At 71.9% G+C, this 223,303-nt stretch carries 202 protein-coding genes, 5 pseudogenes and 3 riboswitches; of the genes and pseudogenes, 113 read left to right on the top strand and 94 right to left on the bottom strand.

Going from position 1 to position 223,303, the window contains the following annotated elements; genetic code table 11:
* The 4 genes from V1633_RS12085 to V1633_RS12100 form a co-directional block, all read right to left on the bottom strand.
* The coding region (locus V1633_RS12085) for a GntR family transcriptional regulator (RefSeq protein WP_331214357.1) at nucleotides 1–628 on the bottom strand (628 nt) is incomplete at its 3' end.
* A gap of 69 nt (nucleotides 629–697) precedes the next feature.
* The gene (locus V1633_RS12090) at nucleotides 698–1,651 is read right to left on the bottom strand and encodes a hypothetical protein (protein WP_331214358.1); all 954 of its coding nucleotides are present in this window, start codon (nucleotides 1,649–1,651) and stop codon (nucleotides 698–700) included.
* Between the two features lie 270 nt (nucleotides 1,652–1,921).
* Entirely contained in the window at nucleotides 1,922–2,200 is a 279-nt protein-coding gene (locus tag V1633_RS12095) for a DUF6295 family protein (RefSeq protein ID WP_331214359.1), read from the bottom strand.
* A gap of 10 nt (nucleotides 2,201–2,210) precedes the next feature.
* Complete coding sequence (locus tag V1633_RS12100; RefSeq protein ID WP_331214360.1) at nucleotides 2,211–3,026, bottom strand: dienelactone hydrolase family protein; 816 nt, start codon at nucleotides 3,024–3,026, stop codon at nucleotides 2,211–2,213.
* 265 nt (nucleotides 3,027–3,291) lie between these two features.
* Here V1633_RS12100 and V1633_RS12105 point away from each other — a divergent pair, with 265 nt between their 5' ends.
* Complete coding sequence (locus tag V1633_RS12105) at nucleotides 3,292–4,653, top strand: sensor histidine kinase (RefSeq protein WP_331214361.1); 1,362 nt, start codon at nucleotides 3,292–3,294, stop codon at nucleotides 4,651–4,653.
* Between the two features lie 46 nt (nucleotides 4,654–4,699).
* Here V1633_RS12105 and V1633_RS12110 read toward each other — a convergent pair whose 3' ends face one another.
* Complete coding sequence (locus tag V1633_RS12110; protein ID WP_331214362.1) at nucleotides 4,700–5,413, bottom strand: response regulator; 714 nt, start codon at nucleotides 5,411–5,413, stop codon at nucleotides 4,700–4,702.
* Between the two features lie 364 nt (nucleotides 5,414–5,777).
* On the opposite strand from V1633_RS12110, the gene V1633_RS12115 reads away from it, so the two are divergent.
* The 4 genes from V1633_RS12115 to paaN all read left to right on the top strand — a co-directional run bounded on the left by V1633_RS12115 (nucleotide 5,778) and on the right by paaN (nucleotide 11,517).
* Nucleotides 5,778–6,647, top strand: coding sequence for a S24/S26 family peptidase (locus tag V1633_RS12115; RefSeq protein ID WP_331214363.1), 870 nt, complete (start codon nucleotides 5,778–5,780; stop codon nucleotides 6,645–6,647).
* Between the two features lie 217 nt (nucleotides 6,648–6,864).
* Nucleotides 6,865–6,999, top strand: a riboswitch (SAM riboswitch).
* 12 nt (nucleotides 7,000–7,011) lie between these two features.
* Nucleotides 7,012–8,307 (top strand): threonine synthase, encoded by a 1,296-nt coding sequence (gene thrC / locus V1633_RS12120; RefSeq protein WP_331214364.1) that lies wholly within the window; start codon nucleotides 7,012–7,014, stop codon nucleotides 8,305–8,307.
* A gap of 436 nt (nucleotides 8,308–8,743) precedes the next feature.
* Complete coding sequence (locus V1633_RS12125) at nucleotides 8,744–9,760, top strand: GNAT family N-acetyltransferase (RefSeq protein WP_331214365.1); 1,017 nt, start codon at nucleotides 8,744–8,746, stop codon at nucleotides 9,758–9,760.
* A 92-nt stretch (nucleotides 9,761–9,852) separates the two neighbouring features.
* Nucleotides 9,853–11,517 carry a phenylacetic acid degradation protein PaaN gene (paaN, locus tag V1633_RS12130; protein ID WP_331214366.1) on the top strand — a complete coding sequence of 555 codons (1,665 nt, stop codon included), beginning with the start codon at nucleotides 9,853–9,855 and terminating at the stop codon, nucleotides 11,515–11,517.
* A 76-nt stretch (nucleotides 11,518–11,593) separates the two neighbouring features.
* On the opposite strand, the gene V1633_RS12135 is transcribed toward paaN, so the two are convergent.
* Nucleotides 11,594–12,196, bottom strand: a complete 603-nt coding sequence (locus V1633_RS12135; RefSeq protein WP_331214367.1) for a GNAT family N-acetyltransferase — start codon at nucleotides 12,194–12,196, stop codon at nucleotides 11,594–11,596.
* Nucleotides 12,197–12,495: 299 nt separating this feature from the next.
* Between V1633_RS12135 and V1633_RS12140 the strand changes: the two genes are divergently transcribed.
* Together V1633_RS12140 and groL are read left to right on the top strand one after the other, a co-directional pair.
* Complete coding sequence (locus V1633_RS12140; RefSeq protein ID WP_033342363.1) at nucleotides 12,496–12,699, top strand: cold-shock protein; 204 nt, start codon at nucleotides 12,496–12,498, stop codon at nucleotides 12,697–12,699.
* Nucleotides 12,700–13,777: 1,078 nt separating this feature from the next.
* Nucleotides 13,778–15,400, top strand: coding sequence for a chaperonin GroEL (gene groL / locus V1633_RS12145; RefSeq protein WP_331214368.1), 1,623 nt, complete (start codon nucleotides 13,778–13,780; stop codon nucleotides 15,398–15,400).
* 119 nt (nucleotides 15,401–15,519) lie between these two features.
* On the opposite strand, the gene V1633_RS12150 is transcribed toward groL, so the two are convergent.
* From V1633_RS12150 to V1633_RS12170, 5 genes are all read right to left on the bottom strand, one after another.
* On the bottom strand, nucleotides 15,520–15,831 hold the full coding sequence (locus V1633_RS12150; protein ID WP_331214369.1) for a hypothetical protein: 312 nt from the start codon (nucleotides 15,829–15,831) through the stop codon (nucleotides 15,520–15,522).
* A 346-nt stretch (nucleotides 15,832–16,177) separates the two neighbouring features.
* Entirely contained in the window at nucleotides 16,178–17,137 is a 960-nt protein-coding gene (locus tag V1633_RS12155) for a GNAT family N-acetyltransferase (RefSeq protein ID WP_331214370.1), read from the bottom strand.
* A 161-nt stretch (nucleotides 17,138–17,298) separates the two neighbouring features.
* Nucleotides 17,299–19,884: a S8 family serine peptidase gene (locus tag V1633_RS12160; protein WP_331214371.1), complete on the bottom strand. Its 2,586-nt coding sequence runs from the start codon at nucleotides 19,882–19,884 to the stop codon at nucleotides 17,299–17,301.
* 139 nt (nucleotides 19,885–20,023) lie between these two features.
* Nucleotides 20,024–20,458 carry a winged helix-turn-helix domain-containing protein gene (locus V1633_RS12165; protein WP_331214372.1) on the bottom strand — a complete coding sequence of 145 codons (435 nt, stop codon included), beginning with the start codon at nucleotides 20,456–20,458 and terminating at the stop codon, nucleotides 20,024–20,026.
* Nucleotides 20,451–21,230 carry a hypothetical protein gene (locus tag V1633_RS12170; protein WP_331214373.1) on the bottom strand — a complete coding sequence of 260 codons (780 nt, stop codon included), beginning with the start codon at nucleotides 21,228–21,230 and terminating at the stop codon, nucleotides 20,451–20,453. The genes V1633_RS12165 and V1633_RS12170 overlap by 8 nt, the downstream gene beginning before the upstream one ends.
* A gap of 192 nt (nucleotides 21,231–21,422) precedes the next feature.
* On the opposite strand from V1633_RS12170, the gene V1633_RS12175 reads away from it, so the two are divergent.
* Both V1633_RS12175 and V1633_RS12180 read left to right on the top strand, forming a co-directional pair.
* A complete protein-coding gene (locus V1633_RS12175; RefSeq protein WP_331214374.1) occupies nucleotides 21,423–23,258 on the top strand; it encodes a glycerol-3-phosphate dehydrogenase/oxidase in 1,836 nt (611 codons plus the stop codon).
* 140 nt (nucleotides 23,259–23,398) lie between these two features.
* Complete coding sequence (locus V1633_RS12180; RefSeq protein WP_331214375.1) at nucleotides 23,399–23,965, top strand: DUF6886 family protein; 567 nt, start codon at nucleotides 23,399–23,401, stop codon at nucleotides 23,963–23,965.
* On the opposite strand, the gene V1633_RS12185 is transcribed toward V1633_RS12180, so the two are convergent.
* On the bottom strand, nucleotides 23,962–25,356 hold the full coding sequence (locus tag V1633_RS12185; RefSeq protein ID WP_331214376.1) for an FAD-binding oxidoreductase: 1,395 nt from the start codon (nucleotides 25,354–25,356) through the stop codon (nucleotides 23,962–23,964). The two genes, V1633_RS12180 and V1633_RS12185, sit on opposite strands and share 4 nt — an antisense overlap.
* 166 nt (nucleotides 25,357–25,522) lie before the next feature.
* On the opposite strand from V1633_RS12185, the gene V1633_RS12190 reads away from it, so the two are divergent.
* Nucleotides 25,523–26,737, top strand: a complete 1,215-nt coding sequence (locus V1633_RS12190) for an FUSC family protein (protein ID WP_331214377.1) — start codon at nucleotides 25,523–25,525, stop codon at nucleotides 26,735–26,737.
* Nucleotides 26,738–26,877: 140 nt separating this feature from the next.
* Here the strand turns inward: V1633_RS12190 and V1633_RS12195 are convergent, their stop codons facing one another.
* Nucleotides 26,878–28,281, bottom strand: a complete 1,404-nt coding sequence (locus tag V1633_RS12195; RefSeq protein ID WP_331214378.1) for an aminotransferase class V-fold PLP-dependent enzyme — start codon at nucleotides 28,279–28,281, stop codon at nucleotides 26,878–26,880.
* 46 nt (nucleotides 28,282–28,327) lie between these two features.
* A riboswitch (SAM riboswitch) is annotated at nucleotides 28,328–28,449 on the bottom strand.
* 68 nt (nucleotides 28,450–28,517) lie between these two features.
* On the opposite strand from V1633_RS12195, the gene V1633_RS12200 reads away from it, so the two are divergent.
* Nucleotides 28,518–30,023 (top strand): PrsW family intramembrane metalloprotease, encoded by a 1,506-nt coding sequence (locus V1633_RS12200; protein WP_331214379.1) that lies wholly within the window; start codon nucleotides 28,518–28,520, stop codon nucleotides 30,021–30,023.
* Here the strand turns inward: V1633_RS12200 and V1633_RS12205 are convergent.
* The gene (locus tag V1633_RS12205; RefSeq protein ID WP_331214380.1) at nucleotides 30,020–30,358 is read right to left on the bottom strand and encodes a GroES family chaperonin; all 339 of its coding nucleotides are present in this window, start codon (nucleotides 30,356–30,358) and stop codon (nucleotides 30,020–30,022) included. The two genes, V1633_RS12200 and V1633_RS12205, sit on opposite strands and share 4 nt — an antisense overlap.
* Nucleotides 30,359–30,590: 232 nt before the next feature.
* Here V1633_RS12205 and V1633_RS12210 point away from each other — a divergent pair, with 232 nt between their 5' ends.
* Entirely contained in the window at nucleotides 30,591–31,889 is a 1,299-nt protein-coding gene (locus V1633_RS12210; RefSeq protein ID WP_331214381.1) for an AI-2E family transporter, read from the top strand.
* A gap of 36 nt (nucleotides 31,890–31,925) precedes the next feature.
* Here V1633_RS12210 and V1633_RS12215 read toward each other — a convergent pair whose 3' ends face one another.
* Entirely contained in the window at nucleotides 31,926–34,010 is a 2,085-nt protein-coding gene (locus tag V1633_RS12215; protein ID WP_407952002.1) for an ATP-dependent DNA helicase, read from the bottom strand.
* A gap of 361 nt (nucleotides 34,011–34,371) precedes the next feature.
* Between V1633_RS12215 and V1633_RS12220 the strand changes: the two genes are divergently transcribed.
* On the top strand, nucleotides 34,372–34,875 hold the full coding sequence (locus V1633_RS12220; protein WP_331214383.1) for a DUF402 domain-containing protein: 504 nt from the start codon (nucleotides 34,372–34,374) through the stop codon (nucleotides 34,873–34,875).
* A gap of 164 nt (nucleotides 34,876–35,039) precedes the next feature.
* On the opposite strand, the gene sigJ is transcribed toward V1633_RS12220, so the two are convergent.
* Nucleotides 35,040–36,092 (bottom strand): RNA polymerase sigma factor SigJ, encoded by a 1,053-nt coding sequence (gene sigJ / locus V1633_RS12225; protein ID WP_331214384.1) that lies wholly within the window; start codon nucleotides 36,090–36,092, stop codon nucleotides 35,040–35,042.
* 322 nt (nucleotides 36,093–36,414) lie between these two features.
* On the opposite strand from sigJ, the gene V1633_RS12230 reads away from it, so the two are divergent.
* Both V1633_RS12230 and V1633_RS12235 read left to right on the top strand, forming a co-directional pair.
* Nucleotides 36,415–37,041 (top strand): DUF47 domain-containing protein, encoded by a 627-nt coding sequence (locus V1633_RS12230; protein ID WP_331214385.1) that lies wholly within the window; start codon nucleotides 36,415–36,417, stop codon nucleotides 37,039–37,041.
* A gap of 3 nt (nucleotides 37,042–37,044) precedes the next feature.
* Nucleotides 37,045–38,046 carry an inorganic phosphate transporter gene (locus V1633_RS12235; protein WP_331214386.1) on the top strand — a complete coding sequence of 334 codons (1,002 nt, stop codon included), beginning with the start codon at nucleotides 37,045–37,047 and terminating at the stop codon, nucleotides 38,044–38,046.
* A 62-nt stretch (nucleotides 38,047–38,108) separates the two neighbouring features.
* Here the strand turns inward: V1633_RS12235 and V1633_RS12240 are convergent, their stop codons facing one another.
* A complete protein-coding gene (locus tag V1633_RS12240) occupies nucleotides 38,109–39,077 on the bottom strand; it encodes a Gfo/Idh/MocA family protein (protein WP_331214387.1) in 969 nt (322 codons plus the stop codon).
* 86 nt (nucleotides 39,078–39,163) lie between these two features.
* On the opposite strand from V1633_RS12240, the gene V1633_RS12245 reads away from it, so the two are divergent.
* From V1633_RS12245 to V1633_RS12255, 3 genes are all read left to right on the top strand, one after another.
* On the top strand, nucleotides 39,164–40,015 hold the full coding sequence (locus tag V1633_RS12245; RefSeq protein ID WP_331214388.1) for an NUDIX hydrolase: 852 nt from the start codon (nucleotides 39,164–39,166) through the stop codon (nucleotides 40,013–40,015).
* A gap of 218 nt (nucleotides 40,016–40,233) precedes the next feature.
* Nucleotides 40,234–40,347, top strand: a riboswitch (SAM riboswitch).
* Between the two features lie 82 nt (nucleotides 40,348–40,429).
* Nucleotides 40,430–40,993 (top strand): GNAT family N-acetyltransferase, encoded by a 564-nt coding sequence (locus V1633_RS12250; RefSeq protein WP_331214389.1) that lies wholly within the window; start codon nucleotides 40,430–40,432, stop codon nucleotides 40,991–40,993.
* Between the two features lie 83 nt (nucleotides 40,994–41,076).
* A complete protein-coding gene (locus V1633_RS12255; protein ID WP_331214390.1) occupies nucleotides 41,077–41,538 on the top strand; it encodes a cytidine deaminase family protein in 462 nt (153 codons plus the stop codon).
* 77 nt (nucleotides 41,539–41,615) lie between these two features.
* On the opposite strand, the gene pstB is transcribed toward V1633_RS12255, so the two are convergent.
* The 7 genes from pstB to V1633_RS12290 form a co-directional block, all read right to left on the bottom strand.
* A complete protein-coding gene (pstB, locus tag V1633_RS12260) occupies nucleotides 41,616–42,392 on the bottom strand; it encodes a phosphate ABC transporter ATP-binding protein PstB (protein ID WP_331214391.1) in 777 nt (258 codons plus the stop codon).
* Nucleotides 42,393–42,413: 21 nt separating this feature from the next.
* Nucleotides 42,414–43,496, bottom strand: a complete 1,083-nt coding sequence (gene pstA, locus V1633_RS12265) for a phosphate ABC transporter permease PstA (protein ID WP_331214392.1) — start codon at nucleotides 43,494–43,496, stop codon at nucleotides 42,414–42,416.
* On the bottom strand, nucleotides 43,493–44,623 hold the full coding sequence (gene pstC / locus V1633_RS12270) for a phosphate ABC transporter permease subunit PstC (protein WP_331214393.1): 1,131 nt from the start codon (nucleotides 44,621–44,623) through the stop codon (nucleotides 43,493–43,495). Before pstC ends, pstA begins: the two co-directional genes overlap by 4 nt.
* Before the next feature lie 78 nt (nucleotides 44,624–44,701).
* Nucleotides 44,702–45,805 carry a phosphate ABC transporter substrate-binding protein PstS gene (gene pstS, locus V1633_RS12275; protein WP_331214546.1) on the bottom strand — a complete coding sequence of 368 codons (1,104 nt, stop codon included), beginning with the start codon at nucleotides 45,803–45,805 and terminating at the stop codon, nucleotides 44,702–44,704.
* Between the two features lie 295 nt (nucleotides 45,806–46,100).
* Nucleotides 46,101–47,069, bottom strand: coding sequence for a mycothiol synthase (mshD, locus tag V1633_RS12280; protein WP_331214394.1), 969 nt, complete (start codon nucleotides 47,067–47,069; stop codon nucleotides 46,101–46,103).
* A gap of 56 nt (nucleotides 47,070–47,125) precedes the next feature.
* Nucleotides 47,126–48,160: a polysaccharide deacetylase family protein gene (locus V1633_RS12285; RefSeq protein WP_331214395.1), complete on the bottom strand. Its 1,035-nt coding sequence runs from the start codon at nucleotides 48,158–48,160 to the stop codon at nucleotides 47,126–47,128.
* Nucleotides 48,161–48,363: 203 nt separating this feature from the next.
* The gene (locus V1633_RS12290) at nucleotides 48,364–49,077 is read right to left on the bottom strand and encodes a winged helix-turn-helix transcriptional regulator (protein ID WP_331214396.1); all 714 of its coding nucleotides are present in this window, start codon (nucleotides 49,075–49,077) and stop codon (nucleotides 48,364–48,366) included.
* A gap of 262 nt (nucleotides 49,078–49,339) precedes the next feature.
* Between V1633_RS12290 and V1633_RS12295 the strand changes: the two genes are divergently transcribed.
* The 13 genes and pseudogenes from V1633_RS12295 (at nucleotide 49,340) to V1633_RS12355 (ending at nucleotide 63,453) form a co-directional block, all read left to right on the top strand.
* Nucleotides 49,340–50,497: a hypothetical protein gene (locus V1633_RS12295; protein WP_331214397.1), complete on the top strand. Its 1,158-nt coding sequence runs from the start codon at nucleotides 49,340–49,342 to the stop codon at nucleotides 50,495–50,497.
* Nucleotides 50,498–50,681: 184 nt separating this feature from the next.
* Nucleotides 50,682–51,494 carry an LmeA family phospholipid-binding protein gene (locus V1633_RS12300; protein ID WP_331214398.1) on the top strand — a complete coding sequence of 271 codons (813 nt, stop codon included), beginning with the start codon at nucleotides 50,682–50,684 and terminating at the stop codon, nucleotides 51,492–51,494.
* Between the two features lie 186 nt (nucleotides 51,495–51,680).
* On the top strand, nucleotides 51,681–51,758 hold the full coding sequence (locus tag V1633_RS12305; RefSeq protein ID WP_331214547.1) for an Ms5788A family Cys-rich leader peptide: 78 nt from the start codon (nucleotides 51,681–51,683) through the stop codon (nucleotides 51,756–51,758).
* A gap of 176 nt (nucleotides 51,759–51,934) precedes the next feature.
* On the top strand, nucleotides 51,935–52,783 hold the full coding sequence (locus V1633_RS12310; RefSeq protein WP_331214399.1) for a sulfurtransferase: 849 nt from the start codon (nucleotides 51,935–51,937) through the stop codon (nucleotides 52,781–52,783).
* A 4-nt stretch (nucleotides 52,784–52,787) separates the two neighbouring features.
* The gene (locus V1633_RS12315; protein ID WP_331214400.1) at nucleotides 52,788–53,108 is read left to right on the top strand and encodes a DUF1416 domain-containing protein; all 321 of its coding nucleotides are present in this window, start codon (nucleotides 52,788–52,790) and stop codon (nucleotides 53,106–53,108) included.
* A gap of 251 nt (nucleotides 53,109–53,359) precedes the next feature.
* The gene (locus tag V1633_RS12320; RefSeq protein ID WP_331214401.1) at nucleotides 53,360–53,968 is read left to right on the top strand and encodes an RNA polymerase sigma factor; all 609 of its coding nucleotides are present in this window, start codon (nucleotides 53,360–53,362) and stop codon (nucleotides 53,966–53,968) included.
* Nucleotides 53,968–55,194: a CU044_5270 family protein gene (locus V1633_RS12325; protein ID WP_331214402.1), complete on the top strand. Its 1,227-nt coding sequence runs from the start codon at nucleotides 53,968–53,970 to the stop codon at nucleotides 55,192–55,194. The genes V1633_RS12320 and V1633_RS12325 overlap by 1 nt, the downstream gene beginning before the upstream one ends.
* Complete coding sequence (locus V1633_RS12330; protein ID WP_331214403.1) at nucleotides 55,191–58,991, top strand: S8 family serine peptidase; 3,801 nt, start codon at nucleotides 55,191–55,193, stop codon at nucleotides 58,989–58,991. Before V1633_RS12325 ends, V1633_RS12330 begins: the two co-directional genes overlap by 4 nt.
* Before the next feature lie 178 nt (nucleotides 58,992–59,169).
* Entirely contained in the window at nucleotides 59,170–60,066 is an 897-nt protein-coding gene (locus V1633_RS12335) for an SRPBCC family protein (protein ID WP_331214404.1), read from the top strand.
* Nucleotides 60,063–61,538, top strand: coding sequence for a methyltransferase (locus V1633_RS12340; RefSeq protein WP_331214405.1), 1,476 nt, complete (start codon nucleotides 60,063–60,065; stop codon nucleotides 61,536–61,538). The genes V1633_RS12335 and V1633_RS12340 overlap by 4 nt, the downstream gene beginning before the upstream one ends.
* A pseudogene (locus V1633_RS12345) lies at nucleotides 61,433–62,059 on the top strand (TetR/AcrR family transcriptional regulator); the annotation flags it as partial. The gene V1633_RS12340 and the pseudogene V1633_RS12345, both read left to right, overlap by 106 nt.
* 151 nt (nucleotides 62,060–62,210) lie before the next feature.
* Nucleotides 62,211–62,786: a hypothetical protein gene (locus V1633_RS12350; protein WP_331214407.1), complete on the top strand. Its 576-nt coding sequence runs from the start codon at nucleotides 62,211–62,213 to the stop codon at nucleotides 62,784–62,786.
* Nucleotides 62,787–62,970: 184 nt separating this feature from the next.
* Nucleotides 62,971–63,453 (top strand): SRPBCC family protein, encoded by a 483-nt coding sequence (locus V1633_RS12355; RefSeq protein WP_331214408.1) that lies wholly within the window; start codon nucleotides 62,971–62,973, stop codon nucleotides 63,451–63,453.
* A 395-nt stretch (nucleotides 63,454–63,848) separates the two neighbouring features.
* Here V1633_RS12355 and V1633_RS12360 read toward each other — a convergent pair whose 3' ends face one another.
* Nucleotides 63,849–64,913, bottom strand: a complete 1,065-nt coding sequence (locus tag V1633_RS12360; RefSeq protein WP_331214409.1) for a cytochrome d ubiquinol oxidase subunit II — start codon at nucleotides 64,911–64,913, stop codon at nucleotides 63,849–63,851.
* 5 nt (nucleotides 64,914–64,918) lie between these two features.
* Entirely contained in the window at nucleotides 64,919–66,193 is a 1,275-nt protein-coding gene (locus V1633_RS12365) for a cytochrome ubiquinol oxidase subunit I (protein ID WP_331214410.1), read from the bottom strand.
* Between the two features lie 291 nt (nucleotides 66,194–66,484).
* Here V1633_RS12365 and V1633_RS12370 point away from each other — a divergent pair, with 291 nt between their 5' ends.
* The 3 genes from V1633_RS12370 to V1633_RS12380 all read left to right on the top strand — a co-directional run bounded on the left by V1633_RS12370 (nucleotide 66,485) and on the right by V1633_RS12380 (nucleotide 69,959).
* Nucleotides 66,485–68,215, top strand: coding sequence for an alpha-keto acid decarboxylase family protein (locus tag V1633_RS12370; RefSeq protein ID WP_331214411.1), 1,731 nt, complete (start codon nucleotides 66,485–66,487; stop codon nucleotides 68,213–68,215).
* Nucleotides 68,216–68,512: 297 nt separating this feature from the next.
* Nucleotides 68,513–69,241: an AraC family transcriptional regulator gene (locus V1633_RS12375; protein WP_331214412.1), complete on the top strand. Its 729-nt coding sequence runs from the start codon at nucleotides 68,513–68,515 to the stop codon at nucleotides 69,239–69,241.
* A 58-nt stretch (nucleotides 69,242–69,299) separates the two neighbouring features.
* Complete coding sequence (locus V1633_RS12380) at nucleotides 69,300–69,959, top strand: dihydrofolate reductase family protein (RefSeq protein WP_331214413.1); 660 nt, start codon at nucleotides 69,300–69,302, stop codon at nucleotides 69,957–69,959.
* A gap of 92 nt (nucleotides 69,960–70,051) precedes the next feature.
* Here the strand turns inward: V1633_RS12380 and V1633_RS12385 are convergent, their stop codons facing one another.
* The 3 genes from V1633_RS12385 to V1633_RS12395 are packed head-to-tail and all read right to left on the bottom strand — an operon-like array spanning nucleotide 70,052 to nucleotide 72,640.
* Nucleotides 70,052–72,028 carry a hypothetical protein gene (locus V1633_RS12385; RefSeq protein ID WP_331214414.1) on the bottom strand — a complete coding sequence of 659 codons (1,977 nt, stop codon included), beginning with the start codon at nucleotides 72,026–72,028 and terminating at the stop codon, nucleotides 70,052–70,054.
* Entirely contained in the window at nucleotides 72,012–72,323 is a 312-nt protein-coding gene (locus tag V1633_RS12390; RefSeq protein ID WP_331214415.1) for a hypothetical protein, read from the bottom strand. Before V1633_RS12390 ends, V1633_RS12385 begins: the two co-directional genes overlap by 17 nt.
* Nucleotides 72,320–72,640, bottom strand: coding sequence for a DivIVA domain-containing protein (locus tag V1633_RS12395; protein WP_331214416.1), 321 nt, complete (start codon nucleotides 72,638–72,640; stop codon nucleotides 72,320–72,322). The genes V1633_RS12390 and V1633_RS12395 overlap by 4 nt, the downstream gene beginning before the upstream one ends.
* A 331-nt stretch (nucleotides 72,641–72,971) precedes the next feature.
* Here V1633_RS12395 and V1633_RS12400 point away from each other — a divergent pair, with 331 nt between their 5' ends.
* Nucleotides 72,972–73,202: a winged helix-turn-helix domain-containing protein gene (locus tag V1633_RS12400; RefSeq protein WP_331214417.1), complete on the top strand. Its 231-nt coding sequence runs from the start codon at nucleotides 72,972–72,974 to the stop codon at nucleotides 73,200–73,202.
* Nucleotides 73,203–73,230: 28 nt separating this feature from the next.
* Here the strand turns inward: V1633_RS12400 and V1633_RS12405 are convergent, their stop codons facing one another.
* From V1633_RS12405 to V1633_RS12415, 3 genes are all read right to left on the bottom strand, one after another.
* The gene (locus tag V1633_RS12405; protein WP_331214418.1) at nucleotides 73,231–74,223 is read right to left on the bottom strand and encodes a WD40 repeat domain-containing protein; all 993 of its coding nucleotides are present in this window, start codon (nucleotides 74,221–74,223) and stop codon (nucleotides 73,231–73,233) included.
* The gene (locus V1633_RS12410; RefSeq protein ID WP_331214419.1) at nucleotides 74,208–74,921 is read right to left on the bottom strand and encodes a hypothetical protein; all 714 of its coding nucleotides are present in this window, start codon (nucleotides 74,919–74,921) and stop codon (nucleotides 74,208–74,210) included. Before V1633_RS12410 ends, V1633_RS12405 begins: the two co-directional genes overlap by 16 nt.
* A 360-nt stretch (nucleotides 74,922–75,281) precedes the next feature.
* Nucleotides 75,282–75,929: a hypothetical protein gene (locus V1633_RS12415; RefSeq protein WP_331214420.1), complete on the bottom strand. Its 648-nt coding sequence runs from the start codon at nucleotides 75,927–75,929 to the stop codon at nucleotides 75,282–75,284.
* A gap of 194 nt (nucleotides 75,930–76,123) precedes the next feature.
* On the opposite strand from V1633_RS12415, the gene V1633_RS12420 reads away from it, so the two are divergent.
* Nucleotides 76,124–76,621, top strand: coding sequence for a VOC family protein (locus V1633_RS12420; RefSeq protein ID WP_331214421.1), 498 nt, complete (start codon nucleotides 76,124–76,126; stop codon nucleotides 76,619–76,621).
* A gap of 97 nt (nucleotides 76,622–76,718) precedes the next feature.
* Here V1633_RS12420 and V1633_RS12425 read toward each other — a convergent pair whose 3' ends face one another.
* On the bottom strand, nucleotides 76,719–77,942 hold the full coding sequence (locus tag V1633_RS12425) for an RCC1 domain-containing protein (RefSeq protein ID WP_331214422.1): 1,224 nt from the start codon (nucleotides 77,940–77,942) through the stop codon (nucleotides 76,719–76,721).
* 287 nt (nucleotides 77,943–78,229) lie between these two features.
* On the opposite strand from V1633_RS12425, the gene V1633_RS12430 reads away from it, so the two are divergent.
* The 3 genes from V1633_RS12430 (at nucleotide 78,230) to V1633_RS12440 (ending at nucleotide 80,264) form a co-directional block, all read left to right on the top strand.
* On the top strand, nucleotides 78,230–79,063 hold the full coding sequence (locus tag V1633_RS12430; protein ID WP_331214423.1) for a DUF4184 family protein: 834 nt from the start codon (nucleotides 78,230–78,232) through the stop codon (nucleotides 79,061–79,063).
* The gene (locus tag V1633_RS12435; protein WP_331214424.1) at nucleotides 79,060–79,224 is read left to right on the top strand and encodes a hypothetical protein; all 165 of its coding nucleotides are present in this window, start codon (nucleotides 79,060–79,062) and stop codon (nucleotides 79,222–79,224) included. The genes V1633_RS12430 and V1633_RS12435 overlap by 4 nt, the downstream gene beginning before the upstream one ends.
* 194 nt (nucleotides 79,225–79,418) lie before the next feature.
* Nucleotides 79,419–80,264, top strand: coding sequence for an alpha/beta fold hydrolase (locus V1633_RS12440; RefSeq protein WP_331214425.1), 846 nt, complete (start codon nucleotides 79,419–79,421; stop codon nucleotides 80,262–80,264).
* A 34-nt stretch (nucleotides 80,265–80,298) separates the two neighbouring features.
* Here the strand turns inward: V1633_RS12440 and V1633_RS12450 are convergent, their stop codons facing one another.
* Entirely contained in the window at nucleotides 80,299–82,545 is a 2,247-nt protein-coding gene (locus V1633_RS12450) for a serine/threonine protein kinase (protein WP_407952003.1), read from the bottom strand.
* A 570-nt stretch (nucleotides 82,546–83,115) separates the two neighbouring features.
* Between V1633_RS12450 and V1633_RS12455 the strand changes: the two genes are divergently transcribed.
* Nucleotides 83,116–85,938, top strand: coding sequence for a DEAD/DEAH box helicase family protein (locus V1633_RS12455; RefSeq protein WP_331214426.1), 2,823 nt, complete (start codon nucleotides 83,116–83,118; stop codon nucleotides 85,936–85,938).
* Between the two features lie 117 nt (nucleotides 85,939–86,055).
* On the opposite strand, the gene V1633_RS12460 is transcribed toward V1633_RS12455, so the two are convergent.
* Entirely contained in the window at nucleotides 86,056–86,523 is a 468-nt protein-coding gene (locus tag V1633_RS12460; protein ID WP_331214427.1) for a nuclear transport factor 2 family protein, read from the bottom strand.
* A 233-nt stretch (nucleotides 86,524–86,756) separates the two neighbouring features.
* Entirely contained in the window at nucleotides 86,757–91,151 is a 4,395-nt protein-coding gene (locus tag V1633_RS12465) for a S8 family serine peptidase (RefSeq protein WP_331214428.1), read from the bottom strand.
* Nucleotides 91,152–91,456: 305 nt separating this feature from the next.
* On the opposite strand from V1633_RS12465, the gene V1633_RS12470 reads away from it, so the two are divergent.
* Together V1633_RS12470 and V1633_RS12475 are read left to right on the top strand one after the other, a co-directional pair.
* The gene (locus tag V1633_RS12470) at nucleotides 91,457–91,951 is read left to right on the top strand and encodes a winged helix-turn-helix domain-containing protein (RefSeq protein ID WP_331214429.1); all 495 of its coding nucleotides are present in this window, start codon (nucleotides 91,457–91,459) and stop codon (nucleotides 91,949–91,951) included.
* Nucleotides 91,952–92,182: 231 nt separating this feature from the next.
* Nucleotides 92,183–93,055 carry a hypothetical protein gene (locus V1633_RS12475; protein WP_331214430.1) on the top strand — a complete coding sequence of 291 codons (873 nt, stop codon included), beginning with the start codon at nucleotides 92,183–92,185 and terminating at the stop codon, nucleotides 93,053–93,055.
* 26 nt (nucleotides 93,056–93,081) lie between these two features.
* On the opposite strand, the gene V1633_RS12480 is transcribed toward V1633_RS12475, so the two are convergent.
* The gene (locus V1633_RS12480) at nucleotides 93,082–93,936 is read right to left on the bottom strand and encodes a hypothetical protein (protein WP_331214431.1); all 855 of its coding nucleotides are present in this window, start codon (nucleotides 93,934–93,936) and stop codon (nucleotides 93,082–93,084) included.
* An 87-nt stretch (nucleotides 93,937–94,023) separates the two neighbouring features.
* On the opposite strand from V1633_RS12480, the gene V1633_RS12485 reads away from it, so the two are divergent.
* Together V1633_RS12485 and V1633_RS12490 are read left to right on the top strand one after the other, a co-directional pair.
* Nucleotides 94,024–95,154, top strand: coding sequence for a sensor histidine kinase (locus V1633_RS12485; protein WP_331214432.1), 1,131 nt, complete (start codon nucleotides 94,024–94,026; stop codon nucleotides 95,152–95,154).
* Nucleotides 95,151–95,756 (top strand): response regulator transcription factor, encoded by a 606-nt coding sequence (locus tag V1633_RS12490; RefSeq protein WP_331214433.1) that lies wholly within the window; start codon nucleotides 95,151–95,153, stop codon nucleotides 95,754–95,756. The genes V1633_RS12485 and V1633_RS12490 overlap by 4 nt, the downstream gene beginning before the upstream one ends.
* An 85-nt stretch (nucleotides 95,757–95,841) precedes the next feature.
* Here V1633_RS12490 and V1633_RS12495 read toward each other — a convergent pair whose 3' ends face one another.
* Nucleotides 95,842–96,204 (bottom strand): DsrE family protein, encoded by a 363-nt coding sequence (locus V1633_RS12495; RefSeq protein ID WP_331214434.1) that lies wholly within the window; start codon nucleotides 96,202–96,204, stop codon nucleotides 95,842–95,844.
* 25 nt (nucleotides 96,205–96,229) lie between these two features.
* Here V1633_RS12495 and mtfM point away from each other — a divergent pair, with 25 nt between their 5' ends.
* Together mtfM and V1633_RS12505 are read left to right on the top strand one after the other, a co-directional pair.
* A complete protein-coding gene (mtfM, locus tag V1633_RS12500) occupies nucleotides 96,230–96,334 on the top strand; it encodes a small membrane protein MtfM (RefSeq protein WP_278065698.1) in 105 nt (34 codons plus the stop codon).
* Entirely contained in the window at nucleotides 96,328–96,924 is a 597-nt protein-coding gene (locus V1633_RS12505) for an FABP family protein (protein WP_331214435.1), read from the top strand. Before mtfM ends, V1633_RS12505 begins: the two co-directional genes overlap by 7 nt.
* Nucleotides 96,925–96,992: 68 nt before the next feature.
* Here the strand turns inward: V1633_RS12505 and V1633_RS12510 are convergent, their stop codons facing one another.
* Complete coding sequence (locus V1633_RS12510) at nucleotides 96,993–97,844, bottom strand: aminotransferase class IV (protein ID WP_331214436.1); 852 nt, start codon at nucleotides 97,842–97,844, stop codon at nucleotides 96,993–96,995.
* A 91-nt stretch (nucleotides 97,845–97,935) separates the two neighbouring features.
* Between V1633_RS12510 and V1633_RS12515 the strand changes: the two genes are divergently transcribed.
* From V1633_RS12515 to V1633_RS12560, 10 genes are all read left to right on the top strand, one after another.
* Nucleotides 97,936–98,367, top strand: coding sequence for a Fur family transcriptional regulator (locus V1633_RS12515; RefSeq protein ID WP_331214437.1), 432 nt, complete (start codon nucleotides 97,936–97,938; stop codon nucleotides 98,365–98,367).
* Nucleotides 98,364–99,476 (top strand): CAF17-like 4Fe-4S cluster assembly/insertion protein YgfZ, encoded by a 1,113-nt coding sequence (gene ygfZ / locus V1633_RS12520; protein WP_331214438.1) that lies wholly within the window; start codon nucleotides 98,364–98,366, stop codon nucleotides 99,474–99,476. Before V1633_RS12515 ends, ygfZ begins: the two co-directional genes overlap by 4 nt.
* Before the next feature lie 88 nt (nucleotides 99,477–99,564).
* Nucleotides 99,565–100,398: a BKACE family enzyme gene (locus V1633_RS12525; protein ID WP_331214439.1), complete on the top strand. Its 834-nt coding sequence runs from the start codon at nucleotides 99,565–99,567 to the stop codon at nucleotides 100,396–100,398.
* A 74-nt stretch (nucleotides 100,399–100,472) separates the two neighbouring features.
* The gene (locus V1633_RS12530) at nucleotides 100,473–101,432 is read left to right on the top strand and encodes an asparaginase (protein WP_331214440.1); all 960 of its coding nucleotides are present in this window, start codon (nucleotides 100,473–100,475) and stop codon (nucleotides 101,430–101,432) included.
* 82 nt (nucleotides 101,433–101,514) lie between these two features.
* Nucleotides 101,515–102,150 (top strand): helix-turn-helix domain-containing protein, encoded by a 636-nt coding sequence (locus V1633_RS12535; RefSeq protein ID WP_331214441.1) that lies wholly within the window; start codon nucleotides 101,515–101,517, stop codon nucleotides 102,148–102,150.
* A 2-nt stretch (nucleotides 102,151–102,152) separates the two neighbouring features.
* Nucleotides 102,153–102,800, top strand: a complete 648-nt coding sequence (locus V1633_RS12540; RefSeq protein ID WP_331214442.1) for a hypothetical protein — start codon at nucleotides 102,153–102,155, stop codon at nucleotides 102,798–102,800.
* Between the two features lie 70 nt (nucleotides 102,801–102,870).
* A complete protein-coding gene (locus V1633_RS12545; protein WP_331214443.1) occupies nucleotides 102,871–103,185 on the top strand; it encodes a DUF2516 family protein in 315 nt (104 codons plus the stop codon).
* Nucleotides 103,182–104,069 (top strand): alpha/beta fold hydrolase, encoded by an 888-nt coding sequence (locus tag V1633_RS12550; RefSeq protein ID WP_331214444.1) that lies wholly within the window; start codon nucleotides 103,182–103,184, stop codon nucleotides 104,067–104,069. Before V1633_RS12545 ends, V1633_RS12550 begins: the two co-directional genes overlap by 4 nt.
* Nucleotides 104,070–104,114: 45 nt before the next feature.
* Entirely contained in the window at nucleotides 104,115–104,852 is a 738-nt protein-coding gene (locus V1633_RS12555; RefSeq protein WP_331214445.1) for an alanyl-tRNA editing protein, read from the top strand.
* An 80-nt stretch (nucleotides 104,853–104,932) separates the two neighbouring features.
* Nucleotides 104,933–105,856 (top strand): SDR family oxidoreductase, encoded by a 924-nt coding sequence (locus V1633_RS12560; RefSeq protein ID WP_331214446.1) that lies wholly within the window; start codon nucleotides 104,933–104,935, stop codon nucleotides 105,854–105,856.
* Between the two features lie 52 nt (nucleotides 105,857–105,908).
* Here the strand turns inward: V1633_RS12560 and V1633_RS12565 are convergent, their stop codons facing one another.
* On the bottom strand, nucleotides 105,909–106,880 hold the full coding sequence (locus tag V1633_RS12565) for a helix-turn-helix transcriptional regulator (RefSeq protein ID WP_331214447.1): 972 nt from the start codon (nucleotides 106,878–106,880) through the stop codon (nucleotides 105,909–105,911).
* Nucleotides 106,881–106,985: 105 nt separating this feature from the next.
* Here V1633_RS12565 and V1633_RS12570 point away from each other — a divergent pair, with 105 nt between their 5' ends.
* Nucleotides 106,986–107,825: an EI24 domain-containing protein gene (locus V1633_RS12570; protein WP_407952000.1), complete on the top strand. Its 840-nt coding sequence runs from the start codon at nucleotides 106,986–106,988 to the stop codon at nucleotides 107,823–107,825.
* Nucleotides 107,825–108,346 carry an O-acetyl-ADP-ribose deacetylase gene (locus V1633_RS12575; RefSeq protein WP_331214550.1) on the top strand — a complete coding sequence of 174 codons (522 nt, stop codon included), beginning with the start codon at nucleotides 107,825–107,827 and terminating at the stop codon, nucleotides 108,344–108,346. The genes V1633_RS12570 and V1633_RS12575 overlap by 1 nt, the downstream gene beginning before the upstream one ends.
* 16 nt (nucleotides 108,347–108,362) lie before the next feature.
* On the opposite strand, the gene V1633_RS12580 is transcribed toward V1633_RS12575, so the two are convergent.
* On the bottom strand, nucleotides 108,363–109,127 hold the full coding sequence (locus tag V1633_RS12580) for a maleylpyruvate isomerase family mycothiol-dependent enzyme (RefSeq protein WP_331214448.1): 765 nt from the start codon (nucleotides 109,125–109,127) through the stop codon (nucleotides 108,363–108,365).
* Nucleotides 109,128–109,191: 64 nt separating this feature from the next.
* On the opposite strand from V1633_RS12580, the gene V1633_RS12585 reads away from it, so the two are divergent.
* Nucleotides 109,192–110,280: a UDP-N-acetylmuramate dehydrogenase gene (locus V1633_RS12585; protein ID WP_331214449.1), complete on the top strand. Its 1,089-nt coding sequence runs from the start codon at nucleotides 109,192–109,194 to the stop codon at nucleotides 110,278–110,280.
* 197 nt (nucleotides 110,281–110,477) lie between these two features.
* On the opposite strand, the gene V1633_RS12590 is transcribed toward V1633_RS12585, so the two are convergent.
* Nucleotides 110,478–111,272 carry a class I SAM-dependent methyltransferase gene (locus V1633_RS12590; RefSeq protein ID WP_331214551.1) on the bottom strand — a complete coding sequence of 265 codons (795 nt, stop codon included), beginning with the start codon at nucleotides 111,270–111,272 and terminating at the stop codon, nucleotides 110,478–110,480.
* Between the two features lie 78 nt (nucleotides 111,273–111,350).
* Nucleotides 111,351–112,130 (bottom strand): SDR family oxidoreductase, encoded by a 780-nt coding sequence (locus tag V1633_RS12595; protein ID WP_331214450.1) that lies wholly within the window; start codon nucleotides 112,128–112,130, stop codon nucleotides 111,351–111,353.
* Nucleotides 112,131–112,382: 252 nt separating this feature from the next.
* Here V1633_RS12595 and mshA point away from each other — a divergent pair, with 252 nt between their 5' ends.
* The 3 genes from mshA to V1633_RS12610 all read left to right on the top strand — a co-directional run bounded on the left by mshA (nucleotide 112,383) and on the right by V1633_RS12610 (nucleotide 115,575).
* Entirely contained in the window at nucleotides 112,383–113,756 is a 1,374-nt protein-coding gene (gene mshA, locus V1633_RS12600; protein ID WP_331214451.1) for a D-inositol-3-phosphate glycosyltransferase, read from the top strand.
* Nucleotides 113,757–113,808: 52 nt separating this feature from the next.
* The gene (locus tag V1633_RS12605; protein ID WP_331214452.1) at nucleotides 113,809–114,333 is read left to right on the top strand and encodes a type III secretion system chaperone family protein; all 525 of its coding nucleotides are present in this window, start codon (nucleotides 113,809–113,811) and stop codon (nucleotides 114,331–114,333) included.
* Between the two features lie 111 nt (nucleotides 114,334–114,444).
* Nucleotides 114,445–115,575, top strand: coding sequence for a hypothetical protein (locus V1633_RS12610; protein ID WP_331214453.1), 1,131 nt, complete (start codon nucleotides 114,445–114,447; stop codon nucleotides 115,573–115,575).
* Nucleotides 115,576–115,934: 359 nt separating this feature from the next.
* On the opposite strand, the gene V1633_RS12615 is transcribed toward V1633_RS12610, so the two are convergent.
* The 3 genes from V1633_RS12615 to V1633_RS12625 form a co-directional block, all read right to left on the bottom strand.
* Nucleotides 115,935–116,762: a M23 family metallopeptidase gene (locus V1633_RS12615; protein WP_331214454.1), complete on the bottom strand. Its 828-nt coding sequence runs from the start codon at nucleotides 116,760–116,762 to the stop codon at nucleotides 115,935–115,937.
* A 21-nt stretch (nucleotides 116,763–116,783) separates the two neighbouring features.
* A complete protein-coding gene (locus V1633_RS12620) occupies nucleotides 116,784–117,335 on the bottom strand; it encodes an ArsR/SmtB family transcription factor (protein ID WP_331214455.1) in 552 nt (183 codons plus the stop codon).
* Between the two features lie 68 nt (nucleotides 117,336–117,403).
* A complete protein-coding gene (locus tag V1633_RS12625) occupies nucleotides 117,404–118,720 on the bottom strand; it encodes an MDR family MFS transporter (RefSeq protein ID WP_331214456.1) in 1,317 nt (438 codons plus the stop codon).
* A 153-nt stretch (nucleotides 118,721–118,873) separates the two neighbouring features.
* Between V1633_RS12625 and V1633_RS12630 the strand changes: the two genes are divergently transcribed.
* Nucleotides 118,874–119,677, top strand: coding sequence for a phosphoglyceromutase (locus tag V1633_RS12630; RefSeq protein ID WP_331214457.1), 804 nt, complete (start codon nucleotides 118,874–118,876; stop codon nucleotides 119,675–119,677).
* Nucleotides 119,678–119,739: 62 nt separating this feature from the next.
* On the opposite strand, the gene phoU is transcribed toward V1633_RS12630, so the two are convergent.
* Nucleotides 119,740–120,381, bottom strand: a complete 642-nt coding sequence (phoU, locus tag V1633_RS12635) for a phosphate signaling complex protein PhoU (RefSeq protein WP_331214458.1) — start codon at nucleotides 120,379–120,381, stop codon at nucleotides 119,740–119,742.
* A gap of 243 nt (nucleotides 120,382–120,624) precedes the next feature.
* Here phoU and V1633_RS12640 point away from each other — a divergent pair, with 243 nt between their 5' ends.
* Both V1633_RS12640 and V1633_RS12645 read left to right on the top strand, forming a co-directional pair.
* Nucleotides 120,625–121,941 carry a sensor histidine kinase gene (locus V1633_RS12640; RefSeq protein WP_331214459.1) on the top strand — a complete coding sequence of 439 codons (1,317 nt, stop codon included), beginning with the start codon at nucleotides 120,625–120,627 and terminating at the stop codon, nucleotides 121,939–121,941.
* 34 nt (nucleotides 121,942–121,975) lie between these two features.
* A complete protein-coding gene (locus V1633_RS12645) occupies nucleotides 121,976–122,659 on the top strand; it encodes a response regulator transcription factor (protein WP_331214460.1) in 684 nt (227 codons plus the stop codon).
* A gap of 174 nt (nucleotides 122,660–122,833) precedes the next feature.
* Here the strand turns inward: V1633_RS12645 and V1633_RS12650 are convergent, their stop codons facing one another.
* Nucleotides 122,834–123,727, bottom strand: a complete 894-nt coding sequence (locus V1633_RS12650; RefSeq protein ID WP_407952004.1) for a hypothetical protein — start codon at nucleotides 123,725–123,727, stop codon at nucleotides 122,834–122,836.
* A 77-nt stretch (nucleotides 123,728–123,804) separates the two neighbouring features.
* On the opposite strand from V1633_RS12650, the gene V1633_RS12655 reads away from it, so the two are divergent.
* The 3 genes from V1633_RS12655 (at nucleotide 123,805) to V1633_RS12665 (ending at nucleotide 126,161) form a co-directional block, all read left to right on the top strand.
* A complete protein-coding gene (locus V1633_RS12655; protein WP_331214462.1) occupies nucleotides 123,805–124,752 on the top strand; it encodes a Ppx/GppA phosphatase family protein in 948 nt (315 codons plus the stop codon).
* A gap of 112 nt (nucleotides 124,753–124,864) precedes the next feature.
* A complete protein-coding gene (locus V1633_RS12660; protein WP_331214463.1) occupies nucleotides 124,865–125,683 on the top strand; it encodes a sugar phosphate isomerase/epimerase family protein in 819 nt (272 codons plus the stop codon).
* 19 nt (nucleotides 125,684–125,702) lie between these two features.
* On the top strand, nucleotides 125,703–126,161 hold the full coding sequence (locus tag V1633_RS12665; protein WP_331214464.1) for a hypothetical protein: 459 nt from the start codon (nucleotides 125,703–125,705) through the stop codon (nucleotides 126,159–126,161).
* An 18-nt stretch (nucleotides 126,162–126,179) separates the two neighbouring features.
* On the opposite strand, the gene V1633_RS12670 is transcribed toward V1633_RS12665, so the two are convergent.
* Entirely contained in the window at nucleotides 126,180–127,148 is a 969-nt protein-coding gene (locus V1633_RS12670) for a fibronectin type III domain-containing protein (protein ID WP_331214465.1), read from the bottom strand.
* Nucleotides 127,149–127,327: 179 nt separating this feature from the next.
* On the opposite strand from V1633_RS12670, the gene V1633_RS12675 reads away from it, so the two are divergent.
* Entirely contained in the window at nucleotides 127,328–127,789 is a 462-nt protein-coding gene (locus V1633_RS12675) for an SCP2 sterol-binding domain-containing protein (protein WP_331214466.1), read from the top strand.
* Nucleotides 127,786–129,834 (top strand): amylo-alpha-1,6-glucosidase, encoded by a 2,049-nt coding sequence (locus tag V1633_RS12680; protein WP_331214467.1) that lies wholly within the window; start codon nucleotides 127,786–127,788, stop codon nucleotides 129,832–129,834. Before V1633_RS12675 ends, V1633_RS12680 begins: the two co-directional genes overlap by 4 nt.
* A gap of 130 nt (nucleotides 129,835–129,964) precedes the next feature.
* Here the strand turns inward: V1633_RS12680 and V1633_RS12685 are convergent, their stop codons facing one another.
* A complete protein-coding gene (locus V1633_RS12685; RefSeq protein ID WP_331214468.1) occupies nucleotides 129,965–130,750 on the bottom strand; it encodes a permease-like cell division protein FtsX in 786 nt (261 codons plus the stop codon).
* A gap of 116 nt (nucleotides 130,751–130,866) precedes the next feature.
* Between V1633_RS12685 and V1633_RS12690 the strand changes: the two genes are divergently transcribed.
* From V1633_RS12690 to V1633_RS12705, 4 genes are read left to right on the top strand one after another with little or no spacing between them, the layout of a single operon-like run.
* On the top strand, nucleotides 130,867–131,808 hold the full coding sequence (locus V1633_RS12690; RefSeq protein WP_331214469.1) for a hypothetical protein: 942 nt from the start codon (nucleotides 130,867–130,869) through the stop codon (nucleotides 131,806–131,808).
* Nucleotides 131,805–132,965, top strand: coding sequence for a hypothetical protein (locus V1633_RS12695; protein ID WP_331214470.1), 1,161 nt, complete (start codon nucleotides 131,805–131,807; stop codon nucleotides 132,963–132,965). The genes V1633_RS12690 and V1633_RS12695 overlap by 4 nt, the downstream gene beginning before the upstream one ends.
* 34 nt (nucleotides 132,966–132,999) lie before the next feature.
* Nucleotides 133,000–134,520, top strand: a complete 1,521-nt coding sequence (locus V1633_RS12700; protein ID WP_331214471.1) for a hypothetical protein — start codon at nucleotides 133,000–133,002, stop codon at nucleotides 134,518–134,520.
* Nucleotides 134,517–135,932, top strand: a complete 1,416-nt coding sequence (locus V1633_RS12705; RefSeq protein ID WP_331214472.1) for an AAA domain-containing protein — start codon at nucleotides 134,517–134,519, stop codon at nucleotides 135,930–135,932. The genes V1633_RS12700 and V1633_RS12705 overlap by 4 nt, the downstream gene beginning before the upstream one ends.
* A 104-nt stretch (nucleotides 135,933–136,036) precedes the next feature.
* Here the strand turns inward: V1633_RS12705 and V1633_RS12710 are convergent, their stop codons facing one another.
* The 4 genes and pseudogenes from V1633_RS12710 to V1633_RS12725 all read right to left on the bottom strand — a co-directional run bounded on the left by V1633_RS12710 (nucleotide 136,037) and on the right by V1633_RS12725 (nucleotide 141,056).
* Complete coding sequence (locus V1633_RS12710; RefSeq protein WP_331214473.1) at nucleotides 136,037–136,681, bottom strand: hypothetical protein; 645 nt, start codon at nucleotides 136,679–136,681, stop codon at nucleotides 136,037–136,039.
* Between the two features lie 40 nt (nucleotides 136,682–136,721).
* Entirely contained in the window at nucleotides 136,722–137,519 is a 798-nt protein-coding gene (locus tag V1633_RS12715) for an ABC transporter permease (RefSeq protein ID WP_331214474.1), read from the bottom strand.
* A gap of 343 nt (nucleotides 137,520–137,862) precedes the next feature.
* Nucleotides 137,863–139,191 (bottom strand): annotated as a pseudogene (locus V1633_RS36960) (FHA domain-containing protein); the annotation flags it as partial.
* Nucleotides 139,188–141,056 carry a serine/threonine-protein kinase gene (locus V1633_RS12725; protein WP_331214476.1) on the bottom strand — a complete coding sequence of 623 codons (1,869 nt, stop codon included), beginning with the start codon at nucleotides 141,054–141,056 and terminating at the stop codon, nucleotides 139,188–139,190. The gene V1633_RS12725 and the pseudogene V1633_RS36960, both read right to left, overlap by 4 nt.
* Nucleotides 141,057–141,181: 125 nt before the next feature.
* Here V1633_RS12725 and V1633_RS12730 point away from each other — a divergent pair, with 125 nt between their 5' ends.
* Nucleotides 141,182–144,202 (top strand): AfsR/SARP family transcriptional regulator, encoded by a 3,021-nt coding sequence (locus tag V1633_RS12730; protein ID WP_331214477.1) that lies wholly within the window; start codon nucleotides 141,182–141,184, stop codon nucleotides 144,200–144,202.
* A gap of 883 nt (nucleotides 144,203–145,085) precedes the next feature.
* Here V1633_RS12730 and V1633_RS12735 read toward each other — a convergent pair.
* A complete protein-coding gene (locus V1633_RS12735; RefSeq protein WP_331214478.1) occupies nucleotides 145,086–145,331 on the bottom strand; it encodes a winged helix-turn-helix domain-containing protein in 246 nt (81 codons plus the stop codon).
* Nucleotides 145,332–145,651: 320 nt separating this feature from the next.
* Here V1633_RS12735 and V1633_RS12740 point away from each other — a divergent pair, with 320 nt between their 5' ends.
* Genes V1633_RS12740 through V1633_RS12750 form a run of 3 tightly spaced genes read left to right on the top strand, consistent with a single transcriptional unit; the run spans nucleotide 145,652 to nucleotide 146,507 of the window.
* Complete coding sequence (locus tag V1633_RS12740; protein ID WP_331214479.1) at nucleotides 145,652–145,912, top strand: hypothetical protein; 261 nt, start codon at nucleotides 145,652–145,654, stop codon at nucleotides 145,910–145,912.
* Complete coding sequence (locus V1633_RS12745; RefSeq protein WP_331214480.1) at nucleotides 145,909–146,232, top strand: DivIVA domain-containing protein; 324 nt, start codon at nucleotides 145,909–145,911, stop codon at nucleotides 146,230–146,232. The genes V1633_RS12740 and V1633_RS12745 overlap by 4 nt, the downstream gene beginning before the upstream one ends.
* A complete protein-coding gene (locus V1633_RS12750) occupies nucleotides 146,229–146,507 on the top strand; it encodes a hypothetical protein (protein ID WP_331214481.1) in 279 nt (92 codons plus the stop codon). The genes V1633_RS12745 and V1633_RS12750 overlap by 4 nt, the downstream gene beginning before the upstream one ends.
* A gap of 104 nt (nucleotides 146,508–146,611) precedes the next feature.
* On the opposite strand, the gene V1633_RS12755 is transcribed toward V1633_RS12750, so the two are convergent.
* The 4 genes from V1633_RS12755 to V1633_RS12770 all read right to left on the bottom strand — a co-directional run bounded on the left by V1633_RS12755 (nucleotide 146,612) and on the right by V1633_RS12770 (nucleotide 148,621).
* Complete coding sequence (locus tag V1633_RS12755; protein WP_331214482.1) at nucleotides 146,612–147,085, bottom strand: hypothetical protein; 474 nt, start codon at nucleotides 147,083–147,085, stop codon at nucleotides 146,612–146,614.
* Nucleotides 147,086–147,411: 326 nt separating this feature from the next.
* Complete coding sequence (locus V1633_RS12760; RefSeq protein WP_331214483.1) at nucleotides 147,412–147,804, bottom strand: PIN domain-containing protein; 393 nt, start codon at nucleotides 147,802–147,804, stop codon at nucleotides 147,412–147,414.
* The gene (locus V1633_RS12765) at nucleotides 147,801–147,989 is read right to left on the bottom strand and encodes a hypothetical protein (protein WP_331214484.1); all 189 of its coding nucleotides are present in this window, start codon (nucleotides 147,987–147,989) and stop codon (nucleotides 147,801–147,803) included. The genes V1633_RS12760 and V1633_RS12765 overlap by 4 nt, the downstream gene beginning before the upstream one ends.
* Nucleotides 147,990–148,099: 110 nt before the next feature.
* Nucleotides 148,100–148,621, bottom strand: coding sequence for a MarR family winged helix-turn-helix transcriptional regulator (locus tag V1633_RS12770; RefSeq protein ID WP_331214485.1), 522 nt, complete (start codon nucleotides 148,619–148,621; stop codon nucleotides 148,100–148,102).
* A 110-nt stretch (nucleotides 148,622–148,731) separates the two neighbouring features.
* Here V1633_RS12770 and V1633_RS12775 point away from each other — a divergent pair, with 110 nt between their 5' ends.
* The 3 genes from V1633_RS12775 to V1633_RS12785 all read left to right on the top strand — a co-directional run bounded on the left by V1633_RS12775 (nucleotide 148,732) and on the right by V1633_RS12785 (nucleotide 151,585).
* Nucleotides 148,732–149,781, top strand: coding sequence for an LLM class flavin-dependent oxidoreductase (locus V1633_RS12775; RefSeq protein WP_331214486.1), 1,050 nt, complete (start codon nucleotides 148,732–148,734; stop codon nucleotides 149,779–149,781).
* Nucleotides 149,774–150,805 carry an LLM class flavin-dependent oxidoreductase gene (locus V1633_RS12780; RefSeq protein ID WP_331214487.1) on the top strand — a complete coding sequence of 344 codons (1,032 nt, stop codon included), beginning with the start codon at nucleotides 149,774–149,776 and terminating at the stop codon, nucleotides 150,803–150,805. The genes V1633_RS12775 and V1633_RS12780 overlap by 8 nt, the downstream gene beginning before the upstream one ends.
* A 63-nt stretch (nucleotides 150,806–150,868) precedes the next feature.
* Entirely contained in the window at nucleotides 150,869–151,585 is a 717-nt protein-coding gene (locus V1633_RS12785; protein ID WP_331214488.1) for an NADPH-dependent F420 reductase, read from the top strand.
* A gap of 136 nt (nucleotides 151,586–151,721) precedes the next feature.
* Here V1633_RS12785 and V1633_RS12790 read toward each other — a convergent pair whose 3' ends face one another.
* Entirely contained in the window at nucleotides 151,722–152,288 is a 567-nt protein-coding gene (locus V1633_RS12790) for a TetR/AcrR family transcriptional regulator (RefSeq protein WP_331214489.1), read from the bottom strand.
* A 176-nt stretch (nucleotides 152,289–152,464) separates the two neighbouring features.
* Here V1633_RS12790 and V1633_RS12795 point away from each other — a divergent pair, with 176 nt between their 5' ends.
* On the top strand, nucleotides 152,465–154,600 hold the full coding sequence (locus tag V1633_RS12795; protein WP_331214490.1) for an MMPL family transporter: 2,136 nt from the start codon (nucleotides 152,465–152,467) through the stop codon (nucleotides 154,598–154,600).
* Nucleotides 154,601–154,764: 164 nt separating this feature from the next.
* Here V1633_RS12795 and V1633_RS12800 read toward each other — a convergent pair whose 3' ends face one another.
* Nucleotides 154,765–155,760 carry an alpha/beta hydrolase family protein gene (locus V1633_RS12800; RefSeq protein WP_331214491.1) on the bottom strand — a complete coding sequence of 332 codons (996 nt, stop codon included), beginning with the start codon at nucleotides 155,758–155,760 and terminating at the stop codon, nucleotides 154,765–154,767.
* Nucleotides 155,761–155,813: 53 nt separating this feature from the next.
* Here V1633_RS12800 and V1633_RS12805 point away from each other — a divergent pair, with 53 nt between their 5' ends.
* Nucleotides 155,814–156,398 carry a helix-turn-helix domain-containing protein gene (locus V1633_RS12805; RefSeq protein WP_331214492.1) on the top strand — a complete coding sequence of 195 codons (585 nt, stop codon included), beginning with the start codon at nucleotides 155,814–155,816 and terminating at the stop codon, nucleotides 156,396–156,398.
* Between the two features lie 146 nt (nucleotides 156,399–156,544).
* Here the strand turns inward: V1633_RS12805 and V1633_RS12810 are convergent, their stop codons facing one another.
* The 4 genes from V1633_RS12810 to V1633_RS12825 all read right to left on the bottom strand — a co-directional run bounded on the left by V1633_RS12810 (nucleotide 156,545) and on the right by V1633_RS12825 (nucleotide 161,505).
* Entirely contained in the window at nucleotides 156,545–158,431 is a 1,887-nt protein-coding gene (locus V1633_RS12810; protein WP_331214493.1) for a Xaa-Pro dipeptidyl-peptidase, read from the bottom strand.
* Nucleotides 158,432–158,630: 199 nt separating this feature from the next.
* Complete coding sequence (locus V1633_RS12815) at nucleotides 158,631–159,326, bottom strand: alpha/beta hydrolase (RefSeq protein WP_331214494.1); 696 nt, start codon at nucleotides 159,324–159,326, stop codon at nucleotides 158,631–158,633.
* A gap of 173 nt (nucleotides 159,327–159,499) precedes the next feature.
* Nucleotides 159,500–160,342: an alpha/beta fold hydrolase gene (locus tag V1633_RS12820; protein ID WP_331214495.1), complete on the bottom strand. Its 843-nt coding sequence runs from the start codon at nucleotides 160,340–160,342 to the stop codon at nucleotides 159,500–159,502.
* 83 nt (nucleotides 160,343–160,425) lie between these two features.
* Entirely contained in the window at nucleotides 160,426–161,505 is a 1,080-nt protein-coding gene (locus V1633_RS12825; protein ID WP_407952005.1) for a sigma-70 family RNA polymerase sigma factor, read from the bottom strand.
* A gap of 38 nt (nucleotides 161,506–161,543) precedes the next feature.
* Here V1633_RS12825 and V1633_RS12830 point away from each other — a divergent pair, with 38 nt between their 5' ends.
* The 3 genes from V1633_RS12830 (at nucleotide 161,544) to V1633_RS12840 (ending at nucleotide 163,778) form a co-directional block, all read left to right on the top strand.
* Entirely contained in the window at nucleotides 161,544–161,864 is a 321-nt protein-coding gene (locus V1633_RS12830; RefSeq protein ID WP_331214553.1) for a PadR family transcriptional regulator, read from the top strand.
* Nucleotides 161,864–163,015, top strand: coding sequence for a hypothetical protein (locus V1633_RS12835; protein ID WP_331214496.1), 1,152 nt, complete (start codon nucleotides 161,864–161,866; stop codon nucleotides 163,013–163,015). Before V1633_RS12830 ends, V1633_RS12835 begins: the two co-directional genes overlap by 1 nt.
* 133 nt (nucleotides 163,016–163,148) lie before the next feature.
* Nucleotides 163,149–163,778 (top strand): hypothetical protein, encoded by a 630-nt coding sequence (locus V1633_RS12840; protein ID WP_331214497.1) that lies wholly within the window; start codon nucleotides 163,149–163,151, stop codon nucleotides 163,776–163,778.
* Between the two features lie 16 nt (nucleotides 163,779–163,794).
* Here the strand turns inward: V1633_RS12840 and V1633_RS12845 are convergent, their stop codons facing one another.
* The gene (locus V1633_RS12845) at nucleotides 163,795–164,721 is read right to left on the bottom strand and encodes a LysR substrate-binding domain-containing protein (protein ID WP_331214498.1); all 927 of its coding nucleotides are present in this window, start codon (nucleotides 164,719–164,721) and stop codon (nucleotides 163,795–163,797) included.
* A gap of 93 nt (nucleotides 164,722–164,814) precedes the next feature.
* Between V1633_RS12845 and V1633_RS12850 the strand changes: the two genes are divergently transcribed.
* Complete coding sequence (locus V1633_RS12850; protein WP_331214499.1) at nucleotides 164,815–165,861, top strand: YeiH family protein; 1,047 nt, start codon at nucleotides 164,815–164,817, stop codon at nucleotides 165,859–165,861.
* Between the two features lie 194 nt (nucleotides 165,862–166,055).
* On the opposite strand, the gene V1633_RS12855 is transcribed toward V1633_RS12850, so the two are convergent.
* Complete coding sequence (locus V1633_RS12855) at nucleotides 166,056–166,352, bottom strand: MerR family transcriptional regulator (protein WP_331214500.1); 297 nt, start codon at nucleotides 166,350–166,352, stop codon at nucleotides 166,056–166,058.
* Between the two features lie 878 nt (nucleotides 166,353–167,230).
* On the opposite strand from V1633_RS12855, the gene V1633_RS12860 reads away from it, so the two are divergent.
* Nucleotides 167,231–167,524, top strand: a complete 294-nt coding sequence (locus tag V1633_RS12860) for a hypothetical protein (protein ID WP_331214501.1) — start codon at nucleotides 167,231–167,233, stop codon at nucleotides 167,522–167,524.
* 120 nt (nucleotides 167,525–167,644) lie between these two features.
* On the opposite strand, the gene V1633_RS12865 is transcribed toward V1633_RS12860, so the two are convergent.
* The gene (locus tag V1633_RS12865) at nucleotides 167,645–167,947 is read right to left on the bottom strand and encodes a hypothetical protein (protein ID WP_331214502.1); all 303 of its coding nucleotides are present in this window, start codon (nucleotides 167,945–167,947) and stop codon (nucleotides 167,645–167,647) included.
* Between the two features lie 54 nt (nucleotides 167,948–168,001).
* The gene (locus V1633_RS12870; RefSeq protein ID WP_331214503.1) at nucleotides 168,002–168,922 is read right to left on the bottom strand and encodes an RNA polymerase subunit sigma-70; all 921 of its coding nucleotides are present in this window, start codon (nucleotides 168,920–168,922) and stop codon (nucleotides 168,002–168,004) included.
* A 137-nt stretch (nucleotides 168,923–169,059) separates the two neighbouring features.
* Between V1633_RS12870 and V1633_RS12875 the strand changes: the two genes are divergently transcribed.
* From V1633_RS12875 to V1633_RS12885, 3 genes are all read left to right on the top strand, one after another.
* Nucleotides 169,060–169,767: a DUF899 family protein gene (locus V1633_RS12875; RefSeq protein WP_331214504.1), complete on the top strand. Its 708-nt coding sequence runs from the start codon at nucleotides 169,060–169,062 to the stop codon at nucleotides 169,765–169,767.
* 7 nt (nucleotides 169,768–169,774) lie between these two features.
* A complete protein-coding gene (locus V1633_RS12880) occupies nucleotides 169,775–170,104 on the top strand; it encodes a hypothetical protein (protein WP_331214505.1) in 330 nt (109 codons plus the stop codon).
* A gap of 95 nt (nucleotides 170,105–170,199) precedes the next feature.
* Nucleotides 170,200–170,751 carry an RNA polymerase sigma factor gene (locus tag V1633_RS12885; protein ID WP_331214506.1) on the top strand — a complete coding sequence of 184 codons (552 nt, stop codon included), beginning with the start codon at nucleotides 170,200–170,202 and terminating at the stop codon, nucleotides 170,749–170,751.
* A 261-nt stretch (nucleotides 170,752–171,012) separates the two neighbouring features.
* On the opposite strand, the gene V1633_RS12890 is transcribed toward V1633_RS12885, so the two are convergent.
* From V1633_RS12890 to V1633_RS12945, 12 genes are all read right to left on the bottom strand, one after another.
* Complete coding sequence (locus V1633_RS12890) at nucleotides 171,013–171,666, bottom strand: class I SAM-dependent methyltransferase (RefSeq protein WP_331214507.1); 654 nt, start codon at nucleotides 171,664–171,666, stop codon at nucleotides 171,013–171,015.
* 37 nt (nucleotides 171,667–171,703) lie between these two features.
* On the bottom strand, nucleotides 171,704–172,618 hold the full coding sequence (locus V1633_RS12895) for a hypothetical protein (protein ID WP_331214508.1): 915 nt from the start codon (nucleotides 172,616–172,618) through the stop codon (nucleotides 171,704–171,706).
* The gene (locus V1633_RS12900; RefSeq protein WP_331214509.1) at nucleotides 172,615–173,130 is read right to left on the bottom strand and encodes a SigE family RNA polymerase sigma factor; all 516 of its coding nucleotides are present in this window, start codon (nucleotides 173,128–173,130) and stop codon (nucleotides 172,615–172,617) included. The genes V1633_RS12895 and V1633_RS12900 overlap by 4 nt, the downstream gene beginning before the upstream one ends.
* A 91-nt stretch (nucleotides 173,131–173,221) precedes the next feature.
* Nucleotides 173,222–174,475: a DUF1501 domain-containing protein gene (locus tag V1633_RS12905; protein ID WP_331214510.1), complete on the bottom strand. Its 1,254-nt coding sequence runs from the start codon at nucleotides 174,473–174,475 to the stop codon at nucleotides 173,222–173,224.
* Nucleotides 174,476–174,488: 13 nt separating this feature from the next.
* On the bottom strand, nucleotides 174,489–175,784 hold the full coding sequence (locus tag V1633_RS12910; protein ID WP_331214511.1) for a DUF1800 domain-containing protein: 1,296 nt from the start codon (nucleotides 175,782–175,784) through the stop codon (nucleotides 174,489–174,491).
* A 71-nt stretch (nucleotides 175,785–175,855) separates the two neighbouring features.
* Nucleotides 175,856–176,686 carry a M55 family metallopeptidase gene (locus V1633_RS12915; RefSeq protein WP_331214512.1) on the bottom strand — a complete coding sequence of 277 codons (831 nt, stop codon included), beginning with the start codon at nucleotides 176,684–176,686 and terminating at the stop codon, nucleotides 175,856–175,858.
* 121 nt (nucleotides 176,687–176,807) lie between these two features.
* Nucleotides 176,808–177,677: an alpha/beta fold hydrolase gene (locus tag V1633_RS12920; RefSeq protein ID WP_331214513.1), complete on the bottom strand. Its 870-nt coding sequence runs from the start codon at nucleotides 177,675–177,677 to the stop codon at nucleotides 176,808–176,810.
* A gap of 170 nt (nucleotides 177,678–177,847) precedes the next feature.
* Complete coding sequence (locus V1633_RS12925) at nucleotides 177,848–178,543, bottom strand: DUF4190 domain-containing protein (RefSeq protein WP_331214514.1); 696 nt, start codon at nucleotides 178,541–178,543, stop codon at nucleotides 177,848–177,850.
* On the bottom strand, nucleotides 178,540–179,307 hold the full coding sequence (locus V1633_RS12930; RefSeq protein WP_331214515.1) for a hypothetical protein: 768 nt from the start codon (nucleotides 179,305–179,307) through the stop codon (nucleotides 178,540–178,542). Before V1633_RS12930 ends, V1633_RS12925 begins: the two co-directional genes overlap by 4 nt.
* 154 nt (nucleotides 179,308–179,461) lie before the next feature.
* Entirely contained in the window at nucleotides 179,462–180,088 is a 627-nt protein-coding gene (locus tag V1633_RS12935; protein ID WP_331214516.1) for a DUF4232 domain-containing protein, read from the bottom strand.
* A gap of 35 nt (nucleotides 180,089–180,123) precedes the next feature.
* The gene (locus V1633_RS12940; protein ID WP_331214517.1) at nucleotides 180,124–181,128 is read right to left on the bottom strand and encodes an MBL fold metallo-hydrolase; all 1,005 of its coding nucleotides are present in this window, start codon (nucleotides 181,126–181,128) and stop codon (nucleotides 180,124–180,126) included.
* A gap of 197 nt (nucleotides 181,129–181,325) precedes the next feature.
* Nucleotides 181,326–182,207 carry a serine hydrolase gene (locus V1633_RS12945; RefSeq protein ID WP_331214518.1) on the bottom strand — a complete coding sequence of 294 codons (882 nt, stop codon included), beginning with the start codon at nucleotides 182,205–182,207 and terminating at the stop codon, nucleotides 181,326–181,328.
* A gap of 60 nt (nucleotides 182,208–182,267) precedes the next feature.
* On the opposite strand from V1633_RS12945, the gene V1633_RS12950 reads away from it, so the two are divergent.
* A complete protein-coding gene (locus tag V1633_RS12950; RefSeq protein WP_331214519.1) occupies nucleotides 182,268–183,236 on the top strand; it encodes a LysR family transcriptional regulator in 969 nt (322 codons plus the stop codon).
* 260 nt (nucleotides 183,237–183,496) lie between these two features.
* Here V1633_RS12950 and V1633_RS12955 read toward each other — a convergent pair whose 3' ends face one another.
* Genes V1633_RS12955 through V1633_RS12965 form a run of 3 tightly spaced genes read right to left on the bottom strand, consistent with a single transcriptional unit; the run spans nucleotide 183,497 to nucleotide 185,548 of the window.
* Nucleotides 183,497–184,078, bottom strand: a complete 582-nt coding sequence (locus V1633_RS12955) for a CGNR zinc finger domain-containing protein (protein WP_331214520.1) — start codon at nucleotides 184,076–184,078, stop codon at nucleotides 183,497–183,499.
* Nucleotides 184,079–184,096: 18 nt separating this feature from the next.
* Entirely contained in the window at nucleotides 184,097–185,281 is a 1,185-nt protein-coding gene (locus V1633_RS12960; protein ID WP_331214521.1) for a glutathionylspermidine synthase family protein, read from the bottom strand.
* A gap of 3 nt (nucleotides 185,282–185,284) precedes the next feature.
* On the bottom strand, nucleotides 185,285–185,548 hold the full coding sequence (locus V1633_RS12965; RefSeq protein WP_331214522.1) for a hypothetical protein: 264 nt from the start codon (nucleotides 185,546–185,548) through the stop codon (nucleotides 185,285–185,287).
* Between the two features lie 206 nt (nucleotides 185,549–185,754).
* On the opposite strand from V1633_RS12965, the gene V1633_RS12970 reads away from it, so the two are divergent.
* Together V1633_RS12970 and V1633_RS12975 are read left to right on the top strand one after the other, a co-directional pair.
* Entirely contained in the window at nucleotides 185,755–186,675 is a 921-nt protein-coding gene (locus tag V1633_RS12970; RefSeq protein ID WP_331214523.1) for a proline dehydrogenase family protein, read from the top strand.
* 34 nt (nucleotides 186,676–186,709) lie between these two features.
* A complete protein-coding gene (locus tag V1633_RS12975) occupies nucleotides 186,710–187,246 on the top strand; it encodes a DUF1697 domain-containing protein (RefSeq protein WP_331214524.1) in 537 nt (178 codons plus the stop codon).
* A 253-nt stretch (nucleotides 187,247–187,499) separates the two neighbouring features.
* On the opposite strand, the gene V1633_RS12980 is transcribed toward V1633_RS12975, so the two are convergent.
* On the bottom strand, nucleotides 187,500–190,088 hold the full coding sequence (locus V1633_RS12980; protein ID WP_331214525.1) for a hypothetical protein: 2,589 nt from the start codon (nucleotides 190,086–190,088) through the stop codon (nucleotides 187,500–187,502).
* A gap of 395 nt (nucleotides 190,089–190,483) precedes the next feature.
* Here V1633_RS12980 and V1633_RS12985 point away from each other — a divergent pair, with 395 nt between their 5' ends.
* From V1633_RS12985 to V1633_RS13025, 9 genes and pseudogenes are all read left to right on the top strand, one after another.
* The gene (locus tag V1633_RS12985; RefSeq protein WP_331214526.1) at nucleotides 190,484–191,218 is read left to right on the top strand and encodes a permease prefix domain 1-containing protein; all 735 of its coding nucleotides are present in this window, start codon (nucleotides 190,484–190,486) and stop codon (nucleotides 191,216–191,218) included.
* A 73-nt stretch (nucleotides 191,219–191,291) separates the two neighbouring features.
* Nucleotides 191,292–192,884 (top strand): hypothetical protein, encoded by a 1,593-nt coding sequence (locus tag V1633_RS12990; protein ID WP_331214527.1) that lies wholly within the window; start codon nucleotides 191,292–191,294, stop codon nucleotides 192,882–192,884.
* A gap of 121 nt (nucleotides 192,885–193,005) precedes the next feature.
* The gene (locus V1633_RS12995; protein ID WP_407952001.1) at nucleotides 193,006–194,433 is read left to right on the top strand and encodes an efflux RND transporter periplasmic adaptor subunit; all 1,428 of its coding nucleotides are present in this window, start codon (nucleotides 193,006–193,008) and stop codon (nucleotides 194,431–194,433) included.
* Nucleotides 194,430–195,317: pseudogene (locus tag V1633_RS13000) on the top strand (ABC transporter ATP-binding protein); the annotation flags it as partial. The gene V1633_RS12995 and the pseudogene V1633_RS13000, both read left to right, overlap by 4 nt.
* 92 nt (nucleotides 195,318–195,409) lie before the next feature.
* Entirely contained in the window at nucleotides 195,410–196,594 is a 1,185-nt protein-coding gene (locus V1633_RS13005) for an ABC transporter permease (RefSeq protein WP_331214528.1), read from the top strand.
* A 185-nt stretch (nucleotides 196,595–196,779) separates the two neighbouring features.
* Nucleotides 196,780–196,992, top strand: a complete 213-nt coding sequence (locus V1633_RS13010) for a helix-turn-helix domain-containing protein (RefSeq protein ID WP_331214529.1) — start codon at nucleotides 196,780–196,782, stop codon at nucleotides 196,990–196,992.
* A gap of 327 nt (nucleotides 196,993–197,319) precedes the next feature.
* A complete protein-coding gene (locus V1633_RS13015; protein WP_007465623.1) occupies nucleotides 197,320–197,421 on the top strand; it encodes a 30S ribosomal protein bS22 in 102 nt (33 codons plus the stop codon).
* Nucleotides 197,422–197,541: 120 nt separating this feature from the next.
* Complete coding sequence (locus V1633_RS13020; protein WP_331214530.1) at nucleotides 197,542–198,654, top strand: NAD-dependent epimerase/dehydratase family protein; 1,113 nt, start codon at nucleotides 197,542–197,544, stop codon at nucleotides 198,652–198,654.
* Complete coding sequence (locus tag V1633_RS13025) at nucleotides 198,647–199,660, top strand: lysophospholipid acyltransferase family protein (RefSeq protein WP_331214531.1); 1,014 nt, start codon at nucleotides 198,647–198,649, stop codon at nucleotides 199,658–199,660. Before V1633_RS13020 ends, V1633_RS13025 begins: the two co-directional genes overlap by 8 nt.
* Before the next feature lie 71 nt (nucleotides 199,661–199,731).
* On the opposite strand, the gene V1633_RS13030 is transcribed toward V1633_RS13025, so the two are convergent.
* The 3 genes and pseudogenes from V1633_RS13030 to V1633_RS13040 form a co-directional block, all read right to left on the bottom strand.
* The gene (locus tag V1633_RS13030) at nucleotides 199,732–200,604 is read right to left on the bottom strand and encodes an HAD family hydrolase (protein ID WP_331214532.1); all 873 of its coding nucleotides are present in this window, start codon (nucleotides 200,602–200,604) and stop codon (nucleotides 199,732–199,734) included.
* Between the two features lie 321 nt (nucleotides 200,605–200,925).
* A pseudogene (locus V1633_RS13035) lies at nucleotides 200,926–201,825 on the bottom strand (DUF5667 domain-containing protein); the annotation flags it as partial.
* Nucleotides 201,826–202,075: 250 nt separating this feature from the next.
* Nucleotides 202,076–202,963 carry an ECF subfamily RNA polymerase sigma factor, BldN family gene (locus tag V1633_RS13040; protein ID WP_331214555.1) on the bottom strand — a complete coding sequence of 296 codons (888 nt, stop codon included), beginning with the start codon at nucleotides 202,961–202,963 and terminating at the stop codon, nucleotides 202,076–202,078.
* 886 nt (nucleotides 202,964–203,849) lie between these two features.
* Here V1633_RS13040 and V1633_RS13045 point away from each other — a divergent pair.
* The 3 genes from V1633_RS13045 to V1633_RS13055 all read left to right on the top strand — a co-directional run bounded on the left by V1633_RS13045 (nucleotide 203,850) and on the right by V1633_RS13055 (nucleotide 206,629).
* On the top strand, nucleotides 203,850–205,655 hold the full coding sequence (locus V1633_RS13045; RefSeq protein WP_331214533.1) for an AMP-binding protein: 1,806 nt from the start codon (nucleotides 203,850–203,852) through the stop codon (nucleotides 205,653–205,655).
* Complete coding sequence (locus V1633_RS13050) at nucleotides 205,642–205,899, top strand: glutaredoxin family protein (RefSeq protein ID WP_331214534.1); 258 nt, start codon at nucleotides 205,642–205,644, stop codon at nucleotides 205,897–205,899. The genes V1633_RS13045 and V1633_RS13050 overlap by 14 nt, the downstream gene beginning before the upstream one ends.
* Before the next feature lie 79 nt (nucleotides 205,900–205,978).
* The gene (locus tag V1633_RS13055) at nucleotides 205,979–206,629 is read left to right on the top strand and encodes an HAD family hydrolase (protein WP_331214535.1); all 651 of its coding nucleotides are present in this window, start codon (nucleotides 205,979–205,981) and stop codon (nucleotides 206,627–206,629) included.
* A 27-nt stretch (nucleotides 206,630–206,656) separates the two neighbouring features.
* Here the strand turns inward: V1633_RS13055 and V1633_RS13060 are convergent, their stop codons facing one another.
* Entirely contained in the window at nucleotides 206,657–207,322 is a 666-nt protein-coding gene (locus V1633_RS13060) for a response regulator transcription factor (protein ID WP_331214556.1), read from the bottom strand.
* Between the two features lie 80 nt (nucleotides 207,323–207,402).
* On the bottom strand, nucleotides 207,403–208,707 hold the full coding sequence (locus V1633_RS13065; RefSeq protein ID WP_331214536.1) for a sensor histidine kinase: 1,305 nt from the start codon (nucleotides 208,705–208,707) through the stop codon (nucleotides 207,403–207,405).
* Nucleotides 208,708–209,395: 688 nt separating this feature from the next.
* On the opposite strand from V1633_RS13065, the gene V1633_RS13070 reads away from it, so the two are divergent.
* The 5 genes and pseudogenes from V1633_RS13070 (at nucleotide 209,396) to hemB (ending at nucleotide 215,325) form a co-directional block, all read left to right on the top strand.
* On the top strand, nucleotides 209,396–210,256 hold the full coding sequence (locus V1633_RS13070; RefSeq protein WP_331214537.1) for a redox-sensing transcriptional repressor Rex: 861 nt from the start codon (nucleotides 209,396–209,398) through the stop codon (nucleotides 210,254–210,256).
* Nucleotides 210,253–211,557: pseudogene (locus V1633_RS13075) on the top strand (glutamyl-tRNA reductase); the annotation flags it as partial. The gene V1633_RS13070 and the pseudogene V1633_RS13075, both read left to right, overlap by 4 nt.
* A gap of 185 nt (nucleotides 211,558–211,742) precedes the next feature.
* Nucleotides 211,743–212,738, top strand: coding sequence for a hydroxymethylbilane synthase (gene hemC / locus V1633_RS13080; protein WP_331214538.1), 996 nt, complete (start codon nucleotides 211,743–211,745; stop codon nucleotides 212,736–212,738).
* Nucleotides 212,735–214,315: a bifunctional uroporphyrinogen-III C-methyltransferase/uroporphyrinogen-III synthase gene (locus V1633_RS13085; protein ID WP_331214539.1), complete on the top strand. Its 1,581-nt coding sequence runs from the start codon at nucleotides 212,735–212,737 to the stop codon at nucleotides 214,313–214,315. The genes hemC and V1633_RS13085 overlap by 4 nt, the downstream gene beginning before the upstream one ends.
* Before the next feature lie 23 nt (nucleotides 214,316–214,338).
* The gene (gene hemB / locus V1633_RS13090; protein ID WP_331214540.1) at nucleotides 214,339–215,325 is read left to right on the top strand and encodes a porphobilinogen synthase; all 987 of its coding nucleotides are present in this window, start codon (nucleotides 214,339–214,341) and stop codon (nucleotides 215,323–215,325) included.
* 81 nt (nucleotides 215,326–215,406) lie between these two features.
* On the opposite strand, the gene V1633_RS13095 is transcribed toward hemB, so the two are convergent.
* The 4 genes from V1633_RS13095 to V1633_RS13110 all read right to left on the bottom strand — a co-directional run bounded on the left by V1633_RS13095 (nucleotide 215,407) and on the right by V1633_RS13110 (nucleotide 219,867).
* Nucleotides 215,407–216,615 (bottom strand): hypothetical protein, encoded by a 1,209-nt coding sequence (locus tag V1633_RS13095; RefSeq protein WP_331214541.1) that lies wholly within the window; start codon nucleotides 216,613–216,615, stop codon nucleotides 215,407–215,409.
* 6 nt (nucleotides 216,616–216,621) lie between these two features.
* Nucleotides 216,622–217,164, bottom strand: a complete 543-nt coding sequence (locus tag V1633_RS13100; RefSeq protein WP_331214542.1) for an RNA polymerase sigma factor — start codon at nucleotides 217,162–217,164, stop codon at nucleotides 216,622–216,624.
* 99 nt (nucleotides 217,165–217,263) lie between these two features.
* A complete protein-coding gene (locus V1633_RS13105; RefSeq protein ID WP_331214557.1) occupies nucleotides 217,264–218,301 on the bottom strand; it encodes a GNAT family N-acetyltransferase in 1,038 nt (345 codons plus the stop codon).
* A 72-nt stretch (nucleotides 218,302–218,373) separates the two neighbouring features.
* Nucleotides 218,374–219,867 (bottom strand): lytic murein transglycosylase, encoded by a 1,494-nt coding sequence (locus tag V1633_RS13110; protein ID WP_331214543.1) that lies wholly within the window; start codon nucleotides 219,865–219,867, stop codon nucleotides 218,374–218,376.
* Nucleotides 219,868–219,923: 56 nt separating this feature from the next.
* Here V1633_RS13110 and V1633_RS13115 point away from each other — a divergent pair, with 56 nt between their 5' ends.
* A complete protein-coding gene (locus V1633_RS13115) occupies nucleotides 219,924–220,139 on the top strand; it encodes an FmdB family zinc ribbon protein (RefSeq protein WP_331214544.1) in 216 nt (71 codons plus the stop codon).
* Nucleotides 220,140–220,339: 200 nt separating this feature from the next.
* The gene (locus tag V1633_RS13120) at nucleotides 220,340–223,162 is read left to right on the top strand and encodes an adenylate/guanylate cyclase domain-containing protein (protein ID WP_331214545.1); all 2,823 of its coding nucleotides are present in this window, start codon (nucleotides 220,340–220,342) and stop codon (nucleotides 223,160–223,162) included.
* Nucleotides 223,163–223,303: the final 141 nt, after the last annotated feature.

The following is a 223,303-nucleotide window of genomic DNA, read 5'->3' on the forward strand; positions in this document are numbered from 1 at the left end:
GGGGGGGGTGTGGGGGGGTGGGGTGTTGGTGTGGCCGCGGGGCGCCGCCGGGGGGGGGGGGGGGGGGCGGGGGGGCCCGGCCCACCTCGACCCACTCCTCACCCCAGGACGGGACCAGGCCGGCGTCGCGCAGGGCCGCGTAGAGGGATCCGGACAGACCTCGTTCGGGCAGCTCACGCAGGGGACCGGTGGCCGGGATCCGGCTCCGCTCGATCGAGATCGCGGTGCCGCCGGCCAGGGCGCGGAGTCGGTCGACGGCGACGTACTCGGTGGTCGGCAGGTCGAACCGGTCGGCCAGTTCGGGCTCGTGCACCAGGGCCAGGCGGAGCATCCGTACCGTCGTCGGCACCCCCTGCTCGGCCAGCGCCCGTGCCCAGCCGAGCCGGTCGTCCAGCGGACGGCCGTCGAAGGTGACGAACGAGCCCTTACCGGAGTGGGTGGAGATGAGGCCCCGTTGGCCCAGCTCGGTGAGGGCCTGCCGGACGGTGTTCCGGCTCACCGCGAAGCGCGCGGCGAGCGCGTGCTCGCCGGGCAGTTGTGCACCGTTCGGTAGCCGTCCGCCCCGGATGTCCCGGGCCAACTCGTCGGCGATCCGCTGGTGCTTCAGTCGGGCAACCTGTCCAGACATGTCCAGTAGGTTAGCCCTGAGCTGCCGCTATCGACAACCACGGTGCACCGGCGGCGGAACTGGAGGTCCTCAGACCGTCCGTTCCGGGTCAGCGGTGCGGGCCTGCCTGCGGTCGGCCACCGTCAGGAGCCCGACCAGCAGGATCATCACGCCGGCGAGCGCGCCGACATGATTCTGGAGGGCGAGAACCCACAGGTACTCCGGCGGAGGGAACGACGGCACCACGGCAAACGTGAAGGCGGCCTTCCAGGTGCCCCAGGCGAACAGGAATCCGGACGCGGTCCAGGTCAACAGCATCGCGGTACGTCCCCGGAAGTCCGCGCGGCGACGTGTCAGGCTCCATACGCCCCACGCGCCGATCAATGCCCACAGTCCCGTGTTGACCGTCAGGACATGCCACTGCGGGTCACGAGCGTCCAGCGTCGCGGGTTGAAGACCCAGGGTCCCGCCCAGACCCCAGAAGATCTGCGGCAGCCCCAGGACAACACAGATCGCCGCCGCGAACCGTGCGGTCACGTCGCGCACACTCCGGAAGGCGGTGCCGACGGAGTCGTCCGTTGGTCGGCCGGTCAGGGCGCCGGGCCACCTCTGCCCGGCGTAGATCGGTACGGCGATCGCCACACCGAGTCCGAACCCGGCGAACGACACGGTCAGCAGACCGGCCTCCCAGCCGGGCATGGCCGGATCGGTGCCACCACCACCGGCGTCGCCGACGGGAGACAGCACGAGCAGGATGGGCAGGACCGGGATGACCGGCACCAGGAAACCCGCGCCGATCCACGCTGGCAGCAACATCAGCCAGCCGGGAACGCGCATGCCCCACCGCTGTCCCAGAGCGAGGCCGAGCAGGATCGCCAGGCCCGACATGCCGACCGTCAGCCCGTTGATCGCAGCCCAGTCGAGCCTGCTCCAGGCCCCGTCGTGCAGTCCGCCGCCCCGTAGGCCGTGCAGCGTCCAGAAAATCTTGATGACGAAGTAGGGCGCCATCGCCGCGGCCGCCGAACACCCGGCGACCCGCCGCACCGTCGTCCACCGTGATCCATCGAGACCAGCTCTTCCGGTCATCTCCGCTGGTGCCGGTGAAACACCCACACCGTGTCCTTCCTGAGGCGCCGGCCGTCCCGCACCGGAAGTGTGGGCGCCCGTGATCCGGCCGAATGCTCCGTGTTCCCGGGAGCATCCTTGCCGGACAAGCCTGTGGAGGGGCTGAGTGCGCGACAGCACCGGACCCGACTCGGCTCACCGTCTGGCGGGGCCGGCCGAACCGGTCGGCCGGCCCACTCTCCGAACGGATCAGACCGGTTGTTCGCGACTGGCCAGCCCGGCCGGCGCCGCGGCGAGCGCCGCCTGGATCGCCTCGACCAGGGCCAGTGCCGACTCCTCGGTCAGCTCGACGGCGACCCGGGAACCCGGCCCGGCCGCCGGGTTCAGGAAGTCGATGTTCACCGTGTGGCCGTACGGGGCGTGCGTCGGATGGTCGACGTAGACGCTGGTGTCGGTGACCGGGAACCAGCCGGCGGCACCCTTTCCGCTGCCCTCGACGGTACGGGTCACCGTGACGTACGTGCACATGTCGGCCTCCTCAGGCGCTCAGTTGACGGTCGAAGAAGGCGCGGATCTTCTGCCAGCCGTCGACCGCGGCCTGCGGCCGGAAGCTGGGCCGGTCGACCGCGAAGAACGCGTGGCCCGCCCCCTCGTAACTGTGGAACTCGTGCGGCTTGCCGAGCCGGGTCAACTCCCGGTCCAGTTCGGCCACCTGCTCCGGCGACGGGGCCTGGTCCTCCACGCCGAACATCCCGAGCAGCGGGCAGCTCAGCGAGGGCGCCTGGTCGAGCAGTGGTCGCATCTTGACCGGGAAACCCTCCGGCGGCTCGCCGACCACAAACGCGCCGTAGCAGTCGACGGCGGCGTCCAGGGGCAGCCGGCACGCGGCGAGAAACGCCTGACGCCCACCCGAGCAGTAGCCGATCACGCCGACCTTGCCGTTCGCCCCGGGCAGTCCACGCAGGTGGTCGGCGGCGCCGGCGACATCGCCGACCAGCCGGTCGTCCGGTACGCCGCCACGGGCCCGCGCCGTCGCCGCCGCGTCGTCCGGGCTCGCCCCCGGAGCCTCCCGGCTGTACAGGTTCGGGCAGATCGCCGCGAACCCGTAACTGGCCAGCCTGCGGGTGATCTCCTTGGTCGGCTCGTCGTAGCCGGGCATGTGGTGGATGACGACCACCCCGCCGCGCGGCTCCGACCCGAGCGGATGAGCCAGGTACGCCTCTATCTCGTCGCCGTCCGCTCCGGTGATCCGGACCGTTCCGGCCTGCATCGCGTCCTGCACGTTGTGCTCCCGTCTGTCCCGCCGGGATGGTGTCTGACTCGGGTCGCCGCCGACGTCCGGCAGCTCTCCCACCAGCGTCCACGGCTTCCGCCCGGCGCGATCGTTAGCCTAGGGCAACGATCTGGTTCCTGCCTGCCGACGTCCGGACCAGGTGGTTCGTGGCCCCGTCCGGCACCCGTCCGGCAGCACCGCACCAGGCCCTTCTTTGTCGGACTGTGTTCACCCCATTCCTCCACGTGTCACGCCCCCGTAGTCTTCGCTCCGAGGCGCGGCCGTAGCCGTCCGTCGCGCCGCCGGCCCGGCGGGCGATGACGGACCAGCAGGCGAGGGGGCACCGTTGAGCAGCGGTTCGGCGAACATCGAACGGCAGGGGTCACGGCGGATCAGTCGTTTCCTGTCCGAGGCGCGGCTGGGCTGGGTCGACGCCCGGTTGATGATCCTGATGCCGGGTCGGGAACGGGCGCTGCGTTTCCTCGCGGTGCTGCTCTTCGCCCAGCGGGCCAGCTACGTGGTGCCCGCGTTCGTCGGGATGACCACCTCGGCGGAGCGTTACCACAGCCCGGCACTCAACATCACCCTGCTCCTGCTGATGCTGCTCTGGAACGTCGCGCTCGGCGTCGGGGTGTGGCGCCGGGGCTGGTTCAGCCGTGCCGACGTGATGGTGGACGTGACCGTCGCCGTTGTCCTCCTGGTCGTGGTCAATGCCAACATCCGTACCGGCTACGAGCTGAGCGCGGCGAACTGGGCCGGCAAGTTCGCCCTGGGTACGGCGGCACTGGTCGGCGCCGTACTGGCGCTGCGCGCGGTCTTCGTCGCGCTCGGGGTCGTCCTGGTGACCGCTGTCGCGGCCGCCGCCGTACAGATCGGCGGGCTGCCGCCCTGGGAGTCCGGCTTTGTGAACCACGTGAACTCGAGCATCTTCTTCGCGTTCATGCTGCACTTCATGCGTCGGTTCCTCTGTGCACAGGCCAGCGCGGTCGACGAGGCGACCCAGCGCAGACTGGCGGCGGAGACCGCGACGGCGGCCGGTGCGGCCCGGTTCGCCGAACGCCTGCACCACTACCGGCGGCTGCACGACACCGCGTTGGCCACGTTGACCGCGATCGCCCGGGGCGGGCTGGACCACCGGACCGCCGAGGTCCGGCGGCGCTGCGCCCGCGAGGCGGACTACATCCGGCAACTGTTGACCGAGGACCAGGCGGAGTCGGTGACCACGCTCGGCGCGACCCTGGCCGAGGTGGTCGCCGACGCGGGGGCCCTGGACCTACGGGTGCACCTGCGGTCGGTGCAGATCCCCGGTCGGCTGCCCCGGCACGTGGTGGAGGCGATCCGTGACGCGACCCGGGAGGCGTTGAACAACGTCGCACGGCACGCCGGCACCCGGGAGGCGTGGCTCACCGTCGACTGGCACGACGACGTGCTGGCCGTACGGGTGGTGGACCGTGGGGTCGGTTTCGACTCCGAGCGGGCCGGCCCGGGCTTCGGGCTGCGCCGCTCGATCGAGGGGCGGATCCGGGAGATCGGTGGTGAGCTGCGGCTCTTCTCCGAGCCGGGGCACGGTACCTGTGTCGAACTGTTCTGGTCGGAACATGGTCCACAGCACCCGGACCACGACCCGGAGGACCCGGCCGAACCATCGTCCGACACCGTGGACCTGCGCACCGGAACCCAGGTCGGGGGCCGGCTCGCGGCGCGGTGAGTGTGCGGTCAGCCCAGGGTCGAGGGCCGGAACGCCCGCGACGGGATCACGTCTGACCGCCCAGAGTGGGTGATCCTGCCCCCGACCCGCCCGACCCAGGCCCGTCCGGCCCCGACCCGCCTGGCCCGGACCAGCGCAGCCCGTCCTCGCGTACCCGGTCGGCGAGGTCCAGTTTGGTGTACGTCGGCCGGCCCACGTCGTGGTACTTCGCCTTCACCCGGTCCAGGTAACGCCGCGCGGTGGCGGGCTGGATGCCGACCTTGCGCGCCGCCGCGGTCAGGGTCATCCCCGACGCGTACGCGACGAGCACCGCCCGCTCCTGCGGGGCGAGCCGGGGCCGGTCCGGACGGGTGTCGGACGACCAGGCGAAGGCGAGTTCGGGGGAGTGCGCGATCTCGCCCCGGGCGACGGTACGGATCGCGTCGGCGAGCGTCGGCAGGTCGTGGTCCTTGGTCAGGTATCCGGACGCCCCGGCCCGCATCACGTCGACCCCGTGCACCACGTGCGGTACGACGCTCACCACCAGTACCGCCCGACCGGTCGAGACGAGTCGGTGGACGTTGTCGACGGGTGCCGAACCGTCCGCCAGGAGCAGATCCAGTACCACCACGTCGGCGGGTTGCCGCTCGGCGGCGAGCAGTCGGTCGACGGTCGGAGCCGCGCAGTTGAGCCGCAGGTCGGGTGCGGATTCGAGCCAGGCGGCGACGCCGTCCAGCAGCATCCGGTCGTCGTCGACGACCGAGACGGAGATCAACGACACTCCCTGGCACCTCACCCTCGGCGGCGATCGCGACGTCGGGATCGATGGATGGCGGGACCCGGATCGTAGACCGGCGGTTGTGCACCGTCAAGACAGCACTTCTGCACTCTGGCCCCGAATCGCCACGATACGTGACCATCGCCGCAAAGCCCGGGACACCTGTGCGGGACCGCCCTGCCCGCTCGGCCGGGTCCGGGGCCGGTCCGGTGGGTGACCGGACGGCACCGGGCCGCTCGGCCGAACGCGCCGACGGGCTCGCCGACGGCGACGAGCGGGAGCGGGACGTGATCGAACGAGACGTACGGGTCGAACCGGCCGGGTCGACGGGTCGTCCGCCCGGCGGAGCGACGCGGGGAGGCACCCGGTGAACGCGGCCCCGGCCGGCTTCGTGGAGCTGGTCCGCGCGGCGGTGGCCGCCGGCCGGCCGGCCCGGGTGCCGGTCACCGGCACCAGCATGCTGCCGGCGCTGCCGGCCGGCGTGGTGCTGGTCGAGACGGCCAACTGGGACGAACTGCGCCCGGGCGACGTGGTCGCCTTCGAGTACGAGCGGAACCTCGCCGTGCGCCGTCTGGTCGCGCACCTCGGCGACCGGTTGCTCACCGCCGGGGACAACCTCCCGTTGTACGACCCGCCGGTGCCCCGCCACGCCCTGGTCGGGCGGGTGTCCGGGGTTCCGGACGAGCCGCCGCGCGGATTGTCCGGCGGTCTCAAGGGCTGGGGCGGCCGGCGGCCGGTGGCACCGCCGCGTGGTGTCACCCTGTGGCTCGCCGGCGCGGCGGCCAGGTCGGTCGACGAACGTGACCACCCGGCGCCGGAGACCGGGGTTGTCGACGGGGTGCTCCGGGTACGCCACCTGGCGGGCGGGACGCTCGACCCGGACCGGTTGGCCCGCGCCGTCCACGCCCTGCCCGGTACGACCATCGGCATCTCCGCCACGGCGGTACGCGGGGTGGCGGGGCTGCGGACCGGACTGGTGGAGCCGGAACCGCGTCCCCCGGCACGGCTCGACATCGTGCTCGGCTGCGGGTACGGCCTCCCGTCGCCTTCCGCCCGACCCGGGCCCGTCCTCCCGCCCGACGCGGTACGACACCACCTGCGGGTCGGCCCGCCGCTGTGCGACATCCCGGCGCCGGTGGCGGTCCGGGCGGTACTCGCCGCGTTCGGCGTCGGTGTGCCGTACGCGTTGGCGGCGGCTGCCGGTGCGCGGGTGGCCGTACCGGTCGGTGCCCGCTGACCGTTTCCACGGTCGGGCCGTACGCCGCTGCGGTGGCGGTCCGGGCCGGAGTTCGGCGTGCCCTCGGGCGGGCCGCTGCCGGGTCCGGAGGACGCCCGGCGGTGTCGTCGGGTCGGTGACCGCCGCCGCCCGATGACGACCGGGATCTAGCTCACAGGGTCAACGTGCCCCGGGACACAGGGCCGGGCGGACCCGTAGACTGTGCGGACAACTTCATACCTCATCCAGAGGGGCTGAGGGATACGGCCCGTTGACGCCCCGGCAACCACTTCGCTGTCTCGATGACGAGGCCTCGCGAGGCAGGTGCCAATTCCGTCCCCGCCGCGCCGTGCGGCGCAGGGAAAGATGAGAGGACGGCCTCGCCATGACGTCGATCATCGACGCGACCCACACCCAGACCTCCCCGGTGGCCCCGAACCCGGCCCGTGTCCTCGTCTGTCGCGGCTGTGGCACCGAGTACCCGCTCGTCGCGCAGCACGCCTGTTACGAGTGTTTCGGCCCGCTGGAGGTCGGCTACGACCCGGCCCTGCTGGCCCGGGTCACCCGCGCGCAGATCGAGTCCGGTCCGGACAACCTCTGGCGGTACGCCGCCCTGCTGCCGACGGGTCAGGACCCGAGCACCCGGGTCACCCTCGACCCCGGCATGACTCCGCTGGTGCCGGCCGCCGGCCTCGCCGCCGAGCTGGGCATCCGGGCACCGCTCTGGGTCAAGGACGACAGTGGCAACCCCACCCACTCGTTCAAGGACCGGGTGGTGTCGGTGGCGTTGACCGCCGCCCGGGGGCTCGGCTTCACCCGGTTCGCCTGCGCGTCGACCGGCAACCTGGCGAACTCGGTCGCCGCGCACGCCGCCCGGGCCGGCGTACCCTCCATCGTCTTCATCCCCGGTGACCTGGAGCAGGGCAAGGTGATCACCACCGCGGTCTACGGCGGTGACCTGGTCGCGATCGACGGCTCGTACGACGACGTCAACCGGCTCTGCGGCGAACTGGTCGAGACCGACGAGTTCGAGGACACCGCGTTCGTCAACGTCAACGTCCGGCCGTACTACGCGGAGGGTTCCAAGACCCTCGGGTACGAGGTCGCCGAGCAGCTCGGCTGGCGGATCCCGGCGCAGGTGGTGATCCCGATGGCCAGCGGCGAGCTGCTCACCAAGATTGACAAGGCGTTCAGCGAGCTGGTCGAGATCGGACTGGTCGAGGCGCCGGCGAACGGCTGGAAGGTGTTCGGCGCCCAGTCGGCCGGCTGCAACCCGATCGCCGCCGCACTGCACGCCGACACCGACGAGATCATCCCGGTCCGGCCGACCGGCATCGCGAAGTCGCTCAACATCGGCGACCCGGCAGCCGGCCTCTACGCCCTGGAGGCGGTACGCCGTACCGGCGGCTGGATGGAGTACGTCGACGACGACGAGATCAGGGACGGGATCAGGCTGCTGGCCCGGACCACCGGGGTCTTCGCCGAGACGGCCGGCGGGGTCACCGTCGCGGTACTCAGGAAGCTGGTGGAGAACGGTCGACTCGACCCCGACGCGGAGACCGTCGTCTACAACACCGGCGAAGGGCTCAAGACCCTCGACGCGGTGGCCGGCCAGGTCGGGCCGACGTACCGGGTCAAGCCGTCGCTGCGCGCGGTGCGCGACGCCGGCCTGCTGGGCTGATTTTCCAAAAAACTTGCGCCATGTGTTCGCGTGGCGACCGAGCAGATGCACGTGCAACTTGCAGGTGAGATCCGTTCGGTCGCCCCGGACCGGGTCCGTCCGTCCGTCATGGATGCGGTGCGTAGCTGCTGTTTTGCCACGGGTGACGAAAACACCCCGACGGGGGCTTGACGATTGCATCTGCAGGACGCAAGATGCTCCGTGCGGGAGGGCGCTTCGCCGTAGACTTTCAAAGCTCTTACGACCCAGCGCCGGAGGCGTTGTGCGGGCGTCCCTCCCGACCAAATCTTCTTCAGCCGGCTGACGTCGGCGATCGACCGGCATACCCCGTCGATCCGGGTGCAGTCGCCGGTCCCGTGTTCAACGACGATCCGCCCGCCCGGGCAACGGGGATAATCGGTCGCGTTTTCGCCGCCGCTTCGGCACCCTCGGGGTCATGGACATCGTGGTCACCGCCTTCGATCCGGGCGACGACGCCGCCGTCGAGCAGGCGTACGGGATCCACGCCGAGGTCTGGGCGGCTGAGCAGCCGGACGCGGCGCCGTACTGTCGTCAGCGTTTTGTCGGCGGACTCCGGAACCCGATGCCGGGTGACGAGCAACGACACATGCTGGCGTATCTCGACGGCGTCGCCGTCGGCTACCTGGAGATCCGGCTACCGCAGCTCGAGAACCGGGAGAACGCGACGGTCGTCCTCTCGGTGCGGCCGGCCCACCGTCGGCAGGGTGTCGGCCGCGTGCTCTACGACCACGCTGTCGGACTCGTTCGCGACCTCGGCCGGAAACGGATGCTCGGCGAGGTCTTCAACATGAACCCGGACGGCGCCGCCGATACCCCCGGCGACGCCTTCGCCGCCGCGATGGGGGCGCAGCCCGCGCTGACCGACATCCGCCGCCGGCTCGACCTGGCCGCACTCGACGAACCGGAACTGGACCGGCTGCTGGCCGCCAGCCGGGCCCGCGCGGACGGCTACTCGACGGTCTTCTGGACCGGCCGGACCCCGGACGAGTACCTCGCCGACGTGGCCTACCTGGACAGCCGGCTGATCGAGGACGCCCCGCTCGGTGACATCGCCTGGGAGCCGCCCGAGCCGGACTCCGCCCGGATCGTGCAGGCGGAGGATTCGATCATCGCCCGGGGCGCCCGCTGGTACAACTGCGGCACCCGGCACGACGCCACCGGCCGGCTGGTGGCCTGGACGGCGATCACGATGAGCGCCAGTTCCGACACGCACGCCTTCCAGTCGATCACCCTGGTCGAGCCGCGCCACCGGGGCCACCGGCTGGGCACCCTCGTCAAGATCGAAAATCTCCGGTACGTCATGACGCAGGAGCCGGCTCTGCGGGTCATCGACACCTACAACGCCGCGACCAACGGCTACATGATCTCGATCAACGAGGCGCTCGGCTTCCGCGCGGTCGGCGGACTGACCAGCTGGCAGGTGACGCTGTAGAACGGCCGCCCCGGTGACCTGGCCGGTCCCCGGGGCAGGTCGGCGCGGGTCGCAGGCTGGGCCGGGGCGGGTGGCTGCGGCATGATGACGGGATGACGGAGACCCCGCACCCGCTCTTCACCCGGCACGCCGACACCCTGGAGCGTGCGCTGACCGCCATCACCGAACGCGGCTACTGGTCGGCCTATCCCGAGTCGCCCAGCCCCCGGGTGTACGGCGAGACCGCCGCCGCCGACGGTGAGGCGGCCTTCCGGTCGTACCTCACCGGCAAGTTCCCGCTCGACCAGCCCGGCACCGTCGACTGGGTGGCCACCGAGGCGAGCCCGTTCGGCATCGACCTCGGTGTGCAGTACCCGCACGCCGACGCCGAGACCCTGCTCGCCGCCGCCGCGACCGCGCTGCCCGGCTGGCGGGACGCCGGCCCGCAGACCCGGGTCGGGGTCTGCCTGGAGATCCTCGCCCGGCTGCACGCACACATCTTCGAGCTGGCGAACGCGGTGCACGCCACCAGCGGCCAGGCCTTCGTGATGGCCTTCCAGGCCGGCGGCGCGCACGCCCTGGACCGGGCGTTGGAGTCGCTCGCCTACGCGTACCGGGAGATGACCCGGCACCCGGCGACCGCGACCTGGGAAAAGCCGGCCAAGGGCGAGCCGCTGCGGATGACCAAGACGTTCCACGTGGTGCCCCGCGGGGTGGCCCTCGCCATCGGCTGCAACACCTTCCCGACCTGGAACACGTACCCCGGCTTCTTCGCCTCGCTGGTCACCGGCAACCCGGTGGTGGTCAAGCCGCACCCGCGAGCCGTCCTGCCGCTCGCGATCACCGTCCGGTACGCCCGCGAGGTGCTGGCCGAGGCGGGCTTCGACCCGAACCTGGTGCTGCTCGCCGCCGAGGCGCCCGGTGAGCGGCTCGCCTCCACGCTCGCGCTCCGCCCCGAGGTGCGGATCATCGACTACACCGGCTCCACCGAGTACGGCGACTGGCTGGAGGCGAACGCCCGGCAGGCCGTCGTGTACACCGAGAAGGCCGGGGTCAACACGATCGTCGTCGACTCGACCGACGACTTCGCCGGGATGTGCCGCAACATCGGCTTCTCGTTGGTCCTCTACAGCGGACAGATGTGCACCACCCCGCAGAACATCCTGGTGCCGGCCGCCGGCATCAGCACCGACCAGGGGCACAAGAGCTTCGACGAGGTCGCCGCCGGGATCGCCGGGGTGGTCGGCAAGCTCACCGGCGACCCGGCCCGGGCGGTCGAGCTGACCGGTGCGGTCGTCAACGACGGCGTACTGGCCCGGCTGAACGAGGCCGACGGGGTCGGCGAGGTGCTGCTCGCCTCCCGGACGGTCGACCACCCGACGTATCCGGGCGCGGTGGTCCGGACCCCGCTGGTCGCGAAGCTCGGCGCGGACGCCGTGTCGACGTACGGGCGGGAGTGGTTCGGGCCGATCTCGTTCGTGATCGCCACCGACTCCACCACGCACAGCCTGGCGCTGTTCCGGCAGACCGTCGGCGAACAGGGCGCGCTGACGGCGTCGGTCTACTCGACGGACGAGACGGTGCTGGACGCCACCGAGACCGCCGCGATCGAGTGCGGCGTGCACCTCTCCTGCAACCTCACCGGCGGGGTCTTCGTCAACCAGTCGGCCGCCTTCTCCGACTTCCACGGCAGTGGCGCCAACCCGGCGGCGAACGCCGCCCTCACCGACGGTGCCTACGTCGCCAGCCGCTTCCGCGTGGTGCAGTCCCGCCGCTGACGGTGCATGGAAGGGGCCCTTCCTATCGTTTCCGGTAGAGGAAGGGCCCCTTCCTGACCGGTGTGCGGGTGCGGGCTCAGGCCGCCCGGTACATCTGCAGTTCGCGCAGCGTCGGTACGGTCGGGTGCGGCACCCGTACGCCCGAGTCGACAAAACCGAGCCGCTGGTACGCCCGTACCGCCCGGTTGTTGCCGACCACGACCTCCAGCAGCAGTTCAGGTCGTCCGGTCGCCCGCGACCAGGCGGCCACCTCGTCGACCAGGGCGGCGAGCAGACCACTGCCCCGCCAGGCCGGGGTGAGGTAGACGGCGAAGACGACCGTACGCCCGGGCTGGCCGGGTGCCGCCTGGCCGCCCGCGTGTCCGACCAGCCGGCCGTCGACCTCGGCGACGAACGCGGCACTGCGGTGGCCGGTCGCCATCGTCGCGATCCGGGCCGCGTACTCGGCGTGTGGCCGGGCGGCCGCGTCGGCGAGGGTCTCCAGGAAGGCCAGTGGCGAGTCGGCGAGCATCTCCAGCCGGAGTGCCCGCATCCGCGCGGCGTCGGTGAGCCGGATTCGACGTACCGTCGGCAGCCCGGGTGGGGCTGGGACGGCGGCGGCCGGTCGACGCGGCTCGGCCGGGATGCCGGGTGGTGGGCCGGCGGCGGTTTCCGGTGCGGGAGCCGACACGTGCGTCATGGTCGCACGCCGTACCCCGGACCGTTCCGAGGGGTCACCGGTCCGGTACGCGGCTGCTCAGGTGGGCGGTGACCTGGGCAGCGACGGTTGCCGATGGCTTGTCGCCCCGGTCCGGTCGTCCGGTACCCGGCTGCCTGACCGTTTTGGACTAGTGCGCTGCCGCCCGACCTTGGTGTACGGTGCGGTTTCGGCCGCTTGATTTGTTCGATCCGTCGCACCAAGTGACAGATCCGGCGGTCCCGGCAGGCGTACGTCGACGTCGGGCTTGGTCAGCCCGGCGCGAAGTAAGGAAGTGCACCGTGGCGCAGGGCACCGTGAAGTGGTTCAACAGCGAAAAGGGCTACGGCTTCATCGCGGTTGACGGCGGGCAGGACGTTTTCGTCCACTTCTCCGCGATCGAGATGGACGGCTACAAGGCGCTTGACGACGGTCAGCGTGTCGAGTTCGAGATCGCCCAGGGCCAGAAGGGCCCGCAGGCGGAGAAGGTCCGGGTCATCGCCTGACCCGGGCGGGCCGGTCGGCCCGCCCACCGGACACTTCCGGGCCCACGGCCGTTCGGCTCGTGCTCTGCTTCACCGATCCCTGGCCTGTGGGAAACCGTGGTCAGGGATCGGTCTGACCCGAGGGGTGTCCTCGGCTGATCCTGCGGGGTCCGGGCCACGGGACCCGCTGACCCGGCGACCTCATCCACGCCGGTTGCCTCCGTGGTCCGTTCGCGCCCCGCGCCGAGCGCCACTGCGCTGATCGCCTTCCGGGCTGCCGGACCGCCCCTGGGGTACCCGCCGTGCCGGCGGCGGAGGTGGCCGGACCATCGATCGACGGGCGCCCAGCCCGCCGGCCCGTACGACCTCCGGTGTCCGTTGTTGATCTTTCAGACCCGCGTTGATCCTCTGGGCCCGCTCCGGCGTGCGGCGCGCGCCCCGGCCTGAGACGGTCGGTTGCCCGCCCGGCCCGTCCGCCCGCGCCTGCCGGTTCCTGTCGGTCCCCGTCTGTCGGCCCGCGTCGGCGTTGTCGGTTCCGGGCGTCGGCCTTGCCGGTCCCGATCTGTCTGCCGGTTCGTCCCCGTCTGGCGGTCCCCCGCGGTCCCCATCTGTCGGGTCCGTCCGCCGGGCCGGGTCGACGGTGCTCCGGTCAGGCCGATCCCTGTCTGTCGGGTCCGTCCGCCGGGCGGGTCGACGGCGCCCCGGTCGGGCCGACCCCTGCTCCGGGCCAGCGCGCCGACCGGCTCCGAAGGTCGCCCCGGCAGGAGTTCCGGTCCGGCACACTCGCTTGCACTCGGCATGGGAGAGTGCTAAACAAGTGATTGGCACTCGCGCGTCGCGAGTGCCAAGGTCGGGGCGGTAGGGCCACGGTCGCGGGTTCGTCGTACGGGCACGCGGCACATGGCCGGTCGTCGCGGGCTGTCCGGCCCGGCCAGCGGACGTCACTGTCGCACAGCGCGACGGAGTTGACCAGGCGCTTCGCGCCCGGAACGGCCCCGTCCGCCAGTGCCGTAGTGACGTCCGAAGGTGCGTAATCAGGCGGCAGGGTCGGGGTCGGCAAGACTCCGGCGGCCGTGAGTGTCCAGGAGGACAACGCCGTATGGCCAAGATGATCGCGTTCGACGAAGAGGCGCGCCGCGGCCTCGAGCGGGGTATGAACACCCTCGCCGACGCCGTGAAGGTGACGCTGGGCCCCAAGGGCCGCAACGTCGTGCTCGAGAAGAAGTGGGGCGCTCCGACCATCACCAACGATGGTGTGAGCATCGCCAAGGAGATCGAGCTCGAGGACCCGTACGAGAAGATCGGCGCCGAGCTGGTCAAGGAGGTCGCGAAGAAGACCGACGACGTGGCCGGTGACGGCACGACGACGGCGACCGTCCTCGCCCAGGCGCTGGTCCGCGAGGGCCTGCGCAACGTCGCGGCCGGTGCGAACCCGATGGCCCTGAAGCGGGGCATCGAGGCCGCGGTCGCGAACGTCTCGGAGGAGCTGAGCAAGCTCGCCAAGGACATCGAGACCAAGGAGCAGATCGCCTCCACCGCCTCCATCTCCGCTGGTGACACCAGCGTCGGCGAGATCATCGCCGAGGCGATGGACAAGGTCGGCAAGGAAGGCGTCATCACCGTCGAGGAGAGCAACACCTTCGGGCTCGAGCTGGAGCTGACCGAGGGTATGCGCTTCGACAAGGGCTACATCTCGGGGTACTTCATGACCGACCCCGACCGGATGGAGGCCGTCCTCGACGACCCGTACATCCTGATCGTCAACAACAAGATCTCGACGGTCAAGGACCTGCTGCCGATCCTCGAGAAGGTCATGCAGTCGGGCAAGCCGCTGGCCATCATCGCCGAGGACGTCGAGGGCGAGGCCCTCGCGACCCTGGTCGTGAACAAGGTCCGGGGCACCTTCAAGTCCGTCGCCGTCAAGGCGCCGGGCTTCGGTGACCGCCGCAAGGCCATGCTGGGCGACATCGCCATCCTGACCGGCGGTCAGCCGATCAGCGAGGAGGTCGGCCTCAAGCTCGACGCCGTCGGCCTCGACATGCTGGGCCGCGCCCGCAAGGTCGTGGTGACCAAGGACGAGACCACCATCGTCGACGGTTCCGGCGACGCCGACCAGATCCAGGGCCGGGTCAACCAGATCCGGGCCGAGATCGAGAAGAGCGACTCCGACTACGACCGCGAGAAGCTGCAGGAGCGCCTGGCCAAGCTGGCCGGCGGTGTTGCGGTGATCAAGGTCGGCGCGGCCACCGAGGTCGAGCTGAAGGAGCGCAAGCACCGCATCGAGGACGCCGTGCGTAACGCGAAGGCGGCCGTCGAGGAGGGCATCGTCCCCGGTGGTGGCGTCGCGCTGGTGCAGGCCGGCAAGACCGCGTTCGACAAGCTGGACCTCGCCGGTGACGAGGCGACCGGTGCCCAGATCGTCAAGCTGGCGCTGGACGCTCCGCTGCGGCAGATCGCCGTCAACGCCGGCCTTGAGGGCGGCGTCGTGGTCGAGAAGGTGCGCAACCTGGAGGCCGGCCACGGCCTCAACGCCGCCAACGGCGAGTACGTCAACCTGCTCGAGGCCGGCATCATCGACCCGGCCAAGGTGACCCGGTCGGCGCTGCAGAACGCGTCGTCGATCGCGGCCCTGTTCCTGACCACCGAGGCTGTGGTGGCGGACAAGCCGGAGAAGAACCCGGCCCCGGCGGGTGCGCCGGGCGGCGGGGACATGGACTTCTGAGTCCAGACTCCACGTCGTGAGGGGCGGGTCGCGCGAGCGGCCCGCCCCTTCGTCGTACCGGCGAGCGGCCCGCCACTTCTTGCGCCGGTGACCGACCCGCCTCGGCGCCGGGGTTGTCGTCAGCCCGGCAGTCGCCGCTGGTTGCGTCGTTTCGCCGCCCGGCTGAACGGCCTGCCGATCTCGACAGGGACGTCGACCACCTCCCCGGGGTCGTCGGCCGTGCCGGGTGCCCGTGCCCCGCCGAGTTCGCCCTGCTCGTCGCAGGGCACGGCGTCCACCACACCGTCGACGTCGCCGACACCGTCATACCGGGGTACGACGTCGTCCCGGCCGAGCCGGGGTACCGGTGTCGGTGTCTCGGCGGCGGGCAGGTCCGTCGGCGGATGGGCCAACGGACGCGGCTTGTCCACCGGTTCGTCATCATTCGCCATGAGTGCCTCCTCCGCACACGGTAGGAGGTGACCGGCGACGAACACGGCTAAATGACACTTTGTAGGTATAGACCCGTTATCAACCGCAGGGCCCCCTCCCTGGCCCCCGCCAACCACAGCGCCGGCTGCCCGGCCCCCGCCAACCACAGCGCCGGCTGCCCGGCCCCCGCCAACCACAGCGCCGGCTGCCCGGCCCCCGCCAACCACAGGGCCGGCCCCCCCGGCCCGACCCGGCCTGGTCGGCTCGTCGGGTTGACGCGGTCGGCCCAGCTCCTGGTCCGACGCGGCCGTGCGGAGGACTCGGAGTTTGCGGCGGAGGACTTCAGAGCCGTTCGCGGTGGAGGGCTCAGAGTTGCTTGCGGTACAGGAAGAACACCCGCTCGATGGTCGCCCCGGCGGCCCGCGCGTAGAACGGGACCGGCCCGACCCAGCCGATCTGGGCCCGGCGGTGACCCGCCGCGTACTGGTCGCGGAGGCAGCGCCGAAGCAGCACACCGCCGATCCCCAGACCCTCGGCGGCCGGTGCGGTACCCATCGGCCCGAACCAACTCGGCCGGGAGGAGCCGTACGCCGCGAAGCCGAGCAGTTCCGGCTCGCCGCCGCTGTCCGGGGTACGGAAGGCGAGGTGGCAGCCGGCGTCGTCCGGCCCGATCGAGTGCGCCAGTTCCGCGTCCCAACTGCCGCCGAAGGTGTCCCGGGCGAACCTGCCCAGCGCCGCGACGTCCGCCGGCCCGGCCCGGCGTACCGTGACGCCCTGGGCCGCCAGTCGCTGTTCGGCGCCGGTGGTGGGCCGTAGCGCGGGAGAGGACTCGTCGGACAGGTCGGCGGTCATGTTCCAGGCCGTACCGTCCGGGGTGTAGCCGAGCGCCAACGCGGTGCAGACCGCCGGCGTGTACCGGACGTCGATTCCGGGCCACGCGTAGTGCGGGGCGTTGCCGGCGATGCGTACCTGGGACGCGCCGACTGCGGCGAGCGCCGTCTCCACCGACCGCAGCAGCGCTCGGCCGATGCCCTGCCGCCGCCGGTCCGGTCGGACCACCAGCAGGTCGACGTGCCCGACAGTCGGATCCCGGTACGCCAGCGAGCCGAGCGCCGCGCCGACCACGGCGCCGTCCGTCAGGGCGACCGCGCCGACGGTACGTCGACGTTGCGTCGATGCGGGTGGCGGTGTGTCGTCGCGCAACCGGGCCACGATCCCGGCCGCCTCGGCGGCGTCCTCGGGCAGGTCCAGTGCGTCCCGGCACAGTCGCGCCACCGCTGGCGACTGGTCGTCGGTGAGCGCGACGATCGAGAACTCGGCTTCCATGATCGCCGACGATAGGACATCGGCCGGTCGCCGTACAGGTTGAGCCGACGGCCCCGCATGCTGGCCGGGGTGCTCCAGATGCTGAGCCGACGGCCCCGCACGCTGGCCGGGGTGCCCCGCATGCTGAGTGGAGTGTCCACCTCCGCCGGCCGGGCCGTCCGTCATCCCTGCCCGAGCTGCTGGGCGGTCCGGACCGCGGCGTACGCGTCCACGATGCCGGCGCCGGAGACGTGCGACGGCGCGCCGCAGTCGTCGGCGGGCTGGCCCGACCGGAACGTCGGGTCGACCGGTGTGGCGGTGTCCCGCAGGATCCGTCCGGTGGTCTCCAGGTCGCCGACCAGCGCCGGATTCGCCGACCACATCAGCGCGACGACGCCGGCCACGTGCGGGGCGGCCATCGAGGTACCGCTCTGGGTGCCGTAGCCGCCGCCGGGCAGGGCGGACAGCACCTCGTCGCCGGGCGCGACCAGGTCCGGCTTCGGCGTCCCGCCCGGCGCCGGGCCCCGGCTGGAGAAGAAGGCCACCTGTCGGTTCCGATCCGTCGCGCCAACGGTGAAGACCTCCGGGTACGGCGCGGGCGGGTCGTCGAGCGATCCGCAGAACGGACCGGTGTTGCCGGCGGCGGCGACGAAGAAGACGCCGGCGGAGGCGAGTGCGGCGGCGGCCGGACGCAGCGTCTCCCGGGCACATCCCTCGATCGGCGGGCAGCCCCAGGAGTTGGTCAGCACCTGGGGGGCCCGTTCGGGGCGTCCGGCGGTGAACGGGTCCGCGCCGGGCGGGTACGGCGCCAGCATGAACTGCAGGCAGTCCAGGTAGTCGGCCGGGTTGCCCAGGTTGCGGTCCAGGTTGACGCAGCCCACCCAGCGGGCGCCCGGAGCCACCCCGACCTGTTCACCGCCGACGGCGGTGGCGAGGGTGTGCGTACCGTGGCCGCCGTGGTCGACCGGGGCGCGGGATCCGTTCCACGGGTCGTGCCAGGAGTCGGCGCCGCCCCGGAAGCCGGGGGCCAGGGCCGGATGTGTGCCGTCCACCCCGGAGTCCGAACTGCCCACCACGATGCCCGTACCGTCGACGCCGAGTTCGGAGCGGACCCGGTCGGCGCTGATCATCGTCAGGTTCCAGCCCGGCGTGCGCGGGGCCGGGGCGTCGCCACCCATCGGCGAACCACCGGCCGGCACCGGCCGCAGCCGCTGGCTGACCAGCACCCGGGCGACGTCGTCCCGGCGGGACAGCCAGGCCCGGACCGCCGGACCGCCGTCCGTCTCGATCGCGTTGACCAGGTAGTACGGCGTGTGGTTCAGGCGTAGCCGGTCCAGTTCCCGACGCAACCCGGTCTGGGACGCCTCGGCGGTGTCGACGAGTCGGCGGTAGACCTCCCGGGCGCGGGCCTCCCGGCCGGCCGGACCGGTGCCGCCGGTGCCGGCCACCCCGGTCAGGTCCGCCTGCTGGCGGAGCACCACGAAGAGCCGCTCACCGTGCCAGCCGGGCGAGCCGACGCCGACGTACACCACGCCGGTGCCGAGCAGCAGGGCGGCGGCGACGGCCACGGCCACCGGCCGGCGGGGCAGGGAGGCGCCGGACCGGCCGAGGCCGACGCCGTACCCGAGACCGAGCAGCACCGCGACGGCGAGCGAGCCGAGCGCGGCGACGGCGGCCCAGTACGGCACGTCCCGGGTGACGGCCAGCAGCAGGGTGATCTCCTCCGGGTCCGCGAAAGCCAGCGGACCGACGGCGGCGACGCCGACGAGCCAGCCACCGGCGGTGCCGGCGCCCGCCGCCGCCGTGCCGTCGGGCCGCTGTCCGGACACCGCGTGCAGCGCGGCGATCGCGAAACCGGTGGGTGGCAACACCAGGAGTACGGCGAGGGAGGTGCCGGACTGGCCGGTGCCGGCGGCGAGCAGGGTGAGCGCCACCCCAGCCACCAGCCCGCCGAGCAGGACGAGGCCGGTGCGGGATCCCGCCGGAACCGGGCCGCCGCGACCGCGCACCATGCTGTCCGGTGTGAAGGCGGCCCAGAACCGGCTGTCCAGGACGGTGGCGGCCAGCCGGCCGACCGTGGCGGCGGCGAGCAGGGCGAGGACCGTCTCCAGCGTGCCGCCCAGCGCACCGACCCAGACCCAGGGCAGCAGCAGCGACAGTCCGGCGGCGACGCCGAGGAGGATCGCCGGCTCGGTGCGGAACCGAACTTTGGCCGCCCGGCCCGGAGTCGCCTCGTCCGGTTGCCGCTCCGGCTGCCCGGCGCGCCGGCGGAGTGCCGCTGGTGGTGACCATCCTGGCCCGTCGGGTCGGCCACCGAGCCGGCGGATCAGCACCGTGGCGAGGGTGACCGTGGCGGCGAACCCGGCGAGGTACGCCTCGTGCGCGGTCGGTGGAAGCGCGCGGAGTGCCAGGAGGACGCCGAGCGTGACCGTGCCGAGCAGCCAGGCGCGGCCGGTGGCCCGTACCGCCGGGGACCGGGGCAGCGCGGCTAGCAGACCGGCGGGGACTCCCACCAACAGGGCATTGCCCAGGCCGACAGCGGGCCAGAGCCAGGCCGGCCGGTCCAGCCCGGCGACGAGGACCAGCTGGTCACCGAGCCAGCCGAGAGCCTGGGCGCCGACCGTCACGCCGACCGTCCAGACACCGACGAGTACGGCGGCGACCACCGGCCACGGACTGGCTCCGGTCGCCCCGACCGGCGGTGGGTACGGCGGCACGGCCGGCCCGGGGGAGGTCGCGTCGGGCGGTGGCGGCGTGCCGTCCTGCATCCCGGAACAGTACGACGCCTGGCTCGACCACGCCGCTCGCCGGTTGTCGTCGGTGGTGCCCCCGTGCCGGTCGGGGCCGGCGCGACGGGACGGTGCCTCGTCGTGACCGGGGGACGGTCAGGCAACGGACCGACACGGGTTACCGCGGCGGGCGTTCACTCCACCGTGACTCGGTACCGCTGTCGTGCTCGGGTCCGTCGTCGAGTTGGGTGGAGACCTCGGGACCTGACGGAGTCGTGTCGTCGGTGGTGGCGCCCCGGAGGCGGTCGACCAGTTGCTCCAGCGCGGCGACCTCGGCGCGCAGCGCCGTCCGACCCTGCCGGGTGAGTCGCAGCCAGGTGCAGGGGCGGCGTCCCTCGTACCCCTTGGTCACCTGCAGCAGGCCGGCGTCCTCGAGGATCCGCAGGTGGCGGTTGAGGTTGCCGTCGGTCAGCCCGAGTTCGTCGCGCAGGGCGGCGAACCGGCAGTCCCGGACCTCGCTCAGCACGGTCAGGATGGCGAGGCGTACCCGCTGGTGGACGGTGTCGTCCAGGGCCAGCGCGGGGTGCGTCGACGGTGGCCGGCGGTCAGGCACCCGGTACCTCGGCGACGGACACCCGGTGGTTGGTCCGCCGGGTCCCGAGCGCGCGGGCGGCGGCGAAGACGACGAGTGGCAACGCCATCAGGACAAGATAGTGACCTGGTCGGAGGGCGAGCTCGCCACCGAGCGAACCGCTGCCACCGCCCAGCAGGTCGGTGGCCCAGGGCGGCAGGTAGCCGAGCCGGTCCGAGCCGCACAGCCAGGCCGTCAGCAGCGCGATCCACCCACCGGCGACGGCGAGGGCGACGCTCCGTTCGGCCCAGGCGAGGGCGACCACCGAGGCGGCGACCGGCATCAGCGGGGTCAGCAGGCCCGGCCACCAGAAGCCGACCGGGCCGCTGCTGAGGGCGTCGGACGGCAGTTGCCGGTCGGGTACCGCCGCGAGGACCGCGAGCAGGATGAGTACGCCGAGACCGGTGCCGACGAAGACGGGCCAGGCGACCCGCAGGCCGAGTCGGCGGGCCCGCCAGGCGTACCAGAATCCGGTCGCGAGGAAGAGCAACGGGATCCCGACGAACCAGAAGACGTACGAGAGCACGGGGTCGTGTTGCTCGTCGCGCAGCCCGGCCCAGTAGGGGTGGCTGATGGTGATGCTCGTAGGGGCCGCGAACGGGGAGCGGTAGAGCAGTGCGCTGGCCAGCAGCAGTACTGCCACGCCGAGCGCCGGCAGCCAGGCCCCGCCGTGCGCCCTGGCCCGGGTACGGCTGCGGAGCCGTTCGAGTTCGGCCAGCGTCTCGGCCGGTCGGGTGTCGTCGGGCGCGTCCATCACGACTCCTCTGACTTTGCATCGGCTATGCACTCTGCGATGCAAAGTGCCTCTGTGATGCAAAGTGTATGGCCGAGGTCACGCCGACGGCAAGACCCACGCATCGTGACCTGTTAATAGGGGGCCCTTCCTGTACAAGAAGCGATAAGAGGGGGCCCTTCCTTGCCGGCGGCAGGCGGCTAACGTGGACGCGTGCGTGATCCCAGCCTTTCCCGGAACACGGCCAGCCGGTTGTCCCCCGCCCGCCGCGCGGCCGACCTGCGGCGGCTGCGGAGCGAGCGGTTCGACGTCCTTGTCATCGGGGGCGGGGTGACCGGTGCGGGCGCCGCGCTCGACGCGGCCTCCCGGGGGTTGAAGGTGGCGCTGGTCGAGGCCCGCGACTACGCCTCCGGCACGTCCAGCCGGTCCAGCAAGCTGATCCACGGCGGCCTGCGCTACCTGGAGCAACTGGAACTCGGGCTGGTTCACGAGGCACTGACCGAACGTGGCCTGCTCGCCACCCGACTCGCACCGCACCTGGTCCGTCCGGTGCCGATCCTGGTGCCGCTGCCCGCCGGCAACGGTGCGAAGGCCCTGCCCGGCCGGGTCTGGCGGCGCTCCTACTACGGCACCGGGGTCGCCGCGTACGACGCCTTCGCCGGGATCTTCGGTGGTGGCCGGGGCATGCCCCTGCACCGGCACCTCACCCGGGAGAGCACCCGACGGATCTTCCCGAGCCTGCGCGCCGACGCGGTCTCCGGCGCGATCCGCTACTACGACGGCCAGGTCGACGACGCCCGGCTGGTGGTCACCCTGGCCCGGACCGCGGCCAGCCTCGGCGCGGCGGTGGTGACCAGCGCCCGGGTCGTCGGCCTCAACCGGCAGGCCCGCGAGGTGACCGGGGTGCGGGTCCGGGACATGGAGGCACCGGCACAGGGGAACGGCGAACCCGCCGAGTTCGAGGTGAACGCCCGGACCGTCATCGCCGCCACCGGGGTGTGGAGCGACGACATGTCGGAGCTGCTCGGCGACGTCGGCGTCCGCCGTGGGCTCCGGGTCCGCGCCTCCAAGGGGGTCCACCTGGTGGTGCCCCGCTCGGCGATCACCGGGGAGGCCGGGCTGATCCTGCGCACGGCGACCTCGGTGCTCTTCGTGCTGCCCTGGGGCGGGCACTGGATCATCGGCACCACCGACACCGACTGGCGGCTCGACCGGGCCCACCCGGCCGCCTCGGCCCGCGACATCGACTACCTGCTCGACCAGGTCAACAGCGTTCTCGACCGGCCGTTGACCACCGACGACATCGAGGGCGTCTACGCCGGGCTGCGCCCGCTGCTGACCGGAGAGGCGGACTCGACCTCGAAACTCTCCCGCGAGCACGCGGTCTTCGAGCCGATGCTCGGGCTGCTGCTGGTCGCCGGTGGCAAGTACACGACGTACCGGGTGATGGCCGCCGACGTGGTCGACAAGGCGGCCCGCCGGATCGGTGGCGTACGCCCGTCCCGCACCGCCGACCTGCCGCTGCTCGGTGCCGACGGGTACCCGGCGCTGTGGCGGGACCGGGCGGACCTGGCCCGCCGGCACGGCGTACCGGCCGGGGTGGTGGAACACCTGCTGGAACGGTACGGCAACCTGACCACCGAACTCCTCGCCATGATCGACGCCGAGCCGCTGCTCGGTTCGCCGCTCGCCGGCGCACCGGAGTACCTCGCCGCCGAGGTGGTGTACGCCGCCCGGGCCGAGGGAGCGCTGCACCTCGACGACGTGCTGACCCGGCGTACCCGGATCTCGTTCGAGACGCCGCACCGGGGCGTCGAGTCGGCCGAGCAGGCGGCCGAACTGATGGGCCGGGTGCTCGGCTGGGACGCCTCGGTACGCGCCCGCGAGGTCGAGCACTACCTGGCCCGGGTCGCGGCGGAGCGGCAGTCGCAGCGGATGCCGGACGACGCCACCGCGGACGCGGCCCGGCTCGGCGCCCCCGACGTACGCGGCCTGGCTGCCGACCGTGCCGCGGACGCCGGGCTGGGCGGGGTCGAACTGTCGGGCTGACGGCGGACCGGCCGGGGCAGGCGCGGCGGTTGTCCGCCCGACCAGGCTGGCTCCGCCCGTCGGGCGGCCGGGTGGACACAGTGGAGCGTGCCACCCCCGTTATGACCGGACTGCGGCGGCTGGGACGTAGGCTGGTTGGGATGCGACCCGAATCGGGCCAGGTGCTGCACTTCTCCGAGGATCCGACGATCACCCGGTTCCTGCCGCACGTCGCGGCGACGGCACGGCAACCGGAACCGTACGTCTGGGCGGTCGACCACGAACAGTCCCCGGCGTACTGGTTTCCCCGGGACTGCCCGCGGGCGCTCGCCTGGTGCGGCGGGACCACCACCGACCAGGACCGGGCGCGGATCGTCGGCGTCGGCTGCGGGGTCCGCGTCCACGCCGTCGAGTACGGCTGGCTGGCGGCGCTCCGGACGGTGCGGCTCTACGCGTACCGGCTGCCCGCCGAACCGTTCCGCCCGTTCGGTACGCCCCGGCCGCACGCGATGGTCGCGGTCGAACCGGTGGTGCCGCTCGGCCCGGCCGAACCCGTCGGCGACCTGTTGCGCTGCCACGAGGAGGCGGGCATCCAGCTACGGGTCCTCGACAACCTCTGGCCGTTCTGGGACGCGGTGGTCGCCAGCACCGTGGAGTTCAGCGGGATCCGACTGCGCAACGCGAGACCCCGGCCGGTCGAGGGCGGCGTGGCCCCGGTCGACGCCTAGATCACCTTGCCGGGGTTGAACAGTCCGGTCGGGTCGAGGGCGTGCTTGATCGCCTGGTGCACCCGTACCCCGACCGGGCCGATCTCCCGGGCCAGCCAGTCCCGCTTCAGCAGGCCCACCCCGTGTTCGCCGGTGCAGGTACCGCCGAGTGAGAGTCCCAGCTCCATGATCGCGTCGAAGGCCCGCCGGCCGCGTTCCACGCTGACCGGATCGGCCCGGTCCACCACGATGTTCGGGTGCATGTTGCCGTCCCCGGCGTGCCCGACCACGCCGATCGGTACGTCGCACTCGACGGCGATCCGGGCCACCCCGTCCAGCAGTGCCGCCAGCGCGTCCCGGGGCACCGCGATGTCGTCGATGACCAGGCCACCGTTGCCACCCGGGAACGCCTGCGCGGCGAACCGCTCCATCGCCGGGTGCGCCAGCCGGCGGGCCTGCAGCAGCGCTGCCGCCTCCTCGGCGTCGGTCGCCGCGTAGACCTCGTCGGCGCCGCTGGTCGTACAGACCTCGGCCAGCCGGGCCAGGTCGGCGGCGGCCTGCTGCCCGGTGTCGGCGGCGGCGAGCAGCAGCGCCCCGGCGTCGGTCCGCAACCCCATCGGCCGGTACGCCTCGATCGCCCGCAGATGGGTCCGGTCCAGCAGCTCCAGCAGGCTCGGGGTGAGCCCCTGGGCGGAGATCTCCGCGACCGCCCGGCCGGCGGTGGCGGTCGACGGGAAGACCGCGACCAGGGTCAACGACTCCTCGGCCGCCGGGCGCAGCGAGACGGTCACCTCGGTGATCACGCCGAGGGTGCCCTCCGAACCGACGAAGAGCCGGGTCAGGTCGTACCCGGCGACTCCCTTGGCGGTACGTCGTCCGGTGCGCAGCACCTCACCGTCGGCCAGTACCACCTCCAGGCCGAGGACGTACTCGGTGGTCACGCCGTACTTGACGCAGCACATGCCGCCGGCGTTCGTGGAGACGTTGCCACCGATCGTCGACGACTCCCACGAGCCCGGGTCGGGCGGATACCGCAGCCCGTGCTTGGCGACCGCACCGGCCAGCGCGGCGTTGACCACACCCGGCTGCACCACCGCGATCCGGTTCACCGGGTCGATCTCCAGGATCTCGTCCATCGCCGTCATCGAGAGCACCACCGCGCCGTCGACCGCGTTCGCGGCGCCGGCCAGGCCGGTCCGGGCACCCTGCGGCACCACCGGTACGCCGTACGCCGCGGCCGTGCGGACCACGGCGACCACGTCGGCGGTGCTACGGGGGCGGACCACCACGGCGGGCATCCCGGCCGCGCAGAGGTCGGCCTCGTCGCGCTGGTAGCCACGGAGCAGGTCGGGATCGGTCAGTACGGCGGATTCACCGAGGGCCGCCCGCAGGTCGTCGAGAAGATCCGGCATGGTGGGCAGGCTAGTCGGCGGACGACCCGTCGACCATGGCCGTTCTGGACCTGCGCGGTTAGGAGGGGCCCTTCCTCTACCAGAAGCGATAACAAGGGGCCCTTCCTTGCAGGTTCAGGGGGTTCGGGAGTGGGTAGTCCCCGCCATGCGCACCGTCCGGGACACCGTGGCAAAAACGCCCGTGGATCTGGACCTGGACCGGGAGCGGATCAGTCAACTGATGAAGGAGTTCCGTCGGCGGTCCAGGGCCACCGTGCGGGACCGCTGGCACGCCGTACGGTTCAACATGCTGCTGTCGGTGCAGGCGGCGGTGGCGGCGGCGCTGGCCTGGACCGCCTCGCACGAACTGCTCGGCAACCCGTCGCCGGTGTTCGCGCCGATCTCCGCGATCGGCACCATCGCCTCCTCGGTCGGGCAGCGGTTCCGCCGGACCATCGAGCTGATCATCGGCGTCGCGGTGGGGATCGGGCTCGGTGACGTCCTGGTCCTGCTCGCCGGGCGTGGTGCGTGGCAGCTTGGCCTGATCGTCCTGCTCTCGATCGTGGTCACCATCTTCCTGGGCGGCGGCCCGGCGGTGGTGACCCAGGCGGCGGCGACCGCCGTGCTGATCGTGACCGTCATGCCGTCCGAGTCGAACATCGAGGCGCCCCGGGTGATCGACGCGCTGATCGGCGGTTTCGCCGGACTGGTGGTGATCGCGCTGGTCCTGCCGCTGAATCCGCTCCGGGTCGTGGACCGGGCGGCCCGGCCGGCGCTCGGCCGGCTCACCGAGGAGCTGACCGAGACCGCGGAGGCGCTCAAGACCCGGGACGCGGCGCGCGCCCAGCGGGCCCTGGACCGGTTGCGGGAGGTCGAGGAACATCTGCAGAGCTTCGCTGAGGCGCTGGAGGGCGGCCGGGAGACCTCGATCCTGTCGCCGGTGCGCTGGCACCGCCGGCCGGCGCTCGCCCAGTACGTGGAGAGTTCCGAGTACATCGAGCACGCCGTGCACAACAGCGGCACCCTGATCCGGCGCTCGGTCACCGTACTGGAGGACGACGAGCCGGTGCCGGAGGAGATGGCGAACGCGGTGGCGCTGCTCGCCGAGGCGGTCAAGATGCTCCGCCGGGATCTCGGGATCGGCATCCAGCCGGAGGCCGCGCGGGAGCAGGCTCTGCAGGCGATCGGGCAGGCCGGCCGGGCGTACGACGAGGGGGTCGGGTTCTCCGGCAGCGTGGTGATCGCGCAGGTCCGGACCACCGGCAGCGACCTGCTCCGGGCGACCGGAATCGAGCGGACCGAGGCGAACCGGCTGGTGCGGCTGGCGGCCGGCGGACACGCCGGAGACGCCGCCCAGGCCGCTGCCGATGCGGCCCGGTCGGGCGGTCAGCGGCGCAGTTGACCGTCCGACCAGCCTCGGGGCGATTCCCGCCTGTCCGGCCGGCTCACGACGCCGTCCGCCCGGATGCCCGGTTGAGGGCACCGATCCGGGACGCCGGCCGGCCGGCTCAGGGCGCCGATCCGGGATGCCGGCCGTTCGGCTCAGTTCGCGTCGGTGAGGGTGGCCAGGGCGGCGAGCAGGTGATCGACGTGCCGGCGGGTGGTGCCCAGGCCGATACTGGCCCGCAGCGCGGTGGCCGGCAGGTCGGCCCGCCCGTTCCGGCTGGCCGCCTCGGCGAGCAGTCGCCGGGCCAGCGGGTGGGCACAGAACAACCCGTCCCGGAGCCCGATCTGCCACCGTTGGGCGAGTTCCGCCGCGACCTCGGCCGAGTCCCGGCCGGCGACCACGAACGACACGATGCCGACCCGGGGCGCCTCGGCGGCGAAGGTACGAAGTTCGCACACCTCCGGCAGCGCGGCGAGCCCGGCCCGCAGGTGGGCGAGGAGCGCCTGCTCGTGGAGGTGCAGCGCGGTCCGGTCCGCGGCCTCCAGCGCCTGGCAGACGGCGGCCAGCGCGACCGCGCCGAGCAGGTTCGGGGTGCCCGCCTCGTGTCGGGCCGGCCCGGTCGTCCACCGTACGTCGTGGGTGGCCGCCCCGACCGCCAGCGTGGCCCCGCCACCGGCCAGGTACGGCGGAGCCGCGTCCAGCCAGTCGGACCGCCCGGCCAGTACGCCGATCCCGAACGGCGCGTACAACTTGTGTCCGGAGACCGCCACGTAGTCCACGTCCAGAGCGGCGAGGTCGACCGGGGCGTGCGGGGCGAGTTGGGCAGCGTCCAGGGCGATCCGCGCGCCGTACCGGTGGGCGACCAGGGCCAGTTCCGCCACCGGCCAGACCTCCCCGGTGACGTTGCTGGCCCCGGTCACCGCGACCAGGATCGGTACCGCCTCGGTGGCGCCCCGGCGCAGTTCCCGGAGGGCGGCGTCGAGTGACCGGACGGCCGTGGCGGGCGACCCGGGTACCGGCAACCGGACCGCGCCGGCCGGCCACGGCAGCAGGTTCGCGTGGTGCTCGCCGCCGAAGGTGACCACCCGGGTGCCGGCCGGCAGGGCGCGGGCCAGCAGGTTCAGCGCGTCGGTGGTGTTGCGGGTGAAGATGACGTGGTCGTCCGCGCGGACGCCGAGGAAGTCGCCGACCCGTTCCCGGGAACGCTCGTAGGCGAGGGTGCTGCGTCGGGACAGCGCTCCGGCGCCCCGGTGCACGCTGCCGTACCAGGGCAGCAGTTCGGCGACCGCGTCGGCGGCGGCCCGGGCGCACGGCGCGGTGGCGGCGTAGTCGAGGTTGATCTGGCCCGGCACGCCGAGCACGTCGAGCGGCCCGGCGGCCGCCGCCGTACTGCCGGCAGCCAGCGCCGCGACGGTGCTGTCGGTGGCCAGCGCCGCCGCCGCCGTGCTGTCGGCCGGCGCGTCCGCGGGCCGGCCGGGGGCCGTCACCGCTGCAACGGGGTCCGGTGCCAGGTCGGCGGGCGCGGTACGGCGGGCAGGGGGTGCGACAGTGGTGCTCATCGGGATACCTCCGGCAGTCCAGGGACCCCGGAGCGGGATGGGTCGGGGCCCGCGCTTGCCTGGCGCGGCTGTGCGACCAGGCCCGGTCATCACCCGGGGCACCCCACCGCGAACCTCGACGAGGGTTGCCGGCCAGCAAGCCGGGGCTGAACGCTGGCACTCGTGACCTGCCGCCGAGCATAGCCGGACGGGAACTGGCACGACCAGGCGCTTCCGAATGTGACTACGCTGACGTCATGGTCGACACCCCGCCGCCCGGTGCGCCGACATCCGCGCCACCACCGGTTCCGCCGGCAGCGTTCCCGCCGGCACCGCCCGGCGGACTGCCGGTGGTCCGGGTCCGGTCGCGGTCCGGGCTGGGCTGGCGCCGCATCCTGGTCCTGGTCGGGGTGATCCTGCTGATCGCCGGCTGCGCGGTGGCGATGCTGCTCACCCTCGGCGAGCGGCTCGGCTACACCGCCCTGGCGGTCGGGCTGGTCGCGGCGATCGTGCCGGTGCCGGTCCTGGTCGCCTGTTTCCTCTGGCTCGACCGGTACGAGCCGGAGCCGGTCAAGTACCTCGTCTTCTGCTTCGGTTGGGGCGCGGCGGTGTCGACGTACGCCTCGCTGAACGTGAACGGGTTCGCGGCGGACCTGTTCCACTCCGCCGGTCTGTCGGATTCGCTGGTGGCGGTGCTGGTCGCACCGTTCATCGAGGAGCTGACCAAGGCGCTGGGCCCGATCCTGCTGCTGCTCTTCCGGCGTCGGGAGTGGTCCGGCATCACCGACGGAATCGTCTACTGTGGCATGTCGGCGATCGGGTTCGCGATGGTGGAGAACATCCTCTACCTCGGCGGACTCGGTTACGCCGAGGGCGCCAGCCAGTACGGGCCGGCCACCGGCACGATGAACCTCTTCGCGGTCTTCATCTCCCGGGTCCTGATCAGCGGTTTCGCCCACCCGCTCTTCACCGCGATGACCGGGGTCGGGCTGGGCATCGCGGCCCGCTCGGCCGACCGGGCGGTACGGATCACCGCCCCGCTGGCCGGTCTGCTGCTGGCGATGATCCTGCACGGCACCTGGAACCTGGCACCCACCCTCGTCGAGCAGACCGGTCAGCCGCTGATCATGCTCTACAGCTACATCAGCCTGATGGTGCCGATCTTCCTGGGCATGGTCGGGCTGGCCATCTGGCTGCGTGGCTGGGAGGGCCGGCTCACCGAGCGACGGCTGCCCGACTACGTACGCACGGGTTGGTTGACGCCGCCGGAGGTCGCCGCGATGAGCAGCCTCGGCCGGCGGCACGCGGCCCGGCAGTGGGCCCGCCGGGTGGCCGGCCCGGACGGCCTGCGGGCGATGCGCGCGTTCCAGTACGCCGCCACCCGGTTGGCGCTGCTGCGGGACGGGATGGTGCGAGGGCTGGACGCCAAGCCGGCGGCGTTGGCCCGTTCGGTGGCCGAGGAGCGGCGCCTGCTCGACGAGTTGCAGGCGGCTCGGCAGGTCTTCGTCGGGCGGGATCCGCAGGCGCCGCCCGGGTTCTGGGACGGGGCCCGCTACCACCTGACGTTCCCGGACGGGACCAGGCGGACCGTGGAGGCGCCGAGCGAGCCGGTGGTGCCGATCCCCGTGGTGCTGGTGCCGGCCGGCCATCCGCCGGCCTTCGGCGGCTACGGCCCACCGGCGCCGTACGGGACGGGCGGGCCGTCGGCGCCGCCGGGGGGCAGCCCGCCCTACCCGCCGTACCGGCCACCCGGGGGTTTCTAGAGGTAGAGGCCGGTGGAGTCGTTCTCGACCCGCTGGGCGGCCACCGCGTGCACGTCGCGTTCGCGGAGCAGGACGTACTCCCGGCCGTGCAGTTCCACCTCGGAGCGGTCGTCCGGGTCGAAGAGCACCCGGTCGCCGGAGACGATGGATCGGACGTTCGGACCGACACCCACCGCGGTCGCCCAGGCCAGGCGGCGCCCCATCGAGGCGGTCGCCGGGATGACGATGCCGGCGGTCGAGCGCCGTTCACCCTCACCGCCCTCGGTACGCACCAGCACCCGGTCGTGCAGCAGGCGGATGGGCAGCCCGTTGTCGTTGTTCACGTCGGCGGTCACGTCGCAAAACGGTACCGTGCCCCGCCGTCGCGTCGACCTGCGCCTCCTCGGCCCCCGCCGCCCGCCCCGACCTGGTCAGCCGGCCGGGCCCGTCGACCGTGTCGCGCCCGTTGACCGTGCCCCGGCTCACCCGCACGCCGGTCACCCGTGCCGGGCGGGTCATGCGCGCCGAGCCGGGCTGTACCGGTCCGGCTACGGTAGGGAGGCCAAGCTTCCACAGCGGGAGGTGCGGATGAGTTCTCACAGCCGGGAGGTGCGCTTGAGCCGCTTCGAGCAGCTACGGGCGAGAATCCGTCGCGCCTACGTGTCCGGGCGGTCTGGGAACCGGCCGCAGCCGTCGACGCAACCGGAGGCGGGCGAGGTCGCGGCCGCGCCGGTACCGCCGCCGCCGGTACCGGTCGAGGAGTCGGGGGAGATCGTGCACCCCTCGACGGCGAGCCGGGACGACGAGGACGTACCGCACGCCCTGCGGATCGCCGCCGCCTGGTCGTGGCGGCTGATCGTCATCGGGCTCGTCGCGTGGGCCCTGCTGAAGGTGATCGGCACGATCCGGATCGTGATCATCCCGCTGGCCATCGCGCTGCTGCTCTCCGCCCTGCTGGCGCCCGCGGTCGGCTGGCTGCTCAGGGCCCGGTTCCCCCGTTCACTGGCGACCGCGGTGGTGCTGGTCACCGGCCTGGCCGCGGTCGTCGGCACCCTCACCCTGGTGGTGAACGAGTTCATCCGGGGCGTACCGGACCTGAGCCGCAACGCCACCGACGGCATCCGGCAGATCCAGGAGTGGCTGCAGACCGGTCCACTGCACATGTCGGACCGGCAACTCGACTCCTACATCGCCCAGGGCGAGCGCTGGATCAACGAGAACACCCAGTCGCTGACCAGCGGGGCGGTCTCCACCGCCGCGACCGTCGCCGAGCTGCTCACCGGCGCGCTGCTGGTGCTCTTCGCCACGTTCTTCTTCCTCCGGGACGGCGGCAAGATCTGGCGGTTCATCGTCCGGCTGCTGCCGGTCGCGGCCCGCTGGCGGGTCGACGACGCCGGCCGCGCCTCCTGGGCCACCCTGGTCGCGTACGTCCGGGCGACCGTACTGGTCGCGTTCATCGACGCGGTCGGGATCGGCATCTTCCTCGTCGTCTTCGACATCCCGTTCGCGTTCCCGCTCGCCGCGCTGGTCTTCCTCGGCGCGTTCATCCCGATCGTCGGCGCCACCCTCTCCGGCGCGGTGGCGGTGCTGGTGGCCCTGGTCGACAGCGGCTGGGTCACCGCGCTGATCATCCTCGGCGTGGTGATCGGCGTACAGCAGATCGAGGGGCACATCCTGCAGCCGTTGATCATGGGTCGGGCGGTGGCGATCCATCCGCTCGCGGTGATCGTCGCCATCGCGGCCGGCGTGGTGCTGGCCGGGATCGTCGGCGCCCTGGTCTCGGTGCCGCTGGTCGCCGTGCTCAACACGGCGGTACGCCGGCTGGCCCACCGACGGCGGCCCGAGGTGCCGCCGGACGCGGTGGTGGTGGCCCCGACCGCCCCCTGAGAGCCGCCGGGCGGCCGAGAGCCGCCGCCGGTCGGCTCAGTCGCGCCCGAGCCGCTCCAACGCGCCCCGGGCGATGTCCGGACGGGTGGTGTACCAGAACGGCGGCAGCGAACGCCGGAGGAACGCCCCGTACCCCCGGGCCGTCTCCAGCCGGGAGTCGAGCACCGCCACCACACCCTTGTCCTGCACCGACCGGATCAGTCGACCCACCCCCTGGGCCAGCCGTACGGCCGCGATCGGAACGCTGACCGAGGCGAAACCGGAACCGCCGGCCGAGTCCACCGCCGCCGCCCGGGCCGCCGCCAGCGGCTCGTCCGGCCGGGGGAAGGGCAGCCGGTCGATCACCACCAGTTGGCAGGCGTCGCCCGGCACGTCCACGCCCTGCCAGAGGGACATCACCCCGAACAGGCAGCTCGCCCGGTCCTCCCGGAACCTCCGGACCAGCAGCGGCAGCGCCTCCTCGCCCTGCAGCAGGATCGGCAGATCGGTCCGGGCCCGCAGCAGCTCCGCGGCCTGCAGCGCGGCGCGGCGGGACGAGAACAGCCCGAGGGTACGACCACCGAGGGCGCCCACCAGGGCGAGCAGTTCCTCACCGGCGGCGGCCGGCAGGCCGGAGGCGCTGGGCCGGGGCAGGTGCGCGGCGACGTACAGGATGCCCTGCCGGGCGTAGTCGAACGGTGACCCGACATCGAGTGAACGCCAGCCGGGGCCCGAGTCGACCGGCCCGGGGCGGTCGCCCGCTCCCGCCGGCGCCGGTCGGCTGGCGGCCCCGGAGGGTGCCGTCCCCGCCGCCGTGCCACGGCTCTTCGTGGCCATCGCCGACGCCGCCGCCGAGGGGGCGGGCGGGGACGACGTCGGCAGTTCCAGGCCGAGTGCCCGGGCCACCGTGTCGAACCGGCCGCCGAGGGCGAGGGTGGCCGAGGTGGCGACGACGGTCCGTTCGTCGTACAGATGGGTGGCGAGCGTGCCCGCGACGGAGAGCGGCGCGACGACCAGGGCACGCCGGCCGACCGGCCCCTCGGGCTTCTCCACCCACGCGACGTCGTGGTCGGCCTCCTCCAGCAGCCGCTGGGCGGTCTTCGACAACTCGTCCAGTACCGCCTTGGCCTGCTGCTTGCGGACCGGATCGGGGTCGTCGGCCTTGACGTCGCCGATCTTCTCCAACGCGCCCCGGGTCGCGGCGTCGAGCAGGGTGCACGCCTCGCGCAGCGGTGCCGGCAGCCCGCCGGTGATCCGCCCGGCCGGCGCCTCGGTCAGCCCGACCGCGAGCGCGTCGCCGGCCGCGACGAGCCCCTCCGCCAGCTCCGGATCGACCAGCGGGCGGGTCCGCCGCGCCGCTCGGTCGATCAGCTCCGGGATCAGTTCGGCCTGGGCCGCCGAGGAGACCCGGTCGGCGAGCTCGTGCGCCTCGTCGACGATCAGCAGTTTGTGCGGCGGCACGATGTGCCGGCCGGCGAGCATGTCGACGGCGAGCAGGCTGTGGTTGGTCACCACCACGTCGGCCTCCCGGGCCCGGGCCCGGGACGCCTCCGCGAAGCACTCCGCCCCGTACGGGCAGCGGGCCGCGCCGACGCACTCCCGGGCCGGCATCGACACCAGCCGCCAGGACTGGTCGTCCACCCCGGGGTCCAGCTCGTCCCGGTCACCGGTGGCGGTCTCCATGGCCCAGTCCCGCAGCCGCTGGATCTGCTTGCCCAGCCGCCCGGCCTCACCGAGCCACTTGGTGCCGCCGCCACCCCGGGTCGGGGTGTCGAAGAGGGTGTCCTCCGGCTCGTCCTCTGTGGAGTTCTCCAGCCGGGCCAGGCACAGGTAGTGGTGCCGGCCCTTCAGCACGGCGAACGTCGGTCGTCGGCCGAGCACCGGTTCGACCGCGTCCGCGAGCCGGGGCAGGTCATGGTCGACGAGCTGCGACTGGAGCGCCAGCGTGGCGGTCGAGACCACCACCGGGCCGTCGACGGTCAGCGCCGGGGCGAGATAGGCCAGCGACTTGCCGGTGCCGGTGCCGGCCTGCACCAGCAGATGTTCGCGGGACCTGACGCTCTGCTCGATCGCGGTCGCCATCTGCTGCTGCCCGGGGCGGGCGGCACCGCCCGGGACCGCGCCGACGGCGGCGGTCAGCAGGTCGAGGGCGCCGGGTCGGTCGCCGCGACGCCGTCGCCCGGACCTGCCGGTCGGGGCGTCGCCGGGCCCGGAACCCGTGGCGGCTCCGGCCTCCGTCGCCGTCGGGCCGGTCGTGGTGGGTGGGCTGGCGTCGGTGGCGGGCGCGGTCACTGTGCGACCGTACCCGTCCCTCCCGACACCGGGTGTGCTCCCTCGGCCGGCGGGTCCGCCGCTTCGCCCACCCGGGGTACGGCCGCCGCCTCCGGACCGGACGCGGCTCCCGGGACGGGCCCGTTGTCAGTCTCCTGTTGTTGTCGAATCCGACGACTACCGGACGCTTCGCACACGGCGGGTAGTGGGGGACATCCGCTAGGGTGCGGACATGTCGAGCGATGTGGTCCGGGTCGTCTATCGCAAGTACGACGGCACTCCGCACCGGGACTACCCCGCCCGCCGGCTGACCGAGGACGATCTCGGTGTCTGGCTCGGTGTGACCGCCGGCACCCACTCCATCTACCACGGCCGCCCGTCGGTCGAGCAGATCCCGTTCGTCCTGCTCGTTCCGCACGACGCCTGGTGGACGACGATGTTCAACCCGCCGCCGCGGACCAGCGAGGTCTACTGCGACATCGCCAGTCCGGCCCGCTGGGAGGGCGACACCGTGCACCTGGTCGATCTCGACCTGGACGTGGTACGCCGCCGGGGCACCGAGCTGGTGGAGCTGCGCGACGAGGACGAGTTCGCCGAGCACCGGGTCCGGTTCGGTTATCCGGACGAGCTGGTGACGCAGGCCCGGGCGGCGGCGGAGTGGCTGTACGGGGCGCTCGGCGACGGCACCGAGCCGTTCGCGTCGGCGTACCGGAAGTGGCTGGCCCTGGTCGTCTGACCCGCTGCCGGTCGGCGTCGGGGAACGGCGCGGCCAGCGGACGGCGGCCCGTTCACCCGGTCGCGGAGGTCGGCGCGGCCGCGCTGAGCGGCTCGGGGACCATCGCGGTCACCCAGTCGCGGAGGTCGACGCGGCCGCGCTGAGCGGCTCGGGAACGATCGCGGTCACCCGGCCTGGGCGGCCAGCCGTGATCCTGCCCCGGGCGAACCGCCGTCCGCCGCGCCCGCGCCCTCGTCGGCCGGCAGCGGCGGACCGTCGTCGCCGGCCGGGTCCAGCGGCGGCACCCGGGTCAACTTCTCCGGGTTGACCTGGTGGTAGAGCCCGGTGATCCGGCCGGCCACGACCGTGCACCAGACCACGCCACGCAGCGACAGCCCCCGCCGGTAGTCGGCCTCGACCTGCAGCCCCGGGAAGCCGTTCACCAGCACGTGCGCCGTCCGCAGGTTGCGGATCGCCGAGGTGGCCGTCAACCGTTGGAGCAGGCCGAGGGCGAGGCGTGCCACCTTGTCGGCCCCGACCACCGGGCGGCGGACGGTCGGGAAGAGTCCTCCGCCGTCGCCGACGAAGACCGCGTCGGGGGCGAGCACGGCGAGCAGCCCGTCAAGGTCGCCCGCCTCGGCGGCGGCGAGGAAGGCGGAGAGCAGGCGCCGGTGTTCCACGGGGTCGGTCGACCGCCGCGCACCGCCCTCGGCCATCGCCCGCCGGGCCCGGGTGGCGAGCTGCCGGGCGGCCGCCGGGCTGGTGCCGAGCGTGGTCGCGATCTGCTGGAACGGTACGGCGAAGACGTCGTGCAGCACGAACGCCACCCGCTGTTCGGGGGAGAGCCGTTCGAAGAGCGTCAACAGGGCGATGCCGACCTGTTCGGTCCGTACCGCCCGCTCGGCGGGGTCGGCGGCGAACCCGGCCGTCCGGTCCTGGGCCGCGTGGTCGGGGAGCCGGTCGACGATCGGCTCCGGCAGCCACGGGCCGTGGTACGTCTCCCGGCGTACCCGGGCGGAGCGCAGCACGTCCAGGCTGAGCCGGGCGGCGGTGGTGGTGAGCCAGCCCCGCAGGTCGCGTACCTCGGCGCGGGCCTGTGGGGTGGCCAGCGCGGCGGCGTACCGGAGCCAGGTCTCCTGTACGACGTCCTCCGCCTCGGCCCGGCTGCCCAGCATCCGGTAGGCGACCGCGGTCAGATGGTCCCGTTCGGCCTCGAATTCCGTCGCCAGGTCCCGCATGCCCCGCCTCCCGGTCCGCTCGGACTGCCCACTACGACGATGACAGACCGGGCAGGCGGGGTGTGGCCGGGTGGATCCGGCCGACTTCGCCGCCCGGCCCTGGTGTCGGCGGGGAGCGTTCCGGGTAACCGGTTGTTCGGGATCGATTGTTCTGTTCCGGAGGTTCCTGTCAGACCCAAGGTGAACAGCAGGTGAATGGCGGATGAACCGGCTCTGACCAGGGGTGGGCCGGCGAAAATCCCGATCTGAGGTTTCCTAGCATCTCCCAGGGGCAGCCTCTTGCGGCCCGCCACCCGTCCGCCGACGCAACGAGGTCCGTGCCGTGAAGTTTTCGCTCCGCCCCTCCGAGGGCGCCTTCTACGAGTTGTTCACCCGAGCCGCTCACAACCTGGTGCGCGGCACCGAGCTCCTCAACGAGCTGGCCCTGCCCGGGGTCGACGTCCAGTCGGTCAGCGAGCGGCTCACCGAGGTCGAGCACGACAGCGACCAGATCACCCACGAGCTCTACAAGAAGATCAACTCCACCTTCATCACCCCGTTCGACCGGGAGGACATCTACCGGCTCGGCTCACTGCTCGACGACGTGATGGACCACCTGGAGGCGGTCGGCAACCTGCTCTACCTCTACGGGCTGACCAAACTCCCGTCGCTGCCCCGGGAGATGCACGAGTTGGTGAACGTCCTCGACCAGCAGGCCAAGCTCACTGCGGACGCGATGCCGCGGCTGAAGGCGATGAAGGACCTCGAGGACTACTGGATCGAGTGCAACCGGCTGGAGAACGACGGCGACCAGGCGTACCGGATGCTGCTGGTCCGGCTCTTCTCCGGCGAGTACGACGCGCTCACCGTGCTGAAGATGAAGGAGGTCGCCGACGAACTGGAGGCGGCCTGCGACGCCTTCGAGCACGTCGCCAACACGGTCGAGACCATCGCGGTCAAGGAAAGCTGACCAGTGGAACCTGAACTCATCGCCGTGCTGGCGGTGATCGCGGTCGCGCTGGTCTTCGACTACACCAACGGCTTCCACGACGCCGCGAACGCGATCGCCACCAGCATCTCCACCCGCGCCCTCACCCCCCGGGTGGCCCTGGCCATGGCGGCCATCGGCAACTTCATCGGCGCGCACTTCGGTGCCGGGGTGGCCAAGACGGTCGGCAGCGGCCTGGTCGACCTGCCCACCGGGGTCTCCAGCCTCGGCATCGTCTTCGCCGGGGTGATCGGCGCGATCACCTGGAACCTGATCACCTGGTACTTCGGCCTGCCGTCGTCCTCCTCGCACGCGCTGATCGGCGGGCTGGTCGGCTCGACCCTGGCGGCCTCGCACACCGTGCTCTGGGGCGGCATCGGCAGGGACGTGGTGCTGCCGATGATCCTCTCTCCGCTGGTCGGGTTCATCCTCGGCTACATCGTCATGGTCTCCGTACAGTGGATCTTCCGGAACGGGCAGCCGGCCAAGCTCAACCGGGGCTTCCGCTGGGCCCAGACCGCCTCGGCGGCGGCGATGTCGATCGGCCACGGCATGCAGGACGCCGCGAAGACCATCGGCATCGTGGTCCTCGCCCTCTTCGTCGGCGGCTACCAGAGCAGCGCCGAACACATCCCGGAGTGGGCCTTCTGGACCTCGGCGACGGTGCTCGCGCTCGGCACCTACGCCGGCGGCTGGCGGATCATCCGTACCCTCGGCCGGAAGATCATCGACCTGCGTCCGCCGGAGGGCTTCGCGGCCGAGAGCGTCGCCAGCGCGGTGCTCTACTTCAACGCCCTGGTGCTGCACGCCCCGATCTCCACCACCCACACCATCACCTCGGCGATCATGGGCGTCGGGGCCACCAAGCGGCTCTCCGCCGTACGGTGGGGCGTCGCCGGCAACATCGTCGGCGCCTGGATCCTCACCTTTCCCGCCGCCGGCTCGATCGGCGCCATCATGTACTTCCTGGTCAACCCGCTCTTCTGAGGTGTAAGGAAGGGCCCCTTCCTATCGTTTTCCGTTGTACAAGGGGCCCTTCCTGACACCTCTCACGGGTAGGTGACGCCGATCTGCTCCCGTACGGTGTCCAGCAGCTCCATCACCTCGAGGGTGACCGAGTGCGGCACCAGCGGACTCTCCAACAGCCCCTCGGCCAGGCAGCGCTGCACCTCGGCCGCCTCGTACTGGTAACCGGAGCCGGTCAGCTCGACCGGGAGCGGTTCCGGGTCGGCGCCGGCCCGGTGCAGGGTCACCCGGCTCGGCCGGTAGAACGGCGACCCCAGCTCGATCCGCCCGGTCCGGCCGCTGATCGTCGCCGTCACCGCCGTCTCGCCGATCATGCCGCAGGTCAGGTTCGCCACCGCGCCCGATTCGTAGCCGAGGAGGATCCCGGTGTTCTCGTCGACCCCCTCCGGGCTGATCTTCGCCCAGGCGCGGATCTCGTCCGGTACGCCGAGCAGCAGGTGCGCCAGGCTGACCGGATAGACCCCCAGGTCCAGCAGCGCACCGCCGCCGAGCGCCCGGGCCCGCATCCGGTGTTCCGGCGGGAACGGGCCGGCCACGCCGAAGTCCGCCTGCACGGTCGTCACCTCGCCGATCGCGCCGTCGTCGATCAGCTCCCTGACCCGACGTACGACCGGATTGCACCGCATCCACATCGCCTCCATCAGGAAGCGGTTGTTCGCCCGGGCGGTGTCGATCAGCTCCCGGGCACCGGCCAGGTCGAGGGTGATCGGCTTCTCCACCAGCACCGCCCGGCCGGCGGCGAGACAGGTCATCGCCGCGTCGTGGTGGGCGGCGTGCGGGGTGGCGACGTACACCACGTCGATGGTGTCGTCGGCGGCCAGCTCCTGCCACGACCCGTACGCCTGTGGGATGCCGTGCCGCTCGGCGAAGGCGTGGGCGGTGTCGGCCGTACGGGAGCCGACCGCCACCACCTCCGCGTCCGGCAGCAGGCGGAGATCTTCGACAAAGGTCCTGGCGATGTTGCCGGTGGCGAGGATGCCCCAACGTGTCATGGGTGGGACGGTAACCGAGCCGGTCGCCGGCACCGGACGGGCCGGGCAAGATCGTGGCCCCCGTCCCCCGGCACTACCCTCGCAGCATGCCGAACCACAGCGCCGGGAAACTGATCTTTCCCGCCGAGGAGTCCTTCGTCGCACGGGCCCGCCGGTTCCACGCCGAGGGTCGGCCGCCGGCACCGGCCCGACGGGCGGCGACCGTACCGCTGCTCCGGCCCGACCCGTCCGGTGGTGACGGCTTCGAGGTCTACCTGATCCGCCGGGCCGCCCGGATGACCTTCGGCGGCATGTACGCCTTCCCCGGCGGCAGCGTCGACCCGGCCGACTCGTCGGCCGACCTGGACTGGGCCGGCCCCGGGCCCCGACAGTGGGGTGACCGGCTCGGGCTGCCGCCGGCCGAGGCGCAGGCACTGGTCTGCGCGGCGGCCCGGGAGGTCTTCGAGGAGGCCGGGGTACTGCTCGCCGGCCCGCACCCGGACGAGGTGCTCGGCGACGTGAGCGGTGACGACTGGGAGCGGTGCCGGCAGGCACTGGTCGACGGGCGGACCAGCTTCGCCGACCTGCTCCGGGACTGCCGGCTCACCCTCCGCTCCGACCTGCTGCTGCCGTGGAGCCGGTGGGTCACGCCGGAGTTCGAGGCGCGGCGCTTCGACACGTACTTCTTCGTCGCCCTGCTGCCGGAGGGGCAGCTCACCCGGGACGTCTCCGGCGAGGCCGACCAGACGCGCTGGCTGTCGCCGGCCGACGCGGTGGCCAGGGCGGACGCGGGGGAGCTGACCATGCTGCCGCCGACCCGGGCGACGCTGAGGGAGATCGCGGACTGTGTCGACCTGGCCGGGTTGCCGGCCGCCGCCGCCCGGCGGGACCCGACCCGGCCGCTGATGCCCCGGCTGGAGTCCACCCCCGACGGTGGTGCCCACTTCCTGGTCGACTGACGGGTCAGGCTGCGCATCCGTCAGCCGGTCGTCTCAACCGGTCGCCTCTGCCGGTCACCTCTGCCGGTCACCTCGGCCCGGTAGCGCTCGATCCGCCGCCGGTCGAGCTCGTCGGCCTGCTGTCGGTGGTACACGACGACGGCGCGGTCCCACGCGGCCGGCCGAGCCCGTTTCCGGGACTCTCCCGGCCGGTGTCCCGTGCTACCGTGCTCGGCACAGGTCATGAGTGCCAGCGCGAAGCCCCGGCTTGCTGGCCGGCAACCCTCCGTTCGCGGGCGGGGTGCTCCGGGTGAGGACCGGGTTCGACACGCAGTGTCGGGCAAGCCGCGAAATGGAGGGTCGCGTGTCAGTCGTCGTCACACACCACAGGGCCGGGTCCTCGGCTGGGAAAAGCGCGCGGATCGGAGTGTGCCCATGACGGCGCCGCTGCGGTTCCGTGCCGCCGGGCCGGACGACGCCGCGCGGATCGCCGGGCTGCACGCCGACAGCTGGCGTCGCCACTACCGGGGCGCCTACGCCGACTCTTATTTGGACGGCGACGTCGAGGCCGAACGCCGGGTGGTGTGGTCGGGCCGCCTGGCGGCGTCGGGCGGTACCGGGACACTGCTCGCCGAGCAGGGGGAACGGCTGGTGGGCTTCGTCCACGTCGTCTTCGACGACGATCCACGGTGGGGGAGCCTCGTCGACAACCTGCACGTCGTACCCGATCGACACCGCACCGGCGTCGGCACCCGGCTGCTGGCCCGGGCCGCCCGGGCCGTCACCGAACAGGCGACCGGCACCGGGTTGTACCTCTGGGTGTTGGCGCAGAACGCCGCGGCGCAGGCGTTCTACGCCGCGCGGGGCGCGACCCACGTGGAGACGGCCACGGTGGGGCCGCCCGGTGGCGATCCCACCCGGCTGAACGGCACGCCCCGCAAACTGCGGATGGTGTGGGCCGACGCCGCGTCGCTGTGCCCGCTCCCCGAACGTCGCTGACCAGCGTCTGCTTGCGGCGCGGCGAGGCCGGTACGCGAAGCTCAGTGGATCTTGCGGTGGCGTGCTCTGGTAGGTTCCGCGAAATGGACGCCCCCGGCCACGACGCGCTGATCACCGCAGCCCAGCAGGTCCTCAAACCCCATTCCGTGCCTGGCTACGGTGGGTCGAGCCGACGCATGGGCCAGGTGGCGTCGACCCTGGTCACGACGAACGGCAACGCCTACTCCGGGGTCTGCGTCGACACCGGATCCGGTACCGGCTTCTGTGCGGAGCACGCGGCGATCGCCGCCATGGTCACCGCCGGCGAGTACCGGATCGCGAAGATCGTCGCCGTGTACCGCGACGAGGCGGGAACGCTCTACGTGCTTCCGCCGTGCGGACGGTGTCGGGAGTTCATCCGCCAGATCGACCCCGCCAACCTGGAGGCGGAGGTGGTCCTCGGCCGGACCGAGTCCGCGAAGCTCCGCGACCTGCTGCCCCGCACCGACTGGCCCGCCCCGGTCGACATCACCCCGGTCGACATCGACCAGCTCACCGGCAGCTGAGCAGCGCGCTGGGCCCGGGTGTCAGGAGGGGGCCCTTCCTATACAAAAAGCGATAGGAAGGGCCCCCTCCTGACAGGTCAGCCGAAGCGGCCGGTGATGTAGTCCTCGGTCTTCTTCACGCTCGGGTTGCTGAAGATCTTTTGGGTGTCGTCGTACTCGATGAGTCGGCCCGGGTCGCCGGTCCGCTCGATGGAGAAGAACGCCGTCCGGTCCGAGACCCGGGCCGCCTGCTGCATGTTGTGCGTCACGATGATGATCGTGTAGCGGTCCTTCAGCTTGAACATCAGGTCCTCGATCGCCAGGGTGGAGATCGGGTCCAGTGCCGAGCAGGGCTCGTCCATCAGCACGACCTGCGGCTCGACCGCGATGGTCCGGGCGATGCAGAGCCGCTGCTGCTGACCGCCGGACAGGCCCGCGCCGGGCTTGCCGAGCCGGTCCTTGACCTCGTCCCAGAGGTTCGCCGAGCGCAGTGCCCGCTCGGCCGCCTCCTCCAGGATCGACTTCTTGCGTACGCCGTTGAGCCGCAGCCCCGCGACCACGTTGTCGAAGATCGACATGGTCGGGAACGGGTTCGGCCGCTGGAAGACCATGCCGATCATCCGGCGGACCGCGGTGACGTCCACGTCCCGCTCGTAGATGTCCTCGTCGTCGATGGTGAGCCGACCGTCGACCCGGGCCCCCGGCAGCACCTCGTGCATCCGGTTGATGGACCGCAGGAAGGTCGACTTGCCGCAGCCCGAGGGGCCGATCAGCGCGGTGACGGTCTTCGGCTCGACGGTGAGGTTGATGTTCTCGATAGCTTTGAAACCACCGTAGTAGGCGGTGACGTTGGTCGCTTCGATGCGCTTGGCCATGATGATTTTTTCCTCCTCCGGTCAGCGGCCGAACCGGTTGCGGCGGGCCAGCAGTTTCGCCGCGATCGTCAGGACCAGCACGAGGGCGACAAGGGTGAGCGCCGCCGCCCAGGCACGGGCCGGGGCGTAACGCGACGCGTCCCCGGCCTGCTGGTAGACGAAGAGCGCCAGTGACGACTGGTTGTTCTCGAACGGGTTGAAGTTGATCGCCGCGCCGCCGCCGGCCACCAGCAGCACCGGTGCGGTCTCACCGGCGGCCCGGGCGACGGCCAGCATGACGCCGGTGACGATGCCGGGCAGCGCGGTCGGCAGGACGATCCGCAGGATCGTCTTCCACTTCGGGATGCCCAGCGCGTACGACCCCTCGCGCAGCGGCGCCGGGACCAGCCGGAGCATCTCCTCGGTGGAACGGACGATGGTCGGCAGCATCAGCACGCTCAGCGCCAGCGAGGCGGCGAAGCCGGAGTAGCCGGGCCGGCCGTTGTTGAAGTACGGGGAGACGATCAGGATCCAGAACGCCAGCACGAAGAGGCCGGCGACGATGGACGGGATACCGGTCATCACGTCGACGAAGAACCGGATGATCTGGGCGAAGCGCCCCCGGCCGTACTCGACGATGTAGATGGCGCAGGCGATGCCGAGCGGCACGGTGATCAGGGTGGCGATGCCGACCTGCTCCAGCGTGCCGATGATGGCGTGGTACGCCCCGCCGTTCGGGTCCCGGGCCCCGATGTTGTTCATCGAGGTGCCGAAGAAGTTGCCGTCGAGGCGGTCGAAACCATTGTCGACCAGGGTCCAGACCACCGAGACCAGCGGCAGCAGGGCCAGTACGAAGGCGGAGTGGATCAGCGCGCTCCAGATCCGGTTGCGCGCCTGCCGCCGGCCCTCCACGGCGTTGCTCGCCACGAAGATTCCGACCAGGTAGAAGACCACGGCGAGGGCGAGGACCAGGGCGGTGCCGCCGATGTCGGTGCCGTAGACGAGTACGGCGGCGACGGCCAACGCCGCCACCGCGATTCCGATGGATGCCACCAACGGCAGCCGACGGGCCCGCAACTGCGGGCGCTGCCCCGGCGCGACCGGAGGTGCGGTCAGAGTGGTCATGCGGCAGACTCCGTGAACTCCCGGCGCCGGTAGATGATGGCCCGCGCGGTCATGTTGACGATCAGGGTGATGGAGAAGAGCACCAGACCGGAGGCGATCAGTGCGCCCCGGCCGACGTCGTTGGCCTCGCCGAACGAGTTCGCGATGTTGGCGGCGACGGTGTTGCCGCCGTTCTCGATGATGTTGAACGAGATCTTCGAGACGATGCCGAGGGTCATCGCCAGGGCGATGGTCTCGCCGAGCGCCCGGCCCAGGCCGAGCATGGTGGCGCCGATGACGCCGGGCCGGCCGTACGGCAGCACCGCGGTCCGGATCATCTCCCACTTGGTGGCGCCGAGGGCGAGTGCGGCCTCCTCGTTGGCGGTCGGGGTCTGCAGGAACACCTCGCGGGAGAGCGAGGTGATGATCGGCAGCACCATGATTGCCAGCACCAGTGAGCCGAGCAGGATCGAACGGCCGAACGGCCCGTCCCCGCCGAAGATCGGGATCCAGCTGAAGTACTTGTTCAGCCAGCCGGACAGGTCCCGGACCGGGCCGTAGAAGTAGTCCCGGCCCCAGAGACCGAAGACCACGCTCGGCACCGCGGCGAGCAGGTCGACCAGGAAACCGAGCGTGGTGCCGACCCGACGGGGGGCGTAGTGCGACAGGTAGAGCGCGATGCCGAGGGCGATCGGCACCGCCAGCAGCAGGGCCAGGAACGAGGTGAGTACGGTGCCGAAGGCCAGTGCGCCGATGCCGAACCGGGGCTGGGACTCGTTCGGGAACCAGCCCTCGAAGGTGAAGAAGTTCGTGGTGTTGGCGTTCAGCGCCGGTACGGCCTTGGCGACCAGGAAGATCGCGATCGCCACGATGATGAGCAGCACCACCGCGCCGGCCGACATGGTGAGACTCTGGAAGATCCGCTCCGCGCCGAAGGCGCGGCGCCGGGGCAGCGCGCCGCCGCCGCCCTGGGCGCTGCCGCCCAGCCCGGCGTTCCCGTCCCGGCCGCCGACTCCGTCCGGAGTGCGGTCCAGGGGTGTCACTGGTACGTCGACCGACAGCGCGGCACCGGCGGACCGGGCGTGACTGGTAGTCACACGCGGTCCGCCGGTGCCGGCGTTGGCCGAGCGGTCTGGGGTGTCGCCCATCTGCTCGCTCGCTCCGTTGACGAAGTTATGAGGATGATCTGTCGATCAGGCGTTGCGGAGGGATGATCCGTCCGTGGTTCAGGCGAGGGCCTTGACCGCAGTCTCGACCTTGGCGCGGACCGTCTCCGGCAGCGGGGCGTAGCCCAGCTCGGTCAGTTCGGCCTGCCCCTCGGCGCTGGCGGCGTGGCTGAGGAAGCCCTTGACCAGCGCCAGCTTGTCGGCGGCGAGGCCCTTGCTGCAGACGATCTCGTAGGTCACCAGGACGATCGGGTACGCCCCGGCCTCCTTGGTGTTGAAGTCGATCGTCATCTTCAGGTCGTTGCCCTGGCCGGCCACCTGGGCACCGGCGATGGTCTTGCCAGCCGACTCGGCGGTCAGCTCGGCGAACTCGCCGGCCCCGTTACCGATCTTGGCCATCTTCAGGCCGCCGTTCTCGGCGTACGACCACTCGACGTAGCCGATGCTGCCGTCAGCCTGCTTGATCGCGCTGGCCACACCGTCCGACTTGGCGGCACCGGTGCCACCCGGGGCCTTCCAGGCCTTGCCCTTGCCGAAGGTCCAGTCAGCCGGGGCGGTCTTGCTCAGGTAGTCGGTGAAGTTGTCGGTGGTGCCCGACTCGTCCGAGCGGTGGACCGTCTGGATCGTGGTCGACGGCAGCGTCACACCCGGGTTGTCGGCCTTGATGGCGGCGTCGTCCCACTTGGTGACCTTGCCGGCGAAGATCTGCGCGAGGGTGGTCGGCTTGAGCTGCAGAGTGTCCAGCCCACTGACGTTGTATGCCACCGAGACCGGGCCGATCACCATCGGCAGGTGGATCGCCGCACCGCCGGGGCACTTGGCGTCCGCCTGCGGCTGCTCCTCCGGCTTGAGGGCCGAGTCCGAGCCGGCGAAGTCGGCGGTACCGGCGATGAAGGCCTGGATGCCCGCGCCGGAGCCGCTCGGTTCGTAGTTGATGGTCGAGCCGGCGCACTTCTGCTGGTACGCCTTGCGCCACTCGTCGATCGCGTTCTTCTGCGCCGACGAACCCTGCGCGTTGACCGTGCCCGTGGCGCAGTCGGCGGCAGCCGGGTTCGCGGAGCCGGACGCTCCGGTGGGCTCGTTATTGTCCGAGCCGCACGCGCTGACTGCCAGTGCCGTGGCCAGAGCGAGGCAGGCAATGGTGCCGTGCCGCTGGAGCTTCACCTGAAAGGTTCCCTTCACCTTGAAGAGCAAGACAGACCCGGGACCCTTCCCGGGAGCCGGCTGGTGGCCAGCTAGTAGGGAAAGTTAGAAGTGCCAGGTAGCCGGCTCGCCGGTCACAAGTGAACGGGGGGTGAACAGGGGTGACCGGCTGGATGACCGGATCCTGAGGGTGGGATGTCCGTTCCGTGAACCGTGGGACTGCTGCTGCCGAACGTGACCATTAGGGCGGTTCGTCGCCGCCTGCCGCCGTCCGGGTACGCGCCACCGGACCACCCACGGTACGCCCGCCGGAGGGTTATCCGGTCGGGCTGCCGGGCCAGCGGTACTGGACGTGGCGTACCCAGTTGGCGAAGCCGAGCCGGGCGTAGAGGGCGACCGCGCCGGTGTTCGACTCGTCGACGTAGAGCATCACCCGGCTCAGGCCGGTGTCGCGCAGGTGGTGCAGGCCGGCGAGGGTGAGCGCCTTGCCCAGTCCGAGACCGTGGGTGTCCGGGTCGACGCCGAGGACGTACACCTCGCCGATCGGCTCGGTCGGGCCGGCGCCGCCGGTGCTGTCCCGGCGGTGCACCTTGGTCCAGTGGAAGCCGAGCACCCGCCCGGTGGACTCCTCGACGGCGAGCAGGAAGCCGTTCGGGTCGAACCACGGCTCGTCGAGCCGGAGCCGCAGGTCGGCGGCGGTCCACCGGCCCTGCTCGGGGTGGTCGGCGAAGGCCCGCCGGTTGACCCGCAGCCAGTCCTCGTCGTCCTCGCCGGGCCGGAAGGCACGCAGCGACACCCCGTCGGGCAGCGGAGGCTCGGGCAGCGGCTCCCGCAGCGAGCGACGGAGCTGCCAGAGCACCCGGTCCCGACCGAAGCCCAGGTCCAGCGCGAGCGCGGCGGCGGACGGGTGGTCGCCGTGTGCCCAGACCAGCAGCTGGTCGCCGGTGGCCGTGGCCGCCGCCCGGGCGGCCTCGACGAGGGCACGGCCCAGCCCCTGCCGGCGGTGGGCCGGGTGGACGACCAGCCCGGCGGAGAGTCCGCCGGTCGTCTCCGCCGCCTCCAGGTACGCGTAGCCGACCGGGGCGTCGGCGGAGTCACGGACGAGCAGGTGCCGGGCGTCCCCGGCGACGGCGTGCCGCAGCCGCAGCGTCACGTGCTCGTCGAGCGGGTCCGCCCCGTCGGCGGCGCCGGCCGCGGCGGCGAGCCCGAGCACCGCCTCGACGTCGTCCGGAGCGAGTACGTCGAGTCGGACGATCCGCCGCTCCGCCGCCGTCTTTCTGATCACTTCCACACCGTAGACCTTTCCGCCGCTGGTCGGCCGTGGAGGCGGTAGGCCGTGACTCAGCCCGGTTGGGCGTGCGACGGTTGGTCCGCGCCGCCCGGCGGGGAGCCGGACGGCGGCACGGTCGCCGACGGCTCCGACTCCGGCGCCCCGGTCGGCAGCGGGGCGATGACAAACCGTCTGCTCAGGCTGATCAGGATCGGGTACAGGGCGTTCACCGTGCCCTGCCGGTTGCCGCCGCCGTCGTGCAGCAGTACGACGGCTCCGGGGAACGCGCTGGCGGTGACCATCGAGGCGATGTTCCCGGCGCCCGGCAACGTCCAGTCGCGCGGGTCCACCGTCCAGTGCAGCGACGTCATGCCGAGCTCTCGGGCCGCCGCCACCAGCGAACCCGTCCAGTTGCCGCCGGGCTGCCGGTAGTAGGGGATGCTGGCCTGCGGTACCGCCGCCCGGATCGCGTCGTTGGTGCGGGTCAGGTCGGCCAGGATGCTGGTCGTCGAGCGGCTGCCCAGTGCGACGTTGTGGTCCCACGAGTGGTTGCAGAGCGTGTGGCCGTCGGCGACGATCGCCCGGACCAGCCCCGGGTACGCCCGGGCGTTCTCGCCGACCAGGCAGAAGGTGGCCCGGACGTGGAACTCGCGCAGGACGGCGAGGGTCTGCGGGGTGTACCGGGGATCGGGGCCGTCGTCGAAGGTGAGGGCGACGGTGCCGGTGCCGGTGGTCACCCGGGCGCCGTACGGGCCGTCCGGCTCCGGCGGCAGCTGGGTCTCGCCCGGCTGGGCCGTACCGGGGTCCTCCTCGTCGGACCCGTCCGGTGCGGAGGACGGCGACGGTGCCGGGGCGGACGTGACCGGTGGGTGTTCGGTCCCGCGCTCGGCCCCGCCTTCCGGGCCGTGAACCGGCGGTGACGCCAGCCCACCGTCGGCCGGGTACGCCGCACCGGTGTCGACCTGTCCGTGTCCGGCGGCCTCGGGCTGGTGCCGTTCGGTGCCGGCCCTGCCGAGGGTGTGGCCGAGGGTGTAGGCGCCGCCCAGGATCGCGGCCGTGACCAGTGCCGCGATCGCGAGCATCCGGCTTCTCGACAGGCTGCCCATCAGTCGACCGCCATGAACATCACTGATGTCACCCCTGCCCCCGTTGGATCTACCGGTTCAGGGTAGGCACGAAATACCCGAATAGTTCCGCTTTCTCGGATCCACCTTCCCGGGTACGCGAGGAGGCCACCCGGCACGCGCCGGGTGGCCTCCTCGTGGTCTTTCGCTGGTCCGGATCCCGCACACCGGCGCGGGCACGGCTCTCAGACGGGCAGCGGAATGCCCTCCGACTCGGGCAGCGGCCGCGACGGCGGGGTGACGAACTTGTAGCCGACCTGCCGGACGGTGCCGATCATCGACTCGTACTCCGAGCCGAGCTTGGCCCGCAGCCGTCGTACGTGCACGTCGACCGTGCGGGTGCCGCCGAAGTAGTCGTAGCCCCAGACCTCGCGCAGCAACTGGTCCCGGGTGAAGACCCGACCCGGGTGCTGGGCGAGGAACTTGAGCAGCTCGAACTCCTTGTACGTCAGGTCGAGCGGCCGACCCTTGAGCTTCGCGGCGTACGTGTCGGGGTCGATGGTCAGCTCGCCGGCCCGGATCAGCCCGCCGGCCGCCGCGGTCGCGTTGCTGAGCCGGCCGACGGCGAGCCGCAGCCGGGCCTCGACCTCGGCCGGCCCGGCGCTGGCCAGGATCACGTCGTCCACGCCCCAGTCCGCGTTCAGGGCGATCAGCCCGGCCTCGGTCACCACCGCGACCAGCGGTACGCCGAGCCCGGTGGCGTGCAGCATCCGACAGGTGGCCCGGGCCTCGCTCAGCTCCGAGCGGGCGTCGACGAGCACGGCGTCGGGACTCGGCCCGGACACCAGGGTGCGGACATCGCGGGGAGCGGTGCGCACCGAGTGGGGAAGCAAATCGAGTGCCGGCAGCACAACGGACGGTTCGCCTGCGCGCGCGGTCACCAGCAGCAGGATCTCCACACATCACCTCCGTCCCGGCGGCGCCGGACCGGCGTCGCGCGGTGTGGCCAGCGGTGTGCCGGCGGTGACCGGGAACCGCTGAAGACTGGGGGTCATCCCGGCTTCACTGACGGGCAGGTAAGCCCTGAGCTTATCGGAAGTTCCGCCGGACGTTCTCACACGTTCGTCCGAACAGTTGTGGGATCGGCCATACGGACCGGACATTCCACATCCGGGCCGCCGGCACCGGCGCGTCGCCCGCGCGGTCTGGCACGATCGGGGCGTGTACCCCTCGACGCCACCGGAGACAGGTCGGGATTCCTGGGCGGACGGCCGCCCCGGTCCGGGCGGACCGCGCCGCGCACCGGAACCCCGCGGTCACCCCGCCGGTCCCGAACCGGCCCGCGGCCCGTACGACGGTCCGCGCCCGTTCGACGGCCCGGGTCCGGACGGTCCACGGCCCCCGGACGGTGGCCGGGCCGCCGCCGGGTCCCGCCCGTTCGACGGCCCCCGAAGGCCGGAGACCCCGACCCGGGAGCCCGCCCCGACCGGCCGCCCGGACCTCGGCAACCGACCCGACCCGGCCGTCGAGGGCGACGAGGAGGAGGAGCTGCCGCCGGTACCGGTCCGGCGCCTGCTGTCGGTGGCGATCGCCGGCTTCTCCGGGCTGCTCGGCCTCGGCCTGATCTTCGGCGCGTACACCGCCGGGCCCGGCGCCCGGATCCCGTTCGCGGTGGTGGTCCTCGGGGTGCAGTTGCTGTTCGTGCTCTCCTGGACGATGGCGATGCGGCCGCCCGCGCTGCCGGTGGTGGCCGGCGCCTCGGTCGTGGTGGCCGGTGCCGCCGACGCCGCCGCCGTCCTGCCACAGATCGCCGCGCTCGGCCCGCTCGGGTACGTCGCCGCGGCCGGCTTCGCCGTCGGGGTGCTCGGCCAGCTCGTCCGTCGGGAGGACCGGATACGGGTCACCGAGTCACTCGGCGCGACCCTGTTCATCGTCGTCGGAGTGGTCTCGTTCGCGACCCTCGTGGTGCTCAGCCGGATTCCGGTCGGCACCCAGGCGATCTACATCTGCCTGACCGCGACCGCGGTCGCGTTGACGGTCGCCCGCCTCACCGACGCGGTACTGCCCTGGCCCCGGCTCGCCCCGCAGGTGCCGCGCGGCGCGGCCGGAGTGGTGGCCGGCGCGATGGCCGGCACCCTCGCCTCGGCCGTGCTCGGCAGTTACCTCGTCGGGTTCACCCCGACCAGCGGAGCCGTGGTGGGGTTGATCGCGGCGGCCGCCGCGGTCCTGGCCGACCTCGCGGTCGGGTACGCCGAGGCGGGCCGGCTGATGGCCGGCGAGCCGCCGACGATGTGGGTGGCCCGGCACATGCAGGGTCCGCTCGGCGGCTTCGCCCTGGCCGCGCCGGCGGCCTACGCGATGACGGTTTTCTTCCTGTAGGGACCGGCCTCCGCCCGTCGTACCCGGTTGTGGAAAGGTCCCTTCCTGACCGCCGGCGGCGGGCGGCGATCCGACCGCCGGGGTGGGGTGGGGCCGGACCGCGTCGACGGTTGGGGACGTGTGCCGTCGGGTAGATAGTGGTCCACGAATCGGGCGATCCGACAGTGGGGACAGGGGAGGCGGCGTGGCGGAGAGCTATCCGGCGGTTGACGAGGCGCACGAGGAGCGACCGCGTCGGCGACGGGGTCGGCGGGTACTCATCGTGCTGCTCGTCCTGCTCCTCGTGCTGGGTGGACTGGTCGTGGTCGCCGACCGGGTCGCCGTCGGGGTCGCCGAGCGGATGGTCGCCGACCAGGTCAACCGGGAGTTGACCCAGCGGAACGTCACGTTCGCCAGCCCTGATGTGACGGTGGGTGGCTTCCCCTTCCTCACCCAGGTGGTCGACGGCCGCTACGACTCGATCCGGATCGTGCTGCGCGACGTGGAGACGCCGGTGGCGGAGAAGGCGACGACGGTGTCGGTGCCGGAGGCCACGATCGACGCCGAGGGCGTCAACGCCGCGCTGGACACGCTCCGCTCCGGACAGGGCGACATCACCGCGGACACCGTCCGGGGCACGCTGACCGTCACGTACGAGAGCGTCGTGGCGCTGATCGACGAGCCCGGTGTGCAACTGCGCGAGGAGGAGGGCAAACTGGTCGTCACCGCGCCGGTGCAGGTCCCCCTGATCAACCAGCGGATCACCGTACGCGGCAACGCCAAGCTGACCCCGCAGGGCGACGACATCCTGATCAGCTTCTCCGGGCTGACCTCCCCGGACCTGCCGGACAACCCGCTGGTCCGCACCTTCGTCAACGGGTTCGCCGAAGACCTGTCGGTACGGGTGCCGCTGCCGGCGCTGCCGTTCCCGGTTGAGGTGACCGAGATCGTCCCCCGCTCGACCGGACTGGCGATCAGCGGTACGGCCCGGAACGTGGCCCTCAACGAGGTGCGTTGACCCCACCGTCGCCCGGCGACGGCGGCGCCTTCCCCGGACGGTTGCCGTCGTCGCCCCGCACGGTTGTCGTTGTCCCGCCGGACGGGCCACGACCTGCCGCCGAACGGTGTCGCGGGCCGATCCGTCGATCCCGGATCGTGGTCGGCCCTTAGTAACCGGCCCATCGCGCTGATAGGCTGCCACACCATGGGGACGCTCCTCACCAAACGGCGCGCGGTCGACCTGTGCCGCGTGGCCACCTGCCTGTGTCGCTCCGTCATCTGACGGCGGAGCTGCTCTCTGCGTACCCCCTGAGCTCTCTCCACGCCCGGCAGCGGCGCCGTCGCACGTACCCGTGATCCGTACCTGTCAATGGGTCCCGCGCGTGACATGCGACAAACAACTTCGGTCGACCCGCACGCGCAGGCTCACCAACACCATCCTCACCAAGGAGTGATCTGATGAGTCGCGACACCGCACTCGTCTCGGCCGACTGGGCCGAGAAGAACCTCGACACCCCCGGCGTGGTTTTTGTCGAGGTCGACGAGGACACCACCGCCTACGACGGTGGGCACATCGCCGGCGCGATCAAGCTCGACTGGAAGACCGACCTGCAGGACCCGGTGCGTCGGGACTTCGTCAACAAGTCCCAGTTCGAGGCGCTGCTCTCCGAGCGGGGGGTCGGCAACGACGACACCGTCATCCTCTACGGCGGCAACAACAACTGGTTCGCGGCGTACGCGTACTGGTACTTCAAGCTCTACGGTCACGGCGACGTCCGGCTGCTCGACGGCGGCCGCAAGAAGTGGGAGCTGGACGCCCGTCCGCTCGTCACCGACGCGGTGACCCGGCCGGCGACCCGGTACGTCGCGCAGGAGCCGGACCTGTCGATCCGCGCCTTCCGCGACGAGGCGGTCGCCGCGATCGGCACCAAGAACCTGGTCGACGTCCGGTCGCCCGACGAGTACGCCGGCCGGCTGCTCGCCCCGGCGCACCTGCCGCAGGAGCAGGCGCAGCGCGGCGGGCACATCCCGACCGCGATCAGCGTGCCGTGGTCGAAGGCGGCGAACGAGGACGGCACCTTCAAGTCCGACGAGGAACTGGCGAAGATCTACGGCGACGCGGGGCTGGACGGCAGCAAGGACACCATCGCCTACTGCCGGATCGGCGAGCGCTCCTCGCACACCTGGTTCGTGCTCAAGGAGCTGCTCGGTCACCAGAACGTGAAGAACTACGACGGCTCCTGGACCGAGTACGGCTCGCTGGTCGGCGTGCCGGTGGCGCTCGGCGACGAGCCGGGGGAGGCGTGACCAGATGACCACGCCGATCGCCGCCAGTTGCGCGGCACCTGACCAGGCGGCCCCGCTTCCGGCCAGCCTGGACCTGGAGAAGGAAACCGTGATCACCGGGGTGGTCAACGCCGAGTCCGGCGAGGCCGTCCACGGCGCGTACGTCCGACTGCTCGACTCGACCGGCGAGTTCACCGCCGAGGTGGTCACCTCGCCGGCCGGCGAGTTCCGCTTCTTCGCCGCGCCCGGCACCTGGACGCTGCGTGCGCTGTCCCGGCACGGCAACGGCGACGCCTCGGTCACCGTCAGCCGGGGCATCAACGAGGTGAGTGTCACCGTCGGCTGACCCGACACCGCCGACCTGAGGGCCCCGCCGATCGATCCCGGATCGGCGGGGCCCCGTCGTGTGTGAGGAAGGGCCCCTTCTTATCGTTTCCTGTATAGGAAGGGCCCCTTCCTAACAGGTCGGCCGGGGGCACCGAGGTCGTCTGCGACGGCTGCCGGAAGGTGTGAAGGGGAGAGCGGGGATCGGGCGTACAGGGGTGTCGGATCTGTTGACGCTCTTGGAGGACTGCACCGTATGACCGGACCCCTGTCGTGAACGCGCCGCCCGAGGTGGCCCGCGCGGACGATGTCGAACTGCTCAGACAGTCGCATCACGAACCCGAACGCTTCGCGGTGCTCTTCGACCGGTACTACCCGGAGATTTACCGTTTCGTGGCGAACCGCCTCGGCCCGACCGTCGCGGACGACATGGCGGCCGAGACCTTCCTGGTCGCCTTCGACCGCCGGACCAGTTTCCAGGCGCACACCCCGACCGGCGGGCACGTCCGCGCCTGGCTGTACGGCATCGCCACCAACCTGGTCCGCCGACACCGCCGCGGCGAGGAGCGGCGGTACCGGGCACTGGCCCGGGCGCCGCAGGACCCGCTCGCCGTCGGCCATGACGACCGGATCGCCGCGATGGTCAGCGCGCAGAGCGTACGACGGGAACTGGCCGAGGCGCTGCGCTCGCTCTCGGCCCGGGACCGCGACGTGCTGCTGCTCGTCGCACTCGGCGACCTGAACTACCACGAGGTCGCGACGGCTCTGGGCATTCCCTACGGCACGGTCTGCTCCCGGCTCAGCCGGGCACGTCGCAAGGTGCGCAAGGCATTCGGCGACACCGGTCCGACCCGCGACGAACGAAACATGGGGGCGCTGTGATGGACGACGACCTGCGGATGATTCGCGACGTGCTGGGCGACGTTCCCGCGCCGTCCGCCGAGACAGTGGCCCGGTCCCGGGCGGCCCTGGTGGAGCGGGCGAGGAACGAATCAGCACTGTCGACTTCGGATGGTGTGACGGCGCGGGGACTCCGTCGGGCACGGGCGGCGGCAGGACTCCACCGGGCCGGGGTGGCGAGGCCGGCCGGACGGAAGACCGGCTGGTGGCGCTGGTCTATCGGTGGTGGTCTGGGGATCTCCGGGGCGGTCGCCGCCGCGCTGGTCGTACCGATGCTCGGTCCGACCGCGACGGTGCCCGAGGACCCGGACCGGGGCGGGTCGACCAGCCAACCGGCCACGGTGGCGATCGGCGACCGCGACGACGCCGGAACGGTGCTGCGGCTGGCCGCCGCGAACGCCCGACTCGGTTCCGCCGTCGAGTTCCGGGCCGGGCAGTTCATCTACCGGGTGGTCGAGGAGGAGCACACGGGACTGATCGGCGACGTCGAGGGTGACGGGCCGGTGGCCATGATCCGGGTGGGGCGGCGGCACGAGATGTGGTCCACCATCGAGGGCCTGCGCGCGATGCGGACCCGGATCTCGAACGGAACCAGTCGCACCCCGGTCACCCCGGCCGATGCCGAGGCGGTCCGGAAACTCGGCTACGACCTGAACGCGCCGCCCCAGGTCGAGGAGGACGGGCCGGCGCCCGGCAACGAACCGCCCCCCGGCTGTACGACCTGCTGGGAAACCCGGGACCCGGGCGAGCTGTACCGGCCGACCCCGGCGTACCTGGCGAGCCTGCCGACCGATCCGGTCCGGCTGCTCGACACGCTGCGGACGGCGGTCGGCGACCGGAACAAGCACTCGCCCGACCAGGAGGTCTTCACCGCGGCCCTGGATCTGCTCAAGGAAGCTGACCCGATCATGCCGCCCGACGTCCGGGCCGCGCTCTACCAGGCGGTCGCGCTGATCCCCGGCGTCGAGCGGATCGACGGTCAGGTCGAGCTGGGCGGCCGGCAGGGCATCGCGATCGGCCGGGTCAACGACGCCGCGACCCTGGACGACAGTCAACGAGAGGAACTGGTCTTCGACACCACAGGTCGGGAACTCCTCGGTTTCCGCATCGTCACGGTCCGGGCATCGCGCGGCCTCCCGGCCGGCACGGTGGTGTTCCAGAGTGCGCCCAGGTACGCGTTCGTGGACCAGATCGGTGAGACCCGATGACGGCCGGTGCGGACGGGTCGCGACCCGGTCGCGGCGCGAAGCTGCTCGCCGCCGGGTTGACCGCGGTCGTACTGCTCGCGGTCCCCTTCCCGGCCGGTGCGGCCGCCCCCGGCAACGGCGGGGCGGCGGAGCTGGCCGGGTCGGCGGCGGCGGTCGGCGACGGCGGGACCGCCGGCGCCGGAGGTACCCGGCTGGGGGCCGGCGGCACGGTGACCCTGATCAGCGGCGACACCGTCCGGATCGACCCGGACGGACCCTCGGTCCAACCGGCGACCGGACGCGACGGCTCCGTCCGGCCCAGCCCCCGTACCGTCTCGTACGCCCGCTACCAGCGGGACGGCGACTGGTTCGTGATCCCCACCGACGCGGTACCCCTGCTCCGGGCCGACCTGCTCGACGAACGACTGTTCAACGTCACCGGTCTGCTCGCCCAGGGTTACGGCGACCGGACGAGTCAGGTCCTGCCGCTGCTCGTCGAGTACGCCGACACCGACCAGGCCCGGCGGGCGGCTCCGCTGGCGGGGACGCCGGCCCGGCGGGCACTGCCGGGGCTGAACCTGACCGCGAACGACCAGCCGAAGACGACGGCGGCCCGGTTCTGGGCGGACCTGGTACGTCAGGCGGATCCGGGGGCGCGAAGCATCCGGGGCGGCGTCCGGAAGGTGTGGTTGAACGCCCGCTACCAGGCGAACCTGGAGCGGAGCGTGCCGCAGGTCGGCGCGCCCACCGCCTGGCGGGCGGGCTGGACCGGCAAGGGCGTCACGGTGGCGGTCCTCGACTCCGGCTACGACACCGACCATCCGGACCTCGCCGGACGGGTGTCGGCGGCGGAGGACTTCACCGGGGCCGGGGACGTCGAGGACCGGTTCGGGCACGGCACCCACGTGGCGGCGACCGTGGCCGGTTCGGGCCCGGACGGTCGGCACCGTGGGGTGGCCCCGGACGCGAAGCTGGCGGTGGGCAAGGTTCTCGACGACTCCGGCCGTGGGCCGGAGGAGTGGGTCCTCGCCGGTCTGGAGTGGGCGGTCACCGAGGCCGGCGCGAAGGTGGTGAACCTGAGCCTCGGCAGCGCGCCGAGTGACGGCACCGACCCGGTCAGCCAGGCGGTCGACCGGCTCAGCACGGAACACGGCACGCTTGTCGTGGCCGCCGCCGGAAACAGGGGAGCGTACGCGCCGGTGGATGCTCCGGCCAGCGCCGACACGGCTCTCGCGGTCTCCAGTGTGGACGCCGCCGACCGGGTCAGCGAGTTCTCCAGCCGGGGCCCCCGGGTCGGCGACGGGGCGTTGAAGCCCGAGATCGCCGCCCCGGGGGAGGCGATCGTGGCGGCGCGGGCGACCGGGGCGTACCCGGGGATCGCCGGCGATCCCGACCACGTGCCACTCTCCGGCACGTCGATGTCGGCCCCGCACGTCGCCGGGGCGGCGGCGCTCCTGGCGCAGCGGCACCCGGACTGGTCCGGCGCCCAGCTCAAGGCCGCCCTGGTCGGCGCCGCGACGCCGGCCCGGGAGTCCCGGGTCTTCGACGTCGGCGCCGGCCGGCTCGACGTGGCCCGGGCGGTCACCCAGCCGGTACGTGCCGAGACGGCCACCCTGAACGCGAATCTGCCCTGGGGGTCCACCGGGGTGACCCGGAAGCTGACCTACCGCAACGACGGGTCGACGCCGGTCACCCTGCGGCTGGCGGTGGAGCTGACCGACACCGCAGGCCAATCGGCCCCGCCGGGGCTGGTCACGCCCGGCGCGACCACGCTAACCGTGCCGGCTCGGGGCAGCGCCACCGTCCCGGTGCGGATCGCCGGCCAGAGCAGGGCCGGGACGTACGGCGGGGTCCTGGTCGCCACCGCCGACGGCAGCAGCGTACGGACCCCGGTCGCGGTGCGGCAGGAGGCCGAGACCCACGAGGTCACCGTCCGGGCGCTGGGCCGTGCGGGTACGCCGACCGACGCGGCGACCACGATGGTGGTCGGCGTCGATCCGCTGACCAGCGGGATCCGCGAGTTCGTCTCCGGTGCGTCGGGCACCGTGTCGGTGCCGGCCGGGCGGTACGCCCTGCTGAGCAGCGTCGAACTGGATGTCGCCCCGGGCAGCGTGGGCCTCCGGCGGGCGGCGCTCGGTTATCCCCGGCTGACCGTCGCCGACGACACCACGGTCACCGTGGACGCCCGGTGGGCCCGGGCCGTACCGCTCGGGGTCGCCGACCAACCGGCGGCGACCGACGGACTACGGGAGATCACCCTCGGTGCGCGGTGGTCCGGTGCCCCGAACGACACCAGCATGGCGAACGTGTTCGAACCTCGGTTCGGCGAGATGCTGGTGGGCAGCGCGCCCGGGGTCAGCGGTGACGAGTTCACCGTCACCGACCTGGCCGTCCTCGAACGGCCGGTGCTGGAACTCTCGGCGACCGCGCCGGAGCGGTTCCCGGTCCGGGCTGGCTGGCTCTGGCGGCCGGGACCGGTCCCGCCGTTCGAGGGGACCGCGGACCTGCCGGTGGTCCGGCTCGCGGTCGGTCCGGCCGGGCAACTGCCCGGTGTGGACGTCGCCGGCGCGCTCGTCGTGCTCACCTCGCCGGACGACACGTCAGAGGCGTTCGCGCTGGCGCCGGTGGTGCGGCAGCTCGCGGATCGGGGCGCCCGGATGGTGCTGATGGCGACCGGGTGGTTCGAGTGGGCGGACGAGCCGCTCGCCGTGCCGACCATGAGCTCGGGGCCCCGTTTTCCGGGACTCGACCGTCTTGTCGCACTCGCCGACGGGGGTGGGCTCACCGTGTCCGTGATTGGGTATCCGCTGAGCCCGTACCGCTACCAGTTGGGGCACCAGGTTCGCGGGGCGGTTCCGGCCGACCTGGCGTACCGGCCGACGACCGCGGCACTGGCCGCCGTCCCGACCAGCTACCACGACGCGGGTGAGGGGGTACGGCAGGTCCGGTCCTCGCTGCTGCTGGACGACGACCACCACGGGGTGATGTTCACGTTGCCGGTGTTCGCACCCATGCGTCGCACCGAGTACTACACACCGGGGAGATGGTTGGTCACGTTCTACAACGAGGTCTCGCCGGCGAACGCGCGGGCCGAGCTCAGTCTGCGTCCGGGTGCCAACCCGACGGTCGACTGGGACCGGGCGGTGGTGGGTCCGGCGCTGACCGGGCCGACCGTGGACAACCTCGACCGGCCGTGGGTGAGTCGGCAGGGCGATGTCGTCGACGTGGTGCTGCCGATGTTCACCGACGCCGCCGGCCATCCGAAGCCCACCTCCGATTTCGGTGACGCGACCACCGGCAGCACCAGCCTGTACCGGAACGGGAAGCTGGTCGGCACCGTCGGCCAGCCCGGCCGGGGGCAGTTCGCCGTACCGGGTGGCGTGGCGACGTACCGGCTCACCGCCTCGGCGACCCACAACTCGCCGACCTGGCGGCTGAGCGCCACGGTCAGCGGCTCCTGGACGTTCCGGTCCGGTACGGAGTCGTCCCGCAAGGCGTTGCCGCTGCTGGGGATGCTGCTCGACGCGCCGGTCGACCTGGGTAACCGGGTGCCGGTCGGTGGCCGGGAACCGGTGCGAATCTCGGTGCACCGGCAGGACGGGGTGGCCGAGCGGCCGGTGGTGTCGGTGACCGTCGCCGTGTCGTACGACGACGGCCGGACCTGGCGTGCGGTGCCGGTGAGCCGGGACGGCACCGGCTGGTTGGCGTCGGTGCGGCACGACCGGGCCGGCCACGTGTCACTGCGGGCGAGCGCCACCGACGCGGACGGCAATGCGGTGGAGCAGACCGTGCTCCGGGCGTACCAGGTCGGCGGATAACGCTCTGCTGCTGTCTCAGGGCCCCGCCGGTCGACAGTGGTCGGCGGGGCCCGTTGTCGTCCGGGTCACCCGGCAAAGGGGTTTGAGCATTCGCTCAACACTCCTATGCTGAGGCTCGGATTTGAGCGCCCGCTCAAATCGGCGACCGGTGGACGCCGTGCGGTGGAGGGAGCAGCAGATGTCGGCACCAGAGGAGCCACCACGGCCACGGACGGCCAACTGGATCGTGACCGGGCTCATCGGGATGTTCGGAGTCGTCGGCTTCACCCTCGCCGTCCGGTCCGGGCGCACCGACAGCGCCCTGCTCTTCGTCGGGCTGCCAGTGCTGCTGGCGGTCGTCCTGGCGATGACGCCGGCCCGTACCGCCCACGGCCGGGTCTTCCTGTTCACCACCGTCTGCCTGCTGCTCGCCTCGGTGGCGCTGCAGGAAGGCGCGGTCTGCGTGATCCTCGCGGCGCCGCTGGTCTACGGGGTCGTGCACGGCACCACCGCGCTGATCCACTGGTGGCGGAGTGCCAACCGGCCCTACTACGCGGTCGCGGTGCTGCCGCTGCTGCTCGCCGGCGGGGTCGAGGGCAGCACCGACGGGCTGCGGATCGACCCCGAGCAGTCGGTGCAGGTCGTCCGCCGGATCACGCTGCCGGCCGACCAGTTCGCCGAGCGGATCGCCGCCGGCCCGAAACCCGTCCCGGTACGGTCGGTGCCGCTGCGGCTGCTCGGCGTACCGCTGCCCCGGCAGGTCTCCGGCGACGGGCTGGCTGTCGGCGACCGGTGGGTCTTCGCGTACCACGGCAGCTCACACGGGCCGGGCGGGCACCTGGTCGTCGAGGTCGAGCGGGCCGAACCGGGCCGGATCGGCTTCCGGTTCACCGAGGACACCTCGATCACCGCCCGTTGGGTGACCTGGCGACGGGCCGAGCTGAACTGGCGAGCCGTCGACAGCGGACAGACCGAGGTCCGGGTCACCGCTGCCTACCAGCGCGGCCTCGACCCCTCCTGGTACTTCGGCCCGGTCCAGGACGCCCTCATGCACGAGGGCGCCGGCCACCTGCTCGACATGCTGGCCCTGACGTGACGACGGTGCGCTATCTCTGCCTGCTGGTGCCGTTGGCGCTGCTGCTCGGCGCGGCCCGCCTCGACCAGCGACGTCACCCCGCACCGGACCGGCGGCGGGACGTCCGGCTGGCCGCCCTGCTCGCCGGGATCGCGGCGGCGGTCGGGATCGCCGCCCTGCACGAACTGTCCCGGCTCACCGGCTGGTACACGTTTGCCGAGGTCGACGGCACGTTCCGGGGCATGCCGGTCGACCTGTGGCTCGGCTGGGCGGTGCTGTGGGGACCCGTACCGGTGCTGCTGCGCCGGGTGGTGCCGGTACCGGCCGCCCTCGGCCTGCTGCTCTGGCTCGACGCGGTGACGATGCCCGAGCTGGCGCCACTGGTCCGGCTCGCCCCGAACTGGCTGGTCGGCGAACTGGTCGGTCTGCTGCTGGTGGCGCTGCCCGCCCAACTGCTCGGCCGGTGGAGCGCCGACCGGCGGCAGCTGACCGCCCGGGTGCTGCTCCAGATGGCCGTCTTCACCGCGGTCACGCTGTGGCTCGTACCGACCGCCGTCTTCGAGTACGGCGACGGCTCCTGGGCACGGCTCACTGCTCTGCCGGCCGACCGGCTGTTCCTGCTCGCCCAGGTCGGCCTGCTGGTCGCCGTACCGGCACTGGCGGCGGTACGGGAGTTCGCGGTATGCGGCGGCGGCACCCCGTACCCGTGGGATCCGCCCCGACGGCTGGTCACCACCGGCCCGTACGCCTACCTGGCGAACCCTATGCAGGTCAGCGCCGTCGGCCTGCTGCTGCTGATCGCGGCGTCCACCGGCAGCGGCTGGCTCGCCGTGGCGGCGTTGGCCGCTGTCGCGTTCGGGGTCGCCGTGGCCGGCCCGCACGAGCGGCGGTACCTCGACCAGCGGTACGGCCCGGCCTGGCGGGCGTACCGGAGTCAGGTCCGGGACTGGTGGCCGCGCTGGCGGCCGTACCCGTCGCCGGTCCCCGCGTCCGACCCGCCGCCGGCGGTGCTCTGGATCGACGCGGACTGCGGGACCTGCCGGGCGGTGGCCGGTTTCCTCCACCGACGGCGCCCGCACCGGCTGGTGATCAGGCCTGCCGCCGAGCATCCCGAGGTGCTGTGGCGGGCCCGGTACGAGGGCGGCGACGGCCGCACCGAACGGGGGGTGGCCGCCGTCGCCCACGCACTGGACCATGTCAACCTGGGTTGGGCCGGTGTCGGCTGGTCACTGCGACTGCCGGGAGTGGCCTGGCTCGCCCAGGCGGTCACCGATGCGATGATCGCACCGCCGCACCCGGCCCGACCGGGCGGCGACGCCGCCCCGGCACGGCACCCGGCGGGCGGCACCGTCGTGGCGCGAGGCCCGGCCGGCCGGCGAGGAGAGGGATGTCCGACACCAAACAGCGACTGCTCGACGGGGCGCTCGCCGCAGTCAGCCAGCACGGCATCGCCGGCGTGTCGGCGCGTACCATCGCCGCCGCCGCCGGGGTGAACCAGGCGCTGATCTTCTACCACTTCGGTACCGTCGACGATCTCCTCGCCGCCGCCTGCACGACCAGCACCGCCGCCCGGGTGAGCCACTACGCCGACCGGTTCGCCGAGGTCGCTACGCTGCGAGAGCTGCTCGACGTCGGCCGGGACCTGCACGACCAGGAGAAGGGCCTCGGGCACGTCTCGATCCTGGCCCAGCTCCTCGCCGGGGCGCAGCGGGACGAGCGGCTCGCCGCGCCGACCGCCGCCGCGCTGCAACTCTGGATCAACGAGATCGAGTCGGTGCTGCGTCGGGTGCTCGCCGGCTCACCGTTCGCGGAGATCGCCGACATCGGCGGACTGGCCCGGGCGCTCTCCGCCGCCTTCGTCGGGCTCGAACTCTACGAGGGCGTCGACGCCGACGGCGCCGGGCAGGCGTTCGCCGCCCTCGAACAGCTCGCCGTCCTGGTCGACGTGGTCGACAATCTCGGCCCGGTGCCGAGGCGGGCGGTGCAGGCCGCCGTCCACCGGGTCGCCGGCCGCCACGGTCACCGCAATCCGGAGCCGACCGGCCCGAAAGAGCGCCAACGCGGCCGTCGCTCCTGAACGTGATCCAGAATTGCCGGGAACACACTCCGGCCGGCGGTTGTCGGCGACACGTCGGCTCGGCGGGTGACCGCATGGAGATCGCGGGTTGGGGCTGGGCAGCACGGACTGGTTGTCGAGGTCGCCGCGCCGCGCCGGGAAGGTCGACGTCGCCAGTCGGGCGGTGGCCGTGGTCACCGGCCGCAACATCGCCATACCAACCCTTGCCACGTACTGGGCGCGGGCCCGGCACGGGTGGCGGGTCACGGTTGCCGCCGACATCCGCACCGGGCTCACCAGCACGGACCTGATCATCACCGTCACCCCGGCGACCGAACCGCTCGTCCGCGTGGACCGGCTACCCGACGGGGTCCACGTCACCGCCGTCGGTTCCGACGCCCCCCACAAGCGCGAGCTGGGTCTTGACGTCATCGCCCGCGCCGACCGCATCGCCGTCGACGACCACACCCAGGCCTGCCGCCTCGGCGAACTCAAACATCTCGATGACGCGACACTCGCCTCGCTGCCCGTCGTCACACTCGGAGCCGTTCTTGCCGGTACGGCGCCCGGCCGCACCAGCGACACCGACGTCACCATCGCCGACCTGACCGGCCTCGGCATCCAGGACACCGCGCTGGCCAACGTCGTCGTGCGCCGGCTGGAAGGGTGTCGGTTACACGGGTAGAACCTCTCACTGGACGGTGCGGCGGGCACGATGACGCCGGTGAGGCGAGCGCGATGATGCACCCTCGCGGACCGGTTCATGGATAACGAGCCGAATACCGATCGATAACGCGGCCGGGCAGGTTTGTCGGCGTAACGATCGGAGACCCGTCCGGTCGTTCAGTCGATCGGAAAGGGACAGACCGATGACGGAGACAGCAGCCGTACAACGCGGACCCGACGTCGAGTACCAGCTCGTCATCACTCTCGACGCGCCGCCGGAGGAGGTGTTCCGGGCGTGGACCGACCCGGAGCGCCTCACGCACTGGTTCGCGCCGCATGGCTTCAGCACTCCACGAAAGCACATCGACCTCGACGTCCGGCCGGGCGGCTCCTGGCAGGCAGAGATCTGGCGCGACAACGCGCCGGCGTCCCGGCTCAGCGGCACCTACGTCGACGTCGATCGGCCGGAGCGTCTGGTGTTCACCACCGGCGACCCGAGTAACCGCGACGGAACCCCGGCATCGGTGGTGACCGTCGCGTTCGTCGACCTTCTCGGCCGCACCGAGATGCGGTTCTGCCAGGCGGGGTACCACACCGCGCCGGCCCACGCGGACCGCGCACGGGCCGGCTGGGTCCAATTCTTCGAACGGCTCACCGCGTACCTCGAGGCCGATCATCCTGAGTGAGGAGATTCGTGTCGAGAGTCCGTAGCCCACGGAGGTCACAGGCACCAGGACAGCGACGAAAGTGCCGACGCTGATGTCGTTCGCGGGGGCGGGAGCCGTTGGAGCCGCTCGCATCAGCGGTGGCAACAGGCGCCCGCCCGAGCGGTCCCAGCCCCAGCCCCGTCACGTCTCCATTGCTGCGGGTACGCCTGAGATCCTCGAGGAACGCGGCTCGGAGCCGGTCCACCACGACCGGGGAACCAGGACCGGCGCGAGCGCGTGGTCGCGTACGAGGCGCCAACGGGGGTGCTGCTGTCGACCTATCTGGCGCACCGCGCGCCGACCAGCCCTGCCCGTAACCCGCTGTTCTTGTCGGAGTACGACGGCGGCCGCGGCCCGGCCGAGGCGGGAGCGACTCACCAGTACGTCGGCGTACCCGCGTTGAGCCTCCCCCGGTACACCCACCAGCACATCAGTTGGAAGCCCAACAGGACGGGGAGCAGCGGTAGGGTCAACCAGCCGAGCAACGACAGGGTCGGCTCGCTGGCGGCGGCCTGCCGGACGGTCAGCCCCGCCGCTGGATCGAGGCTGGACGGCAGAGCGTACGGCAACAGTGCCGCCCCGATCAGCAGCACCAGCACGGCGAGCGCCGCGGAGGTGGCGGCGAACGCGAGGACCGCCCGGTGCCGGGCGAACGCCCACCGGGCGACGAGCAGGGCCACGGACGGCACCAACGGCAGCAGCACCGCGGCGGCGGGCTGCTGCACGCTCTGCCGTACCCGCTCCGAGAGCAGGCCCAGCACGGTGGCGACGACGAGCGCGACGAGCGCGACGGGCACCAACCGGTGCCCGAGCAGGGCGAGCCGGGCGGCCGGCTCGACGGGCAGCCGGAGCGCGAGCAGGGCGGCGCCGTGCACGGCGATCAGCCCGGCCAGGGCCAGACCTCCGGCGAGGACGAACGGGGTGAACACATGACCGACGCCCTCGACGTGACCGACCCCGGTCAGCGGTACGCCCTGTAGCCATCCGGCCATGACCGCACCCCAGCCGAAGGCCGCGAGAAAGCTACCGGTGACCACGACGTGATCCCAGCCGTGCCGGTTCCGGGCAGTCGTCGGGCGGCTGCGCATAGGTACGGCGGCGGTCACCACGACCACCCCCACCAGGGCGAGCAGGACGGCAGGATAGAGGCCAGCCAGGAACTCCCCCTCCAGCGCGGGAAAGGCGCCGAACAGGATACCGACGGCCGCGACGAGCCAGACCTCGTTGCCGAGGAAGAACGGGCCGAGCACGGCGAGTGTGGCCCGGCGCGGTTCCGCTTCGGTGCCGGGAGCCCGCCTACCGTGCGCCGATCCGACGTCCGCGTTGGATACCGACCGGGCGGTACGGGTGAGCAGCATGCCCACGCCATAGTCGTATCCGCCGAGCACCAGATATGTGGCGAAGAACAGACCAAGCAGGAAATACCAAACTTCCGGCATCTCTGTCAGCGCTCCTCGACGGCGAAGACGGATTCGGAGGCGTCGTCGGACGGCTCGCTCGGCGGCCGTTCCGGAGCCCGGCCGAGCGCCAGATCGCCCACTCCCCGGGCGGCATGCCGGACCAGCAGTACCCAGTTGGCGACCGCGAGAGCGCCGAGCAGCGAGGTCAGACCCAGGTACGAGGCGAGCAAGGTGGGCTGCCCGACGGGACTCATCGCGTCGGCGGTGGGCAGCAGGCCGTAGACCGCCCAGGGGTACCGACCGATTTCGCGGACCAGCCATCCGGCGATCGCCGCGACGAACGGTAGCGGGGTGACCAGGAGGATCAGGTACAGCGGGAGGCGGAGCCGGATGATCCAGTTGCGGTAGAAAAGCGGCAACAGGAAGACCCCGAGGCCGAGGACGAGGCCGAGGGTTGTCATCAACTCCAGCGGCGTCACCAGCCACTCGGGTGCGTGGTAGTCGCCCGGGCCGAACTGTGCGGTCCACTGGTCGACCAGCGCCGCCGCCTCGGGTGTATCCGCGTTGAATTTGGTCGGCTGCACCGGGCCGACGGCCGGATACTGCGCGAACCCGAAGCCCGACGTGAACACCGCGCCGAACGTGCCGGCGACCAGGCCGATCCGCAGTGACGTCCGGAAGACGGCGAAGTCGGCGGTCCGGCTGATGAGGTGCCAGGCGCTCACCCCGGCCATCAGGAAACCGCCGACCATCAGCGCCGCTCCCAGCACATGCGGCAGCGCGAAGATCAGAGTGCGGTTGCCGACCAGGGCGGAGAAGTCGGTGAGGTGGGCGACTCCGTCCCGAACCTCGTAGCCGACCGGATTCTGCAACCAGGAGTTCGCCACCATGATCCAGAACGCCGAGGCGTACGCCGTGATCGCCACGCCCCAGAGCAGGGCCAGGTGCACCCCGCGCCGCAGTCGGTGCCAGCCGAATATCCACATGCCGAGGAAGGTGGACTCCAGAAAAAACGCGGCCAGTGTCTCGATCGCCACCGGTACCCCGAAGACGTTGCCGACGTAGCGGGACAGCCCGCTCCAGTTCAGTCCGAACTGGAACTCCATCACGATGCCGCTGGCGATGCCGAGGACGTAGTTGATGACGTACAAGGTGCCCCAGAAGCGGGTGAGCTGTTCGTATATCGGTTTCCTGCTCACGAACCACGCGGTCTGCAGGTAGACCAGCAGGGTCACCAGGCCGAGCGTCACGGCGACGAAGAGGAAGTGGATTGATCCGGTCGTGGCGAACTGCAACCGGGCGAGCAGTAGCGAATCCATGAGGGCCTTCCGCGGTGATCGTGGCTGCGGAGGAAGCTACCGGCGGCCAGGAGCCGATGCGTACCGCGTTTGCGGTACTAGTAGTACTCCAGCCGCATCTGCGCGAAGGAGCATTACCGCGGGTCAACAACATGATGGTGTCGTCCTGGCATCGCTCCGGGCCGGAACCGTCGGGCAGGTGTGCCCGACGCCGAGCGGGGAATCACCGGCTGTTCGCCGCGTACGGCGTGGGGGTCGACCATCGCTCGCGGTGCTTCGGGAACCGGCTGGAACGCGACGACGGGGGCGGTCATGTCGAAAAGTTCTCCAGCGACCACAACCGTGGGCGAACTGCTGCTCAGCCGGCTGGCCGATCTCGGCGTACGGCACATTTTCGGGCTGCCCGGCGACTACAACATGGAGTTCCTCGACCAGATCGAGGCGTACGACGGGATCGACTGGATCGGCAACTGCAACGAGATGAACGCCGCGTACGCGGCGGACGGCTACGGACGGCTGGCCGGGATCGCGGCGATGGTGACCACCTTCGGGCCGGGTGAGCTCTCCGTGGTCAACGGGCTGGCGGGGGCGATGGCGGAGTCGGTGCCGATCGTCTCGATCGTCGGCGGACCGACGATGGAGATCATGGACCGCCGAGCGTCGATGCACCACTCGCTCGGCGACGGCGACTTCGACCGGTGGGTGCGGATCGCCCGGGAGGTGACCGTCGCCCAGGCGACGCTGAGCCCGGGCAACGCCGACGCCGAGATCGACCGCGTGCTGGGCGAGTGCTGGACACAGCGACGGCCCGTCTACCTCCGGCTGCCGGGCGACGTCGCCCACCAGCCGGTGGCGATGCCGGCCGGGGGGGGTGCCCCGCCCGCCGCCGCCCGGTGGGGCGCCCCCCGCGCCGCCCTCGAGAACGCCGCGCAGCGGTTGCTGGCCGGAGCGGTCTGCCCCGCCCTGCTGGTCGGGAACCTGCCGCTGCGGTACGGCCTCGGCGCCGAGATCGCCAGTTTCCTCACCGAGCGGCACTGGCCGGCCGCCACCCAGAGCCTCGGCCGGGGCCTGATCGACGAGAGCAGCCCGAACTACGTCGGCATCTACAACGGCGGCGACAGCGTGGAGCCGGTCCGACAGGTGATCGAGGGCGCGGACGTACTGGTCTGTGTGGGGACGAAGTTCTTCGACTGGGACGGGCTCTTCACCGCCGACCTCGACCCCCGGAGGATCATCACCATCGGCCGAGGTAGTTGCGCGGTGGCGGGACAGATCTTCGAACCGGTCGCCCCGGACGCCGCGCTGGCCCGGCTGCACACCATCGCCCCGACCCGCTCGGTCGACTGGCCGACGGCCGCCGACCCGGGACGCGCGCCGGACGCCCGACTCGACCCGGCCAGCAACCGGCCGATCACCCAGGCCCGGTTCTGGCCGGCCCTGGCGACGATCCTCGAAGAGGGCGACATCATCGTGCCGGAGACCGGTACGTCCTCCTTCGGGGTGGGGTCGATCCGGCTGCCCCGCAACGCGGTCTGCGTACAGGCACCGTTGTGGGGTGCGATCGGGTACGCGATCCCGGCGGCGTTCGGCGCCGCGACGGCGAGCCCGGACCGGCGGATCGTCCTGATCACCGGGGACGGCTCGCTGCAACTGACCGTGCAGGAGATCAGCCGGATGATGGCCCTCGGTCAGCGGCCGATCATCTTCGTGATGAACAACGCGGGGTACACCGTCGAGCGGGTGGTCAACGGGCCGCACCAGCCGTACAACGACATCGACAACTGGCGGTACGCCGACCTGCCGGCCGTGTTCAACCGTGAGGTGGCGATCGACTCACACCTGGTCAGCACCGAGGGCGAGTTGGCGGACGTACTCGACCGGCTGCACGGGGTGCCGGCCCGGCCGACGGTGGTCGAGGTGCTCGTCGACCAGCAGGACCTGCCCGCCGGCATGCCGCAGTGGGGTAAGGAGACCACCGCCGTCGACTACCAGACGACGCTGCGCGCGGAGCCGAAACTCTCCTGGCGCGGCCTGCCCGGCTAGCCTGTGTCGAAGTCGTCAGAGCCGCGAGTACGGCCGTCGCGCCCGGCCCGGGACCCGGTTGGTCCAGCCCCGAGCTGTGCTGGTTCACGTCCCGGGTGATCTGCGCGACCGGCTTCCCCGCCTTCTGGGCGATCCGGACACTCCCGCCCGGAACTCCCGGTCGTACTTCTTGCGCTTCCGGACACTCCCGCACGGAACTCCCGGTCGTACTTCTTGCGCTTCTGGCACGTGTCGGCCCTGATCGTCGACGTCGCTAGCCTCAGGGGGGACCTCGGCAGATCGAGGAAGGAGGAGGTCGTGGCCTTGCGGTTCGAGCATCGCGACACCGAGCTCGACGTGAGCCTCGTCGACCGCGTGTGGCGCAGCCGCTCTGACGCGGAGGAGACGATGACGTCCGCAGCACGCACCTGCTGGCATCTGATCCTCTCGCGGGGGCAGGGACGCCTACTCGCCAGCCTGCGCGGGCCGGAGACGAGGGCGACCACGGCACCGGTCCCGCCGGGCACCGAGTTCCTCGGGATCCGGTTCGCGTTCGGCGCGGTTCTCCGGCCGCATCCCGCAGCCTCGATCGTCGACGGGTACGTGCCGTTCCCGGTGACGGAATCGAGCAGGATCGTCATCGGGGGCGAGGGCTGGGAGGCGCCGACGTTCGAGAACGTCGAGCACTTCGTCCGGCGACTGCAGGACGCGGGTCTGCTGGTGCGATCGCAACTCGGGGACGAGGAGCAGGTCGCCGAGCATCTCGAAGCCAGCCCGACCGAGCGGACCCTGCAGCGTCGTTACCGAGCGATCACTGGACTGTCCCGAACCGCCGTACGGCAGATCGACCGCGCGAACGCCGCGGCCACGATGCTGCGCGACGGCCTTGACTGGCGCAGAGTCGTCGAGACGTTGGGGTACTTCGACCAAGCCCACCTCGCGCACGCGCTGCGTCGCTACGTCGGGTACACCGCACGCGAGCTGCAGGCGGGCCACTTCGCCGCGATGTCGTTCCTGTACAAGACCCGCCCTGGGCCCGGCAGCTAGCGTCCGTCTGCCAGCCAAACCTGGCCGGCTGTCCACGACCCGAATTCAGAGGAAAACCGTGCTGCTCAGCGTCAACACCTTTGTCAGTCTCGACGGCGTCATGCAGGGACCCGGAAATCCCGACGAGGACCGCTCCGGCGGCTTCGACCGCGGCGGGTGGCTCGTTCCGCACGCCTCGGCGCACACCAACGAGGTCGTCGAGAGCTGGTTCCGTGAGGCTGACGCGTTCCTCTTCGGCCGCACCAGCTTCGGCCTGCTCGGCGGGTACTGGCCGAAGGTCACCGAACCGGACAACCTGATCGCCACCAAGCTCAACACGCTGCCGAAGTATGTCGTCAGCTCCACGCTGACCGACGATGAAGCCGATTGGAACCCGACGACGGTCCTACGCGGTGACCTGGCCGACGAGGTACGCCGCCTCAAGGAGCTTCCCGGCAAGGAACTCCAGGTTCACGGAAGCTGGAAACTCGTGCAGACGCTGCACCAGGCAGGACTCGTCGATGTCTACCGGCTGCTCCAATTCCCCGTCATCGTCGGCACGGGGAAGCGTCTGTTCCCGGACGGATCGACGCCCGCGACGTTCGCAACCGTCGAAGAGAGCTCGCGCGTACTGCCCGGCGGCGTCGTCTCGCTGACCCTCAACCCCAAGAGCCTCGGCGCGATCTCCGCAGGCGCGTACACGGTTGACGAGGGGCGCTCGGCGACGGTCCTCGGCTGACATCGGTGCGCGACCGGCTTCGTGGCCCTGATCTCCGGCTGGGGGCCGAGTCGAAGTCGGTCACAGCCATTCGACGGCCCTGCTCGGCGGGTTCACTCGGTGGCCCTGCTCCGACGGCAGCGGGGATCGAGGCGGGCGACGACCGGTTCGCCGGGATGCCGGGCGGCGAGTTGCCGCAGGTGGTCGGTGGGGTCAGGCGGTTCGGCGGGCGGGACCGGCTGTTGCGGCACCCGCAGCGGATGATCCGGATCGACGGGTACGGTCGCCAGCAGCGCCGGCCCGAGAAAACGCAGGCAGTAGCCGACCGCCTCGGGCAGGCTCTGCCGAAGCGGTGGGCTGGCCGGGCCGAGCGGACTGTCCGGATCAACCACCTCGACCTGCCAGTGAACTCCGTGCACGAGCCGGGGGTCACCGGCGTTGTGCTGGTAGTCGGCGACGGTGACCTGTACCGCCAGGCCGAGGCCGTGGACGAGCCGGACAAGATCGGCCAGCGGCGGGGCGTCCCGGGGCACGGCGGCGACGATGACCCGCCCGGCGGGCCGTCCCCGACCGGCGGCGGCCAGGTACGCCGTGACCGGATTGCCGTGCGGGTCGCTGAGCGTCACGATGCCGTCCAGGAGGTCCTGGTCCAGGGTGTGTCCGGTCTCCGGGTCGGTCAGTTCGTCGGGACGTACCCCGAAGTTGTCGGCCCAGGTGCGGAGTCGGTGGCCTCCGGCGAGCTGGACCACCGGCTGACCGGCGGGTTGGGTCGCGACCAGCGTCGTCGGTCCGGTGCCGTCGTCCGGCCGCCAGTTCAGGTGTACGACCCGACGTTCGAGATCCGTGACGGTGAGCACCAGCCCCTGGTATCGCCGACCGGTCCCGCCACAGCCGTGGCAGCCGAGGAACCACTCCCGGGTGCCGCGACCGCCGCATGCGTCACAGGCGAGGTACGGGATCGGCTCACCGCGCCAACCCGGTGCCGGCGGTTCCCAGGTTCGGAGCAGGCTGGCCGTGGACCGGTGGGCGACCTGGCCGGTGTCGAGAACCCGGAAGCTGGTGCCGCGCTCCCCGGTGCGTAGCCGGGTGTGCCACCACCTTCCGTTCCGCCAGATCGCCTGGGCTCCGGCGCCGTCCCCGCAGTCCCCGACGATCCGACGTTCGAGCTGGTCGAGGTCGGTCGGCTCGGCGTGGATCGCGACGGCGACGGGTGGCGGTGGGTGGAGGAAGTGCGCCGGGGCGGTGCGGCAGCGTTCCGCGAGGTTGTCGAAGGCGTCGGCGACGGTGGTGTGCCGGACCGCCGTCGCCAGGTCGGGATGCTGGCCGTGCGGCCGGTCCGGCACCGCCGCCCCACTCGTCTCGAAGCGGATGTCCCAGGTCAGGGCGGTGGAACAGTCGGCCCGTACCTCGACGACCAGATCGAGGCAGAGCCGCTCGGCGAGTCGACACAACCGGTCGAGGCAGTTGCCGGCCTCGGTGACGGCGCCGTGCCCGACGAAGACCAGCCACGGCGCGTACGACCGGTTGGCCAGCGCCGCCGCCTCGATCCGGTGCCGGTCGGCGGCGGGCAGGTCCGGGCGCCAGTCGTACGGCAGCGGGATGCTGAGTTCACCGTCCGGGGCGGGTGGCCGTTCCGGGGTGAAGACCTCACGCAGGGTCGGCGGTGCGGCGTCGACCCGGGTGGCCAGGTCGGCCAGGACCGGCCCGAGCGCGATCTGCCAACCGCTGCCGCCGGGTGCGACGGTGGGCGGCACCGATCCGGGTACGACGCTCGCCGAGGCGACCGCACCGCTGTCGAGGTTCGCGACGGTGAGTACGAGCTGGGCGCGGAGCCGACCGTACCCGTGACACTCCCGGCACGGGCCGGCGACCGCGCCGTCGCCGCCGCACAGCTCGCAGTCCGGCCATGGGCGGCCCATGCCGGTCGCCTCCGACTGGCCGGCGTTCGAGTGGCCGACGTTCGACTGGTCGACCAGGAAGCCGCCGTTGCCGTCCCGACAACGGCACGGGTCGACAACGATGGTCGTACCGGTGCAGCGGGGGCAGGTGACGGTGGTTGTTGTCGTACCCGGATCAGGTGCCATCGTCACCCGCCGAGTCGTCCGGAAGGTCGTCGTCGGGGCCGGCGTCGCCGGGCCGGCTGGTCCGGAAGCAGGTGCCAACGTGGCCGGCCCTCAACGGGCAGCGCCGGCCGCCGTCGAGTAGCCGGTCGCAGAAGACCCGGTGTTGGGCCACCTGGTCGCCCTCCTCGGAGACCGTCGTCTCGCCGGGCGACAGCTCAGGCAGGAAGTGCAACGACCGGGTGAGGGTACGGGCCAGCAGTCGCGCCGAGTCGAGGTCGCGGCTGGTCACGGTGAGGTGGATGACGTACCTCTGGCGGGTCATGCCACCATCCGGGACCGGAACCGCGACTGCCAGTCGCGTAGCGCGTTCTTGATCCGGACGTTCTCCTCATGGGTACGCGCCAGCTCGGCGCGGAGCGCCACCAGCTCGTTGGCGACCTGGTCGAGGAAGCCGCGTACCTCGGTCGGGTCGAGCCCTCGCCGGGCGGGGTTGAACTGCCGGTGGCGTACCTGGGACTCACTGATCGCCCGGCGGCCCGCCGACCAGTAGTAGTTGGCACCCGTGTTGGGCGGCCGGCCCGGGATCGTGCGGGGCGCTGGTGCTGGGCTGGACCGGAACAGTCTGAGCAGTCTGCGCATGGGAGAGCACCTTCCGACGAGGTGGGAGAGGCGGCCCGGCCCGGCGGTAGGGGACACCGAGCCGGACCACCCGCCCTGCGACCGCAGCCGGGCGGCGAGTACGACCACAGGGCTGCCTACGAGCGGTCGGGACGGGCACGTTTCGGGTGTACGCCCGCCCCGACCATGCCGTTCTCAGTCGGGTTGCCGAACCAACTGGAGAGCGACGATGAGCAACCTACTACAGTAGGTACAGTAGGTCTAGAGATAGAAGAGTGTTCTTGCTGTAGTTATTGCAGCTAATCCAGTAGGTGAGGCATGATCAGGGTGCCGAACCAACTGGAGACACCCCATGCCCACACAGGAGCCGACGTTCCGACGGATCGTCAACGAGATCAGCGAGAAGATCAGAAGCGGGGAACTGACGCCTGGAACCAAGCTGCCGTCGACGAGTGAACTGGCTGACATGTACGACACGAGCACCGGGACGGTGTACCGGGCGCTCTCGCTGCTCCATGACCGGGACCTGATCATCGGCCAGCCGGGCCGGGGTACGTACGTGGCTGATCATTCAGGCAAGTAAGGCACGGCGACGCTTGCCGTCAACGCGGTCAGGACCGGTCGACCCGTACGGCGACCCAGTCGACCCGGTCGTCGTAGTTGATCTGCACGAGGACGGTGTCGGCCCGACCGGTCGCGATGACCAACCCGACCCGGCCGCCGGCAAAGGTGTGCGTGGCGATGCGTTCGTCCCCGGCCACGTCCCAGAGGGTCAGCAGCCCGGACTCGGTGCCGGTCAGGACGGAGCGGCCCTCCTCGACGAAATTGACGCCCCACACCCTGTCGTTCGGGGCGGCGGTCACCGTGCGGTCCAGTAGCGGCTTGCCCGACGTCGCGTCCAGGATGAGCAGGTGTCCGTCGACGGTGCCGAAAGCGACCTGCCGCTGGTCCGGGGAGATCGCGCTCGACCGGGGGTCACAGAAACAATCGAAGACCTGGGCGGTCGGGCTGTCGCCCCAGCGGGCGACGCGTTGGTTGGCGACCGCGGTGACGGTGGAACCCTCGATCGTGAACTGCGTGAACTCGCCCCCTTCGGAGCCGAGGGTGGCCTCCTCGGCGGCCAGTTCCCGGAGCTGGGCTCCGGTGCTGAGGTCGAAGACCGTCGCGACGAACCCGAGGTTGACCGCATGTGTTCCGTCGGCGGAGACCGCCACGTAGTAGCCGGGCCTGGGATCGTCGTCGTGCCGCACCTGCCAGGTCACCGAACCGTCGGTCCGCCCGTAGAAGAAGTCGTCGGGAGTGTTGACGATGGTGGCGGCATACGCGGAACCGTCCGACGAGAGCGCGACGTCGAACGTCCGCCTGCCCGGCATCTCGTGCAGGATCCTCGGGGCGGCGGTGGGCGTGTCCAGGAGCAGCACGTACCCGTCCTGGGTGCCGGCGAGCAGCCGTCCGTCGGCGGCCATCGCCAGCATCGACACCGCGTGGCCGTCGATCTGGTCGGGTAGGTCCGTGACCACGAGCGTGGGTGCCTCGACAGCGGCGGGTTCCGCGGTGCAGCCGGCGAGCAGTACGCCGAGTGCGACGGTCAGCCCAGGACCCACTCGCTTTCCCAGTCCCAGAGCCATTTTTCGCTCACCTCCTCCACGACGCTGGTGCGGAACGGCTTGCCCTGGTCGTCGATCCGGACGGTGGTCGACTCGCCGTTGACCACCACGTCGAGATCCATCACCCACTCGTACGAGGCGGTCTCGGTGCTCGCCCGAACCAGGAACGTCTCGGTTTCGCCCTGTTTGATGGAGAACGCGAACGGCCCACCCTCCTCGGACTGGTACTCGGCCACGGGGTTGGGGCGATCCAGGTCGATGGCCAGCCGCCGGGGTGAGACAGGTGAGCCGTACGGGCATTGCGCTTGGATGCCCGACATCGGGGCGGCCTTGCCGACCACCACCGCGCGAAGATTGGCGAGGTAGACGTCGTACCTGGCGTTGCCCTGCACGACGACCTGGAGTTTGCTCTCCCCGGCGTCGTACGAGCCGTTGGTCAGTGCCCAGTCGTGGAAGTCCCGGCAGCCCCTGCCGGGCTTGCCGATTGGAGCCCTGCCAGGGGGAAAGACGACGCTGATCCCGTCCTCGGCGTACGCGCCGACCAGCGCCGGGTTGGTCACCACCGAGACGATGACCGGGCGGGCGACCTCGACCTTCTGGTCGATCCGGGTCAGTGCGGCGGTGGTGGCCCAGGTGACGAGCGCCGCGAGGATGATCGAGAAGACGATGCCGGGCAACGTGCGCAGCCATCGCACGGCGCGCTGCGGTGCGGACTCCGGCGGCTGCGGTGCCGGCGGCGTTGCGGTAGACGGGGGCGTGGCTGACGACTCGGACAAGGCGCCCTCTCCAGACTGCACTGTGTACGCGTCACCGTGAGGGTAGACATCGGGTGGGACAACAGATGTCGGTTCCGCGACAGGGTACGCACTGATCCTTCGGTCAGTGTGGATCGCCTCGATTTCCGGCACCCACACCTGCACCGGGCGGCGGCGCCGACGACCGAAGGGGCGACCAGGGTCGACGGCACCCAGGACGCTGGTGCAGTCCCCGCGCCTGCTCAACAGGCACAGGTAGCGCATCCGCCGACGGCGGTGGCTTCTGAGCAGTCAGAGTGTCTACGGCAGAAATTCGTAGAAGTGCTCGGCCACCAGGCTCGTCATGGCGTGAGCGTCGCGGGATCCGTCCACCTCGATGACGCGGATGTTGAGGCGCTTGGCATTACGGACCGCGTCTTCGGCGAGCAGCCGGTCGCGCGCGATCCGGTTCCGTTGGGCGAGTTGGGCATCGCTGACGTCGATCCGGAGGGTGCCGGCGCGTGGTAGATACTGGAGCTGGTGCTGTCGGAATTCCTCGGTGGGCACCATGACCACCATCCGCTGCGGCGAGGAGATGAGCGGGGCGACGAGTTCGGGGCGAAGCCCCCACCCGTCCGCGATGATCGGGTGCGGCGACACGAGGGCGCGGAGGTCGTCCAGGACGTACTCGAAGCGTTCCACAAAGACTGAGCGGGCGCTCTCGACGGCCTGCTCGACTGTCGATCGGATCCACATGCTCTCCGCGTCGACCTCAGAGGGTGTTTCGCCGCGGCGTAGTTGCTGTGCTGTCCGGCGGTCCAGATGGCCTCGGGCGTCGTGGTAGTCGTAGTGGTAGTGGGTGAGGCCGTAACGGTCGGCCAGCATTCCGGCGACCGTGGATTTGCCGGCCCACTGGCCGCCACCGATCCAGAGAGCGTTCTGCAGGGTCGTGAATGGGTCCCAGGACATGGTGAAAGCGTGGTGCCGAGTCGCGACAAGATCAAGTCTTGTTCTTGCTGCTCGACGGTGGTTATCTATCCATAGGGAGAGATGTGTTCCGAGCTGGCCCTGAGGCGGGGCGTCGGTCAGTCGTTCCGGCCGCGTGCGCCGTCGTCCGGCACAGCGGTCAGGATCTGACCGGAACTGTTGCGAGGCTGCCGGGCATGAACAGTGAGATGCTGCTCCCGCAGCAGTTGGTCCCCGACGCCGCCGCCGTACTCAACCCGTTCGTGATCGTGGACGACGCGGCCGGTCTTGTCACCTTCGTCTCCGAGGTCTTCGACGTCCCGGAGACCGTTGAGGCGCGGACGCCGATGCCCGACGGCAAGCTGATCCATGCCCAACTGCGTCTCGGCAGCGTCGATCTGATGATCGCCGACCGGCTCGACGGCTGGCCGCTGCGGCCCGGTCTGCTCCAGGTGTGGGTTCGTGACGTGGCGACGGTGCTCAAGCGGGCCAACAACCATGGCGCCACCACCGTCACCGAACCGACCCCGTTCTACGGCGAATCGACGCTCGGCAGGATGCTCGACCCCTGGCAGAACATCTGGTGGCTCTGGGCGCCGGCACCGGGCCAGCCCGACCCGGTACCCCACTGGGACGGCGGCTCGGACGTCATCTTCGGCACGCTGGACAACACCCTCAGGTCGTTGACGAGCTGAACGGCCGGGAAGAGACACGTGCTCATGCCGTCGGCTCGGCCGCCTGAGTATCGGCGGCCCGGGCCGACGGCATGGCATCAGAAATCGTCGGTCACGGTCAGCCCGGGAGGGTCAGCTGTGCCGGGGTCGACCGCGCGGTGGTGGTGCCGTCGCCCAGCTGCCCATTCGCGTTGTTGCCCCAACACCACAGGCTGCTGTCGGTGCGGACCGCGCAACTGTGGTTGCTGACGGAGAAGCCGGTGGTCCAGGTGGTGGCGGTACCCACCCGGGTGGGGGCGAACCGGTGGGTGGTCGTGCCGTCGCCCAGCTGCCCGTTCGTGTTGTTGCCCCAGCACCACAGGCTGCCGTCGGTGCGCGCCGCGCACACCGAGTCGTTGTTGGCGTTGACCCTGCTCCAGGTGGTGGTGCTGCCGACCTGGACCGGTGAGGACTGGGTGCCGGCGGTGACGCCCAGCTGCCCGTACCCGTTCTCGCCCCAGCACCACAGCGCCCCGCCGGTGCGGACCGCGCAGGTGTGGGCGTACCCGGACGTCACACTGGTCCAGGTGGCGGTACCGACCTGCGCCGGCGTCGTCCGGTAGCTCATGATGCCGAGACCGAGCTGTCCGTTCGAACTGTCACCCCAGCACCACAGGGTGCCGTCGGTGCGGACCGCGCAGGTGTGTGCGAAGCCGGTCGTGACGCTCGCCCAGTTGGTCGCCGTGCCGACCTGTGTCGGGGTGGTCGCGGCGGCGCCGGTACCCAGTTGCCCGTTGCGGTTGCTGCCCCAGCACCACAGGGTGCCGTTGGTCCGGATGGCGCAGGCGTGACTGTCGCTGGCGCTGACGCTGGCCCAGGTGGTCGCGGTGCCGACCTGCCCCGGGGCGCTGCGGTTCGTGGTGGTGCCGTCACCGAGCTGGCTCTTGCGGTTGCTGCCCCAGCACCACAGCGTTCCATTCGTCTGGACCCCGCAGGTGAAACTCGCGCCGGCGTCGACGCTGGCCCAGGTGGTGGCGGTGCCGACCCGCGCCGGGGTGCTCCGGCTCGTGGTGGTCCCGTCACCGAGCTGGCCGGCCAGGTTGCTGCCCCAGCACCACAGGGTTCCGTCGGTACCGGTCGCACAGCTGAAGGCGTTACCGGCAGCGACGCTGGCAACCGCCGGGGCGGCGAGCGGGGCGTTCAGCGGGCCGCGCTCGGCGGGACCGGCACCCGCGGCGGCCGGGACCGCCGTGAGTCCAATGACGAGTACGGCGGTTCCGGCGATTGTCGCCGCCGTGCCGATGACGGCTTCCGTTGAACGCCGCCATCGTGCTCGCAGCCAACCGTCCTGATGTTCGTTCATGTACTGTTCTCCCCAAATGACGTTGATGCCTGAACGGTGGAGGCGGCGTTGCCCTGGCGGGTTGTCAGCGACCCGTCAATTCACAGGATCGACTTTACATTGACGCAAGCAAATGTGACATGTCTGAGTGAGTGCTGCGGCGGGTAGCTTCGCGGCGACCTGGGCCGGAACTTCCCGGGCGCGGTCCGCCCTCCCGGGGTTCGGGGCACGGCGGGGTCACACCTTTTTCACAAAAATCACACCTCGTGCGCGCCGGTGACCGAGGGCGTGCCCGTACGTTGTTGATCATGCCCTTGACGCTGCCCACGCATCCGGTTGTCGCCGTCGCGCTGAAACGGTGGCGTCCCCGGTGGTTCGACGGGGTGGCACTGACGGTCGGCGCGGTCGTACCCGATATCGCGTTTGTCGCCGACGGTTACGGCGTGACGATCCACAGCCACGCCTGGCACGCGCCACTGTGGTGGGCGCTGCCGCTGACCCTGGTCGCCACCCGGCTGATCCGCTGGGCGGCGCCGACGATCGCCGCCCACCTGCCGGACGTCGGCGGGTTGGCGTTACGTGACTACGGAACCCTCGGCAAGGTGCGCCACAGTTGGCGGGTCACCACGACCTCCGCGCTGGTCGGGGCGGCCAGCCACATCGGCTGGGACGCGTTCACCCATCCGACCGTCGACGGGGGCCGAGTCATCTTTCCGTTCCTACGCCACCAGGTGTGGTCGGGCGTGCCCTGGTGGGAGCTGCTCTCCGCGGTCTCCAACATCGTCGGTCTTGTCGCCGGCGCGGCGATGGTCCTGCACCTGGGCCGCAGCCGACTCCTCCGTCAGTGGTACGGCGCACCGCCGCCGACCGTGCCCCGACCGGTCCTGTTCTGGCCCGTCGTGGCGTGCGTGGTCACCGTCGGGCTGGCGACCCTGCCGCTACATCCGGTACGCCTGCCGGCCGACCAGGCGATACGGGTGATGGTGATCGTGGCGTTTGCGCTGCTGGCCGGTGCCGCGGTGGTACGGTCGCCGGCCCTGACCCACCGGCACTCCATACTGGACGCCCGGTCGGAAGGGTCGGAACCCGGTGCCGAAGCGGTTGTCCGCGTGACGGCTTCCCGCCAGCCGCCGGAGCGGTGACCGGCTGGCTCGCCGAGCGGACCGGGGTCGACGAGACCGCCATCTGGCAGTGGGGTTACCTGGAGCGGGTTTCCACCGGCCTCTACCTGATGCGGCTCGGCGAACAGGAGCAGGGCCGGCGTTTGCTCACCACCGCCGAGGCCCTCGCCCCGACAGACTAGCCCGGCGACTGTGGACAGGCGTCCACCAACACGCGGGACCCGCCCGGTCGCGGGTTCCCGACGTCGAACCCGGTCCCGGCCCGCCGCACCGGGCCTTGCGGGCGGGGGAACGGAATGACCAGGCGTCCGTACCGCGGCGGGGTGTTCGCCGACAGCGTGTAGGTTCCGGCCACCGACACGGCTAGCTTGGCGGGATGCGAGAGGTCATCACCGCCGACGCTCGGGTGCTTGCGGTGGAGGAATTCGGTGAACCGGACGGCACCCCGGTCTTCTACGTCTGTGGCAGCCCGATGAGTCGGCTCGCCCGCTATCCCGACGACCAGCTCTTCACCCGACTCGGCATCCGGCTGATCACGTACGACCGGCCGGGTTTCGGTTGTTCCACCCCGAAACCGGGACGTCGGGTGGTGGACGCGGCCGACGACATCGCGACCATCGCCGACGCGTTGGAACTGGACCGGTTCCCCATCTTCGGGGTCTCCGGCGGTGGGCCGCACGCGCTGGCGTTCACCGCCCGCCACGGCGACCGAGTGGTCAGGGCGGCCACGCTGGCCAGCCTCGCCCCCCGGGACGCCGAAGGTCTGGAGTGGACGGACGGCATGATGGACGGCAACCGGGCCAGCGCCGAGGCGGCGCTGCACGGCGCCGAGGCGATGGAGAAGCACCTGGCCGCGACCACCGGCTCGGTGGACGCGCTCGCCCTGCTGCCCCCACTCGACCAGGCGATCCTCAGCCGTCCGGAGATCAGCGCGATGCTCCGGGCCGCGTTCACCGAGGCGGTACGCCCCGGGCTCGCCGGCTGGACGGGCGACACGCTCGCGCTGTTCGGCCTGCCGTGGGGCTTCGACCCGGCGACGATCAGCCGGCCGGTACGGCTGTGGCACGGCGAACTCGACTCGGCGGTGCCGGTCGGGCACGGGCGGTGGCTGGCGGCCCGGATCCCCGGTGCGCAGCTCACCACCCGACCCGACGTCGGGCACGCCGGTCACTTCGAGGCCACCCCGGCGACGCTGGAGTGGCTGGTCGGCGCCGAGCGGTGAGCCCGGGGCGGGAGTCCCGATCCCGGGGTGGAGGTCAGCGTCTCAGCCACTTCTGGTTGTCCGCGGTGCTGTAGCAGGTCCACTGCTGGATCGGGGTCCCGTTCGCGGTGCCCTCGTCGAGCGCGTCGAGGCACATCCCGCTGTGCGCGTTGACCAGCTGGCGCTGGCCGTTGAGGGTGAACTTCTGCGCCGGGGTGTTGTTGCAGGTGGTCAGCTGGATCGGCGCCCCTTCGTCGCTCGACGCGCCGAGTACGTCGACACACCTGCCGCCCAGCCGGATGCTGCCGTCGGCCTGGAAGGTCCACCGCTGGTTCCGGTTCCGGGCGTCGCCGCAGTCCCAGATCCGGAGGCGGACCGGATCGGGTGAGTCGGGGCTGGCGACGTCCAGGCACCGGTTGCTCGCCAGGCTGACGAGTTGGTAGCCGGAGACGCCGGAGGAACCGCCCGGCTTTCCCGGCGGGGTGGTCGGCACCGGCGGGTTCGGCTTCGTACCGTTCGGGCTCGGGTCCGCGTCGTCCGGCTCGGCCGCCGGTCGGAAGCCGTCGACAACCTTCCGGAAGGCGTCCTCGTTGGCCGCCCACTGGGACTCGGGTACCGACCAGACGACGGTGTAACCCTTGCGTTTCCCGGTGACGAACGTGCGCTGGTGCACGTGGACCACCTGGTCGTCGTCGGTGGTGTGCACCCACTCCCAGTCGGCGGCGCCGAGGTGGTAGTTCACCGCGACGAGGCTGATCCGCTGGTAGTCCCGGTACCGCCCGCCGGTCGGCAGCGCCTTCTCCTGCGCGGTCAACTCGGCCACCAGGTCGGTACCCGGAGTGTCGGTCTGGCTGACCGCGAGCACCCGCTCCCCGCCCGGCTCCCGGAACTCGACCCGGCCGTCGTGCCGGACGATCTGCCACTCCCTCGGCGCCGGGATGCTGAATCCGCTGCCGTCCCGGTAGGTGGACCAGCGGAGAGCCCCGGGGGCCCCGCCGCTCGTCCCGGGCGCGGGCGAGCCGGTGACGTCCGGACCCGGACCGCCGCCCGCCGGGTCCGACCAGTTGCCGGTACTCCCGTTTCTCCGGTCGGTCGCCAGGGGCAGGCCGATCCCGATCCCGAGCACCAGCAGCAGCACGGTGGCGGCGCCGACCAGCCAGACCGGACGCAGCCGACGGGGGGCCGCGACCGGCTGCGCGTGGTCGGCGGAATCGGCGGGTCCGGCGGCCGGCGACCATGCCGGGAATCCGACGGTTCCCGGGCCGGGCCGGACTCCGCCGCCCTCCGACCTGGGCCAGTCCGGACCCGCATGGGAACGCGGGGCGCTGACCGGTGGCGTGCCGCCGAACGGCGCGCTGACCGGTGGCGTCTTGCCGAACGGGGCGGTCACCGGTGATGCGCCGAGTTGTCGTGTACCGGCGGGGGCTGGGGCGGTGGTCGGCGCACCGACGTACCGCAGCTCCACCTGGGCGGGGCCGGTGGTCGGCGTAATGGCCGCCACCTGGCGCAGCAGCCTCTCGACGGTGTCGGCGTCCATGCGTTCGGCCGGGTCCTTGCGGAGCAGACCCGCCAGGACGGGCGCCAGTGGGCCGGCGTGCTCCGCCACCGGCGGCGGTTCGGTGGCGAGCGCGGTGAGGCTCATCAGACTCGACGGCCGGGCGTACGGCGACTGGCCCTCGACCGCGGCGAAGAGGGTGGCACCGAGTGACCAGAGGTCCCCCTCCGGTCCCACGGTGCCGGTCATCGCCCGCTCGGGCGAGACGTACGCGGGTGAGCCGAGCACGATGCCGGTGAGGGTCAGGGTGGTGTCCTCGGTGGCGGTGGCCAGGCCGAAGTCGGTGAGCACGATCCGGCCGTCGGTGCCGAGCAGGATGTTGGCGGGCTTGACGTCGCGATGCATGATCCCGGCCCGGTGGGCGGCCCGCAGCGCGCCGAGCACACCCAGCCCGATCTCGGCCGCCCGCGTGGGCGGGATGGGGCCGTCGGTGCCGAGCTGTTCGTCCAACGAGCGCGAGGGGACGTACTCCATGACGATCCAGGGGTCGCCGCCGCTGCCGAGCAGGACGTCGAAGACCCGGACCGCGTTGACGTGGTCGAGCCGCGCGATCGCCCGTGCCTCCCGCAGCGACCGTACGCGCAATTCCTGTCTCGCCTCGTCGGTCAGCCCGGGAGGCGGAACGATTTCCTTGATGGCCACGTCCCGCTGCAGCATCTTGTCGCGGGCTTTCCACACCCGACCCATGCCGCCCTGGCCGAGAAGCTCCGCAAAAATATACCGATCGGTAACAAGAAGTGGTAACATCTCCGGCACGGCGTGCAGGTTACCTGCTCAGTGTGGCCGGGCAATTCTGGTGAGCGCCGCCAATCATCTTTGTGGTCAGGGTCACGGCGCCCGCAGGTCGTCTACGGCGCTATGTCCGATGGTTGACATCTGCTCGGATTCGCCCGTACCGGCAGGTGTTCCCCGCTGTGTCGAGATGTCCCGGGACCGGGGTGCGCAGTCGTCGGACGTCGACCTCGACGATTGTCGTAAATCCGTCACGTTCAAGTTGATGGATTGACGGAGCGTGACAAAGTCGCACTGTCGCACATTCTCCCGGCGCGCGGATAAATCGCTTCCGGCCAGCGGTCCAGCAATTCGACAAACGTCGGCCTGGCATCCCGTGGTGAAGAATGGAGCCTGATCCACGTCAAATGTCGTCCGTGGATCAGGCGACGGTCCCTGGAAACCTCGCACGTATCGGGGTACATTCTCGTCCATTGTCGCCTCGCGCCGGCGGAGGCGCGGTGCCGGCGCGCACCGGCCACCGGCCGGACCACCCGTCCCACCTGGCTTTTGTTGATCTCTCTGGTCAGTGGAGTGTGCGTCGTCGTGGATCTCCGGCAGGTACGCCAGTTGGCGGAGCGGTCCGCGAACTTCGGCTTCCTGTCGACGCAGCCGCTGCTGCTCTGCTACGCCTCGGCCGCGGAGTCGCTGGTCTATCGTGATCCGGCGGGGTCAATGTCCGCCGCCCGGGCCTTCGGTGAGGTCCTCGCCCACGACCTGGTACGCCGGACCAACTCCCGACCGCAGGGCGGCAGCTTCTACCACCAGGTACGCGCACTGAACGCGAGCGGTGCCCTGGTCCCGCACATCTTCGCCGCCTTCGAACGACTGCGGAACATCGGCCAGCTGACGTACGAACCACCGGACGGGCCGGACGAACTGCGTGCCGCGCTGGACTGTCTGCGTACCTGCTTCGCGCTCGGCGTCTGGTTCCACCGGGCGCTGACCGGTGACCGGGCACCGGTCGGCTTCGTACCACCGAGCCCGCCACCGGTCGCCGACCCGCGTCCGGACAACGTCGCCGCCCTGGTCGACAGCCTGCGGCCGGCGATCGAGGCGGCACGGCAGGAGTTCGACCGCCGGGCACCGGAGCGGATCTCGGCCACCCAGCGGGAGGAGTTCGTCAACCGGATCCGCCGTGCCTCCCGGGAGCCACTCGCCGAACCGCAGCTCCGGGTCGAACTCGACCGCCAGCTCACCGAGGCCGGTTGGCTGGTGCAGCAGGAGAACCGGACCAACCTCAGCGCCGCGCTCGGCGTGGCCGTACGCCGGCCCGACACCACCGCCGGACGGACCGACTACCTGCTGCACGTCGACGGCCGGCTGGTCGGCGTGGTCGAGGTGGCACCGGCGGCCGCCCGGGACGTCGGCGGCCGGGCCGGCCGGAACCCGCCGAGACTCACCGCCGCGCAACGGTGGACCGTCTGGCGCCCCGGTCAACCGCTGCCCTTCGGCTACCTGGCCACCGGCACCGGGACGACGTTTGTCAACGGGCTCGACCCGTTCCCGCGTACCCGGGAGATCGTCGCCGTCCACCGGCCGGCGACCCTGGCGCGGTGGATGCGCGAGGCGGACGACAGTCCACGGACCCCCACCCTGCGGGCCCGGTTACGGCAACTGCCGCCGCTCAGCACGGCCGGGCTGCGATCGGCGCAGTGCGCCGCGTTGCACGCGCTCGAACGGTCGCTGGCCGAGGACCGGCCCCGGTCGTTGATCCAACTGGCGGCCGGGGCGGGCAAGACCCGGACTGCGGTCACCGCCAGCTACCGGCTGCTCCGGCACGGCGGCGCGCACCGGGTGCTCTACCTGGTCGACCGCAACAACCTCGGGCGGCAGGTCCTCGACGGGTACCACGCCTACCAGGACCCGGACGACCGGCTGAGCTTCACCGAGCGCTACCCCGTCGACCGCCTCTCCGGTGCCACCATGCTCGGCTCCGCCAAGGTGGTCATCTCGACCGTTCAACGCCTGCACGCCGCGCTGCTCGGCCGGGAACTGCCCGACGCCGACCTCGACGACGAGGCGTACGACAGCTACGAGCTGGACGCCCCGGTCGAGGTCGGCTACCACCCGAACCTTCCACCGGAGACGTTCGACGTGATCGTGGTCGACGACTGCGACCGTTCGGTCTACGGCCAGTGGCGCGGCGTGCTCGAGTACTTCGACGCGGTCGTCGTCGGCCTGACCACCGCCCCGGTCCAGCAGAGCATGGGCTTCTTCCAGCAGAACCTGGTCGCGGAGTACACCGAGGAGGAGGCGGTCGCCGACGGGGTCGGGCTCGACTTCGACACGTACCGGATCAGGGTCCGGGACACCGCGGCGGGCGGGCGGATCGAGGCCGGACCGGTGGTGCCGACCTGGGAGCGCCGCACCCGGGCCGAGCGCCACCAGGAGGTCGAGGAGGACTTCGGGTACGTCGGCAGCCAGCTCAGCCGCGCGGCGCTCTCGCCGGAGCAGCTCCGAATGGTGTTGGAGACGTTCCGGGACCGGTTGCACAGCGAGATCTTCCCGGGGCGGACGCAGGTGCCGAAGACGTTGATCCTCGCCCGGGACAGCCGGCACGCCGAGGAGGTCGTCACCCTGGTCCGTGACGTCTTCGGCAACGACGGAGAAGCCGGCGGCATGCTCGCCGGCGGCGGAGAGCCTGTTGACGGTGTGCTCGCCAGCGGGGGAGACTCCGCCGACGGCGTCGGGTTCGCGGTCGCGATCACGTACGGGTCGAGGTGGACCCCAGCCGACCCGGACGAGCTGCTCCGGGCGTTCCGGGACAGTCCGCGTCCCCGGATCGCCGTCACCGACGACCTGATCGCCACCGGAGTTGACCTGCCCGCGTTGGAGTGTGTGCTCTTCCTCCGGCCGGTCCGCAGCGCCGTCCACCTCGCGCGGTTGAAGGGGCGCGGCGCTCGGACGGTCGAACCGTCGGAATTCCGGGCGGTGACCGGGGACGTGCCGGTCAAGGAGCGGTTTGTCGTCGTCGACGGGGTCGGGATCACCGAGGCGGCGTTGGCCGAGTCGGTCCCGTTGCACCGGTGCACCGAACGGCAGTTGCCGCTGCCCGAGCTGATGCGCAAGGCCGCCCTGCTCGGCGCCACCCCGGACGAGGTGGCCACCCTCGCCTCCCGGCTGGCTCGGCTCAACCAGCGGCTCACCGGCCAGGAGCGGGCCGAACTCGCCGAACTCGGCGGGCAGCCGCTCACCGGGATCATGCGGGAGTTGGTCGACGCGGTCGCCCCCGAGCAGCTGAACGCCGCCCGGGCCGCCGGTCCGGAAGCCGTACGGGGACTGATGGCGACCGCGTTGCGCCCACTCGCCGCCCGGCCCGAACTGCGGGACCGGCTCCTGGTACTCGACCGCACCGCCCGACGGTGACAATCCGGCCGCCTGACCGACGGCCTGACCGGCATCCCGTCCGGGCCGGCGCGCGTTGACGCGGGTGACCAGGTTCCGGCTGGTCGACGGCAGCCGGGCGACGGGCCGGCTCCCCGGTCAGAGGCCGAGTTCGCTCAGCCCGGGGTGGTCGTCCGGACGGCGTCCCAGCGGCCAGTGGTACTTCCGCTCCGACTCCAGGATCGGCAGGTCGTTGATGCTGGCCAGCCGGACCCGCATCAGCCCGTCGTCGTCGAACTCCCAGTTCTCGTTCCCGTACGACCGGAACCAGTTCCCGGCGTCGTCGTGACACTCGTACGCGAACCGGACCGCGATGTGGTTGCCCTCGACCGCCCAGAGTTCCTTGATCAGCCGGTACTCCAGCTCCCGCGACCACTTCCGGCGCAGAAACTCGACCACCTCGTCGCGCCCGTTGAGGAACTCGGACCGGTTCCGCCAGCGGGTGTCCGTGGTGTACGCCAGCGCCACCTTCTCCGGGTCCCGCGAGTTCCAGGCGTCCTCGGCCAGTCGGACCTTCTGCGTCGCGGTCTCCCGGGTGAACGGAGGCACCGGGGGACGCTTCGCCATGTCATCTCCTCAACTCGGACGGAACCGGCGGGGGCCGGCGATCGACGCGGCCGGTGTGGCCACGCCGATCCCATCCTAGGAACTCGCCGCGTCGGCGTAACCATGATCGACGAATCGGTTCCGGACGGTGGGCCGCACGGGAGTGCCCGGGCCACGGCAGGTCAGCCGCCGGACACGGCGGTGCCCGCCGCCCCTGGCTGGGACGACGGGCACCGACGGTCAGCTGTTACCGGTCAGATCCCGCCGAGGCGCTCCGGACACGGCGCCGCCGGTTGGAGGACGTAATCGAGGGTGCTGACCAGGCCGGCCTGGATCTGCTGCCGCTTCACCTGCGGCACCCAGCCGTCCTTGGCCACGATCACGTCGTACCGGCCCTTCGGCAGCCACCAGGCGTACCGGCCGCCGTCGGCGGTCAGGGTGTAACCGGTGGCCGGATCGCCGACCAGGTTCACCCGTACCGTCGCCGGCAGCGGCACCTCGGCACCGCCGCAGGTACGGCCGATCACCGTGCCCTGGATCTTGCCCCAGCTCGCCGGCGGGGAGACGTTCATCTCCACGTCCACCGACGGGACCGGGTACGGGCTGTTCGCGACCAGCGTCAGGTCGGCGGTGTAGGTGCCCGGCTGGGCGACCCCGGCCTCGGCGGTCGCGGTCAACACCACCGAGACGATTTTCGAGGCGCCGGGGGCCAGGGTGAAGTCGCTCGGCGACGTGCTGAGCCAGGACGCGTCACCCAACTCCACACAGGCTTCCAGACCGCCGAGACGCTCGGTCTCCGCCGACCCGACGAACGAACTCGGCGAACCACCGACCTTGTACGCGCCGCAGACGCCGCCGCCCCGGTACCGGGCGAACTGCGCGTTCGGCAGGTTCACCCAGGCTCCGGCCGCCGGGTCGTACGCCACGGTCCGGTTGGTCAGCGTGGTCGAGTTCGCGGTCGCCCCACCGGCCAGGACCAGCATGTTGCCGGCAGCGGCGTACTGCGAGCCCCACAGGTCGAGCGGCATGTCCGGCAACGGCGACCAACTGTCGGCACCCGGGTCGTAGACGAACCCGTTGTCGAACTCCACCGTGCCGACCCCGCCGGCGCAGTAGACCTTGCCGCCGATGCCGCCACAGGACAGCCAGGAGGCGCCCTGCGGGTAGTTGGCCGACCGGCCGAACTGGTTGGTCGACGGGTCGAACGTCACCACGTCCGCGGTGTCGGTGCTGCACGTGCCGTCACCGCAGCCGCCGACGATGTAGAGCTTGTCCCCGGAGACCGTGGCCGCGGCCGCCGCCCGGGGCACCGGGTTGGTCACCCCGGGCAGGGTGCTCCAGCTGTTGGTCGCCGGGTCGAAGACGTCGACCGTGGCCACCGGCGTCGAGCCGCTACCCCAGCCGCCGACGGCGTAGATCTTGCCGTCGATCGCACCGAGCGCCGGCTTCGACCGGCCGGTGGGCAGGTCCGGCAGGGTGCTCCAGGCGTTCGTCGCCGGGTCGTACACCCAGGTCTTGCGCTCGTTGCCGGTGCCGCTGCCGCCACCGACCGAGTAGACCTTGCCGTTCACGGTCACCGTCGAGTTGTCGAAGACCGCCGCCGGGGTGTTCGCGACCCGGGTCCAGGCGTCGTCGACCAGCGGCGCCGCTGCGGCCGAGTTCGTCGGAGCGCCGTACGCGACGCCGGTCGCCGCCTTGCTGATCCCCTTCATCCGGTACTCGACCAGTTCCGCGCCCTCGGCGGAGAGCAGGTCGAACTCTCCGGACCGCTCCAGCAGCTCCACCGTCGCCGGCGCGTTGCCGGTGTTGGTGACCGTCACCTTGACGGTACGGGTGCTGCCGTACGGCTGGTGCATCTCGATGTCGCTCGGGCTGACCGTCAGCCGGGCCGCCCGGAGCGCGAAGTTGGCCTGCCGGGCGCTGTCGGCGACCACGTCCACGGTCCTCGTCGCCGCCTGGAACGGCGACAGGCTGGCGGTAAACGACCGCTCGCCGGTGAGGCTGGAGAAGAGCCAGTAGAAGCCGTCCGGAATGTTCGGGTCGTCCGGCGTCGGCGCCGAGACGGCCTTGTCCGCCGGTGCGGCGTCACTGGTCACCGTCACGCCGTTGATCGCCGCGCCGGTGTTGGCGTCGGTGGTGAAACCGACGACCAGGCCGCCCGGCTGCGGAGTGCAGAGCCGGTTGACCAGCTGTACGTTGTCGACCTGCCACCACCAGGCGAAGGTGCCGTTGAACCGGAACCGGACCTTCACGTCGGACTCGCCGGCCGCCGCGTCCAGCGGGATCTCCTCGACCCGGGGGCCGCGCCGGCTGGTGGTCTGGTGCCAGACGTTCGTCCAGGTGGTGCCACCGTCGGTGGAGACGTCGACGTCCGCGGTGTCGCTGATCCCGACCGCCCGCCAGTCGCTGTTGAACTTCAGCAGCGGCGCGCTGACCCCGGAGAGGTCCAGGGTCGGCGTGACCAGGTCGGTGTCCTGGGTGTTGCCGGTGCCGAGCGCGTCGCTGTCGACGATGGCGAAGTTGCCGGTGCCGCCGGTCAGGTTGCCCCGCGCGCGTGCATCGTTGAAGACCCAGCCACCGCTGGTGGTGCGGTTCACGACCGACCAGCCCTCCGGCGCCGTGGTGCCGTCGAAGCTCTCCGACAGCACCGGGTCACCGACTCCGGGCAGGTAGCCGGCGGCGGTGCAGGACGGGGCCACGGTGGCGGTGATGTCGACGGTCTTCGGGGCCGTACCGACCTCGACCTCGGTGCTGGTCGGCTGGTAGCCGGGATAGACCACGGTCGTGTTCAGCCGGTAGGTGGCGTCGCCGGGGACGGTGAACGAGTAGGCCCCGGTGGCCGGGTTGGTGAAGACCGGGCCGCCGGGCCGGCCGACCACCGTGATCTTGGCGTACAGCGGCCAGCCGTGGCCGGAGCCGTCGGTGACCTTGCCGGAGACCGTGACCATCGGCGCGGCGGTGAGCGCGAAGTTCCGCGTGACGACGTCGCCGCTGTCGACGGTCACCGTCGCGGTGTCGGCCGCGTAGCCGTACGCGCTGGCCGTCACCACGTGCTCCCCGACCGGTACGACCAGCGAGTAGCGTCCGTCCGGCCCGGTCACCACGCTGGTGGTGCCGGTGCTGACCTGGGCGCCGGCGATCGGGTCACCACTGCCGGCCGCCGTGACGACGCCGGTGATCCGGCCGCCCTCGCCACGCGGGGCGGCGTTGACCGCCTGGTACGCGTTGAGCCGGCCCTCGCCGAAGACGTTGTTGAAGTCGACGGTGCCACCGCAGGTGAGCGCGTTGACGTCGGTGGCGGTGTCGTCGAGGAGTTGCTCGGTGGCGTCGACGTTGCCCTTCAACGTCGGTGACACCGACCAGACCAGGGCGACCGTGGCGGAGACGTGGGGTGCCGCCATCGACGTGCCACTGCCGGTGCCGTACCGGTTGTCGGGCAGGCTCGACCGGACACTGCTGCCGGGTGCCGCGATGTTCGGCTTGACCGCGCTGTCGATGCTCGAACTGCCCCGGCCGGAGAAGTCGGAGACGACGTTGTTGATGTCGTACGACCCGACCCCGTACGCGTTCGGGTAGTCACCGGGGTTCTCGGTGGTGTTGCAGGCCGGTCCGTCGTTGCCGGAGGAGAAGGTGGGGAAGATGCCGGCGGCCCGCCAGGATTCGATGGTCTGCTCGTACCACTCGTCGCCGCGGCCGCCGCCCCAGGAGTTGTTCACCACGTCGGCGTGCAGGTCGGGGCGGGGGTTCTGACCGTTCAGGTCGGTCGGCGCCAGCACCCACTGGCCGGCGGCGAGCAGCGAGGCGTCGGAGCAGCTGTTGGTCTCGCAGCCCTTGGCCGCGATCCAGGTGGCGCCGGGGGCGACACCGATCTGGTTGCCGGCGCCGTCGTCGCCGACCATGGTGCCCATGGTGTGGCTGCCGTGGCCGTTGTTGTCGCACGGCGCGGCGGTGGCGCAGACCTCGGCCGGGTCGAACCAGTTGTAGTTGTGGTCGAAACTCCCGTCGTTGTTGCCCCGGTAGGAGCCGACGAGCGCCGGGTGGTTGAACTGGACGCCACTGTCGATGTTGGCGACCACGATGCCCTCGCCCCGGGTGCCGAACTCGGACCAGACCCGGGGGGCTTCGATGTTGCTGACATTCCATTCGACGGCGTCGGTGGTGTTCTCGGTGCCGGAGCGCATCTCGACCGGCTTGATCAATTCGTAGTTGCGGCTCGGTTCGATGCTCGCCACGTCGTCGCGGGCGGCGATGGTCTCGACCAGGCCACGGTCGCCCTCCACCCGCAACGCGTTGGCGATCCAGTACGAGGTGTACTTCGCCCCGCGCTTGTCGAGGTCGTCGCGGAGGTCCCGCTGGCTGCGCTCGGCGGTGCCGGTGAGTTGGCGGTAGACCTCGGTGACCCGGGCGGTGTCGTCGGCCACCTTGGCCGCGCCGCTGAGCTGTGCCCGTTCCCGCAGGTAGACGGTGAAGGTGGTGCTGCCCTTGGTGGAGAGCTCGGCGAGCAGCTCACCGCTCACCGAGGCTTCCGGGCCGGCGGCGCTGACGATCGCGGGCTGCCCGGTGATGCCGAGAACGACGGCGGCGCCGATGGCGATCGCGCGCCAGAATCTGAGCCGCCCAGCCTTGCTGCGGCCTGGTCGATGCGGCATGCTACCTCCCACTTCCCGGCCGCCGATCCGTTCGGTGGCCAACCACTGCGCTCCGGGATGCCCGGTGCTGCGGGCACGCGTGGGTCCGACGTTTGTTTACGGACAGCGCCCCCCACATCGGCTTGGAGTAATGGTCTTGCTCCCCGGGGTAGTGATCAATGCTCGGGGTAGAGCAGTATCTAGGCAGTAACAGGGCGTATTTCGGTCAGTAACCAGGTAACTGCCTTGCATCGGTTGGCGTCGCTGTTGACTCGTCCGGCCAAACGGGATTGGCTTGTGTCGACTGGCGACGGGGGAGGAGAACGGTGGCGAACGGAGAGGTCCCACTGGTCGTATGCGTATCGACGGATGTCGCGGTGCGAGAACGGGTGGTACGCCGGCTGGACGACTTCGGGACCGTGGTGATCTGCTCCGATCTGTCCGAGTTGCGGGCGATGCTCTTTCCGATGATGGGCAACGGGACAGAATCTCCACCGGCACCGGTGAGCCTCGGCGACCTCTCCGTCGACCCCGGTGGGCACCTGGTCACCTGGCGCGGTGAGCCGCTCGCCCTCACCCGGCTGGAGCGGGAGCTGCTCGCCCGGCTGGCCAGCGCGCCACTCGGGGTCTGGACGTACGAACGGCTCTTCGGCTCGGTCTGGGGCGGCGCCTACCTCGGCGACACCGCCATCCTGCACTCGGCGGTCAAGCGACTCCGCCGCAAACTGCGCGCCGTCGAAGGTGGACCGCAGGTGCAGACCGTACGCGGGGTCGGCTACCGGCTGACCCCCGGCGACCCGGACCGCCGTCCGTCCGGCTGACGTCGGGTGCGCTTGCCCCCTGATCGCTGGTCGTCCGGCTGACGTCGGAGTGTCCGGCTCCGCCTTCGGGGTGGGCGGGCCGTGATCTCGGCGTGCCGGGTCTGTCGTGGGACGCGGTGGCGGCCGGGGCCGGGTACCCGCACCAGGCGGTCAGGCGTGATCGCGACGCGGGGCACCGGGCCCGGTGGTGGCGGTCCCGCCGGTCGCGCCGCGCCGTGCCACCATGGCGGCGTGACCACAGACGCCCCGGCCCCGGTCTGGCCGGTCCCGCAGCCGGAGCCCCCGGCCGACCGTCGTCGGCGTCGGGTGGGGTACGCCGTGGTCGCCGGCTGGGCCGTGCTCCTGCTCGGCGCCGCCGCCTTCTCGGCACTGCGGGACGAGCCGACCGTACGGGAACAGCGCAGCCTCAGCCAGGCCCGGCCGATCGTGGACCGGGCACTCGGCGACCTGATGGTGGCGGCCGGCCCGGAGCCCGTGGTGGAACTCGGTCAGCGGCGGCTGGACGACGACTGTCGGCTCACCGTGCTGCGCCGGGGCGAGGCGCTGACCGCGTCGGTCACCTTCCGTACCCCGGAGGCGGACGCCCCCGCGCTGCTCGACCGGATCGCGCAGCGGCTGCCCGGCGGCTACCGGGCCGGTGTCTGGCACAGCGCCGACGGTGCCGAGCACACCCTGCACGCCGACGCCGGGGAGTTCGTCGCGGTCAGCGGCGACGTGACCCAGCCGGGGCTGGTCCGGCTGACGGTACGTACCGGCTGTCGACCGGACGGGGAGGAGGTGACGCGGGCGGTTCTGCCGTTGCCGCCTGACCCCGCCGACGGTGAACCGGGCCGGGTGCTCGCCGTACTCGGCGCGACCGAGCCCACCCTCGCCGACCTGACCTTCGCCCGGTGCCCCAACGGTGACGTCGCCCGGACGGACCAGGCGACCGGACAGGGCGCGCCCGCCGAGTCGCCTGGCGCGCTGCTGCCGCGCCCCGCCGGCACCGTCGTGGTCGCCGACACCCCGGAGTTGTACGCCTACCGGGCGGGCCGGCTCAGCGTGGTGGTGGAGGCGGTCGACGGCCGGACCCGGGTGGCCGTCACCACCCACTGCTCCGGCTGACTCGTCGCCGCGCCGAGGGGCGGCGGTCACGCGGTCACCGCGAGCAGGATGACCGAGACGCCGATGACCAGGTCGACAACGGCACACCACTCGGCGAAGGGGCGGGGGACGACCAGGTTCCGCCGGTGGTGCCAGAGGTCCCAACCGGCGTGCAGGATCCAGCCGAGGCCGACCAGGTACTGCCCCCGCTCCGGGCCGGCGAGCACGGCGGCACCCAGCAGCAGGAGATAGCCCAGCAGCGCGCCGAGCTGCGCCATCAGCACCGGCCGAGGGCGCAGCGTACGCCGTACCGCGCCGATCATGAGGTACCCGACCGGCAGGATCATCATCGCGAGGACCGGCACCGGCGCCGGGTCGACCAGGTTGTCCACGGTGGCCAGCAGGCCCAGCACACTCGGCCATCGGACCAGCACCCGGGCCAGGCCCCCGGTCCGGGTGACGTGGACATGTGGGGACCCGGAACCGGTGGCGTCCGCGATCCGCTGAACGGACGGCGTGGGTGCCCCGTACTCGGGGGCGCGCCGGAGCATGGCGAGCAGCATGGCGGGAAGCATCAGCACGTGGCCGCCGATCAGGGCGATCTCCGCGCCGACCAGTCCGGCCCACCAGGGCAGCAGACAGAGCAGGAAGGGCGCGTACATGGCCATGGTCATCTCGCGGATCGCCACGCCGTGGTGGCCGCGGTGCCACATCCACACCGCCATCGCCACGGACATGTTGGTGGCCATCACGAGGGCGGCGACGTCGGCCCGGGCGGCCAGCGCCGTCGGCAGCGGCCAGAGCTGACCCAGCACCAGCATGCCGACGGCCATGGCCAGGAGCATTTCGACGAAGTGCCGGACGAACGGGCGGGACACGGCGGTCCCGGCGATGGTTGTCATGCGGTCAGCGTGGAGCGGGGACAGGTCCGGCGGACCCGTGAACTTTTCCCGGTCCAAACGTGACGGGCGGCTGCGTACAGTCGCGGCATGCAGCGGCGTCTGGCACGGGTTCGGGTCGTCACCCTGGTCGTGCTCGTCACGAACGCGGCCGGGGCGCTGTTCCTGCCGGCCGTCGGCCTCTGGCGGGAACCGGACCCGGGGTGGGCGGGGCTGGCTGTGCTCGGCGTCGGGATCTTCTCGGCTGCGCAGGGCGCCGTCCTGTACACCCTGGTCACCCCGTGGCTCGGCGACCAGACCCGACGTCGGGTGGCCTGGGCGTTCGCGGCGGCGACCCTCGTCTCGGTGCCGACGGTCGGGCCGGTCGGCGGGGACTGGCCGACCTGGTCGTGGCTGGCCGCGTGTGTCGTCGGTGTCCTGCCGGTGCTCGTCGGCAGGGTTCGGGCCGCCGTGCTCGGCGTGCTGACGGTCGGGCTGGCGCTGGTCCTGACACCCGGCCCGGTGGTCGACACGCTGATCATCACGGCCGGGTTCGGCGCGGGTGTCGCGGCGGTCAACGTGCTGCACGTCTGGCTCTGGGACCTGCTGTCCGAGGCCGAGCAGGGCCGTACGGCGCAGGCGCGGCTCGCCGTCGCCGAGGAGCGGCTACGGTTCGCCCGGGATGTGCACGACCTGCTCGGACACCACCTGACGGTCATCGCGTTGAGGGCGGAACTGGCGGAGCGGCTGGCCGGGACGGACCCGGACCGGACCGGACGGGAGGCGGCGGAGGTACGTCGGCTGGCGGCGTCGACGTTGGACGAGTTGCGTGACGTGGTGCACGGTTACCGACAGGTGGATCTGGGCGAGCAGCTCTCCGGGATCGAGCAGGTCCTCCGGTCGTCCGGCGTGCGCTGCACGGTCGACGTGCCGGGCGACGACCTGCCGGCGGCCGCGGTGCTGTCCGCCGTGCTGCGCGAGGCCACGACGAACCTGCTGCGGCACAGTCGGGCCAGCTGGTGCACGATCACGGTGGAGCACGCCGACGGCGGGCTGCGTCTGACGGTACGCAACGACGGCGTACCCGTCGGTGACGTGCCGGCGGACGGCGGCGTGCCCGATGCCCGCAGGCACGGTCTGCGTGGCCTGGCGGAGCGGCTCGCCGAGGTCGGCGGCGTGCTGCGTACCCGGGCCGGCGGTGGCGAGTTCACGGTCGAGGCCCTCGTACCCTCGATGCCGTGATCAGAGTCCTGCTCGCGGACGACGAGGAGCTCATCCGGGTCGCGGTGGCGGCGCTGCTGGGGCTGGAGCCGGACCTGGAGGTGGTGGCGCAGGCCGCCGACGGTCGGGCGGCGGTGGAGACGGCCCGCGCCCACCGCCCGGACGTGGCAGTGGTCGACCTGCGGATGCCGTCGCTGGACGGGATCGAGGTGGCCACCGAACTCGCCCGGCTCCTGCCGTCCTGTGCGGTGGTGATCCTGACCGGGCAGGGCCGACCGGCCCAGTTGCCGCGGGCGCTCGCCGCCGGCGCCAAGGGCTTCCTGCCGAAGGGCTCCCCGGGTGGTGTACTCGCCGACGTGATCCGACGGGTCCACGCCGGCGGCCGGTACGTGGACCCCGGGCTGGCGGCGGACGCCCTGAGCATGCCCGAGTGCCCGTTGACCCGGCGTGAACTGGACGTGCTCCGGTACGGCGATCCGGACGTCCCGGTGACCCTGGTGGCCCGGCGGCTGAACCTGTCGCCGGGTACGGTCCGAAACCACGTCACCGCGATCGTCGCCAAGCTGGGCGTCTCCACCCGGGCCGAGGCGACCGAGAAGGCCCGGGACAACGGCTGGCTCTGACCCCGGTGGTCGTCAGCGCGGGTGGGCGCCGGACGTGCGGGCGCCGGGATCCGTCGGCGTCGGTGGGCCGGGGCGCTGGCGCCGGCTAGTAGACCAGCGCCTGAGTTCCGTCGGCCATGATCTCCTCGACGAAGACGGCCGCGCCGGCGATCCGTACCCCGGGTAGGACGTCCTCCTCGCCGATGCCGCGACGGGCGGCACACTGGGTGCAGACGGTGACCTGTCCGCTGCTGAGGATCACGTGCAGCAGCTCGGCCAGCGGTGCCGAGTGCGGCAGTTCGAACTCGTCGGCCCGGCCGGGCAGGGCGAACCAGCTCGACTCGCCGGTCAGCCAGAGCGACACGTTGACGCCGGAGGCGACCGCCGTGGCGGCCACGGTGAACGCCTGTGCGCAGCGCTCCGGCGCGTCCGAACCGGCGGTGGCCTTGACGACCAGGGTGCGAGCCATGCCGCCAGCATAGGATCACCCTGTCATGGTTACCGAGATTGGGTTCGTCAGCCTGCTGGTGGCGGGATTTGGCGCGCTCGCCGGTTACCTGGTGTATCTGGCTGTTCGTATTTCGAGAGGACGTTGGTGAGCGACAATCCGATCCAGCCGCCGCCGTGGCTGAACGCGCCGCCGGTCGACCCGTACCCGTACGAGGAGACGTACGACCTGCGTACGGGGCCGGCCCTGCACCCGGCGTTGAACGCGTTGCTGCCGTATGTGGGGCTGTGGCGGGGGCGTGGCCGGGGCGGTTTCCCCACCATCGAGGACTTCGACTACGCGCAGGAGATCCGGATCACCCACGACGGGCGTCCGTTCCTCTACTACGAGTCGCGGGCCTGGATCCTGGACGAGCAGAGCCAGCCGGTCCGGCCGGCCGGTCGGGAGGTCGGCTGGTGGCGGGCGGTGCTCAAGGAGGATGGCACCGCGACCGGTGAGCTGGAGGTGCTGCTCACCACTCCGACCGGGGTGATGGAGCTGCACCTGGGCAAGATCACCGGTACCCAGGTGGAGATCGTCACCGACGCGGTGGTGCGTACGTCCACCGCCAAGGAGGTCACCGGCGGTCACCGGCTGTTCGGCATCGTCGACGGCGCCCTGCTCTACGCCCAGGACATGGCGGCGATGGGACAGCCACTCTCGCCGCACCTCTCCGCCCGACTGATCCGCGTCGGCGGCTGAGCCATTCCCAGCCTCAGGTGTTAGGAAGGGCCCCTTCCTATACAAAAAGCGATAACAGGGGCCCTTCCTTACCGCTCGGCGAAGCCGAGTAGGGCGGTGAGCGCCGCGGTGTGCCGTGCGGCGGGCAGTGGTACGCCGTCCAGCGCGCGTACCTCGGCCACCCCGCGGACCGACGAGGTGAACCAGACCCCGTCGGCCCGGTGCAGGCCGCTGGGGGAGATCCGCCGGCGGGCGGCCGTCCAGCCCAGCGTGCCGGCCTGGTCGAGCAGTCGGTCGGCGGTGACGCCCGGCAGGATCCCGGTGTCGGCGGGGACGGTGCAGAGGGTGTCGTCGGTCAGCCAGACCAGGTTGGCGCTCGGCCCCTCCAGCGCGTACCCGTCGGTGGAGACCCAGAGCACGTCGTCCACGCCGTTCGCCGCCGCCCAGCGGCGGGCGGCCTGGTTCGGGGCGTACGAGGTGGTCTTGAGACCGGCGAGCAGCCAGGGTCGGTGGGTACGGGCGTCGGCGCTCACCCCGAGTGGCAGGGTCGCCACGGTGATCCCGGTACGCCGGGTACGCCGGACCGCCTCCGGCACCTCGGAGACGGTGACGTAGACGGTGCCGGTGGCGAGGCCGTGTTCCGGCCCCCGGGTGCAGACCAGCCGCAGCATGCCCTCGGTTTCGGCCGGCCAGTCGGCGCAGGCGGTGTCGAGCAGGTCGCGCAGGTCGTCGACGGGCGGGAGCGGCAGGTCGAGGGCGACCGCCGACCGGACCAGCCGGGCCAGATGTTCGGCGGCCAGCCAGGGCCGGCCGGTCCGGACGTGCATCGTCTCGAAGAGTCCGTCGCCGTGCAGCGCGCCCCGGTCGTCGGCGCGGAGCACCGGCTCGTCGGCCGGCACCACGCCCCGGCCCAGCACGGCGACGATCTGGCGCCCGGACACGGCATCGAGGGTAGCCGCCGGGGAGGGCCATGACTCCGGGACGGTGTGGCCGAGCGGGAGGGTGCGTGGCGGGCCGCACTATGCTTTGACGGTGTCGGATTCGTCACTGGCGGAGATGCTGCGTTCCCGTGGGCTGCGGCTGACCGCGCAGCGCCAGCTCATCCTCGAAGCCGTGCTCGATCTCGGGCACGCCACTCCCGAACAGGTGCACGCGGCGGTCCGTGAGGTCGCGGCCGGCGTGAACATCACCACTATCTACCGGACCCTGGAATTACTGGAACGCCTCGGACTGGTTACCCATACGCACCTGTCCCACGGGTCACCGACGTACCACGCCGCGGGTGAGAACACCCACGTGCACCTGGTCTGTCGGATCTGCGGGGCGGTGGACGAGGTCGATCCGGAGCTGTTCCAGCCCGTCACGGACAAGCTGGCGGCGGACCGGGGGTTCCAGGTCGACATCGGGCACGTGGCGCTGTTCGGCGTCTGCGGTCGGACCGAGTGTGGAGAGCGGCGGGAATGATCGACATTGCGGGCGCGGTGGCTGTCGAGGCGATCGACGAGCAGACCCGGGACCGGCCGGAGCCGGAGCACGCCGCGGCCGGGGTGCGCCCGGTGGCCGCGCACTACGGCGACCCGATGCGGGAGCAGCGGTTGCTCGCCACCGACGTCGGCCTGGTCGACCGGTCACATCGGGGCGTGATCGCGGTCCCCGGTGCGGAGCGGACGAGTTGGCTGCACACGCTGACCAGCCAGCATCTGGAGCGGTTGCGCGCCGGACAGGGCAGTGAGCTGCTGGTCCTCTCTCCGCACGGGCACGTCGAGCAACACGCGATGGTGGCCGAGGACGGTGGCACCGTCTGGCTGGACACCGAGCCGGGGGACACCGGCGCCCTGCTGACGTACCTGGAGAAGATGCGGTTTTTCAGCCAGGTGGATCCACGTGACGTCACCGCCGACTGGGCGCTGCTCTCGCTGGTCGGGCCGAGGGCGGTCGAGGCGGTCGGTGTCCTCGGCGTCACCGGACTCGGCGAACCCGACGTACTGCCGGTGCCGGGTCCGAAGTTCACCGCCGGCTCCGTCCCGGCCCGCCCGAGCATCGTGTACGACGTCCGCCCGCTCCCGGCCGGCGGTTGGGCCCGTCGGGTGCGGCTCGGCGTCGACCTGCTGGTGCCCCGGCCGGAGTTGACCCGGGTGGTCGACGAGCTGACCGCCGCCGGCATCGGTCTCGCCGGACTGTGGGCGTACGAGGCGCTGCGGGTGGCGGCGAAGCTGCCCCGGGTCGGTTCCGAGACCGACCACCGGACCATTCCAGCCGAGGTGGGGCTGGTCGGTCCGGCCGTACACCTGGAGAAGGGCTGCTACCGGGGTCAGGAGACGGTGGCCCGGGTGCACAACCTCGGTCGTCCGCCGCGCCGGCTGGTCCTGTTGCACCTGGACGGGGTTACCACCGACCAGTTGCCGGCGGTCGGCACGCCGGTGACCGTCGACGGCCGTACGGTCGGCTTTGTCGGCACCGCCGTCCGCCACCACGAGCTGGGCATGGTCGCGCTGGCCGTGCTGAAGCGTTCGGTCCCGGACGACGCGGCGCTGCTGATCGACGGCACCGCCGCCGCGATCGACCCGGACTGACGGGTTCCGGCTCCGGGGCCGCCGACCTGCCCAACCCCACCTTTCCGGCAGGTATCGTGCGTGACCGGGCGAGACTAGGATCGCCGGCATGACGGCTGGAACGTTGATCACGGTCGCGCCCACCGGTGCGGAGTCGGCGAAGGCGGAGGTCCCGGCGCTGCCGGTGACACTCGACGAGTTGCTGTTGACCGCCAAGGAGTGCGAGGCGCTCGGCGCCGCCGTGATCCACGTCCACATTCGGGACGACCAGGCCCGGCCCACCCTCGACCCGGGTCGGCTGCGGGAGACGGTCGCGGCGCTGCGCGACGGTACGGACCTGATCGTGCAGCTCTCCACCGGCGGCGCGGTGACCGACCCGGAGGCCGACCGGCTGGCCGTGCTCGACGCCGGCCCGGAGATGGCCTCCTGCACGATGGGAACGGTCAACTTCGGCGACGACGTGTTCCTGAACCGCTGGGAGTTCATCGTTGAGTTGCACACCCGGATGCAGGACCGGGGCGTCGTGCCCGAGTACGAGATCTTCGACCTCGGCCACCTGGCCGCCCTGCGCCGTCTCCTCGACCGGTACGGCCTGCCGGCCGGTGGGCACGTGCACGTCGACTTCGTGATGGGTGTCCCCGGCGGGATGCCGGGCAGTGTGGAGGCGCTGGTCGCCTGTGCCCAGGCGTTGCGGGACCTGCCGGCGGGGACGACGTTCTCGGCCACCGGCATCGGCCGCAGTACGGTGCCGGTGCTGCTGGCCTCGCTCGCCGCCGGTGGGCACCTGCGGGTCGGCATGGAGGACACCGTCACGTACGCCAAGGGGCGGCCGGTGGAATCGAACATGCAACTGGTGGCCCGGGCGGTCGCCGCCGCCCAGCTTGCCCAGCGGCCGCCGCTGAGCCCGACCCAGGCCCGTGAGCTGCTTGGACTCCCCGGGTAGCCGATCTCCGGCCGGCCGGTGAAGTAGGGGGCCGCTGGCACCGGGCTCCTTACCTATCGGTACCGTCCCGCATCATGGGCGAGAGCTACCGGGGCGGAGTCCCGCTGGTCGAGGCGGTCAGGTCGGGCTTCGTGGAGTCGGTGCACCACGGTTCGGTGGTGGTGCTCGACGGGGCCGGGTCGGTGGTGTCGGCGGCCGGTGACGTCCAGTCGCCGATCTTCCCCCGGTCGTCGAACAAGCCGATGCAGGCGGTCGCGATGCTCCGGTCCGGGCTGCGGTTGGCCGATCCGGCGGACCTGGCCGTGGTCTGCGCCAGCCACTCCGGCGAGGAGTTCCACGTCAGCCGGATCGAGGCGCTGCTGCGTACCGGTGGGCTGACCGAGGACGCCCTGCACTGCCCGCCCGACCTGCCGCTGGCCCCGGAGGCCCAGGCCGCCGTGTTCCGGGCCGGTGGCGGCCCGTCCCGGCTGCGGATGAACTGCTCCGGCAAGCACACCGGAATGCTGCTCACCTGCCTGGTCGCCGGCTGGCCGACCGACGGGTACTGGCGGCCGGAGCACCCGTTGCAGCAGCGGGTCACCACGGTCGTCGAGGAGTTCACCGGCGAGGACGTGGCGGCCACCGGGATCGACGGGTGCGGGGCGCCGGTGCTGGCCGTCTCGCTGACCGGCCTGGCCCGGGCCTTCCTGCGGCTGGTCGCCGCCGGGCCGGACTCGGTGGAGCGGACCGTCGCTGACGCGATGCGGGCCCACCCGCTGCTGGTCTCCGGCACCGGCGCCGACGACGCCCTGCTGATGTCCGGGGTACCCGGGTTGTTGATGAAGAGCGGCGCCGAGGGTGTGGTCGCCGCGGCGCTGCCGGGTGGCGGAGCCGTCGCGGTCAAGGTCGACGACGGTGCCGCCCGGGCCCGCCGCCCGGTGCTGGTCTCCGCGTTGCGCCGGCTCGGAGTCACCACCCCGGTTCTCGACGAGCTCGCCGAGCTGCCGTTGTACGGCGGCGGCGACCTGGTCGGTGCGATCCGCACCCGCTGGTGAGCGGGGACGGCGGTAGAGACCCTGCTAACTCTCGCTAGCGTTTCGCTTGCAGTTGCAAGCGGGTGGGGTTACCGTCGATGTCATGTCCAACCCGAAGGACCTCCCCCGCGACATCGGTGGGTTCATCCGCGACCTGCGCCGCAACGCGAAGATCTCGTTGCGGCAACTGGCCGAGCAGGCCGGGGTCAGCAACCCGTACCTGAGCCAGATCGAGCGGGGGCTGCGCAAGCCGAGCGCCGAGGTGCTCCAGCAGTTGGCGAGCGCCCTGCGGGTCTCCACCCCGGCGATGTACCTGCGGGCCGGACTGCTCGACGACCGTGAGGGGCAGGGTGTGCTCGCGGCCATCGCGGCCGATCCCGACCTCACCATGCCGCAGAAGCAGTCGTTGAGTCAGATCTACGAAACGTTCCGGCGGGAGAACCTGCGACACACCGAGCCGGAAACCACCCCGCCCGGCACCGTTCCGACCGCCGCAGAGGGGGAATCCCCCACGGATGCCGTACTCGAATCGGTGGCGGTCACCGAGGCGGGTGCTGCCGCACCACCGGCCACTTCCGTCCCTGGTGCCCCGACCCACACCCGGGACACCGCAACGGAGGCCGCGTCCGGTTCGGCGCCCGCCACCGCCGTACCTGTGAAGAAGATCGCCAAGAAGGCGGTCAAGAAGGCCGCGCCGCCGGCCCCGCCGGTCGCCTCGGCCCCTGACGAGGAGAAGTAGTCATGTCCACCCTGCCCCGTACCAGCCGCATCCCGGCCCCGCTCTACGCCGTCGCCGGCGTCGGCGACCTCGCCTACCAGCAGCTGCGCCGGTTGCCGGCCGTGGTCACCAGCCTCAGCGACGAGACCGCCCGCACCGAACTGCGGGAGAAGGCCGTCAGCACGACGGCCGAGCTCCGGGAGAAGGCCGTCACCACCACCGCCGAACTGCGGGAGAAGGCCGTCACCACCACCGCCGAACTGCGGCAGCGGGCGGCCAGCCGGGAGTTCGACCTCGACCGGCTGCGGGCGGCGACGCTGCGCAACGCGGCGGTCGTGGTGTCCGGTGCCCAGGCCGCGCAGGAGCGGGCCGTCGCCGTCTACGGCGAACTCGTCGCACGCGGCGAGCGGGTCGTCGGCACCGGCGTGGTCCAGGCAGCCGACACGGTCAACGCCGACATGGTGGCGACCGAGGCGCCCTCGGCACCGGCCGCCGTCTCCACGACCCCGACCGAGGTGCTCGAGCAGATCAAGGCCCCGGCCGAGGCACCCGCCCCGACCGACGCCGGGTCGGCCACCTCCGCCCCCAAGGCGGCGCCGAGGAAGCGTACGGCGACGAAGTCGACCCGCCCGGCCGCGGTGAAGCGGACCCGACCGGCCACCGACAAGTAACCGTGTCGTTCACCCCGGGTGCGTGCGGCAAGTGGCACGCACCCGGGGTCCCCGGCATAAGCTTCACGCCATGGCCAATGCCGCGCCGCTCTTCTACGCCGACGTCGTCTTTGTCATCAACCTGGTGCTGACCGTCTTCGCCCTGGTGGTCCAGGGCGTCGCCCTGGTGCACTGCATCACCCAACGCTCGGACGCCTTCCCGGCGATCGGCACCCTCCCCAAGGGAGGCTGGATCGCGATCCTGGCCGTCTGCCTGGTCCTCACACTGCTGCTCCGCGGGCCGATCAGCCTGTTCGCCCTGATCGGGATCGCGGCGGCGCTGATCTACCTGCTCGACGTCCGCGTCGGGCTACGGGACCTGACCGACGGCAAAGGCTTCTGGTGAGGGATTTCCGCTGGCCACCGCCGCCCGACGGCGGGCCACGGACGTACGGGCCCGGGCCGAGCGCACCGCGCAGCGGTCGGCCCGCCCTGCCCGACCCGGAGACCGAACTGGTCACCACCCCGCACGGGGTACGGCTGGAGCGGCTGGTGACCGGCAACGGCGACCCGGTCACCGTCTTCGCGCACGGCCTCGGCTCCGGCATCTCGACCACCCGACCGCTGGGCAGCGCGGTCACCGGGCGCAAGATTTTCTTCCAGTTCCGCGGACACGGGCGTTCCGAGGCGCCGGAGGGCCGGTGGAGCTACGCCGACCTGGCCCGTGACCTGCGAGCCGTCGCCGACCTTGGCGGGGCGACCCAGGCGCTCGGGGTCAGCCTCGGCGCGGGTGCGCTCTGCCGGGTGCTGTGGGAGAGCCCGGAGCGTTTCAGCCGGGTGGTCTTCGTGCTGCCCGCCGTACTCGACGAACCCCGGCCGGACGCCGCCCGGCGGCGGCTCACCGAGCTGCTCACCGCGGTCCGGTCCGGCGACGCCGCCGAGGTGGCCGAGGCGGTCGCCGCCGAGGTGCCCCCGGCGGTGCGCAACACCCCGGCCGGTTGGGCCTACCTGCGGCAGCGGGTCGACCAGCTGACCCGCGACGGGCTCGCCACCGGGCTGGCCAGTCTGCCGGAGCAGGTCGCCGTCCGGGAGCGGTCGGACCTCGCCGCCGTCACCGCCCCGGCGCTGGTGATTGGTTGTGTCGGTGACGACCTGCACCCGGTCGCGGTCGCCGAGCAGCTCGCCGAGACCCTGCCGTCGGCCACCCTGCACGTCTACGACAGACCCGGGCTGTTCTGGGCGCACCGCGCCGACCTGCGGGAACGGATCTCCGAGTTCCTCAACCCCTGACCGGGGTCCCCGGATCACCGAATCGGCCGGGGTAGCCTGCGCCCCATGGGTGTTCACCAGCACGGCCGTACGAGCCGTCTCGACCTCGTCGACCCCACCCTGCGGGAGTGGGAGTGCACCGTCCTGCACGTCGATCCCGAGCAGGGCATCGTGTTGGACCGGTCGGCGTTCTATCCCGGTGGCGGCGGCCAACCGCCGGACCACGGGGTGCTGCTCTGGCAGGGGGTGCAGACCCGGATCGTCGGCACCCGCAAGGGCGACGAGCTTTACCTGGTCCCCGCCGAGGGCGATCCGGTGCCACCGGTCGGGACCATGGTCACCGGCGCGGTCGCCGACGAGCGGCGGAGCCTGCTGATGCGTACGCACTCCGGGCTGCACGTGCTCTGCGGCGTGGTGTTCCGCGACTTCGGCGCGCTGGTGACCGGCGGCAACATGGAACCCGGCGAGGCCCGGATGGACTTCAACCTGCCCGAGGTGCCCACCGACTTCAAGGCGAGACTGGAGGAACTGGTCAACACCGAGGTCGCCGCCGACCGCTCGGTGGCGGTGAAGGTGCTGCCCCGGGACGAGGCGTTGGCGCTGCCGGACATCATCCGTACCCAGTCGAACCTGATCCCGGCGGACGAGCAGGAGATCCGGATCGTCGACATCGTCGGGCTGGACGTCCAGGCCGACGGCGGCACGCACGTCGCCTCGACCGCCCAGATCGGCAAGGTCCAGGTGGTCAAGGTGGAGAGCAAGGGTCGGGCCAACCGACGGGTACGGGTCCGGCTCGTCCAGTGACCCTGCCGGCACCTTCCGACGGCCGGTGATTCGAGAAATTCGGACACCGGTTGTCGGGATTCGTTGGCAACGTGGGCGGCATGAGCGAGACCACACAGAACCTGAAGGGCAGGGTCGCGCTGGTCGCCGGGGCGACCCGGGGTGCCGGTCGGCAGATCGCGGTGCAGCTCGGCGCGGCCGGAGCCACCGTCTACGCCACCGGGCGCAGCACCCGGGAGAAACGGTCGGAGGTGAACCGGGCGGAGACGATCGAGGAGACCGCCGAGCTGGTCACCGAGGCCGGCGGCGTCGGGATCGCGGTGCCGGTCGACCACCTGGAGCCGGACCAGGTCCGTGCGCTGGTCGAGCGGATCGACCGCGAGCAGGGCCGACTCGACGTACTGGTGAACGACGTCTGGGGCGCCGACCACCTGATCGGCTGGCACAAGCCGATCTGGGAACAGTCCCTGGACGACGGCTTCCGTACCCTCCGGCTGGCCGTCGACACGCACCTCATCACCAGCCACTTCGCGCTGCCGCTGCTGATCCGCAACCCGGGCGGGCTGGTGGTGGAGGTGGGCGACGGCACCCGGGAGTACAACGAGCAGAACTACCGGCTCTCGGCCTTCTACGACCTGGCCAAGACGGCGGTGAACCGGCTGGCCTACATCTGGGCGCAGGAGCTGCGCGACCACGGCGCCACGGCGGTCGCGCTCACCCCGGGTTGGCTGCGTTCCGAGTTCATGCTCGACGTGTACGGCGTCACCGAGGAGAACTGGCGGGACGCGGTGGCGAAGGAGCCGCACTTCGTCATCTCGGAGAGCCCGGCGTTCGTCGGGCGGGCCGTCGCCGCGCTCGCCGCCGACCCGGAGAGGTCCCGCTGGTCCGGCCAGTCGCTCTCCAGCGGCCAGCTCGCCCAGGTGTACGGCTTCACCGACCTGGACGGCAGCCGGCCGGACGCCTGGCGGTACATCATGGAGGTGGAGGGCCAGGGCAAGCCGGCCGACGCGACCGGCTACCGCTGAGCTGTTAGGAAGGGCCCCCTGTACAACAGAAAACGATAATAGGGGCCCTTCCTTACACCTCGTAGAGGGCGGTCAGGCGACGCGCCGCGTCGGCGAGCCGGGCCCGTAGCTCCGGCGGGGCCAGCACCTCCACCTCCGGGCCGAGGCTGAGCAGCTGGCCGTACGCCACGTCGGGGGACTCGACGGGCAGCCGGGTGACCACCCAGCCCTGCGCGTCGGGTTCCCCGGCATCCCGTACCGCGTCCCGTACGGCGGGTGGTTCGGTGACGCGACGCAGGGCGCGCAGCCCGGCCGGACTGAGCCGTACGGTGATCTCGTCGGCCAGCAGCGCGCGGACGAACTGCTCGGCCCGCTCGGTCCAGTAGCCGACCAGGTCGAACGAGTCGTCGCGGGCGAAGGTGGTCGGTTCGACCGCCACGTCGACGATCCGGTCGACCCGGTAGGTCCGGTGGTCCGCGCCGATCCGGGCGACGAGATACCACTGCCCGCCCTTGAGGACCAGCCCGTACGGCTCGACGGTCCGGGTCACCTCCTCGCGGTCCCGGCGCCGGTAGCGCAGCTCGACCGTACGGTCCTGCCACACCGCGCCGGCGAGTTCGGTGAGCCAGGGCGGCGGCGTCGTCTCCCGGAACCAGCCCGGTACGTCGAGGTGGAAACGCCGCTCCACCCGGCTCGACGCGTCCCGCAGGCCACTCGGCAGCGCGGCCAGCACCTTCAGCCGTGCGGCCGCCACCACCTCGGTCAATCCCATGTCGCCGGCCGGCCCGGGCAGCCCGGACAGGAACAGCGCGTCGGCCTCGTCGCGGCTGAGCCCGGTCAGCCGGGTCCGGTAGCCGCCGAGCAGCCGGTAGCCGCCGGCCCGGCCCCGGTCGGCGTAGACGGGGATGCCGGCGGCGTTCAGCGCCAGCACGTCCCGGTGCACGGTCCGCTCGGAGATCTCCAGCTCGCGGGCGAGTTCCGCGCCGGTCATCGACCCCCGGTTCTGCAGGAGCAGGACCAGGGAGATCAGCCGCGCGGCACGCATGCTCCCATCCTGCCCGCCGGCTCCCCGCCCGGGCCGGTCGGCCGGGGGTACGCGCCGTGCGGCTTCGGGCTGCCGGGTGGCGCGTGGGCCACTACGCTTCCCGTCGTGCACACCCCCACCGTCGGTCGGGCGGCGACCGGCCGGGTCCGTCCGTTCGTCTCCGGATTCGGCACCGGCGTCGGCCTGTTCTTCCGGGGCCTCGGCGTTTATGCCCGCAACCCCGGGCTGGTACTGCTCGGCATCGTGCCCGGGCTGATCTCCGGTGCGCTCTACCTCGCCGGCTTCGCCGCCCTGATCTACTACGCCTCCGACCTCGCCGAGCTGATCACACCGTTCGCCGACGACTGGTCGGACTGGACCCGCGACGGGTTCCGGCTGGTCGCCGGGCTCGCCCTGGTGGGCCTCGGCGCCATGCTCGGGGTGCTCACCTTCACCGCGGTGACGCTGGTGATCGGCGACCCGTTCTACGAGAAGATCTCCGAGCGGGTGGAGGGCCGGTACGGCGGAGTGCCGGACGAGGTCGAGGTGCCGTGGTGGCGGTCGCTACGGCGGAGCCTGGCGGACTCGCTCCGGCTGATCCTCCGGTCGGCGCTGGTCGGCGTTCCGCTCTTCCTCGCCGGCTTCATCCCGATCGTCGGGCAGTTTGTCGTACCGGTGATCGCCGCGCTGGTCGGCGGCTGGTTCCTCGCGGTGGAGCTGGTCGGCGTGCCGTTCTACCGGCGGGGCATGCGCCTGGGTGACCGGCGTCGGGTGCTGCGGGCGAACCGTCCGCTCGCCCTCGGGTTCGGGGTCGCGGTCTTCCTGTGCTTCCTGATCCCGCTCGGCGCGGTGCTGCTGATGCCGGCGGCGGTGGCCGGTGCCGCGCTGCTGTCCCGGCGTGCCCTGGGGCAGCCTGTCGGCGAACCGGCACCCGGCCCGGTCGCCGCGCCGATCGGCCGGTCGTGATGGAGATCGAGCTGGTCGAGGGCGACATAACCGGGCAGCGCGTCGACGTGATCGTGAATGCCGCCAACTCGTCGCTGCTGGGCGGGGGCGGGGTGGACGGGGCCATCCACCGGCGGGGCGGCCCGGCGATCCTCGCCGAGTGCCGGGCGTTGCGAGCCTCCCGGTACGGGCGGGGGCTGCCGACCGGCCAGGCGGTCGCGACCACGGCCGGGAAGTTGCCGGCCCGCTGGGTGGTGCACACCGTCGGACCGGTCTGGTCGGCCGACGAGGACCGCTCGGCGCTGCTGCGTGACTGCTACGCCAACAGCCTGCGGGTCGCCGATGAGCTGGGCGCCGAGTCGGTGGCCTTTCCGCTGATCTCGGCCGGTATCTTCCGGTGGCCGGTGGAGGACGCGGTCGGGCAGGCGTTGACCGTGTTCACCGCCGCCCGTCCGACGACGGTCGGCACCGTCCGGCTGGTGCTCTTCGACGCCGCCACCCACCGGACCGCGCTGCGGGTACGCGGGCAACTCTCGACCTGAGCCGCCGCCGGGTGGATCAGTGCACCCGGAGCCCGTCCAGCAGGTTCGGGTCGCCGGCCACGTCGAGGGCGTCGAAACCGAGCCGTCCCCAGAGTGCCAGCAGCAGGTCGCTGGCCGTACCGGAGAGGTGCGCCCGGGCGTGGTGGTCGTCGGTGTCGAGGATGGTGTCGGTGTCCAGCAGCGCGACCCCGGTGCCGCGTAGCCGGAGGAACCACTCCTGGCCGGCGTCGGCCGCGACCAGCTGGACCACGCCGTGCCAGCCCTGCTCGGAGCTCCGCCGTCGGCCGGCCGGCAGCCAGGTGTCCAGCACCTCGCTGATCCCGTCCGCCGCGAGTTTGGCCTCCAGCGGCTCTCCGGCGGCGACCGCCATCTGGGCGTCCCAGCGGTGCACCGCCGTGTCGTGCGCCATCCGGCGGTGCCAGAAGGCGACCTTCTTCGGCTGCGGCGCCCAGTTCCACGCCGGGGCCTCCGGGTCGAGCCGGTCCAGTACGGCCATCAGCTGGTCGTACTCCGCTCGCCACCAGTCGAGTGCGGCCGTCCCGGTCGGCAGCCCCTCCGGGACGGTACGACGGTCCGGCGCCTCGGTGTTCCCCTGGCTGACGAAGCCGCGCACCCACTGGTAGATCGAGCCGAGGTGGTGCACCAGATCGGTGATGGTCCATTCGGGACAGGACGGCACCCGCAGGTCCGGCGCCCCTTCGGCGATCGCGGCCCCGAAGGTCGGTCCCTCGGTGCGGAGCGCGCCGAGCCAGAAGTCCTTCGTGCCGTGCAATCTGCTCATCACGATCCTCCCGCAAGACCGGGCCGCCACCGGCCGGGCTGTCTGTCAGCCTAGGGTGAATGGTGTGCCAGACGTTAATGCCCGACTGACAAGCGCCACGAACTCCGCCGACCCAGGACGGTTGGCCGGCTATACCACTCTGCGGCTCGGTGGGGCGCCTCGACAACTGGTCACCGCCACACAAACAGAGCAAATCGTGCAGAGTCTACGTGACGTCGAATCGCGGCATGAGCCGATTCTGGTGCTGGCCGGCGGCAGCAACGTGGTGGTCGCGGACGACGGCTTCCCCGGCACCGTGTTGCTGGTCCGCACCCGGGGCTTTCAGGTGGTGGCCGAGGACGACGAGACGGTGACGCTCCGGGTGGCGGCCGGCGAGCCCTGGGACGACCTGGTGGCCGCCACCGTCGAGGCCGGCTGGTCGGGGGTGGAGTGCCTGTCCGGCATCCCCGGGTCGGCCGGCGCCACCCCGATCCAGAACGTCGGGGCGTACGGGCAGGAGGTCGCCGAGACGGTCGTCGGGGTCGAGGCGTACGACCGGGTCACCGGGGAGGTGGTCCGGATGACTCCGGAGGAGTGCCGCTTCGGGTACCGGGCCAGCGTCTTCAAGCACAACGACCGGTGGACCGTACTGAGCGTCGACTTCCGGCTGCTCCGCTCGCCGCTCTCCACCCCGGTCCGGTACGCCGAACTGGCCCGGGCGCTCGGTGCCGAGATCGGTGACCGGGTGCCGCTGGCCGACGCCCGGGCGACGGTACGCGCGCTGCGCGCCGGCAAGGGGATGGTGCTCGACCCGGCCGACCCGGACACCCGCTCGGTGGGCTCCTTCTTCACCAATCCGGTGCTCGACCAGGCGGCGTACCTGGCGCTGCGCGACCGGGCCGCCGATCTCGGCGAGCCGCCGTCCTGGCCGGGCAGCGGCGACACGGTGAAGGTGAGTGCCGCCTGGCTGATCGACAAGGCCGGCTTCCCGAAGGGTTACCGGGGAGCCGACGGGGTGGCGATCTCGTCGAAACACACGCTGGCCCTGACCAACCAGGGTGCCGGGTCGACGGCGGCCCTGCTGGCGCTGGCCCGGGAGATCCGCGACGGGGTGCACGCCCGGTTCGGCGCCACCCTGCACCCGGAGCCGGTGCTGGTGAACTGCGCCCTCTGAACGGTCAACCCTGCCGCGCCGGCGACGGTGCCGCCCGCTGGACGGCGGCGCCGCCTGTTGCCCGACCCGGCGCTCCGCGGAACGACGGTGGCGCCCTCGGAACGACGGCGGTGCCTTGGGGACGACGGCGGTGCCTACGGAACGACGGTGGCGGACGGTGGCGCCTGCGGAACGACGGTGGCGTCCCGGGTCGGGTCTCAGGGCGCGCCGGGCCCGGTCGCACCGGGCGGGGCGACGGCGGACCAGGCGACGGTGACCTCGCCGAGCCGCCACCGGGCCGGCCGGTCCAGCACCGGCCAACCGGCCGCCCGGACCGTCTCGACGCTACGTCGCCAGCGCTGTCGGGGCCCGAACGTGGCGTACGGGGCGGCCGCCCGCCAACCCTCCTCCAGGGCCTGGATCAGCGCGTGTACCCGGGTGCCGGGCACGTTGTGGTGGATCAGCGCCTTCGGCAGCCGTTCGGCGAGCACGGCCGGACTGTCGAGGGTGCCGAGCCGGGCGGCCAGGGTCAGCGAGCGTGGCCCGGACGCGTCGACGAGCAGCCATCCGGCGAGCCGGCCGAGTTCGTCGCAGGTCCCCTCGACCAGTACCCCACCTGGTCGCAGCGCCCCGGTCATGATCCGCCAGGCCGGTACCACCTCGGGTTCGGCGTACTGGCGAAGCACGTTGAAGGCCCGGACCAGTACCGGGCGCAGCCCGGCCAGTTCGAAACCGCCCCGCCCGAAGGTCAGTCCCGGCGGGTCAGCGGCGGGTACGGCGGCCGCCACCCGTACCGGATCGATCTCCAGCCCGACCACCCGGACATCCGGTCGGACCGCGGCGGCCAGCCGGGCGCGCAGTTCGACCACGGTGACCGGGCTGGCCCCGTAGCCGAGGTCGACGACGAGCGGGTCGGCCGCGTCACGGAGCAGGTCGCCGCAGGTCGCCGCGATCCAGTTGTCGACCCGGCGCAACCGGTTCGGGTTGGTGGTCCCCCGGGTCACCGCGCCCACCGGCCGGGACGTGGCCGGCCGGGGCGGGACCGGTCCGGTCGCCGGGCCCCCGGACGGCCGGGGCGGCGACACGACCCCTCACCTGCCGGCGTCGGGCGCGACCCGGTGCACCTTGTGCTGGGCGGCCTGGGCCAGCGGACGGACCACCAGCCGGTCCACGTTGACGTGGTGGGGTCGGGTGGCGCACCAGGCGACGCAGTCGGCGACGTCCTCGGCGACCAGCGGTTCGGCCACCCCGGCGTAGACCGCGGCGGCCCGCTGCGCGTCGCCGCCGAACCGGACCAGCCCGAACTCCTCGGTCCGGACCATGCCCGGGTCGATCTCGATCACCCGGACCGGTCGTCCCAGGAGTTCCAGGCGCAGGGTCTCGGCGAGTGCGGTCTGGGCGTGCTTGGCCGCCGTGTAGCCGCCGCCACCCTCGTAGACGGCCAGCCCGGCGGTCGAGCTGAGCACCACGACGGTCCCGCTACCGGAGGATTCCAGCAACGGCAGCAGCGCCTGGGTGACCCGCAGCGTGCCGAGCACGTTGACGTCGTACATCCACTGCCAGTCGGCGATCGACCCCAACTCGACCGGGTCCAGGCCGCGCGCGCCGCCGGCGTTGTTGACCAGCAGGGTGACCGGCTCGGGCAGCTCGTCCGCGGCGGCGGCCAACGCCGCCACCGACTCGTCGGAGGTGACGTCGCAGACCTGGGCGGTGGCCCGCCCGCCGGCCGCCTCGATCTCCTTCACCAGCGCGTCCAGCCGGTCGGCGCGGCGGGCGGCGGCGAGCACGTGGAAGCCCTCGGCGGCGAGCCGGCGGGCGGTGGCGGCACCGATCCCGCTGGAGGCGCCGGTGACGATCGCGACAGAGGTCATCGGCACATTCTGTCCCAGGCCGTCGTCGACCTCCGTGCCCGGGCCGGGGAAGCCTCGGCGCGGATCGAGGGCGGTCTGTCGGAGGGCGGCGAGGCCAACCGCCCGCGTTGGTCGAATGAGGTCGGTCACCTATCCGGGATGCCCGGATGATTGCCGGTCCTCCGATGGGGAAGATGTCACCCGGTCGGGTGGTTCTTGTTGAGGTGCCCCGGTCGTGCGGGACGGCGTAACACCGTGACAGAAGGAGCGGACGTGGCGGAAGCGCACACCGGCGTGGCCCGGCAGCGAGGTACCCAACCGTGGCCGACTCCGCGGAGGATCGCCACCTTCTCCGTACACACCTCACCGTTGCACCAACCCGGCACCGGTGACGCCGGTGGCATGAACGTCTACATCGTCGAGGTCTCCCGGCGGCTGGCCGAGGCCGGCGTCGAGGTCGAGATCTTCACCAGGGCCACCTCCAGCGACCTGCCGCCCGTGGTCGAGATGGCGCCCGGGGTGCACGTCCGGCACGTCATCTCCGGCCCGTTCGAGGGCCTGGCCAAGGAGGAGCTGCCGAGCCAGCTCTGCGCCTTCACCACGGGCGTGCTGCGGGTCGAGGCGGCCCGGCCGCCGGGCTACTACGACCTGGTGCACTCGCACTACTGGCTCTCCGGCCAGGTGGGTTGGCTGGCCAAGGAGCGCTGGGGCGTCCCGCTGGTGCACACCGCGCACACCCTGGCCAAGGTCAAGAACGCCCGGCTCGCCGAGGGGGACCGGCCCGAGCCGAAGGCCCGGGTGATCGGTGAGGAGCAGGTGATCGCCGAGGCGGACCGGCTGGTGGCCAACACCGCCGTCGAGGCCCGTGACCTGATCGCCCGCTACGAGGCCGATCCGGCCCGGGTCGAGGTGGTGGAGCCCGGTGTCGACCTGGACCGCTTCCGCCCGCCCAGCTCCGGTCTGGCCGGCGAGGCCCGGATCGCGGCCCGGCGTCGGCTGGGCCTGCCCGAGCAGGGCGCGATCATCGCCTTCGTCGGGCGGATCCAGCCGTTGAAGGCGCCGGACGTACTGCTGCACGCGATCGCCGAGCTGCGGGCGCGTGACCCCCGGATCGCCGCCACGACCACCCTGGTCATCGCGGGCGGCCCGAGCGGCAGTGGACTGGACCGGCCGACCGCGTTGATCGAGCTGGCCGCGAGGCTCGGCGTCGGGGACGCCGTACGGTTCCTGCCGCCGCAGACCGGTGACGACCTGCCGGCTCTCTACCGGGCCGCCGACCTGGTCGCGGTGCCGTCGCACAACGAGTCGTTCGGCCTGGTCGCACTGGAGGCGCAGGCCTGCGGTACGCCGGTCGTGGCGGCCGCGGTCGGCGGGCTGGTCACCGCCGTCCGGGACGGGGTGAGCGGGGTGCTGATCGACGGTCACGATCCGGCCGACTGGGCCCGGGTCCTCGCCGGGCTGCTGGCGGCGCCGCGTCGGCGTACCGAGCTGGCGCACGGCGCGGTGGTGCACGCCCGGGCGTTCTCCTGGGCGCGTACCGCCAGCGGACTGCTCGCGGTCTACCGTGGGGCGGTGGCGGAGCACCGTGCCCAGCTCGCCTCCGAGCTGGCCGACGGTGCGCAGGTCGTTCCCCTGGCGGCCTGCTGAGCCGCCGCCGAGGTGCGGGCCGCCCGCCGGTCCGGGACGGAAGGTACGCGGAATGAGGTCACGGGCGGAGATCGGGCAACTGATCGAGGCGGTCTGTGCCGACCGGCAGCTGAGCTGCGAGTCGACGGGCGAGTTCTCGTACGCGGTCACGCTGCCCGGTACGCACAAACTGAAGACGATCTGCAACCTGATCGTCGGTGACCACACGTTGCGGGTCGAGGCGTTCGTGATGCGCCAGCCGGACGAGCGGCGCGAGGAGCTCTGGAACTGGCTGCTCCAGCGCAACGCCCGGATGTACGGGGTGGCCTTCTCGGTCGACGCGGTCGGCGACGTCTACCTCACCGGCCGGCTGAGTCTGGCCGGGGTGACCGAGGACGAGCTGGACCGGCTGTTCGGGGCGGTGCTCAACTACGCCGACGAGTCGTTCGACACCATGTTGGAGATCGGGTTCGGTACGGCGATCCGCCGGGAGTGGGAGTGGCGGGTCAAGCGGGGCGAGTCGTTGGCGAACCTCCAGGCGTTCGCGCACCTCTTCGAACGATCCTCTGCGGAAAACTCGGATTTGGACCGTCCCTGACGGGTATGCCCCGGCGGTGCACCGGCGACCTGTGCCGGTGCTCTGCGGCGGTACGCAGCGATGACCGCGCCGCCTGCCGAGGACAGACTGTCAGAGGGAGCGTGAGCAATCATGGCTCAGCGGAACAGTTCCGGTCGCGGCGCAACCGCGACCGCGACGAAGCGCCGGACCACCAGCAGCACGGCCAACATCAACGAGAGCAAGATCGGCATGATGAAGGTCGAGGACATCCGTGGGCAGCTCCGTAAGCGGGGTGTCTCGGGTATCTCCGCGCTGCGGAAGATGGACCTGGTGAAGAGCCTGGTCCGTACCTTGCGGGCGGAGGGCGGCGGCACCTCCCTGCGGAAGGCGGCCGCCAAGAAGGCCCCGGCCAAGAAGGCCACCGCGAAGAAGGCGCCAGCCAAGAAGGCCACCGGGGCGAAGAAGACCGTGTCGGCGGCGAGCAAGCGGACGACGGCGCGGAAGACGGTGTCGGCGGCGAGCAAGCGGACGACGGCACGGAAGACGGTGTCGGCTCCGACCAAGCGGGCGACCGCGAAGAAGGCGCCGGCGAAGAAGGCGACCACCAAGCGGGCCCCGGCGAAGAAGGCGACCGCGAAGAAGGCGCCGGCCAAGAAGGCCACCGCGAAGCGGGCCCCGGCGAAGAAGGCGACCGCGAAGAAGGCGCCGGCCAAGAAGGCCCCGGCGCGGAAGGCGACCGCCGCCGCGACCCGGACGACCGGTACGCGGAAGACGACCACCGCGCCGGTCCGGAAGGCCGCCGGGGCCGGCACCGCGCCGGCCCGGAAGACGACCGGTGCCCGGAAGACGACCGCCCGGAAGAGTACGGCCGCGACCGGTGCCCGGAAGAGCGCGTCGGCGACGAAGCGCACCGGGGCCGGGGGCGGGGCCCAGTCGAAGAGCCTCAAGTACTCCCAGCCGATCACCTCGACCCAGGATCAGCCGGAACGTCCGGGGCGCAGCCTGGTGACCCAGGACCACGATGTCATCCAGCGCTGGGCGGAGGCCCGGATGGCGCAACCGGCGACCATCGAGGGCACCGAGCGTGAAGGTCGGATCGGCGTGCTGACGTTTGACTTCCCGGGTTGGCGGGAAGGCGGAGGACTGAAGCCGGTGAGTTGGGACGAGTGGTTCCACACGTTTGACCTTCGGCGCCTGAATTTCATCTACCAGGAACAGTTGTCCGACGGTCGGCAGAGCAACTTCTTCCGTACCGAATCGCCGGATCGCGAGGACGGATGAGAGCGTGGAGGGCAGGGCCGGGAATGGGAGCACAAGGCTCGGTGTTGTCCTCTACGACGTCGGAAAACAGCTGCTCTCACCCGATGTGACCGGCGAGACAGCGGTCCTGGGTTGTGTGGCTGATCCGGCGACAACTAACGTTATTACGCGCGTCGCGCTCGGAATCGTTCGGGGGAACGGCGGATCGATCAGATTCGTGCACCGGGCGGCGACGCTGGGGGACGGGTGGCGCATGAGCCGTTGGGGGACGGCGCCGCCACCTGTAACCGGCGGTGTGTGCGGGCGGCGTTTACGGGGGTGAGCGTCGCCCGCCGCCGCCGGGCCGTCCGAGAAATTCCCCCGATTTCTTTTCGTCCCGTTCAGTTGCCCGGCACGGGTGCCGGCTGCGGCATTTCGACCGTGAAGGTCTCGGTGTTCCGGGGCACGCCGATGCCCCGCCAGGTGAACGGGACTCCCCGGGCCACGTCGAGGTCCGGAGCGTCCATCAGCTGGAAGTGCACGTGCGGCTCGGTCGAGTTGCCGGAGTTGCCGCAGCGGGCCACGGGTTGTCCGGCCACCACCCGGTCGCCCGCCCTGACCAGCAGCGATCCGCGCCTCAGGTGGGCGTACGCGGCGTAGACGCCGTCGCCGAGGTCGAGGATCAGGTGGTTGCCGAGGATCTGCCCCGGGCCGGCGAGATCCCGCAGGCTCGCCTCGACGACGAGATAGAACAGTGCCGGGTAGGAGTTGCGGCTCAGGTGGTCCCGGTTGCGGTCCACCGCCCTGACCACGGTCGCGTCGGCGACGGCGTACAGCGGGGTGTCGAAGGACGGGAAGTCGCGGTTCCGGCGTACCAGCGGCCACCAGCCGAAGCGGGGACGGGACCCGTCGGCCGGCTCCGCCACCACGTCGATCGCGTACGCCTGCCCGTAGGCGCGTACACCGTGGCTGGGCACCTTGTCGGCGGGGCTGTTCAGTGCCGACCAGCGGCCGGCCACCGGTGCGAGGACCTCGACCGGTCGCGGCGGCTCGGCCGCCTCCAAACCCTTCGGCCTCCGCATGCGGCCCAGCGCGAGCTGCAGGATGATGGCGAGCCCGATCGGCACCCAGCCCCAGAGCCAGGAGATGTCGAGGAAGAACTGCGCCACCAGCAGCGCGAGGAACGCCAGCCAGCAGCACCGGTGCAGGATCATCATCACCTTGAGCACGGGGGGTCTCCCTTCCGGTGGTCAGGGCCGGGCGGCGGCCAGGGCCACGAGCAGCGGCACCACACGTCCGGGCGGAACCTCGTAGCGGCCCCGGGCCGGGCTGTGCAGCCAGCCGGCGGCGGCCAGTTGCCGCAGGTGGTGGTACGCCTGCCCGGTGGTGCCCAGTCCGTCCAGTTCGGTGAGTTCGGCGACGGTACGACGGCCGCCGAGGATCTCGCGGAGCAGCCGCATCCGCACCGGGTGACCGAGCGCGGCGAACGACTCCGCCGCCTCCGACCAGTCGAGCTCGTTGAGGACGGTCTCGGTGACCAGTCCGTACTGCCAGTCGTAGCGCTCGTGGGTGGGGAGCCGGACGGTGCCGGTGAAGAGCACTCCGCCCTGGTCGGCGCCGAGTTCGGCGAGTTGGCTCTTCAGCCCTTCCAGGGCCCAGAAGTCCTGGTCCGGGCGGCGGCCGGCGCGGTCCGGCGCCCCGGGCTCGGCCCGTTGCTCGATCGCCGCGAGCCGGCGTTCCAGCTCGGCGACCCGCGTGTCGAGCTGGTGTTCCAGCTCGGCGACCCGTTCCTCCAACCCCATGTATCGAAGATTACGTAATTACGTAATCATCGTCAATGTCGATCCGGGAAGACCCGGGTACGAGGGCTTCAGGCGTTTGCCGGTGCGGCGTCCGGGGTCCGCTGCCCGCCGGTGGTCCGGGGCGCGGCCGCCTCGACGTACGCCGACTCGTGGGCCCGCAGGTCGCCGGACCGGCGCTCCCGGGCCGGACCGGAGACGAGGTGGGCGACGGCGGCCACGGCGGCGATCCCCGCGCAGCCGAACCAGAGCGTCGAGTTGCCGAACTGCTCCCGGACGAAACCGCCGGCCACCGGCGCTCCGAAGGCCGCCACCGACCAGGAGAGCGAGAAGAGCCCCTGGTAGCGGCCGCGCAGCGTGGACGGCGACAGCTCGGCGATCAGCGTCGAGTTGGACGGGGAGTTCAGCATCTCGCCGAGGGTCCAGATCACCACGGTGAGCGCGTAGAACCACGCCCCGTCGGCGAAGGCGGTCAGCCCGAAGCCGAGCCCGACCAGGACCGCGGCCAGCGCCAGTACGTTCGAGCGACCGCGCCCCGCGATCAGCCGGGGGATGAAGAGCTGGCCGACGACGATCAGCACCCCGTTAACCGCGATCACCGTGCCGTAGGTCGACGGCGACAGCCCGTCCTGCCCCATCGCGATCGGCAGCATCGAGGTGTGCTGCATGAAGATCAGTGCGAGCAGCACGTTCACCATCACGAAGCCGACGAACACCCGGTCGGTCAGGGCGACCCGCAACCCGCCCCGGTGCGGCGCGGCGCCGTCCGGCTGGTTGGCGCCGGGGCGGACGTCCCGGCGCTGCCGGGTCTCGCCGACCTTCAGGAAGATGATGGCGGCGGTGCCGAGCGTGGTCGCCGCGTCGACCACGAAGAGCAGCAGGTAGCTCGCCTCGGCGGCCAGCCCGGCCAGGACCGCCGCGGAGGCGAAGCCCAGGTTGATCGCCCAGTAGTTGAGGGTGAAGGCGCGCAGCCGGTCGGTTTGCGGCACGACGTCGATCATCATCGCGCCGAAGGCCGGCCGGGCTCCCTCGGCGAAGACGCCGAGCAGCAGTGCCCCGAGGGCGACCAGCCACAGCGGCCGGGCCAGCCCGAGTGCCAGCATCATGGTGGCCGCCCCGAGGTGGGCGGTGAGCAGGGTGGGCCGCCGTCCCCAGCGGTCGGCCAGGACACCGCCGGTCAGCGTGCCGACCGCGCCGCCGGCACCCCAGAGGCCGAGCACCACACCCGTCTCGAACTCGGAGAAGCCCCGCACCTGGGTCAGGTAGATGGCCAGGAAGATCACGACGAAGGAGCCGAGGCGGTTGACCAGGGTGCCGGCCCAGAGATACCAGAACGTCCTCGGTAATCCGCCCGTCGTGTCCCGGAACCAGTTCTGGACCGTCCGCACCTGGTGCCCCCCGTACCGCGTAATGACCTTGAGCACTTGAGTGCCTTACGAAGCTTGCCAAGGCCACTGGCGCTGGTCACCCGGTTTTCCACGTGTCGGTCGTCACCCAGGGTCGCCGCATGTCGCACCGGCCGGTCCGGCAGGATGAAGGCCATGAGTAGGAGCACGAGGACTGGGCCGGAGGGCGCACCGGTGGCGGGCGAGGGTGCCACGGTGGGCACGTTGGTGCTGCTCCGGCACGGCGAGAGCGACTGGAACGCGAAGAACCTCTTCACTGGCTGGGTCGACGTGGACCTGACGGCCAAGGGCGAGGCCGAAGCCCGGCGCGGCGGCGAACTGCTGCGCGAACACAACCTGCTGCCCGACGTGATGCACACCAGCGTGCTGCGCCGGGCGATCCGTACCGGCGAACTGGCGCTCAACGCCGCCGACCGGCACTGGATCGCGGTCCGCCGCTCCTGGCGGCTCAACGAGCGGCACTACGGCGCCCTGCAGGGCAAGAACAAGAAGCAGACCCTCGACGAGTACGGCGAGGAGCAGTTCATGCTCTGGCGCCGGTCGTACGACACCCCGCCGCCGCCGATCGCCGACGGCGACGAGTGGTCCCAGGCCGGGGACCCGCGCTACGCCCTGCTCCCGCCCGAGCTGATGCCCCGGACGGAGTGCCTCAAGGACGTGGTCGACCGGATGCTGCCGTACTGGTACGACTCGATCGTGCCGGACATCCTCGCCGGCCGGACGGTCCTGGTCGCCGCGCACGGCAACTCGCTGCGCGCACTGGTCAAGCACCTCGACGACGTCTCCGACGAGGCGATCGCCAAGCTGAACATCCCGACCGGCATCCCGCTGCGGTACGACCTCGACGCGTCGCTGCGTCCGCTGGTCACCGGCGGGGCGTACCTCGACCCGGAGGCGGCCAGGGAGGCCGCCGCGGCGGTCGCCAACCAGGGCCGCTGACCCTTGTAAGGAAGGGCCCCTTGTTATCGCTTTCTGTATAACAAGGGGCCCTTCCTGACACCTCAGACGGTTTCGCCGGTCACCAGGTAGACGACCCGGCGGCCGGCGTTCACCGCGTGGTCGGCGTACCGCTCGTAGAAGCGGCCGAGCAGGGTCGCGTCGATCGCGGTCTCCACCCCGTACGGCCACTCGTCGTCGAGCAGGATCCCGAAGAGCTGCCGGTGCAGCTCGTCCATGGCGTCGTCGTCCTGCTCCAGTTCGGCGGCGAGGGTGGCGTCGGGCTTGGAGAGCACCTTGCCGATCTTGTTGGCGATCCGGTCCGCCACGCCGGACATCTCGGTGAAGACCCCGCGCAGTTCGGCCGGTACGGCCGGCGACGGGTGCCGGCGGACCGCCGTCTTCGCCACGTGGTCGGCGAGGTCACCCATCCGCTCCAGGTCGGCGGCGACGTGCAGGGCGGTGATCAGGGCGCGCAGGTCGGAGGCGACCGGCGCCTGCCGGGCCAGCAGGTCGCAGACCCGCTCCTCGACCTGCCGGAAGATCGAGTCGATCTCCGCGTCCCGGGCGATCACCCCCTCGGCGGCCCTCCGGTCGGCGGTGAGCAGTGCCTTGGTTGCCTGGCGCATCGCCACCTGGATGGCCTCCGCCATGTCGACCAGGAGCTGGCTCACGATGTTCAGATCGATCCGGAATTCGTCGCGCATGATCACGTCCTGCTGGTCAGTTCGCCGCGTGGCGACCGGCGTACCACCGGCCGGGCCGGCGGGTGGGCCGGTCCGGCGGGGCACGGATGAACGATTGGTCCCGACAAAGGTAGGGCGATGCGGCGGCTCCGAGGTGAACATCGGTGAACGGCACTCGGCCGGACGGTGAACATTCGCGGATGGCCGCGTGATTCGCCCAATTTTGCCTGGTCGATAGGTTAACGATGACCCTACGATCGCCGCGTGGACTGGGGGGTGGTGGCGGGCGTCGTCGGAGGACTCGGGCTCGGCCTGTTCTTCGGCCCGTTCCGGCACCGGCTCAACAGGCGGATCCGGTCCCACGACACCGGAGTGCTCCGGTCCCGACCCGACGCCCTCCGGCAGGTCGGTCCTGCGGGCGACACACGTAACAGGAGGCCGGCGATAGGCAACGAGGAGCAGGCCGGCGGGCTGTCCGGTCTCGGCCGGAAGAGCCTTGACTCGCTGCGGGTCGGCGTTGTCGTCCTGGACGCCCAGGATGTCCCGGTGCTGGTCAATCCGGCCGCCCGGGCGATGGGGCTGCTCCGGGTCGGCGCCACCCCGGGTACGGTCGCCGCGCATCCGATCATCCGCACCCTGGCCGGCCAGGTACGCCGTACCGGCGTACGCCGCGAGGTGGAACTGGACCTGCCCCGGGGCCGCGACGGGGGCATGCAGGACCCGCTCGGCGTGCACCTGCGGGCGATGGGGCTCGGCTCCGGCTATGTCGCTGTCGAGGCGGCCGACGTGACCGAGTCGCACCGGGTCGCCCGGGTACGCCGGGACTTCGTGGCCAACGTCAGCCACGAGCTGAAGACCCCGATCGGCGCGCTGCAACTGCTCGCCGAGGCGTTGCTGGACGCCACCGACCAGACCGCCGGAAACGGCGCACTGGACCCGTCGGAGGACATGGCGGCGGCCCGCCGGTTCGCCGAGCGGATCCAACACGAGTCGACCCGGCTCGGCAAGCTCGTCAACGAGCTGCTCGAACTGACCCGGCTGCAGGGCGCCGAGCCGCTGCCCGACCCCGACCCGGTCGCCCTGGACTGGGTGATGGCCGAGGTGCTGGACCGGACCCGGACCGCCGCCAGCGCCCGGGGCATCACCGTGGTCGTCGACGGCGAGCGGGACCTGACCGTCTACGGCAGCGACGGACAGATCGCCACCGCGGTCAGCAACCTGGTGGAGAACGCGATCGCCTACTCCGGCGAGCGTACGGAGGTCAGCGTCGCGGTACGCCGTAGCGAGGACCACATCGAGATCGCCGTCACCGACCAGGGCATCGGCATCGCCCCCGACGACGTGGGCCGGATCTTCGAACGCTTCTACCGGGCCGACCAGGCCCGGTCGCGGCAGACCGGCGGCACCGGGCTCGGCCTGGCGATCGTGAAACACATCGCCACCAACCATGGCGGTCGGGTCGAGGTGTCCAGCACTCTTGGTGGTGGCTCCACGTTCACCCTGCGGCTGCCGGCCCGTCCACCGGACGCCTTCCTGCCGCCAGCCCCGTCAGTTGAGATCGAGACCGATCCGGTCGGATAGTCCGACGTACGGATCGACAGAGAGAGGAAAGTCCGTGGCCCGGGTACTCGTGGTCGAGGATGAGGAGTCGTTTTCCGACGCCCTCTCCTACCTGCTGCGCAAGGAGGGATTCGAGGTCTCGGCCGCGGCGACCGGCACCGACGCGTTGACCGAGTTCGACCGTACCGGCGCGGACATCGTGCTGCTCGACCTGATGCTGCCGGAGATGTCCGGTACCGAGGTGTGCCGTCAGCTCCGCCAGCGTTCCCAGGTGCCGATCATCATGGTCACCGCCCGGGACAGCGAGATCGACAAGGTGGTCGGGCTGGAGATCGGCGCCGACGACTACGTCACGAAGCCGTACTCGCCGCGTGAGCTGGTCGCCCGGGTCCGGGCCGTACTCCGGCGGCGGGGCAACGAGGCCGTCGAGGTCAGCACCCCGACCCTGGCCGCCGGCCCGGTCCGGATGGACATCGAACGGCACGTGGTGACCGTCGACGGCGCGCCGGTGCAGCTGCCGCTGAAGGAGTTCGAGCTGCTGGAGCTGCTGCTCCGCAACGCCGGGCGGGTGCTCACCCGGGGTCAGCTGATCGACCGGGTCTGGGGTGCCGACTACGTCGGGGACACCAAGACCCTGGACGTGCACGTGAAGCGGCTGCGTTCGAAGGTCGAGCCGGAGCCGTCCGCGCCGAGGTTCATCGTCACCGTCCGCGGTCTCGGCTACAAGTTCGAGCCGTAGGCCGCACGCCACTGTCGCCGGCTGTCGGCCCGCCCGATGGCCCGCGTAGGCCGTCGGGCGGTCGTAGGCCCGCCGAGTGGCCGTCGGCCCCGCCGCGTGGCCGGCCCGTCGGGGTGGCCGCGACCCGCCGGGCGGTCGTGGGCCGGGCTGCCGGCCCGCTGGTCGGACCGGGGGTCAGTGGCCGGAGCCGGCGCTGCGCTGTGCGGCGGGTCGGCCGGCGGCGGCGGCCTTCGGGCTGGCCGGCTCCCGGCCGCCCTCCTCGCGGTGCGTGGTCACCGGCTCGGCCTCGGCCGTCGCCGGGTGCGTCGCGACCAGGCCGCGCCGGGCCCGCTCCCCGCAGATCTCGGCGAGTTTCGCGTACGCGGCCTTGCCGACCAACGCGGTCAGCTCCGGCTCGTACGAGACGTACATCGGGTCGGTGCCGACGTGTGCCTCCGGCGACGACGTGCACCACCAGTCGAGGTCGTGCCCGCCCGCGCCCCAGCCCCGCCGGTCGAACTCGCCCAGTGTGGAGACCAGCACCTTCGTCCCGTCCGGACGCTTCACCCAGTCCTGGTCCCGACGGACCGGCAGCTGCCAACAGACGTCCGGCTTGTACTCCAGTGGGTGCACCCCGTCCCGCAGCGCCTGGGCGTGCAGTGCGCAGCCGCCGCCGCCGGGGAAGTCGGCGTCGTTGAGGAACACACAGGGGGCGTCCTCGGCCCGGGTCGCCGTACGCCGGGCCGGCGACTCGCCGTCGACCGAGTCCATCTCGGTGTAGTTCTTGAAGCCACGCCGGTAGTGCTGCCAGGTCTGCGGGGTGAGCCGCTTCACCGCCGCCCGGACCCGCTTCTCGTCGTCCGCGTCGGTGAAGAAGGCGCCGTGCGAGCAGCAACCGTCGGCGGCACGGCCGGCGATGATGCCGTGGCAGGCCTGGCCGAACACACACGTCCAGCGGGACAGGAGCCAGGTCAGGTCGGCGCGGATCAGGTGCTCGGGATCGGCCGGGTCGGGGAACTCGATCCACTCCCGAGGGAAGTCCAGGGGGACCTCCCGGCTGCGCGGGTCGGCGGGGTCGTCGACGATGATCCGGAGCTGGTTGCGTGCTGCCACCTGGTCAGCGTACGCCCGCGACCCGCTTCCGACCTGCGTCTAGGGTGCAACTCATGCGACTCGGCGTACTAGATGTCGGCTCCAACACGGTGCACCTGTTGGTGGTCGACGCCCACCGGGGGGCCCACCCCTGGCCGGCCCATTCGGAAAAGGCGGTGCTCCGGCTCGCCGAACAGATCGGCCGGGACGGGGCGCTGAGCAGAGAAGGAGCGGACGCGCTGGTGGCAGCGGTGAACGAGGCGAAGATGTCGGCGGTCCGGCTGACCGCCGACGACGTACTGGCCTTCGCGACCTCGGCGGTCCGGGACGCCACCAACGCGCCGGAGGTGCTGGCCCGGGTCCGGAAGGAGACCGGCGTACGCCTCGAGGTGCTCTCCGGTGCCGACGAGGCCCGGATGACCTTCCTCGCCGTACGGCGGTGGTTCGGCTGGTCGGCGGGGCGACTGCTGGTGCTGGACATCGGTGGCGGCTCGCTGGAGATGGCGGCCGGGATCGACGAGGTGCCGGAGTTCGCCCTCTCGCTGCCGCTCGGCGCCGGTCGGCTGACCCGGGAATGGCTGGGGGTCGGGCCGGACAGCGGGGCGACCCCGTCCACCCAGACGGTCACCGCCCTGGAGGAGTACGTGCAGAGCGTGCTCGGCCCGGTGATCGACGACATGGCGGGGATCGAGTGGGACCGGGTCGCCGCGACCAGCAAGACCTTCCGGACCCTGGCCCGGCTGGCCGGGGCGGCGCCGTCGGCGGCCGGGCTCTGGGCACGGCGCAGCCTCACCCAGACCGGCCTGCGCCAGGTGATCGGCTTCATCCGGCACATTCCGCCGAACAAGCTGGCCGAGTTGGAGGGGGTCAGCGCCCGCCGGGCCCACCAGTTGCTGGCCGGGGCGATCGTCGCCGAGGCGGTGATGCGGCGGCTCGGGGTGGAGACCGTGGACATCTGCCCGTGGGCGCTGCGGGAGGGTGTCATCCTGCGCCGGCTGGACCAGCTGGAGCCGGCCTCCTGACCGCCGGCGGATTCTTCGGTGACCGCGTTGAACTGCTGCTTCGGGACATGATGGCCGATATGCGGCGACTCGTCCCGGGTGGTACGGGCCAGAGCGGGCTACCCTGAAGTACGTGACCACCCGCGTACTGCTGTCCAGCTCCTCGGTCTTTCCCGAGCCGACGGCGGCCGCCTTCGAACTGGCGGCGGCGCTCGGCTACGACGGCGTCGAGGTGATGGTCTGGACCGACGCGGTCAGCCAGGACGCCGGGGCGCTGCGCGGGCTGGCGAAGCACTACGGCGTGCCGGTGCTCTCGGTGCACTCGCCCTGCCTGCTGGTCACCCAGCGGGTCTGGAGTTCCGACCCGTGGGAGCGGCTGCGTCGCTCGGCGATCCTGGCCGAGTCCCTGGAGGCGCCGACCGTGGTCGTGCATCCGCCGTTCACCTGGCAGCGCGACTACGCCCGGTCGTTCGTCGACGGGCTGGACAGGCTGGCGGCCGGGCACACCGGCGTCCGGTTCGCGGTGGAGAACATGTACCCGGTCCGGATGGCCGGTCGGAAGTTCGTGCCGTACCAGCCGGGCTGGGATCCGACCGACACCGGCTACGACGCCTACACCCTGGACATCTCGCACTGCGCCGCCGCCCAGACCGACGTGTTGGCGATGGCCGACCGGATGGGGAGCGGGCTGGCCCACGTACACCTGGGGGACGGCACCGGCGAGGGCCGGGACGAGCACCTGGTGCCCGGCCGGGGCACCCAGCCCTGCGGTGAGCTGCTCGCCTCGCTGGCCGGACGCGGCTTCACCGGCTCGGTCGCCCTGGAGGTCTCCACCCGGCGGGCCCGCAGCCGCGCCGACCGGGAGGAGGATCTGCGGGCGGCGCTGGCGTACGCCCGCGAGCACCTGGCCGCCGGCAGCCCGGCCCCGCTCGACGCGCACACCGTGGGCTGACAGTCCCTAGAATCGGCCGATGGTCATCGATTCCGGACGACGTCGGGCCGGTCGCTCTCCCTGGTACGCCCTGATCGTCACCACCCTCGTCGGTACGGCGCTGGTCGGGCTGATGCTGATCCTACCGGTCTCGGCTCGGCTGGGTGAGCACGAGGGGAAGGTGGGCTGCGGGAGCGTGCTGCGTCCCAGGATCGACCCGCGGCTGTACGCCGACGGCTCCCGGGAACGGATCGTCCGGCACTGTGCCGACGCGCGGGCCGACCGGCTGAACCGGACGCTCTGGATGCTTCCGGCGCTGCTGCTGGTGGTGACCTCCGTGGCCGCCGTGACGGCGATCCGGGGCCGCCGACGGCCGCTCGTCGCCGACCGGCCGGACGATTCCCGGCTGACGACGTCTCAGCCGAAAGGTCCGGGGCCGGTCCCCGGTGCCCGGTTCCGCTGGACGCATCTGCCACCCGACCGGGGTGCCGGGGGGTGACCCGCGCCCGCCACCGCGTCAGCCGACGGTGCAGGGGACGCCGTTGAGGGTGACGTCGTTGGGCGGGGCGTCCAGGGTGCCGGCGCTCAGGTGGAGCGCCACCGGCACGGACTCGCCGACGCTGAACTGGTCGCTCCAGCCGGACCACCAGAGCACCACGTCCCGGTCGTACTGTGCCCAGTTGTACCCGGCGTCCCAGAGCCGCTGGCCGCCGCTGAAGCGGAACCGGGACGACCAGGCCGGCAGGGCGACCGGGCCGGTGTTGGTGATCCACAGGGTCGGCGGTTGACCGGCGGCCGCCGGCTGGAACGTGACCCGACAGTCGGCGGTGGGGTCGCTGGCGATCCGCTGGCGGACGGTCGGCGAGGGCGCGGAGACGTTGCCGGAGACGTCCCGGGCGACCACGTGCAGGTCGTAGCTGAGGTCCGGGATCAGGTTGGTGACCTGGGTGGAGGTCCGGTCGTCGGCGCCGACGACGGTGGTGTGCCCGATGCCCTCCGCGCGGGCGTGGACCAGGTAGGTCGGCGCCGAGGCGTTGTCGGTGGAGGGAACCCAGGTCAGTCCGAGGCTGCTGCCGGTGATCTCGGTGACCACCGGGGCACCCGGCGCGGTCGGCGGTTCCGACTCCTGGGGCGCCGGGTCGGTGCGGAAGGTCACCGGGGCCGAGAAGCCGCTCTGGTCGCGGCCGTCGGAGGCACGGACGACCCAGGTGTACGTGGTGTCCGGGGTCAGCCCGGTGAACCGGTACGACGGCACGGGCGTGTTGTTGTGGAAGCCGGTGTCGTCGGGGCGCTGGTACCAAATCTCGTACCCGGTGACGCCGGTGTCGTCGGTGGAGGGTCGCCAGGTGAGCAGGGCCGAGGTTTCGGTGACCTGGGTGGCGACCGGGGGACCCGGCACCGTCGGCGGGGTGGTGTCGGCGGCGGTGCCGGCCGGGACGGTGCCGGCCATGGTGAGCACCGCCGCCAGGAGGGTACGGATCGCCATCTGAGCCTCCGGTGATCCCCGAGTGATTGACAGAAGTCGATTATCCATGTCCGGTCGGCAACCGGCACCGCCGTTTCCCGGACGGGTCGCCGGGTAACCGCCATCTGCTCCGCTCGCGGACGGAGAGCCGATCAGGTCGCCGGGTGACCGCGACCTGCTCCGCCGGACGGAGCCGGTCCGTGGTCGAGAACCAGACGTTCGGGACGGGAGGGGTGTGGGTGGGTCATCGCGGCGACAGGGAGGAGGACATCCCGGCGTTCTTCGCCAGGGTCGCCCGGTGTGGCGTCGAGCCCCGACTCAACGGCGTCACCGGCGGGATCCGGTTCGAGGTGACCGAAGGACGGGACTACCGGCAGCGCGACGGTGAGGACATCGAGTACTGGCTCGTCACGTTCGACGACGGTCGGATCGACGCCCGAGCGGGGCAACACCCCGCCGACACGGTCGTGCAGGTCGGCCGGCCGATTCTCCTCGACATGATCAACGGCCGGATGACGCTGGTCGAGGCCTGGACCGGGCAGCGGCTCGTGGTGTACGGGACGCCGGCCAAGTTCCTCCAGTTCTGGCTGATCCCCAACCTCGTCGCCGGCGCCCCCGACGCCGATCACCCCCGTGAGTTCGTGCGGAGGCACCGGCGATGAGCTCCGACGCGGTACGCATCCTCGACGGCAACATGTTCCTGGTCAGTGCCGCCAACGGCGACATCGAACCGTCGCGGTCGTTCCCGACCGGCCTGTTCACGCTCGACATCCGGCACCTCTCCACCTGGATCCTCACCATCGACGGCGAACCGCTCACCATGCTGTCGGTGGACCAGCCGCACTACTTCGAGGCGACGTTCTTCCTGGTGCCCGGTGAGCCGACGCTCTACGTGGAGTCCGAGGTGTCGGTCATCCGCCAGCGCGATATCACCCGCAGCATGTGCGAGTGGCTGACCGTGCTGAACCACGGCGTCGACCCGGTCGATCTGACGATCCGGGTCGAAGCCGGCTGCGACTTCGCCGACCTCTTCGAGGTGAAGAACGTCGAACCGAAGCTGGGGGACTGCTCCACCGAGGTCGGTGTCGGCCGGCTGACCTTCCACTACCGGCGCGACATGTACGCCCGTTCCACCGTCATCTCGGCGACCGGTCCGGTGGAGGTCGACGAGAAGGGTTTCACCTTCCGGGTGCACGTCGAGCCGGACGGGCGGTGGACGACCCACCTGCACGTGGAAACCGTCGGTGAGGACGGCCGCGACATCCGGACGATTCTGCAGGGCCAGGCCCGGCGGGAGCGTCCGAAGCTGGTGAGCGAGCTGCAGGCGTGGCTCGACGAGATGCCCGGGCTGGAGTGCGACCACGACGATTTCGAGGTCACCTACCAGCGGAGCCTGGTCGACCTGGCCGCGCTCCGGTTCCGTCCGCTGACCGGACAGGCGGCGTTGACGGATTACGACCCGGAGTACCGGGTGCCGGCCGCCGGCCTGCCCTGGTTCATGAGCGTCTTCGGCCGGGACAGCATCCTGACCTCGTTGCAGACCCTCGCCTACGCGCCACACCTGGCGGCCTCGACGCTGCGGGTGCTGGCCCGGGCGCAGGCGGTGGCGTTGGACAACTTCCGGGACGCCGAGCCGGGGAAGATCCTGCACGAGATCCGGTACGGCACCACCGCGGCCTTCGCCGAGCAGCCGCACACGCCGTACTTCGGCTCGTCGGACTCCACCCCGCTGTTCGTCGTCCTGCTCGACGAGTACGAGGCGTGGACCGGGGACCGGGACCTGGTACGACTGCTGGAGCCGCAGACCCGGGCCGCGCTGGCCTGGATCGACGAGTACGGCGACCTGCTCGGCAACGGCTACGTCAGCTACCAGGCCCGCAACGAGCGGACCGGACTGGTGAACCAGTGCTGGAAGGACTCCCCGAACGCGATCAGCTACCGGGACGGGCGACTGCCCGGCCTGCCCCGCGCCACCTGTGAACTGCAGGGGTACGCGTACGACGCCAAACTGCGTGCCGCCCGGCTGGCCCGCGAGGTGTGGGACGACCCGGCGTACGCGGACGAGCTGGAACGGTCGGCGGAGGAGCTGAAGCAGCGGTTCAACCGGGACTTCTGGATCGCCGACGAGGGCTACTACGCCCTGGCGCTGGGCCCGGACGGCGAACAGGTCGACGCGCTCTCCTCCAACATCGGCCACCTGCTGTGGAGCGGCATCGTCGACGGGGAGAAGGCGGACGCCGTGGTCGGGCACCTGATGGGCCCGCGTCTGCACTCCGGGTGGGGGATCCGCACGCTCGCCGAGCACGAGGGCCGGTACAACCCGATCGGCTACCACACCGGCACGGTGTGGCCGTTCGACAACTCGTTCATCGCCTGGGGCCTGCGCCGGTACGGATACCGGGCGGAGGCGGCCCGGATCGCGCGCGACATCTTCGAGGCGGCGGCGCACTTCGGCGGGCGGCTGCCGGAGGCGTTCGCCGGGTACGACCGGAAGACGACCGACGCCCCGGTCGAATACCCGACCGCCTGCAGTCCGCAGGCGTGGTCGACCGGAGCGCCGCTGTTGCTGCTGCGGATCGTGCTCGGGCTGAACTCGTCCGGCGACGAACTCGCGGTCGACCCCGAGGTGCCGCGTGAGCTGGGCCGGGTGCGGCTGAGCAACATTCCCGGCCGGTGGGGCCGCCGGGACGTGGACTACCGTCCCTGACGTACGGCCCGGCACGTCGGCGAGGCCGGCGGGCGGGCGGTCGCGGCGGTCGCGGACATCCCCGGGGCGACAGGCTCGACATGATCCGTCCAGTGCCGTCGACATTGGTCCGGTTTGCTGGGTCGCGACGCTAGCGGGGCGGGATGAGCACCCGCTCGACCCACGGGGTGCGGCACAGTTCGTCGTCGAGGTCGGATGTGGTGACCTGTGCGACGGCGGCGGCGTCGGCCAACGTGACCCGCAGTCGCGGCTTGACCAGTTCGGGACGGAGCTTCGCGAGTTCCGCGAGCTTGTCGGAATCCAGCCCGTACCGCTTCTGGAACCCCTCGGCGGCCTGGTCGCGGGTTTCCCGTACCACGTCGGTCACCCCGGGGAAGGCCTCCAGCTTCGCCACGACGACCTGCTGCTGCGTCTCGTCGGCACTGTCGGCCAGCGCCACCCAGATCTCGTTCGGCGTGACGCCCTCCAGCGGCGGGAGGTCGGTCACACACTCGCTGACCGCCCCGTCGCCGGGCTTGCCGGGAAAGACCACGTCGTCCACGCCCGGCAGTTGTCCGAGTTCGGTGCGGAGCGGGCTGGCGGCGGCACGGTCGAAGGCGTCCCGGTCACGTACGGTCAGCACCAGGGATTCCGGCAGCGACTCCGGGTTGACCTGGGCGAGCAGTTCCGGCTGGTCCTTGAAGAGTTCCTTGAACCGCTGGTACGCCTGTTCCCGCGTGCTGAGGGTGACCTCCACCGCGCCCGGTACGGCGCGCAACCTCGTCTCGATCGCCTGCTTCTGCTGCTCGGTCACGTCTCCGGCCAGGAACACCGAGATGGCGGGGGCCGGCCCGTCGGCCTTGTCGTCGGAGGTGCAGCCGGCGAGGCCGGTGTCGAGCAGGACCGTCACCAGCACGGCAGAGGCTTTCTTCCACATGGTCCGGCAGCGTAGTTGAGGCGGTCTATCCGGGGCGTCGGGAATTCTCAAGCCCCGACACGCGGACATATACGGGTCTTTGCTGGAAAAGACTGGAACTTGTACGCTCACGCCTCATGGCGGAGTCCGTGGAGGTGCTCGAACGGCGGATCGACGCCCTCCGGGCGGAGATTCGTCGCTCGGTGGTGGCGCGGGACAATCCGCGTACCCGGGCGCTCCGGGCCGAGTTGCGGGCCGCCGAACGCGCCTGGGAGCAGGCCATCGCCGACCTCACCGACGAGACGACCGGCGACGACGGGTCGGCGTCGCCCGTCGCCCCGGCAACGGCACCGTCCGAGCCGCCACGCCGAGCCGGCGTAGCCGAGCGGCCGGGCCCGGCCGGGGCGACGGTCCCCCGGCAGCCGGGCCGGGTGGGAGCGCCGGAGCAGTCGGGTCGGGCGGGCGGATCGCTGCTGCCGGTCCGGGAGCAGGTGCACCACGCGTTGACCCTGCTCTGCGTACCGGCCGCGTCGAAACTGATCGCCGACGTGCACGAGGCGTTCCTCGACGGGGAAGGCCAGGCGCTGGCCCCGGCCCGCCTCACCCACCTGCGCCGGGACGAGAAGCGGTCGTACGAGACCGCCCGGCACTCGCGGCCGTACTATCTCTGTTCCGCGCTGACCGCCGACCACCTGACGCCGGCGCGCGGCCTCTTCGCCGTCTCGACCTGGCCGCTGGAACGGCGGATCGTCGGCCCGCTCAGTCCCCGGGTCGACTTCCTCACCGCGGCGGTCCGGATCGCCGAACGGGCGGCCCGGCTGCCGCAGCCGAACGCCCAGGTGACCCGCCTGCTGTGGCGGTTCGCCACCAACATCCCCGGCGCGTCGGCCGGGCAGATACCCGGCACAGTGGACACCCGGGTGATCATCGAAGCTGCCGAGCACGAGCGCGAGGTGCACGCCGAGGCCGACCGGGCACAGCGGGCGGCGGCAGCCGACCGGGCCCGCCGCCAACTCGACGACGTCGCGCGGCTCTTCGGCCACACGCTGGACCGGGTCAGGGAGACGAGGACGGCATGACGAGCAGCATCACCAGCACCGGAGTGGGTACCGCCGAGCGGCTGGCCGCGATCCGGGGCGGTACGACGGCGAAGCGGCACAACGCCCGGACCATCGCGGCGTTGACCCGTAATCCCGGCTGCGCCCGACGTGCCGTACTCGACTGTGCGGGGGTGGACAAGCAGCGGCTGGCCGCGTACGTCGACTTCCCGGCCCGGTTCGGCCAGTCCGGTTTCGCCATCGCCCGGGGCAACGCGTTCGAGGCGCAGGTGAAGGCGAGCGGTGCCGCCGAACTGCTGGCCCTGCTCCGGGACCGGCTCGGACTGCCGATCCCCGAGGTGTCGTACGACGACCTGGAGTCGGTGACCGGCCGGGAGAAGGAGTCTGCCGAGGTCCGGTACGCCCGCTCCCGGGCCCTGCTGATCCGGGCCGCCGCCGGGGCCGACGACGCCGGCACCCTCTTCGACCATCCGCTGCTCCGGATCGACGTCGCCGGGCAGTCGGTCTACCTGGAACCGGACCTGATCGCCTTCCAGGCCAACGGCCGGTTCCACGTCGTCGAGATCAAGTCGTTCGCGGTGGTGGACGGGCAGGCCGACGCGGGCAAGGTCTCGGCGGCGGCGATCCAGTCGGCGGTCTACGTGCTGGCGATGCGGGAACTGCTGGCCGGGGCCGGATTCGACCCGGAGATCGTCTCGCACGACGTGATCCTGGTCTGCCCGCGCGACTTCTCCAACCAGCCGACGGCGGTGCTGGTCGACGTACGCAAGCAGTTGGCCGTGCTGCGGCGGCAGCTGAGCCGGATGACCAGGGTCGACCAGCTGCTGGCGGCGTTGCCGGCGGACCTCAGCTTCGACCTGGCGCCGGACGCGGCCGGGGTGCCGACCCGGGAGCCGGCGGCGATCGTCAGCGCGTTGCAGGTGATCGAGGCCCGCTACGCGCCGGACTGCCTGGCCGTCTGCGAGCTGGCCTACTTCTGCCGGGACGAGGCGCGCGGCTGCACGGCGGCGCTCGGCCCGTCGACCCGGGAGGCGCTCGGCGGGATCGAGCACGTGGAGACCGTGCTCGGGCTGGCCGGCGACCGGCTGACCCCGGCCGAGGAGCAGGAGGAGGCCGCCGCGCTGCTGAAGGCCGCCGCCCGGCTGCGCGCCGAGGTCCTGGCCGGGTCACCGTCGTGAGTACGCGTCCGGTGGGCCGTCCCGGAGGCCCGAGGTGAGTACGTTGACCGCGCTGGCCCGGGCCGAGGCGGTCGCGGCCGGACGTGCCCAGCGGATCACCACGGTCCGGCACCTGCACCTGGGCACCCGGCCGCTGGTGGTCATCCCGTTGAGCATGGCCGGTGAGGCGAACGCCCCGCTCGCCGCGCTGGTCGGCACCGACCCGGCCGACCCGAGGCTGCTCTTCGTGCCGCAGCCGCGCAACCGTGACCAGCGGTTCGGTTTCGCCGCCGAGCTGGCCGGGATCGTCCTGCCGTACCTGACGAGCTTCCGGGGCGTCGCCGAGGCGGTCGCGGTCAACCGGGGCAAGGAGGTCCGACACCGGTACGTCGACGCGCCGCAGGTGGTGGTGCCGAACTCGGCCGGGATCCAGTTCGTCCGGCTGTTCGGCCGGTCGACCCGGTTCCGGCGTACCGACGGGGACTATCCGGTGCATCCGGCGGTGCCGGAGCTCGGGCGTTGGCTGACGTTCCTCGCCGACCGGGCCGAACATCCCGGCTCCTGCCTGCTGCTCGGGTTGACCGAGGCGTTGACGATGCACTGGGCGACCGGGCAGTCCCCGCTGGAGGACGCGCACCTCGCCGCGCTGCTCGGCTGGATCGACCCGCCGCCGGGGCTGACCGGGGCGGAGGCGGCGGCGCTCGCCGAGGATCCGGTGAGCTGGCCGCCGGCCGGGCCGCTGACCGACCCGACGTTCGACAACGAGATCCTGGCGCCGGCGATCGCCGGGTACGAGGAGGCGGCCGGCGACCCGGCACGTCAGGCGCGGGCCGCGGACGTACTGGCCGAGGCGCTGCGGTCGCAGCTCGAACCGACCTGGCGGCTGATGTGGCAGGGGCTGGGCCTGCTGCGGGCGCTGCCTGCGGGCGGGCGGGTGGAGCAGCGCTGGGCCGAGGACCGGGACGCCTTCACCAACTTCATCCTGTACCTGGAAGAGGTCGGCTTTCCACAGCCGCGCCGGGACGGGGCGGTCACCGCCGCCTCCCGACTGCACCGGCTGGAACGGGCCCTGCAGTCGTACGCGGTCCAGCGGGCGTACGACGATCCGCTGGTGATGGCCGACCACCGGCTGACCGGAGAGGCGTTTGTCGGCACCGTCGTGCTGGCCGACCCGAACCGGATCGACGACAGCGGCAAACGGCGGGTACTGCGGCCCCGGATCATGCTCCGGACCGCCGACCCGGTGCAGATCATTCCGGGGACGGCGGTCTTCTCCCCGGACCGGCCGCAGCAGAAGGCCCGGGTGGTGTTCGTCAACCCGGCGTCGGACGGGTCGGAGGGGACCGAACTGGTGCTGGAGCTGACCGGCGGGCTGGGCCGGGCGTTGACCCCGGCACCGGGCAGTGTGCCGGAGGTGGGGGACCGGCTCTGCTACACGACGCTCTCCGACGCGTTCATGCCGCCGGGCGAGTTCCCGGACCGGGAGCAGACACCGTGGACGCACGGCGGCCCACCGACCGCGTACGAGGAGCCGGTCGAGCCGACCGCCGACGACGCCCGGGAGGAGTGGGCATGACAACGTCGCCGCCGCAGCGCTGGGTGTTGCCGGGTACGCGGTCGTTGGGGGTGGTGGCGCCCCGGGCCGGGGCTGATCCGGCCGGTGCGACGGAACCCCCGGGGGCCCGGGCGGACCGCGCGGTCGCCGCCGTCCTCGCCGACCTGCACCACGGGGAGCACCGGGGGGTGGTGGTCGACTCGCCGCCGGGGGCCGGGAAGTCGACGCTGGTGGTGCGGGCGGCCGGGGAGCTGGCCCAGGCGGGCGAGCCGCTGATCGTGGTCGCCCAGACGAACGAGCAGGTCGACGACCTGATCGAACGGCTGGCCCAGGCGCAGCCAGAGCTGCCGATCGGCCGGCTGTCGGCGAACGACTACTCCGCCTCGGAGCGGATCCAGAACTATTCGACGGTCCGGGTCGCGGCGAAGGTCGCCGACCTCGGCGCGTCCTCCGTGATCATCGGTACGGCCGCGAAGTGGGCGATGGTCCCGGAGGGGCGCTGGCCGTGGGCGATCGTGGACGAGGCGTACCAGATGCGCTCGGACGCGCTGCTGCGGGTGGCGAGCCGGTTCGACCGGGCACTCTTCGTCGGTGACCCGGGACAGCTTGATCCGTTCTCCACGGTGGACACCGAACGCTGGCTCGGGCTGACCTGGGATCCGATGCAGTCGGCGGTGGCCGCGCTGCTGCGCCACAACCCGGAGCTGCCGGTGCACCGGCTGCCGGTGTCGTGGCGGCTGCCCGCCCCGGCGGCGCCGGTGGTGGCCGAGGCGTTCTACCCGTTCACCGGCTTCTCCGCCGGGACCACCGCTGAGCAGCGGTCGCTGGCGTTCACCACCTCCGGTTTCGGGGGTGGGGCGGTGGACGAGGCGCTGGAGTTGGCGGCCGCGACCGGCTGGGCACTCTACGAGCTGCCGGCCCGGCACACGTTGCGTACCGACTCGGAGGCGGCGGCGGCCTGCGCCAAACTCGCGTTGCGGTTCCTGGAACGGGGTGCGGTGGCGGTCTCGGAACGGGAGCCCGGTGGTGTGCCGGTGACCGCGGACCGGATCGCGATCGGGGCGGCGCACCGCGACCAGGTGGCGGCGATCCGCTCCCGGCTCGGCCGGGCCGGTGCGGGGATCACCGTCGACACCGCCAACCGCCTGCAGGGCCGGGAGTACGACGTCACCATCGTGCTGCATCCGCTGTCCGGGCGGCGGGACGCGACCGCGTTCCACCTGGAGGCGGGGCGGCTGTGTGTGTTGGCGTCCCGGCACCGGCACGCGTGTGTGGTGGTGGCGCGGGCGGGGATCAGCGAACTGCTCGACGCGCATCCGTCGACCGAGCCGGTGCACCTGAACGTACCGGTCAAGTTCCCGGACGGCTGGGAGGCCAACCAGTCCGTGATGTCGTACCTGACGTCCCATCGGGCGGTGGTTCGCCTCCCTTGACGCCGAGCCTGCGGTAGGTCGCCCGGCATCCGTTGCACGTCGCGTTCTGACGCCGGGACACTGATGTGCTGAGCACTACGGCGCCACCGGCAGCGGTCCACGGATCACCCGTCGACGATCTCCCCGGTGATGCTCCGGCGCTGCTGCGTCGCCGCCTCTGCCACCGACCAGGCGATCGCGCCCAACGCCGGCAGGTGCAGGCCCTGGCCGCCGTACACCAGGTGGGCGGTGCTCACCGCGAACCAGGGTGCCGCCGGCCCGTGCAGCATGATCGGGTCACCGACCTCGTAACGGAGCACGAACAGCCACTGCGCCAGGTCGCCCTGGAACTCGACGATGCCGTTGTGCCAGAAGCTCAACCACTGGCCCCGGTGGTCGCAGAGCAGGCGCTGGCTGGTCAGCAGCGTCCGGACCTGCGCGTGGTCGCGCCACTGGGCCGCCGCCGACATCTCGGCCCGCCGCCGCGCCGACGAGTTCATCATCGCGCTCGCGGCCAGCCCGGCCGCCACGAACGTCGCCGAGCCGAGCAACAGCGTGCTGCTGCCCTGGTACGACACCGACGTGCCGTAGAACCGGGCGTAGCCGAGCACCGCCTCGGCGTACGCCACCTCGTCCGGGTTCAGTCGTACCGCCCCCGGCGGCAGCACCGGCAGGGCGCCGCCGGCCGACAGGTGCTCGTACAACTGGCAGGCGCTCGCCCACCCCTCCCGCCGGGCGACGTCGTCCGGGTTCTCCCTGCGTCGGCGCACCGATCCTCCAACCTTCGTCCAGCCCTGCCGTCTTCCTCGGTCAGCGCCCCGGTTCGGCGCGCCGCAGGGCCCACCGGGCGGCGGCCGTCAACACCACGCACTGCACCACCAGCACGCCCATCGCCCACCACCACGCCCCGACGGTGTGCCGCCACAGCGCCTCCTGCGGCGGCTGGGCCAGCAGCGGACGCAGGTCGACGGTGGCCGCCGCGGCGGCGTAACCCCACCGGGCCGGCGCGAACCAGGACAGCTGCTCCACACCGACGCGGTCGACCACCGGGAAGAGCCCGCCGCAGAGCACCAACTGCGCCATCACCAGCCCGACCAGCACCGGCATGGTCTGCTCGCCGGTGGAGACGTACGCGCTGACCAGCAGGCCGAGCACGGTCGCGGTCAACGCGGTCATCCAGACCACCACGACCAGTTCCAGCAGCGGCCACGGCAGTACCAGCGCCTCCCGGGCACCGGGCCGGCCGGCGAGGCCGACCAGCACGAACAGCGCCGCCTGGATCGCGGTCACCACCGCGAACACCGACAGCTTCGAACCGAGGTACGCCCCCGGCGCCAACCCGACCGCACGCTCCCGCCGGTAGATGGCCCGCTCCCGGACCAACTCCCGGATGCCGCCGGCGAACCCGACGAAAACCCCGCCGATGACCAGTACGACGATCAGCTGCGACGCCTCCGCCGTCAGTCCCGAGACCGGCCGGGTGAAACCGTCGTCGCCGGGGATGACGTGCAGCAGCGCGGCGAGACCGAGCGGCAGACCGAGCAGCAGCGCCGCGTACATCCGGTCGGCGAGGGTGACCGCGACCATCCGGCGGGTCAGGATCGCCACCTGTCGCCACCAGCCCTGCCGGGCCGGTTGGGCGGGCTGGGCCGGCGGGGGGTCGCGGGGGGGGGGGGCGGGGGGGGGCCGCCCGGGCGGGCCGGGGGGGGGCCCGGGGGGGCGGGGGGGCGGGGCGCCGGCGGGCCCCCACGGCGGCGGAACGGGGTGGCCGGGTGGCCGCGTACCGGGCGGCCCAGCCCTCGGGGTCGTCGGCGACCCGCTGGAACACGTCGGCGTACCCGTCGGCGCCGAAGAACCCCAACAGTTCGTCCGGAGGCCCGACGTAGGCGAGCCGACCGCCCCGGCCGAGCACCAGCACCTGGTCACAGACGCCCAGGTGCAGCGGACTGTGGGTGATCACCACGACGGTACGACCCCGGTCGGCGAGTTCCCGCAGACTTGTCATCACGTCCCGGTCCAACGCCGGGTCGAGTCCGGAGGTGGGCTCGTCGAGGAAGAGCAGTGACGGTTCGGTGAGCAGTTCCAGCGCGACCGAGGTACGTTTCCGCTGGCCGCCGGAGAGCGTGTCGATCCGCTGGTCCGCCTGGCCGGTCAGGCCGAGCTGGCCGAGCACCTCGTCGATCCGCCGCTCCCGTTCGGCACGCGTCACGTCGGGGCCGAACCGCAGCTCGGCGGCGTACCGCAGGGCCCGGCGTACGGTCAGCGCCGAGTGCAGGATGTCGTCCTGCGGCACCAGCCCGATCCGGTGCCGCAGCTCGTCGTACTCGGCGTACAGGTCGCGTCCCTGGTAGGTGACGGTGCCTCCGGTCGCCGGACGGTATCCGGTCAACGCGGCCAGCAGAGTCGATTTGCCCGCCCCGCTCGGACCCATCACGGCGAGCAGACTGCACTCGTCGAGTGCGAAGCTGACGTCGTCGAGCAGTCGTCGGCCCCCGGCCACGACCACACCGAGCCGGTCGGCGTGCAGGGAGACCCGCCCGGTGTCGACGTACTCGCGCAGCTCGTCGGCGTCGACGACGAACTGGTGCCGGCCGAACGACAGCAGGTCGCCGGGCTGCAGAACGGCCTCGTCGACCCGCTGCCCGTTGACGTACGTGCCGTTGCGGGTGCCGAGGTCGACCACGCTCAGGCCGGCCGGGGTGCGGCGCAGTTCCGCGTGGTGGCGCGACACCAGCAGGTCGGCCAGGACGATGTTGTTGTCCGGGGCGCGGCCGATCCGGGTACGCGACGCCGCCCGGTACGTCGCCGACGGCAGCCGTCCCGCCTCGAACCGCCGCCCGGTGGGGGCGCCGTCCGACGTACCCGTGAGGCCCGGTCCCGGGCTCGACGCGGCGGTCGGGGCGGCCATCGTCGCAGGTGCCGGCGCGAACGACGGCGATGGTGCCGGCGCGAGGGGCGGCGAGGGTGCCGGTGCCGGCGTGGCCGCCGGACGCAGGGTGAGCCGTGGCCCGTCGGCACCGCCGAGCCGGATCTCCACCGGCCGCCCCAGTTCCAGTTCGGAGACCCGACCGGTCGGCGTCCACGTGCCGTGCCGGCTGCCCAGGTCGCGCAGCCGCCACCGGCCGGCGTGGTAACGCAGCTCCAGGTGCTCCCGGGAGACCCGTGGGTCGTCGACGACGATCCGGCACAGCGGATCCCGGCCGATCCGGACGACCACCTCCTGCGGGGTGATCCGCCGCTCGCCGTCCGGGGTGCCGATCAGCAGGGCCGCGTCGGTCATGCCCCACCCTTGGGAATCCGCCTGGCCGCCGTGGTGGCGAGCTGGATCGCGTCGGACTGGTAGCCGCCGTTCCCCTCCACCGCGATCTCGACAATCACCTGTCCGCGTCGGACGAAGATGAGGGCGAGTTCGAACTCGAACAGCCGTCCGGTGTCGAAGATGCCGAACGCCTCGTCGCCGAGCTTCGGTACCCGTAGCTCGGACCAATCGTCGCACCTGGCGGCGGCCTCCCGGACGGCGTCGAGGTAGGCGTCCGCCTCGTCACCGTAGAAGCCCGCGACCGCCGAGGCCACGTTCGGGTAGCTGCCGGTGTTGACGTTGAAGCCGTTCGTCTCGCTGGCGCCGATCGCGTTTCCGGGGGCCTTTCCGTCGTTGCACAGGCTCAGCGCGGACAGCCCGCCCTGCAGGAGCAGGTTGTTGTCGTTGCGGGGGCGGACGACGTCGCGGTCCACCGTCATCGCGGCGCTGACGTCGGCGGCGGTGAGCAGCGCCGGACGCAGCGCGGTCACCTCCGGCGGCGGCTTGCTCCGGTCGTACGTCCGGGTGGGGCTGGCGCCGGAGCCGGTCCCGGTCTGGAGCAGGGTCCCGTCCGGGCCGGCCTGGTAGATCCCGAAGCAGCAGGCGGCGACGGTGAGCAGCACCGCGCTGGTGACGATCAGCAGCGCCTTCCGGTTGCCCTTCTTCGGTCGTGCGGGGTTGAGAAAGCCGTCGGCGGCCGGGGAGAGCCGCGGACCGCCCGGGCTGCCCGGCGGCATCGGGTAGCCGGACGGTGGTGTCGAGTTCGGGCGGGTGCCGCTGGTCGAGGCCGGTGGCATCGGATATCCGTGTGGGGGTGCCGACGTCGGCCGGGTCCCGCCGGTCGAGCCGGGCGGCATCGGAAAGCCGACCGGTGTGGTACCGGGAGCCTGGGTGGTCGGCATCGGATAGCTGAGCGGTGTCGCTCCGGGAGCCGGCGCGGCCGGCGGGTCGGCGCCCACCGAGGTCTCCGGCGGTGCGGTACGCAGTGCCCGGATCCAGGCGGCGGCGCTGGCCGGTCGCGCCTCCGGCAGGGTGGCGAGCATCGACACGATGCCGTGTACCTGCCGGTCGTGGCCGGGCCCGAGCGCGGCGGTCAGACGCTGGATCAGCTCCTCCGGACCACGTTGCACCGGCGCCTCCCCGGTGACCGCGTAGTAGACGGTCGCGCCGAGGGCGTACCGGTCGGTGGCCGGGGTGTACTCGCCCCGGGCCAGTGACTCCGGCGCCATGAACGGGGCGGTGCCGAAGATCCGCGACGTACGGTCGGTGCTGCGGAGCCGGACCAGGCCGAAGTCGACCAGGTATCCGCGCCCGTCGGCGGTGAGCAGGATGTTCGCCGGTTTGATGTCGCGGTGCAGCACCACCGCGCCGTTGGTGTCCCGTCCGCTGTGCAGGTGGTCGATCGCCTCCGCGACCTGGAGCAGCGGTGCCAGGATGTCGAGCCCGCGTATCTCGCCCCGTTCCAGGGCGGTCTGCAGGCTCGGACCCTCGATCCACTTCATCACGAAGTAGAGCCGCCGGGCTGTCGTGGGGTCCGCCTGTGCCAGGGCCGGATGCGGGGGCGCGCCGACAAAAACCTCCCGCACCTTGACCAGTGCCGGATGTTCCAGGTGGGTGAGCAGTGCGGCGTGCAGCCGAAGCTGCTCCAGCTGCCGGTCGGCGGCGGAGTCGTCGTCGAGCCGGATCAGTTTGACGGCGTACGAGAACGAGTCGGCGCCGTGCCGCTCCCGCGCCAGCCAGACCTCGCCCTCACCGCCGGCCGCGCGGCGCTCCACCAGCTCGTACCGGTCCGGGGCGTCCGCCGGGCCGACATAGCTCGGGCCCTGTTCGATCGACACCCTGCTCACCCGTTCTCTCCCGCCCTCGGACCCGGTCCGGCGCCACGCTAACGGATCTTTCCGGCGCGGATCCGCTGGTTGTTAGAGAGTTGTGAGAGCGTGGACCAAACCCCGACATGCGGTATCAATGGCCGGTGGAATTCGGGATCCTGGGGCCGGTCGAGGTACGACACGACGGACGGTTGCTGCCCGGCGGCAGCGGTCGGGAACGGCTGGTGCTGGCCGGTCTGCTGCTCGACGGCGACCGACTGGTGCCGGCCGAGACACTGGTCGACCGGCTGTGGCAGCGTCCACCCGGCTCCGCCCGGGCGCAGCTGCACAACCTGATCAGCGCCCTGCGCGCCCGGTTCCGGGACGTGGACCCCGGCCTGATCGAGACCAGACCCACCGGGTACGTCCTCCGGCTGCGCGCCCACCGGCTGGATCTGAACGAATTCCGTGGTCTCGCCGACCGGGGACGCGTCGCCGCCGAGGCTGGCGACCACACCGCGGCGGTGGCGCTGTTGGACCAGGCGTTGGCGCTCTGGCGCGGCCCGGCGTTGGCCGACGTCGTCGGCGTACACAGCGGACGGCTGCGCGACGCCCTGCACCGGGAACGGCTCGCCGCCGTCGAGGCGCGGCTCGACGCCCTGCTCGGTCTCGGCGACCACGGCACGGTACTGCGCGAGGTCGAGCTGCTGCTCGCCGACGACCCGTACGCGGAACGGCTCTACTGCCGGCAGATGCTGGCGCTGGCCGGGCTGGGACGGCGCGGCGACGCGCTCGGTGTCTACCGGCAGGCGTACCGGCGGTTCGCCGACGGGCTGGGACTCGAACCAGGGCCGCTGCTGCGCGCCACCCAGCAGCGGATCCTGCTCGGCGAGGAGTCGGTGACCGGAGCGGCCCCGGTCCAGGCGACCCGGCCGGTGCCCAGGCAGCTACCGCCGGCGCCGAGGCTGACCGGCCGGGAGACGCTGGTCGAGCGGATCCTCGGTCGGATGTCCGGCGCCGGGTCGACCTCCGTCCCGGTGCTGCTGCTGGTCGGGCCGGGCGGGGTCGGCAAGAGTGGACTGGCGCTGGCGGCCGGGCACCGGCTGAGCACCGTCTTCCCGGACGGGCAGCTCTACGCCGACCTGCGGGGCAGCCACGATCCGCCGGGTGACCCGTACCAGATCGTCGAACGATTCCTGCGCGCGCTCGGGGTCGCCGGCGGTGACATCCCGGACGACCCGGAGGAGCGGGTCACGCTCTACCGCAGCCACCTGGCCCGGGGCCGGATGCTGGTGGTCCTGGACGACGCCGTCGACGAGACCCAGATCCGGCCGCTGCTGCCCGGCGCACCTGGCGGCGGCGCGCTGGTGACCTCGCGGCGGCAGCTCGCCGCGATGCTCGACGCGGTACGCGTACCGGTGCCCGCGCTGTCCGCCTCGGACGCGCTCCGGCTGCTCGCCGACCGGGCCGGCGAGGTACGCATCGACGCGGAGCCGGAGGCGGCCCGGGAGGTCGTACGGCTCTGCGGCGGACTGCCGCTCGCGGTCTGCGTCGCCGCCGCCCGTCTCGCGGTACGCCCCGAGGAGGCCGTCGAGGAGCTGCGCCGACGGTTGGCTGCGGAACGGGGCAGACTCGACGAGCTGGCCGTCGGCGACCTCGACGTACGGGCCAGCCTGTCGCTGAGCTACCGGGCACTCTCGGACGAGGCGCGACGCCTGCTGCGGCGGCTCGGCTCGTTCGGCACCGCCGACTGGCCGCAGTGGGTCGCCTCGGCGCTGCTCGACCGCGCCGACGGGCCGGCCCGCATGCTGCTGCACCAGCTCGCCGACGTACACCTGGTCGAGCCGCTGGGGCGGGACGCGGTGGGGCAGCAGCGCTACCGGCTGCACGACCTGGTCGCCGAGTACGCCCGCGAGCGGAACACCGTGGACGACCAGCCGGCGGAGCGGGGAGCGGCGGTGGAGCGGCTGCTGAGCGGCTGGCTCGCCCTGGCCGGCGAGGCGGACCAGCGGCTCGCGACACCGGAGCCGCCGGAGGCGTCGCCGCCGTCGGGCGACGGCCAGCGGGCGTTGCGCGTCGACCCGCGCGCCTGGTTCGAGACCGAACGCGCCGGCCTGCTCGCGGCGGTCGACCAGGCGGTCCGGGCCGACCTGCCCGATCTCGCCGGCCGGCTGGCGTTGGCGGTCTCCGGCTTCCTGCGGATCAGGTCCTATGCCGCCGACTGGGAGCACACCCTGAGGCTGGTGCTGGCCGGGCTGCCGGACGAGACGGCGGATCCGCTGCTGCGGGGGCGACTGCTCGGCGAACTGTTCGCCGCCTGCCTCGGCCGGGACCGGTACGCCGCACTGCCGGCCATCGCGGCGGACCAGCTCGCCCTCACCCGCCAGGTCGACAATCCGGAACTGCTGGTACACGCGTTCGGCAACGCCGGTGTGGCGGCGCTGCGGACCGGGCAGCCCCGGCAGGCGTACGACTGGATGGCGCAGGCGGTGGAGGCGGCCCGGCACCCGGAGCTGCCCGGTCAACTGCTGCGGAACACCCTGGGCACGCTCGGTTTCGTGCACTGGGAGGCGGGGGAGCCGGAGCGGGCGGTGCCGCTGCTGGCGGAGGCGCTGAGCGTCGGTGACGATCCGGCCCACCCGCTGCGGACCGCGATGCACCGTTACCACTACGGGCTGGCGTTGACCGACGTCGGCGAACTCGTGCCCGCCCGGGAGGCGCTGACCGAGGCGATGGCGGTCAGCGCCCAGATGGGCGACGACCTCGGTACGGCGTACGTCGAGCAGGCGCTCGCGGACGTGGAGATCCGGGCGGGCCGGCTGCCGGAGGCGACGCGGCTCCTGGAACGGGCGCTGACCGGGCACGAGGCGATCGGGCACAGCGACGGGCTCGCCGAGACGCTGCGGGCGATCGGCGACCTGGCCGCCGCCGAGGGCCGGTGGGCGGACGCCGGTACGTCCCTGCGCCGGGCACTGGAGTTGTGGCGGGGAATCGGGTCGAGACACCAGGTGATTCGGGTACTGGCCCGACTGGAGCGGGTGGGTACGGCGCTCGGCGACGACGACGCTGCTGGGACGTACCGCGCGGAGCGACGGTCGATCCTCGACGAGTTGGGATTGGACGAGGCTGCCCTGCAACTTCCGCCGTGCTACCTGGCCGCGAAGGGCAGCCCCGCCAGCGAATGACCTCTATTGGCAACCTACTGGAAGCGCGACCCCGGCCACGGAACGCTCCGGAGGTGTGCGGGGGCGATGTGTTCCGCGGCACCTGCACTTACCGGCCGCCGAGCCAGGTTGGTAGGAAGGATGCCGGCAGCACCCGTCGCCAAGCCGGACCTGCTGATCCGTCCTTATCCGGAACGGACGCCTCCAGCCAGAGTCGTTGGACTGCCTCGAAGAGCTCATCCACTTCATGTGCATGCCTGGCGCCTTCCGACTTGCTTGTCTCCCAGATGGTGTCTCGCCATTCTCCGTGGGACGTCCGACGTGCCGAGTTGGCTAGCGGCCGGAGCCAGCTCTGCAGTCGGTACTCAAGGGCAAGACCAGCAGTTTTTTGCGGCATGTCTATAGGAAGCGTGGTGACCTCGGGCAGGTCGGGCCACTTCACAACAAGTACCTGGTGCCAGATCTCGGGCGGGAATGTACTCGCGAGATGGTGACTTTCCCCGATCGGGAGGTCGCGGAGCCGTCGCTGTGCATCGAGCGTCTGACCCACGTAGATGAGGCCGGAGGGTAGCCATACCCCGTACAGCGCGGGACCCCTCAGCGGCGCCTGAGCTTCAGAGGCTCCCACCAGCGCCTCGCCCAAACGGTGGGCGAACCGGTAACGGACCTGACGCCAGGCGCGTGCGTTCTCCTGTCCTTCGGTCAGTCGGTGCATTGCCTGATGCCAGGCCCGAAAAGAGTCTTCCGGGGAGGCTGTCATCGAACTCCCGATAGTGGTGATGTTTACGGGGTGGTTGTACCAATCTGTTACGCCAAACGCTCGATCGATCTTCGTCTGCCACCCGAACAAACGACTCCGGATCCCGGCGACGAGAGGTGTCTCGGACGTCTCGTCATCCCTGACCTACCTCGTCGCCGGCTCGTCGGCGACGAAGACGCCGAGTCCTTGGTGGCCGTACAGCTCGCCGGTTTCGAGCAGGATGGTGACGGCAGAGCGCACCGTGGATGAGCTACGGACCTGGTACATCTCGGCGAGGGCCTTGGTGGACGGCAGCTTGTGTCCCGGCGGCCACTCGCCAGAGGCGATGCGCTGCCGGATGTCGGCGATGATCCGGCGGTAGTGCGGCTCGAACTTCCGTGGTGTGGGCATGCGAAGGACTCCCAGCTAGGCCCACACATCTGATCACGGTTGCTGGGAGTACTTCAAGGGCAACGTTGACTTTACCAACAATGTCGATAAGGTGTGGCGGTGAGGAGACGCCCAGCTAGGCACTGCGGTGCTTCCTCGATCGGAGCAGCGCACCTGTCACCTCGTCCGACCCGAACGGACCGGCGGAGTGCGCTGCTCCGGCACCAAAACAGGCCCGAGGCGGGTGCTGGTGCTCCGGTCGGTACGGGCGCGCGGTCGTACCGACCGTCCCCGCCCGCCTCGGCGCCACTCCACCAATCGACCAGACGACAGGGGAGGCCGTGAAGCGGATCGACGAGGTGTTGGGCGAGCTGACGTTGCCGGCGTACACGACGGCGGAGGATGTGTGCTTCGCGTTGCGGGCGGTGGCGGTGCACGCCGCCGAGCAGTGGCCGGGCGGGGCGGTGTGTCGCAACGACCGGGCGCCGCATCCGTGTCGTCTGCACCGTTGGGGTCTGCGGGTGCTGACCGACCGGGGCCTGTCCGGGGAGCAGATAGCCGAGATGGCGGCGGCGTTCGAGGCGTCGAAGGTGCGGTCGTGATCTACCGGGCGGGGGATCGGCTCGGTCCGCACCTGGTCCGGGCCGTGACGTTCGGCGTACGTCGCTGGCGCGGCCTCGACCCGGATCAGGTGTACGCCTTCCTGCGGCGGGTCGCCGACGAGATGGACCGGCTGCACCGGGAGGTGGCGACGGCCAGGACGGAGGCGGAACGCATCCGCCAGGGGCTACGACAGTGGCAGTCCCGGCACGGCGGTTGCCGCCGTACCGAACCGCCGCACCCGGACCGGCCGCCGGAGCAGCGGTCGGATGACGGGCGGCACCATCGGGGCCAGGAGCGACGCAACGGCGGTCACTGGTGACCGGACCACGCTGGGTGATCCATCTGCCGACCACGCTGACCTCGTACGTCGCCGCCGTCGGCCTGGTCGCCGCGCTGCGTGAGTCGCTCGCCCATGTTGACGTACTCGACTTCGGGGAGGTGACCCTGTCGCCTGAGGATGACCAGGGACGACGTACCCGGATTTGGTGTGACGCCCGGCTCGACGGACCCGGCGGACGCCGTTGTCGCCGGCCCGCCCGCCATCCCGGCGCCTGTCGGGACAGGCAGGAACGCCACGACCCGGACCGACCGTGACCGTCCCTGTCACGGTCGGTCCGGGTCGGCTGCCGGGATCCACCCGGCGAGGTGCGGCAGTGTTCCCCCGCTCAGACTGCGTCGCTGACGCTGTCAGGCCGGGCTCAGCAGTCCCGCCACACTCCGGTCCAGCCGGAACCCGGGTCACTGATGCACCAGTAACCGGTCGGGTGGTTGGCCCAGACCGAGATGTTCCGGGTGGCGGTGCCGCTCCACCAGGCGTCCCCCATGTTGTCGCCCGTCTTTCTGCCCGGCATTTCGTGCCAGCCGCCACTGCCCGGCCAGGCGTGCCAGATGGTGCGAACGGGCGAGACGACAAACGTCTCCAGCCGCCTGCCGTCGCCGTACCAGTCGACCAGGATGACCCGGGTACCGCACATGTAGGCGCCGCTGTAGCCGTGCGCGACGATCGGGCAGGACGCGTTCGGCCCGGCGTTGGGCGGGGCGGCCTCTTCGGTCACCCGGACGATCGGGGCGCCCGGGGCGGGCGCGGGCTTCGCGGCTGCGGGAGCCGCCTCACCGGTGAGGCTCAGGGCGGTCACGGCCGCGCCGAGCAGCAGCAGAACACGTTTCCTCATGACACTCCTCTGTCGAATCAATGCCATACCCCGACGTCATGCACACATCGATCACGGCGATGCCTCGCGGCTGGCCTGGTGGTCCCCTCCCCCTCCGGGGGGCGGGAGCCGGAGAACATGCCGCGCCGGGTGGCCGAACTTCCTAAGCGTCGCCTCGGATGGTGAGGTGGATGGTTAACAGGTTGTTGTCGGCCGATCGGTGGCGCCGCTGGTGCCCCAAGCGAATGATCCGCGCCCGACTCGGCGAGCCCAACGCCTCCGTCCGACGACCGGCCTGCCGTGAAAGCCCAGTCCGCATCTCGAACCTGAACGCCGCGGTCTCGGCGTCAGACGGTACGGATGACCGGGGCGGGTTTGATGTCCTGGGCGTCGATGAGGACGCGGATGTCGTGCGGGTCGGAGGTCCAGATGATTGCGCCGCGACTTGCCGCCATGACGACGACGGTGGCGTCCACGATGTCGGCTGTCCCAGCCTTGCCGCAGAGGATGCCGGCAGCCTTGGCGACTTCGAGCCCCACGGGTTCGACCTGGCAGCCGGTGAGGAATTTGCCAAGCAGGACCTGCCGTCGGGAGTCCCGCCAGGGCTGGCTCACGACGACGGAGGGGACGTGGATGTCCCGGCCTTCCTCAAGGGCGAGGCTGTGCCGGGCCCACATGCGTCGGTCGTTGTTGTCGATGGCGATCAGCGCGCCAGCGTCGTACAGGTAGGGGATGTTCACGCGGCCGAGGTCTCCGTGCCGCCCAGGTACTCCGCGTCGGCGGCGGCCATCTCGGCACGCGCCGAGGCCAGCTCCTCCGGGGTGAAGGCGCCGTGCTCGGCCTGCCACTCCTGAACCACCGCCCGGCCGGCCCGCAGGCGCAGCTCACGCTCGGCCGCACTGGCGACGAGGCGGGAGAGTGGCACACCCTCCTCCTTGGCGGCGTCAGACATAGCCTTGACCAGGGACTCGTCTAGCGTGATCGTTACCTTCTTGCTGGCCATACAAGTACCATACCGCGATATGGCGTCGCTCGTCAGGCGCCGGTTGTCCCTGAATTTCCCGCTGGTCCGCCCTCCTGCTTGGGATCGAGGTGGTCGCGGAACGCCACCGCGATCTCGCCCGCCGCGCGGAGCTGCTCGGGTGTGAGCGCGTCGACGAAGAGTTCGCGGATCGCGCGCAGGTGCGGGACCGTAGAGCGGCGGAACGCCTCGTCGCCGGCCGGCGTGAGCAGCACCTCCGCCCCTCGGGTATCGGTGACGCACTCCTCGCGGCGGATGAGTCCGCGCCGCTCCATCCGCCCGAGGTGGTGGGAGAGCCGGCTCCGTTCCCAGCCGATCTGTGTCGCGAGTGCGGAGGAGCGCATCCGCCGGTCCTGCGCCTCGCTGAGGGCGAGCAGTACGGCGTAGTCGCCCGGCGAGAGCGCGGACTCGGTCTGCAGGCGTGACGCGAGCCGGGACCGGAGCGCCTCCGTGGTCTCGATGAAGTCTCGCCAGATCCGGAGCTGCTCCGCCGTCGGAAGCTGGCGGCCTCTCCGGCCGGGTGTGGCGTTCGTCATCTGCTCCCCCTGATTGACATGTCAATTCCCAGGCTAGCATTGTTGACGCGTCAACCACTCGGGGTTCCGGTCCAGGGCCGCCGGCTGGGGGAGCAGGTCAGGAGGAGACGGTGACAGCGGAACGCTTCGAACTGGGGCTCAACTCGTTCGGGGAGGTGGCCACCGACGGCGGCCGGATCCTGAGCGACGCCGAGACCGTACGGCTGCTCGTCGACGAGGCGCGGCTCGCGGAGTCGGTCGGACTCGACGTGTTCAGTGTGGGCGAGCACTACCGGGAGGGCCACAACGACTCGGCGACACCCGTACTGCTCGCGGCGATCGCCACCGCGACCGAACGGATCCGCCTCGGCACCTCGGTCACGGTGCTCAGCACCAACGACCCGGTACGGCTCTACCACGAGTTCTCCACCCTCGACGCGGTCTCGAACGGCCGCGCCCAGATCGTCCTCGGCCGTGCCTCGGCGACCGAATCGTTCCCGCTGTTCGGTTACGACCTCACCGACTACGAGCGGTTGTTCGAGGAGAAGCTCGACCTCTTCGTCCGACTGCAGCGGGACGAAGAGGTCACCTGGTCCGGAACCGTACGGACACCGCTGGTCGCCCAGCGACTGCATCCACGGATGCGCACCGGCGGCATCCCGACCTGGATCGGCGTCGGCGGGAGCCCGCACTCGGTGGTCCGGGCCGCCCGCTACGGACTACCGCTGATGCTCGCGATCATCGGCGGTCGCCCCCAACGGTTCGCCGGCCACGTCGAGCTCTACCTCCGGGCGCTCGAACAGTCCGGGCACCCCGTCCAGCCGGTCGGTCAGCACTCGCTCGGCCTCGTCGCCGACACCGACGAGGAGGCCGTCGAGACCTGGTGGCGGTACTGGCAGCCGGTCGTCGCGGCGCTGGCCGAGGAACGCGGCTTCTACAAGCCGGACCGCGCCCGCTACGAGGTTGAACTCGACCAGGGCGCACTGTTTGTCGGATCCCCCGAGACGGTGGCACGGAAGATCGCGAAAACCGCCCGCGACCTGCGGCTGAGCCGCTTCGATCTCAAGTACGACATCATGCACCTGCCTCGCGAGGCACGCGCCCGCAGCATCGAGCTGCTCGGCAGTGAGGTCGCGCCGCGGGTCCGGGAACTGCTCGCGAAGGAGCCCACCCATGTCTGATCTCGTGTTCGGCCTCGACACCTTCGGCGACGTGCCGGAGGACGACTCCGGCAGGCCCGTCTCCCACGCCGCGGCGATCCGGCAGGTCGTCGACGAGGCGGTACTCGCCGACGAACTCGGCGTCGACGTCATCGCCCTCGGCGAACACCATCGACCGGAGTACTCGGTGTCGACCCCGGAGACCGTACTGGCCGGGATCGCCACGCGTACCTCACGGATCCGTCTCGCCTCAGGGGTCACCGTGCTGAGTTCGGACGACCCCGTCCGGGTGTTCCAGCGCTTCGCCACCGTGGACGCGCTGTCGCACGGCCGGGCCGAGGTCATCCTCGGCCGTGGCTCGTTCACCGAGTCCTTTCCCCTGTTCGGTTACGACCTGCGCGACTACGACGTACTGTTCGAAGAGAAGATCGAACTGTTCGTGAAACTGTTGGAGGAGAAGCCGGTCACCTGGAGCGGCACCAAGCGTGCCCCGCTCGAACAGGCCGACGTGTTCCCGAAGACGGAATCGGGGCGCCTCACCACCTGGGTGGGCGTCGGCGGTTCGCCGCAGTCGGTCGTGCGGACCGCCCGCTACGGCCTCCCGCTCATGCTCGCCATCATCGGCGGTGCCCCCGAGCGTTTCGCGCCGTACATCGACCTCTACCGGCGGGCGACCGAGCAGCTCGGGACGACCGCCCATCCGGTCGGGATGCACTCGCCGGGCTTCGTCGCCGACACCGACGAGGAGGCGAGGGAGGTGTACTGGCCGTACTACCGGGTTATGCGGGACCGGATCGGCGCGCTGCGAGGGTGGCCGCCGATCCGCCGCGAGGAGTTCGACTCCGAGGTGCGGCAGGGTTCCCTCTACATCGGTTCGCCGGAGACGGTGGCACGCCGGATCGCCCGCGCGGTCCGCAGCCTCGGCGTCGGCCGGTTCGATCTCATCTACACCGCCGGGGCGCAGCCGGTGAGCGCCCGGATGCGGGCCGTGGAACTGTACGGCACCAGGGTGATCCCCCTGGTCCGTGACATCCTTGCCAGCTGAACGGCCAGCGGGACGGCCAGCTGACAGGCCGACGGACGGCACCGCGACACCCGGAAGGAAGACATGGACGACAACGCCCCCGAGAGGCCGCAGACCATCGGCATCCTCGGCGCCGGCAAGGTGGGTACGGTGCTCGCCCGGCTGGCCCTCGCCGCCGGCTACCGGGTGCTCGTCGCCGGCTCCGGCGACCCGGCGAGGATCGCCCTCACCATCGAGGTGCTCACGCCCGGAGCGGTCGCCACGACCGCGCTGGACGCCGCGGCCGGCGCCGACCTCGTCCTCCTCGCCCTCCCGTTGAGCAAGTACCGCAACGTCCCCGCCGAGGCGATGCGCGGCAAGCTGGTCGTCGACGCGATGAACTACTGGTGGGAGGTCGACGGCATCCGCGACGACCTCACCAACCCGCGTACGTCGTCGAGCGAGACCGTCCAGACGTTCCTGACCGGTTCCCGGGTCGTCAAGGCGTTCAACCACATGGGGTACCACGACCTTGAGGGCGAGGCGCGACCAGCGGGAACGGCTGGCCGCAAGGCGATCGCGATCGCCGGCGACGATCCGGCCGACCTCGACACCGTCGCGACCCTGGTCGACGCGCTCGGCTTCGACCCGGTCGTCGCCGGCCCGCTCGCCGAGGGCGTGCGGCTCGAACCGGGCAGCGAGGCGTTCGGTGCCAACGTGGACGCTGACGAACTGCGTGCCATGCTCGACCGCTTCCCAGAGTCGGAGCGTGGCCGGGTCATCGCCGCCGCGCGGGCCGGGACCGGGCAGGACGCTCTCTAGCGACCAGGGACACCACGCCTGGCCCGACCATGACAGGGACGGTCACGGTCGGGCCGGGCGCCCAGGACGTGTCTCCGCCCGGCGAGGCGCGAAGACGCCTCCGGTTCAGGTGGCCGGTTGACGTTCCGGGCCGGGGTCATCGGCCGATGATCGGTTCGAGGTACCCGCGGAGCACCTTCTTCAGCTCCACGGTCACCGCCGGCCGCTCGGCGTCATCGGCTGCCACGACCAGCGGCACCATCGCCTGAAAGATCTGGATCGCCACTCGGGCGCTGCGGCTGCGCTCGGCAGCGGGCTGCCCCGGTGCGCGGGCGGCGAGGATCGCCTCGACCCGGCCCAGCAACGCGGCCTGGATCGACTGTGCGGCGGTGGTCAGCCCGGTCGGCATGTCGGGTCGAGCGAAGATCGCCTTGAAGCCGGGGTTGGCAGTGTTGAATCTGAGGATCGGGTCGACCACCCGGTCCAGCAGTTCGTCGAGTCCGATCCGGGCGAAGTTCACGCCGGTGAAGGCGTTCTCGTGGGCGTCGCGCATCTGGCTGACGAACCGGTCGGCGAGCGCCTCGGTGATCGCCTCCTTGTTCGGGAAGAACTGGTAGAGCGAGCCTGGCGAGATGCCGGCCGCGGCGGCGATCGCGTTCGTGGTCGCCCGTTCGTACCCGACATCGGCGAAGACGCCGGCCGCGGCGTCGAGGATCTCTGCCATCCGCCGCTCACCGCGTGCCTGGCGACGCCGAGGACGCTCTTCCATCGGTACCCCTTGCAAATACGGGATCCCTTGCAAAACACGAGCGATCGCTCGTATTGTCGATCCTAACGCGAATAATGACTCGTAAATCTAGCAGGGGGCACGCCGTGCGCAGAGCGAGATGGACCGTGGCGATGGCCGTGCTCGCCACGCTGGTGGCTGGTGCGCTGGGCGCAGGGGTCATGAACCTGCTGTCGCTGAACCGGTTCGAGGCGCCGGGATCCGAGTCGATGCGCGCCCGGACGGCCCTCGCCGACCGGTTCGACACCGGCGCTCCCAACGTGGCGCTGCTGGTCACCGCCCGGCAGGGCACCGTGGACAGCCCGGAGGTCGCGGCCGCCGGCCGCGCGCTCACCGAGGAACTGGCCGGCCACCCCGGTGTCGGTGACGCCTGGTCGTACTGGAGCCGCGGCAACACCGAGACGCTGCGCAGCACAGACAGCCGGCAGGCGCTCGTGCTGGCCTGGCTCCCCGGCGACGCCAACGAGGTGCGCCGCGACGTGCTGCCCACGCTGGCGCCGGCGTTCGACCGGCAGGACGCGGCGGTCACCGTCTCCGTGGGCGGCGGCGACGAGCTGTTCCGCCAGGTGATGGAGCAGGCTCGGCGTGACTTCCTGCGCGCCGAGCTGGTCATCCTGCCGCTGGTGCTGCTCCTGCTGTGGCTGGCGTACCGGCGGATAGCCGCAGCGCTGATCACGCTCGGCGTCGGACTGTTCGCCATGCTCGGCTCCCTGGCGCTGCTGCGTGGCCTGGTCCTGGTCACCGACATCTCGACGTTCGCCGCGAACATCGCGCTGGTCATGGGTATCGGCCTGGGTGTCGACTACGGACTGTTCATGATCTTCCGGTTCCGTGAGGAGCTGGGCGCAGGCAGCGGCGTGTCGGAGGCGGTCGCCCGGACGCGGCGCAGCGCTGGGCGGACCGTGGTATTCAGCGGCGTCACGGTCGCCGCTTCGCTGGCGGTGCTGTTCGTGTTTCCGTTCCCGTTCCTGAGGTCGTTTGCTTACGCCGGAATCGCCGTCGTGCTGACCGCTGTGGTCGGTGCGACGGTCATCTTGCCGGCGGCGCTGACGCTGCTTGGTCACCGTGTGCAGCGGCGCGGGCCAGTGCGGGACTCAATCTGGTACGGCGTGACCAACCGGGTCATGGCACGGCCGGTGCTCCTGGGCGGCGCCGCCCTGGCCGTGCTGCTGCTGCTCGGCTCGCCGTTCCTCGGCGTGCGGTTCGGCCTGCCCGACGACCGGGTTCTGCCGGAGTCGGCGCCGGTGCGGCAGGTGTACGACCAGATCCGTGCCGGCTTCACACAGGAGGAGGCGGACGCCGTTCAGGTCGTCGCGCCCACCAGTGACGCCGCAGCGGTCGGGCCGTATGCGATGGCGCTGTCCCGCGTCGACGGAGTGGTCCGGGTCGACTCGGCGGCCGGCTCGTTCGCCCACGGCCAACCGGTCACCGCACCGGCCGGCACCCGCTTCACGTCCACGACGGGTACCGGCACGTGGCTGTCGGTGGTGCCGTCCAGCGACCGGTTGGAGCGGGACGCGACCGGCCTGGTCGGCGAGGTCCGAGCGATCCCGGCGCCGTTCGACGTCCTCGTCGGTGGCTATCCGGCCGACCTGACCGACTACCGCGACGGGGTGACCGCCCGGTTGCCGGTCATCGCCGGGCTGATCGTCCTCGTCACGTTCGTCGTGCTGTTCGTTATGACCGGCAGCGTGGTCGCGCCGATCAAGGCCGTGGTGCTCAACACGCTGAGTCTGTCGGTCATGTTCGGTGTCCTGGTCTTCGTCTTCCAGGACGGCCACTTCGCCGGGTTGCTCGGCTTCACACCTACCGGCTCCATCGAGCCCAGCGTCCCGATCCTGATGTTCTGCGTCGCGTACGGGCTGTCGATGGACTACGAGGTCTTCCTGCTGGCCCGGATCAAGGAGGAGTACGACCGCACCGGCGACGTCGTGCGATCCGTGCCGCTGGGCATCGCGCGCAGCGCGCCGCTGGTCACCGCGGCCGCGGCCATCCTCGCCGTCTCCTTCGCCGCGTACGCCACCGGACGCGTCGTGTTCCTGCAACAGCTCGGCATCGGCATGGCCCTTGCGGTGCTTGTCGACGCGACCCTGATCCGCGGTGTACTGCTCCCCGCCCTGATGCGCCTGGCCGGGCACGCCAACTGGTGGGCACCGGCGCCGCTGCGCCGGCTGCACCGCCGCATCGGCCTCACCGAGGCACCCGTTGACGAGCGCCGCGCGGACGCTGACGCACTCGCATCGAGATGACCACACGACGATCGTGGGCTCCCACAACCGCGATCCGCCCGCGCGCCTGGACCGCGTCCTGGTACTCGGTTCGGCACGGCGAGCGCGGCGCACCTGTGCAGCCAGCCGCCGGGCGCGGATGACCGGGAGGAGCGTCGTGTCGGCGCCGACGGTCGTCCGAGTGCTCAGGGCTGGGTGTGGCGCAGCCAGTCGGCGATGTCGCTGACGACGGCCGGGTCCACATGCTGAGGTTGGAGGTACTCGGTCGGGGTGGACGGGCCTGATCCGGGGAAGAACAGGTGGTTGTCGGCGTCGTAGACGCGGATGGTGACCTCGGGGCGGCCGGCCAGGCCCGCCTGCCAACGGGTGAGGTCGTCGGCGACGGTGACCTGGTAGTCGCGACCGCCCTGGAGGATGAGCATCGGCTTGCCGAGTGCGGCGGCGATCGCGACCGGGTCGTAGTCGCGCAGTTCGAGCCAGTACGCGGCGGGCAGGCCGAACGGCAGGTCCGTGGCCGGGGTCGAGGGCGTCAGGCAGGGACTGTCGACCAGCGCGGCCTGCCGGGTGAAGGTGTCGACGGCGGACTGCGGAACCTGGTCGGGGACCACGGCCGCGAGGTGGCTGACGACACGGATGGCGGCATGGTGCATCGGCCCGGTGTCGCCGGCGAGGATGACCAGGCCGGCGATCGCGGGCTCGGCGGTCGCGACCTGCGGAGCGATCTTGCCGCCCATGCTGTGGCCGAGGACGAAGACCCTCGCCGGGTCCACCGCCGGGTGCCGCCGCAGCAGGCCGACCGCCTCGACGGCATGGGGCACGTACTCCTTCGACATCGTCAGATCGGGTGCGCCGGCCACCTCGCGGTGGGCGAACGTCGCCTTGTCGAACCGCAGCACCGCCACCCCGCGACTGGCCAGCCCCCAGGCCAGGTCCTTGAGCGGCTTGTTCGGACCGCTGGTCTCGTCGCGATCGAAGGGTCCTCCGCCGCTGAGCAGCACCACCCCCGCCGCGGTCGTGCCCTGCCGGTTCGGCACGCTCAGGGTGCCGGGTACCGCGAGCGGGCCGCGCCCGACCGTGACCTCGTGCTCGGTGAAGTGGTCCGGCTCGGCGTAGGGCGGTGGAGCCCAGGCGGCGGCCACGGCGGCCTGGGCTTGGGTCGCGGGGTCTTCAGGCATCGTCATCCCAACTCTTCTCAACCTGTGCGAACGGTAGCATGGTGTGAGATCATTGCGGCATGGATGCTCTGTCGCTGCTGGCACACCCGGTACGGCTGCGGGTGGTGCACGCCATGCGGGGCGGGCGGACGATGACAACGGCCGACCTGTGCGCTCGCATACCCGACGTCTCGAAGGCCACGGTCTACCGGCACGTCGAGTTGCTCGCCGCCGGAGGCGTCCTCGAAGTCGCCGAGGAGCGGCGCGTACGCGGCGCGGTCGAACGCCGCTACCGACTCCGCCAGGACCGGGCCGGGATCGACATGAACACGTTCACCTCACTGTCGCTCGACGACCACCGACGTGGCTTCGCCGCGGCGGTGGCAGCCCTGGTCGCAGAGTTCAACGCGTACCTCGACCGGGACGGGGCCGACCCGGCGGGCGACCTCGTGGGCTACCGGCAGCACGCCATCTGGCTCAGCCCCGAGGAACTGCACGAGCTGATCAGGGGGATGCGGGAGGCGATCGTGCCGCACCTCGCCAACCCGCCGACCTCGGAGCGTGCGCAGTACCTGCTCAGCCCGATCCACTTTCCCGTCGAAGCACCACCGCGTGATTCCGGAGCCGACGAGGCCGCTGCCGACCCACCCCGTCCCGGAAACTGAATCACGCCCCCTCATCCGTACGCGGCGCGCTGGTGGAACGTCTCCGGCGCCGGTTTCACAGTTGCGGGCGTCAGCTTCGGAGAGAAGGGGCGCGACGCGCGGACGGGGCGGCCCGCTGTCGCGGACCGCCCCGGTTCGACCACAGGTCAGAAGCCGAGTGCGCCCCGACCGCCGACCACCGGCAGCCGCAACTCGCTGTCGTTCGGCGCGACCCGCAGCTCGGTGCCGCCCAGCGGCAGCAGCGTGTACTCCTGGTCGCTGGAGAAGACGACCACACCGATCCGGTGACCGGCCGGGAAGACGTAGTCCTTCGGCTCCAGGGTCCACCGGTAGTCGTACAGCTTGCCCTGCCTGACCGGCTCGGTGCGGGACGGGCCCTTGCGGTTCTGCGGGTCCATCCAGCCCCGGGTCACCACGAACGGCGCGGCGGTCGAGCCGGCCGGTCCGTAGTCGACCAGGTAGACGGTGAGGTTCGCGTCCGGCTTGTTGTCGATCGCCATCCGCAGCCGCATCTCCGGGCGCCCGGAGAACCGTACGTCCGCGGCCAGCGCCGGCGACAGGTAGGCGAGCCGGTTCGCGCTCGCGGTGTCGGGGGCGGCGACCAGGTCGTCCGGGTGGACCGTCCGGCCCTCGTCGACAAAGGACTGCTCGACCCGGCGGCTCGACTGCCGGCCGGTGGTGAGCGTGCCCGGCTGGGTGGCGTCGGTCGCGGCCAGCTTCACCGCCACCTCCCGCGCGCCCGGGTCCGGCCAGTTGCGGTACGTGGTGTACGCCCGGTTCTCCCGCTGGAGCACCGCGGTCGGCTCGTCCATGATGCCGTTGCGGACGTTCCACAGCCAGTAGTCGAACCAGCGGTTCTCGGTCTGCTTGTACGTCCAGGTACGCCCGTCCGGCAGGGTCACCGACGCGGTGTTGCCCGGCCCGCCGTGCCCGCCCTGGTGCAGCCAGATCTTGCGCGGCACGTGCCGCTTGGCCAGCTCGTCCCACCAGCCGGCGAAGTGCTCGGTCTTGACGTTCCAGTCGTTGAGGCCGTGGACGACGAACACGCTCGCCTGCACGTTCCGGGCGTCGAGGTAGTCCCGGTCCGCCCAGAATCTCGAGTAGTCGCCGGTGACCCGGTCCTGCTCCTCGGTGATCTCGGCGATCTCGTCGGCGCAGCGCCCCTCGGCCCTGACCTGCCCGGCGGTGAACTGGGCCAGGATGTCGGCATCCTCGCCCTGGTAAGTACCGGGCGCGACGACCAGGCCGTTGGCCCGGTAGTAGTCGTACCAGCTGCTGATCGCGGCGACCGGGACGATCGTCTTCAGCCCCCGCACCCCGGTGGTGGCGACCTGGTTGGGCAGCGTGCCGTTGTACGAGACACCGGTCATCCCGACCGCGCCGGTGGTCCAGTCGGCCCGGACCGGGACGCCGCTGGCGTCGTAGCCGCGTGCCCGGCCGTTCAGCCAGTCGACGACCGCCTTGGTGCCGAGCGTCTCGGCCTGGTCACCGCTGGTCGGGCAGCCGTCCGAGTCGCCGGTGCCGATGCTCTGCCCGAGCACCACCGCGTACCCACGGGGCACGTAGTAGTCGTCGAGCGAGCCGGGCAGGTTGGCCTTTGCCAGGGCGCGCTGGGCCGTGACGTCGGCGCCACGCTGCCCGGAGCGGTCGGTCACGCCGTTCTGCGGCAACTCGTCCACCAGCACACTCGGGTACGGGACGTCGTCCCAGGTGTCCTTGCGGTACGGGCTGTGCTCGAAGATGACCGGCACCTTGAAGCCCGTCGTGGCGGTCTCCCGGGGGCGGGAGATGTCGATCGCTATCCGGTCGGGGCTGCCGTCGTGGTCGGTGTCGAGTGACGTCTGGACGTACACCCGCTCCTCGATCGCGTCGGCGAGCGAGAAGACCGGCTGCGTCATGCCGTCACTGACCACGATGCCGGGGGTGGTGGGGGTGGTGGCCGGTCGGGCCGCCGCGGTGCCCGGGGCCACGCCCAGGACCAGCGCGCCGGACACGCCGACGCCGAGTAGGGACAGGTAGGGGGGTCGACGCACGGGCGTCTCCTTCGATCGGACCGGTGGCCGGAGCCGGCCAGGGGGTGGATCCGGTGGAGCCGTTTGTCCACATGCTAGGTCTGATCGACGGTTTTGTTGATCATCTTTGCCGAGAAGTTCCCGCCACCGATCCGTCAGGTGACCTGGCGCATCGGTGGCGGAGCCGGCGGGATGGCCGTACGACGTGGCTGGAGGCCGGTCAGCGGGACCGGATGATCTCGTCGACCAGCGCGGCGAACCTCTCGGGCGCGGCCAGGAACGCCGAGTGGCCACCGGCCCACCGGCGGGTGGTGGTCGCGTGCGCCGCCATGACCTCCTGGAGCGCGGTCGGGATGCTCCGATCGTCCTCGCTCACGATGTAGGTGGACGGGATGTCGTGCCACGCGGCGCGGGTCACCGTGCCGGTGAACGACAGCAGGCTCTGCTCGACCAGGTCGGCGACGGCCTGGGTCGCCACGTCCTCGGGCACGTCGTGGTAGAGCGCGAGGCCCGGGTTCTCGGGCAGCGGGAAGGTGCCGCTGGTGTCGGCGGGCGCGTCCATGCCGTGCCGGCTGTACATCGACTCGCCGTCGTCGAGCAGGTAGGCGCTGAGGAAGATCAGCTGGGTGACGTTGTCGGCACCGGTGAGTCCCTGGGCGGTCGGGATGCCACCGTACGAGTGCGCGAGTACGACCACCGGCCCGTCGACGGCGTCCACCTCCCTCCTGATCGCCTCGGCGTCGTCGTACATCGAGGCGGTCGGGCTGGGGTCCGTGCCGGCACTCGGCAGGGTGGCGATCCGGGTCTCGTACCCGAGTCCGGCGAGTGCGGCACGGGTGGCGTCCCAGGTCGAGGGGCGGTGCCAGGCGCCGTGCACCAGCACGATCACCGGCCTGTCCGGGTTGCCGTCAGTCATCCTTCTACCTTCTCCTGTACCAGGTCCACGGGGCTTGCGGTTGCTTCGTCATACATGGTGTCAGACAGACTGTCCGGCAACCCGTCCGAAGCCCTGGCGGCGAGGAATGTCACGCCGATCCCGATGACCCCGGGGCGGCGCGGACCCCCGCCCGCGCCACCCCGCGTACGCGGTCAGCCCGCTCCCGGCCCGGCTGCGGTCGGCTCAGCCGAGGTGGCGGGTCGCGTCCCGGCGCGGCGGATCGGCATCCAGGTGGCCGGGTGATCATCACTGAGGAATTCTCCGATCAACCCGGCGCAGAACTCCGGCTTCTCGTCCAACAGCAGGTGGGAGGTGTTGGGGACGATCGCGAGCTGCGAGTTCGACAACGCGCGGTAGAGCGCGAGGGTGTGTTCCAAGGTCACCAGGTCGTCGTCGGCGGCCATCACCAGGGTCGGGCAGGTGACGGCGCCGAGTTGGGCCGGCTCCAGCCCGGGTTCCTCGTCGACCGCCTGAACGATCTTGTTGATGACCACCGGGAAGTGGTCCGCGCCGTCCGGCGACACCTCGGCGTACGCGGCGAGCAGCGGTGCCGGTGGCGTGCCGCCGGCGGTCGGTCGGAAGATCATGCCGTCGGGGTGGTAGGCACCGCTGACCAGCACCAGCCGGTCGACCAACTCGGGGCGGCGTACGGCGACCTGGAGCGCGACCGCCGCGCCGGCGCTGTAGCCGGCCAGCCTCACCGGCCCGCCGACGGTCTTCTCGACGAAGCCGATGGTGTCCTCGGCCATCAGTGCGATCGTGATCGGCCCCGGTACGTCGGCGGTGTGGCCGTGACCCCGGCGGTCCGGCAGCAGGAGCCGGAACCGGTCGGCCAGCCGATCCAGGTTGCCGGTGAAGCAGCGGCTGTCGGTGAGGCCGCCGTGCAGCAGTACCAGCGGTTCCCCCGCGCCCCGCTCGTCGAACCACATGTGTACGCCGTTGACGTCCAGGTAGTCGGCCATCGTGTTGTCGTTCCCCTCGTAGACGGTCCTCACCGGTACTACGCGGCGGCGGCCGGAAACTCATCGGTGCCCGGTCGCCGAAATCGGGTTCAGCAGGGGGGCGGCCGGGACCGGTCTCAGCGGGGCAGCTCGACCGGCTCCGGGCCGTGTGGCAGGTCGAAGACCGGGAAGAGCCGGTCCGGGTCGAGGTACGTGGTCAGTTCGGTGATCAGCGCCGGCTCTCCGTTGCCGGCGACCCGGCCTCCGTCGGCGACCCGGCCTCCGGTCGAGACGGTGAGGACGACCAGCGCGAACGGCGTGTAGCGGTCACCGTCGCCGGCCGGCAGGTACTGGCCGAACGCGGGTGAGCCGTTCGCCACGGTGGGCACCAGTCGGGCGCCCGCGCAGGGGTTGCCGGCCGCGAGCAGCATCTCGCGGATCTCGGCCCGACCGCGCCGCCACCAGACGAACGGCGGCATCGAGGTGGTGGCGTCCTCGTGCAGCAGTGACACCAGGGCGTCGACGTCGTACCGCTGGAAGGCATCGCAGTAGCGGACGAGCAACGACCGCTGCCCCTCGTCGAGCGGCCGGTACGGCTCGGACGGCGGTGGTGTCCGCAGGGTCGCCCTGGCCCGTTGCAGTGCGCTGTTGACCGAGGCGACCGTGGTGTCCAGGAGTCCGGCCACCTCGTCGGCCCGCCAGCAGAGCACCTCGCGCAGGATCAGCACCGCCCGCTGCCGGGGCGGCAGGTGCTGGAGCGCGGCGACGAACGCCAACCGGATCGTCTCCCGCTCGGCGGCCACCTCCGCCGGGTCACCGTCGAGCCGCAGCACCCGACCGTCCGGGACCGGTTGCACCCAGGCGGACTCGGGCAGCGGTGCACCGAGGTCGGCCCCGTGCCCGGCCGCCGGGCCGAGGTCCATGGCACGGGCGCGACGCTGGGCGCCGCGCAGCATGTCGAGGCAGATGGTGGTGGCGATCCGGTACAGCCAGGCGCGTAGTGGGGCGCGGTCGGGGTCGTACCGGTCCCGGTTCCGCCAGGCCCGGACCAGGGTCTCCTGTACGGCGTCCTCCGCCTCGAACGGCGAGCCGAGCATCCGGTAGCAGTATCCGGTCAACTCGACCCGGTACGGCTCCAGTTCGAGATCCACGTCCTCACCCCCGGCCGGCCGTCGTCTCGTCCCGCCGCCCGTCCACCCTGGCAGACGATTGACGATAGCTTGATCATTTACATATGGTGTGCGCCGTGAAGAGCATGCGCGAGCCGACGTTCCTCATTCTCACCGCGCTGGCCGACGAGCCCCGACACGGGTACGGCATCGTCCGGGAGGTCCGGGCGCTGTCCGAGGGACGGGTCAGCCTACTGACCGGCACCCTCTACACCGCACTCGACCGACTCACCGCCGAAGGGCTCGTCGAGCCCGACCGCGAGGAGGCGGTCGACGGGCGGACCCGGCGGTACTACCGGATCACCGCCGGAGGACTCGCCGCGCTCACCGCCGAAACCGCCCGGCTCCGCCAGCTCACCACGGCGGCCGAGGCCCGGCTCCGTGCCGTCCGCCCGAGGACCGTGTGATGACCCGCCAGCCCGAGGACCGCGTACCGGGTGGTGGCCCGGACGGGAACCCGGAGACGGCCGAGCGGCTCGCCCGGCGCTACCGCCGGTTGCTCCTCGCCTACCCCCGCGCCTACCGCCGGGTCCGCGCCGACGAACTGCTCGGCGCCCTGCTCGACGCCGCCCCGCCCGGCCGGACCCGGCCGACCTTCCGGGAAGCCGCCGACCTGATCCGACACGGGCTGCGGGCCCGACTCGGCAGGCCCGCCAGTCGTACCGTCGTCGCCTGGGCCGTGCTCGCCTCGGTGATCGGCGGCGTCTTCACCGCCGCGTTCGCGACCCGCGCCGCCTGGGAGACCGCCCGGCCACTGCCGCGAACCGCCGAGGTACGGGCCATGCTCGCGGAGATCCTGCCCGGGCAGGAGTTCACCGGCATCGAGGACCCGCCCGCCATGTTTCTGATCTACGGCCAGCCGCTGAACTGGAACATGGCCCACAGTCTGCTGTTCGGCGACGGGGGCGAGTACGCCCAGTCGGGGATCGGCGGCTCGACCGACGGCCCGCTGGCGCACCCGCCGCAGCAGACCGTCGAGCTGGTGCAACACAACCTGCGGGCCCACGGTTGGACGGTCCACCCGACGATGACCAACAACCTGTACGACTGTGTCGGCCCACCCTGCGACCCCACGACGATTCCCAGGTCCACCACCATCCAGGCGCGGCGCGGGGACACCACGTTCACCATGCAGGTGAACCCGGCGCACCCGGGAAACCCGGCGTTCATCTCGGCGGACTTCCGACGCGCGACCCCGTACGCCGTCCACCCGTACGGGATCCTCGGCGGGATCGCCGGCGCGGCGGTCGTGTTCCTGCTGTTCGGCTGGGCCAGCCGTCGGACCGAGCGGCGGCCTGTGGCCAGCGTCGGGGTGGAACTGCTGCTCGGCGTCACGCTGTTCTTCTGGTGGGTGCCGACGGTGTTCTCGGTCCAGTGGATGGCCCGGCACCATCTCGACGAGCCGCACCCGTCGTGGCACCCGATGTGGGAGTGGCTCGGCCAGCCGACGTTCTCCCTGCTCTTCCTCGTCGGCTGCGGATCGGCGCTGCTCGCTCTGGCGCTCGCCGCCGTCCCCCGCCGCGACCGCGAGCCGCGCGGCACCGTCGCCGCCGCCTAGACCGGTGTCCGGACCGGACGGACCCTGAGCCGGGACGGGAGAACCTCCGACCTGCCGCACCCCTTGGCCGCTCATCGATCGCCATGAGACGGTTGGTCGTAGCGTGGTTGGTCGACCACAAGAGGTGATGAGCGTGACGGTAGTTGAGGGTCCGTCGTCCTGGGCGGTCGAGCGGTTCGGGCCGAGCCTCGCGGTGGAGCTGTGGAAACGGGTGCCGGCGGCACTGCGCCGGGCGGTGGAGCGCGCCATGGACGCCCGGGACGCCTCCGAGATGACCACCGACCATCCCTTCGGATCGGTCCGGTGGCTCGTCCAGTACGAGGAACTGCTCACCCACCTCCAGGACCTGCCCGAGACGACCTCGATCCATCCGCCCGGTGCCCAGTTCCGGATCACGATCTGCGCCGGGCATCTCCTGCTGCCGTGGTGCTACGCGTCGAGGGAGGACGCCCGGTTGGAGCAGGCGGTGCCGAACCGCCGGCTCAGCCAGACCATCCGGGACCTCCTGCTCCTGTTCGGCCCGAAGCCGCCGTACGAGCAGGAGCCGCTGCCGATGATGCCGACGGTTCCGGACGACGACACCCTCGCCGAGCTGCGTGAGGCGATCGAGGGGTCCGCTGCCGAGCCGAGGGTGCTGCTGATCGGCTACGCGTGCAACTCGGACCAGGGTCTACTGCGGCTCTCCTGGGGCGAGGCGGCGTTGAGTCGGGACAACCTGCTGCACTGGGAGCACGTCGACGACCTGCCGCTTTCGTCGGCCTAGTCTTCGGCAGCCCGGCTCAGGGTTCGGCCCGGCCGGCGGTCCCGTCCCGGTTGGCCCGGGCGATCGACTGGAGCAGCGCGGTGGCGGAGCCGGTGAGGCGCCGCCCGCGCGGCCAGACCGCCCGCAGGGTACGACTCAGCACCAGCCCCCGTACCGGGACCGCGACCAGCAGTTTCGCGGCCAGTTCCATCTCCACCGCGTAGCGGCTGAGCACCGCCGGGGCGGTGCCGGCCATGGCGGCGCCCTTGACCGCGGAGTTGGAGCCGAGCGCCAGCTCCGGTGGCAGCGGGTCGAGGTCGGCGAGCGCCCGTTCGAGTGTCTCCCGGGTGCCGGAGCCGACCTCGCGGACGACCAGCCGGGTCCCGGCCAGTTCGGCCGGTTCCAGTGGTTGGTGCCGCCGCGCCCAGCGGTGTCCCGGCGCCACCACCACGATCAACTGGTCGTGCCCGACAACCAGGGTGTCCAGCCCGTCCGGCACCGTCGGCCCCTCGACGAAGCCGATGTCGATCCCCTCGTCGGCGAGGACCAGCCGGGCCACCTCGGTCGAGTTGATCACCGTCAGGCCGACCTTGATGTCTGGGTACGTCATCCGCAGGTGGTGCAGCCAGCGGGGCAGCAGCGCCTCGGCGACCGTCATGCTCGCGGCGACCCGCAACTGGGCGGCCCGTGCCTCGCGGAGCGCGACCAGGCTGTGCCGGAACTCGTCCGCCGATTCGAGCAGGCGTACCGCCCAGCCGACCACCACCCGGCCGTCGTCCGTGAGCGGCGACCCCCGGTGGGTGCGGAGCAGCAGCGGCACCCCGGCCCAGCGTTCCAGGGCGGCGAGCCGCTTGGTCGCCGACGGCTGGGCGATGCCGGACGCCCGCGCCGCCTGGCCGATGCTGCCCAACTCGGCGACGTCGACCAGCAGCCGGAGAGACGCCAGATCGGGAAGGTCGGTCATAGCCACAGGCTATGGCGTCGAACGTGATCAAGGGCTACCGACTCCACGACAACCGGCGTTACCTGGAGAGCGGTACCACGAGGGGGTGACGGGGTGGCGGTGGTGGAACAGGCCCGGGTCGACGTACGGGCACCAACCCCGACCCGACCCCGACCCGCCGCCACCCTGCCGGGTCTGGCGATCGCCGCCCTGGCAGCGCTGCTCGGGTACGCGATCAACCGGCTCGCCAGCCCGGTCAGCCCGATGATCGTGGCGATCCTGCTCGGCATCGCCGTACGCAGCCTCGGCGGGCACCGGGACTGGATGCGCCCCGGACTGACCTTCGCCGCCAAGGGCCTGCTCCGGGCCGGCATCGTGCTGCTCGGCCTGCAACTCGTCGCCGCGGACATCCTCGATCTCGGCTTCGGCCCGATCGCGGTGGTGGTGACCAGCGTCGCGGTGGCCTGGCTCGCCACCCGCTGGGTCGGGCGGCGGCTCGGGCTACGGCCGGCCACCGCGCTGCTGGTCGCGACCGGCGTCTCCATCTGCGGCGCCTCCGCGGTCATCGGCATGAACGAGGTCGCCGACGGTGAGGAGGAGGACGTGGTCACCGCGATCGGCGTGGTGACCGTGCTCGGCACCCTCTGCCTGGTGCTGATTCCCGGCCTCGGCCTGCTCCTCGGGCTCGACCACACCCTGATCGGTCTCTGGGCCGGGGCAAGCATCCACGAGGTCGGCCAGGTCGTCGCCGTCGGTGGCGCGATCGGCGCCGCCGCGCTCGCCACCGCCGTCGTGGTGAAACTCTGCCGGGTCGCGCTGCTCGCCCCGCTGGTGGCCCTCGTCGCGACCGGCCGCCGCACCGCGACCCCGACGCGTGACGGGCGCCGTTCCCGGCCGCCGGTCCTGCCCTGGTTCGTGATCGGGTTCCTGGCCGCGATGGCGGTGCGTTCCACCGGACTCCTGCCGCACGCCGTGGTCACCGTCCTCTCGGCGGTCGCCGGAATGCTGCTCGCCGCCGCGATGTTCGCCGTCGGCACCTCGGTCGACCTGCGTACGGTCACCCGGGGCGGCGGCCGGGCACTCGCCACCGGTGCGGCCGGCACCCTGGTCCTGGCGACCGCGTCACTCGGCGGACTGCTGCTGGTCGGTGCCGGCTCCTGACCGGCTACGGCGTCCCGTCGGCGCGGGTGGAGACGCGCGATCGGCGGGTCGTCCTGGCGGGAGGATGGCACCGCTGCCGCTGCCGCTGCCGCTGCCGCTGCCGCTGCCGGTGACGACGAACGGCCCCTGCCCTGACGGGAGGGACCGTGTGAGGTCGCGTAGGCCCAGCTTTCACTGTCTGGGGCGAGGTGTGCTCACTGATTGATCTGGTTGTGCCGGAGGGCTTCCTCAAGTTGGTCCTCGAGGATGATGATGCGGCAGGCAGCGGCTATGTCGGTGCCTTGGTCGCACATTTCCCGGGCCCGGGCGGCGAGGCGTAGTTGGTAGCGGGAGTAGCGGCGGTGCCCGCCGCTGGAGCGGTGCGGGGCGATCAGTTTCGCGTCGCCGAGCCGGCGTAGGAAGTCCTGCGAGCAGCCGATGATCTCCGCGGCGCGGCCCATGGTGTAGGCGGGGTAGTCCTCGTCGTCGAGAACGTCGTCGGGTTGAGCCATATAAACCTCCATGACGAGGGCCCCGGTGCCGAAGCACCGGGGCCCAAGGGTTACAGGTCGAAAAACACCATCACCGACGAGAACGTCGGGTTGTCGTATCCGCACCCACCCTGTCTGAGGGTTTCGGGTGCGAGGATCGCATAAGCGTGACCGGAGACCACCTTTCGTTCGATGGCAACAACGGTGTCCGCGCCCAGCCCGTCAACTTGCGGCCAGCGGCGGGCGATCCAACGGTGTACGGCCCTCCCTTTCCTCTGACTTCCTTCGTGCTGTCCGCCGGTGTCGGAGCCCCACGCGACTTCATGGCGCCGGCACGTGCGACGGAACGGTGTTACCTCTAGGTGGAGCCCTGAACCTGACATTGGCCCCACCACCCTGGTACGCCCCGGCCTACGAATCACGTCCGGGGTACTGCCGTGCTTTCACTCTTGCGTCACTGCAAGGTGCGTCGTGCTGAACTGCGGTGCTCCTGTTGCCTGGCGGGGCCCTGATCGTTTCCTCGGCCCCGACTCCTTCGCCCCTCGTGCGGGGCGGTTGCGTCTGCGTCTTTGTTGTACTCTCTCGACGTCAGGAACATTAGTAGCCCGGGTCGAACATGTCTAGTGCTTCGAGCATAGATTTTGTCGGAGGGTGCACGTAGGTTTGCCTGGACGAGCTGCCGCTTACCAACCACAGCGACACCTTTGGATGGCCTTGCATGGCGCCTGCCGACCCTCGGCTGCGAGTTCAGGGTGCACCAGCCGCCCGAGCTGGTCGGGTGTCTGCGGGAGATCGGCGGCCGGGCCTCCCGGGCGCCCGGCGGAACTGGCCGGAAGGTCGATCGGCGGGCACGTCTTCCGGACGACCCGCAGCCGAGCCGGATCTGTCAGGCTGGTGACATGGGCCGCCCTGTTGACCAGGATTCCGACGTCGAGCGACTCCTTTACGAACTCTGCGTCGGGCTGGGCTTCTGCCTGCCGCCCGACGACATCCGTCGGCTCCGCGAGTCACCTCCCGCTGACGTGGACAGTTTCACCGACGCGGTCTTCGAGGCAGAGGGCATGGGCGACATGAGCCACACCGACCTCCGCCGTCAGGTGCGTGACGTCGTCGACCGGCACATGAGCCGCTGGACGGCAACCGCTGTCCAGGCAACCGGTGAAGAGTCCGACGAACGTCGGACCTCCTCGTAGGTTCTGGTCGCCGCGACCGTGTGGGTCGCGGAGGTCCGCCGGCCCACACCCTCGGACCGGCGGCTGGTCGGCGGCGTAGATGTGCGTCCGGCCGGCCGACGCATCGAGCCGGCCGCGCTCCTACGCCGCCGAGGTACGCCCGTCGAGCCGGACGTCCCACGGCGTGATGCTGACGATGCGCAGGTGGGAGCCGGTCCAGGGATCGTCGGCGAAAGTTGCCTCGATCGCCTCGGCGGACGCCGCCTCGACGGCGAACGCGACCCGGTGACCGTCGTCGAGCGGACCGCCGAGCACGATGATCCCGTCGTCGACCAGGCTGTTCATGAACGCCTTGTGTGGCAGCCAGTCGGACTGGGCCTCCAGTGGCTCGCCCGCTCGCCACTTCGGACCGGAACGCTCACTGAACACGAGAAACATCGACATCCGCGCAGCCTAGTGCTCCAACGTACTCGGCCACTTGGCTTGAGACTTACTCGTCTAGGGCTCGAGCGTGGCGGGCATGCTGAAGGCGGCGACGTGACGGGCACCGATGAAGGCGTTGCTCTCTACGATCTTCCCGTTCTCGATCCGGAGTACGTCGACGACCAACGCCTCGTAGTGCGGGCTGCCGGGCCGGCGGAGGTAGTTGATCAGTGCCGGGCGCCCGTTGGCCGAGGTGGGGAACGTACGCCAGTCGAGCGGTCGGCCGAGGAACTCCGCGGCCGCGTCGATCCCGACGACCGGCGGCTCGGGTGGCATCGTGATCCGTACGTCCTCGGCGAGCAGTGCCCGGAGCGTCTCCGGGTCCTTCGCGTTGGCGTAGCGGCGCAGGATCTCTTCGTCCTCGCTGGTGAGCTGCGGGCGGCGCCAGTCCTTCGGGTCCGACGGAGCGCGCCGCCGGAGGGTGTGGCGGGCCCGCTGGAGGAGGCTGTTGACGGCCGCCACGGCGGTGTCGAGCGCGGCGGCGATCTCCTGCGGCGTCCAGCCGTAGACGTCGCGCAGCACGAAGGCCGCCCGCTGCCGCGGCGGCAGGTACATGAGCGCTGCGATCACGGCCAGCTCGACGGTCTCCCGGGCGGCGAGACCGGTCTGCGGATCGTCGGCCAGCAGGGCGTCGGGATAGGGACCGAGCTCGGTGGACCACTCCAGCGGGTCACCATACGGTACCGTCCGGTGACCGGCCGCCTTGCGGCTGTCGAGAAAGACGTTCGTGGCGATCCGATAGAACCAGGTGCGCGCCGACGCCCGACCCTCGAAGCGGTCGCGAGCCCGCCAGGCACGCAGGAAGGTCTCCTGCACCAGGTCGTCCGCGTCGGTGACGTTCCCGGCGAGGCGGTAGCAGTGCACGTGTAACTCACGCCGGTGCTCGTCGAAGGCGCGCTGCAGCCAGACCGCCTGCGCGTCGGGCGAGTCGGACATGTGATTTCTCCGGGGCTGAGTGGTCCTCACAACCGTACTGACGACCGCGGACCCCATCCGTCATCGGTCACCGATGACGATCGCCGACTCGGTCGTCTGTACCTGTGACCGATCCCCACTCCACGAAGGAGACAGCCATGACGGCAACCCCCGCGTCCAGCGCCGCCGCGCCCCCGGTCGTCGACCGGGAGACCTGGCTGCGCGAGCGCAACGAACTGCTGGTCCGGGAGAAGGCCCATACCCGCGAAGGAGACGCGATCGCAGCCGCTCGTCGTCGGCTGCCGATGACCTTGATGCCGACGGTGACGGTGCGGGGCCCTGGCGGGGACACCCCGCTGGTGGAGGTGTTCGAGGGCCGCCGGATGCTCATCGCCTACTTCCACATGTGGCACGACGGCAAACCGTACGAGCATCAGTGTGAGGGGTGCACCTTCTCGACCTGTCACATGCAGATGCTGGACTACCTGCACGCTCGGGACGTCACCTACGCCGTGTTCTGCCAGGGTTCCTACGACGAAAGTGCCCCGTTCGCGGAGTTCATGGGCTACAGGTTCCCCTGGCATTCGGCGAAAGACTCCGACCCGGCTCTGGCCGACGGTCGCGCCTTCGGGTTCATCGCGTGCTACCTGCGCGACGGCGACGAGGTCTACGAGACCTACTGGACCACCGGGCGGGGCGTGGAGGCGTTGATGACCACCTACCACGCCCTGGACCTCACGGTGTACGGCCGGCAAGAGAACTGGGAGAACTCGCCTGAAGGCTGGCCGCGGGTCACCGGGCACCCGTGGCGTCTCGACGGCCGCCCCACCGCGCAATGGTCACGCCCCGGCGTCGCACCGCGATGACGTCCTGGTGATCGAGGTGATCATGCTCGGGTCGGCCGCGGTGTCAGCCCGCTGCTGCGTCGTGCCGCGGGCGGGCGCTTCCCGCAGAGCCCGAATGCTTGCGGGTGCGATGGTGGCTGTCATGGTCGCGGTGACCCTCGACGCCGCACCGGTTGTGCAGTACGCGGGCACGCTGCTGCTCCTGGCCTTGGCGGTGGCGTTCGTCGTCGGCGGCCCGACCGAGCGCGGCTCGGAGGTGGAGTGGCACCGTACGGCCGGGGCCGTGCACATGGCGCTCGCCGTGCTGATGCATCAACACGGTGAGGCACGAATGAGGTTCCTGCCGGCATCGAGGTGAGTGCGCGTAGAAGCTCCTTCGGTGACCCGGTAATGATCGCGCTGGCGGTGACAGAAGCTGGGTGTAAGCGGCGTTCGATGCCAGCGGGAGGATTGATGGGTCCACCGAAGGACCGCGGCGAGGAATGGTTCACCGAGACCTACCTCGCACACCATGAACGGATCGTCCGATACGGCCTGCGCAGGTTGTACGACGGGGAGGCGGCGGTCGAACCCGCCCAGGAAGTGTTCATTGTCGCGTGGCGGCGTCGGATGGAGGTGCCACAGGATTGCCTGCCCTGGCTGTACGCGGTGGCGCGTCGGCTGTTGGCGAACACCAGGCGAGACTGGCGTACGGCGCCGCAGGTGACCTCGCTCGCCAATGTCGGCGGCGCGGGCGGCCGGGCAGCGGTCATGGTGCAGGAAAGTGTGGTCGAGGTGGCCGGTGTGCGGGCGGCATTGACCACCCTGCCAGATAACGATCAGGAGATATTGCGGCTGATCGGCTGGGAGGAGCTTTCCCTCGGCGAAGCCGCGGTCGTTCTTGGCTGCACGCGGGCGACAGCGGCGGTGCGGCTGCACCGTACCCGACGACGGCTGGCCAAAGGGGCCGCCCCGGAGTCGCCATCACCGGCAGCGACCCGGAGCACAATCTCGAAAGCCTGCTGATCTTCGACCCGGAGACCGGTGCCCTGCTCGCCCACGAAATGATCAACACCGGGCAGCACCCGACGCTCAACTTCTACACGGTCTTCCTCGACTACGACCGCACCGACACGGTCAACTGACCCGGCACGAAACCGTCCCGGGCCTGTCGCCATCCAGCCGCAGGCCCGGGACGACTGCCGTGCTCCTCCCACCAGCGCCCACCTGGGCAGACCAGGTGACACCACGATCGACAGGACAGACCCCGGTACGCCGGCGGTGGTGTCAGCCGGGGAGTTTGCGGGCCAGGACGTAGCCCTGTGCCGTCTTCTCCTCGCCCTCCGGCTCGCGTGTCGCCGTCGACCAGGGCTCGAAGCCCGCCTCCCGGAGCAGCCGGCAGATGTCGTCCGGCTGCTGCCGGTACCAGTCGCAGTTGATCGGCTTGCCGAACGCCTCGTCCCGGTGCATCACGTCGTCACCGATCTGGAAGGCCAGCATCAACTGCCCGCCCGGGGCGAGCACCCGGTGGAACTCGGCGAACACCTCGGGCCGCCGCTCCCACGGCACGTGGATGATCGAGTAGTAGGCCAGCAGTCCGCCGAGCGAATCGTCCGGCAGGTCGAGGCCGAGCATCGAACCGACCTCGAAGCGCAGCTCGGGATAGGTACGACGGGCGTACCCGACCATTCCGGGGGAGAGGTCGACGCCGAACGCGTCCAGCCCCAGCCTGTGCAGCACGGTGGTGATCCGGCCCGGCCCGCAGCCGATGTCGACGACCGGTCGGTCGGGGGCGTCGGCGCGGACCCGCTCGGCGAAGACGGCCAGCAGGGCCCGGTCCAACGGGCTGCCCGCGAGGTGGTCACCGAACATGTCGACGTACTCCAGCACGGTGTTGTCGTACGACTCCCGGGTGGCGGTGAGGAACGGTGCTTCAGACATGGCGACGGAGCTTAGCCGCCCGGCCGGGTCGGAGCCGTCAGGAGACGCCGATCCGTTCCAGTACGTCCCGGAACATTGTCATCGACCCCTGGACGCCCTCGCTGGGCAGCACGTCAAGCAGGTAGACCGTGTCGGACACCTGCCAGCGCAGCAGGAAACGGTCCCCTCCGTACGGGTCGATCCTGCCGCGCGTGCCGGCCACCTCGACGGTGTCCACCGGATCACCCGCCGGCACCGCCGCCAGGGCGTGGCCGGCCGGATAGCCCCGGATCCTGATGTCCGGACCACCCGGGCGGGTGTACGACAGCAGCCAGGCGCCGGGCGGCTCGGCGTTGACCGGCGCGGGTGCGGAGAACGACGTCCGCACCTCGGACCAGCCGTCCACACCGCCGGGAACCTCCGGCAGGTCCGCCTCCCGGTACACCGGCCGGCTGCCGTCGTCGTACGCGTCGACCAGGTCGCGGCGGTCGAGCGGCTCCGGCAGGGTGACCCGTACCGGGGCCAGTCTCGTGTCGTCGTCGGCGCAGCCGATGCCGGTCGCGGAACCGTCGGCGACCTCGACGGTGACCGCGTCCGCGCTGGACACCACGGTCGCCTCAGGCTGCCAGGTGCCCTGACAGGGCGGGGCGTCGGACAGCCGGGACACGTAGAGGGTGACGGTCCTGTCGTCCCGGCCGACCCGCGCCATCCACCAGGTCAGCCGGTCGTCGGCGAGCGCGCTGGGCCCGTCCGCCACGTCCGGCACCGTCCGCCGCGATCCGGAGTCGGACGCGTACCAGAGGGCCGGGCCGGTCATCAGCACCAGCGTCACCCCGGCCACCGCCACGGCGGTACGGCGGATACGGCGACGCCGTACCCGCGCCCGCAGTTCCGTCAGCGGCGGCCGACGCAGGTCCTCCGGAATGCCGGGAACGGCCTGGTCGAGCAGGCGCGCCATTCGGTCCTCGATCATCGCTGCGCCTCCTCGGTCAACAGGGCCCGCAGTGCGGGATCGGCCCGGAGTGTGGCGAGCGCCCGGGCGGTGTAGGACTTGACCGTGCCCAGGCTGATGCCGAGCGTCCGCGCGGTCGCCGCCTCGGTCAGGTCGGCGTGGAACCGCAGCATGAGCACCGCCCGCTGCTGACGCGGCAGCCCGCGCAACGCCACCCGCACCACGTCCCGGACGCCGGCGTCCGCGTGCGGGTCGGCACCGGAGTGCTCGGGGATCCGCTCCGTCGGCACCTCGGCCCGCCAGCGGCGCCGCCACCAGTTCAGGTACGTGGTGGCCAGCATCGCCCGCAGGTAGGCGTCGGGAGCACCGTCCCGGACCCGGGGCCACCTGCCGTAGACCCGGGCGAGCACGGTCTGCAGCAGATCCTCGGCCCGGTGCCAGTCGCCGGTCAGCAACCACGCCGAGCGCAGCAGCCGGGGCCACGCCACCGCGACGTACGCCTCGAAGTCACGCACTGCCTCTGAATCGTTCACCACGCCTCCGCACCGTCAACAGCGCGACGGACGGGGATGGTTGCCAACCGACGGCGTGAATTTCCGTGTGGCCGACGACAGGTCGGTCAGGTCAGGCCGGGACGAAGAGGTCGTCGCGCCGGCCCCGCCAGCCGTCGAGCACCCGGGCCGGATCGGCGTCCAGCACGTCCGCCAGCAGCGTCGCGTAGACGTCCCGGAAGTCGACGCCGAACTTCAGGTCGCCGTCGTCCAGGTCGGTCAGGCTCGGCTGCGCACCGTGCAGGCCGCCGCGTACCCCGGCACCGAGCAGGAGGACGTTCGACGCGGTGCCGTGGTCGGTGCCTTCCGAGGCGTTGGCCCGGACCCGCCGCCCGAACTCGGAGTAGACCGCGACCACCACCTTGCGGCCCGCCTCGGTACGGTCCATCCGCTCGACGAACCCGGTCAGTGCCCGGTCCAGCTGACCCAGCAGCACCGCCTGCAGCTGCTTCTCGTCGGCGTGGCTGTCGAAGCCGCCGAGCGAGACGGAGAAGACCCGGGTCGACACCCCGGCCTCGACACACTGCGCGACCAGGTCGAGTTGAGCCTGCAACGACGTACGGGCACCGCCGGTCGCGGTCGCCGCTGGCCGGTCCTCCGCGTCCTCGGCACCCTCGGCGTCCTCGGCCGCGTTCCGTACCTCGGCGACCATCTGGTCGACGGACCGCAGGTCGGCAAAACACGCCGCCGCCCGGGCCTGGGCCGGCGACTCGCCCGGACTGCCGGCCGCGAACGCGGCCAGGGTCGGATCCGACAGGCCACCCCGGCGGTTCCGTCCCGCCACCGGCACCGAGGCACCGGCGCTGCGTTCCCCGGCCAGCAGTGGCGGCACCGCCGACTCGAACGACACCGCGAGCCGCGGATCCCCGCCGACCCCGTCCAGCCAGCGGCCGATCCAGCCGGTCGTCCCGGGCCGCTCCGGGTTGGCGGTCTGCCAGATGTCCATCGATCGGAAGTGGCTGCGGTCCGGCTTCGGGTAGCCGACCCCACGGACGATCGCCAGCCGCCGTTGGCCGTACAGCCCGTGCAGGCCGGTCATCGCCGGGTTCAGCCCGACCGTGTCGTCGAGCCGCTTCACCTCGTCCGGCGAGTAGGCCAGCTCGCCCCGGGTGTCGTGGTACGCCGGATCGGCGTACGGCACCACGGTGTTCAACCCGTCGTTGCCGCCGTAGAGGGTGACCAGCACGAGCGTACGTCCGCTCGGGTCCCGGTCGCCGGCCGTGGCCAGCAGGTCCGAGAGGGTGAGCGTGGCGGCACCGGCGGCCAGCGCGCCCGCCCCCACCACACCGCTGGCGATCAGGAACCTACGCCGGGTCAGGATGTCCACGTCTCGCCTCCGGTCAGCTGACGGTGTACTCGGGACTCACCAGGGCGGCCGGGATCAGCCGTTCCGGTCGGCCGGCCAGCGGCGCCAACGCCGCCCGGCTGCGGTCGGTCCAGGCGTCCACCACCAGGAGCCGGGCCAGCGCGTCGAGCCGCTCCGCCTCCGGTGTCGCGGCGAGCCTGCGGACCACCGCCGGTTCCGCCGCCGCCGCGAAAAGGTCGGCCAGCCGCATCCGGGCCTGCAACGCCGAGGTGGTCAGCCAGGCGGTCCCGGCCGGCCAGCCGCCGACACTCGGCGGGCGCAGCAACACCTGGTCCATTCCGGACAGCCCCTGCTGGAGCTGCCGACGCTGCTGCTCGGAGAGCGCGGAGGGTCGTACGCCGAGTTGACGCATCGCGCCGACGGCCCACTCGACCGGCTGTTTGACCAGGTGTCCCCGGCTCTGGCCGAAGGCGGGATCGGTGAACAGTGCCCGCAGGGTGGCGGTGACGTCGACCGGCGCGGCGGTGACGGCTCCGGCGGCCGGGACCGGCCCGGTGCCGGCGAACCGGAACCAGAGCCGGTCGCGGAGGTACCCGGTGGCCCGGGGCTGGGCGGCGAGCAGTCGGGCGTACGAGTCGGCGTCGAAACGGTCGGTCCGGCCGAGGATCGTCTTCTGCTCCCGGTCGTGCCGTTTCGGGTTGAACCGGGCGGCGCCGTCGTCCCGGGCCACGGTCCAGCCGGTCAACGCGCGCGCCCCGGCCTTCACGTCGTCCTCGGTGTAGTGGCCGATGCCGAGGGTGAACAGTTCCATCAGCTCGCGGGCCAGGTTCTCGTTCGGGGCCCGACGGGTGTTCTTCTCCCCGTCCAGCCAGAGGATCAGCGCGGGGTCCCGCACCATCGCGGCGACCAGGCTGTCGAACCCGCCCCGGCCGTACCGGCGCAGGGTGTCGAGCTGGCCCAGCATCAGCTGGGCGGACTTGACCTTCTGCACACTGGTCGCCCAGTGCCCGTGCCAGAAGAACACGAGTTTCTCGACGAGCTGGTGCTCGGCCACGACCATCCGGTCCAGCCACCAGTGCGTCACCTGCTCGGTGCGCTGCCGGTTGGCCTGCTGCCGCTGCTCCCGGCCGGCCGACCTGTCGAGTGCCGCGCGTGGGTCGGGACCGAGCCGGGGTACGGGGGTCGCCGCCGCACCGGGATCGTCACCGGTCGGGTTGACCAGTCGTTCCAGGGTGGCGTCGAATCCGTCGCGTACGGCGGCGTCGACCTCGTCGGCGGTCGGACCGAACGTCGCGCGGCGCAGCAGGTGGGCTATCGCGTCCCGGGCCATTGTCCGACCATAGGCACGTCCGTCCGAAACCGCTAATTTCCGATACGCCCCGAGGTGGCCCCCCGGAACCGCTAGCCGGGCTTGACCTGCCCGAGCAGCACAAGAAGTTGGACGATGTCGTAGGCCTCGGCGACGTCCCGGCCGGTGAAGGTGACGGTCCGCGCCCCGGCGGCCCGCGCCACCCCGGGGATCAGCGTCGCGGCATCGACAGTGGTCGGGCTGTAGAGGTCGACCTCCAGAGTGACCGGCCCGTCGAGCCGGTACGGCGGTATCTCCGCCCGCCGCGTCATCGCGGTGGCCGCCGCCCGTCGGAGCCGCTCCCGGGCGACCGCCGGGTGCAGGATCTCGGCGGCGGCCTGACCTAGCGCGCGTTTGACCGCGATCGTCGTCGCCTCGGGTACCAGTTCGGACAGTTCGGCGCAGGCGGCGTCGTCGCCACTGAGCAGCAGCACCGGAACGCCGTACTGCCCGGCAAGGGCGGCGTTCAGGCCGATCTCGCCCAGCTCCCGCCCGTCGAGCCGCAGCCCGAGCACCACGTCGCTCTTGGTGTGCGCGAGGACGGCCGGCCCGGCACCGGCCCGGGCGTGGTAACCGACGAACAGCAGTCCGTCAACATCGGAATCCAGCCCGCCGAGCATGCCCAGCGGACGGGGTTTGCCCCGGATCAGGCGTACCCGGGGGTCGAGGTCCTCCGGCAGCAGATTGCGGAACGTGCCGTGCGCGTCGGCCACCACTATGTCGGCGGTCGGTTCCGCCTCCAGCACACCGGCGACGACCGCGTTGACGTCGGCGGTCATCAGCGCCCGCCCACGCTCGTAGTCGTACCGTTCCGGGTTGGTCTCCACCGGGTGTACGACGCCTGACACGCCTTCCAGGTCGGCTGAGATCAGGATCTTCGGCATCAGGCACCCTAACCCGGGAAGTCGGCGTCGGCTGGCCGGCGGTGGTGCGCGGCGGACGGCGGGAGGCCGTCGGCCGTCGGTGCCGACGGGCCGGCGGGGGTCGGCCGGTCGCGGGTGGGGGTCAGCCGGCCGGGGCGGGCGGCGCGACCGTGTCGAGGAAGCCGTCGACCGCCTGTCGGAACGCCGCCGGCTGCTCGACCCACGGGTAGTGCCCGGAGTCCGCGATGGTGACGGCTTCACCGGCCGGGAAGAGGTCCGCCAGCGCCAGTACCGGGGCGAGCCCGGTGACGAGGTCCTGCGCCCCGGCGACCACCAGCACCGGCGCCTCGACACCACCCAGCCGGGCGGCGAGGTCCTCCGGCGGCTGGACGCTGAAGTACGCCTGGATGGCCGCCAGCCCGTGTTCGGCGTCGGCGGCGTGCGCCTGTTCCGTCCCGCCCCAGGCCGCGTACCCCAGCGGCGCCACCCGGGCCTGCCACTCGTCGAAGGCGTCGTGGTGAAACTCCGGTCCGACCCGCCACGCCTCGATCGCGGCCGCCAGGGCCGGCTCGCCGCGCCGCGCCGACCTCAGCTCCTCGACGTCGGACGGTACGTCGACCAGGTCGTCGGCCGGCGGGGTGATCAGCACCAGACCGATGATGCGGCTGGGAAACCGGGCCGCGTAGCTGATCGCCAGCCGGGTGCCTGCCGAGTGCGCGACGAGCAGCAGCTGTTCGAGACCGAGGTGCCCGCGCAGCCGGTCCAGGTCCTCAGCCTGGCACCACCACGAGCCGAGCTCCACCGCCGCCGGGTCCGGCGAGTGGCCCACCCCGCGCAGATGCGGTACGACGAGCCGGTGTCGGGTGCCGAGCCCGGCCAGGTCACCGAGGTAGCGGGGATGCCGGGCCGGGCCGCCGGCGAGGGTGATCAGCGGCGGTGCCCCGGCACTCTCCGGCCGGCCCAGCTCGTCGTAGTGCAGCGGCGTACCGTCGATACCCGGATAGGTTGGCATCGCGTCACGGTACTCCGCTGGGTAGTCGGTCGGTCGACCGACCGCACGCTGGTCCGACCGGTGGGCGCCCGGACCGCACGCCGGCCGGCGCCCCGGCTCCGCCGGCCGCGAGACGCCGAGTCCGTGACCGGCGGCGTACCCCGAGCTCCCGGCGCGCTCCCGCGCCCAGGTCAGGCGGTGCTGACGAGGACGACGTACAGCACGCCCAGGGTGAGCGACACGGTGCTGATCAGCAGGGCGAGCCAGGCCAGTACCGCGCCGCGTTCTCCCCGGGTGCGGATCTGCCCGAGCCCGATGACCGCCAGCGGGATCGCCACCAGCGAGGGCAGACAGCAGATCCCGGTCACCGACAGGATCAGCGAGGTGAGCGCGAACGCGTTCAACGGCCGGATCACCGGCCGGGGCGGCGGCGGATACGTGCCCGGGTACGGCGGATGGTTCTGGTACGTCGGCCGCGTCGGCTCCTCGACGAAGATCTCGTACTCCGGGGCGGGCGGTGACTTCGGGCCGCTCCCGTACAGGTCGTCGAGGCTCGGCCCGACCCCGGACTCCCACTCGAACCGGTCCCGGTACGACGGATCGTCCGATCCGGGTGACCCGGCCGTCGGCGGGCTGTCGACGTACCCGGACGGCGCGTCCGCCCGACGGAGCCGGTCCTCGTAGTCCCGCCGCCGGACCGGGTCGAGCAGCACGTCCCGGGCCAGGTTGAGGCGGACCTGACCGACCAGGTCGCCGCTGACGTCGGTGTGCGTCGTCCTGGTCCGCTGCCGGTGCGCCCGTCTGATCTGGGCCGGATCGGCGTCCCGGGGCACCCCCAGGACCCGCCACGGGTCGAGACCGGCCAGATCCTCCCAGTCACGGTTCACTTCGGCGCGATCTCCGCCTGCCGGCAGATCACCTGCCACGAGGCGGCCTGCGGCGGTGCGCCGGCCGCGGCGACCCGCCGCCCGGACGCGAAGGTCACGGTACGGCCGCCGGCCAGGTAGCACCAGACGTCGAGCTGCTCGGCACTGCCCTCGTAGAAGTAGTCGCTGGCCTGCACCGGGTCGGCGCCGAGAAACGGTGCCTGGAGCCGGGCCTGTGCCTCGGTCGGCAGGTTGCCGAGGAAGCCGCGGACGTCCTCGGTCAACGCGAGCCGGGGCTCCGGCGGAGCCGTCCCGGGCCCGCCGATCGACGTCCGGCCGGCGGCCCCGGTGGCCGGTCCGGTCCACTGTGGCTGCTGCCGCACGATGACGTGCCGCAACGACCCGGGAACGAACCGGCGCACCTGGAGCAGTTGGGCCGGACGGCCGGCGTCGTTCACCGTCGGGGTGGTCACCGCCAACCCGTGCGGGCCGAGCACCACCACGTACGCCCGGTCCTGGTACGTCGCGTGGTGGTACGCCCACCACTCGACCGTCGGCCCGACCCGGTCGTGGATCCGGGTCTTGAGCTTGTCGTCGATCAGCTGCCACCAGTGGTTCCGGCCCGGTATCCCGGTGAAACCGAGGTCCCGGGCGGAGTGCACCGGTGGACCGGTCGCCGCCGTCCGCCCGGCGGCCGGGACGGCACCGGTCCACGGGGTGACGTCGCCGGAGCGCGACGCCGGCCGGTCCGACTGGTACGGCTGCGGAAGGTTGCCAGCGGCCACCGGTCTCCTCACTGCTCCACGGCACACTCCCGGAGCGGGCCGGCGCGGCGGCTCGGCCGGATCGGGAGCGCGGGCCGATGATCCGGACGGACCACCGTGTCCACGCCAGTATCCAGCCTCGGGACAACCACCGGCGGTCGACGATCCGTGGCCGCTATCCGGCCGGCAGCCAGGCGTTCACCGCCAGCCGGCCGGTAGTGCCGAGATCGATCCCGCCGTCCGGCGCGACGAGCTGCGCCGGTGCGCCCGGTGCCGGAGAGATCTGCAGGTAGCTGCCGTTCACCGGAGGCCGGGTCGTTTCCGCGACGGTGTTGCGCCAGAGCACCCGCGTCCTCGCCACCTCGCCCGGCGCCAGGACCACCGGCCGGGGCGGCACGTCGTAGCTGTCCGGTGCGCTGACCGGCGACGACCCGTTGCCGACCGTGACGTCCAGCGGCTGACGCTGCTCGTCCAGCATCCGGACGACCGGAAAACCCTGCACCTGGTAGGGGGCGGTGCCGCAGTTGCGCAGCTCGATCCCGAGCGCCCGCAGGCCCGCCGCGGCGCTCACCTCACCGGCACTGACCAGGAAGCCGTCGGCACAGGTCGGTGTCGGTGAGGCGGTCACGGTCGGTTCCGGTACCGGCGGTCTGCTCGGTCCGCCGCAGCCGGCGAGCAGGGCGGCCGCGCCGACCAGGACGCCCAGCCGGCGCAGCGGGCCGGGGCGACGTACCCGGTCGGGTCGGCGCACCGGACGGGGTCCGTCGGCCGTCGGCCGGGCCGTGGAGTCTCTGCTGCTCACCTGCAACCCCTCCTGCTCCTGCCGGACCGCACCGGTCAGGAGAACGTGTAGCTGGTCAGGTACTCCGGTACGACGATCCGGGTTTTCGGGGCGACCCGCCGGATCGTCTCGATCATCGCTTCGAGGCGCTGGCGGTCGCCCGGCAGGACCGGCGGCGGATTCCGCAGTTCGGTCTCGAAGTTGTCCCAGTGCACCGGTACGACGATCGACGGGTGGTCCAGGGCCTCGAGCAGGCGGGGTACGTACTCGTGGGTCGCGTCACTGGACGCCATCGCGATCATGGCGATGTCGGGTGCCAGCCCGGCCACGTTGCGTGCCACGAAGTCGCTGGCCCCCATGAAGAACACCCTCGGTCCGTTCCGCACGCTCAGCAGGTAGGCGAGGGTGTCGCCCTCGGGCAGGTCGGCGACGGTCGCCGGCTTCGGCGGCTGGCTCAGCCGTAGCCCCGGGATGCCGATCGAGTACGACGCGTTCCGGCTGTGCAGCGAGGCGACCACCTCGACGTTGTAGTCGCCGAACTCGAGGACCTCTCCGCCCTTGACCAGGCCCAGCTGACCCGACGGGATGCCGGAGGCCAGCCCGAGCTGGTACGTCGTCATCGTGCCGATCACCCGCGCCCCCGTGGTCGTCGCGATGTGCGGTACGTCGTTGAAGTGGTCCCAGTGCGAGTGGGTGACCAGCACCGTCTGTGGCCGGCCCACGTGCGCGGCGACGACGTCGGTGGCCACGGTCAGCGGCGTCGCCGGGTTCATCCCGCCGTCGAACAGGCCGGTCGGGTACCGACTGAGGTACGGGTCGACCAGCACCGTCTTCGCGCCGATGTCGATCCGCCAGCCGGCCGTACCGAACCAGCGGAACGTCGCGGCGCCCTGGCCCCCGCGCCGGCCGGCGGTCGGCGCGCCGCCCCGGGCGGGCGGGACGGCGGGCGCGGCCAGCCCGGGGGTTGATCCGGCCGCGAGGCTGGTCACCGAGGTCAGCGCGGCGGCGCCGACGGTGGCGGTCCGGAGCAGGTTGCGGCGGTCGAGTCGGGATTCGGGCATGACAGGTCCCTCCGATCAGGCTCGGCCGGCAGCGGACTGCCGGGTCGAGCGGTCGAGTGCCGAAACCCAACCACCGGCCGGGCGCCGCCGTCCAAGACCATCGGCCGGTGGCACCGATACGCGTACGGATATCGTGCCTGGTCACGGCTGGTCGACCGGCTGACGTGCGGGGCGGAATCAACGCCCGGGCTGGGCGTTCACCGCCCGCGCAGCGCCTCGACGGCGGTCCGGGCCGCCTCGCCCATCGCCAGGTCGACGTCGATCCGCCGGGCGTTCAGCCGCCGGGCCCGGGCGAAGATCGCGATCGCGTACCGGCCGCCGTCGGGATACTCGGCGACCCCGGCCTCCATGTGCAGCCCGGGCAGCGTCCCGGTCTTCGCCGAAACCCGTACCTGCGGCGGAAAGCCGGACGCGATCCGGGTCCAGAAGAGCTGCCGGGCCATCAGGTCACGGACCAGGGCACAGGCCGGTGCCGGCCCGGCCTCGTCCCGCCAGATCAGGCCGAGCAGGCGGGTCATCTCCCGGGGCGTGCCGGACGTGGTCCGCTCCGGGTCGAACACCCGCAGGTCCCGAATCCTCCGCTCGGGCAGGGTCGGGAAGATCCGGACGAACTCGGCGTCGTCCCGGGCCCCGACGTCGGCGTACATCGACTCCAGCAGTTGCCGTGGTCCGCCGACGATCCGGGTACGGGTCAACCCCAGTTCGGCGGCGAGCAACGGCAGCACGTCCGGCCCGACCCGGCGCAGCAGCAGGTCGGCGGCGCTGTTGTCGGTGACCGACATGGCGAAGTACGCCAGGTCCCGCAGGGACGCCTCGATGTCGTCGGTACAGCCCGCCGTACCCCAGCCGCCCAACCGGTCCTCGGCCCGGACCAGCACCCGCTCGGTCGGGTCGAGTTGACCGGCCACGGCCTGCCGGGCGAACTCCAGCACCAACAGGATCTTGAAGACCGAGGCGAGCACCACCTGCTCGTCGGCCCGGACCGCCACCTCACCCTCGCCGTCGATCTCCGTCACGTGCAGTTGCGCGTCGACCCCCACCCTGTCGAAGATCCGCTCTACGTGTTCCAGAACCGGCACGGACAACGACAGTAGCGGCCGACCGGAACCGTCCCATATCCGGACGCATATCCTCGACCGGTGGACCTCGCCCGGCACCTGCGACAGTTCCTCGTCGTCGCGGAGGAACTGCACTTCGGCCGGGCCGCCGAGATCCTGGGCATCGCCCAGCCGCCGCTGAGCCAGGCGATCCAACGGCTGGAACGCGAACTCGGGGTCGAACTGTTCGACCGTTCCCGCCGCCGGATCGGCCTGACCACCGCCGGGCAACTGCTCCTGGCCGAGGCGCCCGCGCTGCTCTCGGCCGAGGACCGGATCCGGGTCGTGATGCGCAAGGCCGCCGAGGGACAACTCGGTACGTTGCGGGCGGGCGTACCCCCGGAGACCCCGGCCCCCACCCTGCAGGCGCTGCTGACCCGGATGGCCGAGCAGGCACCCGGACTCGACGTCGACCTCCAGGAACTGACCAGCGCCGAACAGCTCAGGATGCTCGCCGAGGCCCGGCTCGACGTCGGGCTGGTGCACCATCCGCTGGAGGCGGCCGACGGGCTGCGGGCCGGTCCGGCGGTGGCGGTCCGGCTCGGGGTGGTGCTGCCGCGCGACTCGCCCCTGGCCCAGCTCCGCGACATCGGGCTGGCCGACCTGGCCGGTCACGACCTGGTCCTCTTCCCACGTGCCACCGCCCCCGGCTGGCACGACGAGGTCCTCGACGTGTGCCGCCGGTACGGCTTCGTGCCCCGGCGGATCCGGCACGCCGGCAACCCGGAGTTCCTGCTCGGGCTGGTGCTCGGCCGGCACTGCGTGGCGTTCGAGCCGGAGTCGACGGCCCGGCGCGAGCCGAGGGTCGCCTGGCGCCCGCTCGCCGAGCCGGTGCTGAGCCGGCGCACCTCGGCGGTCTGGCCGGACCGGTCGCCACATCCGGCCGCCTCGGCGTTCGCCCGGGTCGCCGCCGACATCCTGACCGGTCCGGCACCGGCCGCCCGGGTGCTGGGCACCGGCCCGGACCCGCTCCGCCCCTGGTCGATCGTCTACGCCCCGCCCGAGGTGTGAGGCCCCGACGTCGTCCCGGAGGGCGCCCACACCCCGATCCTCGCCGCAGACGTCGACGTGGAGCCAGTGTGGTCACCAGCGACCGCCGTTTTGGTCATCCGGTCGGGTCGGTGCACCGTCCGAGGCACGCGGGACGATCCGACCGTCGACGCCAGGTCCGTTGTGGACGGCGGTTCCTGGCCTCGGTGCTCTGGACCACCTGCTGCCGGGGCCCCTGGAAGGACCCCGGAAACGACGGGGGAGGGGCCCCTGCGTACCGGTCAGCCGACCGGAGCCGGGGCCTTCTCCGTGACCGCCGCGTCCGCCGGCGTCTTCGCCTCCACCGCGGCCCGCTTCCGGGCCCGGTGTGCGGCGACGTGTGAACGGGTCGCGCACCGTTCCGAGCAGAACCGGCGGCAGCAGTTGGACGAGGTGTCCAGGTAGACGTTGCCGCAACGGTCGTCCGCACAGACCCCGAACCGGGCGCTGCCGTACTCGCAGAGCCAGACCGCCAGGCCCCAGACCGCGCCGGCCAGGAACTCGGCGCTGACCGAGGCACCCCGGCTCGTCACGTGCATGTGCCAGTCCTTGGCGTCATGCCCGGAAATGCGGGGCTGTACCGGATAACTCTCCAATAGTGAATTCAGTTCGGCCACCGCGTCGCCGTCGCGCCCCGAGGAGCCGAATTCGAAGACGTCCCGCAACCGTCGTTGGGCTCGGCGGAAGGCGGCGACATCCCGATCCGTCACCTCATCGCGCATCCAGCCGTGCTCGTCGGTGAAAACGGCCCGCAGATCGTCGAGGTTCTCGAGTCGCGCGTTCACGAGGTCAACCCCGGTCCGGGCGTACGCGTCGAAGTTCACCCGACAACCGTAGACGACTCAGGGCTCCCGTGGCGCGTCCACGTAGTGCGGAAGAAACCGCGCGAAGCCGTCGGTGATCAAGTTCTGGCTCTCCCGGATGCCCGCCCCGGCGGACTCTCCGGCGACGATCCAGCTGCCCATGACCATCCGATTGCCCGCGAACGACGGGAGCGCGCGAAATTCCTGGTAACACCAACCTTCGGCACCGTAAATGCCCGGGTTATTGATCTCTCCGGCGCCGGTGATGATCCGCACCGATCCGCCCTCCCGCCCCAACAACGGCTTCGCCACGTATTCCGGCATTCCCCGGGGCGAGTCGAGATAGGCGGGTAGCAGGTAGGGGTGACCGGGATAGAGCTCCCAGAGGACCGCGAGCAGGGCCTTGTTGGAGAGCAGCAGCTTCCAGGCCGGCTCGATCCAGGTTGTCGGCGTCCCCGGCGCCAGCGCGAGCCGCCCGTACGGCTCGGCGACCATCCACTCCCAGGGATAGAGCTTGAAGCAGGTCAGGATCGGCGTGCCGGTCTCGTCGCCCGGGTCGGTACGGGCGACGAACCGCCGCCCGTCCCAGCCGATGTTGAGCATCGGCAGCAGTTCGCTCTTGAGCCCCGCCTGGCGGGCGGTCTCGGCGAGGTAGCCGGCGGTCATCTGGTCCTCGCCGGTCTCCTCTTCGTCCGACCAGGCCACGTGCACCAGCGGGTCGTGCAGGTCGGCGCCGATCCGGCGCCACGCGTCGACGAGCCGCTCGTGCAGGCTGTTCCACTGGTCGAGGGTGGGGTGGACGTCCTCCAGCCAGTACCACTGGATCACCGACGCCTCCACCAGCGCGGTCGGAGTGTCCGCGTTGTACTCCAGCATCTTCGGTGGCCAACTGCCGTCGTACCAGAGGTCGAAGCGGCCGTAGAGGGTCGGCGGTTGTTCCCGCAGGGACCGGCGGACCGCCTCGGCGGCCCAGGCCGGGATGCCGAACTCGGCGAACCGGTCCTTCGCCACCACGTGTTCGGCGGCGGCCACCGACATCCGGTGCAGCTCCTCGGTCGCCTCCTCCAGCCGGAGCACCTCGTCCAGGTCGAGGGCGTAACAGGCGCTCTCGTCCCAGTACGACATGAAACCGCCGTCCGGCAGCTCGGTGTCGGCGTAGACCAGACCCTGGCCACGGACCATGTCGTGCCAGCCCGGCCGGGGGGTGCAGTTCTCCCGCCGCATCGATCAGCCGCCGCAGGAGGCGAGGTGGGTGCCGAACCCGCCCTGGCTGGGTACGACGGAGGTCGGCTCGGCACCGGGCCGTTCGAACCGCGCCTCGACGGTGGCAAGCGGGGTGGCGCTGCTGAGCGACCGGGGCCGGGTCTTCCGGTCGCAGTCGTCATCGTCGTCGCCCACCTGGTTGCACGCGGTGAGGGTGAGCGCGAGAGCGGTGAGCGCGCCCAGTTGCACGCTCGCGGACCGGAGGCGGCGTCGCGACACTGTTTCCACGAGATCGTTGTAACCGATCGGCGCCACCCCGGGTACCCCCGGTCGCCGTTCCGGCGGTTTCCCGGTCCACTTCCGGGCCGCTCACCGGCCACTTCCGGGGCCCTCCCGCTGGTTTCGAGGAACCCTTCCCGGGCAGCTTCCCGGTTGCCGCCCGGTCCCGGTCCGGTCCCCGCGTGCGGCCGATCGGCTGGCGTTACGCTCGGCACATGCTCCGATCGGTCATTCTCGCCGCCTCCCGGTCAACCCGGATCGAGCGGCTCGTCGAGACGGCCCCGTTCACCCGGGACGTCGTACGCCGGTTCGTCGCCGGCACCGCCACCGACGACGCGCTGCGCGCCACCCGCCAGCTCGTCGCCGACGGGTTGGCGGTCTCCATCGACCACCTCGGCGAGGACACCGTCACCGGGGAACAGGCGACCGCCGTCCGGGACGAGTACCTGAACCTCCTCGGCCGGCTCGCCGACGCGGGGCTGACCCCGCCGACCGAGGTCAGCGTGAAACTCTCCGCGCTCGGGCAGCGCTTCGACGAGCGGCTGGCCAAGGAGAACGTCCGGGCGATCTGCGCCGCCGCCGAGGCCGCCGGCACCACGGTCACCCTGGACATGGAGGACCACACCACCACCGACTCGACCCTCGACATCCTGACCGAGCTGCGCAAGGACTTCCCGGGTACGGGCGCGGTGCTGCAGGCGTACCTGCGGCGGACCGAGGCGGACTGTCGGGACCTGGCCACCGCCGGCAGCCGGGTACGGCTGTGCAAGGGGGCGTACAAGGAGCCCGAGTCGGTGGCGTACCAGTCCGCCCAGGAAGTGGACAAATCGTACGTCCGATGCCTGAACATCCTGCTCTCCGGCCCCGGATACCCGATGCTGGCGACCCACGACCCCCGGCTGATCGCCATCGCCGAGGACCGCTCCCGGTGGTTCGACCGGGGACCGGACGAGTTCGAGTTCCAGATGCTCTACGGCGTACGCCCCGACGAGCAGACCCGGCTCGTCGAGGCCGGGCACACCGTCCGGGTCTACCTGCCGTACGGCACCGACTGGTACGGCTACCTGATGCGCCGGCTCGCCGAGCGGCCGGCGAATGTGGCGTTCTTCGCCCGGGCGCTGGTCAGTCGGGGGTAGGCTGCGCCGGCTCGGGAGCGAACGGAGGACACCGGTGACCCGGTACGTCGCACTGCTGCGTGGCATCAACGTCGGGGCCGGCACCCAGCTCGCCATGGCCGAACTGGAACGGGTCGTCACCGGACTCGGCGTCGCGGACGTCCGGACGTACCTGCGCAGCGGGAACGTGGTTTTCGCCGCCGACGAGGATCCGGAACGGCTGGCCGGGAGGATCCGTCGGGCCCTCGGCGACGAGTTGTCCCGGGACGTACCGGTGCTGGTCCGGTCGGGTGCCGAGCTGGCGACCCTGGTCGACGGCAACCCGTACCTCGGCGTGCAGAGCGACGAGGTCAAGCTGCTGGTCGGGTTCCTGGCCGAGCCGCCCGACCCGGCGCGGATCGCCGCGCTGGCGGTGCCCGAGGGGGAGACCGCCGAGTTCACCTTCGCCGGCCGGGACATCTACCTGCACTACCCCGACGGTTTCGGCCGGACCAGGTTCAGCAACGCGTTCCTGGAGCGGCGACTGGCCGTTCCGGTGACGATCCGGAACTGGCGGACCGTCCGGGCGCTGGCGGACCTGACCGTCGACTGACCCGCCCGGGCCCGGTCCCGCCCCGGTCGCGGCGGGTCCGCGGCCCGGTCCTCTGGCGGACGCACGTACGGCGCTGGGGTTTTTCGTCAGAGCGGCTCGGCATCACGTACGGCGGGGGCGCACCCGGTCCCTCGGAGGTCTGGTCCGGATGGACCGTCTCCCTGGGGAACCGGATGCGCCCCGCTGGCGTTGTCGGTGCTGGTCTCCGTCACCGGCTACCGGTACCGACCACCGGCCTGGTCAGCGGCGGTGCTCAGCCGAAGCAGTTGTCGATGTGCTCCGGGCTGCCGTCGCAGTTGGTGGGCCGGTTCTTGATGATGACGGTGTCCTCGTCCACCTTCACCTTGGCGTCCTTGGCGAAGACCCCACCGGGCTTCTTGGTGGCGTTGTTCTCCGCCACCTTGCTGTCCACCAGGGAGAGCTTGCCCTCCTTGACGAAGATGCCCCCGCCCTGGGACTTGTTGCCGATGGCGTCGTTGTAGACGATCTCGCTGTCCCGGACGGTGATGTCCGAGTCCTTGGCGAAGATGCCGCCACCGTCGCCACGCGCCGTGTTCGCCTCGACCTTGGTCTTCTCGACCAGGAGCGAGCCGTCCAGGCTGAAGAAGCCGCCGCCGTCCGAGTGCGAGCTGTTCCGGCTGACCTCGGACTTGCGTACGATCACCGTGCTCTTGGTGGCGGCGATACCGCCACCCACCTTGGCGGTGTTGAAGGTGACCTTGGTTTCCTCGACCGTGGTCCGGCCGAAGACGCTGGCGATACCGCCACCGGCCCCGGCACGGTTGCCGTGGATCTCGGCCTTGTTGATCCGGGCGACCCCGAAGGCGTTCACGATGCCGCCGCCGAAGCCGTGGGTGTTGTTGTTGTTGACCTGGACCCGCTCGAGCTTCAGGTCACCCGTGTTGGCGATACCGCCACCAGCACCCTTGTCGTCGGTGTTGTTGTCGTTGATCTGGCTGTAGGTGATCTCGGTCTCGCCCTTGTTGAGGATCGCGCCACCCGCACCGCCGTGAACGGCGGAGTTCCGGGTGAACTTGCTGTCCTTGACCTTGGCGGTACCGCCGTCCTCGACGAGGAGGCCGCCGCCGCCCTTGCCGCGACCGTTCTTGATGGTCACGTCGCTGAGGACCAGCTCGCCGCCGTGACCGACGGTCAGGATGCGGAAGTCCTTGGCGTTCGCGGCGCGGGTGATCGTGGCACCCTCGCCCTTGATCGTGATCCGTTCGTGGATCACCGGCAGGCCCGACCTGTCGTCGTCCTTCTTGTCGTGCTTCCGACCGTCGTGCTTGTCGTGCTTCCGGTCGTCGTCGTGCTTCCGACCGTCGTGCTTGTCGTGCTTCCGGTCGTCCTTGTCGTCGTGATTCGCGCCGTTCACGCCGTTCATCACGCCGTTGTCGTCGTGCTTCTTCCGGTCGTCCTTCCGGTCGTGCTTCTTCCGGTCGTGCTTCCGGTCATCCTTCTTGTCGTGCTTGTCACGGTCGTCGTACGCCGTGAGGACGTAGGTGCACTTGGGCGCGAGCCGGAGGTGACCACCACCCTGGGCGTTGGCGTGGACCAGCGCGGCGATGAGCTTGTCGGGGTCACACGGCACCGACTCCTCGTCGTGCTTGTCCTCCTGGTCGTGCCGGTTCTCCTGGTCGCGCCGGTTCTCCTGGTCGTGCCGGTTCTCCTGGTCGCGCTTGTTCCCCTCGTCGGCGCAACGCTCGCCGTGCCAGCCGGAACCCTCGGAGCCCGAGCGCTCGTTGCCCTTGTCCTTGGAGTCCTCGGCCTTGCCCTTGTCCTTCGACTCCTCGGCCTTGTCCTTGGAGTCCTCGGCCTTGCCCTTGTCCTTCGGGTCCTCGGCCTTGCCCTTGTCCTTCGGGTCCTCGGCCTTGCCCTTGTCCTTCGGGTCCTCGGCCTTGCCCTTGTCCTTCGACTCTTCAGGCTTCGCCTTCGGGTCCTTGGACTCCTCCGGCTTCGCCTTCGGGTCCTTGGATTCCGTCGGTTTGGGCGAGGGCTCACCCGAGCCGCCGGTACCCGAGCTCTCGCCCGACTGGCGGTCCGAGTTCCGGCCCTGCTGGTCCGAGTTCTGACCGTGCTGGCCCTGCTGGCCGGACTTTTCACCGTGCCAGCCTGAGCCGTTCGAGCCGGAGCTGTTCGAGCCCGAGCTGTTGGAGCCGGACTCTTCACCGTGCCAGCCGGAACCGTTCGAGCCCGAGCTGTTGGAGCCCGAGCTGTTCGAGCCCGAGCTGTTGGAGCCGGACTCTTCACCGTGCCAGCCGGAACCGTTCGAGCCGGAGCTGTTCGAGCCCGAGCTGTTGGAGCCGGACTCCTCGCCGTGCCAGCCGGAACCGTTCGAGCCGGAGCTGTTCGAGCCCGAGCTGTTGGAGCCGGACTCCTCGCCGTGCCAGCCGGAACCGTTCGAGCCGGAGTTGCTCGAGCCCGAGCTGTTGGAGCCGGACTCCTCGCCGTGCCAGCCGGAACCGTTCGAGCCCGAGCTGTTCGAACCCGACTCGCAGCTGTCGGTCCCGCCCTGCCAGCCGCCCTCGGAGTCCTTCGAGTCCTTGCCCTCTTCGTTCCTGCCCTGCTCGTCCTTGCCCTGCTCGTCCTTGCCGTCGTGGCTCTTGTCGTCCTTGCCCTGCTGGTCCTTGCCGTTGTCCGTGGCGACAACCGACAGCTTCCCCAGGTCCAGGTTCGTCAGACCCTGAGCGCCGGCCATGCCGGCCACCCCCGTGATACCGGCGGCACCGGCCACCAGGCTTCCGGCGACGATTCCACCGGCTAAGAACCACCGGGACCGCCGCCTCGTTGGGCGCGTTCTGGGCTGACCGGGATCCACATGGTTCCCATGGAGTTCGGACATGAGCTCCCTGCCTTTCGGATACAAGACACGCCCGCACCACCAGGGCGCGGATGGCGACAAATGGTTTGCCACCACTGAACGTCACCGTACGGCGACCTTCCGGGGCATCACGGGCCTACGCGAAGAAAACCCACGATTCAGCGGAAATAAGACTGTCGGCGCCCGAACCGCGTGAACCGGGGTCTATGGGGATCAGACCAGGAGTAATCCTGGTTCGGGCAGAAAAAAGCAGACGGCCATTCCATTGGACGTACCACTCGTTATTTCCCAGACATCTCTTATCTGCCCAATTCGTACAGCAGGCGCAGACAGTGCCGGCCGGACCGAAACGGGTCGGACAGGCTCAGGGGTCCTCCTGATGGCGGTCCTGACCGGTCACCCGGAAGAATGACCTGGTGACGGATGCGATCGACGACTACGTCTCGGCTGTGGGTTCCGCACTGCGCGGATCGGCCCGGCTCCGGGCGGACATGCTCGCCGAGATCCGTGACGCCCTGGTCGACGCCGCCGAGAGCCACCGGAGCGACGGGCTCACCGCCCCGGCGGCGGAACAACTGGCCGTACGGGAGTTCGGGTCGGCGCGCCGGATCGCGTCAGGGCTGCAGGAGGTGCTGGCCGTGACGCACGGCCGGCGTACCGCGCTGCTGTTTCTCGCCGTTCTCGGCAGCCAGCACCTCGGCACCGAACTGCTCGGCCGACTCGGCGGCTGGCGGATGCTGTGGGGCGACGACCGGCCCGACGCGACGTACCTGTGGCTGGCCCGGGCGACCGACCTGTTCGCCGGGCTCGCCCTGGTCGCCGCCCTGGGCGCGGTGATCCTGCTCGGCTGGGGACTGCGGCACGTCGGAATCCGACTCGGGGCGGTACGGCTCACCGCCGTACTCGCCGCGACCATGGTGCTGTTCACCGTGGGGTGCGGCGTGCTGCTGACCGTACTGCCGTCCTCGGCCGGTCCGGCCGGGACGCTGGCCGGCGTGGTCGGGGTCGTCCTGCCGGCGGTCCCGGTGCTCCTCTCCGCCCGGCGCAGCTGGCTCGCGGCGGCCGGGCCGGAACCGTCCTCCATCCATGATGGACAGAGCTGGATGACCGATCAGGACTGGCTTCCGGCCCACGAGACACCTCGATGGTGACGGTTCGGTTCCGATTCGCCCCCGGATGCAACCGGGGTGGGCAGAACTGGACACGAGGTCGTACTCTCCGGCCGTGACTGACGGGGACTCTGGGACCCGCCCGAGCGGCGGTGACGACACGGACATCGGCTACCCGTCACCCGGTGGTTACGCCGGCTATCCGCCACCCGGTGGTTACGCCGGCTATCCGCCACCCGGTGGTTACGCCGGCTATCCGCCACCCGGCGGTGCGTCACCGGTTCCCGGGTATCCGGCCGCCGGTGGTTACGGGCCGCCTCCGGGACATCCCGCGTCGGGCGGCTACCCGTCGTCGACCGCCGGCCAATCCACGCTCCCGTTCGGTTACCCACCGCTCGGCGGTCCTCCGCCGGACCTCGGGCAGCGACCACCCCGCCGTCCCCGGCTGTGGCTGTGGGTGACCTTCGGCGTCGTCGTGGCGCTGCTCTGCTGCGCGGTGCCGGCCGTCGGCGGGGTGTTCGCCCTCGACCGGTTCGGCGGCCCGGGGGGCACGGCGGCCGGTGCCGGTGCACCCAGCCCGAAGGCCGGCGACGCGCTGACCGTTACCCAGGAGTGGCTCGGCGCACGGGTGGTCGAACTGCTCGACAAGCAGGCCAACGCGCTGCTCGGCGGTGACGAGAGCGGCTACCTGGCGGTGGCCGAGCCGGGCTCCCCGGTCTCCCGTGACCTGCGCCGCCAGTTCCGTACCCTGCGCGCGATGCAGGTCACCCGGTGGCAGCCGGAGCTGCGCGGCAAGCTGGTCCGGATGTTCGAGCCGGGGCAGTGGCGGGCCGACCTCCGGGTCAGGCACTGCTTCGTCGTGCCGACCTGCGAGCCTGTCGAGATCACGGTCAGTACCCGCTGGCAGGACGCCGCCGGCCAGCCCCGGTTGATCAGTGTCGAGGAGCCGGAGTCGCGGGGTGACCGCCCCCGCCCCTGGGAGGTCGACGAACTGGTCGCCTCAATCGGTGAGCGGGTGATGGTCGCCGCGCCCCGGGCCTTCCGGGACCGCCTGCCGACGCTGCTGCGCGAAGCGGAACAGGCCGCCCTGGTCGCGGACCGCTACGCTGCGGACGGCACGCCGCCGGACCGCTACCGGATCTTCTACGCCGGCCCGAACGAGTGGAAGCGGTGGTACGGCGGCGACCGGGCGGAATGGACCGCCGGATACGCCGTCTCGATCGGCTCAGGCCAGTACGACGTGGTGCTCAACTCGGAGAGCCTGCGCGACGGCGAGTACGCCGAACTGCTCCGGCACGAGCTGACCCACACCGCCTCGCTCTCCGGCACGCCCCGGATCGAGAACGGCGCATGGTGGCTGGTCGAGGGACTCGCCGAGTACGCCGGCGCGGCCGGTCGCCCGGTGAGCCGGTATCCGAGCCTTTCCGACGTCGAGCGGCTGGCCGACTCCGACTGGAGTGGCGAACTGGACGACCTGGTGCCGGACGACGACGCCCCGGACTGGCGCGTCTCCGCCGCGTACGGGGCCGGCTACCTCGCCGTCCGCCATCTCAGCGACCGCTTCGGCGACGCGCAGGTACTCCGCTTCTTCAAGCTCGTGGTGCACGACGGCGACTCGGAGGAGGAGGCCGCCCGTCAGGTTTTCGGCGTGGAGTGGTCCACGCTGCACGACGACTGCGCCGACTACATCCGGGAGGCGGCCGGCTGATCCGTCTGACCGGGGCGCCCGTCCGGCCGTCGGCGGTGCCGGCAGGGCGAGATGCAGATCGGGGACCGGGCCGCGCGCGTCGTACCCGTACGGATGCGTACCGTGCTCGTAGCATGACGGTGTGCGACGTACCTCTCCGCCGCGCCGTACCGGGCTGACGCGGCTCCGCCCACTGCTCACCCTGGCCACCGTCACCGGCCTGGTCGGCCTCACCGCCGCCTCCTGCACCGAGGAGCCGACGTTCGACCTGGTCAGCGTGACCCGGGCGAGCGTTGTCGAGCTGGTGGAGGCACCCGCCGCCGTGACCGCGCGAGCCGCCGCCACGCTCAGCGCCCCCGCCGACGGCACTCTCGCCGAGTTGCGGGTCGGCCCGGGCCAGCGGGTCCGGGCCGGCCGGATCCTCGCGGTCATCGACTCACCCGCCGCCCGGAACCGGCTCGACAAGGCCCGGCAGGCCCTCCACCTGGCCCGACGAGCCGGTGGCGGGTCGGCCGGCGACGGCAGTGACCTGTCCCGGGCGCGCCACAGCACCGATCGGGCGGCGGCCCGGGCCTTCGACGCGGCCCGGGAGGCGGCCGGCGAACTCACCGACCGGGACCGGCGGGACGCCCTGCTCGCCCAGGTGACAGCGGCGGAACTGCAGTACGAGGCGGCGTCCCGGTCCGCCGACGCCGTGGTCCGGGCGGTCCGGCGCGGCGTCGCCGGGTTGAACTCCGCGGTCCGTGCACTCTCCGCCGCGCAACGGCTGCAGGCCGAGCAGGCGTACGACCTGGCGAAGGCGACCGTGGACGCGCTGACCCTGCGGGCCCCGATCAGCGGGGTGGTGCAGCTCGGTGGCCCGGTCACCGCTGGCGGCACCGGTTCCGTCGAGGCGCTGGCCGGCCTGCTCGGCGTCGCGGGCGGCCTCGGCCCGGGCGGCGGGCTCGGCGCGCCACCGGGCCTCGACCCGGCGGGCGGGACCGGTCCGGGTGGCGCCGCCGCACCGGTGCCCGGGGTCGACGGCACGGTGCCGGTCGGCGGCCGGGTCGGCGCCGGCACCCCGATCCTCACCGTGGTCGACGTCGGCGACCTCGGCCTGGTCGCCGACATCGACGAGACCGACGTGCCGCTGGTGACCGAAGGGCTGTCGGCGACGGTGGAACTCGACGCGGCCACCGGAGCCGAGTACCCGGCCCGGGTCCGCTCGGTTGACGTACTGCCGACCACCTCCGCCCAGGGCGGGGTCTCGTACCGGGTCCGACTCTCGCTCGACCCGGGACGGTACGCCGACGGGCGGGTCGCGCCGACCCCTCGCCCGGGGATGAGCGCGGTCGTCCGGCTGCGGGTCCGGGAGGCGGCGGACGCGGTGACGGTTCCGGCCGCGGCGGTGCACAGCACGGACGGGCGGGAGGCACTCTGGGTGGTCCGGAACGGGGTCGCCGAGCAGGTGCCGGTCACCGTCGGCGTACAGGGCCGGGACCTGGTGCAGATCGTCGGCGGGGTGGAACCCGGCCAGCAGGTGGTGGTCAGTGGGGCCGACCGGGTGCGTCCCGGGCAGCGGGTGCGGTGAACCGGCTCAGCGGTGCCGGGCCGGTCGCGGTCGAGGCGGTCGACCTGGTCCGGACGTACGACCTCGGTGGCACGTCGGTGACCGCACTGCGCGGCGTCTCGCTGACCGTCGACGCCGGGGACCACCTGGCGATCGTCGGGCCGTCCGGCTCGGGGAAGTCGACGTTGATGCACCTGCTCGGCGGGCTGGACCGGCCGACCAGCGGCCGGCTGACCATCGGCGGCCGGGACGTCGCCGACCTGACCGCCGGGGAACTCGCGGCCCTGCGCAACGAGACGATCGGTTTCGTCTTCCAGGCGTTCCACCTGCTGCCCCGTACGTCGGCGGTGGAGAACGTGGCACTGCCGCTGGTCTACCGCGGAGTCGGTGCCCGGCGGCGCCGGGAACTGGCCGCCGCGATGCTCGACCGGGTCGGGCTCGGGCACCGGCTCGACCACCGGCCCAACCAGCTCTCCGGTGGGGAGCAGCAGCGGGTCGCGATCGCCCGCGCCCTGGTCACCGATCCGGTGCTGCTGCTCGCCGACGAGCCGACCGGCAACCTCGACAGCGTCACCGGGGAGTCGGTGCTGGCCCTGCTGGAGGAGCTGAACGCGAGTTCCGGGGTGGCGGTGGTCCTGGTGACCCACGACCGGGAGGTGGCGGCGCGGGCGCGTCGGCAGGTCGTGGTCCGGGACGGCCGGGTCATACCACCGGCCGGCGACCCGGCTTCGCCGACGGTCGTGCCGGCGGCGCGCCGGGGGCCTGAGATAGTGGACCACGCTCCCAGCGCGGAGCCCCGACTCGCGTCCGGAAGCGACTCGGGGCACCCGCCCGGTGGCTCCGGTGGCGCCGCCGGAGCCGCCGGGCGCCGCATCCCGCACCGGCCGGGCGTCGACGACGCGGGGGACGATCCTGACGGCCGGCCCGGACCTGGAAGCCGGGTCGGAGACGACCCCGGCGGGCGTATCCCGGAACAGCCCGGTCCGGGGAGTGGGTCGTGAGGGTCGCGGAGGCCTGGCGGGTGGCCCGGGTCGCGCTGGTCGCGAACCGGTTGCGCAGTCTGCTCACCATGCTCGGCGTGGTCATCGGGGTGGCTGCGGTGGTCGTGCTGGTGGCGATCGGCGCCGGTGCCAAGCGGGAGGTGGAACAGCAGGTCGAGGGACTCGGCTCGAACCTGCTGGTGGTGGTCCCCGGTCGGCTCGACCTCGGCGCTGCCCCGGCCGTCTCCCGGCTCTCCCTCGCCGACGTCGAGGCGGTCGGCCGGGTCGTCGGCGACCCCGGCCGGGTCGCGGTCACCGTCACCTCCGGCGAGACGGTACGCGCCGGTGCCCGCTCGGCGTTCAGTACCGTGCAGGGCGTACTGGAGACCACCCCGCAGGTCTTCGTCCGGGAGCTGGACCGGGGCAGCTATCTGACCTCCTCCGATGTGGACGCGAGTCGCCGGGTGGCGGTGCTCGGCGCCACCGTCGCGGACAGCCTCTTCGGCGGCCGGGAGGCGGTCGGCCGGCAGGTCTCGATCGCCGGGGTGCGGTTCCGGGTGATCGGCGTGTTCACCCCGCTGGGCCAGAGCCTGGGCGTGGACCGGGACGACGAGGTGCACATCCCGGTGACCGCCGCGCACCGGCTCTACGGCACGCAGCGGATCGACGGCATCGCGGTCCGGGCGCCGGACCGGGAGCGGATCGGCGAACTCGGCGACCGGATCGTCGCCGAGCTGTCCCGCCGGCATCCCGACACCGAGTTCAGCGCGGTGACCCAGGAGCAGGTCCTCGGGGTACTCGGGGACATCCTCGGTGTCCTCACCGGGGTGCTGGCGGCGATCGCCGGGATCTCCCTGCTGGTCGGCGGGGTCGGGGTCTCCAACATCATGCTGGTGTCGGTACGTGAACGGACCCGCGAGATCGGCCTGCGCAAGGCGGTCGGTGCCCGGCCCAGGGACATCGGGCTGCAGTTCCTGCTTGAGGCGGTGCTGCTCACCGCGCTCGGCGGCACGCTGGGCATGGCGCTCGGCGTCACCGCCGCCATGCTGGTCGCCGCCCTCTCCCCGGTGCCGACCCTGGTGACCGGGTGGTCGCTGGCGCTCGCCTTCGGGGTCTCGGCGGTGGTCGGGGTCGTCTTCGGGGTGGTGCCCGCGCAACGGGCCGGACGGTTGGACCCGGTGGTGGCACTGCGCGCGGAATGACCGGGATCGGCGAAGAATGTCCGTTCCCACCCGCCGCTGACGCCGCCAGTGATGATCAAATGCCCGAAGGGATCGCGCCGGTCACAGCCGTCCCGTTACCGTACTGATAACACGCGCGTAGTCGCCCCGGTGCGGAACCTCCGACCGGGCGGCCCGCGCCGGGGAATGGGATGGATTGGTGAGCCATGGCAGGATCACCACAGTCCGACGGCCGGCTGCCGGAGGTCAGGTTCCTGACCGTCGCCGAGGTGGCGACGCTCATGCGGGTGTCGAAGATGACCGTCTACCGACTCGTGCACTCCGGCGAGCTGACCGCGGTCAGGGTGGGCAGATCGTTCCGGGTGCCCGAGCACGCCGTGCACGAGTACCTGCGCGGCGCCTTTCAGGAGACCGCCTGACGACTGACCCGACGGTGCGTACGACGGGTGCGGTGCGGCGGGCCGGCAGCGGGCGGCGGGGACGACGGACGCGGACGTCGGCGGGCCGCCGACACCGGCCGGCCACGGTGGCGCGGACGTGGGCCGGGCGGTGCGGACGACGGTGAGACCGGGGGCGCGTTCGTCCGCTCGACGGTCGAGGGCTAGGCTGGACCGCGACCGTGGCCATGTGCCGGTGTGGGCGAGAGCCAGACCGTGCCGGCCCGGTTCGTTGTCCAGCTCGGTTACCGGCCACCCCCGTGGGGGTGACTCCGGTCCGACCCGCAGATGCATCAGAAGGGCTGTCGTATGGGCTCGGTGGTCAAGAAGCGCCGCAAGCGCATGGCGAAGAAGAAGCACCGCAAGCTGCTGCGCAAGACCCGCGTCCAGCGTCGCCGTCTCGGCAAGTGACCCTGGCCGGGCTCCGGCCCGGCCAGCGGTGACGCCGGTCAGCAGTCGACCTCTGGAGGCCCACGTGACGACGTCGCGGCGGTCCGGACCCGGCCCGGGGCGACCCGTGCGGGGCACGAGGTGACCCCCGCGAGCACCCCGGGTGCGCCGGGGGTGGTCGTGGTGACCGGAGTGAGCCGTTTCCTCGGCGCGCACGTCGCGGCCCGGCTCGTCGCGGACGACCGGATCAACCGGGTCATCGGGCTCGACGTGCTCGACCCGGCGCCCGAACTCGCCCCCCTGCTCGACGGGGTGGAACGCGTCCGTGCCGACGCCGGCGCGGTGAGCAGCGTCGTCGACGACCTGGGTGCGGACGCCGTCGTGCACCTCGCCCTGCTCACCGCACCGGACCCGCAGCAGGGCGGTCGGGCGGGGATGAAGGAACAGAACGTCATCGGCACGATGCAGTTGCTCGCCGCCGGCCAGCGGGCGTCCCGGCTGCGCAAGCTCGTCGTCCGGTCGTCGACCGCCGCCTACGGCGCGTCGTTCCGGGACCCGGCGGTCTTCACCGAGGACACCGAGCCGCGCGCGGTGCCGCGCGGCGGTTTCGCCCGGGACATCCTTGACATCGAGGGGTACGTCCGCGGCTTCCGACGCCGCCGCCCCGACGTCACCGCCACCGTGCTGCGGTTCGCCCCGTTCATCGGCTCGATGGCGAACACCACGCTGACCCGCTACTTCGCCCAACCGGTCGTACCGACCGTGCTCGGGCGCGACCCCCGGCTGCAGTTCGTGCACTTCGACGACGCCCTGGAGGTCCTGCACCGCTCGGTGGTCGAGGACCACCCCGGGACGTACAACGTCGCCGGGCCGGGCGTGCTCGCGCTCTCCCAGGCGATCCGGCGGGCCGGCCGGGTCGCCGTACCGGTGCTGGAGCCGGGGCTCTCCGGAGCCGCCGGGCTCGCCCGGACGCTCGGCTTCGGGCGCTACGGCCTCGACCAGGTCGACCTCTTCGTGCACGGCCGGGTGGTCGACACCACCAGGCTGATCAGCGAGTACGGCTTCACCCCGCGGTCCACCGCCGCCGCGTTCGACGACTTCATCCAGGGGCACCGGGACCGCGCCCCGCTCGGGCCGGAACAGCTGCACCGCGCCGAGCGGGTGATCCTCGACGGCATCCGGCACACCCGGGCCGCGGTCCGGGATCGGCTCGGCCAACTCAGCGAGGTACGAGGTGGGCGGGCGGATGACTGACGAGCCGGCCGGGCCCGGATCGGGGCGGCGGTACGACGACGTACCTCCGGCGGCCCGGCGGTTCGGCGAGCCGCCGGCACAGGATCCGGCGGACCTCGACCGGCCGGCGCGACGCAACGGGCACCGGCCCGGGCCGGTCGATCCGGCGGTGGCCGACCAGCCGGGGGACGTCTGGGACCGGCGGGTGGCGGCCGGTCTGGCGTTCCTCCGTCGACGACTCTCCGGCCGGTACGAGGTCGACGAGTTCGGCTTCGACCCGGAGCTGACCGACCAGGTCTTCCATCCGCTGCTGCGACTGCTCTACCGCGAGTGGTTCCGCACCGAGGTGACCGGTGTGCACCACCTGCCGGTCGACAGCTCCGGCCTGGTGGTCGGCAACCACTCCGGCACGGTGGCGCTGGACGCGCTCGTCCTGGCGGCGGTGCTGCGCGACCGCCATCCCGCCCACCGCCACCTGCGGCTGCTCGGCGCGGACCTGGTCTTCCGGATGCCGGTCGTCTCCGAGCTGGCCCGCAAGACCGGCGGCACGGTGGCCTGCAACCCGGACGCGGAACGGCTGCTCGGCCGGGGCGAACTGGTCGGGGTCTTCCCCGAGGGCTTCAAGGGGATCGGCAAGCTCTACGCCGAGCGCTACAAGTTGCAGCGGTTCGGGCGGGGCGGGTTCGTCTCCGCCGCGCTGCGTACCGGGGCACCGATCATTCCGGTGGCGATCGTCGGCGCGGAGGAGACGTACCCGATGCTCGCCGACATCAAGCCGCTGGCCCGGCTGCTGAAGCTGCCGTACTTCCCGGTGACCCCGACGTTTCCGTGGCTCGGCCCGCTCGGCGTGGTGCCGCTGCCGAGCAAGTGGCTGATCGAGTTCTGTCCGCCGATCCCGACCGCGCACCTGGTCGACTCGGCCGATGATCCGCTGGTCGTCTTCAACCTCGCCGACCAGGTGCGAGAGACCATCCAGCAGACCCTGCACCAACTGTTGGAGCGACGTCCCGACCCGTTCGGCGCCTGAGCGCTCCCAGGCCCCTGAGCTGTTAGGAAGGGGCCCTTCTACACCAGAAAACGATAATAGGGGGCCCTTCCTTACAGGCGTCGGCGGCGGCGCACCGCCAGGCCGGCGCTGACCGCACCGGCGAGCAGCCCGGCGGCGGCGGTCGACGGTACGGCGATCCGGGCCGCCTTCCGACCGGTCCGGAAGTCGTACACCGTCCAGCCGTTCTCCCGGGCTGTCCGGCGCAGCGTGCTGTCCGGGTTGATCGCCACCGCCTGCCCGACGGCGGAGAGCATCGGCAGGTCGTTGCTGGAGTCGCTGTAGGCGGCGCAGCGGGTCAGGTCGAGCCCTTCGACGGTGGCGAGCTGGGTCAACGCGTCGGCCTTGGCCGCACCGTGCATCAGGTCGCCGACCAGACGTCCGGTGTACGCGCCGTCGTGGATCTCCGCGACCGTGCCGATCGCGCCGGTCAGCCCGAGCCGGGCCGCGATGACCCGGCCGATCTCCACCGGGGCGGCGGTGACCAGCCAGACCCGCTGACCGTCGGCCAGATGCTGTTCGGCCAGCGTCCGGGTACCGCGCCAGATCCGGGGCGCCATCAGCTCGTCGAAGATCTCCTCGGTGAGCCGCTCGATCTCCTCGATCCGCCATCCGGCGACAAAGGCGAGCGCGGCCTCTTTCACCTGCGACATGCTGCCGGCGTGCTCGGTGGCGAGCACCCGGAACCGGAGTTGCTGCCAGGCGAACCGGGTCAGGTCCCGGGTGGTGAGGTAGTTCCGGGCGGCCAGCCCACGGGCGAGCCAGTAGATCGAGGCGCCCTGCATCATCGTGTTGTCGACGTCGAAGAAGGCGGCGGCACAGGGGTCGGCCGGCGCGGGCGGGGCCTCCGCCAGGCCGGTGGCCGCCCAACCTGCGGTGTGACCGTCCTTGTCGGTGCTGACCGTCACCTTGCGGGTACGGGCCACGCGTGGACCTCCTCGCTCACACGTACATCAGCGAGGGTAGCGAAGATCGGTGGTGCCGTACCGGTCGTCGTCCGAGCGGGCCGGGACGGAACGCCCGTGGCGGGGTCGTCCGAACCGGGTCGCCGGGTCGGGTCAGTCGCCGCTGTTGTGCGCGGCCGGGGAGGGGCTCTTCTCCCGGACCGCCGGCTGTTCCGCGCTGGGTGTCGGTGCCGGATCCCGGGGCGAAGCGGTTCGCTCGGGGACACGCGGCGTCTCGCCCGGGACACGACCCCCGGTCTCCTCGGAGACCGACGGGTTCGGTGGTGTGGTGACCACCGGGCCACGGCCGCCCGGGCAGTTGCGGGGCAGCGGGCCGAGGGAGTCGGCCCGACCGGTCGTCCCGGCGCCACAGGTCAGGGCTGCGCGCAGGGCGTCCGTCCGGCGTTGCACGTTGTCGAGCAGGTGGATCGACTTCTGGGCCGGTTCCCGGTTGGCCCGGCCGGTCTGGTCGAGCAGGGTGTCCAGCCGGTGACGTTGCTCGCCGAGGAAGTTGTCGACGGCGTCGAGCGCGGCCGGCTCCCGGCGCTGCACCGCGGCAGTGGTCAGCAGCTTGATCCCCTGCCGGGTGTCGTTGTCCATGTCCCGCAGGACGGCCTCGAATCCGGTGCTCTGGTCGCCCAGCGCGGTCGCCTCGGCGAGCCGGGTCCGGGCGAAGTCGAGGAAGAGCTGGCCCCGGCTGAGGTCTGAACTGGCCAGCGCCAGCTGCGCCCGCTCGGTGTGCCGCTTCATGCCGTACAGCGCGTCGCCGGGGACGGCGTTCTCGCTGGCGGCGGCCATTCCGGAGACCGCGATCGCGCCGACGGCGACCCCGACGACGATGGCGCCCCGCGCTCTGAGCCGGGTACGGGGTGCCCGCGCCGAGGGCCGCGCGGCGCGGGATCCCCGGGCCGGTGCGGCCGGTGTGACCCCGTCCGCGCCGAGCGGGTCGTCGGCGGTCGCGCCGATCCCCTCCCGTTCCGCGGTGGCGACCAGCATGGCCCGCAGGCTGGCCCGGAAGTCGGGGTCCACCTCGGCGGTGGACTGGACGGTCCGGAGCCGTTGCCCGACCGCCAACGGTTGGGCGAGGTCGGAGTCGACGCGGGACCGGATGTGGTGGCGGCGGCCACCGTTGGCTTCCTCAAGGAGTTGCGCGAATCGCTCCGCGCGCTGCCGGTAGAACGCGTTCCAACCCACGGCCGACACCTCCCTTCGCTGGTCGCGACGCTTCGGTCGGCGTCGTCGCCGTCCGGTGCGACGGTGGCTGAACGTCAGAGCCAGACCGCGGCGGCGGTCGGACCAGCTGTCCGACCGGCCGATCGGGGAGAGCCCCGGGCAACCACCGGTCGCACCGGGACAAACGTTCGGCGGGGTGGAGCGGTTACGGCCGGCCGGGATGAGAAATTACGAAGAGTGAGCGGGGCCACTCCGTGGCCGGCCGTGGCGTGGGAGCGCTTCACGGCTGGAATCCGTCGGGCAGCAGCCGGGCCAGAGCGCGGACCGCGCGGTACTGCAGCGCCTTTATCGCGCCCTCGTTCTTGCCCATCGCCTGTGCGGTCTCCGCGACCGAGAACCCCTGCAGGAAGCGGAGCACGATGCATTCCTGCTGCTCAGGGTTGAGCTTCTTGACCGCCGTCAACAACGCGACATTGGTGATGTGCTCGACGACGGCCGCTTCCGGGCTGCCCTCCGGACCCCGATCCTCGCGGTCCGCATCCAAGACGTCACCCGTTGTAACTTCGAGTCGGTAGCGCCCCGACTTGAAGTGGTCCGCCACCAGGTTCCGGGCGATCGTCACCAGCCAGGCGCCCAGGTCCCGGCCCTGCCAGGTGAAGCTGCCGATCCGCTTCAGGGCGCGGAGGAAGGTGTCCGAGGTCAGATCCTCGGCGAGCTGTCGGTTGCCGACCCGGAAGTAGACGAACCGGAAGACGGTGTCGACGTACCGGTCGTAGATCAGGCCGAACGCCTCGGGTTCGCCGGCCTGCGCCCGCTCCACGAGCGCCCAGACCTCACGGGCCGGATCCGACGGGTCCGGCCGTTCCGGATAACCGGTCGGGGCACCGGAGCCGCCGCCGGAGCCGGTGGTCGACTCGGTCGCCGGGACCACCGGCAGGACGGCGGTCTCGGTGTTCGGATTGTCCGGACCGGTGTCGTCGCCCGGCGGTTGCCCGACGCCCGGCTGGGCGGGCATCGCCGGCCTGGTCGGGCTGGCGACCCGGCCGCCGTTCACCTGCCGACTGTTGCCGCCCGGGGAGTTCTGCCGGGTCGGCGTCTCGTTCGGATGGTGCGGACGGTTCCGGATCCGTTTCGAACCCCCGTCGCCCCGCACCGCGAGGCTCAGCATGTCGTCCATGGACAGGCGGAGCCGGGACAGCCCTTCGTTGAGGGCGTTCCGGGTGTTCCGCATCTGGCCGCCGGTCGTGCTGTCGGCATATCCGTAGGTGCTCACTGGACCTCCCCGGCCGCCCGCGACCGTCGGGCCGGTCGCCCGGGCCCGGCGGCGGCGGTGGTGGCCGTACGTGCGCCGTGGACGACGCGATCCGGCACGGCAGATCCGGGGTGTGCCGTACGACGGCACACGCCCCACAGCTGCTGGTGCTGTGCTCTCACAGGCACGGCGGCCTCCTCGGGCTGAGGGGTGTCGACTCACGGCAAAAGGGGTGAGCCGACCCGAGTGATGATAGGGCCAACGTCACCCATGTGCGGCAAGTCCGTTACACAGAGCCAAAGTATTTCCGAAAGCCACCCGTTCGGGCCGCACCGGTTGTGCGTTGTCGGATCCCAGACAGTGCGGGGAGAGCGGTTCTGAGCAGGCATAACGCCGAGAAACGCCATTGGGCGGCGCGCCCTTGGCGTGCCGCTGCATGTCGTGCTAATGGACACCGCTGTTTCGAGTGCCGAATGGACCGTCGCAGGTCAGGCGGTGGACATCACGAAAGCCTCTACGGTCTCGTGGACGGTACCGCGTACCGACGGGGAAGTCGAGCAACTTCCACGAACGGGGAACCGCGTGGGGCAATTTCCCACGGCTCCAGCGGCTGCGGTCCCATCGGGACGATCCGTGGAAGGTTCGGATGGTCGGTCCGTCCGCTGCGGAGCGCGGTCCTGGTCCGTCCGCTGCGGGGCGCGGGTGCCGGGTCCGTCCGTGGCGGAGTGCGATCCCGGTACGGCCCGTCCGTCGCGGACGGGAGCGAGCGGAGCAAGCCCCGGCTGTGCCAGACTCGGCGACCGTGCAGGATGGAGCGCCCACCCCCGCCGAGTCGTCCGCCACCACGCCGTCCGGTGCCGGGCCGTCCACAGCAGAGCCGCCCGGCGTTGTGTCGTCCGACGCGGAGCTGTCCGGCCCGACGTCGCACGCCGTGACCCTGGCCGACCGGGTACGCCTGGCCGCCGCCACCCGTGGCGACCAGCCCGCCCTGGTCTGGCCCGAGGGCACGTTGCACTGGGCCGAGCTCGACCGGGCCGTCGACCGGGTCGCCGACGCCCTCCGCCGACGCCTTCCCGGTACCGGCGACCCGCATCCGGACCGGGTCGCGATCGCCCTGGGTAACACGCCCGAGTTCGCGATCGCGTTCTTCGCCGTACAACGGGCCGGCCTGGTGGCCGTACCGGTGAATCCGACGTTGACCGGGCCGGAACTGCGGCACATCCTGGCGGACTCCGGGGCGGCGCTGCTGATCGGCACCGAGCCGGTGCGGGCCACCGTGGCCGAGCTGGTCGCCGACCTGCCCACGCTGTCCGAGGTGTACACCGCCCTGCCCGGGTACCCGGGCGAACCGGCCGACGGTGACCGTGGAGCACCGGCGGCGGAGGCGGCACCGGGTGGAGCGCCGTCGGCGGACGGGGAGCCGGGTGGAGCGCCGGTGGTGGCCGATCCCGAGGCGCTCGCCGTACTGCTCTACACGTCGGGCACCACCGGGCACCCCAAGGGTGCGATGTTGTCGCACCGGGCACTGCTCGCCAACCACCGGCAGATCGACCGCATCTCGCCAGCGGTGGTGGGACCCGCGGACCGGGTGTTGCTGGCGCTGCCGATGTTCCACGCCTACGGGCTGAACGCCGGGCTCGGCGCCGTCGCGTACCACGGTGCCTGCGGGGTACTCGTCGACCGGTTCGACGCCGCCGACGTACTGGAGGTCGTCGAGCGGCACCGGGTCAGCGTGCTGGTGGGCGTACCGTCGATGTTCGTCGCCTGGCTCGCCCTGCCCGCGACGGGCGGCCCGTCGGCCCCGGACGGGCCGTCGCTCGACACGGCGATGGCGTCGGTACGGGTCGCCGTCTGTGGCGCCGCGCCGCTGGGCGTCGCCGACGCCACCCGGTTCGCCGAGCGGACCGGGCACCGGATCGGGGTCGGTTACGGGCTGACCGAGACCGCACCCGTGCTGACCTCCACCCTGGTCGGACCGGCCGGGAAGACCGGTTCGATCGGCCGCCCGCTGCCCGGCGTCGAGTTGCGGCTGGTCGCACCGGACGGTGAGGTGCTGTGGCAGGACGGAACAACCGTCCAATCCATAACCAATGAGGACGAATCAGATGATCCGGACCTGGAACTCCCGTCGCCGGGCACCGATCCCGGCGAGATCGTCGTACGCGGCGCGAACCTCTTCTCCGGTTACTGGCCCGACGGGCACGACGGCCCGGACGCCGACGGCTGGTGGCGGACCGGCGACATCGCGTACGCCGACGCCGACGCCGACCTCTTCCTGGTGGACCGACTCGGCGAGCTGATCCTGGTGCACGGGTTCAACGTCTACCCGCAGGAGGTCGAGCGGGTGCTGAACGCGCACCCCGCGGTGGCCGGGTCGCTGGTGCTCGGGGCACCGGACCCGCTGGCCGGCGAGACCGTCGTCGCGTACGTCGTACCGAGGCAGCGGGGCGAGGTCACGGCCGCCGAGCTGGCCGCCCACTGCGCCGGCAGCCTCGCCCGGTTCAAGCGTCCGGGCAGGATAGAGTTCGTCGGGTCCCTGCCGTACTCCGCGATCGGCAGGGTACGTCGGTCGACATTCCGGGAGGCGGCGGGCAGTGGGGACGGATGAGCCGCGACTGACCCTGATCACCCGACCCGGCTGCCACCTCTGCGACGTGGCCCGGGAGGCGATGGCCAGGGTGGTCGCCGTCACCGGGGACCGGTGGACCGAGGTGGACGTGACCAGCGAACTGGAGCTGGAGCGGGACTACGGAGACCGCGTCCCGGTGGTGCTGCTCGACGGCCGGGAGCACGGGTACTGGCGGGTCGAGGAGGACCGGCTGCTGCGGGATCTCGGCACGCCCCGCGCCTGAGTGACGGGGGGCGTGATCCGTCGCATAGTGCGGTGTTCGACCGTCGATTCGGCCGTACTCCGCCGCGTATCGTGCTCGGATGCCCCGCAGACGTGACCACCTGGTGTGGGACTGGAACGGCACCCTTCTCGACGATCTGAATCTGGTTGTCGCCGCCACCAACGCCGCACTGGCCACCGTCGGGGGGCCGACGGTGACCGCCCAGGAGCACCGGACACAGTTCCGTCGGCCGGTTCCGGACTACTACGCCGAGGTGCTCGGCCGGATCCTGGACGCCGAGGAGTACCGGCGGCTGGACACGCTGTTCCACGAGACGTACCGGCTGGGGCTGATCGGCTGCGGCCTGGCGGCGGACGCGACCGCCGCGCTGCGGGCCTGGCACGGTTCCCAGTCCCTGCTCTCCATGTGGTTCCACGACGAACTCGTGCCGACCATCGACCGGTACGGCCTGACCACGCTGTTCGCCCGGGTCGACGGGCTGCGGGCCGGGGTCGGCGGGGAGCGGAAGGCCGGACATCTGGCCCGGCACCTGGCCGCCTTCGGTGTCGACGGCCGGTCGACGGTGCTGATCGGCGACTCGATCGACGACGCCGAGGCGGCCGACCACGTCGGTGCCCGCTGCGTCCTCTACACCGGCGGGGTGACCGACCCGGACCGACTGCGTGCCTCGGGCTGGCCGGTGGCGGACTCGCTCAGCGAGGCGGTCGAACTGGCCGCCACCCTGGACTGAGCCCGGCCCCCTGGGGGAGGATCCCGGTCAGGCCCGCAGGTAGGCGAGGACCGCCAGTACCCGTCGGTGCTGTTCCTCGTCCGGCGGCAACTGCAACTTGGTGAAGATGTTCCGGACGTGCTTCTCGACGGCACCGTCGCTGACCACCAGGGTCCGGGCGATCGCGGTGTTGGACCTGCCCTCGGCCATCAACCCGAGCACCTCCCGCTCGCGCGGGGTCAACTGGCGCAGCGGGTCGTCGCGGCGTCGGCGGACCAGCAGCTGACCGACGACCTCGGGGTCGAGCACGGTACCGCCGGTGGCCACCCGACGCAGCGCGTCGAGGAAGTCGTCGATCGCCGCGACCCGGTCCTTCAGCAGGTAACCGATGCCGCCGCCGCTGGCCCCGCCGGACGGCCGGACCGTGGCGAGCAGGTCGTCGGCGTACGACACCTCGACGTACTGGGACAGCACCAGGATCGGGGTCCGGGGCACCCGCTGCCGGGCCTCCACCGCCGCCCGCAACCCCTCGTCGGTGTGGGACGGCGGCATCCGTACGTCGACGATGGAGACGTCGGGACGGTGCGTGACGATCGCCTCGACCAGGGAGTCCCCGTCACCGACCGCCGCGACCACCTCGTGGCCGTGCTCGGTCAGCAGCCGGACCAGGCCCTCGCGGAGCAGGACGGCGTCGTCGGCGATCACCACACGCATGACGTTGTCTACCATCGCCGCGTCGTCCTGCTCCAGCCGCGTCCCGTACGGGCCGGTCCGAGCGGTCGCCGATTCCGGGGTCAGCACGGCAGCTCGGCCCGGATCTCGGTCGGCCCGCCGGCCGGGCTGAGTACGGTGAGCGTGCCGTCGTTGGCGTGTACCCGGTCGGCGAGCCCGGCCAGGCCGTGGCCCTTGGAGATGTGCGCCCCGCCCTCGCCGTCGTCGATCACGGTGATCTGCAGCGTCCGGCCGACCCGCGACACGGTGAGCCAGCACTCGGCCGCCCGACTGTGTTTGGCGACGTTGGCGAGCGCCTCCGCCACGACGAAGTACGCGGTCGACTCGACCGCCGGGTCGGGTCGACCGGCCGGCGTGCCGAGCTGCGGGTCGACGGTGAGGTCGATCGGGATCACCCCTCGGCCGGCCAGGGCGGCCAGGGCACTGGGCAGGCCCCGGTCGACCAGGATCGGCGGCGCGATGCCCCGGGACAGCGACCGCAGTTCGGCGAGGGTGTCCCGGGTCTGGGCGAGTGCTTCGTCGAGGGTCTGCCGGGCCGCGTCCGGGTCGGCGCCGAGCTGCTGCCGGGCCCGGCTGAGGTCCATCGCGAGGCGGACCAGCCGCTGCTGCGGGCCGTCGTGGATGTCCCGTTCCAACCGGCGCAACGCGGTCGCCTCCGCGGAGACGGCGGCCCGTTTCTGCTCCTCCAGCACGGTGATCCGGTTGCGCATCTCGGCGACGCCGGTGAGCATCGCCCGGCCGAAGCTCGCCTGCATCATCGCGCAGCCGCGTACCACCAGCGGGAGGGTGATCAGGAAGAAGAGGCCGAGGGCGGTGTTCAACAGGACCCGGGAGGCGACGGAGTTGCCCAGCCCGAGCAGGTCGGAGAGGCCCTCGTCGTTCGGGCTGTGCGGGATCGCCCAGTCGTACGCCCAGTAGAGGGAGCCGCCGACGGCGCCGACCCACCAGGCGACCGTGATCAGGAACACCGGTCCCGCGACGAACAGCTTCAGCAGGCCGTGCGCCAGGTCGAGCCAGGACTGGGTGTCGGCGATCGGCGTCATGATCCGCCGCCAGGCGCCTCCGCCGGGCTCGACGACGCGGTAGTGCGGTCGTACCCGGGGTTGCCGGAGCACCACCGGCATCCGGAGCCGTTCGATGTCGGCGAGCCCGCGGGCGACGTAGAGGGTGCCGGCGAGGATGGGCAGGCCGATCACCGTCACCACCAGCCCGGCACCGACGGCGGTACCGATGATGAGCACGATGAGACTGGCCAGGGCGAGCGGGAAGCCGAGCAGCACGTAGCCGGAGTCCGCGGCGAGTTGGCGCAGTACGCCGCGCCCGGCGGTCGGCTCGGTGTCGACGCCGACGGCGGCGGTTGTGGTCATGTTCTCGACGCTAGGCATCGGCGTGGTCGGCCCCCATCCCATCGGCTGGCCTATCCACGGTAGGGCTGCCCCCACCACGCGGTGCCCGGACCCCGGAGGCGGGAGCCGGGGCGGACGTCGGAACGCGTCGCGCCGGGGGTGGAGCGGCCCGACAGGCTCGGCGGAACCGGGCGGCGCCGGGTCTGGAATCGGACAACGGTGAGCATGAAAACGGACGGGCACCGATGCGGAATCGGACAGCGTTCGCACCGGCTGGTGGGCAGTGTCGGGAGGTGAAGATTTTTCCGCTCGAATGGAATCCGGGGACTCGGACGATTGCTGTTCCGGACGTGGACCCGACGGCGGGCCCGCCGATCGGCCCTGATGTGCGGCGGGTCTCACCGGGCGGTGCTGCCGGGTTCGGCGGAGATGTCGCGACGGATGCGGCGGCGAGTTGGGCAGATAAGTCGGACTTAGGCAATAATCGCCGAGCGGCCCGCCCGGTGCCGCTGACCTGATCTTGTAAATGGAGGCCCAGGTGACGCGTTATCGCGGTCTATCAAGATCGCGATTTGTGCGTGTCTTCACAAGCGCCTACTCTGTTACTCCGACGAGCCCTGCTAGCACAACCGGTCACAGCGGTCGCCAGTGGGTGCCCCGAAACGACCGGCCGCTCCGGCTGGTCGAAGATCGCATGGCACGGAGTCGCATGAGTCAGCACCGCCCTGCAGGCACGCCCGGCCGCGCCGGTGGGGTGCCGGCGCTCCCGGACCTCCCTGAGGCCACGGTCGCCCGGCTTCCCGAATACCTGCGTGCCCTGCACAATCTCGCGGAAACCGGTGACGACACCGTGTCCAGCGAGGAGTTGGCGACGGCGGCCGGAGTCAACTCCGCCAAACTCCGCAAGGACCTCTCCCAGCTCGGCTCGTACGGCACCCGGGGGGTCGGCTACGACGTCGCGCTGCTGATCGACCAGATCGAGTTTGTCCTCGGGCTGACCCAGCGCCGCGCGGTCGCCCTGGTCGGAGTGGGTAATCTCGGTCACGCTCTGGCCGGTTACGCGGGCTTCGCCAGCCGTGGCTTCCGGATCGCCGCACTCTTCGACGCGGATCCGGCCCAGGTCGGCGAGGAGATCAACGGTCTGGTCGTCCAGCACATCGACGACCTGCCCCGGGTGGCCGCCGAGGAGTCGATCGCGATCGGGGTGATCGCCACGCCCGCGACCGCCGCGCAGAGCGTCGCCGACCAGCTCGTCGCCGCCGGGGTGACCAGCATCCTGAACTTCGCGCCCTGTGTGCTGGCGGTGCCCGACGGCGTCGACGTCCGCAAGGTCGACCTCGCCATCGAACTGCAGATCCTCTCCTTCCACGAGCATCGCAAGTCGGCACTGACCGGGCTACCGGCCGGTGCGGTGGCGAGCGGTCCGGCCGCGTCCGGCGCCGGTACGGCCCTGACCGCCCCCGCCACCGGGCTCACCGCACTGCCCGGCGGGCTCGCCGCGACCGGCACCACCGAGGCCACGCCCGCCGGACCACTCCGGCCCTCGAACGCGGAGGCGATCGGTTCATGAACCTGCTTGTCGTCGGGGCGTCGTACCGTACCGCCGCGGTCGCCACCCTGGAGCGGCTCGCCGTCGCCGCCACCGACCTGCCGGACCTTCTCGGCCGGCTGCTGCAACAGCCGTACGTCGGTGAGGCCGTGATCGTCTCGAGCTGCAACCGGGTCGAGGTCTACGCGGCGGTGACCGGCTTCCACGGCGGACTGGGCGACATCTGCGCGGTGCTCGCCGCGCACGCCGGCTCCACTCCGGCCGAACTCGCCAACCATCTGTACGTCCACTACGACGGCGCCGCGGTCGAGCACGCCTTCCGGGTGGCCTCCGGGCTCGACTCGATGGTGGTGGGCGAGGCGCAGATCCTCGGCCAGCTCCGTGACGCCTACCACGTCGCGAGCGAGGCCGACGCGCCCGGCCGGCTGCTGCACGAGCTGATGCAGCAGGCCCTGCGGGTGGGGAAGCGGGCACACGCCGAGACCGAGATCGACCGGGCCGGGCAGAGCGTGGTCACCGCCGCGCTCGACCTGGCCGCGACCCATCTGCCGGGCGGCATCGCGGGACGTCCGGCGCTGGTCGTCGGGGCGGGGTCGATGGGTGCGCTCTCCGTCGCCACCCTCTCCCGGCAGGGCGGCGGGCCGGTGGCGGTCAGCAACCGGGGCGCCGACCGGGCACGCCGGCTCGCCGAGGCGTACGGCGCCACGGCGGTGCCGATCGCCGAACTCGCCAGCGCCCTTTCCACAGTGGACATAGTAGTGGCCGCCACGGCGTCGATCGAACCGGTCCTCACCCGGGAAACGGTGGCCCGGGCGCTGGCCGAACGGGCCGCCGACCGGCCGGATCCCCTGGTCCTGCTCGACCTCGCGGTGCCCCGGGACATCGAGCCGGCGATCGCCGAGCTGCCCGGCACGGTGGTGATCGACATCGACGCCCTGGCCGCGGCCCAGCCGATCGGCCCGGCCGCCGCCGAGACCGCCGCCGTCACCCGGATCGTCACCACCGAGGTGGAGGCCTTCCTCACCTGGCTGCGCGGCGCCGACGTGGCGCCGACGGTGGCCGCCCTGCGGGCCCGCGCCGACGAGGTGGTCACCGCCGAGCTGCGCCGACTCGCGCACCGCCGCCCGGACCTGACCGACGACCAGCGCGCCGAGGTGAGCCACACGGTGCACCGGGTGGTGCAGCGCCTGCTGCACTCGCCGACCGTACGGGTCCGTCAGCTCGCCGCCGAACCCGGCGGTGACCAGTACGCCGCACTGCTGCGGGAACTCTTCGACCTTGAGGTGCCGGTCACCTCGCAGGCGGACACCGTGCCGGACCTGACCGGGGTGTCGGCGGCACAGCGGGTCCCCGGTGGGCAGCGGGTCGCCGGGCTCGCCGGACTGCCCGGGCTCGGCGCCGGCCTGAGCGGCCCGGCCGCCGACCTGTCCGGCCTGGCTCTGCCGGCCGGCGAGTCCGGTGCCGCCGCCCGGCCGACCGTGCCACGTCAGCTGTCCGGAGGAGAACGGTGAGCGGGACGACGCAGGCACTTAGGCTCGGCACCCGGGGCAGCGCGCTGGCCATGGCGCAGTCCCAGCAGCTCGCCGACGCGCTGAGGGCGGCCACCGGGCGCCCCGTCGAACTGGTCGAGGTGGTGACGGCCGGCGACCGGTCGAGCGCCCCCGTGCACCGGCTCGGCGTCGGGGTCTTCGTCTCCGCGCTGCGCGACGCACTGGCCGCCAAGGAGATCGACTTCGCGGTCCACTCGTACAAGGACCTGCCGACCGCGCCGGCCGACGGGCTGCACATCGCCGCCGTACCACCCCGGGAGGATCCGCGCGACGCGCTGGTCGCCCGGGACGGCCGCACCCTCGCCGAACTGCCGCCCGGGGCGACGGTCGGTACCGGGGCGCTGCGCCGGATCGCCCAGCTGCACGCGCTCGGCCTGCAGCTGACCGTGGTGCCGATCCGGGGCAACGTCGACACCCGGGTGCGCCGGGTCCTCGGTCCCGAGGCGGATCTGGACGCCGTGGTGCTGGCCCGGGCCGGACTGGCCCGACTCGGGCGCACCGAGGAGATCACCGAGACGCTCGACCCGATGCTGATGCTGCCCGCCCCCGCCCAGGGTGCGCTGGCGGTGGAGTGCCGGGCCGACGACCCGGACCTGGTCGAGCTGCTCGCGGTACTCGACCATGCCCCGACCCGGGCCGCGGTCACCGCGGAGCGGGCGCTGCTCGCCACCCTGGAGGCCGGGTGCAGTGCCCCGGTCGCCGCGTTCGCGGTCGTCGCCGAAGGCGAACCGGACGCGTCCGGTGCCAGCGGCGATGAGATCTATCTGCGCGGGGCGGTGATCAGCCCGGACGGTTCCCGAGACCTCCGGCTGTCCCGCACCGGTACGCCCGCCGAGGCGGCGGAGATCGGTAAGGCACTCGCCGCCGACCTCTTCGACCTCGGCGCCGACTCGATCCTCGGCACGCCTACCGATTCCGGGCCGGGGACCCAGCATTTTGGAGCACAGACATGATCGGCACCCGTAAGCCCGCAGGCCGCATCGCCTTCGTCGGGGCCGGACCCGGCGACCCGGGTCTGCTGACCCGCCGGGCGCACGACGCGCTGGTCAACGCCGACCAGGTGGTGTACGACCGCAGCGTCCCCGAGGCGCTGCTCACCGCCGTGAAGGTCGAGGCGAAGGACGACGCGCAGTTCAGCCCGGCCGAGGGGGCGCCGGGCGACGTGGCGAAGGTGCTGCTCTCCGCGGCCCGGTCCGGCCTCAGCGCGGTGCACCTGGTGGCCGGCGACCCGTTCGGCCACGAGTCCGTGGTCAAGGAGGTGCAGGCGGTCGCCCGTACCGCCGTGCACTTCGAGGTGGTGCCGGGCGTCGGGCAGGCCGAGGGGGTGGCCACCTACGCCGGCGTTCCGCTGCACGGGGTCCGCACCGCCGCCGACGTCGACGACGTCACCGCGATGGACTTCGAGGCACTCGCCGCGGCGGTCAGCCGGGGCTCGCTGGCCCTGGCGGTCGACGCCGGTGACCTGGCCGCCGTCCGGGACGGGCTGCTCGCGGTCGGGATCGACGGCGGTACCGCGGTCGCGGTGACCGGTGACGGCACCGGCGAGACGCAGTACACCACCACCTCGACCGTGGACAGCTTCGTCGCCGCCGCGCTCGGCTTCACCGGCCGGGTGGTCCTCACCCTCGGCACCGGGGTCACCCACCGGGACAAGCTGAGCTGGTGGGAAAACCGCCCGCTGTACGGCTGGAAGGTGCTGGTGCCGCGGACCAAGGAGCAGGCCGGGGTGATGAGTGCCCGGCTGCGCGAGTACGGCGCCATCCCGTGTGAGGTGCCGACCATCGCGGTCGAGCCGCCGCGTACCCCGGCCCAGATGGAGCGGGCGGTCAAGGGCCTGGTCGACGGCAGGTACGCCTGGGTGATCTTCACTTCGGTGAACGCGGTCCGGGCGGTCTGGGAGAAGTTCGCCGAGCACGGCCTGGACGCCCGGCACTTCGGCGGCGTCAAGATCGCCTGTATCGGTGAGGCGACCGCCGAGGCGGTCCGCGCCTTCGGCATCCAGCCGGAACTGGTCCCGTCCGGGGAGCAGTCCTCGGAGGGGCTGCTCGCCGAGTTCTCGCCGCACGACGAGATCCTCGACCCGGTGGGCCGGGTGCTGCTGCCGCGCGCCGACATCGCCACCGAGACGCTCGCCGCCGGGCTCACCGAGCGCGGCTGGGAGGTCGACGACGTGACCGCGTACCGGACCGTCCGGGCGGCGCCGCCGCCGGCCGAGATCCGCGACGCGATCAAGTCGGGCGGCTTCGACGCGGTGCTCTTCACCTCCTCGTCGACGGTACGGAACCTGGTCGGCATCGCCGGCAAGCCGCACGCCCGGACCGTGGTCGCGGTGATCGGCCCGAAGACGGCCGAGACGGCGACCGAGTTCGGTCTGCGGGTGGACGCCCAGCCGGCGCACGCCTCCGTCCCGGACCTCGTGGAGGCGCTCGCGGCGTACGCTGTGGAGTTGCGGGAGAAGCTGGCCGCCATGCCGGCCAAGCAGCGGCGGGGCTCGAAGGTGCAGGGCCCGACCGCGCTGCGGTTCCGCTGACCTGACCTCACCAGGGAGTTGCCATGTCGTCCTTCCCGGACGTCCGCCCGCGCCGGCTGCGGCGCTCCGCGGCGATCCGTCGGCTCGTCGAGGAGAACCGGGTCGCCCCGGCCGAGCTGGTGCTGCCGATGTTCGTCAAGGAGGGGCTGACCGAGCCACGCCCGATCGCCTCGATGCCCGGTGTCGTCCAGCACTCCCGGGAGTCGCTGCGCAAGGCGGCGGCCGAGGCGGTGCACGCCGGCATCGGCGGGATCATGCTGTTCGGGGTGCCGGAGCGCAAGGACGAGACCGGCTCGGGCGGGATCGACCCGGACGGCATCCTCAACGTGGCGATCCGGGACGTGGTCGCCGAGGTCGGTGACGGCACCGTGGTGATGAGCGACGTCTGCCTGGACGAGTTCACCTCGCACGGGCACTGCGGGCTTATCGCCCCGGACGGCACCGTCGACAACGACGCCACCCTGGCCGCGTACGCCGAGATGGCGGTCGCCCAGGCCGACGCGGGCGCCCACCTGCTCGGACCGTCCGGAATGATGGACGGTCAGGTCGGGGTGATCCGGCGGGCGTTGGACGCGGCCGGCCACACCGACGCCGGCATCCTGGCGTACGCGGTGAAGTACGCCTCGGCGTTCTACGGCCCGTTCCGGGAGGCCGTCGAGTCGACGCTGCAGGGCGACCGGCGTACCTACCAGCAGGACCCGGCGAACCTGCGGGATTCGCTGCGCGAGGTACGCCTCGACGTCGCCGAGGGGGCCGACCTGGTGATGGTCAAGCCGGGCCTGCCGTACCTCGACGTGATCGCCGCGGTACGGGACGAGGTGGACGTCCCGGTGGCGGCCTACCAGATCTCCGGGGAGTACTCGATGGTCGAGGCGGCCGCCGCCAACGGCTGGATCGACCGGGAGCGGGCGATCCTGGAGACGCTGACCTCGATCCGGCGGGCCGGTGCCCAGATCATCCTCACCTACTGGGCGGTCGAGGCCGCCCGGCTGCTCCGCGAGCGTTACTGAGCGCAGCCGGGGACCGGTGTCACCGGTCCCCGGCCGCTCTCCGGGTCGACCCGCCGACCGGCCCGTCGTCACGCCGTCCGGTCAGCGGACCGGGACGGTGGAGATCCGGACCACCTCGTCGATCCGGTAGATCCGGTCCGCCTTGGGCGGGAAGACGACCCGGGCCACCCGGACCTCGTGGTCGTCGAGCCAGGCGAGGCCGCCGGCGCCGCTCTTGAGGTTGACCGAGCCCGACTGCTGGTCCTGGAGCAACTGGTCCGCCCGGATCGCTCCAGTCGACGTCTCGTAGACGGTCACCCTCGGCGGCCGGGTCCGGATCGCCGGACCGACCGGCGGCAGCGCGGCGACGGCCAACAGCCGCCCGTCCGGGGAGAGCCGGAGGATGCCGTAACAGATGCCCTCGCCGGTCACCGTGCCCGACAGCCGGCCGTCGACGAGGTCGAAGATCCGTACGCCGCACTCCCGCGAACCGTAGGGCAGCGCGAGGAACCGGCCGGAGAGGTCGGCGGCGGCGGCCCGGGACAGGTCTCCGGCGCTGCCGGCGGGCAGCACGACGGTCTCCGCGCCGGTCGACAGGTCGTGCCGGACGACGCTGTCGCCCCGGGCCAGGTACGCGTCCCGGTCCGTGGCGCCGACCAGCGAGACCTGTTTGCGGGGGGCACCCAGGTCGCGGCTGAGCGTGACGGCACCGTTCGCCCCGAGCACCACCAGCTCCACGTCGGCCGCTTCCACCTCGGCGGCTCCGCTGTCGGGGACGCCACCGCCCGGGTCGGCGCCGTCCCGGGCGGCACCGCCCGGTTCGGCGGAGCCGGCCGCCGGTGACACGGCGACCCGCAGGCCGACGATCCGGCCGTCGGGCAGACCGACCGTCTCCCGCTGCCAGCCCTCCGGCACCGGACGGACGACCGTCGCACCGTCGCGACCCACCTCCGGCACCCCGTCCGACCTGGCCAGGCCGACGGTGTGGCCACCCGGTCTGTCGTACACGGTCAGTCCGGCGACGTTGAGCAGCAGCCGCTGGTCCCGCACCACCGACGCGACGGCGGTGTCGTCGGTGGTCCCGTCGCCACTGGTGCCGTCCGGGGTCAGTGCCGGTATCCCGGCTGCGGTCGCCGCGACCAGGCAGACCAGTGAGCCGGCGGTCAGCACGGCCCGGCGGCGACGCCGGGTCCGCCAGCGGCGGCGCACCGTCGCCAGGTCGCCACGGTGGTCGGGCACGGTCTCCGCGGCCCGGCGCACCGCCGAGGCCAGCTCGTCGGGTACGGACCCGGACGTCGGTACACCGGACATCACGCCTCACTCCTCATCACACAGGTTGGCACGGAGCGCCTCCAGGGCCCGGGCGAGTCGGCTCTTCACGGTCCCCGGGGGCAGCTCCAGCACGGTCGCGGTCTCGGCGGTGGAGAGGTCGAGCAGCACCCGGCAGACCACCACGGTCCGCTGGGTGAGCGGCAGCCGGTCGAGCGCGGTCCGGGCGGCCAGCGCGGTCGGGTCGACCCCGGACGTGCCGGGGTGTTGGTCGTCGGTGAGCGCCGGCCGTTCCCGGCGGAGTTTGCGCCACCAGGAGGTGGCCCAGTTGAGCCCGACCCGGTAGACCCAGCCGGCCGGGTTGTCCAGCCGACCCACCCGCCCCCACCGGGCGTACGCCCGCAGCATCGCCTCGTCGGTGGCTTCCCGGGCCAGGTCGTCGTTGCCGACGCTGAGCGCCAACGCCCGGTGCACCCGGTCGACGTACGCCTGGTAGAAGGCCTCGAACTCGCCGGCCGGCCCGCTCGGGGCGTGGTCGGCCGTCACCTGCCCGGGTACCCCGGAGTGCCGTCGGGCGACCGTGGATTCCATGCCCGGTACACGCGCCGGACCGGTCGACGGTTCCGGCGACTTCGGCACGTCACCCTTCCGGGTCACCCACCGGTACGGCGAGGGGACGGCGTGACCGGGTCAGCCGGTCGGCTTCGTGTGGTTGGCGGCGTCCAGCCGGTGGACCAGTTCGGCCACGTCGACGCCGTACTCCAGCCACTGCCGGTCGGCCTGGAAGCCGAGATCGGCGTTGACCGCCCGCATCGGCTCGTTGGACTCGGCGTTCCAGGTCTGCACCTCGGCGAGCTTCGGCTCCGCCGTGCGCAACTCGAAGAGCATCCGCGCCTTCATCGCCCGGTCGATGCCGTGGCCCTGGTGGTCCTGGCCGACGATGGTGTCGTACTGGTCGGCCCGGGTCGGGTGCTGGGCCGGCACGACCACCTCGGTCAGCCCGGCCACCACGCCGGTCTTCTCCTCGATCGCCAGCACGATGTACGGCTTCATGCCGCGCCGGTGCAGACAGCCGAGGCTGTCCCGCAGCCGCTGCGGGTCGTACGAACTCGGCCGCAGTTCCAGGTCACCGTCGTCGACCCGGGCCTCGGCCTTGGCCATCGCGTACGCCTCGATCAGCTCCTCCGGTGGCCCGCCGGGGAAGAACTCCAGGCGGTAGCCGGGATCGATGCCCCGCGACATCTCGGCCAGCGCGTTCCAGTCCACCGTAGACAGGCGCAGCACGCCACGGGTCTCGACGTACTCCTGGGCGAAGCCGAGTGCCTCGTAGAAGCCGACCGCCGGCGTGTCGCCGACGACCTCGACCCCCATGAAGCGGAAACCCTCCTGATAGGTACGGCGGGCCGCGGTGGCGATCAGCTTGCGGCCCAGGCCGTGCCGGCGGGCGCTCGGGTGGACCAGCACCTCCAGCACGCCGATGTCGCCCAACAGCAGTACGTGGGTGTGCCCGATGATACGGCCGGGTCGGCCGTCCTCGGACGGCTCCTCCTGGATGATCCAGGAAATTCGGCGTTCGCCGGGCATCACCTCGCTGAGGTACTCCCGGAGCATGCCGTTTTCCCACAGCGGGTCGTCTGGTAGGTCGGCCGCAAAAACCGCGTTGATCGCGTCCAGGAAAGACTCGATCTCTGCGGTTGGAGCGGTCCGGGGATCCCACTCGCGCACCATCACCCGTCTAGCTTGCCGTCAACCGCAGCCTGGCGAAAGTGCCCAGTTCTTCAATGTACGGGGGCCATTACGCTAAGTTCTGCTGGCCAAGCCGTACTCGTTGGCTTTGTCGAACACCGATTGGGCATATGGCCGCACGTCATTGTAGGAAAGGATGGCGTTCCACCAGTCCGTCGGGAGGGACAGGTTGCGGCCACCCTTGCACAGATAGTTACCGGCGGCCAGGGCCGCGTCGTCGATGTCCTGGGGGTTCTTCGCCCCGTCGCCGTCGCCGTCGGCTCCGTCCTCGGCCCAGGTGGTCGGGATGAACTGCATCGGGCCGACCGCCCGGTCGTAGGTCTTGTCGTCGTCGAGGTCGCCGTCGTCGGTGTCCATGATCCGCAGCCGGCCCGGACTGCCGTCCAGCGCCAGTCCGATGATCTTCGGATCGGCGACGCCGTTCGCGTCGAGGTTGGAGCCGCTCACCCGACCGTGCGCGGACTCGACGAAACCGATCGCGGCCAGCGTGGTCCAGCGCAGCCCGCAACCAGGATTCGACTGGTTGAGCCGCATCTCGGCGGCGCCGTACGCCTGCAACGCCACGGTCGGGATCCCGGTCCGGGCACCCACCGGGGTGGCCCAGGAACTCAGCAGCTGGGGCGAGCCGTCGTCACCGAGCCAGGCGATCGGCGGCGAGCTCGGCGGCGGGGTGGACGGGGCGACCGGCAGACCACCGCCGGGCGCGACGGTCGTCGCGGCGACCGAGGGCGGAGCAGACGCGGGGTCGGCCGTCGGATCCGCCGCCTGGGGAGCGCGGCCGGCCGCCGGGACCAGCAGGGCGCCGGCCGTGCCGGTCCCCGCCACCAGGGCGAGGAGCAGCAGGGCGGGCAGGGTGAGCCGGCCACTGGGCCGCCGGGACCAGGCCCGTACCGCGCGTGCGCCGCCGACCGCCGCCGCCTTCGGGGACGGCCACCGGCGTACGGCGTGTGCGAACGGGACTCGGATCCGCCGGTTCACTCCGGCCCGACCGACGGCCGGGACGTCAAGATCGATGACGGTTCCCGTCGTCGAGCCCGACCCGCCCGCTCCGCCAGTGCCCTTGTCGTTCTTGTCGGCGTCCTTGTCGTTCTCGGCGGTGTCCTTGTCAGTTTTGGCGGTGTTCTCGCCGGTCTTGGCGGTGTCCTTGGTGTCGGCGGTGGATCCGGCACCCTCGGCCGCGCCGGCCGCGGTGACCCCGCCGCCCGCGCCCACCTCGGACGTCGCTCCCGGGTCGCTCTTCGTTCCCGGGTCGGTTTCCAGGTCGCCGCCGGTCTTCACGTCCGTGTCGGTCTTCGCGTCCGGGTCGGCCGTCGGCTCCGTGCCGGTCTTCACGTCCGGGTCGGCCGTCGGCTCCGTGCCGGTCCTGGCCACCGGGTCGGGGGAGGTGGCCGGGTCGGCCTCCGGCGCGCTGCGGGGGCGGGGCACGACCCGGGGCTCCGGCTCGAACGCCGGGTCCGGTGCGGCACCCGAACTGGCCAACGGTCCGGCCATCGCGGGCGCGGCGGGGCGTAGGGGTCGGGTGGTCGAGGTCTCCGCAGGGTCCGCCACCCGTCGAGTATTACCCATCGACAGGCGAACGTCAGTTCTGGTCGTACCCTGGTGACATGCCCCGGTACGAGTTCCGCTGCCGCGCCTGCGGCGACACGTTCGAGATAAACCGGCCGATGATCGAGTCCTCGGCGCCGGCGTCCTGTCCGCAGGGCCACGACGACACGGTCAAGCTACTGTCGACGGTCGCGGTCACCGGCCGTGGTGGTGCGGGCGCGGCGCCGGCCGTACCCGCTGGTGGCGGTTGCTGCGGCGGAGGCTGCGGCTGCTGATCACGCCGACCGTCGACCGTCCGGGCCCGGGCCCCCTCCCCACCGGACAGTGAGACTGGCTCGTGACCGTGATGTCGGTTTCGTGGCGCAGTCGGCGGTTGGCACCTTGGTACCGCGTCGCCCGTCCGTTCCTACGATGGGCCAAGACGTAAATATGCGGAAGCATGAACGCGACTTCCAGGGGGCGGGAGGTTCCAGGCATGTCAGCGCGGATCCACCTGCCGAGCGGGCTGGTGACGTTCATGTTCACCGACATCGAGGGTTCCACCCGGCTGGCCCAGATGCTCGGTCCGGGCTACCGGCCGGTGCTCAGCGAGCACCGGCGCCTCCTCCGGGCCACGCTCGCGGCGAGTGACGGCACCGAACTCTTCACCGAGGGAGATTCGTTCTTCGTCGCGTTCGCCGACGCCTCGGCCGCGCTCGACGCCTCACTGGCCGCACAACGAGCCCTGAACAGCCACGACTGGCCGACCCCGGAGGCCACCCCCCGGGTACGGATGGGACTGCACACCGGACACGCCGAACCCCTCGCCGGCGAGTACGCCAGCGCCGAGGTGCACCGGGCCGCCCGGATCGCCGCTGCCGCCCACGGTGGCCAGGTGCTCTGCTCCGGGGCGACGGCCCGGTACGCCGCACCGCTGCCGCCGGGCGCCTCCCTGCTCGACCTCGGACTGCACCGGCTGCGCGGCTTCGACGACCGGGAACGACTCTTTCAACTCGTCGCTCCCGGACTGGAACGTCAGTTCCCCCGGCCGCGTACCGCCGACGCGATCCCGCACAACCTGCCCACCCAGGTCACCTCGTTCGTCGGCCGGAAGGCGGAGCGGGCCGAGCTGGACCGGTTGATCAACGACCAGCGGCTGGTGACCGTGGTCGGGGCCGGCGGTGCCGGCAAGACCCGGCTGGCCGTCGAGTTGGCCGGTGGGGTGGTCGAGTCCCACCCGGACGGGGTCTGGTTCGTCGACATCGCCACGGTGACCGACCCGGGCCTCGTCGCATTCGCGGTCGCCGCCGTCCTCGGGCTGCGCCCCGAGCCGGGCCGGCCGATGCTGGAGACCCTGGTCGAGTTCGCCGCCTCCCGACGGATGCTGGTCGTCCTGGACACCTGCGACGCCCAACCCGGCGCCTGCGCCGAGGTGATCTCGCGGCTGCTCGCCGGCGGCACCGGGGTACGTGTCCTCGCCACCAGCCGGGAGTCGCTCGGACTGCCCGGCGAGGTGATCTGGCGGATCCCGCCGCTCTCCGTCGACCCGGCCCCCGGCGGCGGCCCGAGCGAGGCGGTCACCCTGCTGCTCGACCGCACCACGGCGGCCCGGGGCGGCCGGCGTGCCGGCCCCGCCGAGTCGGCGGACCTGCAACGGGTGGTCACCCGGCTGGACGGGCTGCCGTTGGCGATCGAACTCGCCGCCGCCCGGCTGCGGGTGCTGAGCGCCAGCCAACTCGCCGAGCGGCTGGACGACGTGCTCGGGGCGTTGGACGCCGGGCGGGACGACGTCGAGGCGGTACCGGCCGGCAACGGTCGCTGGGTCGCCAACCAGGCCGACACGGTGGACCTGGCCGCCGCCGCGCTGGGTGCCGCGCCGCCCGCCGCGACCCGCGCCGCGCAGCGTACGGCGACGCAGCGGCACGTCACGATGCAGGCGACGGTCACCTGGTCGTACCGGACGCTCGGGCCCCGGGCGGCCCGGCTGCTGCGGTGGCTGGCGGTGTTCGCCGGCCCGGTGGATCTGGCCACCGTGGAGTGGCTGCTCGACGACGACCCGTTGGACCCGCTCTCGGTACTCGTCGACAAGTCGATGATCCAGGCCGAGCCGAACGTCTCCGGCAGCACGTACCGGATGCTGGACCCGATCCGGGCGTACGCGGCCCGTCGGCTGGTCGACGCGGGGGAGGAGCAGACCGCCCGGGACCGGCACGTCGCGTGGTCACAGCACGCGTTGCAGCGGGCGTACCTCGGCCCGGACGAGCGACCGGTCACGCTCTCGCTGTACGCGCTCGATCCGCTCGCCGACGAGCTGCGCGCCGCACTGCGCTGGACGGTCACCGGCGGCAGCGCCCGGCAGGGGCTGCAACTGGCGAGTGGACTGGACGAGTGGTGGCGGGAACGCGGGTTGGCCCGGGAGGGTCGGCTGTGGCTGTTCCGGCTCTACAGCCGGATCGCCGAGACCGGCGAGCAGATTCCCGAGGCGGAGCTGGCGGCGGCGTACCACATGCACTCGCAGCATGCCGGCGCGGACGGTGAGTTCGCCGAGGAGCTGCGGTTCTCCCAGCGTGCCGAGTCGGCCGCCCGGCAGGCCGGCGACGCCGGCCTGCTGGTCCGGGTGCTCGCCGGCCGGGCCGCGCCGCTGATCGACATGGGGCAGCTGGCCGAGGCCGAACGGGTCTGCCGGGAGGTGATCGCGCAGGCCGAGGCGGACGGGGTGCCGGGCGACGCGTTGCTCGCCGTCTACAGCCTCGCCGAGCTGCTCTGGCGGCGGCGGGCGCTGGACGAGGCGGCCGAGCTGCTCGGGGCGGCCCGCCCGGTCGAGGCGGCCCAGCCGACCGAGCGGGGCACGCGCCGGGTCGACATGCTGCTCGGCATGGTGGCGCTGGCCCGGGGTGACCTGGTCGCCGCGCACGACCACCTGGTGGTCGCGCTGCGGTCCCGGATGAGCTACGGCTACCTGGCCCGGGCCTGCGACACGGTCAACGCGATCGCGGTGCGCTGTGCGGGTGGCGGCGACCCGAGGACGGCGGCCCGGCTGTTCGGTGCCGCCCAGTTGACCCGCTCGGCGATGCACTGCGGGCCGGGCACCTTCGGGGCGTACTGGTTGCAGGAACAGGCCGCGTTGCGGGCGACGATGGGGGACGCCGCCTTCGACGCCGCCTACGCGGCCGGGGCCGAGTTGACCCTGGAGGAGGCGGCGGCGATCGCCCTGGAGGTCGAGCACCCTGATCTCTCCGCCAACTCCACGCGGTTCTCCGCCGTCGACCCGCCGAGGCAACGGCTGCGCCCCCGGGAGAGCGTCGACGACGAGGTGTAGCGCCCTGCCGTGACGGCGCGGCACGGTGCGGCCGGCCGGCTGATCGGGAAGGCGGCCGGCCGGGGGGGGCGCGGGGCGGGGGGGGGCCCCCCCCCCCCGCCCGCCCCCCCCCCCCCGGGGGGCGGGCCCGCCCCCCGACCC

The sequence above is a fragment of the Plantactinospora sonchi genome (genome assembly GCF_036422035.1).
GTDB classification, from domain to species: Bacteria; Actinomycetota; Actinomycetes; order Mycobacteriales; family Micromonosporaceae; genus Plantactinospora; species Plantactinospora sonchi.

Bases quoted from the DNA above. Each gene is read 5' to 3' on its own strand.
- V1633_RS12565 (WP_331214447.1), bottom strand. From the start codon at position 106,880: ATGCGTGCCGCGCGGCTGATCTCCCTGGTCCTGCTCCTGCAGAACCGG.
- V1633_RS13085 (WP_331214539.1), top strand. From the start codon at position 212,735: ATGATCGGCACCCGTAAGCCCGCAGGCCGCATCGCCTTCGTCGGGGCC.
- V1633_RS12830 (WP_331214553.1), top strand. From the start codon at position 161,544: ATGCGCGAGCCGACGTTCCTCATTCTCACCGCGCTGGCCGACGAGCCC.
- V1633_RS12325 (WP_331214402.1), top strand. From the start codon at position 53,968: ATGGACGACGACCTGCGGATGATTCGCGACGTGCTGGGCGACGTTCCC.
- V1633_RS12695 (WP_331214470.1), top strand. From the start codon at position 131,805: ATGACGAGCAGCATCACCAGCACCGGAGTGGGTACCGCCGAGCGGCTG.
- V1633_RS12895 (WP_331214508.1), bottom strand. From the start codon at position 172,618: ATGATCGAGGACCGAATGGCGCGCCTGCTCGACCAGGCCGTTCCCGGC.
- V1633_RS12530 (WP_331214440.1), top strand. From the start codon at position 100,473: ATGGGCGAGAGCTACCGGGGCGGAGTCCCGCTGGTCGAGGCGGTCAGG.
- V1633_RS12285 (WP_331214395.1), bottom strand. From the start codon at position 48,160: ATGGGCAGCCTGTCGAGAAGCCGGATGCTCGCGATCGCGGCACTGGTC.
- V1633_RS12910 (WP_331214511.1), bottom strand. From the start codon at position 175,784: ATGGCCCGGGACGCGATAGCCCACCTGCTGCGCCGCGCGACGTTCGGT.
- V1633_RS13070 (WP_331214537.1), top strand. From the start codon at position 209,396: ATGAGTCAGCACCGCCCTGCAGGCACGCCCGGCCGCGCCGGTGGGGTG.
- V1633_RS12495 (WP_331214434.1), bottom strand. From the start codon at position 96,204: ATGGCTCGCACCCTGGTCGTCAAGGCCACCGCCGGTTCGGACGCGCCG.
- V1633_RS12255 (WP_331214390.1), top strand. From the start codon at position 41,077: ATGGACGCCCCCGGCCACGACGCGCTGATCACCGCAGCCCAGCAGGTC.
- ygfZ (WP_331214438.1), top strand. From the start codon at position 98,364: ATGATCGACATTGCGGGCGCGGTGGCTGTCGAGGCGATCGACGAGCAG.
- V1633_RS12155 (WP_331214370.1), bottom strand. From the start codon at position 17,137: ATGGAAGCCGAGTTCTCGATCGTCGCGCTCACCGACGACCAGTCGCCA.
- sigJ (WP_331214384.1), bottom strand. From the start codon at position 36,092: ATGCGGGACCTGGCGACGGAATTCGAGGCCGAACGGGACCATCTGACC.
- V1633_RS12170 (WP_331214373.1), bottom strand. From the start codon at position 21,230: ATGGACGCGCCCGACGACACCCGACCGGCCGAGACGCTGGCCGAACTC.
- V1633_RS12680 (WP_331214467.1), top strand. From the start codon at position 127,786: ATGAGCTCCGACGCGGTACGCATCCTCGACGGCAACATGTTCCTGGTC.
- V1633_RS12805 (WP_331214492.1), top strand. From the start codon at position 155,814: ATGGATGCTCTGTCGCTGCTGGCACACCCGGTACGGCTGCGGGTGGTG.
- V1633_RS12180 (WP_331214375.1), top strand. From the start codon at position 23,399: ATGCGACCCGAATCGGGCCAGGTGCTGCACTTCTCCGAGGATCCGACG.
- phoU (WP_331214458.1), bottom strand. From the start codon at position 120,381: ATGCGCGACGAATTCCGGATCGATCTGAACATCGTGAGCCAGCTCCTG.
- V1633_RS12095 (WP_331214359.1), bottom strand. From the start codon at position 2,200: ATGTGCACGTACGTCACGGTGACCCGTACCGTCGAGGGCAGCGGAAAG.
- V1633_RS12705 (WP_331214472.1), top strand. From the start codon at position 134,517: ATGACAACGTCGCCGCCGCAGCGCTGGGTGTTGCCGGGTACGCGGTCG.
- V1633_RS12555 (WP_331214445.1), top strand. From the start codon at position 104,115: ATGGGTGTTCACCAGCACGGCCGTACGAGCCGTCTCGACCTCGTCGAC.
- V1633_RS12580 (WP_331214448.1), bottom strand. From the start codon at position 109,127: ATGAGCAGATTGCACGGCACGAAGGACTTCTGGCTCGGCGCGCTCCGC.
- V1633_RS12195 (WP_331214378.1), bottom strand. From the start codon at position 28,281: ATGAGCACCACTGTCGCACCCCCTGCCCGCCGTACCGCGCCCGCCGAC.
- V1633_RS13105 (WP_331214557.1), bottom strand. From the start codon at position 218,301: ATGGTGCGCGAGTGGGATCCCCGGACCGCTCCAACCGCAGAGATCGAG.
- V1633_RS12450 (WP_407952003.1), bottom strand. From the start codon at position 82,545: ATGTTACCACTTCTTGTTACCGATCGGTATATTTTTGCGGAGCTTCTC.
- V1633_RS12370 (WP_331214411.1), top strand. From the start codon at position 66,485: ATGTCGAAAAGTTCTCCAGCGACCACAACCGTGGGCGAACTGCTGCTC.
- V1633_RS12200 (WP_331214379.1), top strand. From the start codon at position 28,518: ATGGTCGACACCCCGCCGCCCGGTGCGCCGACATCCGCGCCACCACCG.
- V1633_RS13095 (WP_331214541.1), bottom strand. From the start codon at position 216,615: ATGTCCGGTGTACCGACGTCCGGGTCCGTACCCGACGAGCTGGCCTCG.
- V1633_RS12400 (WP_331214417.1), top strand. From the start codon at position 72,972: ATGCCCACACAGGAGCCGACGTTCCGACGGATCGTCAACGAGATCAGC.
- V1633_RS12310 (WP_331214399.1), top strand. From the start codon at position 51,935: ATGAGTCGCGACACCGCACTCGTCTCGGCCGACTGGGCCGAGAAGAAC.
- V1633_RS12210 (WP_331214381.1), top strand. From the start codon at position 30,591: ATGAGTTCTCACAGCCGGGAGGTGCGCTTGAGCCGCTTCGAGCAGCTA.
- V1633_RS12920 (WP_331214513.1), bottom strand. From the start codon at position 177,677: ATGCCAACCTATCCGGGTATCGACGGTACGCCGCTGCACTACGACGAG.
- V1633_RS12875 (WP_331214504.1), top strand. From the start codon at position 169,060: ATGACGGCAACCCCCGCGTCCAGCGCCGCCGCGCCCCCGGTCGTCGAC.
- V1633_RS12525 (WP_331214439.1), top strand. From the start codon at position 99,565: ATGACGGCTGGAACGTTGATCACGGTCGCGCCCACCGGTGCGGAGTCG.
- V1633_RS13025 (WP_331214531.1), top strand. From the start codon at position 198,647: ATGACTGACGAGCCGGCCGGGCCCGGATCGGGGCGGCGGTACGACGAC.
- V1633_RS12420 (WP_331214421.1), top strand. From the start codon at position 76,124: ATGAACAGTGAGATGCTGCTCCCGCAGCAGTTGGTCCCCGACGCCGCC.
- V1633_RS12425 (WP_331214422.1), bottom strand. From the start codon at position 77,942: ATGAACGAACATCAGGACGGTTGGCTGCGAGCACGATGGCGGCGTTCA.
- V1633_RS12870 (WP_331214503.1), bottom strand. From the start codon at position 168,922: ATGTCCGACTCGCCCGACGCGCAGGCGGTCTGGCTGCAGCGCGCCTTC.
- V1633_RS13060 (WP_331214556.1), bottom strand. From the start codon at position 207,322: ATGCGTGTGGTGATCGCCGACGACGCCGTCCTGCTCCGCGAGGGCCTG.
- V1633_RS13040 (WP_331214555.1), bottom strand. From the start codon at position 202,963: ATGCTGAGCCTCGCGGTGCGGGGCGACGGGGGTTCGAAACGGATCCGG.
- V1633_RS13055 (WP_331214535.1), top strand. From the start codon at position 205,979: ATGCCCCGCAGACGTGACCACCTGGTGTGGGACTGGAACGGCACCCTT.
- V1633_RS12220 (WP_331214383.1), top strand. From the start codon at position 34,372: ATGTCGAGCGATGTGGTCCGGGTCGTCTATCGCAAGTACGACGGCACT.
- V1633_RS12610 (WP_331214453.1), top strand. From the start codon at position 114,445: ATGGCTCAGCGGAACAGTTCCGGTCGCGGCGCAACCGCGACCGCGACG.
- V1633_RS12540 (WP_331214442.1), top strand. From the start codon at position 102,153: ATGTCCACCCTGCCCCGTACCAGCCGCATCCCGGCCCCGCTCTACGCC.
- V1633_RS12250 (WP_331214389.1), top strand. From the start codon at position 40,430: ATGACGGCGCCGCTGCGGTTCCGTGCCGCCGGGCCGGACGACGCCGCG.
- V1633_RS12185 (WP_331214376.1), bottom strand. From the start codon at position 25,356: ATGCCGGATCTTCTCGACGACCTGCGGGCGGCCCTCGGTGAATCCGCC.
- V1633_RS12780 (WP_331214487.1), top strand. From the start codon at position 149,774: ATGTCTGATCTCGTGTTCGGCCTCGACACCTTCGGCGACGTGCCGGAG.
- V1633_RS12655 (WP_331214462.1), top strand. From the start codon at position 123,805: ATGCGACTCGGCGTACTAGATGTCGGCTCCAACACGGTGCACCTGTTG.
- V1633_RS12150 (WP_331214369.1), bottom strand. From the start codon at position 15,831: ATGGCGAATGATGACGAACCGGTGGACAAGCCGCGTCCGTTGGCCCAT.
- V1633_RS12795 (WP_331214490.1), top strand. From the start codon at position 152,465: ATGGCCGTGCTCGCCACGCTGGTGGCTGGTGCGCTGGGCGCAGGGGTC.
- V1633_RS12480 (WP_331214431.1), bottom strand. From the start codon at position 93,936: ATGACAACCATCGCCGGGACCGCCGTGTCCCGCCCGTTCGTCCGGCAC.
- V1633_RS12940 (WP_331214517.1), bottom strand. From the start codon at position 181,128: ATGCCCGAATCCCGACTCGACCGCCGCAACCTGCTCCGGACCGCCACC.
- V1633_RS12815 (WP_331214494.1), bottom strand. From the start codon at position 159,326: ATGACTGACGGCAACCCGGACAGGCCGGTGATCGTGCTGGTGCACGGC.
- V1633_RS12860 (WP_331214501.1), top strand. From the start codon at position 167,231: ATGGGCCGCCCTGTTGACCAGGATTCCGACGTCGAGCGACTCCTTTAC.
- V1633_RS13115 (WP_331214544.1), top strand. From the start codon at position 219,924: ATGCCCCGGTACGAGTTCCGCTGCCGCGCCTGCGGCGACACGTTCGAG.
- V1633_RS13100 (WP_331214542.1), bottom strand. From the start codon at position 217,164: ATGGAATCCACGGTCGCCCGACGGCACTCCGGGGTACCCGGGCAGGTG.
- V1633_RS12390 (WP_331214415.1), bottom strand. From the start codon at position 72,323: ATGACCCGCCAGAGGTACGTCATCCACCTCACCGTGACCAGCCGCGAC.
- V1633_RS12245 (WP_331214388.1), top strand. From the start codon at position 39,164: ATGCCGAACCACAGCGCCGGGAAACTGATCTTTCCCGCCGAGGAGTCC.
- V1633_RS12835 (WP_331214496.1), top strand. From the start codon at position 161,864: ATGACCCGCCAGCCCGAGGACCGCGTACCGGGTGGTGGCCCGGACGGG.
- V1633_RS12360 (WP_331214409.1), bottom strand. From the start codon at position 64,913: ATGCCGGAAGTTTGGTATTTCCTGCTTGGTCTGTTCTTCGCCACATAT.
- V1633_RS12305 (WP_331214547.1), top strand. From the start codon at position 51,681: ATGGGGACGCTCCTCACCAAACGGCGCGCGGTCGACCTGTGCCGCGTG.
- V1633_RS12125 (WP_331214365.1), top strand. From the start codon at position 8,744: ATGGACATCGTGGTCACCGCCTTCGATCCGGGCGACGACGCCGCCGTC.
- V1633_RS12735 (WP_331214478.1), bottom strand. From the start codon at position 145,331: ATGCCCACACCACGGAAGTTCGAGCCGCACTACCGCCGGATCATCGCC.
- mtfM (WP_278065698.1), top strand. From the start codon at position 96,230: ATGGTTACCGAGATTGGGTTCGTCAGCCTGCTGGTGGCGGGATTTGGC.
- V1633_RS12915 (WP_331214512.1), bottom strand. From the start codon at position 176,686: ATGCCGAAGATCCTGATCTCAGCCGACCTGGAAGGCGTGTCAGGCGTC.
- V1633_RS12355 (WP_331214408.1), top strand. From the start codon at position 62,971: ATGACGGAGACAGCAGCCGTACAACGCGGACCCGACGTCGAGTACCAG.
- groL (WP_331214368.1), top strand. From the start codon at position 13,778: ATGGCCAAGATGATCGCGTTCGACGAAGAGGCGCGCCGCGGCCTCGAG.
- pstB (WP_331214391.1), bottom strand. From the start codon at position 42,392: ATGGCCAAGCGCATCGAAGCGACCAACGTCACCGCCTACTACGGTGGT.
- V1633_RS12845 (WP_331214498.1), bottom strand. From the start codon at position 164,721: ATGACCGACCTTCCCGATCTGGCGTCTCTCCGGCTGCTGGTCGACGTC.
- V1633_RS12785 (WP_331214488.1), top strand. From the start codon at position 150,869: ATGGACGACAACGCCCCCGAGAGGCCGCAGACCATCGGCATCCTCGGC.
- V1633_RS12605 (WP_331214452.1), top strand. From the start codon at position 113,809: ATGAGGTCACGGGCGGAGATCGGGCAACTGATCGAGGCGGTCTGTGCC.
- V1633_RS12770 (WP_331214485.1), bottom strand. From the start codon at position 148,621: ATGACGAACGCCACACCCGGCCGGAGAGGCCGCCAGCTTCCGACGGCG.
- V1633_RS12620 (WP_331214455.1), bottom strand. From the start codon at position 117,335: ATGGGGTTGGAGGAACGGGTCGCCGAGCTGGAACACCAGCTCGACACG.
- V1633_RS13015 (WP_007465623.1), top strand. From the start codon at position 197,320: ATGGGCTCGGTGGTCAAGAAGCGCCGCAAGCGCATGGCGAAGAAGAAG.
- paaN (WP_331214366.1), top strand. From the start codon at position 9,853: ATGACGGAGACCCCGCACCCGCTCTTCACCCGGCACGCCGACACCCTG.
- V1633_RS12575 (WP_331214550.1), top strand. From the start codon at position 107,825: ATGGAGATCGAGCTGGTCGAGGGCGACATAACCGGGCAGCGCGTCGAC.
- V1633_RS12395 (WP_331214416.1), bottom strand. From the start codon at position 72,640: ATGCGCAGACTGCTCAGACTGTTCCGGTCCAGCCCAGCACCAGCGCCC.
- V1633_RS12665 (WP_331214464.1), top strand. From the start codon at position 125,703: ATGGTCATCGATTCCGGACGACGTCGGGCCGGTCGCTCTCCCTGGTAC.
- V1633_RS12960 (WP_331214521.1), bottom strand. From the start codon at position 185,281: ATGCGGCGGGAGAACTGCACCCCCCGGCCGGGCTGGCACGACATGGTC.
- V1633_RS12630 (WP_331214457.1), top strand. From the start codon at position 118,874: ATGAGTAGGAGCACGAGGACTGGGCCGGAGGGCGCACCGGTGGCGGGC.
- V1633_RS12415 (WP_331214420.1), bottom strand. From the start codon at position 75,929: ATGTCCTGGGACCCATTCACGACCCTGCAGAACGCTCTCTGGATCGGT.
- V1633_RS12855 (WP_331214500.1), bottom strand. From the start codon at position 166,352: ATGGCTCAACCCGACGACGTTCTCGACGACGAGGACTACCCCGCCTAC.
- V1633_RS12465 (WP_331214428.1), bottom strand. From the start codon at position 91,151: ATGCCGCATCGACCAGGCCGCAGCAAGGCTGGGCGGCTCAGATTCTGG.
- V1633_RS12330 (WP_331214403.1), top strand. From the start codon at position 55,191: ATGACGGCCGGTGCGGACGGGTCGCGACCCGGTCGCGGCGCGAAGCTG.
- V1633_RS13010 (WP_331214529.1), top strand. From the start codon at position 196,780: ATGGCAGGATCACCACAGTCCGACGGCCGGCTGCCGGAGGTCAGGTTC.
- pstC (WP_331214393.1), bottom strand. From the start codon at position 44,623: ATGGGCGACACCCCAGACCGCTCGGCCAACGCCGGCACCGGCGGACCG.
- V1633_RS12335 (WP_331214404.1), top strand. From the start codon at position 59,170: ATGTCGGCACCAGAGGAGCCACCACGGCCACGGACGGCCAACTGGATC.
- V1633_RS12595 (WP_331214450.1), bottom strand. From the start codon at position 112,130: ATGACCTCTGTCGCGATCGTCACCGGCGCCTCCAGCGGGATCGGTGCC.
- V1633_RS12545 (WP_331214443.1), top strand. From the start codon at position 102,871: ATGGCCAATGCCGCGCCGCTCTTCTACGCCGACGTCGTCTTTGTCATC.
- V1633_RS12315 (WP_331214400.1), top strand. From the start codon at position 52,788: ATGACCACGCCGATCGCCGCCAGTTGCGCGGCACCTGACCAGGCGGCC.
- V1633_RS12865 (WP_331214502.1), bottom strand. From the start codon at position 167,947: ATGTCGATGTTTCTCGTGTTCAGTGAGCGTTCCGGTCCGAAGTGGCGA.
- V1633_RS12440 (WP_331214425.1), top strand. From the start codon at position 79,419: ATGCGAGAGGTCATCACCGCCGACGCTCGGGTGCTTGCGGTGGAGGAA.
- V1633_RS12755 (WP_331214482.1), bottom strand. From the start codon at position 147,085: ATGAGGAAACGTGTTCTGCTGCTGCTCGGCGCGGCCGTGACCGCCCTG.
- V1633_RS12670 (WP_331214465.1), bottom strand. From the start codon at position 127,148: ATGGCGATCCGTACCCTCCTGGCGGCGGTGCTCACCATGGCCGGCACC.
- V1633_RS12790 (WP_331214489.1), bottom strand. From the start codon at position 152,288: ATGGCAGAGATCCTCGACGCCGCGGCCGGCGTCTTCGCCGATGTCGGG.
- thrC (WP_331214364.1), top strand. From the start codon at position 7,012: ATGACGTCGATCATCGACGCGACCCACACCCAGACCTCCCCGGTGGCC.
- V1633_RS12430 (WP_331214423.1), top strand. From the start codon at position 78,230: ATGCCCTTGACGCTGCCCACGCATCCGGTTGTCGCCGTCGCGCTGAAA.
- V1633_RS12980 (WP_331214525.1), bottom strand. From the start codon at position 190,088: ATGTCCGAACTCCATGGGAACCATGTGGATCCCGGTCAGCCCAGAACG.
- V1633_RS12685 (WP_331214468.1), bottom strand. From the start codon at position 130,750: ATGTGGAAGAAAGCCTCTGCCGTGCTGGTGACGGTCCTGCTCGACACC.
- V1633_RS12365 (WP_331214410.1), bottom strand. From the start codon at position 66,193: ATGGATTCGCTACTGCTCGCCCGGTTGCAGTTCGCCACGACCGGATCA.
- V1633_RS12240 (WP_331214387.1), bottom strand. From the start codon at position 39,077: ATGACACGTTGGGGCATCCTCGCCACCGGCAACATCGCCAGGACCTTT.
- V1633_RS12460 (WP_331214427.1), bottom strand. From the start codon at position 86,523: ATGGCGAAGCGTCCCCCGGTGCCTCCGTTCACCCGGGAGACCGCGACG.
- V1633_RS13065 (WP_331214536.1), bottom strand. From the start codon at position 208,707: ATGACCACAACCGCCGCCGTCGGCGTCGACACCGAGCCGACCGCCGGG.
- hemB (WP_331214540.1), top strand. From the start codon at position 214,339: ATGTCGTCCTTCCCGGACGTCCGCCCGCGCCGGCTGCGGCGCTCCGCG.
- V1633_RS12560 (WP_331214446.1), top strand. From the start codon at position 104,933: ATGAGCGAGACCACACAGAACCTGAAGGGCAGGGTCGCGCTGGTCGCC.
- V1633_RS12160 (WP_331214371.1), bottom strand. From the start codon at position 19,884: ATGCAGGACGGCACGCCGCCACCGCCCGACGCGACCTCCCCCGGGCCG.
- V1633_RS12135 (WP_331214367.1), bottom strand. From the start codon at position 12,196: ATGACGCACGTGTCGGCTCCCGCACCGGAAACCGCCGCCGGCCCACCA.
- V1633_RS12535 (WP_331214441.1), top strand. From the start codon at position 101,515: ATGTCCAACCCGAAGGACCTCCCCCGCGACATCGGTGGGTTCATCCGC.
- V1633_RS12485 (WP_331214432.1), top strand. From the start codon at position 94,024: ATGCAGCGGCGTCTGGCACGGGTTCGGGTCGTCACCCTGGTCGTGCTC.
- V1633_RS13120 (WP_331214545.1), top strand. From the start codon at position 220,340: ATGTCAGCGCGGATCCACCTGCCGAGCGGGCTGGTGACGTTCATGTTC.
- V1633_RS12885 (WP_331214506.1), top strand. From the start codon at position 170,200: ATGGGTCCACCGAAGGACCGCGGCGAGGAATGGTTCACCGAGACCTAC.
- V1633_RS12690 (WP_331214469.1), top strand. From the start codon at position 130,867: ATGGCGGAGTCCGTGGAGGTGCTCGAACGGCGGATCGACGCCCTCCGG.
- V1633_RS12800 (WP_331214491.1), bottom strand. From the start codon at position 155,760: ATGACGATGCCTGAAGACCCCGCGACCCAAGCCCAGGCCGCCGTGGCC.
- V1633_RS12890 (WP_331214507.1), bottom strand. From the start codon at position 171,666: ATGTCTGAAGCACCGTTCCTCACCGCCACCCGGGAGTCGTACGACAAC.
- V1633_RS12970 (WP_331214523.1), top strand. From the start codon at position 185,755: ATGCTCCGATCGGTCATTCTCGCCGCCTCCCGGTCAACCCGGATCGAG.
- pstA (WP_331214392.1), bottom strand. From the start codon at position 43,496: ATGACCACTCTGACCGCACCTCCGGTCGCGCCGGGGCAGCGCCCGCAG.